Origin of the sequence: Aestuariibacter sp. A3R04, assembly GCF_018860805.1 — a bacterium.
GTDB lineage: Bacteria > Pseudomonadota > Gammaproteobacteria > Enterobacterales > Alteromonadaceae > Alteromonas.
The window spans coordinates 800,366-1,031,051 of sequence record NZ_JAHKQR010000011.1 but is presented as its reverse complement, the minus strand read 5'-3'; the positions used below and the strand labels follow the sequence as shown (position 1 = coordinate 1,031,051).

Below are 230,686 nucleotides of genomic sequence, written 5' to 3'. Positions count from 1 at the left end.
GGTTGAAGATACATTGAAAGCGAACCCTGACAGCAAAATTCTTGCTTTTGTTCACGCTGAAACATCCACGGGTGTGCGCAATGACGCTGCTTCCCTTTGTCACTTGGCACAACAATTTAACTGTCTTACCATCGTTGATGCAGTCACCTCGCTTGGCGGTATTGAGGTTGATGTAGATGGGTGGGGAATTGATGCTATCTATTCCGGATCTCAAAAGTGTCTCAGTTGTGTGCCAGGCTTATCACCGATCTCTTTCAGTGAGCGGGCAGTATCTGTTATCCAAAACCGGAGCCATCCGGTTCAAAGTTGGTTCCTCGATATGAATCTCATTGTGGGATACTGGGGCCAAGGTGGTAAACGAGCGTATCATCATACGGCACCAGTGAACAGTGTGTATGCGTTGCATGAGTCGCTGCTTATGTTGAAAGAGGAAGGCTTGGAAAATGCCTGGCAACGCCATCAAACAGGACATGAGAAACTACGTGATGGTTTAGCAGCATTGGGGTTAGAAATGGCTGTGGACACTGGTTATCGCTTGCCCCAACTAAATGTGGTAGTGATTCCTGATGGTGTTGATGACGGTGAAGTTCGTGGCCAGTTACTGCGTGATTTTAATCTTGAAATCGGTGCGGGATTAGGCGCACTTGCCGGAAAAGTATGGCGAATTGGATTAATGGGCTATGCGTGCAAAGACAGGAATATAGATCACTGCCTTGCCAGTTTGTCCAAGGTACTCCAATAGGTCTCTTCAATTGATTTCAGGGAAGGCTGGCTATTTCCTGCTGGTCTTTTACCCTTCAATCTTGACAATCAGCCAGCCAACTACCAGAGCGCTGGCAAAGCTCATTAAAGTGCCTAACATCATGTATTCTGTTAGTCGCATGTCTTTTTGCCGTGACAAATCGCCCACCCGGAATACGGTTTTGGTTGCGACAAGAAAACCAAGTCCAGTGTATTCGTCTACCAGAATAAAAGACAATGCCAGTAACCGTTCAACGTAGCCGATATAGCGCCCGGCTTTTCCCAAACTGTCGTTGTCAGCCCCTTGTAACTGCGCCGTATGTTGAGAGAGTAATTGAGCAATAAGCAAACTGGCAGGACGGAAAATAATTAAATAACCTACTAAGTAGAGTATGTGCTCATGGGTGAGGCCGTTTTTTAATGACAGTAAGAGTTGCCAGATTGATGCTGTTTGAAAAGACAGTGAGACAAACACAATAACCAGAATATGGGCCAGTTGATCCATAACGAAAGCCAGGGCACTGTGCCTGCCCGCTTTAGCCCAGTCGATGAGTAAATGGGTTGCTGTAATCACTCCGGCAGCTGCCAAGCCATGAAACAACCCCGCGCCTGCAAGCCACAAAGCAATGATTGCCAGAATACTGTGCACACCCGCATGCATAAACAACGCTGGCGACTGAATGCCATTTTGGTGTCTGCACGTTATCCACTTTGTCGGTTGAAGGTAGAAGTCACCAATAAAGTGTGCCGCTAACAAAAGCAAAAATAGCGTCATAGTTGTTGCTTGTCCTTTTGGTTTAGCTGGGCATTCGTGTAGTTTATGAACGGTTGTAGCAAATCGCCCCCTGCGGCTTTTAGTCGTTCACTGATGTTTTGACGCGACGTGTGTGCCCATTTTGCCAGCACTTTGTGTGCAGGAAAACCTTCTTTGATATAATGATAGAGTAACTCCGCTTGCTTGGCGCTGAGTTTGTTTATTATATAACTCATCTGTTGGCATATAACGTCAGTAGCTGACTGTAATGAAGCAGCATGGCTAATGATGCGCAGTTCGCCCGGCTTGGATTTTTCAAGGCCCCGGCCCGATTGCACAAATACGGTGCCGGTAGAGCGGCCTGGTTTGCCTGTACTGTAGTGACCACTTCCATAGGCCAAACATTGGGTACAGTCTGTGATATACCCCTTAACTTGGCTATTTAGAAATAACTTTGTCTGAATCATCACCGTGATTGCGGCTTCCGGTTGAGTGAAAACCAACTGAAATCCGTCGCCGCGATAGATTTCATAATCGACGCCATGGTGCTGATGCAAGGTTTGAAAATAAGCTTCCATTGCGTCAATAATGGCCTGATATGCTGTGGCCTCTAATTTTGTCGATTGCACCAGATCACCGGTGAGTACCGCAAGCATAGTGACTCCTTATTTTGTCATGACTCAGATTTTACTTTAGCAATATTGAAGGCTTGCTTTTCTTAATGCAAGCTTAATTACTTGCTTTTTTCATTGCAAGCTTAAAGTCTTGCCTTAAAAATCAAATCACGGTTTATCAGCGGTTTAACAGAAATCGACAACATAATTCAGGAATTAATGTACACTGCATCCACCATTAATTAGAAATAAAGTATTATGCTTCATCGAATCTGGCTCTCGTTTATCGTATTCGCATTTTTGGCAACTGTCTGGCAAGGTTTTTTTGGCGACAACCCCGGCGGTTTCCAATCAGTGATGCAATCAGTAACCAGTATGGCACAGTTGAGTGTGGACATCGCTATTGGCTTAATTGGTGTGTTGGCGTTTTGGCTAGGCATCTTTGAAGTGGCTGAAAAGTCGGGGTTAATTGAAAAGTTCTCTAAAGTGCTCGCGCCGTTTTTATGCCGAATCATGCCGGATTTACCCCGCAATCACCCGGCACTAGGCAGTATAACCATGAACATGTCTGCAAACGTGTTGGGCCTTGATAACGCAGCGACTCCCTTTGGGATCAAAGCGATGCAAGATATGCAAAGTCTTGCATCGCGAAAAGACACGCTTACCAATAGCCAGATCCTGTTCTTGGTGATGAATACCTCGTCGGTAACCTTGTTCCCCATAGCTGTTTTTTTATATCGCGCTGAGCAGGGTGCAGCACAACCCACAGATGTATTTATTCCTATTTTACTCGCGACAAGTGCATCCACAATGGCAGGTCTTCTCATTACGTGTTTGGTACAAAAGGTGAACTTATTAAATCGAGTAGTTGTGTTGTACCTGGTAGGGATTTTTAGCTTGTTGGGGGCTGTTATCGTGTACTTTTCCTCTCTTGCGGCTAATGAACTGGCAGCACAATCGGCCGTAGTGGCTAACTTTTTACTGTTTTTGTTTATAGTGGTGGTGCTGGTAACCGGTTGGCGAAAACAGCTAAATACGTATGAACTATTTATCGATGGCGCTAAAAAAGGGTTCGAAGTGGCGATATCACTTATTCCTTTCCTGCTCGCCATGCTCATTGCCATAGGCATGCTCAGAGCAAGTGGCATCCTCGACATGGTTGTCAATGGCATCGCTTATATGGTTACTGTGCTGGGCGGCGATCCCCGGTTCGTTGAGGGGCTGCCAACGGCAATCATGAAGCCGCTAAGCGGTAGCGGAGCAAGGGCATTAATGATAGAAACAATGCAACACCACGGTGCTGATTCTTTCGCTGGTCGCTTGGCGTCAGTACTGCAGGGTTCTACCGAAACCACTTTTTATGTGCTGGCTGTATATCTGGGGGCTGTGGGAATAAAACATTCTCGCTACGCCGTAGCGTGTTGCCTGGCTGCAGACCTGGCTGGGATTGTGGCTGCGATTTTGGTGAGCTATTGGTTCTTTGGCTAATGACTACATCAAAATGCCAATACCGCGTAAGCGTTAAGTGAATATTCATCTTTTATTCAGGCAAAAAGATGCACAATGAAGACAACAATGACAAAAACCGGAATCGCGATAACCTGTATTCAAGCGGTTTCGGGGAAAAGGAGATCGTATGATAAAACGTTATTCAGCGGTAATTGTTCTTTTTACTACTTTGTTTGCAGGTAACGTTATAGCGGCTGAGCCGGCTATTCAGGTTTCTGGGGAAGGGCGGGTTGCTGTTGTTCCGGATGCCTACACTATGACATTTGTACTTGAAGAAAGAGGTGAATTAGTCGCCAAGCTAAACGGTCAGCTTCAAAGCGATATGTCGGCTATCCTAACTTTTTTACTTAAAAATGGCATTGAAGAAAAAAATGTTCAGTCAATGCAGATCAATTTGAATCCCTATTATGAATCAACCCCACAAGGCAGACAGCAAAACGGTTTTATTCTCAGTCGCGAAGTGCGCATAACCGATACAAATATAGACAACTACGATAGTATTATTGATGGTGCATTGTCTAGAGGGGTAGATCGGGTGCAAGATTTTAGGTTTATTGCTAGCGAACAACAAAATGCCTACCAAAAAGCCTTGATAAACGCCGTTAAAGACGCCAGATTACGCGCATCACTGCTGGCAGAAGAACTTGGCGTGTCGCTGGGTAATGTTCTGTCAGTGTCAGAAAGTGGTCAGGGCTATCCAATGCCGGTGATGCGCATGGAAATGGCAAAGGCGGATAGTTTTTCCACAGCCATGCCAGGAGAGCAACAAATTAGCGCGCGGGTTAATGTAACTTTCGCCATTAACAACTAATAGCAGAGGTATTGTTTGAAAAGTACGTTTTATGCTGAGATATTGGCACAGGCAAAGGGGCTAATGAATGGCGAAACCGACCTCATTGCAAACATGGCTAACCTAAGTGCGGTTATATTTAACAGTATGGAAAGAATAAACTGGGCCGGATTTTATCTGTACAAGGATGAGCAGTTGGTACTGGGGCCCTTTCAGGGCAAGCCTGCGTGTATAAGAATTCCAGTGGGGCGGGGCGTGTGCGGGACTGCCGCTGCATCCAGAGAAACCCAGGTTGTAGAAGATGTACACGCGTTTGCTGGCCATATAGCCTGTGATGCCGCCTCCAATTCAGAAATAGTCGTACCTTTAGTACACAAGGGTGAGCTCATTGGTGTACTGGATATAGATAGTCCGGATTTCGCTCGCTTCGACGCTGATGACAAGGTTGGTGTTGAAGCTCTAGCCAACGCGCTTATGGATACCTTTCAATGAAAGAATACGTAGATATTCACGTGGTGCTTGCAACACCACAGGACATGGAGGACAAATTTGATGCACCAGATGAAGCTGCTGAGCGCATAAATTTTATACTTCACTGTATTTACGACCGCGCAGATGATGATGTCGAAACACATTGGCTTGAGCGTTTATTGCACTATACTTGGGAAACATGGCATCAAACTGACAATTTATTAGATATAGATGACGATGAATTGCTTGATTGGGTTGACCACACGCTGGCAACTTGGGATGATGCAGACAATGAAGAAGATTATTAACCTGCACGTAAAATATTAATGGAACAACCAGAGAAGTTTTCAAACAGTAAAGAAGTCATTGCCTTTTTGGCAGAATCGTTTCCTCACTGTTTTTCCACAGAAGGCGAAGCTCGTCCTTTAAAAATAGGCATTTTTCAGGATTTAGCTGCTCGCTTGGAACAGGAAGAGCGCATCAGTAAAACACTGTTGCGCTCTACACTCAGACACTACACTAACAGCTGGCGTTATTTGCATAGCATTAAAGAAGGCGCTTACCGTGTCGATCTTGACGGCAATCAGGATGCTCAAATAGAAAAAGAACATGCTGAACATGCAAAACAGCAGCTTGACGAAAGCAAAGCCAAAGCCGCCGAAAAGCGCAAAGCAAAGCAGAAAGCCTCGGGTGAAAAGCGTCAGGCTCCCAGAAAACCGCGACCAGAAAACGCCGAAGCGCCGGCAGGACGTGGTAAAAAGGGAACTAAATTTAAATCTGACAGACCAAGTAAGACACCGCCGGCAAAACTGACTGATGCTGATATGAAGTCTGGTACCTCGGTAACTGTAAAGTTGGGCAAAGCTCCTATGCATGCCGTTATCACTGAAGTTGCTAAAGATGGTATTCACGTTCAGCTTGACTCCGGCATGGTCGTCAAAGTCAACGCAGATGCCTTACGTTTGGCAAATTCCAAGAGGTCGTAATATGAAAGAACTCCTTCGCATTTCCATTGCCAGTGCTTTTTTGTCCGTCGGTATTGGCGCCGGTGCAACGACAACTGCCGATTCGGTAGAACACTTGCCTTTGCTCCAACAGGAAACCCAGCACAGTGTAGCGGCTAAACGTGTGAGTGCATTGTTTACCCGGGCACACTACAAGGAAATTGCGTTGGATGATGCGTTGTCCGAGAAAATTTACGATCGCTTCTTGCGATCTCTCGACAACAACAAACAAGTGTTGTTGAAATCTGATGTTGCTGCTTTTGACCAGTATAAAGACGCTTTTGACGACGCCCTGAGTCGCGGTAATTTACAAGTAGCGTACGACATGTACAACAAGAGCGCTCAGCGCCGCGTTGAACGTTATGAGTACGCCTTGAGTCTGTTAGAAAAACCCTTCGATTTTGAAAAAGCAGACGACAAATTCTATTATGACCGTGAAGATGCCGCTTGGCCGGAAACTGAAGCAGAACTAAACGAACTTTGGCGTCAACGTGTGAAATACGATGCGCTAAACCTCATTCTGGCAGATAAAACCTGGGATGAGGCTAAAGAATTATTGACGAAACGCTATACCCGCGCGATTAAACGCTTGAAACAAGCGGAAAGCGAAGACGTATTTCAAACCGTGATGAATTCCTTTGCTCGCAGTGTTGAAGCGCACACCAGTTATCTGTCTCCGCGTAATGCAGATCGTTTCCAAATGGAAATGAACCTGTCATTTGAAGGAATTGGTGCAGTATTGCAAAGCGAAGACGATTTTACTGTCATAAAAAGTGTTGTACCCGGGGGGCCTGCAGATAAATCAAAGGCACTCAAGCCCGAAGACAAAATCATTGGTGTTGCCCAGGATGACGAAGAGTTTGTTGATGTGGTCGGTTGGCGGTTAGATGAAGTTGTTGATCTGATTAAAGGCCCAAAGGGTAGCACTGTCCGCTTGCAAGTACAAAAGGGTACGTCAGACAGTAAAGCAATGTCAGTGGTGAGTTTGACTCGGGACAAAATCAAGCTTGAGGATCGCGCTGCCAAATCAGAAGTATACGAGCCTGAGACCGGCCCTCACGCGGGTGAAAAGCTCGGTGTGATAACCATCCCCAGTTTTTACAACAACTTACACGCAGACGTAAAAAAAGAGCTTGATGCGCTTAAAGCGCAGGATGTGAAAGGTATTATTGTTGACCTTCGCGGTAACGGCGGCGGGTCACTAACAGAAGCCACCATGCTAACCGGTTTATTTATTGAAAAAGGCCCTGTAGTACAAATTCGCTACGGCGAGGGCAAGGTCAGTGTAAACCGGGATACCGATGGTCAGGTAGCTTACGATGGGCCTCTTACCGTGTTGGTGGATCGTTACAGCGCGTCAGCGTCTGAAATTTTTGCTGCAGCAATGCAGGATTACAGTCGCGCCCTGATTGTCGGTGAACAGACTTTTGGTAAAGGCACAGTTCAGCAGCATAGAGGGTTGGGGCGTATTTACGATTTATACGACAATCCCCTTGGCAGTGTTCAGTTTACAATTGCGAAATTTTATCGCATAGATGGTGGCAGTACACAGCACAAAGGCGTGGTGCCTGACATCAAGTATCCATCGCCTATTGATCCGGCAGACTGGGGTGAAAGCCAGGAAGAAAACGCATTGCCATGGGACAGAATCGACCGTGCAAATTATACGACTTTCGGCGACAGTCAAAGTGCGTTGGATGTATTAGCAGCAAAACACAATGCCAGAGTTTTGAAAGACCCTGAGTTTATTTATCTGGGTGAAGATATTGTTGAGTACCAGAAAAATAAAGACAGAAATTTCATTTCTTTAGTTAAATCTGAGCGCGAAGCGAAGAAAAAAGAATCCCTTGATAACGAACTCGCCCGGGCTAATGAACGACTGGCTCGAATGGGCAAAGCACCGGTTGAGTCGCTCGACGATTTACCTGAAGAATTAGAAGAACTGGATCCATTCCTGGATGAAGCTGCGAATATTACGTACGATATGCTTGATACTGGGAAATACGCAATTAACCATCATTAGCGTTACACAGACAGGGGCTGGTACCAACGCCAGCCCCTTTTTTTGTGTCTATAAAAAACAAATAAAACAATAATAAAGGACGACATTTATGGCAATGCGAGGTGAATTCTCATCCCGGATTGGTTTTATTCTGGCTGCAGCGGGTTCTGCTGTGGGTCTGGGTAATATCTGGGGCTTTCCAACACAGGTCGCAACGAACGGCGGCGCAGCATTTGTACTTGTTTATTTATTACTCGCTTTTGTACTGGCATACCCGGTATTGATGGCTGAGTTGATCATCGGTCGTTCCAGCCGAGCCAACATGGTAGACGCGCTAAGCAAGATTTCAGGTAATAAATTAGGTGTTGCGACTGGCTTGTGGGGCTGTGTAACAGTGTCAATGATACTCGCTTTCTACGGTATTGTCGGCGGCTGGATGCTGGCCTATTTTTTCGATGCAGTGACCACAGTAGCAGGTATTGATGAGACGTCAGCGTGGTTATTGGGTTTTTCCGACAGCAGAAATTTGATTTTTACCGGCCTGTTTATGGCCTTAACTGCCAGCATTGTTTTAGGTGGCGTAAAGTCAGGCATCGAGAAATGGTCGGTGAGGCTGATGCCAACACTTGTGATTATTATTCTGGCTTTAATTGTCTATGTAAGCTTTCAACCCGGGGCAATGGAAGGATGGGCAGCATTTCTGGTACCTGATTTTTACCGTGTCCTCGACCCTGATTTGCTTATTAGCGCTATGGGCCAGGCTTTTTTCTCCATGTCCCTTGGCGTTGGTACTATGCTGGTTTACGGATCTTATCTCTCGAAAGACGAGAATTTACCTTCCATTGGCGCTTCCGTGGCGTTGGTCGATATCGGCGTTGCTATCATCGCTGGTATGTTGATTATTCCTGCTATGTACGTGGCTCTAAATAACGGCGTTGAAATTTTCACCGACACGGGCGCGCTCATTGAGGGGGATCAGTTAATTTTTAATGTATTGCCAGCATTATTCGAGTCTATCGAGGGCATTGGCATGTTCATCGCAGTAGCATTTTTCGCCCTAATGGTCATTGCGGCAGTAACGTCATCTATTTCTATGCTTGAAGTACCCGTGGCATATCTCGTTGAAAATAAAAAGCAAAAACGCAGCCGTGCAGTCTGGATAATGGCAATGGTAATATTTTTCTGCAGTGCTGTGATTATTTTTAATTTCGAGGTGCTATTCGGTTTAGTCATTGCAGCTACCACGCAGTACAGTCAGCCGCTATTGGGTTTTGCATTGTGTATTTTTGCTGGGTGGGTTTGGCGTCGCGACAACATATTGCGAGAACTTAAATCGGGCTATGACAATGCCGAGTACAGTTTGTTCTGGAAGATCTGGCCCTGGTATGTCAAGTTTGTATGCCCAGTCATCATTCTTGTGATGTTTATTCGTTCGGTATTCTAAGAGAAATAATAATAATGAAAAACGCTATTCGAGAACCCTCACTGACAGACGCACTCATTCCTATTATTGCACTCATCGCCATGATGAGCGGAGCGGTGTATTTGTTTGCCGACAATTCGTCTTTCGGTCCTAATCAGATTGCCTTGCTTATTGGTACCGGGCTGGCAGCCATAATTGGCATGAAAAATGGTCATCGCTGGAAGGAAATTGAAGCGGGTATTGTCAAAGGTATTTCTATGTCTTTGGGCGCTTGTTTGATATTACTCGCAGTGGGGTCGCTCATTGGTACCTGGATGTTGTCTGGTACGGTTCCCACACTTATTTACTATGGCCTTGAACTGTTGAACCCTTCTTTTTTCTACGCGGCAACCTGTTTGATTTGCGCGGTGGTTGCCATGAGTATAGGCAGTTCATGGACCACGGCTGCGACCGTTGGGGTTGCACTTATGGGCGTCGCAGCGGGCATGGATATGTCTGCTGCTGTAACGGCAGGTGCGGTAGTTTCAGGTGCCTATTTTGGCGACAAAATATCGCCGTTGTCAGAAACCACCAACCTTGCCCCCGCCGTTGCCGGTACCGATCTTTTCGAACACATTCGCTACATGTTGTGGACGACGATACCCAGTTTTATCATAGCTATTATTTTGTTTATTGTTCTGGGCTTCAGTGAAAGCAACGTGGCGTCACTGCAACGTATCGAAGAAATGCAAAGCCTCTTGGGGTCTTCTTTTTCACTGGGCTGGTACTTACTGGTTCCACTTGTCGTTTTGTTAACCCTAGCGGTTAAAAAAATGCCAGCCTTTCCCGCAGTGTCAATAGGAGCATTACTCGGGGGAGTGTGGGCAGTGCTTTTTCAGGGCGATGTGGTAACGGCTATGGCTAATCCAGATGACAGCCAAGCCATCGGTACCTTAAAGGTAGTTTGGACAGCATTGTTCGATGGCGTCAATTTTTCTACCCCAGACGAAAACCTCAACGCTTTACTCAGTCGCGGAGGTATGTCTTCTATGCTCAATACCATTTGGTTAATTATTTGTGCCATGTCTTTTGGCGCAGTGCTAGAACGGGTTGGCTTACTCAAAAGAGCAGTGAGCGCGATCCTCTACGGTGCGAAGTCTGCTGGCGATATGGTCAGTCGTACCATTTTGACCTGTATCGGTACCAATCTTGTCACGGCGGACCAATACATGGCTATTGTGATGCCTGGTCGAATGTATAAAGAAGAATTTGAAAAGCGCGGGTTAAATCAATTAAATCTATCCAGGAGTCTGGAAGACGGAGGCACGCTGACGTCGCCGTTAATCCCTTGGAATACTTGCGGTGCCTACATGCAAGGGGTGCTGATGGTGCATCCTTTCGAATATATCTTTTATACTTTTTTCAATATTATTAATCCAATCCTCGCCGTTATCTATGCCTATCTGGGAATTAAAATTTTGCGGCTAGAGCCGCCCTTTAACAAGGGCGGGCAGGAAGAGCGCACCTAGTTTTTTTGGGGGTTATCATGAGCAATATTGCTGCCAAACGTCGACTGGATTACCAGCCACCGGCTTACACTATTTCTTCAGTAAACATGGATGTAATATTGCATCCATCAAAAACCAGCGTCACCACCGTCACGCAGGTAGAGCGTCAAGGCAATCATCAAGAGCCCTTGCGGCTCGATGGTGAAAAATTACTCCTTAAGCGCATTGCGATTGATGGTAAACCCTATACTGATTATCAGATTGAAGATAAAACTCTGGTTCTCTCCGGGGTTCCGGAGCGGTTTAAATTAACTATTGAAACTGAAATTAATCCACAGAACAACAAAGCTCTAGAAGGTTTATATTTGTCGAATGGCGTGTATTGCACGCAATGTGAAGCCGAGGGTTTTCGGCGAATTACGTATTTTCTCGACCGTCCAGATGTACTAGCAACCTATTCCGTAACCATTACAGGTGACAAGCAATCGTTACCCACATTGCTTGCTAATGGCAATAAGGTAGATGAGGGAGATAACAACGATGGAACACATTGGGTAACCTGGCAAGATCCTCATCCTAAGCCCTGCTATTTGTTTGCGCTGGTAGCTGGTGAATTCGATCGCCTCACTGACAACTATACCACTACGAGTGGCAGAAATGTTGCACTTGAGTTGTATGTAGACAAAGGCAAGCAAGACAAAGGTCAGTTTGCTTTGGAAAGCCTCAAGCGCGCAATGAAATGGGATGAAGACACCTTTGGTCTTGAATATGATCTGGATATCTACATGGTTGTCGCGGTCGATTTCTTTAACATGGGGGCCATGGAAAACAAAGGCCTGAACATTTTCAACAGCAAGTTTGTTCTCGCCGATCAAAACAGCGCCACTGACGAGGACTTTTTTAACGTAGAGTCTGTGATTGCTCACGAGTATTTTCATAATTGGACCGGTAACCGGGTTACCTGCAGAGACTGGTTTCAGCTTAGTTTGAAAGAGGGGCTGACGGTATTTCGCGATCAACAGTTTAGTGCGGATATGACGTCACCTTTGAGTAATCGAATCAAGCATGTGCGGGTAATGCGCGAGCACCAGTTTGCTGAAGACGCCAGTGCCATGAGTCACCCCATCAGACCCGACGAAGTAATAGAAATGAACAACTTCTACACCGTGACGGTGTACGACAAGGGCGCAGAAGTAATACGCATGTTCCACACACTACTCGGTGCTGATGGCTTTCGCCAGGGAATGGATGAATATTTCCGACGCCACGATGGTCAGGCAGTCACCTGCGACGATTTCATCGCAGCTATGCAAAGCGTGACCGATCGCGATCTTTCACACTTTGCCCGATGGTACAGCCAGTCAGGCACACCTATCGTGGGCGTTGAACGGGTTTATGACAAACACAATCGTACACTGCACGTAACCTTGTCACAACACACACCACCTACTGCTGATCAACGGCAAAAGCTACCTCTGTATATACCTGTTGCATTTGAATGCATTGACGCTACTGGAAACCACTATAAAGACGACGAAGGAGTACTCGATGGCGGGCTGGTTATTGTCGACAAGCCTAGTGTTTCCTTGACTTTTACTGATGTACCGGAAACCTGTTTGCCTGTCGTGCTGGGAAACTTTTCCGCCCCTGTAAAAATAGACAGTAGTTTCTCGGCCTCGGAACTATTGCAAGTTTTTAACTTTGCTCACGATGCCTTCAATCGATGGGACGCCATACAGTGTTTGTATGACCGTTGTATTCAGACCATTGAAAATGACGAACCTATCGCAGACGCTATATGGCAGCAATTGGAAAGCGCTCTGTTGCTAGAATTAGATAACACGGAGTTATTGGGCGAGTGTTTGGTTATTCCGAGTTTTGAAACCCTTTGCCAAAGCAGACATCAAGTCGATGTGTTTGCTTTAAACAGCGCAAGAACGAGGTTTTGTGAACAATTTGCAGCCAAGCTTGGTCGCGTATTGAAAAACATTCTGGATCGTCATCCATCATTACCTTATTCCTATGCTCAAGCTGACGTGCAAACACGACGTTGCAAAAATGCTGTATTGCGATTATTGGCTTACCGCGATGACAGCGCAAGTTTATTGCAGACGCAATTTGAACATGCTGACAACATGACCGATACACTCGGCGCGTTGAAAGCAGCACAGACTTGTGGCGGCACTTTATTCGAGTCACTCATGGCATCTTTTGAGCAAACCTGGAACCATGACCCGCTGGTACTCGATAAATGGTTTGCTCTTCACGCCACGACTGAGCGTGAGGACATTCTTTCTCACTTGACGTTATTACAATCTCATCCCCAATTTGCCATGGGCAACCCAAATCGTGTGAGGGCACTGATAGGCAGTTTTGCGTTTTACAACCCCACAGGTTTTCACCGCAAAGACGGGACAGGTTATAAGTATGTTACCGATTATCTTATCGCGTTAGACAAACAAAACCCTCAGGTTGCGGCGCGCATTGTTACGCCACTGACTCAATGGCAAAATTATGCGCCGGACTACCAGACTCGAATGAAAGCGCAACTCAACCGTTTGCTCTGCCAGGAAAATCTGAGTACCGATGTCTTTGAGAAAGTCAGTAAGAGCCTGGCTTATGAACAACATCACGAATAGCGACAAAATCTACTTTTTTACATTTTCCATTTCGTACCTTGAATGCCTGGCGCTATACAGCAGTGTTAGGCATTCCGTAATACTCGTAGCAGAATCCGGAGAGAAAGTTCAAGTGCCCGCCTCAAGGCTAAAAGCCTTTATTGACAGCCGAGGAATTTCTGGACGATTTCGCTTGGTTATTACTGCTCAAAATAAAATCAAATCCTTTGAAAGACTTCGATAATTTAACTAGTAAACTTTCACATTCTCGACTATTGGTTAATAACTGTTTGAAAGGGAAAATGTTATTACTACTGTTAACTGGTACGATTAGTTCTTGCGAAACATCGAAAATGATGTAATCATTTTGTTAACTACGTTGGTTGGTCACTTGTCTGCGCAATGCAATTACGCACTGTTGCGTGACTCAGGAGTATAAGAACGATGACAAAAAGGCAAAGCACATTTAAAAAGACACCGGTCGCCGCTGGTATTTTAGCCTTACTTGGTGCAGCGTCTCCGGCTTTAGCCGCGAACTGGCAATTTGGCGATGTTAATGTTTCTCTGGATTCTACGTTCACGCTGGCAACCAGTATTCGCGCTGAAGACAGGGACTACAAGTTAATTGGGAACAGCAATCATCCTCAATTTGACTGGACAGGATACAACGCAGCTACCAATGTTATTTATCAGTCCGCCGATGTATGGGCATTGGCAGATGGTGACTATTCTGCAAATAACGATTTAGGTAATCTGGCACACGACCCAGGTAAAGCTTTTTCAACACAAATTTCAGGTAACCACGATCTGGATATTAATTTCGGTGAATGGGGCTTTTTCACACGCGCCTTTTGGTTTTATGACTTTGAACAAAGTGAAGGGACTCCTGCGGCTGACAAAGCAATAACAGGCAGCACTGTAAATCTGTGTGAATCACCAGGCGCAGAAGAATTATTATGTAAAGATTTCCGTATTCTCGACGCATATTTCTATGGTGACTTCTGGATAGACGACAAACCATTGTCTATTCGCGTGGGGGATCAGGTAATTAGTTGGGGTGAAAGTACATTCATTCAACATGGTATCAATACAACTAACCCTGTTGATGTAAACCGTGCACGAGCGCCTGGTGCCGAGCTAAAAGAAGTCTTTATCCCGGTAGGTATGGTTTATGCCTCTTTGGGCGTAACCGATACAGTAAGCGTATCTGCTTATTATCAATATCGCTGGGAACGAAGCTGGTTGCCTGTCGCTGGTAGTTATTTTGCCACCAACGATTTTGCCGGCGAGGGCGGCCAAGCGAATAACATTCAACTTGGTTTTACCGGCAACCCGGATATAGATCTGGATTTCTTGTTGTCTTCGCTCAACGGTTTAGGCGATGCGCTTCGTTCCGGCGCAGATGCCTCGACAATTGGTTCTGCGTATTTAGCCTACCCAACGAAAGTAGCGGTGCGTGACTATTCTGATGCAGCCCACGAAGACGCCGATGACCAAGGACAATATGGTATACGTTTGACCTGGTTCTCGGAACTGCTAAACGACAGCGAATTGAGTTTCTATCATATAAATTATCACAGCCAGCGCCCATTGATTTCAGGTATAACGTCTAACTTTACTGACGCGGGCATAGCTCAGGACTTGGCCTTTATGGCGCAGAATGAGATTACCCGCGATAATATTGCTCAGTTAGATGCGTTTACTGAAGCCCGTTTCTTTTACCCTGAAGACATTAAGTTGTATGGGTTCAGTTTTAACACCAATATCAAAAGCTGGGCGTTGGCTGGTGAGTTTGCGTATCGGGTAGATGAACCTCTGCAAATTGACGATGTCGAACTATTGTACATGGGCATGCCTGAACAGCTGGCGAATGTTGGCGCGCGTCCTGATTTAGCGGGTATTTCCCAGTTGAACAACATCGACCGCGCAGTAGGTCCTGGTGAAACGGCTGACGGATTTATCTTCTCTGATACGTGGCAGGCACAGTTCACTTTGTCTCAGGTATTTGGTCCAACGCTGGGTACTGATAACCTAATTTTCCTCGGTGAAGTGGGTTATGTAAATATCGTCGATTTTCCGGATCCGAGCGAACTGCGACTCAATGCGCCGGGCACCGGCCGAACACCGTCCCTTGAACCAACGTCAGACGGTAACCCAAGAACCGGCCTGCATACGGGCTTGTCAAATGGTCCGGAGACTAACCCCTTCGCCACCGAAGATGCCTGGGGTTATCGATTATTGGCGTTAGCTGATTTCAACAATGTATTTTCGGGTGTAAATTTACAAACGCGAGCGACCTTCTCCCACGATGTGAAAGGCACTACACCAGATCCGCTTTACGTATTTTTAGAAGACACTAAATCGGCAAGTATTTCTTTTACGTTTAATTACTTAAGCAGTTGGTCTGCTACCGCCTCGTACAGTTCATTTTGGGGTGGCGTCGGCACAACGAACCAGTTAGCCGATCGCGACTTTGTGTCATTTAACCTCAAGTATTCGATTTAAGGAGTATCGTATGTTTAAAAAAGCAAGCATTGTCGCTGCTGCACTGGCCGTTGCGCTGTCATCCGGTGCTGTACTGGCAAAAGTATCGCAGGAAGAAGCCGATAAGCTGGGTAACACACTCACTCCGTTGGGCGGTATTGCTGCCGCAAATGCCGATGGCAGTATTCCGGCTTATACTGGGGGGATCACCAGTCCTCCTGCCGGTTTTTCTGCCGGTGATCATCATCCAAATCCCTTTCCTGAAGATAAGGTAATGTTTGAAATTACTTCGCAAAACTACAAGGAGTACAGTGATTTTTTATCTGATGGACAGAAAAAATTGTTTGAAACCTATCCGGACACATACAGAATGCCGGTGTATCAAACGCGGCGTTCAGCGTCTAACCCTCAATTTGTGTATGACGCCACCAAAGCGAATGCTACCCGTGCAGAGTTAATTAAATCAGGCAATGGTATTCGCGGTGCAGCAACCGGCATTCCGTTCCCCATTCCACAAAATGGGCTAGAGGCAATCTGGAATCACATCCTGCGTTATCGAGGCGAAGCCATACAGCGTTTTGGTGGTCAGGCAGCAGTTACATCATCCGGTGATTATAACCTCATTGGTTTTGATGAAAAATTGCTGATCAAATATTCAAATGAAAAGGCGAAACCGGAAGAGTTAGAGGAAGATAATATCCTTTTCTATTTCAAACAGAAAATTACGGAGCCTGCGCGTTTAGCCGGTGATATTCTGTTGGTAAAAGAAACCGTTGATCAGGTAAAAGAGCCCAGAGAAGCCTGGAAATACAACACCGGTCGCAAACGACTCAACCGCGTACCACAGATAGCCTATGATACACCGGGAACAGAAGCAGACGGTTTGCGAACGACAGATGATTTCGATATGTTCAATGGTTCACCAGATCGTTATAACTGGGAATTAAAGGGCAAAAAAGAAATGTTTGTTGCGTACAATAACTACGCACTTCACAGCGACGATGTAACGTACGATGAGATATTGAAACCCAATCACATTAATCCGGATCTCACCCGATGGGAGAAACACCGCGTTTGGGTTGTGGAAGCGACGCTTAAGGAAGGTTTCCGTCACATCTACCAAAAGCGGGTTTTCTTCATTGATGAAGATAGCTGGCAAATCCAGGAAGCGGATATGTATGATAAGAACGGCGAATTGTATAGGGTCGGTGTAGCGTACGGCGTTAACTACTATGATGTACCGACACAGTGGTCTACACTGGACGTATACCACGACCTTAACTCCCGTCGTTATCTGGCTATTGGCCTAGACAATGAAACCAAGATGTACGATTTTACCATTAAACCTCGTGAAGCTGAGTTTACTTCTCAGGCTTTGCGACGGGAAGGCCGCTAGTTTTAATTTATAAACGGTTGGCAATGCCAACCGTTTTTGTTTAATCACCTTATTTTTTCAGGGATATCGTTTTGATGAAAAAAGCGCTAACGGTGATAGCCGCGTTTACAGTGATAACTTCTGTGCAAGCACAGGACGCCTTTATGGCCCCCTTAGTTGAACAATCTTTGCTGTTAGGCATCGACAGTGCTGACAGTGTTGTTGTGGTAGGGGAACGTGGGCATATTCTCACATCCTCTGATGGCACGTCATACACGCAGCAAACCGTGCCGACGACAGCAACACTGACTGCTGTTACCATCAAAGACAATCACGTTTGGGCAGTGGGCCATGATGCCACTATTTTACATTCAGATGACAACGGTGAGACCTGGAAGATACAGTTTCAGCATCCAGAACTCGAAAAACCTTTTCTCGACGTTTTGTTTTTTGATCAGCAACACGGTATTGCCATTGGCGCTTACGGACTCTTTTATCGCACCCGGGACGGAGGCAACAGCTGGAAACGGGAGCTTCATGCAACGTTACTGAATCCCTACGATCAGGAATACCTGGACGAGGTCAAACAGGACACCCCTGAATATTATGAAGAAGAGCTCAGTGCGATTTTGCCCCATCTCAATCGCGTTCGCTTAGTGAACAACACCCTATACCTTGTCGGTGAAGCGGGTTTAGTTGCAAAGAGCGTTAATCACGGGGAAACATGGGAGCGCATGGAAACCGGGTACGAAGGTTCGTTTCAGGATGTCAAATTCATCGGCCACGATACAATGATGATTGTGGGTCTCAGGGGGCACGTCTTTCTTCAGAAAGACCAAGGTGAATGGGAATACGTGCCCACGTGTCTGTCTGGTTCGTTGAATGTAATTTTACCAGGTGAGAATAAGACGCTGTCATTATTGGGAAACAACGGTTTTATCGTTCAATTACCTGCAACACCTCAAACCGCGGAATTTAAACCGTACTCCCCTCGAAGCGAGTGTGAATCAACCGCTGACATGACCACGCAACAGCTAAAAGACAAGGCCAGTATCGTTAATGTAACCCGCTTCGACGGTAAGGTCATTGCCGTTACTGCCAATGGCGTCAAGAACCTAGATCTGGAATAATTCACTGCTATGTCCATGCTTACAACATTATTAGAAAGATTAATCTTTGGATACCGGAAAATCGTCGTTTGTCTGTTCCTGTTGGCGACGGTATATCTTGGTTTTCAGGCATCGATGATGCACTTAGACGCCGGTTTTGAAAAAAACGTGCCGTTAAATCATCCCTATATGCAAACATACATGAAGCACCGAAAGGACTTTGGCGGCGCAAACAGTGTGCTTGTCTCGGTGTGTGATGCCAGTGGCAATATTTACAACCAGGCGTTTATGGATACGCTGCAACAGGTTCACGATGCTCTGTTTTTTATCAATGGGGTAGATCGCTCTTTAGTCGTCAGTTTATTTGCCCCATCAACCCGGTTTACAGAAATTGTAGAAGGGGGGTTTTCCGGGGGGCCGGTTATACCGGCAGATTTTGATTCTTCTCGCGCCGAGGCTCTGAATCAGGTTGCAGTGAACGTTGAAAAGGCAAAAATTGTCGGTCGACAAGTGTCGAATGATTACAGCTGTGCCATGGTTACAACTCAGTTGCTCGATCTTGACCCTAAAACAGGCGAGCCTCTCGATATGCTGACTGTTGCTGAGGATTTAGAGCAAGACGTAAGACAAAAATTTGAAACAGATACGATCTCCATTCACATCATCGGCTTTTCCAAAATGATTGGTGATGTTGCCGATGGAGCAAAAGATGTGGTGCTTTTCTTTGCCATTGCTTTGGCTATTACGGCAGTCATGGTGTATTTCTTCTCCAGAAACATCATGATGACCATACTTCCTCTAGCCTGTTCCATTGTAGCCGTTGTTTGGCAACTGGGTTTATTGACCGTATTGGGCTTCGGTTTGGACCCCATGTCTATATTGGTGCCGTTTTTGGTCTTTGCCATAGGAGTGAGCCACGGCGTACAAATGATCAACGCCGTAGAGAAAAAGGCGGTTGCAGGTATGGGCGCACAACACGCCGCGATGAGTGCATTCCGCGCCTTGTTGGTGCCGGGCGGTATAGCACTGCTGTCAGATACGGTGGGGTTCATGACACTGCTTGTTATTGATATTGGCATCATCCGGGAATTGGCCATTACTGCGAGTATGGGGGTGGCTGTTATTATTCTCACCAATCTTATTTTGCTGCCAGTCTTAATGAGTTTCCTTAAACTCGATGAAAACTACGTCAAGCAGTTTAATAAAAAAGAGCAGAGCAACACCGCATTTTGGCGTGCTATTGCTGCCTGTACGCACAAGAAGCCCGCTGTAGTGATCATGGCAGTTACGGCAGTGTTGTTTGTTTTTGGCGTGATTCAGTCACAACAAATGAAAATAGGCGACCTTCACGCCGGAGCACCGTCATTGCAGGAAAGCTCGCGCTACAATCAGGATACATTCCTCATTACCGATAAATATGCCGTCACTGTCGATTATCTATCGGTGGTGGTTGAAACCACACCAGAAGCGTGTACGTCTTACAGTGTGATGCGCGCAATGGACGATTTCCAGTGGAAAATGGAGAACGTCAAAGGTGTTCAATCCGCGGTTTCTCTGGCATCAGTGGCAAAGAATGTCAACGCGGGATACAACGAGGGAAATGTTAAATGGCAGGTGTTGCCGAGAAACCAGCAAACCCTGGCTCAGGATATATCGCTAGTGCCTACGTCGTCCGGATTGTTAAACGGTGATTGTTCTGTGATGCCTATTATTTTGTTTATGGAAGACCACAAGGCCGAAACAATCTCTCATATTGTTAAAGCCGTGAAAAACTACCGTACCGATTATGAAACTGACGATGTTAAATTTAGTCTTGCTTCTGGGCCTGTAGGAGTCATGGCGGCAACCAACGAGGCTGTAGCCGACGCACAATCGCCAATGATGCTTTATGTATTCGGGGCGGTAATTTTACTGTGCCTGTTGAGTTTTCGGTCGTTGCGTTCTACTTTGTCCGTCGTACTACCGCTTTATGTGGTCTCCATTTTGGCCCAAGCACTGATGACCTACCTTCAAATAGGACTGACCGTATCTACACTGCCAGTAATCGCACTAGGGGTGGGGATTGGCGTAGATTATGGTATTTACATACTGTCTACAATGAGTCACAAGTTAAAAGCTGGGGAAACGGTTCAACAAGCTTATCTTGATGCGCTAAAAGAGCGGGGCAGTGCTGTGTTGTTTACAGGTATTACACTGGCTGTTGGTGTCAGTACGTGGGTTTTCTCCACACTGAAATTCCAAATGGATATGGGTATTTTGCTCACGTTTATGTTCCTGGTGAACATGTTAGGGGCAATTATCGTATTACCTGCGTTAGCGAGATTCCTCTGGTGGAATAAAAACGACCCTGACGTGTAATTATTTTTGCATAGTTAATTACTAAAAAGGGTCATTAGGCCCTTTTTTTTATGCCTTTTCTGCATAGTTATCTATGCTGTTAATAAAGCGTTAAAAAAGCACTTTTATTGTTGTGCAACTTTAGCGAAAATAGGTAAGGATTCTGTGCACTTACGACTAATTAAGGTTAAACCATGACAGTCACCTCTCAGCGGCAGTCGGTGCTGCTTGATAATGTTTTTTCTTTGATCGAAAAAAAAGTAGACGCCCGTCACAATGCGTTAGTAAAACAATTTGGACAACACTTGTTTCAGGCTATTTCAAATGACGACCTGGAAGATCGCAACGACAGCGACCTTTACGGCGCAACGTTAAGCCTGTGGAACGTTTTTTCTACTTTCGATTCATCATCACCTTATATCCGGGTGTTTAACCCTGAAATAGCGAAACACGGATGGCATTCAAGCCATACCATTGTTGAAATCATTGTCCGTGACATGCCGTTTTTGGTTGACTCAGTGAGGATGGCACTCAACCGCCTGAATATTACCTCTCACCTTATGTTACACAGCCCGATTTCGTTAAAACGCGATCAAAATAACGTTGTGGAAGCGTTTGTCGACAATGGAAAAAAAGCGAAGTCTACAGTAAAGGAAACCGTTTTACTTATTGAAATTGACCGCCAAACAGCTAAGTCAGACATCGACGCGTTGACCAAAGAGTTGCGCTCCGTGGTTGACGAGGTGTCACTTGCGGTTGAAGACTGGCAGGCAATGGCTGGAAAACTCGAACATGTTATCGACAATGCAGACAGTCTCAAATGGCCTATCGACAATGAGAAGAAAGCACAAACGCTGCATTTTCTGTCTTGGTTAGCCGATCACAATTTCACTATGATGGGGTATCGGTTCTATGGTGCAAAAGCCATTGAAGGTGATTATCGCTGGATCCCAGATGATGCTAGCAGCCTCGGGCTGATGAAAAAATCGGTGACTAAACGGGAAAGGCTTATTTCCAATCAGGCGCCGTCGGCAAGGGTTGAAGCATTAAGCGGTAATCCGCTTATGCTCACAAAAACCAATTCTCGTTCAAGGGTTCATCGCCCTGCACATATGGACTATGTTGGTGTAAAAGTTTTCAACGATGATGGTCAGGTCATTGGAGAACATCGTTTTCTCGGCTTGTTCAGTGCATCGTTTTACAATTCCAGTGCCACTGAAGTCCCTGTCTTAGCCAGTCGTATAAAGGAGATTTGCAGTTTATCCGGCTATGAGCCTGGTACTCACGCATATAAAGCATTTGTAAATATTATTGAGACCTATCCCCGCGACGAACTATTGCAAACGCCAGCTGACGAAATGGCCCAAATTATCATGGGAATATTTCAGATGCAGGAGCGCGGGATAACCCGCTTATTTGTGCGCAAAGATGTATTCGGCCGCTTTATTTCCTGTATGGTTTTTGTTCCCAGAGAGCGGTACAACACGCAACTGCGCAAAGACACCCAAGCGCTGCTTCAACGCTCCTTCGGCACAGACGAAGAGGTAGAATTTACAACGTTCTTCTCTGAGTCGGTTTACGCAAGAACACACTATATTGCGAGAGTAAAAAACAACAATGTGGAATACGATGTGAAGGAAATAGAGCAAAACATCATTGAGCTGACCAAGACCTGGAATGATCGCCTGGCATCATCAATAAAAGCGGCCCACGGGGAAGCGACAGGAAAAGCCTTGGAGCGCAAGTACAACAACGCTTTCTCGCGCAGCTATACAGAACAAAACTTGCCCAGTGCGGCTCTCATCGATATTGAAAAATTAGAACAACTAAGCGATGAACACACACTGGATATGTTGTTTTACCGACCTCAGGAGGAAAATGCTAACAGCGAAGTCGTGAAACTAAAACTGTTTCACCGCGCCGAGCCTATTCATCTTTCCGACGTCTTACCAATGCTGGAAAACTTTGGCTTGCGGGTGATTGACGAAAGCCCTTACAAAGTAACTTGCTCCAACAACCTGCTCAACTGGGTGATGGATTTCACTATGTTGCATAAGTCCGGCAAGGATTTCGACATGGAGAAAGCCCAAACCCTGTTTCAGGATGCTTTCGCAAAAGTATGGGAAAATACCTTAGAAGACGATGCGTTCAATCGTCTTATTCTCGGCGCCGGTATGACAGGACGCAAAGTGACAATTTTGCGAGCTTATGCAAAATATATGCGTCAGACAGGTAGTTCATTTAGCCGAGATTATATCGCAAACACGCTGTCAGCTTATCCAAGTATCGCTAAGAATTTGGTACAGTTTTTTGAATTGCGCTTTAATCCCGCATTAAAACGCAGCGCCAAGAAAGAAGAGGCATTGCTTGAGCGCATTAAAGAGCAACTGGACAACGTAAGCAATCTCGATGATGACCGCATCATTCGTCGTTATCTGGATATGATGCTGGCTACTTTGCGCACCAACTTCTACCAAGCTGACCACAATGGTGACGAAAAGCCATATGTGTCGTTCAAGCTACTGCCAGAGCGCATTCCTGAAATGCCGCTGCCACTTCCCAAGTTTGAAATATTCGTCTACAGCCCTCGGGTTGAAGGTGTTCACTTGCGCGGCGGAAAAGTAGCCCGAGGTGGGTTGCGTTGGTCTGACAGGCAGGAAGATTTCAGAACTGAAATACTAGGCCTGGTAAAAGCTCAGCAGGTCAAAAATACGGTTATCGTTCCGGTGGGCGCTAAAGGTGGTTTTGTGTGTAAACAACTACCTACAGAGGGCGGGCGCGCAGCTTTCCAAGCCGAAGGTCAAGCCTGTTACCGCACTTTTATTCGCAGTTTGTTGGATATTACTGACAATATTGTCAATGGTGAAATTGTCCCACCTAAAGACGTGGTTAGGCTGGACGAAGACGATCCTTACCTGGTGGTGGCCGCCGATAAAGGCACTGCGACGTTTTCTGACATTGCAAACAGCATATCAGAAGAATACAACTTTTGGCTTGGTGATGCTTTCGCTTCAGGCGGCAGTGTGGGATATGACCACAAAAAAATGGGTATCACCGCACGTGGTGCGTGGGAGTCGGTCAAACGGCATTTCCGCGAAATTGGCATCGATTGCCAAACTACGGAATTTACTGCAGTGGCAATTGGAGATATGGCTGGCGACGTATTTGGTAACGGCATGTTGCTCTCTAAACACACGCGGTTGGTTTCAGCGTTTAACCATTTACATATTTTCTTTGATCCCAACCCGGATGCAAAAACCAGTTACGAGGAACGCAAGCGCTTATTTGAAAACCCAAGCTTAAGCTGGGAGGACTACAATACCTCCCTTATTTCAAAGGGGGGCGGTGTATTTAGTCGGGCGAGCAAGTCAATAAAGTTAACGCCCGAAATGAAAAAATGGCTTGGAACCAGGCAGGTATCCATGACGCCAAATGAACTCATACACAACATTTTAAAAATGCCCGTTGACTTAATCTGGAACGGGGGTATTGGTACTTACATTAAGAGTAAGAAAGAGTCTCATACAGACGTGGGTGACCGCGCAAATGACGATTTACGAGTAAACGGTGGTGATGTTCGTGCTAAAGTAATTGGTGAAGGTGGGAACCTTGGGCTAACGCAGCTTGGTCGGGTTGAATACGCCGCTAATGGCGGTCGTGTCAATACTGACTTTATCGACAATGTTGGTGGCGTGGATTGTTCTGACAATGAAGTAAACATTAAAATCTTGCTCAACAGTCTGGTGAATAATGGCGATCTTACGATTAAGCAGCGCAATAAATTGCTGTACGACATGACCGACGACGTAGCGAAAATCGTGCTCCAGGACTGCTACAGACAAACGCAGTCTATTTCAATTACCGAACGAGCAGGGGTGTCACAGTTGAAGGAGCAACTGCGCTTTATTCACGGTCTTGAGCGTGATGGTGCATTAAATCGCGAGTTGGAATTTATTCCTTCCGACGATGAGATTTCAGATAGAGTTGCGTCTGACAGAGGACTCACCAGACCAGAATTAAGCGTACTGATCGCTTACGGTAAAATGGTGTTAAAAGACGCATTTAACATTCCGGAAATTACTGACAACCCCTACCACGGCAAACTGTTGGTCAACGCATTCCCTCCTGTATTGAGGGACAAGTATGGGGAGCAAATGGAACAGCATCCATTGCGGGCAGAGATTATCGCGACAAAATTAACCAATAATATTGTCAACGACATGGGATTAAACTTTGTTTCCCGTATGCAGGAAGAAACCGGCGCTACAGTTGATGAAATTGCTGATGCTTACGCGGTCGTCAAAGGTATATTCAACATCGAGCCTTTATGGAAAGAAGTAGAATCGTTGGACAACGTGATAGATGCTGATTTGCAACTGAAAATACTCGAGAGTGCACGACGTATCATGCGCCGTACAGCACGTTGGTATATTCGTCACGGCAATAAATCTCTGGGTATTCATTCCGCCATTGAAGCGTATCGCAACACCTTTAATAATCTGCAAGAAAACATGCAGCACTACTTAGTTGAAAGTGAATATGCAGCACTTGAAAATACCACCAGTGAACTGGTGAAACAAGGTGTACCGCAAGCGCTGGCCTATAAGGTCGCCAGTTTCTCAAATTTGTTCTCTAGTCTAGATTTAGCTCAAATTGATGAGATTGATAATCACGAAACATCTGTTATTGCCAAGTTGTATTTCCAACTGGGAGCGAAATTGGAGCTACATTGGTTCCTCGATCAAATCACTAACCAGAATGTGAGCAATCATTGGCAGGCTCTGGCGCGTGCCTCCTACCGGGAAGAGTTAGACTGGCAACAACGCGCGATTACGCTTAACTTGTTGCAGTCAAGACCGGACAGCAACGATGCAGATGAAATATTAAATACGTGGGTGGACAGTAATCAGGCGCTATTACAGCGTTGGTATCACATGATGTCTGAGTTCAAAACCAGCGCTACGCACGAATTTGCGAAATTTTCTGTCGCTTTACGCGAATTGATGCTTTTAAGCGCTAAGTCTAGCCATTAGAATACGTTCATCATGAAATAATGAAGCCCTGTTTCCACAGGGCTTTTTGTTAGAGACACGCCATGCAATCTATCGCTCAAAAGCTTTTGTTACAATGCGAACCCGAAAAAAGTCACGATTTTGCTATTAAGTGGCTGCATCGCACCCAACACACGCCTTTAAAATGGGTTTACAGTCAACCAACTGTACAGAAGCCCGTTAAAGTAGCAGGCATTTCCTTTCCAAACCCAGTAGGCCTTGCTGCTGGACTGGATAAAAACGGTGAGTGCATAGATGCATTTGGCAGTATGGGGTTTGGATTTGTTGAGGTTGGTACCGTCACCCCCGTAGGTCAACCTGGTAACGCGAAGCCAAGAATATTCCGACTGCCTGAAAAACGCGCCATCATTAATCGCATGGGTTTCAATAACTACGGTGTCGACCACCTGGTGAATCAGGTAAAGGCGTCGCGGTTTTCCGGCCCTGTTGGTATCAATATTGGAAAAAACAAAGACACGCCTGAAGAACACGCACTCAACGACTACCTCATTTGTTTAAACAAGGTGTACCCGTACGCCAGCTATATTACAGTGAATATCTCTTCTCCCAATACGCCGGGTTTGCGAAATCTGCAATACGGCGAAGCATTGGACAGTTTGTTAACGGGGCTAAAACAAGCGCAGGAAACCCTGTGTCAAACCCACGGAAAATACGTCCCCTTGTTTATTAAAATTGCTCCTGATCTCGACGCACGTGAAATTGACAGTATTGCTCGTTCACTGGTGAATGCTAAAATGGACGGCGTAATTGCAACGAATACAACGCTGAGCAGGGATGCCGTACAGGGGTTACCTCATGCGGAAGAGGCGGGCGGACTAAGTGGCGAGGTGCTCACTGAAATGAGTTTAGAAGTCACACAAAAACTCGCAAAATCGTTGGACAGAGCCATGCCAATAATTGGTGTTGGTGGTATACACGATGCAAAAACTGCAAAAGAACGGCTAAATGCCGGCGCTTCGTTAATTCAGGTCTACTCAGCGTTTATCTATCAGGGGCCTGCATTAATTCGCACCATCGCGGAAGCGCTGTAATCCTGCCTACCACCTTTTAATTATGCAGTGCGAAAGGGTACTGCATTTGTAGAGATCTATGAATCGAATAATTGTTACTACCAGCCGAGGGTTGGACGAACTACTCAAAACAGAAGTGGAAACACTTTGCGAAGGTGCCCAATGCAGAACATCACCGGGGACCGTGTATTTCGATGGCACATTAGCGCAGGCTTATACGCTGTGCCTCTGGTCGAGGCTGGCTAATCGGGTAATTTGGGTACTGGCGGAAGGGAAGTGCGATTCAGCAGAGGCACTTTATGATACCGCAATGTCTGTAGACTGGCCTTTGCACATGAAAGCCAGTCACACCTTGTCAGTACAGTTTTCCGGAACAAATCGGGCAATTAAAAATACCCAATTCGGCGCAGTTCGAATTAAAGATGCCATTGTGGATCAATTTCTTGAAGAGCAAAATCAACGTCCTTCCGTTGAAAAGCGTCTCGCAGATGTTCCTGTATGGGCTCGATGTCATCGCGATCAGGTAACCATTGGTTTAGATATGTCGGGTAACAGTCTACACCAGCGGGCTTATCGCACTCAAACTGGTGAAGCGCCACTAAAAGAGCATGTTGCATGCGCCATGTTAATGCGTTCGGGTTGGACTGAAAATCAACAAAAGCCGCTGTATGATCTGTTCTGCGGTTCCGGCACGTTGGCCATTGAAGCTGCCTATATTGCAAGAAACATTGCGCCTGGTATCAAACGTAGCTACTGGGGGTTTAATCGTTGGCTTCAGCACAATGCCGCTCTGTGGGAATCGATGCAGGATGATGCATTACAGGGGCAAAAAGAATGTGAAACAACCATAGTTGCTTCAGATATTGATCGTAAACTCGTTGCGGTTGCCCGTAAAAATGCCGATCAGGCGGGTGTATTTAAAGACATTGTGTTTAACGTTGCGGACGCTGTGAATGCCTTTCCCGACATTAACGACTCGGGCTATTTGGTGTTTAACCCGCCTTATGGTGAACGTCTGGGTGAACTAACTGACCTCATTCCTCTTTTTTCTCAACTCGGCAAGAGCCTCAAGCAGCACTGGGGCGGCTGGAATGTGTCTGTGCTAAGTAGCAACCGCGATTTACTTCGCGTGATGAAATTGCGTTCGACAAAAGAGTATGCATTGAACAACGGCAAGCTTGAATGTCGTTTAGTGAATTACGAACTCGATGCTGATAATCTGAAGCAGTTTGGCGATGATGGTGACAACCATGAGTTTGCCAATCGCTTGCGTAAAAATCTAAAAAAAACCAAGAGCTGGTTGAAAAAGCAGGATACCAACTGCTATCGGATTTACGACGGTGACTTACCGGACTATAACGTTGCAGTGGATGTTTACGACGACTGGTTAGTCGTGCAAGAGTATGCACCACCTAAAACAGTATCAGAAGACAAAGCAAGACGACGACTACAAGAAGTATTACTGCATCTGCCGGCAGTAACGGGGGTTGACCCGAAGAAAATCGTGCTTAAGGTACGCAGCCAGCAGAAAGGTCGCAACCAATATGAAAAAATGGCACAGCAAGGAGAGCGTCTGACGGTATATGAAAATGGTGCGCGGTTATTAGTGAACCTGACAGACTACCTAGATACAGGCTTATTTCTGGATCACCGTATCACCCGCCAGCGTGTTGCACAATTGTCAAAAGACAAAGACGTACTTAACCTGTTTTCTTACACCGGAAGCGTTTCGGTTCATGCAGCTCTCGGTGGAGCGCGTTCTGTAACCACAGTAGATATGTCAAAGACCTATCTCGATTGGGCTAAAGACAATATGCATTTGAACAAAGTAAGCTGTGCTTCTGCATTCATTCAGGCCGATTGTACTACCTGGTTGAAAACACACCCAGGCAGGTACGACATCATTTTCATTGATCCACCGTCATTTTCAAATTCGAAACGCATGCAGGACACTTTTGATGTACAACGAGACCATGTGGCGTTACTAACCGATGCACTTAAGTGCTTGAATACAAATGGTACGGTTATTTTTTCAAACAATCGCAGAGGGTTTAAACTGGATGTTACCGCGTTGAATAACGCAGGCTATGGGGATATAGACGATATCTCAAAAAGCACAATTCCTGAAGACTTCGCCCGTCACAGTAACATTCACAAATGTTGGGTGCTTTGCCGATGAAACTGGCTTTTTATACTGGCCCCCAGTGCCACCTGTGTGAGCTGGCCGAGCAGGTAATGACGCAAACAAATAAAGCCAGCGATCTTGAGATTACAAAATTTAACATCCGTGAAGACGCAAACCTGTATCATTGCTATGCAGTTCGCATTCCGGTCATTAAAAGGCTAGACACCGGTGACGAACTAGGCTGGCCTTTTGATGTTGAACAGGCAAACAAATTTTTATCATGAGTGTTATTCAGCTAAAAAACATAACTGTTATTTATGGGAACCCACCGTTGCTTGATGGTGTTGATCTTGTCGTTCAACCCAGGGAGCGAGTGTGTCTAGTGGGGCGCAATGGCAGCGGTAAGTCAACATTAATGAAAGTGATAGCCGGCGATATCACAGCAGATGACGGACAGCGAATAATTGATGGGAAAACCGTTGTTGCACGCTTGGAGCAAGACCCTCCTCAAACGGTTGACATTTCGCTATTCGATTATGTTGCTGAGGGGCTTGCTGATGTCGGCGAGTTACTCAAACAGTATTTTCACCAAACACAATTGGTCGCAGATGCCCCCAATGAAGTCAATTTGAACAAGCTTCAAACGCTACAGGAAGCGTTGGAAAGTCGCGATGCATGGCAATTTGAACAGCAAATAGAGCAAACACTGACCATGCTTAAGCTTGAGCCAAACATGTCATTGTCCACCTTGTCCGGTGGTTGGCGTCGCAAAGCGGCATTAGCACGGGCATTGGTTCGTCAACCTGACTTGTTGTTGCTCGACGAGCCAACTAATCACCTGGATATCGAAATGATTCGCTGGCTTGAACAAAGCTTGAAAGCGTTTCAGGGTGCCATTGTTTTTATCAGCCACGACCGGGCATTTATCCGGAACATGGCGACGCGAATTGTTGACTTAGACCGCGGTACATTAACCAGTTACCCCGGGAATTACCAAGCGTACTTGGAAAAAAAACAACAGGATCTCGACATTGAAGCAGCACAAAACGCGGAGTTTGACAAAAAGCTGGCCCAGGAAGAAGTGTGGATAAGGCAGGGTATTAAAGCCCGCCGTACGCGCAATGAAGGTCGGGTTAGAGCATTGAAAAAACTACGTGAAACTCGCCGGGCGAGGCGAGAAACGCAGGGCAATGCTGTAGTGGCCCAACATACCTCTGCCCGGTCGGGGAAAATGGTGTTTGAAGTTAACGATGTTAGCTATGGCTTCAAAGATAAACCTATTGCCCGGCACCTCGATCTGAAGGTGCTGCGGGGAGATAAGCTAGCGCTGATTGGACCTAATGGGTGTGGGAAATCAACGCTGATCAAACTCTTGTTAGGAGAGCTTACGCCTCATACAGGTTCGATTCGCCAGGGGGTAAATCTCGACGTTGCGTATTTTGACCAACATCGTCAGGCATTGGATTTAGATACATCTGTTATCGACACCGTTGGCGATGGCAAGCGGGATCTAATGGTGAACGGACATCCACGGCACGTTATTAGTTATTTGCAGGATTACCTATTTACGCCAGAGCGGGTGAATGCGCCGGTAAAATCGTTATCGGGTGGTGAAAAAAATCGCTTGATGCTTGCCAAGCTCATGTTAAAGCCCAGCAATGTGTTGGTACTCGATGAGCCTACAAACGATTTGGATGTAGAAACACTGGAAATGCTGGAAACGCTGCTCAATGACTACGAGGGCACCGTATTATTGGTAAGCCACGATAGGGAATTCGTCGACAATGTTGCCAATAGTTGCTTGGTATTCGAAGGAAATGGTTCGCTGAAAGAATTTATAGGCGGCTTCTCCGACGTGGAAATTTGGTACAAAGAAAACGGCGAAACAAAAAAACGTCAGCCCGATGTAAAAGATGAAACTAAACAAATTTCTGATAGTCCTAAGGCAAAGCCTTCTGTCCGGAAAGCTAAAAAGTTATCATACAAAGATCAGCGGGAACTGGATACACTGCCAGCCGACATTGAAAGTCTAGAAGAAAAGCTCGAAACATTACAGGAAGCCGTTAACGCCCCTGATTTTTTCAAACAACAGGCAGATGAAACAGCGAAAATACTCGCTGAACTCTCGGAAACCGAAGACACGCTATCCCAGAAATATGCGCGCTGGGATGAATTGGAAAGCATGCTGGAAGAAACTCAGCAGTAAATAGGATAATAAATGAAATTAACACAGCTTGCCGCTGCCATGGCTTTGACCAGTGCGTCTATCAGTGCCACAGCCGCGACCTATTCAGTTACGCCTTTACCTGTCACGGATATCAGTATTAATAATTTTGCTCAGTCTATTGATGATACTGGACATATGCTCACGATGACCTCTTCGGAGTTTAATCCACCTGTAGATGTCGATTTTCTCGAGGAGTCAGGATTTATTGATGCCAATGCAGTGTTGTTCGAAAGTGAAGAAGATGTTCGGCAGGGTATATTTTCTGACAGTGATTACACAACCATCGTAAATACTTTGCTCACCCATAGCGGCAACGCGTTCAACGCCTATGGTTACCAGCACTTGGCAATTTATCGTTCGTATTTAACCGATACCACAGACGCGGAACTTGTTCCGGGACTTGACGAATATTCAGAAACCTTTGATGACTATGCCCAAGAAGTCGTGACTTTTGCCCGAGACAGTCTCAACGGTGATTTCATCGTTGGTACCACCGAGGGGACATATTACAACCTGAATTACGAAGATGAAGAGGGAAACGAACTGATTTTCGTTTTAAACGATATAGAAGAAACAGCCTTTGTAAGTGTAAATGGCGTTACCAAGCTACTGCCTGGTGAAGACGACACCCTAGGCGGATTAAGTCAAGCATTTGCCATTAATAATAACCTCCAGGTAGTAGGCAACAGTGCCATTGATTTTGTTGACAGTATTGATACAGCTGTCGAAAACTGTGAAGATGATGAGACACGGGGTGATTTGCCCATCGAGTATTGTTATCGCAGCATACGTGTCGATGCAACGTCAGATACGGTAGGTTATGGCTTTCGTATTCCTGAAATTGGCGATCGGACAACGCCAGGCGCCTACGTCAGAGCAACCATTTGGCAATTAGATGCTGATGGCGACGTTATTTCCACAGACACCTATCCATTGGTATTTGAGCCCGATGCAGATGATGAAGCGGCCTACTGGTCTCTGGCCAGGGACATAAACGATCAGGGTATTGCCGTTGGTGCATCTTCAGTTGATGAAATACTTACTATTCGTCGGCCAACTGGTTTTGCATATGAGCGTCTTAACGTAGCAGTTAGCTATGCTGAAGGTGAAACTACCGAAATGCTCCCCAGGGATGAAAATATTATTTCGGAAGCCGTAGCTATTAACAACGAAAATTGGGTTACTGGTTACGTGTTGCGCGCCCCGAATGACACCGCACGCAACAGGATTTTCGTCCATAACCTGGATACCGGCGAAACGCTGTATCCTGGTGGTTTGTTTACAAACGCTGGGGCGGAGGGGAAGGCGATCAACAACAATAATATTGTTGTTGGCTTGTCAGAATACGACGCAACCGCCGATACCAATCGTGAAACTCACGGGTTTATGTATACCATTGGCGACGATGCTATCGTCGATCTTAATGATTTGTTGCCTTGTGATAGTGACTACACCATTGTCGATGCCATTGACATCAACGACAACAATGAAATCATCGCAAATGCTCGCTTTCGCACAGCATCGCGCTATGTTACTGGCGAAGAAGTGATCAATAGTGAAGGCGAGACAGTGATTGATGATACGATTATTGCAGTAAAATTGTCGCCGGTGGCAAACGGTGTTGTTGAAGAGTGTGAGATACCAGAAGATGAAATTGACGATGTCGCCTACGAAAGAAAAGGGGCTTCTTTTTCTCCTTGGTGGCTGCTGTTATTGGGTGGACTGATTCCATTTAGGCGTCGTATGCACTAACTTATAGCAAACAAAAAAAGCCGCCGTTGAGCGGTTTTTTTGTGCATATATATTGACGTTTTAAAACAAGTCATATTTATGCAAAAAAATTGTAACATTAAATAGATCTAATATTCATAATGTTACTGATTGTCAATAGCAAAAAAACAATAAAAAGTATTGAACCATTACGCATTGTGCACTATCTACTATTATGTGCTTGATGATTGTGATGGCTCCATCAACCGAAAGAACTATGGAGAGCCCGAACAAACATTAGTGGCACGGCAACCACAATATGAGGCTTATCAATGAAACGACAAAAAAGAGATAAATTGACGCGTGCACACGCAAAAGGGTATCAAGCTGGTATCAGCGGTCGTTCTAAAGAGAACTGTCCTTTCCAGTCTAACGATGCCAAGTCACAATGGCTAGGAGGATGGAGAGAGGCCGTTGAAGACAGACAACTCGGATTCAACGTGCGTTGAGGATCTCTTTATAGTGTAAGCAAGCCCCGGATTCGGGGCTTTTTTATTGATGGAATATGAACTCAAAACTTCGACGTATCTTGGAAAAGCCCTACTTTTAAATCTTTTGCGGTATATATAACTCGTCCATCCACTTCGACCTGGCCATCAGCCAGTCCCATGAAAAGTTTGCGTTTTACTACGCGTTTCATGGTTATTTTGTACGTCACTTTTTTAGCTGTAGGCAGAATTTGTCCGGTAAATTTTACTTCGCCTACACCTAACGCGCGACCTTTGCCCGGACCTCCGCTCCAACCGAGAAAAAATCCCACAAGCTGCCACATGGCGTCTAATCCAAGACAACCCGGCATTACCGGATCGCCAGGAAAATGGCAGTCGAAGAACCATAGGTCGGGTGAAATATCCAATTCGGCAATAATTTCGCCTTTACCGTATTCCCCACCTTCATCACTGATATGTTGAATTCTATCCATCATTAGCATGTTAGGAGCGGGTAATTGGCTATTTCCTGGTCCAAACATCTCTCCGCGACTACAAGCTAATAAATCATCGCGGCTAAAACTGTGTTGCTTATCGGACATGCGATCCCTTTGTTGTTAGTATTCAATGTGCTAATTTAGCGAACACTTGTACGCTAAACAACTCTGAACAGTCATTTATTGATAAAATTTCCATGCTAAACTATTTACATCACAGAGAAATGACAAAGTTATGAGCGAACAAAAGAAAGCCATGCGAAGTGCCAATGCTGAAAAACAGAAGCGATTCAGAGAGAGACAAAAAGCTGCTGGAAAAAAAATGGTGCGGGGCTACGTGAGTCCTGAGGCGATGAAATGCTACAAAGAGATTTGTGAAAAAACAGGATGGAATGATAGCGATGTGCTATCAAACTCGTTACGCATAACCTATGCAGCTTATAAATGCGGCCAAATTCGCTTATTAAATCAGTGGTTAAAGGATCACAATCACTAGTCTGCTAATCCTCGTTCAGTGTTTGAAGAGAGATCGTCTAATTTGTTGACCCCCATTTAGGTGACTTCCAGATACAACGCGGTAAGTGCTGGCATCTGAGTTGGTCGTAACCCCTGACTGAACAATAACAACCCCGTTTACCCGTGCTGTGATTGTGCTTCATTACAAATCCTTAATTTTTTTAAAGGTCCAAATCGGTTTTCAATATACTGCGTATACTACAGCTAGCGTTTCAATTGTTTGTAAAGGATATTAATGTGGCGGTACCCGTCAGCTTAGTCTGGTTTCGACAGGATCTTCGAGTCAAAGACAACCCTGCACTGAACGCAGGGTGTGACAATGGAAAAATAATTCCTGTTTATATACATGACACGACTTTACCCAAAGACCGACTCCCAGGCAGTGTCACTAAATGGTGGCTTCATCATTCATTAAACTCTCTTAATGACAGATTGAACGGACATTTACACGTTTTCAAAGGCAATCCGAAAGACATACTGCTGTCTCTCACTGAGAAATACGATATTGAGGATGTTTACTGGAACCGTTGTTACGAACCCTGGCATGTGACAAGAGACAAGCAAATAAAACAAGCATTAAAAGCCGCTGGTAAAAAAGGGCACAGTTTTAATGGTAGCTTATTGTGGGAGCCTTGGGACGTTGCAAATCAATCAGGAGCTCCCTACAAAGTATTTACCCCATTTTACCGAAAGGGATGTTTGGCGTCGCCACCTCCGCGGTATCCCAAAGCGCCTCCCGCGCGGATTACATATGCCGATATAGCAAAGGCTGAACTTACTATCGATGATTTGTTGTTATTACCCAAAATCAAGTGGGCTGAAGGTATCGCTAAGAGCTGGCAGCCCGGTGAAGAAGGCGCGGCTAATCGGCTTGCTGATTTTATTGATGACGCAATACACCACTATAAAACTGCGCGGGATTTTCCTGCAGTTGCCGGGACATCAAAGTTGTCTCCCCACCTGCATTTTGGTGAAATCTCTCCGAACCAGGTGTGGTATGCGATAAAAACCGCTTATGGTGATAGTGAGAATAAAGACATTGATACCTTTTTGAGCGAACTGGGGTGGAGGGAGTTTGCCCATCACCTGATTTATCATTACCCGGATTTTCCAGACAAGAATTTCAATAAAAAATTTGACTATTTTCCATGGCGCAAAAGCAGCACCGACCTCAAAGCGTGGCAACAAGGAAAAACCGGAATTCCAATAGTTGACGCCGGCATGCGTGAATTGTGGCACACCGGCTATATGCACAACCGAGTGCGTATGATAGTCGGCTCTTTTTTGGTTAAAAACCTCCTTATTGACTGGCGAGAAGGTGAAGCCTGGTTTTGGGATTGTTTGGCCGATGCCGACGTGGCAAATAACAGTGCAGGGTGGCAATGGATTGCTGGTTCCGGCGCCGATGCTGCACCATATTTCAGGGTTTTTAATCCGGTTTTACAGGGGGAAAAATTCGATAAACAAGGAGAATACGTTAGAGCTTGGTGTCCGGAACTTAAAAAACTACCCAATAAATATCTGCATAAGCCCTGGGATGCTGATGACCTGACTCTGCGAACTTCAGGTGTATTGCTCGGAAGAGACTATCCAAATCCCCTGGTTAATCTCAAGATATCTAGGGAGCGGGCACTCGCCGCATTCAATGACATAAAGGGCAAATAGCTGTACACATTCTGTATGAAAAAAGCTCATCTACCTAGAAAAGTTTGTCCTGTATGTGAGCGTGCATTCAATTGGCGAAAGAAGTGGAAAAATCATTGGAACGAAGTGAAGTATTGTTCTAAACGTTGTGCAACGAGGAGAAATAACATACGCATAAACCATCAGAATTAACTTGGTTTTGATAACACCACCAATGTTATGTTATAACATTAGTCAGTTTGTGATGGAGTAAAAGTTTTGGTGGGCCAATCGTTAATTAAACAAGCGAAGGTTGTAAACGAAGGTGTAGAGTTTATTGCAGACGTTCGACTGAAACACGGTCGTATTGACAAAATTGCGAGTGAAATTTCCGCGCTACCTGGGGACGATATCATTAATGCAGAAGGACATCTTTTGCTACCCGGCATGATTGATGATCAAGTGCACTTTAGGGAACCAGGCCTTACACATAAAGGCTCGATTTTAAGCGAGTCTAGTGCGGCTGTAGCCGGTGGAATAACGAGTTATATGGAAATGCCCAATGTCACACCTGCAACAACGACCATTGAGGCGTTAGAGAACAAGTTTGCGTTGGCGGCGAAAAAATCTGTAGCAAACTATTCATTTTACCTTGGTGCAACCGAAGATAATTTAGGCGAAATTAAACGTATTGACCCTCGTCGTCATTGTGGATTAAAAGTATTCATGGGCGCCTCTACTGGCGATTTACTTGTGGAGCATCCTCAGGCTTTGGACGCCATCTTTCGAGAATCTCCAGGTTTAATCGTCACGCATTGCGAGAGTGGGTCCATAATAAAAGACAATCTCCGGACTATAGGTAGAAGTAACCTCGATATTCACGACCATCCGGCCATTAGATGCAGTGAAGCTTGCTATGCTTCATCCTCATACGCCGTGTCTCTCGCAAAACAATATGAAAGTGATCTTCACGTATTACACCTTACCACAGAAAAAGAATTGTCTTTGTTCAGCAAGGGCCCAATCATTAACAAGCGAATTACCGCTGAAGCCTGTGTTCATCATCTTTGGTTTGACTGCAACGATTACCAACGACTGGGGAACCTAATCAAATGCAACCCTGCCATCAAGACAACTAGGGACCGCGATGCACTTATTGCAGCGGTGAATGATGACCGAATAGACATTATAGCGACAGATCACGCACCACATAGCTGGCAAGAAAAGCGTCAGAAGTACGATAGAGCACCAGCGGGCTTACCACTAGTCCAGCACGCATTGCTAAGTTTACTGGATCTGGTTTCAGCTAAGCGGTTTACGTTGTCAACAGTGGTTGAAAAAACGGCCCATAATCCATCTATTCGATATGGCATTGTCGATCGCGGCTTTGTTAGAGAGGGCTATTTTGCAGATTTAGTACTCGTTGATCCAAACAGAGAAACCCCGGTTTTTCATAGCAACACTTTATACAAATGCGGATGGACGCCATTCGATGAACACGTGTTCACCCATCACATAGCGTCCACTTGGGTTAATGGCAAGTTAGTATTTGATGGCAAACGCGTTGTGGTCAACCCCAGATCAGCACAACGGCTAACGTTTAACAGATAGAATTTGCCGTTGAGTTGTGATTGAGCATATTGAGAATTAGGCTATCGAGAAAATGAAAAACGAACTCACTAAGGAACAAATTCTTAACACTTCACCTGATGATTACATGAATGATGAACAGCTCGCATTTTTTTGTCATGCATTACATGAACTTAAAAGGAAAACCATGTTGCATATTGAGGAAATGAAGCTGGCGTTGAGTAACCCACCAGAACTCAATGATGACGCTGACCGTGCACAATACGAGGAAGAATCACGTCTTGCTTTGCGCATAGTGGACAGGGAACGTCTGCTGCTTAGAAAAATAGACAAATCTCTTCGTAGAATAGCAGATGGTACCTATGGCTTTTGCTTGGAAACTGGCGAGCCTATTGGCATTCCACGTCTATTAATTCGGCCAGTTTCAGAATATTGTGCAGACGTAAAAAAAATTAATGAATGTAAGGAACAACACTATTTTAGTCAGCGAAAATAATCTGACTAACAAGTCATGATACTGGCAGTGTTATAGCCACTCATATTATGACAGAACCATTAACCATACATATTCATAGTAGATATAGATGATACCACTGATAAACCCTGACGCGTCTCTCAAAAATGAGTATTTGCGCTATGTAGAAGCGCTTAAATGGAGCAATTTTAGCGGGGACGTGGAAAAAGCCTATTCAACTCGAATTGCTTATAGCACGGACAATTCAGTTTATCAAAAAACGCCTCAGGCTGTTGTTTTTCCTAAGAATATTGAAGACCTTGTAACGCTGGGTGAATTGGCACACAAACCCGAGTTTATAAATATAACCTTCAGCGCGAGAGGTGGCGGAACTGGCACCAACGGACAATCTCTTACCAGTGGCATAATAGTCGATACGTCACGCCATATGAAGCATATTATTGACATCAACACTGATGAACGCTGGGTAAGAGTTCAAGCAGGAGTTGTAAAAGATCAACTCAACGACTTTCTTAAGCCTCATGGTTTCTTTTTTTCACCAGACCTTTCGACGAGCAATCGTGCAACCATTGGCGGTATGATAAACACTGATGCGTCGGGGCAGGGGTCTCTTGTCTACGGAAAAACATCTGATCATGTACTGGGGCTTACTTCAGTCTTGGTTGACGGGACGATTTTACACACCCGGCCGATTGAATTACAAAGAGCGAAAGTGGATGCCCAACAAGCCACTCGAATAGGAAACATTTACAAACAACTTATCGAAACCGGTGTTGGGAAACGGCAACTCATTACTGATAAATTTCCTCCGCTAAATAGATTTCTCACAGGGTATGATTTAGCCCATATTGTCGACTCCAATATGACCTCGTTAGATCCGAGCCGGGTGATATGTGGCTCGGAAGGGTCGCTGGTATTTGTTGCAGAGGCCATACTCAATATAACGCCCATTCCAAGCCATAAAGTGCTCGTCAACATTAAGTATGATTCTTTTGACTCCGCCCTGCGTCATGCTCCTGCTATGGTTGCGGCAAAAGCAACATCTGTTGAGACTGTGGACAGCAACGTGCTCAATCTGGCTCGGGAAGATGTAGTTTGGCAGAGTGTGGAGCACCTAATAGAACCAGTACCTGAGCGTGACGTTCAAGGTTTGAATATGGTTGAATTTAACAGCGAAGACAGATCTGATATTGAGGGTAAAATTCAATATCTTCGCGCCCAGTTAGATCGTGAAATCGAAGTCGCTGAAACAGGTGTCATCGGCTACCAAATCACCGATGATATTACAGACATTGACAAAATTTATGCCATGCGTAAAAAATCAGTGGGCCTTTTGGGTAAAACTAAGTCAACTGCAAAGCCTATTGCCTTTGCTGAAGATACGGCTGTGCCACCTGAACATCTGGCCGATTTCATAATGCAATTTAGGCAAGTGCTGGATAGCTATCAACTTCACTACGGCATGTTTGGCCATGTCGATGCCGGTGTATTACACGTAAGACCAGCATTGGATTTATGCGATCCTGACCAAGAGATCACACTTCGGAAAATATCTGATGAAGTCGTTGCTTTAGTCGCTAAATACAGGGGGCTCATGTGGGGGGAACATGGAAAAGGGTTCAGAAGTGAATATGGTCCTGAATTTTTCGGCAATGAGTTGTTTGCTGAGCTGCGGAAAATCAAGGCTGTTTTCGACCCTTATAACAAAATGAACCCTGGAAAAATCTGTACTCCTATTAATAGTAAAGATACGTTAGTAAGCGTAGATGACAAAAAGCGCGGAGGTTTCGACCGGATCATTCCAGTAAACACCAGAGCCTCGTTCAAAAATGCGTTAAACTGCAATGGCAATGGTCTGTGTTTTAACTACAACGCTAACTCGACAATGTGTCCATCATTTAAAGTATCAGGAGACAGACGCCATAGCCCAAAGGGAAGGGCTGGGATGTTACGCGAATGGCTTCGCTTAGCAGCGCAACAAGGCGTGAACCTTGAGATCGCAGAAAAAAACGATAAAAAGTTATCACGGTGGCAACGGTATAAAAATAATAAAAGCAAACACAATGACTTTTCCCATGAAGTCCTGGCGATAATGAATGACTGTCTCGCCTGTAAAGCATGTGCCAGTCAATGTCCGATAAATGTGGATGTACCTGATTTCCGTTCGCGATTTTTCGACCTTTACTATCAACGTTATAGTCGGCCCGTGAAGGATTATTTGGTTGCTAATATCGAACGCATGGCACCATTACTATCTTATGCCCCGCGTTTAGCAAACCGGATCATGAATATTAATAGTGTTAAATCGGCTATCGAAAAATACGTAGGCTACGTAGACTCGCCCCTTCTATCCTCGCCCACATTACGACAGCGAGTTGGGAAGCGCTATAGTTTTAACTTAGCACTATTGCGAGCTATGTCGGCTGCGGAAAAAGAAAAGACAGTCATTGTCGTCCAAGACCCATTTACCAGCTTCTATGAGGCTGAGGTAGTTCACGATGCACTTTCAGCCCTAGATAAGCTTGGCTTTAATCCCGTATTACTGCCTTTTAAGCCGAATGGAAAGCCACAACACGTCAAAGGTTTTCTTAGTCAATTCGCTAAGACGGCAAGCAGCACCGCAGCATTTCTCAACGAAATTGCCACTGTGGATGTCGCTTTGGTAGGCTTGGATGCATCCCTAGTACTGTGTTATCGCGATGAATACAAAAAGACACTCGGTGAGAAACGCGGAACGTTTAATGTGGCCCTTATACAAGAATGGTTGATTGACAAACTTTCATCACAAATTCTGAATACCGATTTTAATTATAAATTGTTGAGTCATTGTACTGAAAAGGCAATGGTGCCTGCATCAGAAAAACAATGGCGAGATATCTTTAATAAATTGGGGGTGAAGTGTGAAATCGTGCCTGTCGGATGTTGTGGTATGGCGGGTACGTATGGACATGAGAAAAACCACCTAGCATCTTCTAAAGCTATTTATTCACTTAGTTGGCAACGTATTATTGAAAGTGCGAACCCAGATGAAATCATGGTGACGGGGTATTCATGTCGTAGTCAGGTGAAGAGAATTAATGGCTATAAGCCCAAACATCCGATGCAAGTGATATTAAATTTACTGGAATGAAGCTCGTGCGTACCTGAAGAAATCAACGCGCCCTCAATTAATTTGGGGCGCGATTGGTACATGTTAGAACATCCATGACTCAGGGTCAGGGTGGGCTTGGTTGGCTTCAAGGGCCTTCATCCCTTTAACACAACGAATAATAAGCCAAACAACCCAGAACAACAGAATAAACCAGCCAATAATGATGAGGGACAGTAACGAACCGACAAACATATAGAGAAAACCTATCCAGAATGTTCTGATTTGGAAACGATAATGGCTTTGCAACCATTCAGGTGCATCAGACTTATTGATATAGGCCATAACCACACCAACGATACCTGTAATACCGAATACAATACCAACCAAGTACAGAATATAAACTAGTTTAGCCGTGGAATTTGAGGCGGGAGCAGGAGCTGTTGTCGCCGGCGCTTCATTCATCTTATTCTCCTTTAGATGAGTAAGTTAAATTTATTGTTTGTGTTTTTTATAAATTCAGCCGCATTTTAAAATGCTGAGTATTGAAGGTAACTTCGCGCAGAAACGTAAGATCCTTCAGACTACATTGCTAAACCGCTGTTGCTTTCTGTGAAGAGTGAAATCAACAAGGAAATAGTGCAGTTTTTAACAGCCAAAAGCAACGCAAAAGCAGACGAAAACCCAAGGAAAAGATAAGTTTAAGGAATGATAAGCCATTCTATGGTGTTTAATTACATCCATAAGTGATGAAAAAAAAGCCTTTAGTTATATTAATTGAGCAAGTAAGCGGTAGGTAAAGAAAAATTTGATAGCCATCACCAAGACTATCAGAGCCATGAGTAAAAGCTTACATATGAATGTAATAGCTGAAGACGAGGAAATCACCAGGGCCCAGGCAAATTTACATTTACGCGAAGGTTGCTATCACGCTCAGGGATTTCTATATACTGAGCTCGTGCCATTTAAAATACTCATCAAACTCATTGGTCTTGAGCAAGCCTAAGACTTCGTTAATCTAAGCGTAACACCAGAATCACTCTCAGAATTTAATCTTTAGCACATCATGCGAAACCACGAGCCAGGTAGCAGAGACAATGAAACCCCTGATATAACTCACCCAATTCACTATGCTTACAATTGCGCATAATGTATATTATGTTAAATAAAGACAATTTGACTGTATTTTGAACTTTTATACTTTCGTATCAAAAAAGACAATAAACGCCTATTTTTGCAAGTTTTCTGTTTTATTAAAATCAGCACAAAAAAAATATTAATCATTAGTTTTTTTCATGCAATTTTTTATGTTGGTGGCTATTACATGAACAAATCATTCAAAAAATTACTTCGCAAAAGCGGCTTTGTTATTGTTTTTGGCGGCTCTGTTATCATTGATAAAAACGCCGCCTGTGATTTTTTGCACTGCTCAACTCGCACGCTCGACCGCTGGATAAACACCGATAAACCATGCCCCCGCGCTGTCTCACTTTTGCGCATGAAAGCGCGTAGCATCCCTGACTCATGGGGCGACAAATACGCTTTTGATATTAACGACAATCTGATCACCCCCGACTACCCGCACGGAATAACCCCCGAACACCTCAGAATGATTAAATTTATTAATGCAAACGCAACGCGCCAAGAATCAGACAATGAGTATTATAAAAAGCAGATTGCAGCTTTACGAGATGATAACGCACGAAAAGCAGCTAAAGCGCGTATTGCTCAAGCTGCCAATTTATTAAATGAAGTTATAAATGATGTAATATTTTTAGCGCCCAATGAGCGCCCTACGCACAAAAAGAAAGTTAATTAAGTTTGTTCAATTCGTATATATCGCGCTCATTGCGTGACACTCGCAATTCTATCGCATCCATCCACGCGCCGCGCCGGTTAAGCTCCATGTTAGCCGCTGATACTGATGCAGCCAACTGGCGCACGGTTTTAATATCAGATTCGATATATTGCACCTTCGTTTCGAGCACTTTGATTGCCATTTGCGATGATACAAACGCCGCAGCAACACCGGTTACAACCGATACGCTAACCGGAACAATGATATCCTTGAACAAATTTTGCCGCCGTCTATCTGTCACTTTTTAAGCCCTGCAAACGCTGGAATTATCCGTTTTAATTCTAGCGCCCCCCACACTGTCCCATTGATGATCATAAACGTTTGAATATACCAATCCGGCGCGGCTGATAAATTTGCGAACAATTCCCGCCCCGCGCCTGGATTAAACGCCGTTAATACGATTGGAAAACTAAACAATCCATATGAAAACCTACGTATCCACACGCCGGAATCAAGCGCTTTAACCTCCCACGCCGCACCGGTTTTTATTTCTTGAATTTCGCGCGCATTAATCGCCGCGCGTTTTTCGCTGTACAGTGACAGACCGCCGCGAATTAACGCTATAACGTCACTTATCATCAACAATACCGCTTGTGTGCTTTTTGACTTGATAAACAACGACCGCGCCCAGCACCGCACCCGCCGCCGTCATTGCCAGCCATTTAAAATCAATATTCATACGTACACCCCGCCGGAAATATCAAACGTATCAGGCAACGCCGCACCAAATAGCGCCCCGTCATATACGGCCCTCTCTATCAATGCGTTACCGTACGGCTGCTGCCCGTTTTCGTGATAAATCATGGCTTTGATAATCTCAACCAACTGCGGCATAGCTGTAATGTTTTCCGTTGCCGCAATACCTGTTTTTTGTGACACGCTGGCAATATACGCCGCCGTGTTATTTTCCGTTTCCGGGGCCCATTCTGAGATTATTTTTTCTATTGTGGTATTGCCCGACAGATAACTATTTTTCATGTTATTTGCCGCCGCTCTTATTCCGTAGTGCGGCGTTTCAAACGTAGTAAAACCGCCATTTTCGCCGGTTTTACCGTTCCACGGAATGCCCACTTCACGCAAGTTAAGCGGATTATTATTTCTAATGCCTAACGGCAATTTTTCTGATTTTAATTTCATGAGCAAATACAACCCCAACGCGACCGCCACCGCCGCCGCGCTTGTTTTAACGTTCATTGATTGGTTTTTCTTCTTTCGCACCGTCTGCTAACAACTCAGCCGCTCGCCCTGTCGCGATAATATTTTGTTGCTCCAGATAGGCGATTGCCTCTTGTGTTTGCGAAAAATCCAAATCAACATACGATGATGCAATCAAATCCTCTTCAAACACTTCCAGCACTGGATCATTACTGGTCTTTATTGCGACTTTTTCAGCTGTTGTAAAACGGCGGCGAAATGCGCCTACACTGATAATTCGTATTGACTCACTGACAACCGGCACATCAACAAACGCGCCGTTTTCGTAGCGCTTACCCAACAATGATAAATCATTGCTTTGCAATTCAATCATGCTGTCATTATTAACTACACCCGACAGTGACATTACAGCCACAACAACATTATCATCATTTATCTTTGCGTAATTTTTATTCATATTCGATTAACTGCCAAGTTATTTCACACGTACCGCCCGTATAACCTTTCTCAAAGGTTATCGTTGTCGCGTTTTTCAAATACGCCGAACCTAAAAGGTTTATATTTGTAGATGAAGTAGTAGCAGCCTGCATCAACACAGCCTTATTCATATCGACCGCTGAAATTGTCAAATCCTTGCTTGTGTCGCTTGAATACAAAACATATACGCCGCGCTGAACACTTTTAACGCCGCTTTTTGTCATCAAATCAGATTGATTTGTTTCTAACGTTGTCAGCGTTGCCGCTTGTGCTGTTTGCTCTGCCTCAATATATGCCAGCTTTGCCGCCACTGCTGACAGCGCGACATCAATATCGCCGGTTTCCGACGCAACCAACGCATTAACCTCATCAACTTTTGATGATACCGCGCCGCTTTCTGAAGAAACCAGCGTTTCTATGTCTGCGCTTTCCGTTGCTACTACGCCCCGCGTTAGTTCGCCCTGGCTTGTCACATCTCCAATAATGTCTGCCGCCGCCGCCTGAATAATGGCTTTAATATTGGGTTGATTAACTACCGGCATTATTTGACCCCCGCTATTAATGATACAACCGCATCATCTGGCGATTCGTTATATGCGTAAATGTCTGTAATTGCTTCAAATTCCAGTGATGCAATTGCATCAGTAGACCCTTCAAGCACCAGACCACGCCCCGCCGTCACTGTATTTGAGCCGATACGCAACCGCGTTGTCACTGATGATATAACCTGCATAATCACTGTCCGCCGGTTTACTGCTTCAGCATCAATAATCTTAATTTTGGTTCCTGGCGGGATAGTAATATCATCAAAATCAATCAATGAATCGTGGCTCTGCGCTGTTACCGTGCCGTTTTCGACCGTTGCCGCCGCGTTAACCTGTATGGCCTCCTCAATCCTTCGGATAGTCGGTTTGTTTTCGATTGATACAGAGCCGGAGCCGGAGCCGAATATTTGTATATTGGCAATTTCGTATTCAATTTCGATAGGATCACCAGAATCATTGATGAATAAAACCTCTGTAATATTATCAAGTACATACTGACGACCAATTTTACCAATTACATTTCCAAGCGCTGGCGCATTAACGACAAATTGTCCATTTGCACCAATGACAGAAAGATATTTTGCAGGCGTTTGAATTACACGTTCTTTTCCCGCCGCAATAGTGACTATTGGCATTATTTAAACCCCCTGAACACCATTGCCGCGCCGACAAGGCCCAAACCCACAGACAAATACAAGATCATCTTACTGGCCGTTTGTGCTACTACATCTTGACCGGCTAGGGATGTACTACGCGCCAAATCTGCAATCACCTCCTTGTCATCGCTACTTTGTTCCGCAATTTTAGCGAGCACTTGCGCTGTATTTCCGCTTTGCTGACTTGATAGCGTAGTCAATGAATCGTTAAATCCCTGCGCCGTTTCGCCTAGTGTTTCTGCGTAATTCACTGAGGTTTCGCCGATCACATCAATAGCACCCGCGCCGAATTCAGACACATTTTCAAGCGCTTCATTGTATGCCGTACTGACGCTATTAATTGCATTTCCCGCCGTAGCTTGCACCGCATTCACAGCATCACTACCAAAATCTAGCGCATCATCAATAACCGCCTGATTTGCCTTTAGCGCCTCTGTACTAACGTCTTTAATTGTTTCATTGCTAGATACAACCGCATCGACCGCCTTCCCGCCAAACTCGAACGCCTGGTCTACTGTATCCCCTGCAAAATCAAACGCGCTATCAATTGCACCGCCGTCGAGTATGTTTATCGTTCCAGAATTCCCAGCCAAATCGCCTGAATTTGATATTGAATTATCAATTTCCTGCTCTATGTCTGTATTAGTATTACCCGAATCATTAATCGAATTGTCTGTCTCTCTTACCTGGGAGTAATCGAATTCCTGATCAACCTCGACATTACTATTGTATGAATCATTAACCGAACGGTCTGACTCATCTAATACAAAATCGGACGCACCAGCAAACTCACCATCGTTGACAATGTTATAGCTGGACTGAGAACTACTGGTATTACTGCTAGAACTACTTTTTCCACCCATTAGAACAACTCCAGCGTATAGACGTATTCATCTGCGCCAAACGTACGATTTTCAACACGCAATAGGCGTACCGGCAAACCGTACAACCCCTTTTTTAAATGCTCCGGCGCACGAGTATGAAAACGTATATTTTTATATCCGTTAGCCGTTGCAAATCTGAAAATTTCGTCCCGCTCTGATTTGAGATTAGACCCCACCACAGCAACAACAACCAGCGTTGCCACCTCACGCCGCAAAACAACCAACAAGCCGCCGCTTTCAGTGAGATACAAACCCGCCGCGCCTGTTTCTATTTCGTCAAACACTGTTTTCTCAGCATTGCCCCACAGCGCCGGTTTTAGCGCGTCTTTAAATTCCCGTGTGAGTGGTACTTTTTTCATTTCTTTTTCACCACCGTTAAAATAAGCAACGCGGCTAGCCCCGCAAGCATTAAGTGCGTTGTATTAATGCCGTTTGAGTAGTTAAACCCGCCGAACGTTGTACCTGTCGATTGGCTAGTATCACCTATCCCGCTTGATGCATCGCCGCCGCTTGCACTATAACCACCGCCGCCCATTACTTGATCACCTTCGTGTAAACTAAATAAGCCGCGCCGCCAACAATAACGAGATTCGTTATTTTCGACACGCCATCACTGGCAAACATGCCCCCAGCGAACCCCGCCGCCAGTGCGATTACTGGTATTAATGGCATAAATACCCCCTACTTCAAAAGCAACACAACGGCAAGTAACACGCCACCACCAATCATGGCTGTTTGCGCGTTAATAGCAAAACCGCTACCCGCGCTGTTATGCTGACTTGCTACATCATCGCTAGTGCCTGATGTATTCCCAGTCGTGCCCGTTTGCGTTGCTTGCGCTTGCTGGGCATCATCGCCACCGCTCCAGCCGTACGCCCAATCACCTACGGCATTTTGGGCAGCACCGGAAACCGTTTCCCATGCGCCCTCGCCGAATTCTGTCACCGAGTCCCAAAAATCCATAAACGCCCCCGTTACGCGATACGATCAAAACCGTCTACGAATGTGCGTATTGCCCCTGGCCCGTCAACCTCGAATTCAAAATTCAGACCTTCAGTAGTAATTGCATCATTTGCACCGAAACCGAACTGAATAAAATCAATCAGCAAAAAGCCTGGCACTGATACCGCATCCGCGTAGCGACTATTCCCAAAATCAATATCACTTCTCGTCATCTCTCGAATGACTTTTGCGCCACGTTTTACAATAACGCGTGAGATAGAAACTTCGGATTCATCAAGAATTAATCGCTGCAACGAACGGTTAACGCTGCCAGAGGGAAAAATCCAGTCATGCTTCCCCGCCGCCGCTGAAATTTGCGTCAATTCGTACTGAATAGGTAAAAATTTACGACCACCTCCAGCAACGTTCGCCATTGGATTTTCCGACATGTAGCCCTTTGCTTTGAGCGTAGGTACCGCAGGATCATGATTTGCACTATCCGCATCAGTGGTATTTCGCGAACCGAACTCAACTTTTAGCGTAACATCATCAAAAATTGATGTAGCAAGCGCGGTTTTATAAATACCCTGCGGACTGCGGCACTCGAATTTTGCGAGATTTAAAACCAGACGGCCGTCCGCTTTATGTTTTGCATAAAGATCATCAATCAGGTTTAAAATTTTACCGGACGGTGAAACGATAGGCGTACCGCCTATATCAATCGACACTTTTTTAATTGTGTCTTTGTTTTTTAGATTAGTTTCCAGTTCCAGACCGTGAAACACCATCCCAGCGCGTAATTTTATTGCCCATTCTTCGTTATATCCCGAACCAGCCGGACTGGCGCACTGAAGCATAGCTGGCATGATTGCTAAAGCAATTGCTGATGCATTCATAATATTAATCCCCCTTAGCCGATCACGTCTTCAACTGCATCAACGTTATTTGACGCCCACACCACCGCCGCTGATACTGCTAATGCAATACCCGCAAACATTAAATAATCTTTTTGTTTCTTACTCATCTCTGCACCTAAAAAAAATAAATTAAAATAAAGCGGCTACAATCTAAGCACAGCAACTTATAAACATGTCAACACCTATTGACTAAAATATATAATTCGTTTTGTAAAATTCAGGCATAAAAAAACCGCGCAATTGCACGGTTTTTCTGACCTGTTTGTAAAATCAAACTAATTTATATACGCCTAATTTATCCAGCCGCCTTTGCTCTGCATTCCATTTTTTACGTAAATTTGCAGCCGGTTTTACATACGCCGCTACTTTTTCATGCACCCCGACCGACTCAGAAAATAGATAATGCACTTTTGTCCTCACCATTTCATCAAGCCCTTCATGATACATTTGCAACGCTTTATTATTTGCGGCCAGTTCTACCATATCGGCGCGACTACACCCCACCGCGTCAACACATCGCGCTATATCATTTTCATATCCCTGCGCCCCAATGACTTTACGCGGCGAATTTCCCCAAATTGTTTTGGATATAGTCGCGGAACGCTGAAACACCGCAATACCGCGCAAACCGAATTTACGTCCCCCCGTCCATATTTTTCCTATCGTGGTATTGTCATCGGCTGTACTTTCGCAATACTCCCCGTATTCCTCAAAAACAGAATATAAAACGCGGTTTCCGTCTCCCGCCGCCCAGACCAATTTCGCAAACCATTCAGCCGCATTTTGTAACTTTTGTTTGCTTTCTTTTTCCGTCCGTCCCTTTGTGTCTGGACAGTAACCCAGCGCGAACGGCCTACCACTATTCCACGCTTTTATAAATGTTTTTGCAAAATTGCGCTGTGTTTTGTATTGATATACGCGCCGCCCTGCAATTTTATTGTGTTCTCCATGCGGATCAAAAATTACTACAGGATATTTATCAGGTATTAACCCTAAAGCGTTTAACGCTATGCCCTTACCCGCGCCCGTCATCATACATACAGCCGTATGCATGGCGTTTCTTGCCGTATTGGGATTAATCGCCACTTTGTAAAATCTCCGGCTCCGGCTCCGGCTCCGGCTCCGGCTCCGGCTCCGGCTCCGGCTCTGGCATCATCTTGCTAAATTTTTTGTTTTGCAAATACAGCGACCCGCCCAACCCGACAAGCCCCGCCGCCGCGAAGATTTCCGGCATATACGATTCTTCGTCAATATCACCGGTCAACTGTTCAATGTAATTTTTAACTGTGTTGCCGTATTTCATTACCAGCGGTGTGCCCAGCGTTGCAAAAATGGTCAACTGGCCTTTGCTGATTTTTAGCGGCTTTCCGGTTTGCTCTTGTGCAAATTCAACGATTTTAATTACTCCAAATGTTGCCATTTGCGCGGCTTCGTCTTTTGGCATTACTGACAAATCCGAAACTGTTTCAACACTATCAACTTGTTCATTCTGCGCCTTTGTTGCTTCTCCGATCAGCGCGTCAAGTTCCGCGTTATGCTCATTGTAACCGCCGTCCGGCAACGGCTCCGGCTTAGCTTCCTGAACCTCTGTATTGCCATCTACCGGCAACGGCTCCGGCACTAGCTGTGATTTTTCTGTATTTTCCACGTTTTACCCCTTTGTTTTTCTAAATGCAGCCAAACCCAGACCCGCACTAATTAGCGCAACCGCTAACGCCGCAACATAACCTACATATGTTTTTTCTTGCCCTGGTACCTGGCTTTTTTCCTCATCTGGTACCTGGCTTTTTTCCTCATCTGGTACAAAATCAGATAATTCTATACTTTCCGGCACTGACTCCGGCTCTGGCACTGACTCCGGCTCTGGCACTGACTCCGGCTCTGGCACTGGCTCCGGCTCTGGCATCATCTCAACCGGAAAGCTCCCCAGCTCCCCGAACGGCTCTTTTTCCATCGTTTCCCACAACGCCGAATCTTTGCGAGTAGTCAACCCGCCGCAACCATCGACACAATACAAATAGCGCAAACGTTTACCGTTTTTTTGTCTGCGAATCTCAGCTATTCGACCGCATTTTGGGCAAATACATTGCTTATTCATCTTTTATCAACTCCACCATCAAATGGTTAAATTTGCACTGCAACGCGGCCAATCGGGTTAAATTTTCTTTAATTTTCCCCATTTGCAAACCATTTATTTTCGCTGTTTCCAGCGTTAAACGTGTGATTTCGTCTGCCATCGCTGACAACTGCGCCGTTTTATTACTCACTCTAAACCCCTTACAAAAAGTGTGTTCTCTTTAAACTCAAAAACCCTATTCCCTGCAGTCACTTTGTGCCCCCTGGCAATTATCGGAACAAAATATTCACTTAAACCCGAATTTGTTACTGCACGGGACAGCCTGTCATCATCCCCCGTACAGTTAGTGACAGTACTCCAAGTAAAACCGCTGTCGCGGTTTTTTAATTGCGCCTTACGGCGCTCAAGGCGGTACCGGTTTACTCGCGTTTCAATATTAAAGCCCTGAAAAACCAAACCGGCTATTTTTCTGATTTTTTCACCCAGTTCATTTTTTACAGACCCATAGCGCAAACGAACCGGATTTTCCTTTAACAGTTTTGTAAACTCTGCCCATTTCGCAGAATCGGCGGCACGGCGTATCTTTTCAAACACATCATTTTCAAATTCTATTTTCAGACGCCGCAACTCGCGCCACACCGTAACCGGCGCAGCTCCGAAAAATTGAAATTGTCTTATTTTCCAACAGTTAGCCCACGCCGTAACGCGCTCTATACCCTCATCAATTGACGTATTACCCGTTTCAAAGTCCGGCTGATTTTGCAGTCCCGCACCGTCAACGTTTTTACTAATATATTTCGCTATATAGCCCGTTGCACTACCCTTACTGCGATCAATTTCTTGTATATCAAACCGCGGCTTGATGTTAATCACTCCCTTTTTATTGATCAGCTCGCCTTGCTCATGCTCACACGCATAGTTCGCCATGATTTTTTGCATATTGCTTTTTTGCTGCGGACTGACAAACACTAGCATATGCCAATGCGGGCACGAATCCGCGTGAGGTTCAGCAACACGAACACCGAACCATTCAATACCCGCGCGTTTAATAGCAGCACGGCATTTTGCCCATTGTTCTACTAAGTACGACTGCGTTTGTTTTGCAGTGCTTCCATTATATTTTTTGCTATTCGGATGATATTTACTTGGAGCTGTCCACGTCACGAAATAAGAGACATATCCAAAATCGTCCGCTAAATCTTCGAGACCGCGACACCTAATCATTAACTCAATACGGCGCTTTTCTGGCGCTGAACTGGTCGCGTTTACAATGTCTTTCAGGGAATAGCGTTCTTCTGTGTCTTCGTCTACGAGTTCCATTTGTTCTAGATAATCCGCGTTTTTTCTCTGTTGATTTCTCCAGTTCTGCACAGTGCGGTTACTTGCGTATATCTGCCGGTTTTTCCTGACTAGCCCGATCAACACGGCAACATGCTCGTTAATCTGCTCACGCATACGCAATAAGCGTCTTTCCCACCATTCTGGATCAGTCATTCTCATGATTGCTGCGGCCTGTGCGTCTGTTTCTGTTTCAGCATCACGTAACGGAACCGATAAGCCCCAGCTACTAACAAAATCCGAAATTAAATCAAAGGCGCGTTTCATATTCTGTTCATAGTCCTGCGTTGATTCCTGATCAACAAAATCATTCAATTTTGACTTGCATGTATTCGCCGCTGATATAGCCAGTTCGCCTAACACTTTGTCATTGTGTAGCGCTCTGAGATCATCAAAACAACATGTATCCAGATAACGCCTAACGCTATCAGTTGCCTTTCTTATAAATATATTGGCGGCACGGGTAGGATTTAGCGCAGTTTCACTGCGGTATTTTTTGGAATATTCATCAATGAGTGTTCTGCCTATTGGGTAAGGGATACCCTCCAATCGCCCATTGATGAATTGACGTGCAGATTTAACGTTCTTGGCAAAATCCGTGATAGTGGCCGTATGCCACTGCAAAAGCCGCCGCCGCTTTTTAACTTCGTGCCGCATGGGGAATCACCTCCCCAATGCGATTGATTGCGCCTTTCTGATACGCTCCAGCAATTCGAGCTTTTCTTTTACACGGCTTTCTCTCTTTGCTGTATCCGTAAATAACGCTTCGCGAATGGCGGCAATGTGTTTTTTTGCTCTAGCTTTATCCTGCGGCGTAATACGCAAACAAACATCGTTCACGTTATACCCCCGCTCTTGCTAGTTGTATTTTTTCACTTAAAGAAACCGCTGTTTTTCTCTGCCTCTGCCATTTCATTTGTTGACCCCGCGCCGCAATCATAGATAGGTTCTGATAACGTCTAGCCGCCGCAATAAGCTGTTCATCTGTTTCTGATAGAACTATTTCCAAAGCTGCATCTGCTAAATCCTGCGGAATAAAACCCGCACCGGTGACACATTCAATACAATTCAAAAAATCTTTATTCATTTTTCCGTTCCGTGTGGGCTTTCCGTTTGAGATGGCCGCCGCCCCTTGCAAAAGACGACGACCGAACGGAAAAGCGTTAATAAATCGTTAATTCCCAGTTCAGGGAATGGCGGCCAAAATGACCGCCTGATATTAAGGAGATGCACACCAACAAAATGAATATTGCGAGTAAACAGGTTGCTAGTGCGGTATTAAGAATAGTCAAGCCGGATCACCATAGTCAAGCCCCTGAAACGTTGATTGCACATGACGCATGAACTATTCTAATCAAGCGAGTAAACAGGAGATTGTCAAAAATGAATACAACCCTAGATCTTATAGATACCCTCAAAGCCGCGTATAACCTGCCTTCTGATTATGCCGTAGCAAAAAAACTTGGTATTACACGCTCTGCCGTTAGCAGATACCGTTCAAGTGGCGCAACTCTTGACGATTGGTTAGCTATTGAAGTGGCCGAGCTTTTAGAGCGCGACCCCTTACAGACATTGGCTTGTGTTAAGTATGAAAGGGCAATAAAAATGAACGACAAAAGACTTTGTAATTTTTGGAAACAATACGCCGCGTAACCTGTGGATATCTCACGCATATTGACATAGAAAGAAACCGCTAAACCGCGCCACATAAGGTTTAGCGGGATTTTAAATTGTTAAAATGTATATTATGTTAAATTAAGTATTGTTTTATCTCAGTAGCATTTACTTTGCTGTCTTTTCAAAGATTGCAAATACAACCATTGCCCTCACACCAACTCCTATGAAATATAAAGCGCGCAATCTATTTTGGATAAAGTTTTAACCGTAACTTGGTTGACGGCCAGTGTTTTGCTCATCGAGATGAATGTTATGTGGAATGCATAGCCTGGTTCGCAGAAAGTTGTTGGCATGTCACGAGATGTTGCGTTATTTCTTCTAGGTGGTATGGCCAAACTGGCTAATCGTCATCGCAGATGATCCACCCCGTTTTGTAAAAGAGCCTAGCTCCCACCATGTATTTGTTAAGTCTTAACCCAATACATCAAATTATTGTTCAAAATAACCTTATCTTGTAAATTTTTTGTTGCCATGCCACTTTCTTGGGTTTATAGTGAATTGGTAATGCCAAAATGCAAATATGTATTTGTATATCGAAAAAACATGGCTTAGGGGCGTTATTAATTGTTCGAACTGCAATATTGGCTTTACCAAATAATTTGCATTTATAAGCAAAAAGCTCATTGAACAACGGCTTCTTTATATTTGAGAAACCAAATTTATTTTGGGTTTTCAAGTATCACTCATTCAATATAAGGAACGAGAAGATGTATAAAAATAATAGTAAAACCCTGCTGAGTGTTGCGGTTGCCTCCGCATTACTCGGCCAATCATATCAGGTACTAGCCCAGGAACCCACATCTCCAGAAGATACTGAAATTATTGAAGTTACAGGGTTTCGTTCGTCACTTATAAAAGGTCGTGACCTGAAGCGCAGTTCAGCAGTATCACAAGACACTATCGTGGCTGAAGACATTGCGGCTTTTCCAGATTTGAACCTCGCTGAGTCACTGCAACGCGTGTCCGGGGTTACAATTACTCGTGAAGGTGGAGAAGGACGACAAATATCACTGCGAGGTTTGGGGCCTGATTTTACTCGGGTGGAAGTAAACGGGATGGAGGCATTAGGTACATCAGCAACAACCCTGGATGCTAAAGATGCGTTCAACAAGCGCAGTTTTGATTTTAATGTTTTCGCGTCAGAGTTATTTAGCCAGTTGGATGTAAAGAAATCCTACTCTGCCGATACGGAAGAAGGTGGTATCGGGGGCACGGTTGGATTGCGTACAGCTAAGCCTTTTGACTACGACGGGTTTACCGCGGTGGTGTCTGGTCAGGCCGGTACCAATACCAATACAGATTCCTTTGATCCTCGCACAGCCTTTTTGATCTCTAATACGTGGAACAACTTTGGTGCATTGGTATCCGTTGCCTATTCTAAGCGCGAAAATGAAGAATATGGAATTAATACTACTCGTTGGAGAAAACGCGCAGATGCAACAGCCGCAGCGGGTATAGCTGACCCTACTCTAGCTTCACAGGTTGAAAATGGTGACATCTGGTTCCCACGGGGAATTCGAAATAGCAGTTGGTTCGGCGATCAGGAACGTTTAGGTGTGACCGCGTCAGTTCAGTACAGACCCAGTGACGATTTTAGTCTTACTTTTGACGCGCTATACGGCAAGTTAGAAAGCGATAAATCGGAACACCACTTAGTCAATACATACAGTTTGCCAAGTAACCACGACATCACAGCACTTACTTTAGAAACGGTGAATGGCGATGGCCCTACTACAGATGCCGGTGGTGACATCCAAATGGTTTCAGGTACCTTTGTCGCCAATGATCAAAGTCTTCGAACGGAAACAAGAAGAGATTTGGACGATAGTGAGTTCAAAAACTTCGTACTGTCGGGTGATTGGTACATCAACGATGATTTGAGCATGTCTTTTCTTGTCGGGACAGCAACTTCCACCTTCGACCGGCCACAAAGTGACAAGGCCTATTTGCAAAATAGAGCTGACGCTACCCCGATTGAATTTACCATTGATTGTTCCAGTTTTGAGTGCACGAGAGAGTTTGCTAGTTTCGATCCCACAAATCCGGATAATTGGGAATTCAGAGAGCTCAGGTTTGAAGAAAAGTACATCGATAATAGTTTTGACAATATTCAAATTGATTTTGAGTATGCATTAACCGATGAAACTACATTAACATTCGGTATCAACAGTAAAAAATTTGAAAACAAAGTCACATCTTTGCGCATCGATAAATCGTCGCAACTTACAGAATTGTCGTCATCGTATTTGTCAGATAACACTATAGGCTCTGGTGGTGTGGCTGTTACGCCCTTTTCCCAACAAGGTGGTATGTCCTGGTTATTAGCTGACTTAGACAGTGCCCAGTCTTATTACGGTTTATCTAATCTTAATTTGTTGCAACTGCGAGATTCAGGCTATGCAGATACTATAAACTCCCGCTCAGTACCCGATGGAAAAACAGAAGAAGATACCTTTGCTTACTATGCGCAGGTAAATTTTGGATTTGATGTTGGTGATATGTTTTTACGTGGTAATGCCGGTGCTCGCCACTACAGTACTGATGCAACAGGGCGCTCAGGAGATATCGTTGAAGAGATAAGCTACTCCGGTACTCTGCCCGCTATTAACTTAGCGTTAGAAATTAACGACGCCATGATAGTCAGAGCCAGTGCTGGAAAAAACATTTCTAGACAACCATTAAGTGCACTAACGCCAACCAATGCTATTCGCGGTGACCAAAATATGGATATTCGGGGTGGCGCGCCTAACCTCAAGCATATGGAGTCCACTGATTTAGAAGCTTCGTTTGAATGGTATTTCGAGGAAAATGTTGGTTATTTTGCCGTAGCGTATTACCAGAAAACCATTGATGACTTTATCACAGAGTTTTCCCGACCAGTGGTCTTTAGTGATACGGGGTTAGATCCTGCTCTTCTGGAAGGTATACTCGATGAAAATGGCAATCAAACAACGGCAAATTCCGTATTTGATCTCGAAGGTACCATCAACATTGATGAGGCGGAGTTTTCCGGTATTGAGTTCAGTTTGGAGCGAGATTTTGATTTCCTTCCCGGAACATTGAAAAACGCAGGTATTCGCGCCAGTTACACCATGTCAGATGGTGATACTGTTTATCCGAATGTGCAGTCTTCAGGTAATGATTCCAAGAAAAACTTCATAGGCCTTTCAGAAAGCAGCTATAACGTTACCGTTTACTATGAAACAGAAGTATGGGGTGCACGCATTTCTCAAACTTACCGTGACGATTATATTACTCGCGTAGAAGTTGGGTTAGCGGATGAAGATGAGCGCGGTTTTCACGGTAGCACATTTGTAGATTTTGCCGGTTTCTACAATGTGAGTGAGGATCTGAAAATTACGCTTAAAGCCAACAACCTTACAAACGAAAAAGAAGAGCTATACAGTGATTCCAGTGATCGTATGTATGCAGTATTACAAAATGGTCGAAACTTCTACCTAGGTGCTACATATCAATTTTAACTAATCTAAGCCCCTGATCAAAGGGGCTTTTCCCCACTCCCATGTTACGCGTAACCAATTTCCGTGTGGTTTTTATTTTGTTTTAAGTTCTTAGCATTACAAGGTTGACAGTTGTCAATCCGCCGCGCATCATTGACGCTTTTATTCCCATCTTTTCTCTGAATCATGAAAAATATACTCATACTTTCAGCCATTGTCGTGCTCAGTGCCTGTCAGCCCAGCAATAATATGGCTGGATTAGACAGGGTTTATTTGAAGCCAGTGTCTGTGGATTGTGTTGGTGAAGTTGTGAGTGACCAGGTATTTGTCGATGAATTTTCCAAGGATAAGCTGGTTTTTCACTTTTACATTGATGGTTATAAAGCAAGAATGTTAAACAAGACCATAGATGGAAAATTGTCTGGCTATGCAGTTACCATAGATGGTATGCAAAAAGGCGATGAACCCAACACGTTCTACAAAAAAGTAAAAGCGCGGGAAACAACGATTTTCAACGCCATTGTTGAACGTTGCTATTGACTCATTATCTAGTCTAGTAGCTGAGATTGACACTTAACAGATCTCACTCATTCCCCCTATTTTTGCTTGAACCACTATTTCGGTACTGTAGCTACAAGCCAATGGTTCGAGATTACGCTAACCTGACATGATACAAAATGTTAACTACATCTTATCGTCTCCCAAAATCGAAGTATTAAGTGCGCAATTACCCGAAGAGGTTTCAGACATGACCGCAGATATCCGTTTATATGGATTGTCAGAAATAGCGATCACTACGATGAGCTCAATGCAAACCACGAGTGAAGATCACGCTCTATTAATGATGGAATTTCTTGATGAGTTGGGCAAAAGTTCACCGGGTGTAGCCATTAAGGATATCAGTGTTCTCTACAATTCGGTTCCGACTACAATACATGGCGACATGGCATTTTTAGCTTTCTCATCCCAGGACATTGAATCAGGCGAAATAGCAGGTAAGGCCAATGTTGGACTAAATGTATCTATTGGAAAAGAGGTTGACACCGCCCTCCCCCAATTTGCACCTATGTTAAAACATTATATGCAAGCGGGGTTTGTCATTAAAGACGAAGAACAAAACTACATTTCAGATATTACGGTGAAAGACCGCTCGCTTTCAGCCAACGACAATACGATTCAACAGTGTTAATCGTATATAAAAAAACCGCCCCCCGGCGGTTTTTTTAACTAGATGTTTTAAAACTGCATAATAAGAGACAATTGCAGTCGTCTTGGGTTGTAGTAATCACGTGGCTCAGCAAAACTGTCTGCCGTGACATACGGGTCGTAATTATAGCCCGTTTGCTTGTCAAACACGTTAAACAAGTCCGCACGGAACTTGACGGTGTAATCACTGATAACCCAATCTTGTGTGTAGTTCAGATCAAGTTGCCAATGACTTGCGCCGCGTCGGCTACCTGCAGGCTCTGCAAAACGGCTTGTACTTGATGAGAAGCCATACAGTGAACCATCCCAGGCGTTCCACGCTTCGCCCGACTGGAAGATAAAGTAGGCACCAATATTGGCTTCCCAATCTGTGGTGTAATAACCAAACACCTTCACTTTATGGGGCTTATCTGCTGCCAATTTGCCGTAACGGAAATCCCACGGCATACGACCGCGTCCATCACCATAATATGACGAACCGATAAAGTTGTTGGCATCATTGGTTGTCGTAGTGTTGTCTTGGTCGAAGTTACCATAGTAGTGACTCCAGGTATAAGACGCGTTCACATAGGTGCGCTCACCAAACCACTCCAGCTCTGAACTCCATTCCCAGTACTTCGTTTGTCCGCCATCAACCTCTGCAATAACATAAGAAGATCCGCCAACCTCAGCACGTAACTCATCTAAGTTATCGATATACAAGCCTTTCGCTGCAATGTCCGCAGGTACCGAACCGCCCTCGTAATCACCATAGAGACGCGCACCATTTGGCATATCTTCCCAGAAGTGACTACCATAACGGAATCGAACGTGGGAACGAAGCATCAGGCTGTTGCTCAATGCTCGGGTCGTACCTAACGTGTACTCATCAATGCGACGTGGGCGCATATTGTCGGCAAAGAATTTACCAGATGAACCTGGTTTCGCCCCGGAATCAAGATAATTACCTTGCTCATCAAATTGAACTTCAATGGTTGCACGGGAGTTTCTGTCCCAACTCGCTGCACGCGCTAACGATGAAGCATTCGGGTTATAGCTGGCATAATTGGCAAACACAGTGCTTTCATCATCATATTCCCAGGTTACACCTAGACGGGGCTGAATCATGTCTTTCCAGTCGGTGGAATACATTTCGTATTCGTGACCAGGTGCATTTTCGAAGCCAGATACGTTGCTGCTGTTTTCACGCAACCCCTGGCCATAGAGGGTGTCTTTTGAAACGAGAACACCAATGTTATAAGTAAAGTCGCCATGTTCGATGGTGTCATTGATCTCAAAGTTAATGGTTTCGGATGTAGACACAATGGACGGTGTTTCGGAACCGTCAACACTCAGGCTCATTTGCTGAACATCAGCAACGTAATAGGCACCTGGGAATTCGTCGTCTACGCCGCCCACATATTTTATGGAGCCCCAACCATTGGACAAGCGAACTAAATCTTCGGAGATTTCTTCCCATTTTGCGGCAACATGAATAGTGTGATAGGTATCACCCAAGGCTTTTTCCGTGTCAAATGCAAGTTCGAAACTCTCCCGTTCAAAGGATTGACGATTATATGTTGAATAGGCGCCAACACCACCACCGCCTGCGCGTTGCCCATCGTCACCGATGTAGCCATATTCATTGATAAGGGGTAACGCGCCTGTATTGAACTGGATATCTTCGTTCGTTAACTCGGCATCATCCCGCAAACCAGGAACATTGAAGTAGCCCATTTCGTCTAAGCGAGCTACATCAAGCGTACCACCAAGCGAAGGTACGACACTGGTTAACTGTACATCGGGGGTGTCGATAAAGTCTTCTTCATACTTGCCGTATTTAAATGACAAACTGGACTCATCAAATAACCAGGAACCATCAACGGAATAAATACTGAGGTTTGACTCAGAACCTACTGATACCGAATCGGCTTCAAATTCACCAATCGAAGAACCCGATACGGTGCGCTCCGAATCTCGTAGGCTGGCATTAAGCAAAATATCATCGGTGGGAGCCCAGGTTAACTTACCAAAATATTCGTTTCTTTCACTTTCATAATCTTTGGTTGGTCCATACGCAGTTTCTTTGCTGCTGCCGTCTACTTCCGGACGGTAAAAAGAACCATAGAAGAAAAGTTCGTCTTCAATCAGTGGCCCACTTACCGAGGCAATGATCCAACTCTGATCCGTATCTTGAATTACGCCATCTTTGGGTGTTGCTGAGAACGAAGAAGGCTGAATGCGGTATTCAAGACTGCCATGAAATTCGTTGGTACCTGATTTAGAGACCGAGTTAACTGAAAAACCACCAGAGCGGTTAAAGCCAATGGCTTTTGCGCCACCGCGGTCAACCGAAACACTTGCGATATCATGGGTAGATGGCTCAGAAGAAAGGTTACCAAACATGGGCATAGATAAATCTACGCCATCAAAACCGTAACTGTTGTCAGCCCCAGATCCACCCGCTGATGGGCCAAGCGTGCCGTTTTCAGAGTACTCGACCCCAGGCAGAATTTTCAGCATATCGCGATAAGTTTGTCCCACCGGCAGAGACTGAATAACTTCGGCGCCAAAAGAATTGGTTAAAGATGAATCACCCGTGGTAACAAATGGGCTACCGGTAATAGTAATCACTTCAGTATTGTCTGGTGAGTAAACAAAGTTAATCGAAGAAGTTTGTTCAAGGAGAACGCGGGCTTCAAACTCTTTGGTTTGACCATTAGGGAGCTTAAACGACACCGTGTATTCACCCGGTAGCAAAAATGGCATAGTAAACGAGCCATCTTCACGGGTTGTCGCTGTTCTAGGCTTGGGCATGACCGAACTGGTTGCTGTTACTTCAATGCCAGCTACATTCGTTGTTGAATCACCAGCCTCGACCTGCCCTTTGATACTACCAGTTTGTTGTTGTGCCATAGCAGGAGCTGAAAGCACAGCAGTTGCTAAACAAAGGGGCGCAATAACATTAACGGGGTTCCAAGACTGACGAATTTGCTTGCTTAAATAGCGTGCAGCAAAACGTGCTTTTTCCTTTCTCATAGTGTCACCTGTTGTTGTGTTCTGTTTTTTACTGGAACGTTACGTTTTTATTATGTTTGAACATTTAACCGCCAGCAGCAGGCTTCGTCAAGAATAGTTTGTTCGCCAAAAGCCATTCATTTGTAATATTTTATATTATTTGAAGGTACCACTTGTTTTTTCCAATCGCCATTACTGCCGAGCAGAATATACGTGCAGACATACTCATATCAGAGGTTTACCCTGCTATTGACAGCGATAAATACAACTTGATTTTGTCCCTTTGCGCATTTTATCTATAGCCGGGAGTTATAGTCCGTGGAATGAAAGGAATGCAAGGTATTTCTAGGGAATTGATGCAGATTTTTTATTCATCAATATGAATACACAATGAATTAAAGATAACAGAAACGAATAGAACTTTTTTCCGGCTATGTGCGTAACAATCGCAACAACGGAGGATATTATCATGTCTTGTGAAATGAAAACGCAGCACGCCAAATTGCTAGCGCAGATCGTTACTCAATCGTCACAGTGGTCTCTGCAACCAGAGAAAAAAGCGCCGTTTAAGTCAATCGACGATGCGTTTCAATATTTTGAGTCCCACAATGAGCCTTTGTACATTCGCGTTCCCGTTTCAAACAAGCGTGAAGACGAGCTGGTGAAAGTATGCAGCCAAGGTGATGATGTATGCTTTGAAACTGTAAGTCTGGAGAATACCAAGCAAGCGAAAATTCATCATTCTCATTTAAAGCTCATCGAAAGTACGGTGACTGATTTGGTCAACGCTCAACTTCCCGAGGGAGAAAAAGCAGCTTCATTTTAGCGCTGGATTCAACTGCAATGGTTTGCTATGCCTGTGAAGTTGTAATAATTAAAGTAATAAGATCATTGCCCAACTCAATGTTGCCAGGACAATAGCGACAAACACAGCCGCCGAGGCAATATCTTTGGTTTTGCGAATAAGTTCGTGGAACTCGATACTCACCTTGTCTGCCAGCGCTTCAATGGCAGTATTGAGGAGCTCGGTAATTAACACCAAGAATAAGCTACTGATTAAAATTAACCTTTCAGCCGTCTCAGGGGTAACAAAAAAAGCGGCAGGTATAAGAAAAAACATGACGGCTAATTCCTGTCGGATAGCCGCCTCACTATACCAGGACGCTCTTAACCCGTTTAGGGAATACAAGGTCGCGTAATACATTCGTTTGAAGCCCTTTTGTTTTTTTATCATACAACTGAATTCCGGCTAACAACACACTGAGAAAATAATATGACCGCTTTCACTGAGGCGACTTGCGTATTCTAGCAGTTAAACTACCGCAGTAATGTTACACCTTAACAGCAAGTACATCCGTTTTTACTCCGTGCAATACGGCGTTTGCCGTGGAACCTAATAACAAACGCATTCCACTGCGCCCGTGGGTACCAATAACAATGAGATCAGCCTTCAGTCGCTCTGCTGCTTCGTGGATCTCTTCAGCCGCCGCCCCTACTACCACATGGGTATGAGAATGAGGAATGTTGTGATGATTGGCAATGGATTCCAGTTTGCGCTTGGCCTGCTGGCAAATTTCATCAGAATAATCAGTTTCTAAAAACAAGCCATAGGGTTCTATACTGGTTTGTGGATATACGACATAGAGTAAATTAACCTTAACACTGGTGCCTGCCACCTGAACCGCGCGCTGTACAACTGGTTCGTAATCAGAGTAAATATCAATTGCTACTAGAATTGCATCGTAAGATTGCATAAAGCGTTCTCCTGTATGAAGTCAGTTATGCAGTAGCGTCAATGTCGTCGCTGCTACTCTGATACGCTAACCGATGATAAAGATCAAAAGCTTGATTAACATCAAATTTACACTGCTTTTGTTTCTTCGTCGATCGTTGACAACAGGCTTTTAGGAATAAAGCTACTCACACATGCTTCCTTAACGTGTAACGCAAAGCGCTCTGGTATGTCATCAGACAAAAGAACACCGCGTTTAATGTGGGGAAAAATTTCATCGTATCGGCGTACGTCCTGTTGGTTAACACGGCGAAAAATGTGAGTGCGATTTAGAGCTGAGTGGTCTCCATGCCCCGTAGACGATAAGATATCAAGAAACGCATGTATGGTTTTTTTGTGAAAGCGATAAACACGTTCGTATTTATCTTCAACAACCAGTCCTCGTGCAAGGGAGGGATTTTGAGTTGCCACGCCGGTAGGACAGGCATTAGTATTACACGACAAACTCTGAACACACCCAAGCGCCAGCATCATTCCCCTGGCACTATTACATAGATCAGCCCCCAGACTCATATTCTTGACCATATCAAATGCAGTAATAATTTTTCCCGACGCAATAATTTTAATGTGCTGACGGATGTCATATCCGGTTAAACAATCATCGACGAACGCCAGTGCTTCACGTAGTGGAAAACCAATGGAATTTGTATATTCCAATGGTGCTGCGCCAGTTCCTCCCTCGCCGCCGTCTACAGTGATAAAGTCTGGCATTATCCCGGTTTCTTTCATTGCTTTGCAAATAGCTATAAATTCACTTTTTCTACCCAGTGATAATTTAAACCCCACCGGTTTACCACCACACAACGCCCTCAATTTCTTAATAAAAGCCATCATTTCCAACGGTGTCGAGAAGGCTGTATGTCTGGGTGGGGAATCCACTTGTGTGTAGGGCTCGACACCTCTGACACGGGCAATTTCCGGCGTATTTTTATGCGCTGGTAAAATACCACCGTGGCCCGGTTTGGCACCTTGACTTAACTTAATTTCTATCATTTTGACATTGTCGTGACGAGCTTTGTCCGCAAACGCCTGTTCGTCAAAATCTCCATTTTCATTTCGGCAACCAAAGTAGCCTGTTCCTATCTGCCAAACAATATCACCGCCGTGTTTCAGGTGATAAGGTGTCAGCCCCCCTTCACCGGTATTGTGGTAAAAATGACCTTTCGCCGCCCCTTTGTTTAAGGCTTCTACCGCATTGCCACTTAGCGCACCAAAACTCATTGCTGAAATATTGAGAATGCTGGCGTTGTATGGATGTTGACAAGCCGGACCACCAATTCGCACGGTTGGATGTTCACCCATTTCATTCATGTCCATTGCGGACAGTGAGTGACCAATCCATTCGTAACCAGGCTGATAGGTATCGAGTTGGGTGCCATAGGGTGCGGAATCTAACGCATCCTTTGCCCGCTGATAAACAATGGCCCGATGCATCCGACTAATTGGCTTGCCATCGGTGTCCGACTCAAGAATATACTGTTGGATAAACGGCCGTAGCGCTTCTATTGCCCACCGAGCACGTCCTATAAGCGGGTAATTTTTAAGTATTGCGTGACGATTCTGCACAACGTCCAACAGCGCAATAACACTCATTATTCCTGTAATGACTAACAACCAGATAAGGCCATGCCAAAAAAAGGCAGCAACTGCGCTCAGAGAAACAGCAGATACTAGTATCGTTAAAATTGTTTTGTGCATAAGAATGCGAGCCTGGAAACGTGGATAATGGTATGTTTTGAAGAGTACAACAGGATCAGCCTTGTTTCACGGTAACTCGCCCTTTTCTTCTAACAGCCCAAAGTACACGATTCCCGTAACGCTGCAATTTACAAACGGAAAAATCTAACGCATTCTAATTGCATTGTTGTTTCCCCTCAATAATTTGAGCACGTAGTACATGGAATATCTTTTTCTTCTTTTTGCTTTTATCTGTGGCCTGTCAGTGAAAATGGCAGGTGTGCCTCCTCTGGTTGGCTATTTACTTGCAGGTTTTATCCTTAATGCAATGGGTTATGCAATGACTGATTCGTTGCAGTCTATCGCAGATCTCGGCATTACCATTATGCTCTTTACCATTGGTCTAAAACTCAACATAAGAGATTTAAGTAAGCCTGAGGTTTGGCTTGGGAGCGTAAGTCACTCGCTGATATGGGTTGGCGTTATTGCGGGTTTACTGTACGGGCTGGCCTTCCTATTTTCTGCATTTTTCGGCGATCTTTCGCTGCAAAGCGCGTTACTTATTGCCTTTGCCCTGAGCTTCAGCAGCACAGTATGTGTTATCAAGGTATTGGAAGAAAGTGGCGAAAGCAAAACCCGACACGGCAGACTGGCTATCGGTATTCTTGTAATGCAAGACATCTTTGCAGTACTTTTTCTTGTGGTTGCAACCGGAAAAATACCCTCTGTATGGGCGCTGGGGTTGTTGGCTGCATTTCCACTTCTCCCGCTGCTCAACCGCATCATAGACCAATCTGGTCACGGCGAGTTGCTTCCCCTAACTGGCTTTGTTCTTGCGTTAGGAGGTTATCAGGTATTTGATTTGGTAAACATAAAAGGCGATCTGGGTGCGCTTCTGACAGGTGTGCTACTTGCCAGGCATCCAAAAGCGACCGAGTTATCAAAGTCTTTATTATCATTTAAAGATTTGTTTTTAATTGGTTTCTTCTTGTCCATTGGTCTTACCGCTCTGCCCGATTCTACCATGATCGTTACAGCGATTGTGTTATGTGGATTCCTGTTTATTAAATCTGCACTTTTTTTCACTCTGTTTACCCGTCTCAAATTGCGCGCACGTACCAGCTACCTCACTTCACTAGTGTTAAGCAACTACAGTGAATTCGGTTTGATCGTAGGGGCCTTGGCGGTGAGTCTAGGCATGCTTGCTCAGCAATGGCTGGTTGTGCTTGCCCTTGCTGTATCACTTTCCTTTGTGATTACCAGTTTGCTGTACCGAAACAGCCACAACCATTACCTTAAAATTAAAAAGGACATACAAAAATTTGAAAAGCCCCAGCGCCTTAAAGAAGATGTATACCCCGTGATCACCCAGGCAGAATTTTTGGTTATTGGTATGGGTCGAGTGGGCACGGGGGCATTTCACTCGCTGCACAAACTTGCAGATAACGCTGTGTGGGGAATGGACGCAGACAGGTCGAAAATACAGTTGTTGCAAAAACAAGGTCTTAACGTCATTTGTGGCGATGGTGAAGACGTAGATTTGTGGGATAACCTTGATGTTTCAAGAGTAAAACTGGTGTTGCTTGCCCTGCCTTCAATTGACGATGCGGTAAACATTACAAGGCAACTAAAGTTTTCCGGTTACCACGGCAAAATTGCCGCCATTGCCAGATATGAAGATGAAGTTGAACGTCTGTTGGAGAGAGGAGTAGACAAGGTATTCAACTTCTTTACTGAAGCTGGCCTCGGTTTTGCCGAAGAATCATTGTCTTACGTCAATGAAGAAACTCAACGTACGGCTGAATAGTAAAAGAGGTCGTACTGGGAATTGTTATCATTATTATCCCATTGTTTTATAAAGGTTTTTCTTTGACTATTACCAGGTTAAGTCCTATACTTATGCAAAATTAAATGAAGGGGCTGGCTATGAAAGGCGACAAGCAAGTCATCGTTAAGCTAAACGAAATACTTACTATTGAGCTCACATCCATTAACCAATATTTTTTGCATGCGCGAATGTTTAAAAATTGGGGATTTGGCGAGCTCAACGAGAAGAACTACAAGAAGTCTATTAAAGACATGAAGCAGGCAGATGAGATTATTGAACGCATTCTGTTTCTTGAAGGCCTGCCGAATTTGCAAGCATTGGGTAAACTTTATATCGGTGAAGAGACTGCAGAAATGCTGCAATGTGATAAGCGTTTTCAAATCGAACAACTTCCTGTACTTCGCGAAGGGATCAAACTGTGCGAGGAAAAACAGGATTACGTCAGCCGGGACATGCTTGAATCCATTCTTGAATGTGAAGAAGACCACTTAGATTGGTTAGAAACACAGGAATATCAAATTGACACTATGGGTATGCAAAACTACCTGTTAAAACAAGTAGAGGGAGGCGAGTAAGATGAAAGGTAATAAATCAATCATTAGCGCTCTCAATGAGTTATTGTCGTACGAGCTCGCCGCTATGGATCAGTATTTCATTCACTCCCAGATGTATCTCGACTGGGGGTTAAGCAAACTGTATGAACGCATTAACCACGAATTTGACGATGAGCGTGGTCATGCTACTAAGTTAATTGAACGTATCCTGTTTCTGGAAGGTGAGCCTGATATGGTTACGCGCACGGGATATTTGCGAGGCGCGGATGTCCCGGCAATGCTGGAAAGTGATCTACGAGTGGAATACGAGGTTGACGCAAAGTTGAAAGAGGTCATCGCGCTGTGTGAGTCGGAAAAGGACTACGTCACCCGAGACATGTTAGTTGAACTACTTGATGACACAGAAATGGACCACGCTCATTGGTTGGAACAACAACTCGGTCTCATTAAAAAACTAGGGCTGCCCCTGTATATGACTAGCCAGATGTAAAAAGACAATGCCCTGCTCGTCAGGGCATTTTTGTATCGAAAAAAAAGAGGTATGGTTGATTGCTGTTTTTCACGTACATCACCATTTTCCAACGCATTACTGGTTCGCTGCAGACCCCCAACATAAACCATCCCGACCATATGCCCGGCTCTGTTTTCTCCACTAATACCGGTACCTTGCCCATGTACATATTCACGCCCTCTATCCATACACTGTCAATGTCCATAAATGGCGGTAAAGAAAAGTTAACTGTAATGGACGCTTCCACTTCCGGTATACTGGAAAACGTCGATAAAACAACGTTATCATTGTGGTTTATCTGGCAAAGGGAATTGACAAATTCGCATTGATTAACTAAACCCATGGAGGTGTCGTTGTCTGTCTTGCCCTCTCTCAGTGCGAAGAAAGCGATAATGACCGCCAGAAACAGCGCAAAAGCGATGTATCCTTGTTTTTTTACTGGTATCATAGATGTTAATAAACGGTTGTAACTTAAAAAAATTATTGCAACGTTTGACGGAGATCAAACGCAACTAGTTTACGATATCTTTTTCTTAGCAAAGAACTTATTATCCTGTTACCAATTTGCTGTAACGACAAAACTATATCACCACTGGACGTGTTTTTGCTAAATCGCTCACAGACATATCCATAGTGACACAAATTGGAAACCCATTTATCTTTGAAGTGGAATAACAATCAAATGAGTGAAATAAGCCAAGCACAACCTGACTATAACTATAAAGTGGTCAGGCAATTTACCATCATGACTATTGTCTGGGGTATTATTGGAATGGGGTTAGGGGTATTTATTGCTGCGCAATTATTTGCCCCCGCGCTAAATTTCGATACTCCATGGCTCACCTTTTCAAGGCTGCGCCCTCTGCACACCAATGCAGTAATTTTTGCATTTGGTGGTTGTGCGTTGTTTGCAACGTCGTATTACATCGTGCAGCGCACATGTCAGGTCCGCCTGTTTAGCGATAAGCTCGCTGCTTTTACTTTTTGGGGGTGGCAGGCAGTAATTGTGCTCGCTGTGGTTACCCTGCCCTTTGGGTTAACCAGCACAAAAGAGTACGCCGAATTAGAATGGCCTATCGATATCCTTATCGCTTTGGTGTGGATAGCTTACATTATCAACTTTTTCGGTACTCTGGTTATACGCAAAGTGTCGCATATTTACGTTGCAAACTGGTTTTTAGGTGCATTTATGCTCACCGTTGCCGTCTTGCACATTGGCAACAGTATGGCTATTCCCGTTTCGTTTACAAAGTCTTACTCTTTGTATGCCGGCGCAGTGGATGCGATGATGCAATGGTGGTACGGCCACAACGCCGTAGGCTTTTTCCTCACTGCTGGCTTCTTGGGTATGATGTACTATTTCGTACCTAAACAAGCTGGGCGCCCTGTTTATTCTTACCGATTGTCAATTATTCACTTCTGGGCACTTATTTCTCTTTATATTTGGGCCGGACCTCACCACCTTCATTACACGGCACTGCCTGACTGGACTCAGTCACTGGGCATGGTGATGTCCGTCATTCTCTTTGTTCCGTCCTGGGGTGGTATGATCAATGGTATTATGACCTTGTCAGGCGCTTGGCATAAACTCAGAACAGATCCAGTTTTGCGTTTCTTAATTGTTTCCTTGTCTTTCTACGGAATGTCGACTTTTGAAGGGCCAATGATGGCGATTAAAACAGTTAATGCCCTCTCTCACTATACAGATTGGACAATCGGACATGTTCATTCAGGGGCACTGGGTTGGGTTGCCATGGTTTCAATCGGTTCAGTTTACCACCTCATTCCCGTGTTGTTCGGGCAGCGGGCTATGTACTCCACCACGTTGGTTAATGTTCATTTTTGGCTTGCCACTATTGGCGTCGTGCTTTATATCGTCGCCATGTGGATATCGGGCGTTTTACAGGGCTTAATGTGGCGTGCAGTAAATGCAGACGGTACCTTAACCTATAGTTTTGTCGAGTCACTTGAAGCGTCTAAACCCTTCTACGTTGTTCGCTTTATTGGTGGGGTATTTGTGGTTGTTGGTATGCTGGTCATGGCGTACAACACTTGGAAAACCATTCGTGCCCCCAAAGGCAGTATCGCGGCTGAACCAGCAGCTCAGGCAGCGTAAGGAGGACATGACATGAAAAACCCACATGAAATAATTGAAAAAAATGTCGGACTGTTAACTGTCCTAATTCTCATTGCTATCAGCTTTGGTGCGTTGGTTCAAATTATGCCGCTCATGTTTCAGCAGCAGGTAATGGAACCCGTTGAAGGCTTAGAGCCCTATACGGCACTGCAACTTGAAGGGCGTGATATCTACATTCGCGAAGGCTGCGTAGGCTGTCACAGCCAAATGATTCGCCCTTTCCGCGCTGAAACCGAACGTTATGGCCACTATTCTGTTGCTGGAGAATCTGTATGGGAGCACCCGTTTCTCTGGGGCTCGAAAAGAACCGGGCCTGACTTGGCTCGTGTAGGCGGGCGTTACAGTGACGAATGGCATCGCGTGCATCTCATCAACCCCCGTAATGTGGTACCTGAGTCGAACATGCCAGGCTTCCCATGGTTAGCAGAAAATACACTTACTGGGGAATATACCGCAAAGAAAATGGAAGTGTTCCGCGGATTTGGGGTGCCCTATACTGACGAAGACATCGCTGGTGCAAAAGCAGCCGTCGAAGGCAAAACAGAAATGGAAGCATTAATTGCTTATCTGCAGTCCCTTGGAACGTATTTGAAATGAATATGGATCAGGGTATCGTTGGCAGCATTTTTACTGTTGTTGTGTTTATAAGCTTTATTGGCATTGTATGGTGGGCGTTTAGTAGTCGAAATAAACAGAGATTCGATGAAGCCGCTAATTTGCCTTTTGCCGATGAAGCAAAAGAAGAAAATATAAAAGATAAGCAGGAGTCTTAAACTGATGAGCACGTTTTGGACAATTTGGATTTCGGTGATCACACTGGGAACCATCATAGGCTGCTTCGTTTTGTTGCGCTGGGCACTAGCCAATAAAACAGGAGTGGAAGAAGGCGAAGGCATGGGGCATGTTTTCGATGGCATTGAAGAAATAAATAACCAATTACCCCGTTGGTGGACCATTCTCTTTTACGTTTGTATTGTGTGGAGCTTTTTGTACCTTGCGCTGTATCCGGGTTTGGGGTCATTCCAGGGCTTGTGGGGTTGGAAAAGTTCCAATCAAAACATTCAGTCGCTGGAAGAATCCGCCCAAGCTCGTATTGATGCAAAGGAAGCTGGAATGTTAGTAGCTTACGATCGCGAGCTCGACAATGCAGCAGAAACCTACGACCCCATATTCGAAGCATATGCGCAGATACCGGTTGAAGATTTAGCCAAAGATCCTGAAGCACTAAAAGTAGGACAACGTTTGTTTTTACAAAATTGTTCTCAGTGTCACGGTTCTGATGCCCGAGGGGCAAACGTCGGCTTCCCAAACCTCACTGATGATGACTGGTTGTACGGTGGTAGTGGCGCAAAAATTGTAGAAACCCTCACACTTGGTCGTCAAGGAGCCATGCCAGCATGGTTAGGTGCAATGGGGGAGCAAGGGGTTAAGGAAACCGTTGCTTACGTACTTAGTCTAAGTGGACGTGAACAGTCGCCGGAAATGGAAGCCTTGATAGACAAAGGAAAAGCCAGGTTTACTGTATGTGTTGCATGTCACGGCCCAGATGGTAAAGGCAATAAAATGTTGGGGGCGCCGAATCTAACAGACAACATCTGGCTTTACGGCTCTACCGAAGCGTCTGTAACGGAAACCTTATACTACGGTAGAAACGGCGTTATGCCGTCGTTTAAGAAAACATTGGGCGATGACAAAATCCACGTAGTTGCAGCTTATGTGTACAGTTTGTCGAATTAAACAGTACTAATACTGAAAGCCCCGTGTTTACGGGGCTTTTTTATGGGAAAATAGTAATCCATATAAATTCAATTGATTGAAATCATACTGATTTTACGAAGCCCTGATACAATTCATATCGCACTTTGCTAGTGCGATCTCCATTTAAAGAGACTGCGAGAATGACGCATACACCTTGGTACAAACAATTCTGGCCCTGGTTTTTGATAACCGTACCAATAGTGACGGTTATCATGAGTGTTTTTCTAGTCTACCTTGCTTCATCCACACAGGACAGCTTGGTAATAGATGACTACTACAAGGAAGGTAAAGCTATCAACGCCGCCTTGTACCGGGAAGAGCGCGCGAGAAAACAAAACATCTCCACTGAACTGTTGATATCAGGGAATCGCGTTGCGCTGAAGTTTCACTCGGGAATTCCTGAAGACGGAACTGCATTAACACTCAGGTTTTTCCATGTAACACTAAGTGACAGAGATACAGAAATCCTGCTAACAAGGGATGCCGGCGGTGTTTACCGCGGGCTTACCACTCAACCTCTTGAAGGTAAATGGCGGGTGAGTTTGTCACCGCTTGATGAAAAGTGGAAAATTCAGAATACACTGTTGCTACCTCAATCATCTCCTATTGTGTTCAATCCGTGAATCAGCCAGTTCCTTGTTTTCACTGCGGTGAACCTACAGATCCAGCCCAACCGTTTTCAGCGGTTGTACTTAGTGAAACCAGGCCAATGTGTTGTCCGGGGTGTAAAGCAGTTGCCGAAGCTATTGTGGACAATGGCCTTGAAGACTACTACCAGTTTCGTACCGAACCTGCAATCAAGGGGCAAAGTCTTGGTGATCAAGCCCTTTCAAAACTGACAGTATTCGATGAACCAGCGTTACAAGAAGAGTTTGTTTTTGATGAAGGTAAACACAAACAGATTGAACTTACCCTAGAAGGCATAACGTGCGCCGCGTGTGCCTGGTTAATCGAAAAGCAACTGTCAAAAGTCAAAGGCGTTAAACAGATTGCCGTAAACGTGGCTCAACGCAGGGCCATTGTAAGCTGGGCACCAGAGGAAATAACGCTTAGCAACATCATGTCAACACTTCAAAGGGTCGGCTACCCCGCATTACCTTTTCACGCTGGTCAACACGAAGAAAGCTATAAAAAAGAAGACAAGTTGTTTTTAAAAAAACTGGGGCTTGCCGGACTCATGACGATGCAAGTGATGATGCTTGCAGCAGCGCTTTATTTCGATTTGTTTGACAGCATGGATTCAACCACCAGGGAATATTTCCACTGGATAGCCTTGGTATTAACGACCCCAGTGGTGTTGTATTCAGGCAGTACCTTTTATCTCGGTGCGCTAAAAGCGCTATCGGCACGCACGGTAAATATGGATGTACCTGTAACTATTGCCATTTTTGCAACCTATTTAGCAGGGCTCAAAGCTACATTGTTCCAGCAGGGGGATGTGTATTTTGAGTCCATCTGTATGTTTATCTTCCTGCTCTTGCTCAGCCGCTTTCTCGAACATCGAAGTCGTCATAAAGCGGCTCAAATATCTGCTAACCTCATGCAGTACATTCCGGTAACAGCATCTACTCAAGCTTCCGACGGCAGCATTCGAGAGGTATTAGCGAAAACCCTCGCCATTGACGAAGTCGTTATCGTAAAAGCGGGAGAAACCATTCCCATTGATGGCGTCGTTATTGACGGTGTGTCATCCGTAGATGAATCAATGCTTACCGGGGAGTTTGAACCAGTCAAAAAACAACCAAACTACACGGTTTACGGCGGTACCATTAACCAAACAGGCGTGTTGCGTGTTCGCGTTACCCATACTTTAAAACACGCACTGGTAAATCAGATTATACGGTTACAAAGCCAAGCGTTGGCCAGCAAGCCACGCATAGCCCTTATGGCAGATAAATTTGCTAGCTACTTTGTCCTGGCAGTGCTACTCGTTGCAAGTTTTACTTACGCTTTCTGGTGGTTTAAAGGCAGTGAAAGCGGTTTTTGGATCACAATTTCCGTCTTGGTAGCAACCTGCCCCTGTGCACTCGGGCTAGCCACGCCCTCAGCCCTTACTTGTGCGATGGCAGCCCTTAACAAACGGGGAATTCTGGTTAAGCGCGCTGATGCACTTGAGCAAGTCAATCTCATTGACACACTTGTGATGGATAAAACCGGTACCCTTACTGAAGGAAGATTTTCTATTGCTGAATCCTGGTACAAACAAGACAATCAGGAAGCATGGCATATTGCAGTATCACTGGAGGCATTATCAGAGCATCCGATTTCCAGAGCGTTTCAAGGTGATAGTATTAAACGAGTAGATCAATTTGAAGTAGTACCTGGTGGTGGCATTTTTGGGGTCATCGATAACACAGAATATAAAATGGGCTCTGCGGCATTCACTGCCGTTGACCCGCAAGCGTTGCCCATTACCGCCAATGTATTTTTGGTGTCTGAGCAACAATGCATCGCAGCCTTTCACGTCACAGACAGCATAAAACGCGACGCTATCGATACCCTCACCCATTTGCGTAACAAACACCTGGTACTACTGAGCGGCGATATACAGGAAAACGTCGATAAGGTTGCCAAAGCCGTGGACATTCCCCAGGCAATGGGGGGAAGAACACCCCAGGAAAAATTTGATGCAGTGCAAAGCATGCAATCAAACGGCAAAAAGGTCATGATGATGGGTGACGGTATTAACGATGCGCCTGTGCTTGCCGCAGCAGATGTCTCTGTTGCTGTTGGCAATGCCAGTGACATTGCCAAAAATGCGGCTGACGTTCTGCTAATAAACGACAAATTGAGCAGCTTGCCCCAAATATTCGCGATGGCTCGACGTGTGAACCGCACAATCAAACAAAATATGGCTTGGGCGCTAGGCTACAACGTACTCATACTGCCCTTTGCAGTATCGGGAATACTGACGCCGTGGATGGCAGTGATCGGGATGAGTATAAGTAGTATTATCGTTGTTACTAATTCAACTCGCTTACTGAAATAAACACGATGAGTATAATTTATGTCCTCATACCCTTGGCGGTGATTATTGTTGCCTTAGCCATTGCTGTATTCTTTTGGGCGGTCAAGTCTAATCAGTTTGAAGATTTAGATCGTCAGGGTTACAGTATCTTGTTTGATGACGACCTCTCACCTGAAGAGAAAAAGCTTGCTGAAGAGCGCAAAAAAATAAATGAATGAACTTAGCTTCTTTAGTGCGTTTCTCATCGGTTTAGCAGGTGGAATACATTGTGTGGGTATGTGCGGCGGTGTTACGTTAGCAATGAACGCTGCCATTGGCGTTAACCGCAACCGTTTGATCTATACCCTTGCTTATAACGCCGGACGAATATTTAGCTACATTATAGCGGGAATAATTACCGGTGCAGTAGGCCAAATCGCGACACATTATCTCCCCTTTTCAGGTCCCATCTTAGTGCTAATGAGCTGTATTATGCTCATCGCCATGGCTGCTTATTTGGGAAACTGGTGGCGCGGATTAACTTATATTGAACGGGCTGGGCAAGGTTTGTGGCGCTATTTTCAGCCCTTTTCGAAGCGGTTCATTCCTTTTCGTAGCCCTTTCCATGCATTCCCTTACGGCATGATTTGGGGTTGGCTGCCATGCGGATTGGTGTATTCTACCCTCACCTGGGCGTTAGCGTCAGGGAGTGCCCTAGAAGGTGGGCAAATTATGGCAGGTTTTGGTTTAGGGACGCTACCTACTTTAATTGCCACTGCCCTTGGGGCACAATGGGTAACGAAACAGTTTAAACACCCCTTGGTTCGTCAGGTTATCGCATGCAGTTTATTGTGTTACGCGTTCTTGTTGATCCAACGAGTATTCGGTACCATACATTAGGTTTTTCGCATTTACGGTGAGTTTTATGCAACAGCGAACGGAATTTTCAATACATTGCCAAAATTGCAGTTTCAGTCATTTATGCCTGCCAGTTGCATTAAACAAAACAGAAGTTGAATCTTTAGACGATATCATAGAGAGGAAAAAGCCCTTACATAAACAAGATATCCTCGTTGAAGCGGGTCAAAAGTTCACATCTCTGTATGCTGTTAGAGCCGGATCGTTCAAGAGCTTTGTCACTGATAAAGAAGGCGAAGAACAAATAATCAGTTTCCACTTTCCCGGAGATATTATTGGTTTTGACGGCTTGCGCGATGAAACCTATCAAAGCTATACGCAAGCACTGGAAACGGCTATGGTCTGTGAGTTGCCTTACCCAACATTGGATAAAATTGCTGAGCAGTTCCCCAAGCTACGTCATCAAATCATGCGTTTTATGAGCGCAGAAATAAAGCAAGATCACAATATGATGATGTTGTTGAATAAGCGCACTGCCGAAGAAAGACTCATCTATTTCATCGCTCATTTGTCTGGTCGCTTTGAAGAGCGAGGGTTTTCTCATCGCCAGTTTAATTTAAGCATGACCCGAAACGACATCGGGAATTATCTGGGCCTGACAGTTGAAACCATTAGTCGGTTACTGACCCGTTTCCAAAAGGAAGGCATAATTAAAGTCGATGGTAAACTCATCACTATTGTCGATTTTGAAGCTATGGATAAAAAGCTGCATTCAATGGAAATTCCAACCAGTGCTGTTGATTAACCATCAACAGCAGTACACTTTTCAAGCAATACAACGGCCCTAACGTTGGTAAAATCATCTATCTCAGTGAGTCAGCCATTATTCCCATTGGCGGCGTTGATTCAGACTGCGTATAATACGTTTTTCGTTTTAATCAACCTTTTGAATTGCCATGAATCACACAGTCTCTTCTACGCTCACTGACAAGCGTCACAGCGCTCAAAGTAAGCAAAAATATAATTTTAACAAGCTTCAGAAACGTCTCAGAAGGCATGTGGGCAAAGCAATTGATGACTATAAAATGATCGCTGATGGCGACAAGGTTATGGTGTGCTTATCGGGCGGAAAAGACAGCTACACAATGTTAGACATACTGCTTTTCCTTCGCAATATTGCCCCCATAGATTTTGATATTGTGGCTGTTAATCTCGACCAGAAGCAACCGGGTTTTCCCGAACACGTTTTACCTGAATACTTAGCGAGTATTAACGTCAAGTACAAAATTGTACAAGAAGACACTTACTCCATTGTTAAAGATAAAATTCCGGAAGGAAAAACCACGTGTTCGCTGTGTTCACGCCTTCGTCGTGGCATACTCTATCGCACAGCAAAGGAAATAGGTGCGACTAAAATTGCCTTAGGTCATCACCGGGATGATATGCTTGAGACCCTTTTCCTCAATATGTTTCACGGTGGAAAATTAAAATCCATGCCTCCAAAATTAGTGAGTGATAACGGCGAGCACATCGTTATTCGCCCGTTGGCATATTGCAGTGAAAAAGATATTCAAAAATACGCAGACGCTGCTTCCTTTCCCATTATTCCTTGTAACTTATGCGGGTCACAGGAAAACCTGCAACGTCAGAACATTAAAATGATGTTGCAAGACTGGAATAGACGTTTTCCTGGAAGAATAGAGTCGATGTTCCGCGCTCTACAAAATGTTGCGCCGTCACACCTGGCAGATAAAAACCTTTACAATTTTGCGGATATTACCACTACCGGAGCACCAGTGGCAGATGGTGACACAGCTTTCGACACACCGGAATTTACCGCAAATGTTGAAACTTCGCCATCTTCAACGGTTCACGTAGTCAACTTAACGGAATAGCAATGAAAATAGGATTGGCATTAGGTGCCGGCGCTGCACGCGGGTGGACCCACATAGGTATTATTCAGGCCCTGGAAAAACTGGGGGTACGCATTGATGTAGTGGCTGGCTGTTCAATTGGCGCTTATGTGGGAGCCGCCTATGCGAGTGGAAAACTTGAACCGTTAAAAACCTGGGCGTGTTCTCTCACTGAATGGCAAATACTGTCGTTAATGGGCGTCGGGTTGCGCAAAGGTGGTATTGCCAGTGGTCAAAAGGTATTTACCAAACTTGCTGAAGAGTTTTGTGCCGAGACTTTTGAAGAAATGACAAAACCATTGGCCGTTGTAGCCACAGACTTGTATTCCGGTCGCGAAGTAATGTTTAACAATGGTCCCGTAGGCAGTTGTATTCAGGCATCTTGTGCCATACCGGCTTTATTTAGCCCAGTGGCCCATGATGGTCGATGGTTGGTTGATGGGGCAGTAGTAAACCCAGTGCCGGTTAACTTGTGCAGACAATTAGGAGCTGATTTCGTCATTGCAGTAAATCTCAACGCCGATTTTAAACCCCAACGCCTGGAAAAACCCACCGTTGAACACGAGAAAATTCAACGTAAAACCGACGATTTTTTTTCTAAAAGCTCTAATCTTGTCAGGCAATGGTTTTCGCCAGAAGACAAATCAGAAAAGCTCAATCCCCCTGGAATTTTAAGCGTTATGAGCAGTTCGCTGGAAATTCTACAGGCGCGAGTAACCCGTTCAAGATTGGCCGGGGACCCACCAGATGTATTAATTGAACCACACTTATCTGACGTTGGCTTAATGGAATTTCATCGCGCGACAGAACTTTGTGAGGTAGGAGAAAAAACCGTCAATCGTCTGGCTGAAGAAATACGCTACCAACTGGTGATAGACGAACCGCAATAGAATGCACAACCTGATATTTCTGTCTACTTGATAGCTTTTGCGGTAACCCGTAAAGGAGCTTCAGGCAAGGAAAGTAATTGATGCTCGTCAATCCAGCTTTCTGTTAATACTGTCATACCCATGGTAATTGCAGGCCGTTCTTTGCCTGCTGGCATGCTGATATTATCGTCGCGAAATTGCACTACAAGCCCTTCAACACTGGGCATCATAAATGACAAAAAACTCCCCATTGCGTTGAAAAACGCGCGATACTGCTCTAATAAAAACAGAAGATCATCACGAGAATATTGAGTTTTCAAGTATTCTGGCTTGGTTTCCAGTTGAACAGACATATCACATACGTTGGCGCGTTCTTCAAACGTAACCTCAACGTTGGCATCTGCCAGTTTTAGCGCTTTTTCAGATGGCAGAGTAAATCGATTTTCTAGCGATACCTCAACCGGTATCACTTGCTTGTCAGTAATAATATTTGCTGATGTAATATTGCATAGTCGTCCCTCACCAACGCGCAGAAAACCAAAAGCAAATTGCAAAGCCTGGGTATCCTCATGATCGAGTTTTTTTATATGGCTATAAAAACGACTGTATTCTACCTGAATAGTTTCAGCCTGAGAGGAAGTACATACCAAAGCCAAAAGTAATATCCATTTTTTCACCACGATTACATGTACTCCCTGTTGTATCGAATCATTGCCTGAAGTTCTTCCACATAGGCAATGCCTCTTTCAGAATAATTCATCAGCCCTTCCGCCAGCGCGACTCCGTTCACCGGAAGTTGGTTCGCCCTGAGGGTGCTGCGAATATTGCGAAGTTCTCTATACGCACTATGTCGATTAATATTTCTCATGTAAGTATATGTAGCTTTCGAAAGGTTCGGAAAACGAGCCACTTCATGCTCTAACCCGGCTGTACGTCTTGAAGGAACAAATCCACACCCTTTTCTGAAACACCATAAACCGAAGAAATTATACCCTTCTCTGGCAAAACGACTGGTACCCCATGCAGATTCATTAGCTGCCTGTGCCAGAACCAAAGAGACAGGCAGTATATCAATTCGCCTTAACAACGTCGCTATTTGCCGCTCAATGCTTTGACTCTCATCAACCTGATATTCATTAACCAGCCAGGCAATGCGAACTTCGTCTTCTTTATCCAAAGTTTCATCCAATGACAGCTTGCGCTGTAACGTCTGTACATAATGACGTAGAGATAACAAATATTCGTTTTGCTTCTCCACTTCAGGTTTGAGATAACTGAAAAAGGCTTCTTTTTTTTCTTGAATGTTGTCTATGCTCTTAAAATCCGGGACGGGTTTTCTAGCTTGCTCCGTCATTGGAACGTCGAGAATATCAGCCTCTTTGGATGACATGATCCATGCATTAATAACAATGACCAGAAGTATGGCCACAGTAATTAAGACAATTTTCACTGTCTCCCGTTTATGCATCGAACTTTAGCTCCTGTTGGTCTGATGGAAAATCAGACGGGTTATTGTCGTCAAATAGCACTACGTAAATCACGCCCAGAGAAATAAAATAAAGCGGCATGACAAATAGGAGTGCAAAGCCAAAGGTAAAGAGGCTCAGTAAAAACAATACGAAATAAGCACCGAAAAGAACAATGAACGATAGTATAAATTTATTGACCGTTTTACACGATTGCAGAATAGCATCAAATATTCCCAAATTTTTATCCGCAATTAACGGCAGAGCATAAGTGGTAGCTATCAGTATATAAACCCCGGGAAGGATCAGCAAAATTAAGCCAATTTGAACCAAAATAGATATTAGTAGTTGTGCTAACCCAAGCACCACTACCAAAGGCGCATAATTAAATATATCCAGCGCTTTTACCGATTGATGTCGAGCAGCCCTAACACCCATTACAGAAATGCCAGCGGTAAGTGGCGCAACAACAAGGATAAGCGCAATATCAATAATGCCCTGCTGTGACGTTGTGAGTTTGCTCATGTCTTCTAAAGAAAAGAAATAAGAAAGCGCTATTCCACAGGCGATAACAGAAACCAGTAGAATTACACAGCCCTGCAACATGGCAGCAAACTGGCCTTTGAGAATATCAACAGACGTTTTCGCCAGCCAACTAAAATGGAATTGACCATTGGGCTTTATCAACGACTCTCGGTTTAACGGTTTATTGTTTGTATCTGACACAGTAGAAACAAGGTTTGTTCACAGATGCTCAGTATAACTGAATATTCTGGTTAACCCTATGAAATGCTTTGCGATACACGATGTTTACATGACAACAAGTTTAATTGCCAGGCCCACTAACAACACCCCCATAGTGCGGTCGAGCCAATAGCCCTTTTCTCCGATAAGCTTGGCAACTTTGCTAGTACTGAGTAAGTAGGAAAGAAAGCAAAACCATATTGCAGTGGCAAGCGCGAGATACACACCGTAACCGAGCTTGATTGAAAACGGGGTGTCTGCGTTAATGATAGCGGTAAATAGCGAAAGAAAGAACAGCGTTGCTTTGGGGTTAAGCCCGTTTGTCAGAAATCCAATACCAAATGCTTTGGACAATGAAATATTATTTTGTGATTTCGCAGTTTCGAGTTTTTTTTCTGTGTCCTTAGCCGGACCGCTTTTCAGCGCACCATAAGCCAGATAAAGCAAATATGCCGCCGCAGCATAACTGAATGTAGCGTACAACCATGGCGTAGTTTTTATAATTACACTTAACCCCACCAGTGAATAGGCGACGTGTAGCAAAATAGCCGCTCCTATCCCTAGGCTGGTGATCATTGCAATCCTTCGCCCATAATGCACACTGTGTCGAACAACAACAGCAAAGTCGGGACCAGGGCTAACAACGGCAACCAAATGAACTATCGCTATGGTTAGAAATTCTTGTAAAAACATATTCAAAGTAAGCTATTTTGCTGAGTTAACGCGTATTCATCTATCAAACTATGGATGAACTGGGGAACAATCATCGATGCACGCCCGAGATAGGATTCGTCAAATAAGGCACATTTGTCGCTGGGTTGCAGATTCAGTTCAACCGTACGCGCGCCACTGTCTTTTGCAACCTGAACAAACCCCGCAGCGGGATACACCTGGCCAGAAGTGCCGATGGAAAGGAATATATCCGCTTTCGTCAGCGCCAATATAATGTTATCCATATACATTGGCATTTCACCAAACCACACAATATCCGGACGCATAGCCGACGCGGGTGTACAACACGGACACGGTGTTGATGCATCAAATTTGCTATGCCAAGTGTGGCTGCGCCCACTATTTATACACCGGGAAGACAGGAGTTTACCATGCATGTGAATGATGTTTTTAGAACCGGCACGTTCGTGGAGATTGTCCACATTTTGAGTCACTAGTAGTACATTATTACCAAACACACTTTCCAACGATGCCAGTGCTTCATGGGCGCGGTTTGGTTTTACGTTAGGAAGCTGCAATTGTGCCCGTCTGTCATTGTAAAACCCATAAACTAGATCCGGGTTCCCGGCAAATGCTTCGGGCGTCGCCACATCCTCTATTTTGTGATTTTCCCATAAACCATTACTATCACGGAAAGTCTTGAGACCTGATTCAGCAGAGATACCCGCACCGGTGAGTATGACAACCCTGGGAAGATTCGCCATATCAAACCTCAATAGGGAGTGTGGTTGAAGCCCCCCACTCCGACCAAGCACCATCATAGATCTTTACATCGTCTGCACCGCAAAGTCTGGCTGCAACTCCAACGATACAGGCTGTTACTCCAGAACCACAGGAAAAAATCAATGGTTTGTCTAACGACACACCTATTGAAGTGAAAAGCGCATGCAATGCGTCAGGAGACTTAAAAAAACCACCTTCTAACACCTTCGCAAAGGGTAAATTATATGCACCAGGAATATGACCACGGCGCAAACCCGCTCTGGGCTCCTCGACACGTCCATGAAACCGCTCTGCACTTCTTACGTCGACTATTTGCACATCCGTGCCTAGCATTTGCAATACATCGGTGGCACCAACAAACCAATGAACAATGTCATTCTCCACCTGATAAAACGCCTTACTCGGGCTGTTTGGTTGTGACTTGGGCATACTGGGAAAGCGGACATTCCAAGCAGGCCAGCCACCGTCGAGTAAACGAACATGACAATGACCCACTGATTTGAGCATCCACCACAACCGGGCAGCAGAAAACTGCCCGCGATTATCGTAAATAACGATCTCTGATTCTGCAGTGACGCCTTTGTTGCCCAAAATAGTAGCAAATGCCTCAGGAGCCAACATGGTGTGAGGATGAGCGCTCTTGTGGTCACTGCCCTCGCCATCAATGTCTACATCCACTGCCCCGGGGATAATTCCAGTACTGACGGTGTCTGCTGTGCCATTAACGGGGTCTGCCATAAGTGCACGAAGCAGAACTACCTGCTGATTTACTAGCTTTTCTTGTAACTGTTCTGCTGAGATCAGGATATGGCTCATAAAACGTGAAGCGTCCCTAAACAAATCGTGTGTAGAATCTCTATCATACGAGTGTTCTTCAACAAAATACAGTGGATTTGGCTTTTTGCCGGAAAGGATAAATGGTGCCCGGGGCCGGACTTGAACCGGCACGCTGTTACCAGCGAGGGATTTTAAATCCCTTGTGTCTACCAATTTCACCACCCGGGCTGGGTTGTCTTACGACTGGTACAGGTTGGTACCTGTTACTGCGTGATGCAGTATATGGAGGCGGAACCCGGAGTCGAACCGAGATCCACGGATTTGCAATCCGCTGCATAGCCATTCTGCCATTCCGCCAATTTGGAGCGGGAAACGAGATTCGAACTCGCGACCCCGACCTTGGCAAGGTCGTGCTCTACCAACTGAGCTATTCCCGCCTTGTTTGCAGTAATAGTGAAGATAAACATATTTCTTCGTCACCTTGCCAAACTTGGCAATCACTTCGTGACGAGGTACATGCTCTACCAACTGAGCTATTCCCGCTAACTTTACGTTTTTCGGTACTCCGTAAAACGTGGGGTGCATTCTACCTTTACCGATAAAACTGTCAACAGCAAAAAGCAGCAATTTACCCCTAAATCACTCTTTTTGTGATTGTTTGCAGCATTTTTATTCACATTGACCAGATGACAATCAGTTTTTCCCTTTTGTTGGTCCTGCTAAGTGCTTCCAGGCAGCGCCGGTGTAAACCAACATAGACCAAATTGAAAGCACTGCGGCGATGTACAACAGCACATGGCCAAGTGTAACCCAATAAATAGTGACCCCCATGAAGGTCTCAAGACCACTGAGCAAACCAATGAGAGCAAGCATTTGCACCATGGTTTTGGCTTTGCCAATAAAACTGACTTTTACTGAATCACTGTAACCCCGTTGCGCCATCCACTCCCTAAGGGCGGAAATATAGATTTCTCTCACCATCAGTACAATCGCCGGTAAGGTAATCCACAGACTGCCATAAGTATGAGTGATCATGATCAATGCCGTAGCGACAATGAGTTTATCGGCTACAGGGTCGAGGAATGCTCCAAAAGGCGTGCTCTGTTTGAGTTTTCTGGCAAGATAGCCATCGAACCAGTCTGTAATTGCAGCCAGCCAAAAAACGAATGCGCCCAACTCCTTGGCCCAACGCCAATCAAGAAAATAAACGCCAACAAAAACGGGAATAAGGATAACCCGGAACAATGTAATTAAATTGGGTACCGTCCACATAAATTTTGATTTAACACCTTTTTGTCATTTTGTGTCTCTAAAATAAAACGTCCCTGCATTCACAACACGGTTACAGATGCAGATGGTCATAAATGATTTCTGCCAACTCCTGGCTAATTCCAGGTACGTTGGCAATGTCGTCTTTACTTGCTTTTTTCACACCTTGTAACCCGCCAAGAAATTTGAGTAAACTCTGTCTTCGCTTGGCCCCTATTCCGGGAATATCCTCCAAACTGGACGATGTCTTGGCTTTTTGCCTTCGAGCTCGGTGACCGGTAATTGCAAACCGGTGAGACTCGTCGCGAATGTGTTGAATTAAATGTAATGCAGGCGCGTGCCCCGGCATTGGGATGGTCTCATGAGAATCAGCCAGTATAAGGGTTTCCAGACCGGGTTTTCGGGTTGTACCTTTAGCGACACCTATAAGCAAAGGTTTCGTGTTATCAGGCCAGTCTGAAAAAAACGATTCTGCTTGGCCCAATTGCCCCTTCCCGCCATCAATAAACAGTATGTCCGGAATTTTACTCGCTTCCTGTACACTTTTATACCGACGTTTCAATGCTTGCGCCATAGCTGCGTAATCATCACCCGGCGTTATCCCCTCAATATTGTAGCGCCGGTAGTCACTTTTAAGAGGGCCATCCCGATTAAATACCACACAGGATGCAACGGTCTGTTGTCCGGAGGTATGGCTAATATCAAAACATTCCATACGGGATATTGGTTGCTCGAGATCGAGAATGTCTTCGAGATCGATATAGCGGGCATGGACAGATTTTTGTTGGCTGTACTGTGCATCTAAGGCGTTTTGCGCGTTAGTTTGCGCCAATTTTAGATAACGCCGCTTTTCCTCTCGGGCACCTTTGAAGAGTTTAACCTTCCTTTTAGCTTCCTCACTTAGCACCTCCACAATGCTATCTTCCTCGCTCAAGGGTCTGGGAATGACAATCTGCTTGGGAATAATTTTATTACCCGACAGATAAAACTGCAGGAAAAATGACTCAAAAATCTCGTCTTCGCTGGATGCCGCTGGTACCTTGGGGAAATACGATTTACTGCCGAGAAGCTGGCTGTCGCGAATAAACATTACTTGGATACAAGCCATGTTTCCCCTAACTGCAAATCCAAAAATATCCATTTCGTCTTGCGTACCAGCTACCCATTGACGCTCTTGCACTTTACGCAATACAGTAATTTGGTCACGGAACCGGGCGGCAGCTTCAAAATTGAGATCATCACTGGCCTGTTCCATTTTCTTTACCAAGGTACCAATGACCTGCTGATTCTTGCCATTGAGAAATAACCGCGCTAAGTCTACCTGTTCATCGTACTCCTCGTCAGAAACATATCCCTCCACACAAGGCGCACTGCAACGCTTCATCTGGTATTGCAGACAAGGGCGACTTCTGGACCGGTAGTAGCTGTCTTCACACTGACGAACCGGAAAAATTTTCTGCATGGTTCGCAAACTCTCCCTAACCGCCCAGGCACTCGGATATGGCCCAAAGTACTCTCCCTTTTGTTTCTGTGGGCCGCGGTGGAATGAAAGTCGAGGATGGTTGTGGGAAGACAGAAATATAAATGGATAAGACTTATCGTCACGCATAACTACGTTGTAGCGGGGTTTATACTTCTTAATAAAATTATTTTCGAGAAGAAACGCCTCAGTTTCACTGTTTACTACTGTGACATCCATGTCCGCAATAGTTGCAACAAGAGAACGGGTCTTAGCGTTGTCTACGTGTTTTCTAAAATAGCTGCTAACCCGTTTCTTGAGATTTTTGGCTTTACCCACATATATAACGTCACCCTGGTCATTATACATACGATAGACACCGGGTTGAGCTGTCAGATTCCGCAAAAATGCCGTGTAATCAAACTGAGACATTCAAACCTTACAACATTTTCGGTTCGATAAGTTTATGACGCAAAGCCAGGTGAGTAAGTTCTACGTCGGTATCAACCCCTAACTTTTCAAACATCCTGTAACGATAGGTATTAACAGTTTTGGCGCTTATGCTAAGCTCATTGGCAATTTCAGGAACTTTTTGTCCTTTCGTCAACCGCATGGCGATATTCAACTCCCGGGTAGAAAGCACATCAAATGGGTTGTCTGACTCTGGAATCACTCGCCTGATGGCAATATTTTGCGCAATGTCTGCCGGCAAATACTTTTGTCCAGCGTGAACCTTATAGATCGCTCTAATCATTTCTTCCGGTTCGGCATCTTTAGTTAGAAAACCAAAAGCGCCAATTTGCATGACCTGCGAGGGAATAGGATGCTCTTTATGCATAGATAAACAGATAACACGTGTATTCTCAGACATGCGCACTATCTTTTTGGTCGCTTCCAAACCGCCCATACCGGGCATATTTACATCCATTAACACAATGTCAGGCGCATTGTGGCGACACAATTTTACCGCGTCTTCACCATCTTTCGCTTCGGCAACAACCGAAAATTCTCTTTCATCGTCCAAGATACGCTTGATCCCTGTTCTGACCAGTTCATGGTCGTCTGCCAGGATAATTTTTATCACGTTTGCGCTCACTAAATCGTCGTTATTATAATGGGTGTAGCCCTCAAGCCACACTTCATAATAACATTTTCACAGCCGCTGTGAAACGTGACAACCGCGATTTATTGCCTGTGAGTATAAGCGCTATCAGATAACGGGTAAATCAAACCAAAGGGCCTCCACCGAGCCCTGCGCACGCAGTGTGAGTGTATCTTGCTGATATAAACCGAGTCCGTCACCGCCACTAAGTGAAATCATATCGTCTTGCAGTGTTCCATGAATAAGGTGAAGGTACCCCATCCTATGTCCAGTCGAAAATGTCACCGGTTTACCGTTATCGAGTAAAACCCGATAGATACTCACGTCCTGATGTATACGTACACTTCCATTTACTCCTGAGGGCGTAACAAGGGGAGTCATGTCGTCAGTTTGCGGTATGGTTTTTTGCTCATACGCCGGGTCAATACCTGTTTCACTGGGAAGGATCCAAATTTGCAAAAATTTGGCAACTTGAGTACTGGATGCATTGTATTCAGAATGCATAATGCCTTTGCCAGCACTCATTCGTTGTACATCTCCAGCTGGAATGGTATGTACGTTCCCGGTACTGTCTTTGTGCACAAGTGCCCCATCGACAACGTAAGACACAATCTCCATATCCTGGTGACCGTGCGTATCGAAGCCACGTCCGGGTGCCACAGTATCATCATTGATAACCCGCAATACAGACATCCCCATATGTTCAGGGTCATAGTAACGTCCAAACGAAAAAGTATGAAAAGATCGAAGCCAGCCAAAATCAGCTTTTCCTCGCTCTGTGGAAGGTCGTCTATATCTCATGGGTCACTCCAAAATAATTACCTGACCCATGATAATCCAATCCGTCGTCTTAACTATGGCAAAAAAACGAGACTTATATTCTACTAAGTTGAATGAATGAGGTTTACAAGACGACTAAGTGCCGTCTTCACCATTGTGCTGCTGGTGGCCAGATTAACCCGCACGAACCCTGGCATGTCAAACATCGTGCCATCATTAGATGCTATGCCTGTCGCCTTGAAAAGTGCACCTGCGACATTGGACGTTGTTGGAAAAAGCAGTCTGAGATCTAACCACAAAAAATAAGTGGATTGGGGACAACAGGTCATAAGAGAAGTATGTTTCAAAGTGTCAAAAGCCATTTGTCTGTTGTCATTAATGGTAGTCACCACTTCAGCGAGCCAACTATCGTTACGTCGGTCGTAGGCAGCGGTTAATGCCACGCAAGCTAAATCACCAGCACATAAATGCCGACGCAGAAGACTGCTCGATATGCGGCCATACCACTTAGGGTTCGCTATCACCAGATAGGACGCAGCGGGCAAATGAGCGAGGTTATAAGCTTTATTTGGCGACTGAGCGACCACAACAGACCGCCTGAAGTGCGCTGATAATGAAAGTGCAGAGAAAAATGAGCAATCAGCGCGGATAAATTCGCTGTGCACCTCGTCGACAACCAGTGGAATGCGTTGATGCTCACAAAACTGGGCAAGTTCATACATGTCATCACTGTGTACCAACTGTCCGGTGGGGTTATTTGGGTTGCACAACAGCACCATTTTAATATGGGAAGGCAACTGCCCTGAGGCTACTACATCTCGAATGGTCAAAGTTTCATCGATAGTAACGGACACTAAGGTTCTATCACAGTCTTTGACGAGAGAAAACAGCGGTCCATAAGTTGGGGAAAAAACCGCTATCGCATCACCGGGCGTGGTAAGGGTTTGAATAGTTGCCGCAATTCCAGCCAGTACGGAAGAACAGGTAACGATTGTATCTTCTTCAACGGTTATACCGCGTCGTGAGTACCAATTGCGCACCGCTCCGGATACCGTTCCCATCTGATAACCAAAACACTGACTAAGATACGTATTGAGCGTTTCCGATATCACGGGTGGAGGCGGAAAATCCATATCTGCCAACCACATAGGCAGAGCGCTTTTGTCTGTATAACCAAAACGCTCGACAACGCCATCAAACTTTAATGAGCCCGTCCTGTTTCTGTCTGGCAATACCATCATTTGACTCGTTTGAATATATTAAACTCTGATAGTGAATGCTGGTGTTTCCGCTTGGTTTCCCGAATTACAAAAGGAATATCACAGGGCCCAGCTACCCGAACAAAACGATGTTTGAGTACTCGTTCCAAAGCGTCGGTTGACGACAGCGTTTCGCCATTCGTCTCTTTATGGCCTCCCAGCCAATTTTCTCTTCTTGTGTATTCTTCAAGCCAGGTGAAAGGTGAACCGACAACAAGTAAACCCTCTACGTTTAATCTTTCGGTGATACTGTGAAGCAGGTTTTCAGGTTCCGGTACTCTGTCGAGTAAGTTACTCATAAAAATTAAATCGTAGCCAGTATACTGAGGCTTTAAGTTACCTGCGTCGCCCTGTGCAAAATGTACCCGCCCTTTTACGTCATCAAGATCAAGTTCTGCCAGTCTGCGAATATGAAAACTGGTGAGTTCACCTTCATCAATTAAGTCATAGCGAATTTCACCAAATCCTTGCATTGCGCAGGCGGTTTTGATGAAGCGCGCTGAAAAATCAATGCCATCGACTTGTTCAAAGTGCCGCGCCAGTTCAAAACTTGCTCGACCAACCGCGCAGCCCAGGTCCAAAGCCTTGCGCTTGGGGATGTCGGTGGCAAATTTCATCGCATAGGCAACAGACGCTGCAGCAAAATTAGGCACATCAAAATACGTATTACCGTAATGGAATTCACTGTACTGCGATACCTGGGTATCACTTTCATAATCGAAATCATTCACCTTAATTGTTGCCTCCGACTCAACGTAACGAAAACCGGCGTGCTGAAAAAAGTGCCTGCGAAAAGCGTAACGACTTGTTCGCGCAGCCTCATTACCCGTTGAAATCCACGACCCCCCTTTTATCAAGTTGTGTTTATTGTCGAATGTGGGCGTGGTGAAATCGTCGTATAAAGGGTGTACTTTAAAACCTTCGAAGGGATAAATTGGTGTTTCTGTCCACTGCCAGACGTTTCCTACCACGTCATAAATGCCATTGCGCCCATATCTGTTTACTGGCACTGAGGAAGCAGGGCCTGTCAGTCCGATTTGCCATCCATCGAAATAGCGCTGTTCGGTTACTTTTGCCTCATCCCGTAACCTGAACCACTCGTCTTCAGTTGGCAAACGTATCGGACGACCGGTATTTTTTGACATCCAGTTACAAAATGCTTTGGCCTCGTGATAGTTTACATCAACAGGCCAATCAAGGGGGAGTGGCATTTCCTCTGTAAGGGTTCGGTACAGATAACGCTCACCTTCTCTTCGCCAGAATACCGGATGGCTAGCCTGACTATATACTAGCCATTGCCTACCTTCTTCTTCCCACAATGACATCGTTTTATAACCACCTGCCTCAACAAAACGCAGAAACTCACCATTACTAACCAGGTATTTTGCCGCTTTAAAAGCGTTTACGCTGGCATGGTGACTACCATATTCGTTGTCCCAGCCGTAAAAGTCATCATCGTGGCATTTACCTGCGTAAATATCCCCAGCTGGAATACTAACTAGCTCATTTACGGGTGCCTTGCATGATTCTCGACAAGGCGCCCACTGCGACCGTGGTGAAACATACGCTAAAGGCAGTTGCCGTATCAGTACAGACGATGTTTCGAGGTGGATGCCTTCGTGTTCGATTCCCATGATAATCGGCCATATAGGGCTATCCCACGTTACAGGTAAGGTGAAATCTATACTGGCAATGAGATCAGACACCTTGGATCTTACTTGCGTCCTGTAGTTTCTTACTTCGTCGACACCTGGCCAATCGTAATTTTCATCGTTGAGGTCATCCCAGCTCATTTCATCAACGCCAATGGCAAATAGCGACTCAAAATGAGGGTGGACTCTATCATCAATCAGTTTCGCCAATACGAGCTTGTTGATGTAGAACGTCGCAGTGTGCCCGAAATAGAAAATCAGCGGATGCCTCAGCTTTTCGGGTCGTTGGTAATACGCGTCATCGCTGGCTAGGTTGGAAAATAGACTTTCATACGTATCAAAAGATTGATGGAAGTACGCGAGCAGTCGTTGACGAAATGCGTCGGGATCGGCATCCCGTAACGAAGGAGTATGTAAGACGGTCATTAGCTTCCTCTGAATAACGCTACTGCAGCACCGCGCCATTTGCGGTTCACTCTTTTTTCTTTACGTTAACACAAATTGTAATTGGGGTATTTACTGTGGCTATAAAACGCACTTTATACGTCGTGTGTTACGTAACAGATTGCGTGAGGATCAGATTAAAGCGATTTAATACAGAATATAATCGAATGATAAGTTGTTGTATAAAATAAAAAACCCGCCATTAAGGCGGGTTTTTAGAAGGTGGCGGAGAGAGAGGGATTCGAACCCCCGGAAGGTTTGACCCTTCGCCTGATTTCAAGTCAGGTGCATTCAGCCGGACTCTGCCATCTCTCCGAGAAGTGATGCGTATCTTAATGATATTTTTGGGCCTGTAAAGCCTTAATTTTAAAAAAATGTTCAACCGCGCAGCTTTTAAACAAAGCGGTTATTTTTCACACTTATGCGGGTGCCTTTTTAACCGCTTAGGCGATGTTAGCATTAAACCGCGTGAAATCACTTGAAAAAGTGAACTAAAACCCATACAAATGACCTAAGATAAAGGTAACTGACTTATCTGGTTTTTAATTATCCTTCTGGAGGAAACAATGGATCAACGTTCGATGTATGCAGGTGCATCTCAACAATCAGTATTACAAACAAACAAGGTGTTGCGTAATACTTATATGTTGCTAGCAATGACACTGGCTTTCAGCGCAGTTTGTGCCGGAGTTGCTATGGCTGTAGGCATCACACCAATGATGTCTCTGGTTATGACCATCGGCGCGTTTATTACTCTTTTTGTTGTGCAACGCAAAGCGGAATCGGCCTCTGGTATTTACTGGGTATTTCTCTTTACCGGGTTAATGGGGGCTTCTTTAGGCTACACCCTCAGTTATTACTTGGGCGTTGCAGGTCCAGGTTTGATCATGCAGGCGCTGGGGGCAACGGCATTAGTATTTTTCGCTTTGTCTGGTTATGCCTTAACGACTAAGAAAGACTTCTCCTTCCTGGGGGGCTTCCTTATTGTTGGTTTGCTAGTCGCCATTGTTGCGGGCATCGCAAATATTTTCTTTATGGTACCTGCTGTTTCACTGGCTATTAGTGCTGCAATTGTTTTTATTATGTCTGGCTTCATTTTGTTTGATACCAGTCGCATTGTTAACGGTGGCGAGACAAACTATATTCGTGCAACCGTTTCGCTGTACCTGAACATATACAACTTGTTCACGTCTATCCTGCACCTGTTAGGCGCATTCGGTGGCGACGATTAATCCAAAATTGAACGCGGAGAAAACACCCCGTTAATGGGGTGTTTTTGTTTTTATGTCAACATACTCAGTACTCGTGACATCCTCACCTTATGATAGTTCCAGAAGTCTTGATGCCGTTCGCTTTTGCCAACAGTTGCTAGAAACCGGACAAGAACTGGGCCAGGTTTTTTTCTATCAGGCGGGCATATATAACGCGATGGGGAGCATGATACCTACAAACGGCGAGGTTAACCTGTTCGAGGCCTGGACCAGAATTAGCAATGAAAGCGGAGCGGCATTACGTGTGTGTGTTACCGCGGGAGAAAAGAGAGGGGTTACCTCCCAGGTGTGTTCCTCTCCATTTGAACAGACCGGGTTGGCAGAGTTCTTTACAGCGCTGCACGACAGCGACAAACTGGTGCAGTTTTAATGTCTACTCTCCTTATTCGAATGACGAAACCGCCCTATTCCACTAGTAGCGCTTCCGATGGATTGGATTTCGCCCTCAGTGCGACGAACTACGGTCACGACGTAGTCATGGTATTTGAAGGCGAAGGAATATTGCAATTGATTGACCAACAAACGCCTGCTACGACAGCCATAAGGAATCACGCTAAACGCTTAAAATCGCTACCTCTGTTCGACATTCATGCATGCTATTACATCACTGAAGATGTTCCCCAATGGGGACTAATGCCCCAAGCGCTCAATGCTGTTGCCCAACCGTGTTGCCACAATACCTTAATAACACTGATTAACAGCTGCGATCATGTGGTGACATTTTAATGATTATATTCTTAACCAGCGCCACCGCAACTGCAGTGCAGCGTCGCTACGTCAATGCATTGTGCGACAACGATGTGATAGTACTTAAAGAAGATGGGGTCTACCAGTATTCTCAATTAAAGCATTTATCTGTAAAGGTATATGATATAGATGCTGAAGCACGAGGGATTAGCGTCTGCGAGCAACACCGACTGTCAATTTCGCAATGGGTTACCTTACACGATAAACATCAACATTGGGTTGTTTTATGACTGATAATTACACAATCATTTGGAACGGGCAAGCCGTGCCCGTGGATAAGAATGGTTACTTGCTCGACCACACCCAATGGTGTGAAGACATGGTTCCTATACTTGCCGAAAGTGAAGGGATAACACTGACAGACGCTCACTGGGAGGTCATTCGCTTTGTCAGACAGTTTTATGAAGAGTATGAAACCAGTCCTGCCATTCGTGCTTTAGTCAAAGCGATGGCAACTAAACACGGGCCTGATAAAGGTAATAGTCGATATTTGCAGCGCTTGTTCAAAAAAGGGCCAGCAAAACAGGCAACCAAACTTGCAGGCTTACCAAAACCGGCTAAATGCTTGTAAAAAAATAAAAAAAGCGGAACACATGGTTCCGCTTTCTTCAATTAGTTCGCTGTTATGCGCGTTACCCCACCCATATAACTCACTAACGCTTCCGGCACCACAACACTGCCATCTGCCTGTTGATAATTCTCCAACACTGCAACTAAGGTTCTTCCTACTGCAAGGCCTGAGCCATTCAGCGTGTGTAATAATTCTGGCTTATTTGTTTCGGGGTTGCGATAACGCGCCTGCATTCTTCTGGCCTGGAAATCAAACATGTTTGAACACGATGAAATTTCACGATAGGTATTTTGGGCAGGTAGCCACACTTCAAGATCGTAAGTTTTACACGCTCCAAACCCCATATCCCCGGTGCAAAGAAGGACTTTTCGATACGGCAAATTTAATTTCTGAAGTATGGCTTCAGCATGGGCAGTTAACGCTTCTAAAGCATCAAAGGATTCTTCAGGTTTGACAATTTGTACAAGTTCAACTTTTTCAAACTGGTGCTGACGGATGAGTCCCCGGGTATCACGGCCATAAGAACCTGCTTCACTGCGAAAACACGGGGTATGCGCTGTCATTTTTAACGGCAGTTCCCGGGCATCAAAGATTTCATCACGAGCAATGTTTGTCAGCGGAACTTCAGCAGTAGGGATGAGTGATAGCCCCTGGCCCTCTTCGGTAGCTGGCTGTGTATGAAATAAATCTTCTCCAAATTTAGGTAACTGGCCAGTACCGTACAAACTGTCGTGATTGACCAGATAGGGCACGTACATTTCCTGGTATCCATGCTCATTGGTGTGAACATCCAGCATAAATTGCGCAAGGGCTCGATGTAGCTTGGCAATTTGGCCTTTCATCACGACAAACCGACTGCCGGTAAGTTTAGAAGCCAGTTCGAAATCCGCTCCTTTGTTTAACCCCTCGGCAATATCTACATGATCTCTGACTTCAAAATCAAACGAAGGTGGTGTACCCCAGCGGCTGATTTCTTCGTTGTCGTCTTCATTCGCGCCCACAGGGACTGACTCATGAGGGATGTTAGGCACGCATTGAGTAAAGGTAGTAATTTCTTCCAAAAGAACCGACAACTCAGCTTTGGCCGCATCGAGGTCATCTCCTAACTGTCCCACCTCAGCCAACAGCGGCGCAATATCCTGCCCCTGAGCCTTCGCTTTACCAATAGCCTTGCTTCGGACATTTCGCTCGTTTTGCAAATCTTGAGTTTTAGTTTGAAGAACTTTGCGTTTTTCTTCTAACGAATTAAATGTATCCACGTCTAACGTAAAGCCGCGTTCAGCCAGTTTTTTGGCTGTATTTTCTATGTCTGACCGAAGTAACTTTGGATCTAACATGCCGTTCTATTTATCCTTTCATCAATACAATGGCTGCCCAACCTGCCAGTAAACAGGCGCAAACATTGAATAACACGTTGGCGACGGCTTTCATAATAAGGCCATTCTCCAGTAGTGTGAGTGTTTCAATTGAAAATGTTGAAAAAGTGGTAAAGGCACCCAGCAAGCCCACGCCTAATAACGCACGATAAGGAGATTCCATTAAATCGTGTCGTTCAATTAATCCGTAAAGTAATGCAAGGGAAAAAGAGCCTACAACATTGACGGTAAGTGTACCAAAGGGAAGCGCTTTTCCAAACCAAGAATCGATGTTTGAAGTAACAAAATAGCGCAGACATGCACCTGCTGCACCACCCAAGGCTAAATAACAATACAAGACGATACCTGTTGGCATAGCTAATACCTTTTGTTTTTACTGTTTTCGTTTAAGGCATCCAGATAGTCACGCTTTGCCTTCAATTGTTTTTCCAAACCTCTATCTGTGGGATTATAAAGCCTTACTCCGGCTAACTCAGGTGGTAAATACCTTTCACCCGCAGCAAACGCCCCCGGCTCATTATGAGCGTAGCGGTATTCTTTTCCGTACCCCATGTCTTTCATCAAAGCCGTAGGAGCGTTTCGCAAGTGATCGGGCACGCCATAATCGGGTGATGAAGAAGCCAGTCTTTTGGCCTCTGAAAACGCCATGTAAACTGCATTGCTTTTCGCCGCAAGCGCACAGTATACCGCGGCCTGGGCAATGGCCCGCTCGCCTTCCGCCGGGCCTACCCTGTGATAGCAATCCCAGGCATTGACACAGAGTTGCATAGCTCTGGGATCGGCATTTCCTATATCTTCAGAGGCAATAGCTAACAATCGGCGCGCTACGTAAAGGGCATCACCACCACCTTGTAATATACGCGCATACCAATAGAGGGCCGCGTCCGGGTCAGAACCTCGCACTGATTTGTGAAACGCAGAGATTAAATCGTAAAAAGCATCGCCTTGTTTGTCATAGGCCGCAACCTTTTCCCCCACTGCTTCTTCGATATCTCGCAACGAAATCACACGTCCGTCACAAAAGTCGCTGGCCAACTCCAAATACGTCAATAAGCGCCGTCCATCACCACAGCTTAAACCAACTAGCGCCGCTTTAGCATCGTCATCAACGCTTAGCCCTTTGTCGCCGAGCCCCTTATCCTTGTCATGTAAAGCCCGGTTCATCAACGCTACTAACGCAGATTTATCTAACGCCTTTAACACATACACACGAACACGAGACAACAATGCATTGTTAAGTTCAAAAGATGGGTTTTCAGTGGTTGCGCCAATAAATGTCACGGTGCCCGCCTCAACGAAAGGGAGAAAAGCATCTTGCTGACCTTTGTTAAAACGATGAACTTCATCGATAAACAGCAAGGTTTTCTGCCCGTGTTTGGCATCAATTTCTGCTTGTTCCATAGCCGTTCGAACGTCTTTCACCCCGGCAGTTACCGCAGAAAGGCGTACAACTTTGGCTTGGGTGTACGCCGCTATCATGCCTGCCAAGGTAGTTTTACCTGTGCCCGGTGGGCCCCACAACACCATAGAATGGCACTGACCTGCTTCGAGCATTTTTCTCAATGGCTTTCCCGGTCCCAACAAATGTTGCTGGCCAGCATATTGATCAATCGATGTAGGCCGCATTCTGGCCGCTAGCGGCGCGAAATCATCTTGGAACAACCCTCTCATCGCTGGTCATCAACAACGTAGGTATCACTTACCCGGGCTTGAAAAAGGCTTTGTTGGGGAGGTGTTTTTGTATTGATATCTGAAAATGACAGCAAACTGGTCTGGTCCTGGGCATCCCGAACACTCAGGCTTTGCAACGTCCCCTCTGTAAAAGAAAACACAAGGGCTCTAACTTGACCTTCTACTGAATTCGGCGTCACGGTATAACGTTCAGGGTGCTGATTGTCTGCACTGACAGTGAACTTTTCCCAAACCGTGTCATCTGTCGAAATGAGCAACATAAAAGGATTATCTTTTATCGCCGCTTCCTGATCTAAAATGGTAACCTGTTCTACAAATGGGTCAATATTCCACACCGAATCGCCATCTGCAATAAGCAGACTTTCATCGGGAAACCGCGTTTCCCATCTCAGTTTGTCAGGCCTGGCCAAATACAGGACACCTTTAGCCTCGTGAACTAATTCATCGTTACCGTCAGAAACAACTTGGGAAAAAGATGCGCTAAAATAATGTAGTTCACTAAGGTGACGCTTTAGCATTTCCTTGGGTGTTACACTAGCGTGAACAGACAGCGCAAATACTGAGCCTGTAATCATCAAAAATAAGGTTTTAATCCACGGTTTCATCTTCTACTCCTTCGGGGCAGGAGGCGCTAGAACCTCTCTGTTCCCATTGTGCCCTGGTGATGATACGACACCGTTTGCCTCCATTTGTTCTACAAGCCTTGCCGCCCGATTGTAACCAATTCTGAATTTACGCTGCACTGAAGAAACACTGGCCCTTCGGGTTTCGGTAACAAATGCCACTGCCTCGTCAAAGAACGCATCGTATTCTTCGTCTGAATTTTCCGCTTGTTCTCCGGGTAGCAATACTTCAGCCGACGCTTCGCCGTTTAAAATTTCATCAATATAATCCGGTTTACCTCGCTTTTTCCAGTCGTTCACCACGGCGTGAACTTCATGGTCATCCACAAATGCGCCGTGTACCCGAGTTGGAACGGGGCTTCCAGGCGGCAGATACAACATATCGCCCATACCCAATAAAGCCTCTGCCCCTTGTTGATCCAAAATGGTTCTGGAATCAATTTTGCTGGAAACCTGAAAGGCTATACGAGTGGGAATATTGGCTTTAATCAAACCCGTGATAACATCAACTGAAGGTCGTTGAGTAGCCAGTACCAGATGAATTCCCGCTGCCCTCGCCTTCTGTGCAATACGGGCAATGAGCTCTTCTACTTTCTTACCTACAATCATCATCATGTCGGCAAATTCGTCTACAACAACAACAATCGCAGGCAATTTACTGAGTTCTGGCGCCTCCTGTTCCATGTTGTCTTCCGTGCGCCAAAGCGGATCTTTAATTGGCTCTCCGTCTTCAATAGCCTGATTCACTTTGGCGTTGTAGCCTTTCAGGTTTCGTACCCCCAGCGCAGACATCAGCTTATACCTGCGCTCCATCTCCCCAACGCACCAGCGCAGCGCATTGGCCGCTTCTTTCATGTCGGTAACCACTTCAGCTAGCAAGTGCGGAATGCCTTCATAGACAGACAGTTCCAGCATTTTGGGGTCGATCATAATCATGCGCACATCTTCTGGCGTCGATTTATAGAGCAAGCTCAAGATCATGACGTTTACGCCCACCGATTTCCCTGCTCCGGTGGTACCGGCAACCAGCAGGTGAGGCATTTTGGCCAAATCAACCACAACGGGTTTTCCGCTGATGTCTGCACCAAGCACCATGGTCAATGGCGATTTATTACTCTGGAAGGCATCACAGGCTATAACCTCGCTAAGCCTTACCATTTCGCGTTTTTTGTTTGGCAGTTCCAAACCAATGACGGACTTCCCGGGTATTACTTCCACAACTCGCACTGAAATAGCAGACATTGCCCGGGCCAGATCTTTTGACAGTCCGGTAATCTTACTGACTTTCACTCCAGGGGCGAGATCGAGTTCAAAGCGGGTTATCACCGGCCCCGGATAAACACCCACCACATTTGCCTCAATATTAAAGTCTGCGAGCTTGTCTTCTACTAACCTGGATACCATGTCCATTTCTTCAGGGGTAATGGGGTTTTCCTTGCGGTCAGGACGCTCGAGCAAGTCAAAAGAGGGCATTGGCCCTAACGCTGCCAATTCAGCTTTTTCTTCTTCTTTGGCGGCAACAGCTTCTGCAAGTGTGGTTGGTTTAACTTTCTTTGTAGAAGTTGTCGCTGTAACTTTCTGATCACTGATTACACTTGTCCCTTCATCCTGATAACCGTCTGATGGCAGGCTCTCGTCTCCAGTGGACGCAGCGTTGCTATCCGCCGCTATTTTACTAGTAAATTTGTCTTTTATCTGACCAAAAGAAAAGCGCGATGACTCTGCTTTCGGTGATTCATTAGAAGAAGCTGCAGCTCCATTTACCGAAATTTTGTGGTCGTCAACAATGAATGGTGGTTCATCCTCGGCAGAAAATACTTCCTCGGGTATACCAAAACTCGGTTCGTTTCGCTCTGAAGTACGGAGAGTTTCATTGACACTTTGCTCAGCTGGCGGTTCGGCGCGTAAGGAGGTTACATCCAGCGAAGAGGTCTTCCCCTCCCCTGTTGACTTATCGGGCGAAGACAAGGCCAACTTTGGCATCTCCATCCCAATTAATTGCTGAGGCAACTTCACTGTTTTTTTGCTGAGCCAGATAGTTGCACTTCCCAGGGTATCAATAATATCCAGCCAACTTATCCCTGTGAGTAACGTAAACCCGGTACAGAAAAAGCAAAGCAACAGTAAGATAGTACCCGCTTTATTAAAATAAGGAATGAGTGCAGAACTAATCACATCACCAACAAAACCGCCAGCAGAGAAATTAAACAGATCATTAAAATTGATACTGGCTATTCCGGTAATGCCCAGTGCAATGAGCAGGCCTCCTATGATACGAAGGCCTATCGTTAGGTAATCAAATTCATCAAGGTCTTTAACATGTTGGAATAGAAACCAGCCGAGAAAAGCGAAACAGAAAGGCAGCAAATACGCTAACCAACCGAAACTGAACAGCAGTAAGTCTGCAACCCAAGCGCCTGTTGCCCCGACCCAGTTGTGAACATCAAGTTGTAAGCCCGCCTGACTCCACCCCGGATCACCAGGATGAAAAGAAGCCAAAGCCAAAAGAATAAAAAACGCAAATACACAGGCAATAATCATGCATGCCTCTAGCATTCGCTGTACACCAGTTAAACGCGCCATAAACCCTAAATCACCTGACACCTGTCTGTGCTGCTATCCCTAATACACGGAAAAAACAGGGTGCTAACTAAAAACATTATTATTATATCTCAATTACTTGTTCGCAAATTGCTCACATTTACACAATCGCATTTTGCAGTAAACAGACTAACACAAACTCATTGTTAAAACTGCAATGCCTGCGCTACGTATTACTTTACATTGATTCTCAATGCAGTGGTACTCTTCACCTCTTCCATAACGACATATGTTCGTGACTCACTGACTCCAGGCAACCGCAAAAGTGTGTCGCCAAGTAACTTTCGATAACTAGACATATCTGCCACGCGGGCTTTGAGTAGGAAGTCAAAATCACCGGATACTAAATGACACTCCTGAATATCTTCGTGTTCTTGCACTGCAGCAGAAAATTCTGCAAAAATATCCACTGACGTTTTAGTCAATGTGATTTCCACGAACACTAACATGGCTGCGCCGAGTTTTTCGGGTTCGAGCATGGCATGATAGCCCTGAATATAACCTTGGGACTCCAGTCGTTTGACGCGCTCAAGACATGGACTAGCGCTAAGACCCACTTGTTTTGCCAGATCTACATTGGAAATGCGACCGTTTTTCTGCAGCGCATTGAGAATATTTCTGTCTATTCTATCAAGGTGTTTAGGCGTTTTAACCAGCATATTAAATTTTTCATATAGGGAAAATATAAGTATATTATACCGCTAAAATTAAAACTTCAGTCAATACTACTTTTTTTTATCACGTATACTTCTGCCCAATTGTTAACCCTGTCATAAGCGAGAAAGCAAATGCTGGTCGGTGTACCTAAAGAAATAAAAAATCATGAATATCGTGTTGGCTTAACGCCTGCTGCAGTTAAAGAGTTTGTTACCCATGGTCACAGTGTAATTGTAGAAACTCAGGCAGGGGCCGCTATTGGGTTCACGGATGAGCGTTATGAAGCAGCCGGTGCAACCATTGTTTCCACGGCGAAACAAGTCTTCGCCGAAGCAGAAATGATAGTAAAAGTAAAAGAACCGCAACCGAATGAGTGCAAAATGTTGCGCCAGGGTCAAACCCTGTATACATATCTCCACCTAGCCCCGGATCCGGTACAAACTGAATTACTTGTCGAATCCGGCGCAACCTGTATTGCGTATGAAACGGTTACTGATGATCGCGGTGGGTTGCCATTGTTAGCGCCAATGAGTGAAGTGGCTGGCAGAATGTCTGTGCAGGCAGGTGCCCATTATTTGGAAAAAGCACATGGCGGCAGCGGCACACTATTAGGGGGTGTTCCTGGTGTTGCTCCAGGTAAAGTGCTGGTTGTAGGTGGTGGCGTAGTTGGTATTAACGCGGCTAAAATGGCATTAGGCTTAGGTGCAGATGTTACCATTTTAGACCGTTCATTACCCCGTTTACGGCAGTTGGACGACGTTTTCAACGGTCAGGTTAAAACTGTTTATTCAACTGTAGACGCCATCGAGCACTATTCATCAAATGCCGATTTAGTGGTTGGGGCTGTGTTGATCCCGGGTGCGACAGCACCTAAACTCATTAACGAAGACCATATCAAAGCGATGAAACCTGGTTCGGTAGTAGTTGACGTAGCCATTGACCAAGGCGGCTGTTTTGCAACATCTAAAGCCACTACCCACCAAGACCCTGTCTATATTGTTGATGACGTTGTGCACTACTGTGTGGCCAACATGCCAGGTGGCGTGGCGAGAACCTCTACTATGGCATTAAATAATGCCACTTTACCGTTTGGCCTTGCCCTAGCAAACAAAGGGCCAAAACAAGCAATGTTGGAAGACAAGCACTTACTGAATGGATTAAATGTTCACCAGGGTAAAGTTACTTATAAAGCGGTAGTTGATGCTCTGGGCGAAAAGCTTGGGCTGACTTACACACCTGCGGAAGAAGCACTTCGATAATAAAGCTAAAACGTACAAAAAAGCCCCTTTTCGGGGCTTTTTTTACACTAACAATTCGTTTATATGTTTTAACACCGCTAAGGGATCCTCGGCCTGAGTGATAGGTCTACCCATTACCAAATAGTTCACCCCTGCTTCCACGGCGCTTTGTGGAGTCATTACGCGTTTTTGATCTCCCTTATCACTGCCCTCTGGCCTAATACCCGGCGTAACAAGTAAGAAATCTCTGCCATAGTGTTTTCTTAGCAAAACTGCCTCTTGGGCTGAGCATACCACGCCATCCAGTCCCGCTGCGTGTGTCAGAGCAGCAAGTCTCTCAACGTGCTCAGCGGGTGTGACTGAGGGAACTACCCCGGCCAATTGTTCCTGATCCATACTCGTGAGTACCGTAACAGCAATGAGTTTAGTATCAGGGTTACGGCTTGCTAATATTGCCTGTTTCGCAGCCTTCATCATTTCAAGACCGCCAGAGGCGTGAACGTTTACCATCCACACACCAAGTTCAGCCGCGGCCTTACAAGCTTTTGCCACCGTATTGGGAATATCGTGAAATTTGAGATCGAGAAAAACGTCAAACCCCTTACTAACAAGTTGTTTAACTAAGTCTGGACCGAACAAGGTAAACATCTCTTTGCCAACCTTTAACCGGCAAACAGTGGGATCAAGACTTTCTACAAACGCCAGGGCAACATCTGCATCGGCGTAATCCAGGGCGACAATAACTTTGGGGTCTTGCATGAAAATTTATTCTCCGTCGAGACCTTTAATGGGTTTAACTACATTCCACTTCTTGCACGACGGGCACAACCAGTAAAGCTTGCGGCCTGAGAAGCCACAGCTTACACAGCGGTATTTTGGTCGCTGTTTAATTTGGTCTTCCACCAGTGCTTTGAGTAATCTTAAGCTATTTGCAGACACTTCGTCTTCAATCTGATCGATATACAACCCCATAAGGGTTTTAAATCCTTTCATCGTCGGGCGCTTGCGAATTTGCTCTAACAGATAATCACTCGCTTCCTGAGTTCTTCCTTGTGCTATTTTTATATCAACCATCGCTAAATACGATGTGGCACAATCCTGCCAGTGGGAAGACAAGGCCTCTTCAAAGCGCGTCCAGTCACCCGTTTTCTCAGCGATCACTTCCAGACTCGGAACAGCTTCACTGAACCAATTCAAGTCATGTTCTGCTACCTGGACAAAATAACCAATCGCATCGTCATAGCGCTGTTGTTTTAGTGCAATATGCCCGAGCATTAACCAAGGCCTTACCGCATGTTCATCGGCATTAACGGCTTTTTGCAAAAGGATTAAGGCCTCACCGCTTCTGTCAGCTTTTATTTCTATATCAGCTTGTTCGCAATAGAAGTGAGCCAAGCGCTCACTGACATCATCGGAATCACCGTGACAATCCACCATGCGCTCGGCAAGTTCAATAGCCCGATTCCACTCTTTGGTTGTTTGATAAATACTAAATAATTGCTGTTGAGCTACCAAATAATACTTGTCGCTGTTCAGCAATTGAAGATAAGCGTTTTCCGCTCGCTCCAAAAAACCCGCTTGCATATAATCACGGCCTAATTCCTTTAGTGCGGTTTCTTGTTGCGTACCTTGGATCTCTTCCCGAGACACCAGGTTTTGATGTACTTTGATAGCCCGATCAATTTCTCCCCGATGACGAAAAAAATTTCCCATTGCAATGTGGGTTTCAACTGTGTCGTTATTCAGGTTGATCATTTTAATGAGAGTATCAACGGCCTTGTCGGGTTGATCCGACAGCAAAAAATTAAGCCCTTTGTAATAGTGACGGGATAAAATACTAGATTGCTTACGCTGGGCTTGGCGCACACTGTTTCTGCCCATAATCCAACCGTAACCAGCCGCAACGGGCAATAAGAGAAACAGCAATTCAAGCATAGGTTATTCTTTTGTGAGCTTTTTGATACGACTTCGTGCGGCTATCAATTGCATACGCAAACCAAGCCAACTCACCAGCATTATGAGCAACCCTACAATTATACCAATACTAACTGCAATGGCGATAAGCGTTGATAATCGTAAATCTGCCTGTGCAATGAGGTAATTGACCGTAACTACCGATTCATTTTGCGAACCAATTGCGAATGCCAGCGCCAGCAAAGCGATGACCAATAGAAGTGTAACTATGCCCTTCAAAGCAAAAACCCTAGATCTTTTAACTATTGGTCAGGATAGCAAATTGACGCAAACATAACACCACATTCGTAAAAAATCATTCGCTATTAGACTTGACCCACAGCGGAGTAGCCTACCCTTGCGCTTTTAAATCAGACGTTGTTCTTTGTTTAACCGGGCGCAGCGCTGCTTTCATTATTGCGGTTTGTAAAACTGATTCGCTGGTCAAATAAATTACGTGAGTATAAGAAGACTGCATAACATTAAACTTGTCGTACATAGCTTTATCAATACGAGATAACTGTGCTAGTCGCTTCTTTGTCATGGAGGTTGTAGCAGATAAGCAACGACCTACCTCTATTTTGGTTACGCATAACTCGACCTGCTCGTCATCGATATACTTCTGGACGACTTTTCGGGTGGTACTAAACAAATACTCTTGTTCTGGCACAAAAACCAATTTTTTGTCCGATTTACGCACACAGTGAACGACATCAGTGGTTGTAATACTACCTCTGAGCATGTCGGTAAGCATTTTTGACTTTGGTTTCTGAGCATCCCTGTCAGCAAAAAAACCGTGCATAGGTACGACGTTTTGAATTTGAGAAAATGGATACAAATCATCACAATTTACCGACTGATATACGGTTTTAAGACGGTTCAATAGATATCGATTAGTGGTGCACAGTATACTGGCTGAAGGATGATGCCGCATGGCCAACTCCCAGACAAACCTATGTGTATTACGTTGAATGAGCGACAGATCGCGGTGCTTAAAAATGGCGTAGTGCTTTTGCACAAACTGAGTAATTCCCGCTGCAATAGTTTCCCGCTGTGACGTCAAACACAATCTTGCCTCACCAGAAGCAGCGTGGTAATTCACCACCTTGTATTTCTGATTTTTGACTTTGAGCTCCGGCACTGTCACCCGTATTTCACTGCCAACCTTTTCAGGTTTATCTAAATAAATCAGTCTCATACCTTGCGCAGATACATCCAGAATTTTCACCGCTACTGAACTTAACAAACCGGTTTTCACTGATCCTTCTTTATCCAGTAAATACCGCGCTTCTGCTCGTCGATCTAATTCGTCTTCCATGATGATACTCAAGGAATAATCCTTTAGATCGTCTATCAGGTTCTCGGGTATATCCGGTATCAGTCTTTTTTCTGTGAGTACTAACCCCTGCATCGTTTCAGAGACATTCTTGCAATATATGATATGGGAATATGCATCGAGTTGGGGGTAATCTTGTTTAATTAAATCATGAATGGCAAATGCTTTGGTTTTATCATCTTGCCGCACGGGTTCTAAACGGCATTGGACACATTGCAAGCTTTCGTTTTTATTCAACAAGTGAATAAGAGGCGACAATAAATCCAGTGACTCAATTTCCCGCAAGGTGGCATTGATTGGAATAGATTTTTTTTTCGTTTCCAATACACCGGTTATTACAAAAGCTTCTTTGTACTGACACAGTTCTCTGATGAGTCGGGGAAACATCTGCACTCGCATAGCCGTTTGTATAACAGGAAGTCCGCCACTATGGGCCTGATTCAATTTAGTAAACAGGATTGATGCAGGCTTAAATCCGTCGTTGTCTTTTTGCAAAAAAACCGGCACCCATGGGCTGTGTTCCAACACCCTGTCTCTTTCGAGATCTTGCATTGCCCTTTCCGCTTCTAATTCTCGTTGTAATGGTTGCTGATAGGCAGCCATATCGACATATTTGCTAAGGATCTGCCTTATTTTGGGCTGAGTTGAAGGATGTATTTTAAAATGTGTCTCGTACTTTTCCGTTTGCTTGTTGAATTTTATTGATGAAACTACGTAGTTTATAGCCATGCCCTTAGGTAAGCCCGGTACTTCCGGAAACTGAAACTGAAATATATCCCGTGTGCTTACTTTGGGTGGACGTTTACTTTCCAAGGCCATTTTTTTGTAGCCCAATGAGGACACACTACAATTTTTTCCTTTTTCAAACTCGGGGCAAGATACGGGAAAATTTGGGCTAATTGCAATATCATCACCAAAATGAATATCGTCGAGAGATTGTGTTTCAACCGTAAAGGCATCGACAATTTTTTTGTGGTTTTCTTTGCGAATGTGTTCCTGATAAAACGCCGAACTGGTAATACTCTCAAATACACCCACAGTGTATCGATCGCTGTAAAGCTCAGATTCTTTCTGTAGGATAGTGGCGCCAACCTTATCAAGGCGCATTTCAACGCCAAAATGAGAGAACTTAAAAACCGGGAACTGGGCAAATGCTGAGTTATCTGCGGGTGCATCAGTTAAACACGTAAGACGAATGACCTCGTCTTTTATTATTTTTCTGACGTGACTAGGCACTCGCCCCGTGAACTTATTCAGACCTTCTAATAATCGGTTTTCTTGTTCGTAAGGAATAAGAGCACGCACTAGCGGCTGATATTGTTTTATTATTTGTTCTTCGTTAGATGCTGACATATTCAGCTGTAATAATTTTTATTTAACGAATCTCTAATATAACCGTTAATTATACTTGGTCAACAAATAATCCGTTTAATTTGACATTTCAGCGGCAATAATCTAGCGGATGCATGGCAAGGATATTGGCTTTGCAGGGAAATACAATAAAAAGGCACAAAAAAACCGCACAATGTGCGGTTTTTTTCAACTAACAGCGCTGTCTACCCGTTCTCTTAACTCTTTGCCCGGTTTGAAGTGTGGAACATACTTACCGTCCAACTTCACAGTATCACCAGTCTTGGGATTTCGCCCAACACGAGGTGCCCGGTAGTGTAAAGAAAAGCTACCAAACCCACGAATTTCAATACGCTCACCTTTTTGAAGGGTTTGCGCCATCTGTTCGAGGATTTCTTTTATCGCCAGCTCCAAATCTTTCGCCGGGATATGTCGCGCTTGGTCCGCGAGCCGTTCGATTAGTTCCGACTTGGTCATTTAAAACCTCTCTCGTAAAACAATGTTATAACAGCTACTGCGGACAGGGTGTGAAAGTTCACACCCCTGAGCATATTATTCGCCTTTAGCGGCTTTAAATGCTTCTGCCATCGCATTTGCGAAGCCAGCGTCTTCCTGCTGGTTAACCTTGTCGATCGCTTCTTTCTCGTCAGCTTGGTCTTTTGCTTTTACAGACAAGTTAACGGTGCGGTTTTTACGGTCAACGCCCATAAATTTCGCTTCGATGCTTTCGCCAACACTAACAACTTCAGAAGCGTCTTCTACACGGTCGCGAGACAAGTCTGCAACACGGATGTAGCCTTCCACTTCTTCAGCCAAATCAACAGTAACGCCTTTCGCGTCAACAGCAGTAACTGTACCGTTAACGATAGCACCTTTCTTATTATCTGTCAGATACTTGTTGAAAGGATCTTCTTCGATTTGTTTAACGCCAAGAGAAATGCGCTCACGCTCTGGGTCAACTTGCAGTACAACCGCAGAGATTTCGTCGCCTTTCTTGTAGTCACGAACCGCATCTTCGCCAGTTTTGTTCCAGCTGATATCAGACAAGTGAACCAGTCCATCGATACCGCCGTCAAGACCGATGAAGATACCGAAGTCAGTGATTGACTTGATCTTACCAGATACTTTGTCACCTTTTTCGTGCGACTCAGCAAACGTTTCCCACGGGTTAGCAATACACTGCTTCAGACCCAGAGAAATACGACGACGTTCTTCGTCAATTTCCAGAACCATCACTTCTACAGTATCGCCTAAGCTAACCACTTTCGATGGGTGGATGTTCTTGTTCGTCCAATCCATTTCAGAAACGTGTACGAGACCCTCTACGCCATCTTCGATTTCAACAAAGCAGCCGTAGTCTGTCAGATTAGTCACCTGACCTGTGATCTTAGTACCTTCTGGGTAACGGCCCGAAATATCGTGCCATGGATCGTTGCCCATCTGCTTCATGCCAAGTGAAACGCGTTGCTTCTCTTTGTCAAACTTGAGAACTTTAACGTTGATTTCATCACCGACGTTAACAATTTCACTAGGGTGCTTAACGCGTTTCCACGCCATATCAGTGATGTGTAACAAACCGTCAACACCACCCAGATCTACGAACGCACCGTAATCAGTCAGGTTCTTAACGATACCTTTGATTTCGTGGCCTTCTTCCAGGTTAGCCAGCAGAGATTCGCGCTCAGCACTGCTTTCTGCTTCAATAACTGCGCGACGAGACACAACGACGTTGTTGCGCTTGGCATCCAGCTTGATTACTTTGAACTCAAGCTCTTTACCTTCCAGGTGAGTAGTATCACGTACAGGACGTACGTCAACCAAAGAACCTGGCAGGAATGCGCGAACACTGTTAACTTCAACAGTGAAACCGCCTTTAACCTTACCGTTGATAACGCCCTTAATAGTGACTTTATCTTCGTAAGCTTTCTCCAGCTCAACCCATGCTTCATGACGCTTCGCTTTTTCGCGAGAAAGGATAGTTTCGCCGAAACCATCTTCTACTGCATCAAGGGCAACATCTACCTGGTCGCCAACAGCGATTTCTAACTCGCCTTCAGCGTTTTTAAATTGGTCAGCTGGTATAGCACTTTCTGATTTCAGGCCTGCATCAACAAGAACGATGTCTTTGTCGATAGAAACAACGGTACCTTTAACAATGGAACCAGGGCGTGTTTCTAATTCCTGGAGGCTTTCTTCAAAAAGTTGTGCAAAATTTTCAGTCATAAGTTCAGTTAATTTAAAGTTGACAACCACATTTCACTCCGGATAACGTGGGGTTACTAGCAAAAATCAACACATCCTGTGTCGACAAACAAAATGGAAAACAAGAGTCATGCAATGGCACTAAGCCATTTTGGTCTTTACAATTTCCATCGCTTTATCAAACACTTGGTTTATATCCAAGTGTGTAGAATCAATCACAATCGCATCTTCTGCCGGTACCAATGGCGCCACAGCACGAGTAGTATCCCGCTCGTCTCTCGCTTTGATATCGGTTAAAAGGCGCGCAATATTAACATCCATGCCCTTGTCTTTCAACTGAGCATATCTGCGCTTTGCCCGGGCTTCTGCACTGGCAGTTAAAAACAACTTTACGCCAGCGTCGGGAAACACCACAGTTCCCATATCCCTTCCGTCGGCCACTAAGCCGGGAGACATCTGAAATGCACGCTGGCGTCTAAGCAGTGCTTCTCTTACCCTTGGTAACGCAGCAATTTGTGAGGCTACGGCTCCAACCTGCTCAGTTCTGATATCATCAGTGACGTCTTCGCCTTCAAGGATAATACGTGTACTTTCACCGTCAGTTTCAAAACTTACATCAAGACCGGTGGCTAAAGGCACCACACACCCTTCATCATCCACAGGAAGATCGTGGTGTAAAGTTGCCACCGCTAGCACGCGGTAAATTGCACCACTGTCTAGAAAATGCCAGCCAAGTCTCTCTGCGAGTAAGCTACTTAAAGTTCCTTTGCCTGCTCCGCTAGGTCCGTCAACCGTGACGACAGGGATAAGTTGCATACCGGCTCCACTTTAAAAAAAGGTTAATAAATCGCGCGCAATTATACGCGCCTTCTCAATAGAAGCAATGCCGACAAAAGTATTGTCGGCACGGTTTTTCGCCTATTTTCGACGTATTTTCCAAACCGATAATGGCGAATTAATGACAAATTGAAGAAAAACGCTCGAAGTAATCAGGAAATGTTTTCGCTGTACAACCCGGGTCGTTAATCGTCACTGGCGTGTCACTTAATGCCACCAAAGAAAAACACATGGCAACGCGGTGATCGTTATAGGTATCAATGGCAGTGTGGGTTAACTTCGCGGCAGGCCAAACGGTAATATAATCACGACCTTCCTCCACGGTGGCTCCCACCTTTTTCAATTCAGTGGCCATGGCGTGAAGCCTGTCAGTTTCTTTGACCCGCCAGTTATAAATATTTCTGATTGATGTAGGGCCTTCGGCAAACAGCGCCGTTGTTGCAATGGTCATGGCAGCATCCGGAATATGGTTCATGTCCATATCAATACCTTTGAGTGGAGCTCCTGTAACGACAATAGCATCGTCAAACCACTCAACACCGGCCCCCATAGTTTCAAGCACATCGGCAAAACGAATATCACCCTGTATACTCTTTCTACCTATACCAGTAACTTTAACCCGACCGCCTTTAATAGCTGCTGCAGCGAGGAAATACGATGCTGAAGACGCATCGCCCTCAACTAAAAATGTCCCCGGGGCTTGGTATACTTGATTTCCACTCACTTCAAAACTGCTGTAACCGTTATTGGTGACATGAACACCAAACTTTTTCATGGTGTCCAAAGTAATATCAATATAGGGTTTTGATACCAAATCACCTTTTATTTTGATAGTTGTATCAGAGGTGAACAAGGGAGCAGCCATTAACAGTGCAGTAAGAAACTGGCTGGAAACACTGCCGTCGACGAATACTTCTCCGCCTTTCAAGGCTCTTCCCATGATGTGCAACGGAGGATAGCCGGGATTTTTCAAATAAGTGATACTTGCGCCAGCTTCGTTTAATGCATCGGCTAAATCGCCGATGGGGCGCTCTTCCATTCGCGGTTCACCAGTAAGCACAACGTCTACATCACTGGCTGCCAACACTGCACAGAGCGGACGCATAGCGGTTCCAGCGTTTCCCAAAAATAACGACAATTGCTCTGGCAGTGAAAACTTTCCGCCCACCCCTTTTACATCACACTGTGTTTTACAACGACTAAGGGTATATTTAACGCCAAGTTTTTCCAGCGCTACCAGCATATGATGTATATCCTCACTGTCCAGCAAATTTGTCAGGCGCGTTGTGCCGTTTGCCAGTGCCGCCAATAACAGTGCCCGGTTTGAGAGACTTTTAGAACCAGGTACGTTTACTTCGCCGTCTATACGGCGAATAGGTTGTAATGTTAACTGCTCCACACTATCACCCGTATTGCTTTTCAAAATGTTGCATAAATTCTACCAGTGTCAATACGCCCGCTTTAGGCATAGCATTGTAGATACTCGCTCGCATGCCGCCTACTGAACGATGACCTTTAAGTGCTCGCAAACCAGCTGATTCCGCTTTTTCGAGAAAAACAGCATTGAGGCTTTCTTCAGCTAAAAGGAAAGGAACATTCATGATAGAGCGATTGTCGGGATGAACCGGATTACTGTAGAAGTCACTACTGTCAATAGCGGCATATAATATAGCGGCTTTTTCCTTATTTCGGCTTTCCATTGCAGCCAAACCACCTTGCGCTTTCAGCCATTTAAATACCAAACCTGCTAAATACCAGGAAAAGGTTGGTGGCGTATTGTACATGGAATCGTTTTTAGCCATTAAGTCGTAGTCGAAAATTGAGGGCGTTTCACGACGGGCCTTGCCGATCAAATCGTCTCTGACTATGACAACCGATAACCCTGAGGGGCCGATATTTTTTTGCGCACCGGCGTAAATAATGCCGTGTTTGCTCACATCAAGGGGCGCGGACAATATGCAAGAAGACATATCCGACACCAGAGGCACTTCACCACTTTCCGGCAACCAGTTATACGCAATACCATCCACCGTTTCGTTTGGGCAAAAGTGTAAGTATGCGGCCGAAGCATCAATATTTTCAAGTGAGGGAGGCGCCATATAGTTAAGCCCGTCTTTCTGAGAAACCTCGGCAACAACCTTTGCTTGGTTATACTTTGATGCCTCGGTAACAGCGCCTTTGGACCAGGATCCCGACACAATGTGCAACGAGGTGTCCGAAGATTTAGAAATATTTAAGGGTACGGCAGCAAACTGTCCCCGGCCCCCACCGTGTGAAAACAATACCTTATAATTGTCCGGTATGGCCAGAAGATCCCTGAGATCCTGCTCGGCAGCAGCGGCTACTTCAATGAAGGCTTTACCGCGGTGGCTAACCTCCATTACGGAACAACCTGATCCCTGCCAATCAATAAATTCAGCCTGCGCCTGTGACATGACTTCAGCAGGTAACATCGCCGGCCCTGCACTAAAATTAAACACGTTATTCATAGTAGTAATTTCAACACCTGCAAACACAACAAGCGGCATGAGCCGCTTGTTCAAAAAGAATGAAAATAACCTCAAGCCATGAGGTCACTCCCGCCTATTCTTCTGTCGTTGGCTTATTGTTATCAGCGTCTGCGGCGCCCTCGTTTACAGGGGCGTTTGCGGTATTTTCTCCGCTTTCGTCGCTTTCTTCGCCGTCTTGTTCAAACCCATCGTCGATGATTTCTTCAATGCGTTGTAAACCCACAACATGTTCGTCGTCACCGGTACGGATCAAACGGACACCCTGTGTATTTCGTCCGACCATCGAGACTTCATCAACGCGGGTTCTAACTAGTGTGCCCTGGTCACTGATGAGCATGATTTCATCCATTGGATCTACCTGCACCGCACCAACCACTTTGCCGTTGCGTTCAGATACCTTAATAGACACCACGCCCTGGGTAGCCCTGCTCTTGGCAGGATATTCTTCCAACGGCGTACGCTTGCCAAAACCGTTCTCTGTAGCAGTAAGAATGGCTCCATCGCCCCTAGGTACAATAAGTGATACCACCCGTTGCCCATCCTGGAGCTTTATACCCCGGACACCAGTCGCGGTTCTTCCCATAGGGCGTAAGGCTTGTAGTTCTTCTCCCGTTTCGGGATCCCGTTTCACTTCGCCGGTTTCTGCATCGCGGAGCTTTTCATTGAAGCGTACTACCTTACCTTCGTCAGAAAATAGCATAATATCGTCATCACCATGAGTGATGGCTACACCTATCAATTCATCACCTTCGTTCAAATTCACGGCGATAATACCGCTTGACCGAGGTCGCGAATACAGACTCAAATCGGTTTTCTTCACAGTACCGTTAGCGGTAGCCATGAGCACGAATTTGCCTTCTTCAAACTCTTTGATGGGTAATATTGCAGTGATACGTTCGTTATCTTCCAAAGGAAGAATATTCACGATGGGTTTACCACGAGCGTTGCGGCTGGCAAACGGCAATTGATACACTTTAAGCCAGTACAAACGGCCACGGGTAGAGAAACAAAGAATGTGATCGTGTGTATTTGCTACCAATAGACGTTCGATGAAATCTTCATCTTTCATCTTGGTCGCAGACTTGCCTTTACCGCCACGACGCTGCGCCTCGTACTCAGTAAGTTTTTGATATTTTACATAGCCTTCACGAGAAAGCGTGACAACCACGTCTTCCTGCTCGATGAGGTCCTCTATATCGATATCATGGCTGGCAGCGGTAATTTCTGTCCGCCTTGTATCGCCAAACTCGTCCCGCACTTTTTCAAGCTCTTCGCGAATAACTTCCATCAAACGTTCTGGACTGCGCAGGATATGCAATAACTCGGCAATCTGCGCGAGTAATTCTTTGTATTCGTCGAGGATCTTTTCGTGCTCAAGACCCGTGAGTTTGTGTAAACGTAAGTCGAGTATGGCCTGAGCCTGTTGCTCAGTAAGGAAATACTTGCCTTCGCGAATACCGAACTCTGGTGTCAGCCAGTCTGGACGCGCGGCATCATCCCCTGCACGCTCCAACATATCAGCCACATCACCTAAATTCCACCCCTGAGATACCAAGGCCTTCTTGGCTTCTGCCGGGCTTGGCGAGGCTTTAATCAACTCAATAATAGGATCGATGTTGGTCAGCGCGATAGCCAGGCCTTCAAGGATATGAGCGCGATCCCGGGCTTTGCGCAGTTCAAATACAGTTCTTCGCGTAACGACTTCACGGCGGTGCAGGATGAATGCTTCCAGCATTTCCTTGAGGTTAAATACCTTGGGCTGGCCGTTATCCAGGGCAACCATATTGATGCCAAATACCGTTTGGAGTTGTGTATTGGCATACAAATGGTTTAGCAATACTTCTGCAGATTCATTGCGCTTCACTTCAATAACGATGCGCATTCCGTCTTTGTCAGATTCATCCCGCAGTGCAGAGATACCCTCAATGCGTTTCTCTTTAACCAGCTCTGCAATTTTTTCAATGAGTCGGGCTTTGTTTACCTGGTAAGGGATTTCGTTGACAACAATGGTTTCCTTACCGTTGCTATCGGTTTCGATATCAGCCTTAGCACGGAGGTAAATTTTACCGCGTCCAGTGCGGTAGGCGTCATCAATTCCCTTGCGACCGCTGATCATAGCAGCAGTGGGAAAATCGGGCCCAGGTATATATTCCATCAACCCTTCAATAGGCATCGAAGGATCTTCAATTAACGCCACACAACCATTGATAACTTCGGTGAGATTGTGAGGTGGTATGTTCGTCGCCATACCTACTGCAATACCGGAAGAACCATTGACTAACAGGTTCGGTACCTTAGTTGGAAGTACATCGGGAATGTGTTCAGTACCATCATAGTTGGGCACAAAATCAACGGTTTCTTTTTCCAAATCGGCCAATAATTCATGGGCGATTTTGGCCATTCTTACTTCTGTATAACGCATGGCTGCTGCAGAGTCTCCATCTACAGAACCAAAGTTACCCTGCCCGTCTACCAGCATATATCGGAGAGAAAAAGGCTGTGCCATACGCACAATGGTATCGTATACCGCGCTGTCACCATGAGGGTGATATTTACCTATGACATCACCAACGACACGGGCTGATTTTTTATAAGGTTTGTTGAAGTCGTTTTTGAGCTCATTCATCGCAAACAAGACGCGACGGTGAACGGGCTTAAGACCATCTCTTACGTCGGGCAACGCTCGCCCGACAATAACGCTCATCGCATAATCAAGGTAAGAGTTTTTTAACTCTTCCTCTATATTGACGGGAAGAATTTCTTTAGCGTTATCACTCATAAACTGCAATATCCCTTTTTTAATCTATTCAGACTTTTGCTAAACCTTTGCCGTGAACGAACAAAAGCTACGGTCAGCCTGTTTATTATGGGGTGGCTAATTAATCCTTGAGTGTACCATTGCAAAGAGAATTTATGTAGCGCTTAATCATCGCAATTCCGGGGCCGTGTTCCAACAGCTTACTTTTCGCTCAATTGAATCATCAGAGACAGGATTAACGTGCCTTTTAGGTGTGCGATCATGTATCTTTACACCATTACGCAGTTGATATGAGAAAGTCATGATGACCAATGTTGACCAACAGGAAATAGCAAAATTCAGCGAACTCGCCTCGCGGTGGTGGGATGCAGAAGGCGAATTTAAACCCCTCCACCTTATCAATCCCCTGCGCCTCGATTTCATCGCTCAGCATTGCGGAGGCCTATTCGGAAAACGCGTACTGGATGTAGGCTGCGGTGGAGGCATCCTTGCGGAATCTATGGCGAAACTAGGTGCAGACGTTACCGGTATCGATTTGGCGGAAGCCTCTTTGGAAGTTGCTAAACTTCACGGTTTGGAGTCACAAATTCCAGTAGACTATCAATGTGTGTCGGCAGAAACTCTGGCTGTCAGTCAGGCCGCAGAGTTCGACGTTGTTACTTGCATGGAAATGTTAGAACACGTGCCCGAACCAGCGTCCATCATCAAAGCATGTGCTGCGCTAGTAAAACCCGGTGGACATATTTTTTTCTCGACACTGAATCGCAACGTAAAATCCTGGCTAATGGGAATTGTGGGCGCCGAATATCTGTTGAAACTAGTACCAAAGGGTACGCATCAACATGAGCGCTTTATAAAACCGTCAGAGTTAATGGCTATGACTGATGAAGCAGGACTCTTGATTCGGCATGCAACCGGACTTCATATGGATCCCTTAAGTCGCCAGTTTTATTTGTCTGATAAAAATATCGATGTAAATTATATTGTTCATAGTCAACGACCTAACGAGTAACACTACATATAGTGCCTGCATATTTTTAGAGCACCATATGTCGTATTTGTAATCAGTTCGAAAATCGCGATTAAAATCTTTTAATCGCAGCTAAAAATATCAAATAACAGTTGCATTTGCCCGAATGAATACGTTTAAGCACCTTCTAGGTGAGTCACTACTAACTAATATTATCTGCGAATTTGATCGCTGCTTTAACCACCAGATATTGGGTTGCAAAAGCGCATAAACCTCATTATCTTGTGTCTTATCCGGCGAGTATTTCACAAAAAAATGCAGTGTAAATTTACGGGATCTCAAGCAGTCAACAAACGATATACCGCAGGACAGGCTTTCGCAGCCATCTTATTATTTCAAAATAACGATGAAACGGGTGCCAGCCCAATTTTCATGCGCTAACAAACTAACGGCCAGTACTAATGAATAACAACTTGTATGTCACCAAGCGCAATGGCGAAAAAGAAGCCATTGAGTTAGATAAGATCCACAAAGTGATTACATGGGCAGCAGAAGGATTAAATAACGTTTCTGTATCCCAGGTTGAAATCAAAGCTCAGATACAATTCTACGATGGTATTAAAACCGGAGAAATCCACGAGACACTGATTAAGTCTGCCGCAGATTTAATTTCTACCGATGCGCCTGACTATCAATACCTGGCAGCCCGTTTGGCTATTTTCCATCTGCGGAAGAAAGCATACGGTCAGTTTGAGCCTCCTAAACTGTTCGATCATGTAAAGAAAATGGTTGAAATGGGTAAGTACGACGAGCATTTGCTGGCAGATTACAGCCAAGCAGAGTTTGATGCCATGGACGATTTTATTGATCACTGGCGCGATATGACATTCAGTTATGCAGCGGTAAAACAGTTAGAAGGCAAATATCTGGTACAAAACCGGGTTACCGGTGACATTTACGAAAGTGCGCAATTTTTGTACGTCCTGGTTGCAGCATGTCTATTCGGTGATTATCCCAAAGAAACCCGTCTGCAATATATCCGTCGATTCTATGATGCGGCCTCCACGTTTAAATTGTCGTTACCTACGCCCATCATGGCAGGAGTACGCACCCCTACTCGTCAGTTTAGTTCGTGCGTATTAATTGAAACGGGTGACAGCCTTGATTCCATCAATGCCACTGCCAGCGCCATTGTCAAATATGTTAGCCAGCGCGCGGGAATAGGTGTAAATGCCGGTCGCATTCGTGCGTTGGGCAGCCCGATACGTGGCGGTGAAGCCTTCCATACCGGCTGTATTCCTTTTTACAAGTATTTCCAGACAGCAGTAAAAAGCTGTTCTCAAGGTGGTGTTCGCGGTGGTGCAGCGACCTTGTTCTACCCTCTGTGGCACATGGAGGTAGAGTCACTGCTAGTACTAAAAAACAACCGAGGTGTTGAGGAAAACCGGGTTCGTCATCTCGACTATGGTGTACAGTTTAATAAACTCATGTACCAACGAATGATGAAAGATGACTACATCACTTTGTTCAGTCCCTCTGATGTGCCAGGTCTTTATGACGCTTTCTTTGCCGACCAAGACAAATTTGAACAGTTGTACGTGAAGTACGAACAAGACGAGACAATTCGCAAGAAACGCATTAAAGCCATGGAATTGTTTAGTCTGTTTATGCAGGAGCGCGCATCCACTGGGCGTATTTATCTGCAAAATGTCGATCACTGCAACACACACAGCCCCTTTGATCCGGCAGTTGCTCCTGTGCGTCAGAGTAATCTCTGTCTGGAAATCGCCTTGCCCACTAAACCATTGGAACATGTCAACGACGAAAATGGCGAGATTGCTTTGTGTACGCTGTCTGCATTTAACTTGGGCGCAATTAAGTCACTTGACGAGCTCGAAGAGTTGTCAGACCTTGCGGTAAGAGCTTTAGACAGTCTCCTTGATTATCAGGATTATCCCGTACCAGCGGCTTACCACGCCACGATGAATCGACGTACATTGGGTATTGGTGTGATTAATTTTGCCTATTATCTGGCCAAAAATGGCGTAAAATACTCAGACTTTAGTGCTAATGGGCTTATCCACAGAACTTTTGAAGCCATGCAGTACAATTTGTTAAAAGCATCTGTGAATCTGGCCAAGGAAAAAGGCGCGTGCCCTAAGTTCAACGAAACCACGTATGCCAAAGGCATATTGCCTATTGATACCTACAAAAAAGATTTGGACAAGATTTGTGATGAGCCTCTACACCTCGACTGGGAAACGCTCCGCGAAGAAATTAAGACCCACGGCTTGCGCAATTCTACACTGTCTGCATTGATGCCGTCTGAGACGTCCTCACAAATCTCTAATGCCACGAACGGCATCGAACCACCAAGGGGCCACATCAGTATAAAATCCAGTAAGGATGGCGTGCTCAAACAGGTTGTACCGGAATACGAAACATTAAAAGACCAATATGAATTGCTGTGGGACATCCCCTCCAATGACGGTTACTTACAGTTGGTGGGGATTATGCAGAAATTTGTCGACCAGACTATTTCGGCAAATACCAGCTACGATCCTAACAAATACGAAAATGGCAAGGTTCCAATGAAACTCTTGCTCAAGGATTTGTTGACAGCTTACAAATTGGGGGTAAAAACGCTGTATTATCACAACACCCGGGACGGGAATACGGATTCCAGCTCCATGGAAGTAAAGCAAACACAATCGCAACCTCAGGCACAAACGGCTGTTATTGAGGAAGACGACGACTGTGCGGGCGGTGCTTGCAAAATATAGCCATTGATATGCTGGGCGCAACAGCGCCCTCTTGCGTACCTCCGTTTTAATTTTGTATCGAGTGATAGCAGTGATGAAATACACAACCTTCAATCAACAAAGCGTAAATCCCCTGGTAGAGCCCATGTTTTTTGGCAACCCGGTTAATGTTGCCCGTTACGACCAGCAAAAACACAGTATTTTTGAGAAGCTCATTGAGAAACAAATCAGCTTTTTCTGGCGCCCGGAAGAAGTTGATGTCACTCGGGATCGCGTTGATTTTCAGAAATTGACTGAGCCTGAGCAACACATTTTTATTTCCAATTTAAAATATCAAACACTGCTGGATTCAGTTCAGGGTCGCAGCCCCAACATTGCGTTTTTACCTATTGTTTCCCTGCCTGAATTGGAAACTTGGATCGAAACCTGGTCTTTCTTTGAAACCATCCATTCCCGTTCTTATACACATATTCTGCGCAATCTGTTCTCAGATCCGAGCAGTATCTTTGAGGACATCGTGGTTAACGATCAAATAAAACGCCGCGCAGCAGACATTTCCAAATATTATGACGATCTAATTTTCCACACCCAACTGTGGCAAACGCAGGGTGAAGGCATTCATACTGTAGACGGCAATACGTACGAAGTGTCCATGCGTGTACTCAAGAAGAAAATGTTTCTGTGCATGAATTCAGTAAACGCGCTGGAAGCCATTCGCTTTTACGTATCTTTCGCCTGTACATTTGCATTTGCTGAACGAGAACTAATGGAAGGTAATGCGAAAATCATTCGTTTGATAGCTCGAGACGAAAACCTGCACTTGTCTTCAACCCAACACATTTTAAATTTGTGGACAAAAGGCAAAGACGATCCCGAAATGGCAGAAATTGCTGAAGAGTGTAAAGAGGACGCGCGCCAAATTTTCGTCAGTGCAGTAGAACAAGAGAAAGAATGGGCAGACTACCTGTTTAAAAGTGGCTCAATGATCGGCATGAACAAAGAAATTTTATGCCAGTACGTTGAATACATAGCTAATCAAAGAATGACAGCAATTGGTTTTGACGCCCCCTTTGATGTGAAGAGTAATCCCCTGCCCTGGATGAACAACTATCTCAACTCTGACAATGTGCAGGTTGCACCACAGGAATCTGAAATAAGCTCTTACTTGGTAGGTCAAATCGACTCGTCGGTTAGTGAAGACGATTTCGCCGATTTTGAGCTATAAGCTTTCATAGCTGTACATGGACAAAGCAGATAAATCATTGCAGATTGATATCGTCAATCTGCAAACTATTCATGGGCTCGCTGATAAAACGCTGTTGGAATCGCTAGAAGCAGCAGGGATTGCCTGCCATTACCATTGTCGCGACGGCTTTTGTGGCGCTTGCAGAACAACACTGCTTTCTGGCTCTGTAATTTACACATCAGACCCCCTCGCCTTCATTGATGACAACGAAATCCTGCCTTGCTGCTGTAAACCCAACGGCCCCATAAAAATTGATATTCCACAATAAAACCCTGTCCTGGTTGCGTACAATGCCCTCGTTTCCGTTGCAGCTAAGTATTTTTTTTACTTTGAATGACCAGAACGATTCCACCCAGTATGGCTACACTGGCAAGTATGATCCGCAAATTAATGGCTTCACCGAGAAATATCCAGCCCATTAAAGTGGCAATGACAGGTACACTCAATTGTATGGTTGCTGCATTGGTGGCCTTAATTTGGGGCAACACCTGATACCATAATGCATAGCCCAGTCCCGATGCCAGCGCACCTGAAAGAACAGCCAATAGAAAACCCATGGTATCAACATTCATAACGGGCGCCATAGTAAACAACAACACCGCCGCCAAAGGGGTGGCTTTGACAAAGTTCCCTCCTGTCATCAACAAAGCAGAAGACGCGCCTCTGCCCATCAGTGAATAGACCCCCCACGCCACACCGGCAATCACCATTAAACCCGAGGCAACGAAAGGCGGTGATGTCAGGCCTGGCGACAATAGAATAACCAGCCCAAGCACGGCCAACACAAACCCACAGCTTTGTATCCAAGAGAAAGCCTCTCCCTTGAAAAATCCCCATGCGATCATGGAAACCTGTACGGCCCCAAATAACAGCAACGCTCCTGTACCTGTGCTTATGTTTACATAGGCAAACGAAAAACCCGCTGCGTAAATAAACAACGCAAGCGCCCCCCACCAACTGCCGCCGCGCAAGCTGCTAGTCTTGTTGAGTAATAACAATAGTGACAAGGTAATAGCGCCACTTAACAGACGTATAAACGTGAAACTGGCCGGATCAATATTTGTTTCGCTCAGCGCCATACGACACAACAGTGAATTTGCAGCAAACGCGACCATGGCCGCCGCAATATATAATAGGGTTGATTTCATAAAACGTCTGAGTCTGTGCTTTTTATACGACTTTCGATGGTATACCAATATCACCGTTATGTGGCGTTAAACCGACGAAAAACAGATGTGTACTGACAATAATGGCAGAAATGCACTTAGGGAAGGAGGAATAGCGTCAGTTAATAGACAGGCTACAAACTGACGCCGAAAAATCACAAATTAAGGCCGAGGCGAGCGGCAACCTCAATATAGGTTTCAACCACAGAACCCAGCCCTTGGCGGAAACGGTCTTTATCCATTTTTTTGCGGGTTTCCTTATCCCACAAGCGGCAACCATCCGGCGTAAACTCATCGCCGAGAACAATATTACCGTTGCGGTCTAATCCAAATTCGAGTTTATAATCAACCAGAATCATACCGCCTTTGTCAAATAGCGCTTTGAGTACATCGTTAACAGCAAATGTTAAACGCTTCATTTCTGCGATCTGAGCTTCCGTCGCCCAACCGAATGAAACGATATGGTAGTCGTTCACCATAGGATCGTGCAGTGCGTCATTCTTGAGAAAAAATTCAAACAAGGGGGGCTCAAGATTAAGGCCTTCTTCAACACCTAAACGACGCACTAGAGAACCTGCGGCCACATTGCGAACAACACATTCAACCGGGATCATATCGAGTTTCTTAACCAGTGAATCATTGTCAGACAACAAGGATTCCACCTGAGTGGCAATCCCCGCAGCTTCCAGTTTATTCATGATGAAGTGGTTAAACTTGTTATTAACCTCTCCTTTGCGTTCTAACTGTTCAATTTTCTCGCCATCAAAGGCGGAAGTATCATTTCTGAATTCCAGAATGAGCTTGTCACTGTCATCGGTTAAGAAGACCGTTTTAGCTTTACCACGATAGAGTTCTTCGCGCTTTTCCATTGTTTCTCTCAAGAGTGTTTAAATATCCAGATCGTCTTCAGACATAACCCGAGCAAATTGGTCGTACATATCGGCCACCTGATTGGGCTCAAAAGGTTCGCTCTCGTCATTCATAAACGTTATGGTTGATTGGTTCTCGCCTGACGCTGTAACTTTAAGACGGTAATCCCCCTTCTCCAGTATGCTTTGACCGCTACTGAAAAGATTACTCCACCAACCAGTGTCATCGCCATTGTAGCTGACAAAGAGTAACCCGGTAGATTTATCCAGGTCTTTTACGTCAAAGCCCATTTTACGCAACACTAAAAGCAAACGAGGCCAGGCTATATCATACTGGGCATTCACCACATAAGCAGCGGCGCCCTCGCTGTCGAAGCCAAGGTCAAGTTTCAAGCCTTTGCGAATTTCAGCAATGCGCTTGCTTTGATCAAGCTGAATTTGATACTCGTAATGGGAAATAACTTCGTTGAGTATATTGACTTCCTCACGACGTTCAGCAAGGTCATTGAGATTTGCCAATTTCTGTATTTCACCGTCACTGGTTGACGATTTGTAGTCCTGTAGTGTAGCGCTAAGAGATGCAGTTCTTCCATGAGGCTTAACCGACATATCGAAAACGAAACGTTTGGCAATTTCTTTTGACTGGGCTTCAGTCCATTGATACCAAACTGATTCCTCTGTTTCTTCTTCCACTACCCAGTTAGTAATAAGCTGCCCTTTTTCCTTGTCAAAGGATTCAACGCCAATGTTATTCTCTTCCAAAAAACTCAACAAGGTGTTCCAAATGGCAACGGACAGAGGTTGACTGTCATCAACTTGATCAAACCAAATTGTCGCGCTTTGCGTGCCCTCTTCTACATGAGAACCACTCACCAAAGGCAACACCAATGCTGGTGATTGAATAGTCAAAGACTTACCAACCAAAGACTCATCAGCATTCTTCCCCAACGTGGGTAAATCGTACTGCGAAGAAAACTCAGGTGCGTCCAAGTCTTCCGGAATTTTCACCGACGCTCTTTGAGACGCCTCGAGATAATCATAACTGCCTGATGCTGTTTGGTAATCTTGTTGGCTTGAACAACCTGTCAGGGCCAACATTGTCAGACCACTAACCAAAGCCAGAGTGTTTTTCATTGGGGATCCTTAATAACCAGAAATCAATGCGTATTTTTTTAATAGTTCTTCGAGTTGTTTTTGGCTCGTAAGTTCCGGTAAAACCATTGGCAAACGTAATTCAGCACTTTGCATGAGCCCCATTTTGTACAATGCCCATTTGGGCATTACCGGATTAGGCTCAATAAACATACCATCGTGGAGGTCTGCAATAGAGGCGTTAATCTTGCGACATTCTTCATAGTCACCGGCATGAGCCGCATTGCACATATCTGAAATTGCCCGGGGCACTACATTGGCAGTTACGGAAATCACTCCGTGGCCGCCAGCACATAAAAACTCAGCACTGCTGCCATCGTCACCACTGAGCAGAACAAAATCATCTGGCACCAGCGTTTGTGTTGCTTTTAAGCGTGCTAAATCACCTGTTGCATCTTTCAATCCAACTATATTTCTATGAGACGCCAATTCAGCGACGGTCTCAGGCAGCAGATCGGCAACCGTACGGCCAGGTACATTGTACAGCAGCACAGGTAAATCCGTGGCATCGGCAACCGCCTCGAAATGTTTTACCATTCCACGTTGTTGCGGTTTGTTGTAATACGGCACCACACTCAAAAAGCCGTTTATACCCAAGCCTGCCATTTGCTCACTGAGAAAAATGGCTTCATCAGTTGCATTGGCACCGCTGCCCGCAATAACAGGAATTTTTCCCTCGGCGTACTCTACCGTGCGTTTGACCACTTCGATATGTTCTTCGAACGGCAAAGTCGCTGATTCGCCCGTTGTGCCAACTGACACAATTCCATGCGTACCCTGCTCAACGTGAAACTGAACCAACTTCTGCAATGCAGAATAATCTATCTCGCCAGCTTCATTCATTGGCGTAACAAGTGCGACGTAACTGCCTTTAAACATAATCTCTCCCGCTTTTGTGAGCGCACATGTTAATGAGGTAAACTGTCAAAAACAAGCCGCTTTGCTGCCTTTTTAAGATTATTTACTTTGTCGAACATACACTAGCAAGGTAAAAAAACTCTGTGCTACCATTCTTTAGAAAATTATTAAAAACGAGAAGTCATGAATCATCAACTGATCGTAACCATACTGGGTACCGACAAAAGTGGTATTCTCAGCGAAATTGCCGGTGCAGTCTCTGAATCGCAATGCAACATACTGGACAGCCGCCAAGCCATATACGGCAAAGAGTTTTCCTTAACGATGATAATAGAGGGCACACACCAGGCTGTAACCCGCGCTGAACTAACACTGCCCACGCTATGTCAGCATCTCGGACTATTATCGGTACTCAAACGAACCAGCCACCACGAAAAGCAAAACCTCAGTCATCTATACGATGTATCATTTAGTGGTGAAGATAGCCCTGGACTATTGAGAACAGTGACAGGCTTTTTTGCTGATCGCCATGTTTCAATTAATGCCTTTCGACAAAGTACAGATGTAGATAAATGCAAAAATCAGACAACTGTGCGGTGTAAATTCGTTGTCAGCGTACCCGACGACATTGACTTTGAACAATTAAAACACGAACTGGACACCCTCTACGCGTCGCTAAACCTCACCGGCGCTGTGGTTGATAAATACAAAGGAGATATATGAAAACCTTAACTGCAGGCGAAGTTGCCCCAACGTTTACACTGCCCGACCAAGACAGCAACAGCGTAAGCCTTGCTCAATTTACCGGCAAGAAAGTACTGGTGTATTTCTATCCTAAAGCCATGACGCCAGGTTGTACAGTACAGGCGCAAAACTTGCGCGACAGCCAGAGCGCCCTGAAGGCACATAATGTCGAGGTGTTGGGTATTAGCCCGGATCCGGTGAAACGGTTGCCTAAATTTATTGAAAAAGAGCAATTGAATTTTACGCTCTTGTCTGATGAAGACCACGCTGTCGCTGACGCTTTTGGTGTGTGGGGCTTGAAAAAGTTCATGGGGCGGGAATACGACGGCATACACCGGATCAGTTTTCTCATCAATGAACACGGCGTCATCGAAAAAGCCTTCGACAAATTCAAAACAAAAGAACACCATCAAGTGGTCTTAGCTTATCTTGACAACGCATAACCCGCGAAAGCCCGCCTACGGGCTTTTTCGCGGCACCGCAAACTAGTCCACGGTACTCACAGTCCCCTCGTCAGTACCGTCCGACCACGCTGTTATTACAGCCTTAACCAAGGTTGCCAGCGGAATGGCGAAAAACACTCCCCAGAAACCCCACAACCCGCCGAAAAAAAGCACTGCAATAATAATGTACAGCGGGTGAAGACTGACAGCCTCACTGAAAAGCAGAGGAACGAGTAAGTTGCCATCCAGCGCCTGAATAATGGCATACGCTATCATTAAATACCAAAAATCAGGCGTCACCCCCCACTGAAATAATGCGACCACTGCAACCGGAATAGTCACCACCGCAGCCCCGATATAAGGGATCAGTACAGACAAGCCCACCAGAATGCCCAGCAAAATGGCATATCGCAAGTCCATAAGTACAAAAGCAATACAAGACACTGTCCCTACGATGATAATTTCAATTACTTTACCGCGAATGTAATTGGCAATTTGGGTATTCATTTCATGCCCAACCTGTGTAATCAGGCGACGTTCTTTTGGCAGTAAAGAAGAAATACTATCTAAAAAGAATAATTTGTCTTTAAGCATAAAGAACACCATCAAAGGCACTAGGATCATATACACCAATACAGCTGCAAGATTACCAATGGAACTCACCGACGCAGTGAGTAATTGCTGCCCGACATCAACAAGGTGTTCATTGATACTTTCCATCAAATTTGTGATTTGATAAACCTGAATGTAATCGGGATATTTTTCCGGCAGGCGAAGAAACCATGCTTGGGCATTTTGCCAGATAAGCGGCGTTTCCTGAATTAGATTCACACTTTGACGACTGACAGTTGGCAATAGCCCAATAACCAGCATAATGGTAAGTGCGACGAATAGCAGCATCACCACACTGCAAGAAAGGGTTCGGCTTATACCGACATTGACAAGGCGATTCACCGGCCAATCAAGCAAATAAGCAATAACGGCCGCAACCAATACCGGCATGATCAAGCCGCCCCAAAACACAAGAACAGCGGCTGTAAGCAGGAGCAATATGAGCAGCATAGCTGCATCAGGGTCGGAAAATTTTCGGCGGTACCAGCGGCCGAATACGCTGAATAAACTCATATCTATGCTCTGCGTGAACAAGAAGGATCCGCATCATAGGGGAAGTTACCCGTGATTGGCAACTGAATCCCGCATGCGCTGTCCAACCAGCAAATTAACGATGACACATCATGTGTAGTGTATGGGGTATTATGCATGATTCCAGGTGGTATTCACCGAGCGGTTGCGGCACAATGCTGAAATATCGCGATGGAAAAAATGAAACTTAGCAGGGTGTTATCTACTCTACATGTCATAGATCACGTAGTACTCACAGAAAAGGTCCAATGAGAGACAAAGCGAGAAAAGGGTTAAAGTGCGGATTACTCATGATGGCGTGCAGCTTAGCCGCTGTCGCACAGGACGCGTCTTATACCGACAAAAATGCCCTGCCAGAAATTGGTGTTGTGGCCTCAGATGCCCTTCCCCTCGACAAAGAAATGTTGATAGGCGATGCCGTTATGCGACAGATGCGGGGGCAGGCCCCTATTATAGGCGATCCCGTTTTAGATGAATATCTCCAGGATTTAGGCAACCGTTTAGTCATTGAGGCAGAAAACAGTAAATTTCCCTTTGAATTTTTTTGGGTTAACAACAAAGCTATAAACGCATTTGCATTCTTCGGCGGCCATATAGGTGTCCATACCGGCCTCATTCACAATGCAAAAAATGAAAGTGAACTGGCATCGGTTCTCGCTCACGAAATAGCCCACGTAACCCAAAGGCACCTTGCCAGACGAATGCAGGCACAGCAACGTGCAGCGCCCATAGCTTTGGCCACCATGCTCGGGGGAGTACTACTGGCGATGGCAGACCCTCAAGCCGGTATGGCTGCCATTTCAGCCGGTCAGGCAACGTCTGCACAAATGCAAATTGATTACACCCGCAGTAACGAGCAGGAAGCAGACCGCATCGGCATTGCCATGCTTGCTCGTTCGGGCTTTGACCCTAACGGCGCTGCAACATTTTTTTCAACCTTAGCGGAACAGTACCGGATGGTGTCCCGCCCTCCGGCGCGATTATTGTCTCACCCGCTAACGGAAAACAGAATAGCTGATGCACGCAACCGGGCGGGAGATTTCCCACCTGTCCGCCTAGCCCCTAGCTTGTCATTTCAACTGGCAAAAGCCCGTGTAATGGCACGCTACACGCTAGATAAAAAATACAGCTTGGACTATTACAAAGACGCCGTTGAAAAAAGGGATTACGTGATACGAGAGGCTGCACTGTACGGGCTGGCGCTGTCCTATTTGCGCAATGAAAATGTCAGTGAGGCCAAAGCTGTCATGGACACGTTATTGCAGGGCGATCCGGAAAATTTGTTTTACCTCGACGTGGTAACAGACATTTCCCTGGCTATGGGCAACGCAGAAGATGCAGTTGAACGTCTGAGACCGCATTTAGCAAGAACTCCAAGGAACCAGGTATTAGCGCTAAATCAGGCTAATGCCATGATTCAGGGCGGGTTATACCTCGAGGCCATTGCGGTTTTAAAAGATTTTCTCCTCGTGCATCCCGACTATGAAATTGCCCATCAGTTGTTAAGCGAAGCTTACAAACAGAGTAAAAACTACAAGGGAATGCACCAAAGCAAAGCGGAAGTCATGGCCTTAAACGGCGCCTACGAACGGGCTATCGATGAACTCCAATTCGCCTACAACTTCAGTGGCGACAATCACTTGGATAAACAGCGAATTCGCGCACGGATAAAACAATTCAGAGACGATGTGGAAAGACTCAAGCGACTATAATATTGCCGACGTGCCAGCCGCTTTTTCCAGCAACGCTTTAAGCGACTCTGCATCTTGTTCACCAAACAGGCTGTGCACAACCTCCCCATCCGGTGAGATAATAAACGTGGCCGGCAAGTAAGGTGGCGTCGACATCGGAAATACCGTCTTGTCGTCCACCAGGATAACCGGGTACTGAATATCTAGCTCATCAACCAGTGTTTGTAATTGTTGGCGATTGGCAGGGTCGTAGCTAACGCCATAAATTTTCACACCGGAAAGCCGATGCTGATGCAGTATATTTAGCGCCGGTATTTCCCTCAGGCAAGGTGAACACCAAGGTGCAAAGAAGTTAATAACTTTCCAGCTTTTATCCCCATGTCTCCAGGCCACGTTTTCACCACTGAGCGTCATAGCGTCGCTTTGCCATCCAGGGCTTGCCCATAGACCAATCCCGAGGGCGCATAGCCCTGCAAATACCAACACAAGTGCGGACTGCTGTGTTTTCATGTTTTTTCATTCTCTGCTTGTAGATTTGATTGCTAACCTTGTTAGAATTACTGCCGTAATCCAATAAGGAATATTATCATAATGAAACAAGTGATCATGCTTCACAACCCGCGATGCTCAAAAAGTCGCCAAACCCTCGCGTTGTTGCACGACCGGGGAATAGAGCCTGTTGTTATTGAATACTTAAAGAATCCACTATCGGTAATAGAGCTTAAAGACTTGGCAAGAAAACTTGGTCAGGTGTCACCCATTGAAATGATGCGTACAAAAGAGCCTGAGTTCAAAACCCTGAAGGACAACCACGAAACGTTAACGGATGAGCAGTTGTTTGCTGCCATGGCAGACACGCCGAAACTCATGGAACGCCCGGTAGTAATTAACAACAATAAAGCTGCGATTGGCCGCCCGCCCGAAAATGTATTGGGTATTCTCTGATGCAGAATGTACTTATTCTGTACTATTCCCGGCACGGAAGTACCAAGAAACTGGCTCAGGCCATGGCCAGAGGTGTAGAGCAACAAGGCCTAGAAGCGCGTATTCGCACTGTGCCATCCATCCCGGACTATCTGTCAACGCAATCTGCCGTACCACAATCTGGGGCCCCGTACGTCAGCGAAGAAGATTTAGTTTCCTGCGCTGCACTGGCATTGGGCAGTCCTACTCGTTTTGGCAACATGGCAGCGCCATTAAAACACTTCTTGGACAGCACCAGCAGTAGTTGGTTAAAAGGAGCGCTTATAGACAAACCCGCCTGTGTATTCACTTCCAGTTCAAGCTTGCACGGCGGTCAGGAATCAACCTTAATCAGTATGATGCTACCCTTACTTCACCACGGCATGGTTATGTGTGGCATTCCTTACAGTGAACCGGCCCTTCACGACACCAAATCCGGCGGTAGTCCTTATGGTGCTACACACGTTGCAAAAAATAACGACGCGCGGCTTACCGACGATGAAATAACGCTGGCCAATGCGCAAGGCGTACGCCTTGCAGCTCTGGCGAAAAAACTTGCAGGACAATCTGAATGACCCCCATGTCTGGCACCACCAAAAAGCTCCGCTATCTGGCCCTCATTTCACATGTGATGCTCCTGTTGTGGGTTACGGTATGGCAGTTTACGCTTGTCACAGAACGCGTTTATTCAACGATTTTTTTAACGCTGTTTTATTTGTTGCCCTTATTGTTGCCTTTACGGGGCATTGTTGCAGGCAAGCCCTATACCCACGCCTGGGCAAATTTTGTCGTATTATTTTATGTGATCCATGGATTTACCGTTTTGTACGCCATTCCGCAAGAACGATCTTACGCCATAGTTGAGCTTATTCTGGCTGCTGCCATGTTTACAGGATGTACAGGGTTTGCCCGTCTCCGTGGCCGGGAATTAGGCCTCGGATTAAAAAAACTAAAAGAAGAGATGAAAGAAGAGAAAGCGTTTTTTGACGGAGACAACAACGCAGAAAAATAAGGCCTAATCAAGGCCAAGTTCCCGCTTCACCATGCGTACTGAGACTTTTTTTTGTTCTTGCAGTGAGCGGGCGTCAAGCCGCTCAAGAATAGCCAGCAAGGTAGGCAGGTCCCGTTCGCAATGATGAAGCAGAAACTGAATGGCTTGAGAAGAAAACTTGAGCCCCCGTTCACTTGCCCGGGCAGCAAGCACTCGCGCTCTGAGATCATCGTTTAACGCCTGAAGCTGATAGGTGAGTCCCCAGGAAAGCCTGGAGCGCAAATCGGCCAATTTAAAGGATGGATGTGTTGCACCTAACCGTGACGTCATCAGTAACACGGTGGATTGTCGTTCAACGACACGATTAATAAAGTCGAATAAGGCTTCTTCCCAGTAAGCGTTTCCGGCAATGGCATGTACATTGTCAAGACAGAGAAAGGGCAATCCCTCGAGATGATCAAAGACTGCAGTTGTCCACTGCAAGGCATTTTCCAAATTGAGATAAAGGTGAGCAATGTCCTTATCAGCCAGTTGATGACAAAACGCATATAACAAATGGCTTTTACCTTTTCCGGCACCTCCTACTAGCATTACGCCGGGCAAAGTACTTTTTTCCAATACCCGCAATGCCAGTGATGATCGCCATTGCAGACCTGTGTCAGCTAATGTCGACAGCAAGCTAACCACTGCGCCGTTGTCTCCCGTGACGAAACTGGCGAAGGTTTCATCAGTGGGTAATGACACGGGCAATGGTAGTTGCATGAACGCCTTAGTTATTCCAGTAAAAATTTAGTTCCTGGCTAGGCTGACCAAATTTATCCGATAGCGGTTTAAAACGTTCATCGAGAGTAATCAGGTTGTAAAAATCAGCAGTGTCAGCCAGTAGTGAAAGTGAGAGTGTTGCCACCGAGCCTTCTTGTCTGGTCAGCGTCACCCGGTTTACCACACTCATCTCTGACAAATACCCAATCATATGCGCATAGCTCACCAAAGAGTCTATGTTTGCCACTGAAATTTCGATAACATTTAGCGCCAGGTTTTCACCAGTGGGAATAATAGCAAACTCGCTACCCAAATAATCGGCGTAGTCTTGTATGAAAGACGACAACAAGGCTTCTTCATCGGAGTTGTACAAACTGCCAAATTGCACGTCGTCTTTGGAAATAATTACCCAGTCAAGGGCATAGTCGCCTACTGAGGCCTGTTGTTTCATTGATACAAATTCTTCTTTTGAAAATGCTGGCTTGCTCACCTCTTCTACGAGATCATCAACCAGATAGTCACTGAGATCCTGCATACCACTGGCCGAAAACGCGGGGCGATTATTTTCAAATTTCACTCTTGATGCCTGCTCTTGTGTACGCTTTTCTTCCTCAAAATCGGGAATAGTGTTGGCTTTCACTTTGTACAGTCTGGCACCTATGACAAAATCAGGTTCATAGCGCACTGATGCATGTTTGAGTCGTTCTGCAAAACGCCCCCATACGTCGTAGGTGGAAATTTGAGTGTTGTCGTCCAGATCCATAAGGGGAAACACCACGGGAACCCCCCGTTCAGACGCGATTGCCTTAATAGGCCCTTTGACAGTATCGCTTGCGCTATCTTCAATGATTACGCGTTGTCCATCGTCACTCTCCAGGGCGAGCCAAATCAAAGTGTCCGGGCGTCTCTGGCCCCATAACGGTAAACTTTCCTGCTTCAACAAACTGGTTAGGGCTTCAGCATCAAAATCCGCTATATACAGCAAATTCGTTCCGTCCGCTTCAAATCGGTAAGAGCGCAAATATTCCTGAGGATTGCGAATAACATGACTCACCACCGGGTTATCAACAATGTCCCGCTGGCCGGTCATTTTAATGAAAACCTGTCGCATTGCCTCTCTCGCGGCACCGCGCTGGGTCTGTTGAGACTGATCGTCTACGGCAATGACGCCCTGCGCTACTGACACTGTGGAGCTGGCTCGAGCCAACGACACAAACGAAAGCAGAACAATCAGCATTGTCGTTAAACCTACCCGGCTTTTAAATAAAAAACACATGAAAATCAGCCATTACCTCGTGATAAAAAGATAGTTACAGCGGAAAGGCTATTGTCTGTTATCTGGCGCAAATTTGCATCTAGATTTATATAAAACTTTTTTTTATCGATTATAGATGAGTGACAATACACCCCAAAAGCACATTGGACTTAACCTGAGTTGCTGGTAGAATCCGCGTTTTTCCACCACTCCTTCAGGGCCAGATCGTGAGCGAAAACAAAACATCATTGAGTTATAAAGACGCAGGTGTTGATATTGATGCCGGTAACCAGCTTGTAGAACGTATAAAGTCAGTAACAAAAGGGACGCGTCGCCCCGAAGTAAAAGGCGGGCTTGGCGGTTTTGGAGCACTGTGTGAATTACCCACAAAATACAAGAAGCCATTATTGGTATCTGGCACTGATGGAGTAGGGACAAAACTGCGTGTTGCTATGGATGCAGGACGTCACGATACCGTTGGAATCGACCTGGTCGCCATGTGTGTTAACGATCTTATTGTTCAGGGTGCAGAGCCGTTGTTTTTCCTGGATTATTACGCCACGGGCAAGCTGGATGTAGACGTAGCTGCAGACGTGGTCACGGGTATTGGCTCAGGTTGCAAGCAGGCCGGATGTGCACTAATCGGCGGTGAAACCGCTGAGATGCCTGGCATGTATCACGACGGTGACTATGATATCGCCGGATTCTGTGTTGGCGTGGTCGAAGCCGACAGTGTAATCGATGGTTCGGGTGTAAAGCCCGGACAACAAATTATCGCTCTTGGCGCTTCTGGCCCTCACTCTAATGGTTATTCTCTGGTTCGCAAAATCATTGAAGTCAGTCAGACGGACCTGAATGTTGAACTAGACGGTCGCCCCTTGATAGATCATCTCTTAGCACCAACTAAAATCTATGTTAAATCCGTTCTCGCACTGTTAGACGCGGTGAAAGTTGAAGCTATTTCTCACATCACAGGTGGTGGATTCTGGGAAAATATTCCGCGCGTACTCCCTGACGACGCAAAAGTTGTGGTCAATGAAAAAAGCTGGCAATGGCCTTCCGTATTCAACTGGTTACAGAAAAGCGGCAATGTAGAAACCCATGAAATGTATCGCACTTTCAATTGTGGTGTGGGTATGATTTTAGTCGTGAATGAAGACGATGTTGAACAAGCATTGTCCATTCTGCAGCAAGAAGGTGAAAAAGCCTGGGTATTGGGCCATGTGGAAGCCCGCGGTAACGGTGAACAGGTAGAGATCGTTTAAATGAGTGAAAAAAAGCCTCGTCTCTGTGTTCTGATTTCAGGCAATGGTTCTAATCTGCAGGCTATGATTGACCGTATTCAGTCGGGTCAATTGGAAGCTTCTATTGTGGCTGTCATCGCCAATAAAGCCAATGCTTACGGTTTGGTTAGGGCTGAACGAGCCGGCATTCCCGCAATTTGTCTGGAGCACAGTCATTATGCGAGCCGTGATGAATACGACATGGTACTGAAAGATACAATTGACACCTACACGCCTGACTGTGTAGTACTTGCGGGTTTCATGCGTATTCTCACCGCCGATTTTGTGCATCACTACGCGGGCAAATTATTGAACATTCACCCTTCTTTGTTGCCGAAGTACAAAGGGTTAAACACCCACCAACGCGCGATAGAAAACGGTGATAAAGAACACGGTGTCAGTGTACACTTTGTCACTCCTGAATTAGATGGTGGTCCGGTCATCATTCAAAGTCGCGTACCGGTTTTTGCAGAAGATACACCGGATGAGCTCGCAGCGCGGGTGCAGGAGCAGGAGCGACAGATCTATCCGCTGGTATTGCAATGGTTTGTCGCCGGCCGTCTCAGCATGAAAGACAACAAGGCTGTACTTGATGAAAAAATTCTTCCCACAGAAGGTTATGCCAACGATTAAACGCCTTGGGCAATTAATCGGCTTGTATTTGGGTCTGCTTCTCGTAAGCGGTCCCACCAGCGCCCATAGCGGATTCACACTGATCCCCTTTGAAGCCAAATACACCGCATACAAATGGAACGATGATGTGGGCTCTGTCACTATCAAACTCACTCCCCTCGCGAAAAATCAGTATTCGCTTACTTATGCATCGAAAGTATCCAAGTTCTTTTTGTCTGATGAACGCTTTGAGCATTCAATTTTCTTTTATGAAGATGGCAGCATTACACCATATCAATACTTCTATAGACGCGAAGGCACGGGGCCAGACAAAAATCTGGAAGTTAAGTTTTCTACTCGCCCGAACAAGCACATTGAAATTTCAGACAGCGAAACTGTGGTTTGGCAGGGTGAAACAGACAATCAACTCTACCGGTTAGACTTGGCCAAGCAATTGGCATCAGGTGCAGACAGCGCGGCTTATGACTTTATCAATTACCGCGGTGAAAAAAAATCCTATGGCATAGAAGTAATGGGAAAAGCCACACTATCCCTGCCTTACGGTAAGTTAAACACCATTAAGGTAAAACTCATTCGACAAAATAGTAGCCGGGAAACCTTCGCCTGGTTTGCTCCTTCACTCAATTACAACCTGGTAAGGCTACAGCAATTTAAGGACGGTGAGGAACAAGGTGACATACGGCTTTTGTCGTATCAAACCCTCTAGTGGGTATGGCGCTGGATTTATTGTGCGGTATACACTAATTTTGGTTTTCTACGTATCCTTTCTTGACCTTTTGTTAACAAGCATTTAGCTTTAGCATCATTATGCTGGTCTGACCTCAAGGTTCAAGGCCATCGATTTTATCGTTTCACACTGTTCAGGAGCTAAGTATGGGTGAATTACTCTGTTTTCTCATTTTTGTGGTAGCGGGTTGCATTGCTGCTTACAAACGCATGAATTTGTCAAATACGGTTTGGCTTCTGGCCGCTGTGATGGTTTTAGGCACCTTGTTTGGCGAAGTAGGCTTCCTCGCGTGGCTGCTGTTTCTAGCGGCTGCGATTCCTCTGTCTATGGAAAATATCCGCAAAACCTACCTCACCAGGCCGCTACTTAAATTTTATAAAAAGGTCAGCCCTGAAATGTCTTCCACAGAACAAGAAGCGATTGACGCCGGTACAGTGTGGTGGGACGGGGAACTGTTTTCAGGCAAACCCGACTGGAACAAGCTACATACAATCCCCAAAGGCAGATTGACTGCAGAGGAACAAGCATTTCTCGATGGGCCGGTAGATCAGGTTTGTGCCATGGTTGACGAATGGCAAATCAATCATCAGGACGCTGACCTGTCTCCTGAAATATGGCAGTTTTTGAAAGACAACAAGTTTTTCGCCATGATTATTAAAAAGAAATACGGCGGTCTTGAGTTCTCAGCGTACGCTCAATCCAGAGTATTGCAAAAATTAGCCGGGTGTTCGGCAGTGTTGTCCAGTACCGTCGGCGTGCCTAATTCGCTCGGTCCAGGCGAATTACTGCAACATTATGGTACTGCAGAGCAGCAAGACTACTACCTGCCCCGCTTGGCGAAGGGAGACGAGGTGCCTTGCTTTGCCTTGACCGGACCTGAAGCGGGTTCAGATGCTGGAGCTATCCCCGATGTAGGTATTGTCTGCAAAGGTCAATGGGAAGGCAAAGAAGTGCTGGGGATGCGCCTTACATTTAATAAACGCTACATTACTCTGGCCCCCATTGCCACTGTTGTAGGTCTGGCTTTTAAACTAGAAGATCCCGACGGATTATTAGGGGGGAAAGAACAGTTAGGCATCACCTGTGCGCTTATACCAAGAGACACTAAAGGAATGGAAATTGGTCGTCGCCATCTTCCCTTAAACACCCCATTTCAAAACGGCCCAATCCGTGGTGAAGATGTGTTCGTCCCCTTGGACTTCATTATCGGCGGGCCGCAAATGGCCGGTAAAGGCTGGCGTATGCTAATGGAGTGTTTATCAGTTGGTCGCTGTATTACCCTGCCCTCAACCGGCGCTGGCGGTGCGAAAACCGTGGCACTCGCCACAGGTGCTTACGCCCGTATCCGTCGTCAGTTCCGCATACCGGTAGGAAAAATGGAAGGGGTTGAAGAAATGCTGGCCAGGATTGGTGGCAATGCCTACCTCATGGATGCAGTTACCCGTTTTTCTACTGTCGGTGTTGATTTGGGGGAAAAACCTTCTGTCATTTCGGCCATTAGCAAGTACCATCTAACGGAAAAAATGCGCCAGGTAATCAACGATGCCATGGACGTTCATGGCGGCAAGGGTATCATGCTAGGGCCAAACAATTACCTGGGTAGGGGTTACCAAGGTGCCCCTATTTCTATCACCGTTGAAGGCGCAAACATCCTTACCCGTAATATGATGATCTTCGGTCAGGGTGCCATGCGTTGTCACCCCTATGTACTGTCTGAAATTCAGGCTGCTGCTATCGAGGATAAAAACGCACAACTGGACGCGTTCGACAAAGCAGTATTTGGTCATATTGGCTTTGCCATTGCCAATAAAGTACGGTCGTTTTGGTTCTCGCTCACCGGCGGTATTTTTCACAGTACACCGTTCAATGACGAGACACGTCGCTACTATCAACTATTACAGGGCTATAGCGCTAATTTAGCTTTCTTAACAGATATATCCATGGGTATGTTAGGAGGAGAACTGAAACGCAAAGAGCGCCTGTCTGCCAGATTGGGCGATATCTTAAGTGGTCTGTACCTTGCCAGTGCAACCCTAAAACGCTACGACGAAGATGGACGTCTACAGGAGGATGCGCCACTCATGCACTGGGCAATGCAAAATACGTTGTTTGATATTGAAGAAGCGCTGGATAATTTTTTGTCCAACTTCCCAAATAAGGCTATGGGATTTGCACTGAAAGCGTTGACCATGCCCTTTGGACGCCGTTGTAAACGCCCAGATGACAGTCTTGAACACAAGATCGCCACGCTCTTACAAACCCCCGGCACGGCCCGTTCCCGTCTGGGCGATGGACAATACCTGACAAGGGAAGAAGGTAATTTATTTGGTGATTTGGAGCAAACGCTGGACAACGTTATTGCGGCTGATCCTATCTTCGAACGTATCTGTGAGAAGAAAAAAGCCAAACTGTCGTTCACACAGTTAGATAAACTGGCCGATGAAGCACTTGAAAATGGCTGGATAGACGAAGAAGAAGCGACACTACTCAGAGAAACAGAAGCAGGACGTCTGCGTACGATTAACGTGGATGATTTTGATCACGAAGAATTGGTAGCAAAAATCCAGTCTAAATAAACTGAGTATTTTCAATACCCTAATTTAAAAAAGCCACTTTTTCATGTGGCTTTTCATTTTTCTAAAAGGTAGCAAACACACAGTTACGCGCAATGCGACGCGTTTGGGTGGCCTAAGTCTCAGTATTAATTAAACTGAAGTTTATCCATCAGCAACACGGCTTGAGTACGAGTATTAATTTCAAGCTTTCTGAGGATGGCGCTGATATGCGCTTTAATAGTCGCTTCAGTAACATTCATCTCGTGGGCAATTTGTTTATTCATTAGCCCGGCTCGCAAATATGACAATACCTGAATTTGCTTCGGCGTGAGTTCACGGAAACGCTTAAGCAGCAGCGCCATTTCTTCATCGACATTTTCCAGCTCTGCTTTCATCTCTTCCGGTACCCAGGTATCGCCATTTTTAATCGTAACGATAGCTTGCGCGATTTGTGAAGTAGGTGCCGATTTCGGAATGAAGCCTTGAGCTCCCAGCCCCATGACCTGGGCAACCACTTCAATGCTCTCATTAGCGGAAATAACCGCGACAGGTAGGTCAGGGTACACATCTTTAACGGAGATCAAACCATTAAAATATTCACCACCTGGCATGTTTAAATCGAGCAGAAGAAGATCAATATGGTGATTTTCGTTCAATACTACCAGCGTCGATTCAAGACTGTCAGCTTCAATTATTTCTGCATCCTCAAAATGGGGTTCCAAAGCTGCACTCAATGCTTCTCTGAATAAAGGATGATCATCTGCTACTAAAATACGCGTCATACTGTGCTTGCTCGCCCTGATTGATATAATTTTAATCCGTAAAGTAATACTTTAGACTAATGTTTGTAAGATAAAAAGCCCATACTCATCTCATTATGACAAAAATTTTTCTTTAGGTGTGTAAAAACATGCGCTATTGAGTAAAATTGCCGCCCTTTAGTTATTATGTTGTGGTGATTTCTTTGCACAAGTCAGACAATCTATTTGCTTCACCGATGAGCCAGGTGAGTGATTTTCAATTTGACGAGCAAGTTGCGGATGTCTTTCCGGACATGATACAGCGCTCGGTTCCAGGCTATCAAACGATTCTGCACACTATTGGTGAACTTGCCAAATCCTATATTACAGATGGCTCTCGCGCTTATGACTTAGGTTGCTCACTGGGCGCAGCTAGCCTGGCAATGGCGAGAAATTCAGAGCACGTTGACTGTGAAATCATTGGAATCGACAACTCTGAACCTATGATTGAACGCTGTGCACGCAAGGTGAAAAGCTTTCACTTGCCAAATCCTGTGACCCTACACTGTGAATCTATTCTTGAATCAACCATCTCTCATGCGTCCATGGTAGTGATGAATTTCACACTGCAATTTTTGCCGCCCAACAACCGCTTAGCTATGCTCAAAAAAATTTACGACGGCCTTAACCCCGGTGGAATCTTATTATTATCAGAAAAAATACAGCATCCCAGTGAACAAGGTAATCGCCTATTGGTAGATTTACATCACCAGTTCAAACGCAACAATGGCTACAGCGAATTGGAAGTCAGTCAGAAGCGAGCAGCACTTGAGAATGTAATGTTAACTGACACGTTTGCTACCCACGAATCGCGATTGCGAGAAGTCGGTTTCGCCGACGTTGTAATGTGGTTCAAGTGCTACAATTTTAGCTCCATAATCGCCGTTAAAACAGCAGACACTCAAGAGTAAAACATGAATAAACTCGCACAAAGTTGGTTTAACGCCAGCTATCAACGCATGCTTCAAGGTCCCGTCGCTCATTGGTTGGAAACATTGCCAGCACAATTGGCCCACTGGGCGAAGCACGACCTCCATGGCGAGTTCGACAAGTGGTGTAGATTGGTAGCAAAACTGCCCTCAACAACGCCCTCCGAGACAGACCTGATAAACCAGGTTCGCATTGGTAAAGAGGGAGATATTTCAGATTATGAACGCAAACAAATTGAAGGCCTGTTAAGACAGTTTATGCCTTGGCGAAAAGGCCCGTTTTATATTCACGGTATTCATTTGGACACCGAATGGCGATCTGATTGGAAATGGGAACGGGTATTGCCGCACATCTCACCGTTGGCCAATCGTCAGGTATTAGATGTTGGGTGTGGAAGTGGCTATCACATGTGGCGAATGCTGGGCGAAAATGCACACAGTGTTTATGGCATTGATCCATCACAGTTATTTTTAATTCAATTTCAGGCTATTAAGCATTTCTATGCCTCTGAAGCAATTCATTTCTTACCCGTGGGCATCGAACAAATGCCCGCATTGCAGGCCTTTGATACGGTTTTTTCAATGGGCGTACTCTACCACCGTAAAGATCCGTTACTTTTCTTAACCCAACTAAGAGACCAATTGCGCAAAGGCGGTGAACTCGTTTTAGAAACACTTGTAGTAGACGGTGATGAACACACCGTACTTATGGCTGGCGAACGTTACGCTCAAATGCGAAATGTGTGGTTTCTGCCAAGTGTCGAAGCACTGAAGCGATGGTTGTCGCGTCTCGGTTTTATCAACATTGTCGTAGCAGACATTAATGTCACAACAGTAAAAGAACAGCGCACTACACCATGGATGACATCCCAGTCTCTGGCGGATTTTCTCAATCCCGAAGACAATACAAAAACCATTGAAGGCTACCCTGCACCACAACGAGCAGTTATCGTAGCGACCAAGCGGTAATTTTTTTACGCAATTAATTGACCTGTGTTGGCATAATTGTTGTAGATACTACGTAAGAGTAAGTGTGCAATTTAGCACGTCAACCAGGTAGTATCATGGATATCAAAGGCTTTCTGACAGAACAGCAATTACCTGACAGTTACCAACACATTGCACAACAATGGTTCATTCCGCTGGCGGAAGAAATCGCAGCGCACCAAAATGGTGCCAGACAGCCCTTTTTTGTGGGTGTAAATGGTTGCCAAGGTTCGGGAAAATCCACGGTATGTGCTTTTCTCGTCTACTATTTTTCTCGTTGTGGGCTAGATGCCGTTACCGTTTCTCTGGACGATTTTTACCTGTCTCAACAGCAACGGCAATCTCTGGCGCAAGCCATTCACCCGCTTTTTGCTACCCGGGGTGTACCCGGCACACACGATACCGCGTTGGCAGCACAGACTTTCCGTGCCTTAAAGCAAGGAGAATCCGTTGCCCTTCCCCGCTTCAATAAATCGACGGACAACCCCTTTGATCAACAGGCTTGGCCAGTAGTGCTGCAGACGCCTGATATTGTGTTAGTGGAAGGATGGTGTTGGGGTGTGGCACCACAAACAGAAGATGCACTCCTTGCGCCGGTGAATAAATTGGAAGCTGACGAAGACAGTAACGGGCGGTGGCGTCGCTATGTGAACGAACAACTCGCCAATACCTACCAACCATTATTTGACGAAATGGATTACTGGTTCATGCTGAAAGGGCCATCTTTTGATTGCGTTTATCAGTGGCGGTGCGAACAAGAACACAAACTTGCCACACAAACCTGCCATAATGGCAAAGGATTAATGTCAGATGAACAGATCCTGCGCTTCATCCAGCACTATCAGCGGTTGACTGAGCACGCTTTTCGCACATTGCCAAAACGTTGCAACCGTGTATTTGAGCTGGACGAGCACAGAAATATTTTCAACGTAATCAGGACCAGCGAATGATAGAGCAACAAATTATCATTTTTACCGATATGGACGGAACATTACTGGACCACCATACTTATAGCTTTGACGCCGCGATCCCCACTCTTGTCCGTTTAAAAGAGAGCCACATCCCTGTGGTTCCCACCACCAGTAAAACTTTTATAGAACTGCTCGAATTGCGTAAAAAGATAGCATTAAACGGGCCGTTCATCGTAGAAAACGGGGCCGCAGTGTATATTCCACACGGTTTTTTTAACAGAAAACCCTCAGGCACCGTGTGGCAGGATGGTTTTTGGTGCAAATCGTTTACATCCACTAAACAGTACTGGCTCAAACTATTGGAAAAAATAAAACCAGATTTTGCCGACGAGTTTACGCATTTCAGTGAGATGTCAGTTGATGAAATCTGCGAAGCGACTGGACTGAAAGAAGCTGAAGCCAGCCGTGCAGCACAACGGCAATTCGGTGAGCCGGTATTGTGGACAGGCTCAGAGGAAAGAAAGCAAATATTTATAAAATCGGTCAAGGACCGAGGCGCCTATCCCTTGGAAGGCGGGCGCTTTATCCACATTTCCGGCGATTGTAACAAAGGGTTTGCATTGCAATGGCTGGTTGAAGAATGGATCCGACAACATGAAATTCCGGTAACCAGCATCGCCCTTGGCGATGGCAAGAACGATATCGCCATGCTGGAAGCTGCCGATGTAGCCGTGCGTATTGCATCGCCAGCCCACGCGCCCCCCGAAATAGAAAAACAAGAAAACGTATATACCAGCACCCGTTGTGGCCCAGAGGGCTGGACGGAAGTACTGACCCAATTACTTTTTAAATAGGACATGGAGAATTTATGGCCGATTTTTATCAAAATGGCGTTGTGACGACGCTACACAACCTTTCAAGACGTCCGACAGAAGAGCTCGAAGCAGAGCTGCTACGTTTCTCTCAAAAACGACCTATGGCGCTTATTCTGCCATCCCTTTATTCCGAACTAGAGGGAGAGGCATTGCCAAACATCGTTGAAGAACTCACGCGAGTTCCGTACTTATCAGAAATAGTCATTGGTCTTGATCGGGCCGACAAAGCACAATATCAGTCAGCACTCACGTTTTTCAATAAGCTTCCTCAACACCACCGCGTACTGTGGAACGATGGCCCACGTCTCAAAGCGCTTGACGACGAGCTATCAGCATTGAATTTGGCCCCCAAAGAGATGGGGAAAGGTCGCAATGTCTGGTATTGCATGGGGTATATTCTCGCGTCAAATCGCGCAGAATCTGTTGCATTACACGACTGTGACATCGTTACGTATAAACGGGACCTCCTGGCCAGGCTTATTTATCCTGTGGCCCATCCCCAGTTTAATTATGAGTTCTGTAAAGGATATTACGCCCGTGTGGCGAATGGAAAGATAAACGGCCGCGTGTCAAGACTATTGGTCACACCGCTATTGCGGGCGCTGAAACGTACATTGGGTGACCACGAATATCTCGAATACATGGACAGTTTCCGCTATCCCCTGGCCGGCGAATTTTCATTCCGTCGCGATGTACTCAACGATATTCGCATACCCAGTGACTGGGGGCTTGAAGTAGGCGTGCTTTCAGAAATGCACCGCAACTACAACCACAACAGACTCTGTCAGGCCGATATTGCTGACATCTACGACCACAAACATCAGGACCTTTCGTTCAACAACGATCAAGGTGGCCTGTCAAAGATGTCCATTGATATTACCAAGGCGTTATTCCGCAAGTTGGCCACCCAGGGCTTTACTTTTAGCAATGAAATGTTTCGCTCGATTAAAGCCACGTACTATCGCATCGCACTAGATTTTGTTGAGACTTATCACAATGATGCAGTCATGAACGGGCTGACGCTGGATATTCACAACGAAGAAAAGGCAGTGGAACTTTTTGCCAGTAATATTATGAAAGCCGGCACAAACTTCCTCGAAAATCCAATGGAAACGCCATTTATACCAAGCTGGAACAGAGTCACAAGTGCCGTTCCGGACATTCTCGACCGCCTGCTTGAGGCAGTTGAAGCAGACACCGCAGAATTACTAGGGTAAAGAATGAGTACAAACTGGGATCTCTTACACGAAAAAGTAAGTCATCATCTGCAAGCCATTTATGCCGATATCACTCTTGATATCGGCATAGGCGATCTCGCGTCACAGTTGTTGGCTACTATGGGGTTACACAGTGATGATGATATCACCACTCCGTCTCCTCATGCCAACCAATGGGATGAAGACGATATCATCATGATAACCTATGGTGATAGCGTGATTAGCGAGGGCGAAAAACCCCTGTTCACCCTCAACCGCTTTTTGCATACCTATTGTAAAAATACCATCAATAAAGTGCATATGTTGCCCTTTTTTCCTTACAGTTCGGACGATGGTTTTTCTGTAATCGACTACTCCAGTGTAAACGAATCACTCGGTGACTGGACAGATATTGAGCGTCTCGCGCAAGACTATGGGCTTATGTTCGACCTGGTAATTAACCACTGCTCAGCCAGAAGTGCATGGTTTCAGAATTTCCAAAAAGGCGAAGATCCCGGTCGGGATTTTTTCTTCACAGCCGATCCTGGTGAAGATCTTTCCATGGTTACCCGACCCAGGGTTTCTCCGTTGTTAAGAGAAACGGAAACGGCAAGTGGCACTCAACACGTGTGGTGTACCTTTAGTCATGACCAGGTAGATTTTGATTTCAGAAACCCCAAAGTGCTTGAGGCATTTGTTGAAATTATCAGGCTCTACCTCGACAAAGGGGCTAAACTATTCCGACTCGATGCTGTTGCATTCCTATGGAAAATCGTTGGCACCAGTTGTATCAACCTATTTCAGACCCACGAAGTTATAAGACTTCTTCGTACCCTAATTGAGCACGCTGACCCCAGTGTCATCATTATTACTGAAACAAATATACCCAACCGGGAGAATCTGACCTATTTCGGCAATGCCAACGAAGCCCATGCCATCTATAATTTTTCGTTGCCTCCTTTATTGGTTAATACGCTCGTCACAGGGAATTGTACTTATCTTAAAAACTGGATGATGAGTATGCCCCCAGCGCAAAATGGCACTACTTACTTTAACTTTATTGCCTCCCACGATGGCATAGGCCTGCGACCGGCGGAGGGACTCCTCGACGAAGAAGAGATATCCACACTGGTCCATACCATGCAAAATTTCGGCGGTAAAGTGTCATGGCGTGCTTCAGCCCACGGACAGCAGAAGCCATACGAAATCAACATTACGCTTTTTGACGCACTTCAGGGTACTGTTGGTGGCCCGGATCGCTGGCAAGTTGACCGCTTTATTTGTGCACACGCAATTATGTTGGGAATGGAAGGGATCCCAGGGCTTTACATCCACAGCCTGCTGGGAACCAGTAACGACTATGAAAAAGTTGCAAACACCGGGCAAAACCGTTCCATAAACCGGCACCGCTGGAACTTTGAAGAACTCGAAGCTTTGTTAGATTCCCCCTATTCACAGCATCACAAAGTACTAACGCGCATATCGCAGTTAATTCGCATAAGAAAAGCACAGCCTGCATTTCACCCCAATGCGACACAATTCACCTTGCAACTTGGCGATGAAATGTTCGGTTACTGGCGACAAAGTCTCGACAGAAAACAAAGCGTTTTCTGTATCAGTAACATTACCGATAAAGAGCAATCCATCTTACTGTCGAGTATTAATCTCATTGGAACAGATGCCTGGCTGGATCTTATCACCCGCGAAGAGTTAAGTGACGTAGCTGGCTTTTTGCAGTTGAAGCCATATCAGACGGTTTGGATCAGCAATATGGATTTTGAATAGTAAAGCACGAGTTGGTTTTGTGCCACCAATGGGCCATAATCTGCATTTTGTAGCCTGAGTAAATGCGGTATGGCCCAAACACCTTCTCCATGGCTGTCGCTAGACGACGCCCTTGCGTTTTCCCTGTCTAACGTCTCGCCACTTGACGAGACAGTTTCTTTACCAGTTGCATCGTCACTGGGTTTTGTATTGGCCGACGATCTCATTTCACCGGTAAACGTCCCACCAGCAGACAACTCTGCCATGGACGGCTATGCCGTTTATGCCAGTGACACTCAGTCACCGTCGCCACTAACCGTGGTTGCAGAACAGTTTGCTGGTATGTCGCGCCCTGACAAGAAACAAGAAAAAGGTACAGCGATAAGAATAATGACAGGTGCTCTCATTCCCCCTGGTGCCGATAGTGTTGTCATGCAGGAAAACACCGTCAGGGACGCGACACAAGTAGTCATTGCGAAACCGGCGTTGGTGGGGGAAAATATTCGACGGTCTGGCGCTGATATTGAAATGGGTTCAACAGTAATAACAAAAGGCACAGCGCTTAACGCCGCTCACCTGGTATTGCTGCATTCAATGGGGATTAGTCACGTCACCGTAACCCGCCCCCTGAAAGTAGGCATACTGGCGACGGGTGATGAACTTGTTGAGCCTGGAAATACGCTGTCTAGCGGTCAGATATACGAATCTAATAGAATAGGCACCCGTGCCCTTCTCGCGCAATTGCCGGTTACCATAACCGATTACGGTATTGTAGCAGACGACAAGAAAGCACTATCCGATATCTTAACAAAGGCGTCAAAAGAGCAGGATTTACTCATAAGTAGCGGTGGAGTATCGGTAGGCGACGCCGATTTTGTTAAAGAGTTAGTGGCTCAGCTCGGAGAAATAAACTTTTGGAAGGTTGCCATTAAACCTGGTAAACCTTTTGCCTTTGGCAAATTGAGCTCAACAGTGTTCTGTGGTCTCCCGGGAAACCCGGTTTCGGCATTTGTAACTGCACAGCAATTAGTATTGCCCATTATTCGCCGCATGGCCGGGATTGCAACCCAACACAATACTACCACGCTAACACTCACCGCCCGCCTACAGCAGGATATTAAGCGCCGCAAGGGAAGACAGGAGTTTCTTCGTGCCAGGATGTACCAGGATAGCGATCAGCAATGGTGCGTAGCGCCCCTTTCAAAGCAAAGCTCAGGTGTAATGACCAGTATAACCAATGCAAACTGCTATCTTGTTTTACCCGCCGAAGTCAGTGAAGTAAAAGCAGGGGATACTGTTTTAGTGCAGCCTTTGCGCTTAAATGACCATTGGGCTGGCCAATGAGCGCAGTATTTTCTCCGCGATTTCTTTTAGAAAGCCGACGATTATTATCACTCGCTTGGCCTTTATTGATTGCACAAGTTACCCAAATGCTCATGGGGGTTATCGATACCATCATGGCCGGTCACTACAGCGCGGTGGATATGGCCTCTGTCGCATTGGGTTTCAGTATTATCGTGCCTCTGCAGTGTTTCATTCAAGGCTTGGCACTTGCCATGCCGCCTATTCTATCGAGGCTGCACGGCAAAGGCGACGTTCAACGCGTTGCCAGTGCAGCGCAACAAGCTGGCTATCTTCTGCTATCAATAAGTATTGTAATTACACTGCTGTGGCCAGTTACACAGGCTCTGGTTGCCCTATTTCCCATGGATGCACACTTATATGTCATTACCGTTGATTACGTGCGTTTCGTCCTGTTATCCATGCCCGGTTTTGCCCTTTATCAGTGGCTGAGAAACTACTGCGAGGGTTTGGGTACGACAAAACCTACGATGATTATCACCTTAATTGGGCTGCTGTTCAACGTGTTGGGTAACTATGTATTCATTTATGGTTTAGGCCCCATCCCGGCTTTTGGTGGAGCAGGTTGTGGTATTGCAACCACTTTGGTGATTTACACTATGCTGGTTGCGTCTGTTATTTATGTCAGTCGTGCCAAGCGTTTGCAGCGATATCATCTCTTCACCCGAATTTACAGACCTGACCTAAAACAAATATGGCTCACCCTGCGACTGGGTTTTCCCGTAGCCATGACACTGCTCTTTGAAGTAACCTTATTCGCTGTCGTAGCGTTGCTTCTTGCTCCTTTTGGAGCCAACACGGTTGCGGCACATCAGGTGGCACTGAACTTCAGTGCCATCATGTTTATGTTCCCCCTTAGCCTGGGAATGGCACTATCTATTCGTGTGGGCTACCGCATAGGACAGGTCAAGCCAGCACAGGCGCGAACTGTAGTAAAAAGTGGTATTCTCATCGGTGTGATTGTAGCGTCACTGACCGCCACATTCACTGTACTTGCGAAAAGTGCCATTATCTCGCTGTATACCAAGGACGCCGCCGTTTATGCACTGGCCAATTCATTGCTTATCTATGCTGCCTTGTTTCAGTTTTCTGACTCTATACAAGTACTTTCTGCCAACGCACTGCGGGGATATAAAGATACCACCGCCATGTTGATAATCACGTTTGTAGCGTACTGGCTAATTGGTCTGCCTACCGGAGTCATTCTCGGCCGCACAGACTGGTTAACGGATGCTCCGCTGTCTGCTGCAGGGTTCTGGATTGGCTTTATTGTGGGCTTGAGCAGTGCCGCCATTATGCTAGGAGCACGGGTTATCTATATTCAACGGCGTAATATTGTTCACGATACTTAATGCTGCGAAGTGCGATGGTGTTGTCCATCGCTTTCTTGTCGTTCTGCGTTAACTTCACCGCCCTGCCACTGGTCACCAATTACAGGGTCTTGGTCATCAGTATTCTCCCATGCGTAACGTTTGCGAACTGGTTTTGGATCTCGCGTGCCAAAAAGCAGTGCCGCTATAGCCCCTCCCAGAGCGCCAAAGAAATGCGCTTCATAAGAAATTGCTGGGTCTCTGGGGAAAATCGTCATGACCATGCCACCGTATAAAAAGAAAGCAATCATCATCAATCCGACAGATCGCGTGTCCCTTCGCATAATGGCCACCACAAACAGATAGAAAAATAGCCCATGGCTTACTCCACTAGCACCTAGGTGTACCGCAGGCCTACCCATTAGCCACACACCAATACCCGAAAATAGCCAGGAAAACACCAGTGCCTTTAACCGCGTCACCGGATAACCATAAATTAACGCACTGCCCAACACAATAAGTGGCAATGTGTTGTGGAACAGATGTTCATAAGAACCATGAACCAATGGTGCAGTAAAAATACCCAGCAAGCCCTGCAATGTGAGCGGTTTTATCCCGAACGTATTCAAAGATAGATCAAATAATACACTGGCAGACTGGATCACCCACAGTAAAACCACAAAGACCACTGGCAATGTGAGGGAATGGAGTAAACTGTCTTTGCTTAATCTTTTTTTCATTACTCCAATATTGGGGCAGTCCGAGCTTTCTCAATATCCTGTGTACTGCTTCCAATCTTGCGGGCAGTCGATGTCCAGCCAAGCTTCAACATGATCCACAGGTATGCAATGTTGCGGTGAACTTCGCAATAAATGGCCTGCACCACAATCACCGCGTAAATTACGCAATAGCGGTAAGTCCACGTAAGGGAAAATAGCCGGAGCCATAAGCAGGCCATTACATCTACTCGCAATGCGCATGGCTGGAAATTGCAACCGTTTATCACACAATCGTTGTAAAGACGCAGAGGTGATACCTGGCGTATCACAGACCGCCAGCATCACATGACTGATGTGCTGCGACCAGTTCGCGGCGATCAGCGCATTTACCCCACAAGCAATACTAGCTGCGAGGCCTTCCTGCCATAATTGATTATATACAACCTGAGATGTTTGCGCCGGCAACGCCGCAGTGATCTGAGCGTGATATTTCCCCGTTACCAGGGTAAGCGGCAGTGAACTAATAGCTTGGTATTGATCAATGACATAACTGAGTAACGAGCCGCCACGAGGATGAGCGCTAAGCAGTTTGTTGCCGCCGTATCGTTTGCTTTCTCCTGCTGCTAACAACACAATGCCTAGCTGGCCTGACACGATTTTCCCTTCAAAGAAGTTGCAGATTTTTGATAAATAGCGGCATGGGCTTCGCTTAATATAGACAACGCGATAGACTCCGGCAAATCACCACCTAAAGCGAGTCCAGCGGGAGCACTCAGGGGTACCGAAAAAGCATTGCCACACAACCTAGCTTCTTTTAAAACTCTATTGGCGCGATGTACTGGGCCGAGCAATGCCAGGTAGCGCAACGCATCCGACGTGCCGGCAGCAACAGCCTGCAGTGCCTCAGCATCTAACACAACCTGATGGTGCATGACAACAACGGCCTGGCACGCAGCAAACCAAGGCTGATGGTTCAATTCTTCTGCTTTTACTCCCTCTGTTATAGTTGCAGAGACAAAATCGGCCTTTCTTGCGTAGCGAGCGCGTGGATCATTGACATACACATCCCAACCTAGTCGTGCGGCCATATCACAAAGCGGCAGAGCATCAACCCCCCCACCCAAAATAGCAAGTGATGGTGGAGGACTAAGCCAGAACCAGTAGTCTGACGCTCGTTGGCCAGGCTCAAAGCTCACGAAAGCAGACGGCACGCCAGGTTTCCTGGGTTGGCAATAACCAACGGTTTTCTTTTCAGCCAGTGCGAATAGTACCTTTGGCAACTGTAGGTAGTCTGATTTAGCAGTGACAGGCTGTAACAACAGTGTGACTTCTCCACCACAACCAATGCCCAAGCGCCAGGCTATGTCCCCCTCTTCCTGCATATCATATGTGACCAGTTTTGCCCTGCCACTCGACCAGGCTTTGCGCGCCTGATGCAATAGGTCACTTTCAAGACATCCGCCAGAAACAACCCCCAACTGTTCGCCATCTTCATTGAACAGCATCATTGCACCGGCTTTGCGATACGACGACCCTTTGGTCTCAACGATAGATATCAGTACCCAATTGGATTCATCCCGTCTTGGATACCAGGCCCTGAGCAGATGGTAGATATGATGATTCAAATCCCCTCTCCCTCCGTTCCTTTTACTTTATTCAGCTTGCTGGTAGACAGTCTCGGTCCAGCATGCCTGACCACCAGCGTTTCGGCGATTTTATCCTGAATAGCTTGTCGGTTGGCGTCCCAAAACACTTGAAAAAAGCCAAGGAAACCAGTCGCAAAACCTGCACCGTATCCACCGTATCTGCCAAAGCTCTCCCACAGTGTCGGCGACCTGCCATCAAGTCGCAACACCCGGATTCCGGTAAGCCATTTACCAGGAGTGTAACCTTTCAGGCTTGCAGGAAAAACACTGTAGTACAGTGCCGCCCATCCAAAGCCCCACCCTAACTCTGTTAGCAGGCTTTTTCCATCGTGGATGATTTGCCGCAGGGACGATAGAAAGGATTCATTGTGCGGTTTCTCCACGACGCGCATTGCTTCTTTTTCATCAGCAATGCCATTTAAATTATCGTCAGTATCGCTATGCTGTGCCGTTTCGATGGATTGTTGCGCGTGAAAAGCGTCGTACATGATGGTTCTCAACGAAGTAATTTGGTCATCGTCAAGGCCACTATCTTGTGTCAATGCAGAGAAAACCTCATCAAGTCGAGGCAACGTCCCCCCAATTTCAGCTTGGCTCTCTCCAAATTCTACGGCAACTGACGCTAGGCATGACATATCGTTATCACACTGCTGCCACAACAATGCGGTTCCGCCAACAACAAGGGGCTCAACAACAGCAGCAGCCTCATGATCTCTCTGGGTGTCAGCGAGTGCAGATGTATCTTCGTCCACAATGGTAAACAGTAACCAGGCCAGAATTGCCACCCCGACCACGCGCAATATTTGAGTAACCCCTTTAGCGCTGGACTTCTTCGCCAAATTATTACCCGCTTTGAGAAAAGTCACAGCAGCGACAAGGGCAAAGATCAACGCATTAGCTGAAGAGATAAAATAGAGAAAACTAATATCTAACAATTGGGCCATCGCACGTCGCATGGGTGATGCCAATGGCGTTCCCAATAGTTCAGGTGCCACCTGAAAGGCATAGGGAGTAACGATCTCCCTGGTTTCCTTGCCGTTGCGAGGAAACGCCCCCACCTCTGCCGGCGAGGGTTCTGCGTTGAGGGTATCAACCTCGTTTTCAGTGCCAGATAATACAGGTTTTGCGCTCTGTTCCATTATCGTATCCCTTTATTTTAAGCATATTAGAATACACGTTATAAAATAGCGTTCAACGATTGGAAGGAAAACAACAAGTTGGCGCCACGGTAAACGCCAACGTTACAGTGCGGAAAATGGATGACTTATTGACCAACCACTTTAGATAAAGGGCGACTTCTCGCTTTCCAGTTCAACGCCGCCGGAATTTGCTCACAGCCAAGCCCTTTGTAGCTCACATTCTGGCTAAGGGTATCCCGATGACAATCGCGATAGTAATCCGCAGCCAATTCGTGAAACGACACACTGCTATCTGTAAAATGAATGTTTTTACCGTGCTCGATATATATACCATCTACGCCATCAACGACTTTCTCACCTTGTGGATGGGTAGTCCCTGCCGTATATTCTCTAAACGGCCAACGGTATTGGGACCACAAGTCATACTGCACATGTACATTGTCAAAATGAACATTGTCAATAGGAGCGCCTTCTCGACCCACTAATACCACTCCGTGCTCTGATACTGCGGTGATATCCTTCAGATGAATATTGTAAATACGCCCAACTTCTGCATTTTCAGTTCGAGGAATGGATATCATCCAAACAGGTTCTCCGTTACCCCACCATCTGTCGGCGTGATAGCGGGTTTCTATATCTATGTTCTCATACGTAAAATCGTAAACGTCACCCCCGCCGACATATCCCACCTGTTGAACCCCAATGCCGCGGTTAGAATCAAAGATACGTATATTTCTGAAGTACGCATTTTTCATATCTTCGTCGACATTACTACCTACTTTGATGGCAGAACTTTTTGAGCGAATGACGGTGTCTTCCACCAACAAATTGTCAATAATGCCGTAGCCATCGGACGATTTAAGACAAATTCCATCGTCTGCAACACTGATGTAGCTATTTCTAATGGTAATGTTTCTGGAACTATCAATATCAATGCCATCGTTATTTGGCATCCGCAGATCACCATCAACAGTGATACCATCTATATAAATATTCTCAGATCCTTTGAGGTGGAAAATCCATCGAGGTGAATTTACAAAGCTCACGTCTTCGAAATATAGGTTTTTGCTGTTATTAAATCGCACCAGCTCAGGCCTGCACTCACCGCGACAATCGTCAACCGTCCATGTTCTCGGTTCAAAGCGATCATCATGACTGGAATAAAATTCAACGTATTTTTCATTCCCCATTCCATTGATGACACCTTTGCCAATAATTCCTGCATTTTCAATATTATGGCCCGAGACTACATTCCAGTGATAACCTGGCTCCACGCCCTTTTTGTACTTTCCTTCGTCCCAGTGCTGAGTAGGTTGACCATGCCAGACTTTAAAGTCCTCCGGGTCACCAGATGCAACCAGTTCTGCGTGTTCCTTGAGATCTAGATAGACATTAGAGCGCAAAATAATACCGCCAACCAGGTACTTACCTTCAGGGACGACTACATAGCCTCCACCTTTTCTCGATGCAGTATCAATCGCATCTTGTATTGCTTTTCTATCGAGTGTCCTGCCATCAGCTTTTGCTCCAAAATCCATTACATTAAACTGATTGGCAGATGTGCGTGCTGGCAGCGCTAACTCTACAGAATGAATGATTGAATTGTGATGTGCTATGGTCACAGGTGCAGCACAGGCCGCACCGACGATGAGGGAAGGCACGAATAGCAACCCAAGTTTAAATTGATTTTTCACTCGTTTAACTCCAATTTTTTCTGGCATTTCACTTATGCAAACCTAAACATGACAATTAAGTCTCGTCTCCACCATTAACTCAGCAATGCAATACTGCCAAGTCATTACAACAACATTGACGGTAACGATGAATGCTTGTTGGCCTGACTGTTACATAAATGTTTGTATTTCAACTTTAGTATTACATAATTAACACTTATGACACCAGTGTCATTTTGAAAAAAATATACAACCTAACAATCGAACCACAGAGTTTTACATTAAGTTGTTGTTATATTTAAATTAAAACATCTACCTTTGTGGTAAAAGAAACAAAAAAACGGCCGAAGAATAATTACTCTCGTTAACTAAAACCCACTAAATGTCCATTTCTAGACAATCTGTGTAACTGGTAGCGTACGTAGATACAATGCTAACCCAGCATTGGACGGCAAGCGCCGCCTTGTTTCGGCAGAAATTTCCTTGTGCTCTGTTTTCCTGCCAAAGACGACCCGACATTCATACGTTGACACCGATAACATTTACCATCAAGCTAGAATAATCATATAATTGCAACTTCCCTCTTTGAGAGCGGAGGTACCATTTTCCCTTTCTATTTGTATAGGTTACAACCAATAATAGACTCATGGGGAGCAACGCGTTGACAGCTAAACTAGTATTTGCATATGAAAGCACCTAACATCAATGATGTAGCGGCACATGCCGGCGTATCAAAAAAAACCGTCTCCAGAGTGATTAATAACGAAAGCAATGTACGTGAGCAAACTCGCAAAAAAGTTCAGGATTCTATTGCTGCATTGGGCTTTAAACGAAGTCCATTAGGATTAGCACTGGCTAAGAGTCGATCTTTTTTCATTGCATTGTTGTCAGATAACCCCAGTCCTGGTTATGTAAACAAGTTGCAACAAGGAATTTTACAATCTTGTACTGAAAGTAAAATGGGATTGTTTTTATACGATTGTAAATATAGAAGTCCGACTTTGGTTGAAGATATAAGCCATTTCATTGATTCTACTCTCGTTGACGGTGTCATTCTTCCCCCGCCATTGTGTGACAACCAACCCTTGATTGACATGCTAAACAGCCGAAATCTCGCCTACGTGAGTATTGGCTCTGTTAAAGCGGAACATCAACACTACGTGTCATTTAATTACGAAAAAGCTGCGTGTGAAGTCACCCGTTATCTTCTAAAAATGGGGCATAGAGATATCGCATTTATCAAAGGCCATCCAGATCAACAATCAAGTATGGATAAAGAACGAGGTTTTAAACGCGCCCTCAGTGAGCAGGGTGTCGATGTCAACGAATCACTCATTACTCAGGGGTTTTACACCTTTCAATCAGGAAAAGACGCAGCGACCATCCTGTTAAGTCAGGATCTCAGGCCCACCGCAATCATTTCATCTAACGACGAAATGGCCGTTGGCGTCTTGCACGAACTGCACTATCAAAAACTATCCGTTCCTGGTGACATCTCGGTGGTGGGCATGGACGATATCTCAATTGCATCCAAAGTGTTTCCCTCATTGACAACTTATCGACAGCCATTAGGTAGCATTGGCTACAAGGCCGCCACCATTCTAATTAACAAGTTGACACAAAAAGAAAAAGGGGAAAAAGTGGCACCGGACATACACGCTATTTTTGACGGTGAACTGGTGATACGCGATTCAGTGGCTCCGCCAAATACGTAGCGCTAACGCAGGTCTGGATCTGACAATCACGCCTTCATCGCAAAGTAAACTAAGATATAGCAAAAAAGCACTTTTCATTTTGCTTTTTGACATCAATTATATGGGAGTAAAACAGATATCTGTGTGCTGAACACTGCTTTTTTTGTTTTCTCGCACGCTTGTCTGCAGATATCGTAAACCAGGTAAGGAATCATAATGCAAGTATTTGACGACAATTCACTTTCTATCGGCGGAACACCCCTTGTAAAACTAAACCGTGTCACCGGTGGAAATGTCTTTGCGAAAATCGAATCGCGCAACCCAAGTTTTAGCGTTAAATGCCGAATAGGCGCCAACATGATTTGGGACGCAGAAAAGCGTGGAGTGCTTACTGCGGGTAAAGAAATTGTTGAACCTACGAGTGGGAACACGGGTATTGCACTGGCTTTTGTTGCTGCGTCCAGAGGCTATAAACTCACGCTTACCATGCCTAGTAGCATGAGTTTAGAACGACGTAAATTACTTAAAGCCCTGGGGGCAAATCTGGTACTCACAGAAGCACCCAAAGGCATGAAAGGCGCGGTTGCGGCAGCCCAGGAAATCGTTGATTCTGATCCAGAGAAATACGTTCTGTTACAGCAATTTGACAACCCTGCGAACCCTGAAATCCACGAGAAAACCACAGGTCCAGAGATCTGGGATGCTACCGATGGAAAAGTTGATGCATTTGTAGCTGGCGTAGGCACGGGGGGAACTATTACCGGTGTCAGCCGATATATCAAGAACACTAAGGGGAAAGCCATCACATCTGTGGCCGTTGAACCCACGGATTCTCCTGTTATCACCCAAGCAAAAAATGGTGAGCCCCTCACCCCAGGACCACACAAAATTCAGGGGATCGGCGCAGGATTTATTCCCGGCAATCTCGATTTAGATCTCATTGACGAAGTAGAACAAGTCAGCAATGAAGAATGCATGGCCATGGTACATCGACTGATGAAAGAAGAAGGTATTCTGGCTGGGATTTCCTCAGGCGCTGCCGTTGTTGCTGCTAAGCGTTTTGCTGAGAAACCGGAAAACAAAGACAAGGTGGTCGTAGTGTTACTAGCCAGTGGTACAGAACGATACCTCAGTAGCCCACTGTTCGCCGGAGAGTTTACTGAACAGGAAGAAGTGCAGTAATCACAAAAAATTAATGCTTTGCGGGGTGTCCACCCCGCTCGTTTTTTGTCATTATATCCATCAGTATGTCGTCGCTTTTTATTCACTTAGGCGAATCGTGGCAAACCAATGATTAATTACTGCTGTATGGAAACTGTAATGATTACACAACGTCGTTTTACCCTCGCCCTTTTCGCATTGTTATCGCTTTTCTCTCTCTCTGCCTGTGAAGAAAAAGAACCCGGAATTGGCCGCTATGGCATGCTGGACGAAAATACGCCGGATTATGCTGCAGTGATGTTTATGAATAGCATCTATCATGACAAAAACATCAACCGGGCCCTATCCCTCAGTTCAGCAAGTATGGCTCGTATGTTGCGCAAATACCATTCAAACAGAAATGTTCAGCGTCACATTATTAACCTTCGATACGATGAGGTAACAGTATCTCCTCAGGGGTCTAATCGCGTAGGACGCAACGAGTTTGCAGAAGAAGCAACGGTAACCCTGTTTTTCAGCGGTTTCTATGGTGATGACAAAATTGAAGATTTACGCACCGTGCAGTTAATCCAGGAAAACGGTCAATGGAAGGTTGACCGAATTAACCCGGATCACTTCATGTAATACTACTGACCTACCGCTACGCCTTCCCGTCGGGGATCCGCACCACCAATTAGTTGCCCGTCTTTTAGTTGGATACCGTGGAGGCCTGAGTTGAGATCTATGATTTTCACGGTATGGCCTAATGTCTCCAGAGGGCCTTTCAAGGATACCAGCGGCGTTTTACTTTCCAACGCTGTATAGTCATTTCTGTTGGTCACTCGCGGCAAGTTGATTGCCTCTTGAATATTAAGACCGAAATCCAATACACCAAACAGTGTTTGCGCCACATAGCTCACAATTCGACTACCTCCCGGAGAGCCGACAACCAGTGACAATTCACCGTCTTCATCAAATACCATTGTCGGACTCATGGCACTGCGTGGCCGTTTGCCCGGTTCAACCCGATTTGCCACAGGCCAGCCACCGCGCTCAGGATTAAACGAAAAATCGGTTAATTGATTGTTTAGCAGAAAGCCTTCAACCATTAAGCCAGAGCCAAACATAAACTCAATACTTGTCGTAATCGATACAGCATTGCCTTCTTTATCTACTACAGAAAAATGGCTAGTATTGGGTTGCTCCAAATTCATGCCAACGCTAATGGGTCGGTTGGTATAAGGTTCCCCTGCTCGGACTTTTTTCCACGGCTTATCTGCCGAAATACCTTGTGCCCGTCGCTTCAAGTAAGGGTCGTTAATCAACGCTGCAAACGGCAAATCGACAAAATCGCTATCTGCTACGTATTTTTCTCTGTCTGCGTAGCTCAGCGCGCTTGCTTGAGCAAACAAATTAATAAAAGCCACACTGTCAGGAGACAATGATGATAAATCCTGCCCCTCCAGGAGTTTTAATATTTGGAACACATTTATCCCCCCAGAACTCGGTGGTGCCATACCACAAATCTTATTGTTGCGATAATCACCACAAATTGGCTTTTTTTTCAGAGCTTCATAGGAAGCCAGATCCTCTAAGGTCATCTTACCGGCGTTAATCGGCGCATTGTTAACAGCCTTGACTATTTTTTCCGCGATGGGGCCTTGGTAAAAGTAATCTGCACCCTCTTCAGCAATATGTCTCAATGTGTCTGCCAACGCTTTGTTTTTCTTTATAGTACCGGCTTTCAAAGGTAAGCCAGCTGGATAAAAATAAGTGGCGCTGGAAGGAAATTGTTTTAAGCCTGGATGTCTGTCTATTTCCACCAGATGTGCCAGTCTTGGCGAAACTTTGAAGCCTTTGGCACTGGTGTTTATAGCGTCTTCAAACAGTGTCTTCCAAGGAAGCTTACCAAAAGATTTTTGCGCTGTTTCCAGAGCCCGCAATGCACCGGGCACACCAACCGATTTTCCGCCTACCACAGCCTCAAGCCAACTCATAGACTTGGTTCCATTGTAAAACCAATATGGGTTTACGGCTGCAGGTGCAGTTTCGCGCCCATCAAAGGTATGCAGCGTCTTGGTTTTGTTATCCCAATACAGGATAAATGCTCCGCCACCGATACCTGACGATTGTGGCTCTACCAAGGTAAGCATCGCTTGAATGGCAACAGCCGCATCAATGGCTGAACCACCTTGCTCAACAATATTCTTACCAGCCCAAGACGCATACGGATTGGCGGCAACCACCATATATTCTTTTCCAATATGAGCCTGCTTGTTCTCATATCCCGTGGCAGCTTCAGGTTCATTTCTCTCCACCGCCTGAGCGCCAACCGAAAGCGCAATTGAAAGACAAACCACTTTGATTGCTGATGACAGCATTACCCTACGAAAATTCAAACTGTGTGTTCCCCGTTATTATTTAAACTTTTTAGTGTTCACCGGTCGCTTATTAAGAAATGCGTCAAAGGCTTCTTTTGCCGCATCACTGGCAAGTGCTTCTAAGAAAACGTCCAACTCTGCACTAATTTGCTTTTCTATCGCATCGTGTTCGTTGCTCATTAGTTGCTTGGTGTGTTGAAGTGCAAACACAGGCTTCGCAGCAAGTTTATTGCACACTGCCTGTACGGTATCTGTTAACTTATCCGCGGGCACAATGTCAGTAAGAATACCAAATTGCAACGCTTCGTCAGCACCAAATGCTTCCCCGAGCATCAACCATTCGCTGGCTTTTCTGCGACCGGCTATGCGCGGCAAAATATAGCTCGACGCATATTCAGGAACCAGACCAAGGTTAATGAAGGGCAGGCAAAACCTTGTATTTGGCGCACTATACACCAAATCGCAATGTAGCAATAAAGTTGTACCTATGCCTACTGCTACGCCACGAACTTCAGCTACCACAGGACAGGTACACGTCGCCAACGCCTGCATAAAAGCATTAATCTCAGCGATGGTGTCACCGTCTCGGCGCTGTGCAAAGTACTCAATGTCGTTTCCAGCAGTAAACGCTTCGCCTTCCCCCTTGATAAGTACCACTTTTACACTTTCGTTGTCGTTTGCGTGCACAAGCGCATCTGCCATATCTTGGTACATCGCGAGCGTCAGTGCATTTTTCTTCTCTACCCGGTTAATGGAAATGGTCATTACATGGTTATTGATCGTTGACAATACCTGGCTCATCGATTTCTCCTTAGGTGGTAAGGCGTATTATTCTCATTTTTTTTGTATGATACCGGCTAATGGTTTCGCAGTTCAAAGAATTCATCTTGGTTTTAGAAAATAAACAGGCCCTTAGCGGGCCACTATTACTTACATTGTTGTGTATTCTTGCTTGGCTTTCAGAGCCTTGGTCGGGCAACTGGCTCGCCTACGACCGCTACGCGATTCAGGGGTTTGAGACATGGCGTCTGCTCAGTGCCAATCTAGTACATACCAATGGTTATCACTTGCTGCTAAATATTACCGCCTTGTTCTTACTCACCCTCCTGCATGGTGCCCATTATCATATACGGCGCTTTATTAAGCTATTTGTGTGGTGTGCTATTCTCACAAGTCTGTGTATTTATTGCTTCTCGCCGCATCTGATTTGGTATGCTGGATTGTCCGGCGCGCTTCACGGTGTTTTTGTCTGGGGTGCCTGTATGGATATTCGGGCTGGATATAAATCCGGCTGGCTATTATTGGCCGGTGTCACGATGAAAATTTTTTACGAACAACGATATGGTAGTGCAGAAGATATCGAAGCGTTAATTAATGCCGCCGTCGCCATCGATGCCCATTTATACGGCGGTATGGCTGGCCTAATGTTCTTTTTACTGTTCGTAATGCCTGAATTAAAGCGTCTCAAGGGAAAAATAAATAACTTGTGATCAACCGCACCGGCCTTGCAGCCGGCGCGTATTGCTTTTACAAGTTTGTTTCGAACAATTTATAAATCCGTCTGTATTCATCGAGCCATGAGCTGGGCTGAACAAAGCCATGTGGTTCCACCGGATATATCGCCGTTTCGAAATCGGTTTTTTCCAGTTCAATCAAACGTTGAACTAACCTGACAGAATCTTGAAAAAACACATTATTGTCTACCATAGGTGCAATGATCAACAGGGGTTTTTGCAGCCCTTCTGCAAAATAAATTGGCGAGCTGCGTTTAAAGGCAATAGGGTCCACATCCGGCGTATTGAGAATATTTGATGTATAACCATAATTGTAATGTGCCCAGTCTGAAACAGGTCTTAACGCAGCCCCCGCAGCAAATAACTCCGGTTTTTTGAACATAGACATAAAGGTTAAAAAACCACCATACGAGCCTCCATAGGTACCGATGCGGTTTACGTCCACATTGGCATTTTCTACCAGCCAGTTTACGCCGTCCTGTAAATCTTCAACTTCAGGGGTTCCCATCTGACGGTATATTGCCGTGCGCCAATCTCTTCCGTAACCTTTAGAAGCGCGGTAATCCATGTCCATAACGACATAGCCTTGCTGAACCAACATGCTATTGAACATGTATTCACGAAAATAATCAGACCACCCCAAATGGGCATTTTGTAAATAGCCTGCTCCGTGATTGAATACCACCGCTTTTCTCGCTGGCCCTTCCATGTAGTTGTCCGGCAGATATATTCGCGCATATATAGGTTGCTTTGAATGGGAAGACGGGATCGCTACAACCTGAGGTACCGCCCAAGGTAAGGAAAGAAAAGTTTCACTTACCGTAGTGGTAATCTGCTTTGCAGGCGTATCTGGCACTGTGGGTTTAATATACAACTCAGGAGGACGATTTACTTTGCTGTGAGTAAGCAGAAGCGTGCGATTGTCCGGGCTCAGACGATAGTCGGTTATACCATTTAGATCAGTTAGTGCTTCGCTCTCACCTGTTTGCGTTGAAACCCGGTAAACCTCGTAAATCCCCGGATGCTTTTTATTTGCCGTATAGTAAATAAAAGCGTCGTCGCGAGAAAGTGACGGCGATTCAACGACAAACTGGCCACGCGTTATCTGCTTGGGAGCTTCTCCAGGTTTTTGTAAGTAGAGATGTGAATAACCATCCTGCTCTGACTGATAAAATAGCGTTGCGGACTGTTTCAACCAACCAAACTGATTGTGGCTGTAGTTTATCCATGCATCATCGTGCAATCGTTCCATGACTTCAAATGCCGAGTTTTTAAAATCAACGGATACAATCCAGCGGTCTTTGTTGTCTGCGGCTTCCAGCATAAGCGCCACGTGTTTTCCGCTTTCATGCCAGCGAATGGAGGGGTTATTAAAGTTTCGACTACTGAATAGCCTGATTTTTCGCGGCAAACGATTTACTTGATAGCTCTCCCCCCGAGCTGCAGCATTCTCTGCTTTTACAGACGCAAGAACATCTTCGTTGTAACCAGGTAATGACAAATAAGAAAGTTTTGATTTTTTTCCCGATGTTAAGTTAACAAGCCACACATCATGTTGAACTTGCTCACTGTCAGCCACCCGTTGTCGCACCCGCAACGCAGCGATCCTTCCGTCTTCCTGAATGTAATGGGGCATGATATCTGTATCAGCACTTGTGGCGCGATTTTCCGTGGTGGCGATAATCGCATAAGCGCCATCAGGCGACACCGACGCACTCACCAGGCGATCGTTTTTATTAAAATAAATGGTTTCAGGTGCATAGGCCAGACTCACCTGACGGATGTCCTGCTCTCGTTGGGAGGCCGCTTCCCGCAGCCTCCGTTGCTCAGCGACATAATAAATAAGTGCTTGTTGTTCTTTGGCGATATAGTCTCTCGCCGGAGTTACTGCTTCAGGTTTATCAGAAAATGCCCAACTCAATAGTACTTCTCGCTGGCCTGTTTCTATATTCATGGCGATAATGCTGTTACCAACACGTGCGGTAATTCTTCCATCAGTCATAAACCCAATACCTCGCAACGCCTCACCGCCACGGGTTAACTGAACAATGTTGTTCTCGCCATTCAGCACAAATACACTGTTGTCGACACGAAAAACAGTGACATCACCGTCTGGACTCACGGCACGCTCATCAAATCGATATTGATAAATTTCTGACAACGGGACGGGTTTCACATTTTTCGGACTTGTCACCGGCGCCGCAAAAACAGTGTACAAATTGCTGTTTTCTATGGGTTGTTCGTAAACAATTTTCTTGCCATCAATGCTCCAGCCAGGACGAACGGGTGTACGTCCGATCCACTGAGGATCCGACATAATTTGCTCGATAGTAATAGCCGTATTATCGGTTTGCTGCTCAACAACATGCGGATGTATTGTCACGGCTGGCAAGGATGAAACTGGTTTGACCGGCCTGTTGTCGTGTTCTGCCGTTGTCATGCACGCGGATAGTGATCCACAGAGTGTTACGGTAGCCACAATGCTTAACATTTTTTTCATTATTAAATTTTCTTTTATGTGTTATGAATTAGTCTGGTATTTCTGGTGGGTGAAAACTGCGATAAAGACAGCATTGTCTATCGTGGCAGCTTAACACCGAACAGAAACAATCCACTGTGGTAGATTATACATTCAGGTACATTACACCACGTCAGTTTTATCGATGCTACTGTGTGAGTCGTCCCGCCCTAAAAGGTGGCATCACAGTTAACGCATTTGGCTCGGTTACGAACGAAGTACGTGGCCAATAGCGAATTATCAACGCCATATAGAAGAGAGTGATATGAAAAAAATGCTACTCGCCCTAACTTTGTCTGTATTTGCCTGTACTACCATGGCTGATGCTTGTCCCTCAGTACTAAAGTTTGTTAAGCGAAAACTAAATTCCCAGGAGACAGTTAACTTATGTGAAGCCTACAAAGGCAAAGCCGTACTGGTGGTTAATACGGCGAGTTATTGCGGTTTTACTCCACAGTTTGAAGGCCTGGAAGCCATGTATGAAAAGTACAAAAACGACAACTTCACGATTCTTGGTTTTCCATCTCACGATTTTAATCAGGAAGCCGATGAAGAAGGCAAGACAGCGGAACTTTGCGAATTAACCTACGGTGTAAAATTCCCAATGTTTGAACCCACAGTGGTCACCGGTGATGATCAGGATCCTCTCTATCGTATGTTAACCAATGCCACAGGCAAAGCTCCGAGTTGGAACTTTAACAAATATCTCATCGACGCCGAAGGGAACATCGTTAAACACTATGGTAGTCGGGTGAAACCAAACGATAAATCACTGCGACAGGATATTGAAGCTGCCATGTAGAATAAAAAAGCCCCGCACTAGGCGGGGCAATCAAGCACACTCAACTTGGAACACACTTTAGCGGCTACAAACAAAGATAAACTTCACTTGTTTTAGCTAACTGCATTAATTTAGTCAGCAAGGTGTCCTGTTAGTTCAAATTAATTTGTAGAAATTTAAATTTTTGTCTTACTTGCCGTAATGGCGCTGACTAAAGGGAAATGAATACACAAAGGAATGGAGCAAGTAGCGGCATGTCAGATATCAACTATGTATAGAGTTCGCCAAAACATTATACGACAAAATGAATGCCCGCATACTTGCTAAAAGCATGTTATCAGGTTTGTAGCCAAATTGCTTCAGCAATAACGGATTTTTTACAAATTTAGGCTAATTTCCCACAGCGGCTAACGCTTGCTTAAAATCATCGATCAAATCTTGAGTGTCCTCAATACCCATGGATAATCGAATCATCCCTTCTGAGATCCCCATTTTAATCCTTTCTTCTCGCCCGTTTTCAAAAAATATGGTGGGCGCAACTGGAAGCGCAAGGGTGCGATTATCCCCGAGATGAGTCGCACATATGACTAACTGTAATTGATTAATAAATTCAACAGGGTCAATTCCATCAGCGAGATCTAAACTTAAAATTGCACCGTAACCGCCTTGTAGCATTTCCCTAGCAATAAAATGCTGCGGATGGTTGGCTAAACCAGGATAGTACACCTTTGCGACCTTGCTATGACTTTCGAGGAAAGTCGCAAGTTTGAGGGCGTTAATACAATTTTTTTGCATTCGCAAACCCAAGGTTTCCATACCAGTGGCAATGGTATGTGCTGAAGCAGGAGCCAGTGTTGCCCCTATATCCCGCAAACCACGTTTCTTTATTTGAGTTAATCCCCACTGGTGTTGATCTGCTACCTGATAGCCCGGCTTAATATTGGCGTACTCACACCAATTAAAGGTGCCGAGATCCACCACAACGCCACCCAAAACATTACCGTGCCCTGATACATATTTGGTCAACGAACTTATCACTAACGATGCCCCAGCCTCTTTAGCATCAAAAAGAGGGGGCGGGGTCATTGTATTGTCCAACACAAACAGAAGCGCTTTTTGTTTGCAAAACTGGCCGATTGCCGATACGTCTGCCACCTGAGTCACCGGGTTTGCAATGGTTTCTGTGTACACCATTCGAGTATTGGGTTGATAGGCAGCCACTACATCTTCTATACGGGTCACATCCACAAAACTAATTTGCACACCAAAGTCATCAAGGGTGTCCATCAGACATCGGGTGTTACCAAACAAGTACTGGCTTACGATGATATGGTCGCCTGCTTTCAAAAGCGCAAACAGCGTGCTACTGATTGCTGCCATGCCGGTTGCAAAACACAAGGCCCCCACTCCGCCTTCCAGGCTATTCAAGATAGTCTGCAATGCAGCTATTGAGCCTGAAGATGAGCGGGAATAGACGTGGGCAGCCTTTTTCCCCTGAAACGCATCAATAATGCCTTGAGCATCATCAAAAGCGAATAAAACTGAATTCGTAGTACTGGTATGAACTGCGCCATGTTCAGGTGTATTTAAGCACAGGTCTGCATGCACCTGACGGGTATTGAATCCCATTTTACTCACAGTGTAAAACTCCACATTGAAAAGTGTAAAAGCCTGATACGCCAAACAGCCAAAAATTCGCGTACGTTGTAGTAATTGAAAAGACACATCAAGCGAGGAAGAGAGATTTTACCGTAAAGTCAGTGTGCATCCCAGTGGCAATTTAATGCCAGACAATATCATGGGTAATATGCTGTCCAACACAGATGGCTAACATTCTCCCCTTATCCTCTTATGTGCACTTTATTTATCCAGAGATGATTACTCACTTATTGTGGCAGCGAATCGGGACGAGTTTCATCGTCGCCCAACAACAGGCTGAAGATGACGCGCTACCGAACAAGGGCGTTTCTTTCGACTTGGAGAAGCGGCTGTCGTCAATATTCATTACCGGGGTAAGAATATGCCACCCGCTGCTCTGCTCCGTTACTGGCAGATAAACATGGTGAAGCCCACTTTGTCGAATATACCTACAGTGTAGGCGGTGAATATGTCGATAAACGAGAGGCAAATTTCAATTTTTTACTTTCACCCAAAAAATAACGCAAAATATTGCGTATTTTTTAATTTTTAGGGTCGTATTTTGCGGCGGCGGTGGCATAATGCCGGACTCGCTTAATTATCACGCAACGTGAGGACATACTGTGTTTGAAGTTTTACCCCAACTCGCTCCCGACCCAATCTTAGGCCTGTCAGCTGCTTATCGCGAAGACACCAATTCAGCAAAAATTGATTTGGGTGTAGGCGTCTACAAAGACGAACAGGGAAATACGCCTATTATGACTTCTGTGGCAAAAGCGCAACAGATTCTACTGGAACGTGAAACCACTAAAACTTACATCACGCCACAAGGTCATCAGGGATACATCGATGGCATGCTGGAATTACTCCTCGGTAAAAACAGCAAAGTGCTGATGGCCGACCGCGTTGCTGCCGTTCAGGCACCGGGTGGTTGTGGCGCCTTGCGTATATTATCTGAGCTGCTGGCCCGTTGCGGTGACAATATGAAAGTGTGGGTCAGTGATCCAACCTGGGCAAACCATATCCCCCTTATCGGCTCAGCAGGTTTAACAATTGAAACCTACCCTTACTTTGACAAGAAATCAGAGGGCATTAATTTCGATGCCATGATGGACACGTTAAAGCAAACTGGCAAAGGTGACATTGTGCTATTACACGGATGTTGCCACAATCCTACTGGCGCCGACCTGACTAATGCTCAATGGGATGAAGTACTGAAACTGGCTCAGGAAAAAGGTTTCCTGCCATTCATCGATGTAGCCTACCTGGGCTTTGGTGACGGTCTCGAAGAAGACGCTTACGGGATCCGCTTGCTGGCTGAAAACTTACCAGAAGTGATAATTGCGGCCTCTTGTTCGAAGAATTTTGGTCTCTATCGCGAAAGAACGGGTTTAGCGGCAATTATTACAGAAACCAGCGCAACCAAGAAGATTGCACAAGGGCAAATTCAGTCTGTTGCCCGGGGTATCTATTCAATGCCGCCAAGTTGGGGGGGCGCGCTGGTTGATATCATTTTGGCTGATAACTCCTTGAAAACAGAGTGGATGTCTGAAGTAAACGAAATGCGTAACCGCATGCAATCGCTACGCACCATGTTGGTTGAAAAATTGGCCGAAAATGGGGCCAACCGTGATTTTAGTTTCTTGAATACACAAAAAGGCATGTTTTCATTTCTTTGTATTTCACCTGAGCAAGTGCGTGAAGTGCGCAGTAAACACAGTGTATATTTCGTTGATTCCAGCCGTGTTAATATTGCAGGGATTAATCAACAAAATGTTGACGCCCTGGCAAAGGCGTTAGTGTCAGTCCTGTAAACTAAACATAAGACACAAGCCCGTCAGGCATAAACCCATTGTGAAAGCGGTCAATTTATACAGGCCGCTTTTTTTCAAAAAAATTCAAGATCGCGGTAGTCTTCATCCCGATTGTCTTCTACTACCGAATCAGTTTGCACTCCCATATCGAGCATGCGATTTTTCAAACGCTCTTCAATGCCAGTAAACAGATTAGCAAAGTCCTCCAACGAAGCAGCGTCTCTTTCACTATCACTGACATTTTCTAACCCGAGCTCTACCATTTCCAGCACTTGGTTAAATGGCAACGATATTTGTAAATCGGTATCCAACGCCTCTACGAGATTAGTTGCCAAGCGTTCAGCGACGTTAAACTTATTACGTTGAACAGAAAAAATGGCATCTTGCAACCGGGAAGAAAGATGCAATAAATCATGATGAGTTTTTGCCAATGCGTTATCTTTCATCAGCACTTTAACTTGTTGATTAATTGCCGGCACAAGCATCTTCCCCATTGACAACACAGTGTCATAAGCCCCACCAGATTTGTCAGCAACATGTTTTATCAGCAGAGATACGTCCGTGCTGTTAAACAAAGTCCGTCGGCCAAACCGGTACACATCTCCTTGCTTTCTCAACACAGAAAAAACTTTTACCGTGGTATCGTCACAGGGAAGCAAGTTTGTATCGAAGTGGACTGGTGTATTGGTATCGCGAAACTCCATAGCCACTTGAATACCATTTAGGCGAAACGCGTTGATGGTTACTTTTGCAATCTCCTCGATAGACCTGGCCTTAACCGTTTCAGCCAGGATTGATATACCTAGCTCATATAATGCAGAATCAGTTTTTGCAGATAATGTCGCAGCTTCATTCTGCTTACTATCAACCCGCATTTGTCGTACTGTCAGTAACTGATGCTTTAATGCAAAAAGCGTCTCGGTAAATTGGATAACTTTGTACGGCTTAGTAATGTAATAAGACACGCCGCCATTGTAGGCTTGTATCATACTCGACTCGCGATTGTCTTCACTAACGACAACAATTACAGGGGTGATAAGCGGGTCATCTCGATGCGTGTTGGCCGAAAGACTGGTGGCGTTAAGTGAACCGATTTCCCAGTCGCAAACAATGATGTCGACGTTTGACGTTGCTACAACTTGCTGTGCGGCTTCAAAAGAGTGCGTTGTCTCAACGTCAAAGTCTCCAGATAACGACAACTGATATATTTCCGCCTGGACATCGTCCTTCTCTACAAGTAATAGTTTCACGATTAAGGCTCCTTGTTTGCTCCTATGTAGTTATAGTCGCAATAAGGCAATCACGCACCTCTTTAACCGAGAAACACAACTGACAGCGCAGTTTACGCTGCCAAAGAATGATTGAATGCCATTTTTTTATGGGCTTGGGATACAATAAGTTGCAGTTTCCTGCACGCTTTCACGTAACAAGCGTCACGTTGAAAAAAAACTTGCTCGATCACGTCCCCTCTTTCGTCTATGAGAAAAGTGGCAAGACGCGCACTTCTGTGGGGCAAATACCATGTGTGAAGTTTAAATCGCGAATGACGTGGCGCCGACACCACCGCACTCCACAAACAATAGGGAATGTTGATACCTCCTGTATCAGCCATCCCCCCTTGCAATATCTTTACACACTGAGAAGTGTCTCTGCCTTCTTCGACACGAACCCCAAAACGCGAAATCAGTTTATCGATGTTTTTCATACCCGTTGACATAATATTCCCCCACAAACTGGATGCAATTACAGTACTGTATAAAAAAACATATATCAATAGTTTTGATTAAAAAAACATCACCTCATGGTTTGCGCGCCGTTTTCCGCATCGTAACCGCTATTCGTCGTCTTTTTACCACCGAAGAAGTTACCCAGATCATGCATCATTAAGTAGAGGCATGGCACCAATATAAGGGTGATAACGGTGGCAAATAAAATGCCAAATGCCAGTGAAACGGCCATTGGAATTACAATTTGCGCTTGTAAACTTCGCTCAAAAACAATCGGCATCAAACCCATAAAGGTTGTTAGTGATGTCAATACAATAGCTCTGAAGCGTTGCGTTCCAGCTTGAATAGCTGCATCAACGAGCCGGTGTCCTTCTCTCCTGGAACGATTAACAAAATCAACCATGATCAGGCTATCGTTTACCACTACTCCTGACAGCGCAATTATACCGCAAATCGACAACACGCTTACGGCCAGTCCGAGAACCAAATGACCAAAGATCGCGCCTACAATGCCAAAGGGAATGACAGACATAATAATAAGTGGCTGAGAATAAGAGCGCAGCGGGATTGCTAATAATGCGTAAATGGCAAACAAGGCGAAGGCGAGCCCTTTTACCAACCCCATCATTGCATCTTGCTCTTCCTTCGAGTTCCCTTGCAATTTGAAGTTAACCTGAGGATATTGATCGAGTAAATCGGGTACAATAGTGGTGATGACTTCACGGGTGATCTCGCCAGGATCAATACGGTCCTTATCGACTTTTGCAGAAACAGTAACTGAGCGACTCCCATCTACGCGCACAATTGAATCATAACCTTTGCCTAAATTAATCTCGCCCACTTCTTCAAAGGGAATATCATCGCCAGAGGGCGTGCGAACCCGCATTGTTTGCAGATGACTCACTGACGAGCGTTCCTCCTTCGGATAACGAACCATTACTTTTACTTCTTCGTCATCGCGCTGGACCCGCTGTACCTCTGCACCGTAAAAACCATAGCGAACTTGTTGTCCCAACTGCTGTAGGGTTATGCCCAGCGCTTCAGCCTGTTGCGTCAGGGAAAGCTGTATTTCGTCACTGCCACCGGCTAAGCTATCATTAATGTCAGATACGCCCTCAAACGTCTCCAAACGCGCTTTTAATGCCCCGCTAATCGATTCCAACGCATGAATGTCTGACGAGCTGAATTCAAAGCTGAGATCAGCGCCTCCCATGCCACCTGGCGATCCGATATTTAACGATTTCACGCCAGGGATTTCCGGCATTTCATCTCGCCACCGCTGATGAATTTCGAAATCCTTCATTTGGCGACTTTCACCCTTCGTCAACTCTACAAAGATTTCACCGGCAGTTGTACCACTGTCGTAAGCGATAGCGTGTTTGATAGTTTTCTCACCCGACGCTTCCTCAATAGCACGGTCCATCCTGTGCATCGCATCAAGCATGGTTTCAATGGTTTGGTCTCGTTGTTGAATAGAAGAGCCGGGCTCAAGCTCAAAAGATGCCAACATGAAATCACTTGGAATGTTGGGGAAGAAAACGAAACGTACCAGTCCACCTTGGAACAAACCAATAGTAAGGATCATCATTGCCACAAATATAGAGAGGGTCAGATATCGCGCGGAAATAGCGGTGCGCAAGAAAGGCGCATATGAGTGATCGATAAAGCGCTTAATGCCCTCGCTAAAGAAATCCCGAAATTTCTGAAATGGGTTGGCCTTTGCCGGATCATAGGGTTTGAGTTTCATATGTACCAAATGTGCCGGCAAGATAAACTTTGATTCAATAAGTGAGAAAATCAGACAAATAACCACTACCCAACCAATGGTTTTCCATATAACCCCAAAGGGGCCGGATACCATTAGCATAGGAGTGAATGCGGCGACAGTTGTTAACACTCCGAACGTTGCCGGCATCGCCACTTTCTTTACGCCGGCAATGACATTCTCAGCACTGTGCCCCTTTTTGTCAATTTCAGAATAGGCTGATTCCCCCATGATAATGGCATCATCCACCACTATTCCCAACACAAGGATAAAGGCAAACAAACTCAACATGTTAATTGACACGTCAAACGGATCTAAAGGCATGACAAACAAGGCGCCCAGAAAGCACACAGGTAGACCCCAAATAACCCAGAACGCCAATTTGATTTTTAAGAACAACGAAAGAACGATGAACACCAGGAGCGCACCGAAAAACATGTTTGACAACATCATATTCAACCTGTCGGCTAAATAGAAAGAAGAATCTCCCCAGGAATCCGCCGTGATATTAGCGGGAAATGTCTTTTTATTGTCGTCGAGATACGTGTTGACCTGCTTGGAAATTTCCAGCGCGTTTTGATCTCCAACCGCCCTCACCCGAATGTGTATCGCGCTTTTGTCATCAAACTGAGAAAACTGGTTGTCTTCCACGAATCCGTCATTGATCCGCGCGACATCACCGAGGGTTACGCGCGTCCCGTTTTGCTGCGTAATTAATACAATTTTGGCAAAATCATCACCAGTATAGGCCTGACCTTTGGTGCGTAGCAAAATATCACCGTTATCAGTTTTAATGGCCCCCCCGGGTAAATCAACACTTGATTGCCTGACTACATTGACAACGTCTGAAAACGTCAGACTAAACTTTTGCAGTTCTGATTCAGAAAGTTCAATAGATACTTCATAATCCCTCGCACCTACAACGGACGCCGAAGAGATGCCGGGCAAATTTGCTATATCGTCGCGAACCCGTTTAGCAAACTCTTTGAGTTCTCGTTCCGTCGCGTCGCCATAAACAGAAATCCAAATAACATCTTGCTGAATTTTTTGCCGGTATACGATAGGCTTTTCCGTGTTTCCCGGGAAGCTGGGTATAGCATCAACCTGTACCTTGACCTCGTCGAGTACTTCTTGAACGTCATAATCTTCCTCGACTTCAATACTGACTGTACCCAACCCTTCAACCGCCGTTGACGTTATTTGCTTGATGCCGTCGAGATCTTTAATGGCTTCCTCAATTTTTAAGATAACGCCTTCCTCCACTTCCTGTGGTGCGGCGCCAAGATAAGGAACCCTAACGTTGATCACGTTTATTTCAAATGCGGGAAACACCTGCTTTTGGATTGAAAACGCGGAAAAAATACCGCCAACGAGTAAAATTACCATTAACAAATTAGCAGCCACACTGTTCCTGGCAAACCAAGCAATAACCCCGGAATGGGTATCAATTTTACTCATTGCCGCGCCCCTCATCGTTTAGCGTAATAGGTTGTTCTGCTGTCGATGGCTTATCACCTTCTGTCAATAATTCATCACCTGCCACGCGCAGTTTCATACCGTCATAGGGATTGGGCACCACACTGAGAATGACCTTCTCACCTTCATCGATACCCCCGCGTAAATAAATTTGCTTTGCCGTCGCTCTGGCAACATCGACATCTTTGATTTTCAGTGTGTTGTCTTTACCAACCGTTAAAACAGTGCCGTCGAGGCGAAGCGCACTTCTGGGCAATACAAACAGTGACTGAGTTTGCGTAGACGCAATGCTGGCTTCAACGAACTGTCCGAAACGCAATACGCGATTGTGTGCTGATTGCGATCTATTATAGGGGTCTGAAACTTCAGCAATAGCATAAATAACCCGACTACCGGAATCCAAAATGCCCTCCGTGCGTACCAATTTCGCTTGCCATTGATGGGTTTCTCCCGCTACAACTGCGCGAATAGCTACAGTCGCTGCAGCCTGCAAGTTGCCATTGATGTCTATAAAAGCGAGTTCAGATTCCGTTATGGGCAGTCTTACTTCAGCAACATCAGTAGAATAGAGTGTGCCTACTTCAGTGCCTGTGCCAATAAACTGTCCAATATCAATACTTCGCTTTATCACAATACCGTCATAAGGAGCTCGAATTTCGGTTCGGGCCAGGTTGCGTTTGGCTCTTTCATATTTAGCCTCGGCCGCTTTCACATTCGCTTGTTCCCTTGCCAGCTGAGGTTTTCTCAACCCTAATGAAGGAGGCACCACACTGTTCACAGAGCGCCATTCTTTTTCTGCTACAATGCCCCTTGCTATCTCCTCTTCCAGGGCGGCTTTCGCCTGCGCGAGTTCAGCTTCAGCAAGTTTCATTTCTGTTTGATAATCGTCTTGCTCCAAAACGGCCAGTACATCTCCTTCGTTAAACATGCCACCGGCAACAAATACATCAGCAATGCGAACAACCTGCCCACTGACCTGCGAGCTTAACCGGGTTTCACTTTTCGGTACCACATTGCCTTGTGAACTAATCACAAAAGACGCTGACTGGCGATAAAACGGCGATGCCTCCACGAGGAGATCTTTCTTTTCCAGCGGTTTTTCTTCCGGAGGTTTCTTGGACATAATCAGCACCACGGCAACCACTAATGCCAACAAAATAACAATTAGCGGGCCAACCGTTTTCACCCAACCGCTCTTAGTCATGCTTTTTCCCTTTATCGAGTACTGCTTTATAATATGAACGCTGTGTTCCACGATCACTGTGAAACATTTACGCCAGTCAACTATTTCTAACTATCGCGATAAATTCTACCGCTAAAGTATGAAACCAGCCCGATATAGATTGTTAAATTTTATTTCAGTTTTTATGTCACTTGAGCAACCCTATCAATAACATAAAAATTGCATTGTTAATCATCCATTTACAAAGCTAATAGCAAAATACAAGAATTCTCGAAAAAGGGCTTGAACTGTTTGATTTTTAGCCGTAACTTGTCAATTACTAGCTTTGTGAATTGAGGGATGTCATGAGTTTAAAAAAACAGTATTTAAAATCGAAACCCGTGTGCAAAGTCACTTTTAGGCTGACCGCCAGTGAAGCAGGAGACGCCACCACGGCCAGACTGATCGGCGATTTTAACGCGTGGGACAAAAGTACGCCGCCTATGAAGAAATTAAAAAACGGTGACTTTACCCAAACCATTAACCTCGATACAAATTCTGAGTATGCGTTTCGCTATCTCATTGACGACGAAACCTGGGAAAATGACTGGCATGCTGACGACTATCGCCCTTCTCCTGTTAGCATGGAAGAGAATTCAATCGTCAGAGTGTAATAAATCGGCCGCCTTTATGCGGCCGATTTTACTTTACAAGGCTTGTTCAAATTGAGGGAGTATATCAAATAAGTCACCCACCAGACCGTAATCCGCAACCTGGAAGATTGGGGCTTCTTCATCTTTATTTATTGCCACAATGACCTTAGAATCTTTCATTCCGGCAAGATGTTGAATGGCACCAGAGATACCAACGGCAATATACAATTGTGGCGCCACGATTTTACCCGTTTGTCCTACTTGCATATCGTTGGGAACAAAACCTGCGTCTACCGCAGCCCGGGAAGCGCCAATAGCGGCACCTAACTTATCAGCAATGCCTTCAAGTAAAGAGAAATTATCGCCGCTCTGCATCCCTCGTCCACCTGAAATGATCACATCTGCAGCCGTAAGCTCGGGGCGTTCAGATTCGGTAAGTGAAGCGCTGACAAACACCGAATGTGCAGATGGAATAACTGTATCAAGTTGGACAATGTCAGCTGAACCGTCGTCGGGGACGGCATCAAAAGCAGATGTCCGCACAGTCAGAATGTGGATAGTTTCTTCCGATTTCACTGTAGCAATCGCATTACCAGCATAGATGGGGCGTACAAATGTGTTGTCTGCAGCTATATCGGTAATATCTGAAATTTGTTCCACATCCAGTAAGGCCGCAACACGAGGCATGAAGTTTTTCCCCGTGGTAGTTGCTGCAGCTAAAACATGGGAATACCCTTGTGCAACTGAAACCACAAGGTCGGCTGTATTTTCGGCAAGTTGATGTGCATACACCTCGTGACTAGCAACCAAAACCTTACTCACGCCGTGTAGTTTTGCCGCCTTACTGACAACGTCGTCTGAAACGTCACCCACAATCAACACATGTACATCGCTGTTGAGTTTCGATGCAGCACCGGCCAATTTGGCGGTTTCGGGTTTCAACTGGCTATTGTCGTGTTCTGCAATAATCAGGATACTCATGAAATCACCTTTGCTTCATTTTTTAGTTTCGCTATTAACTCTGCCACGTCAGCCACCTTAACCCCGCCCTGGCGCTGAGCCGGAGGAGCTACGTTTACAACGTGTACTTTTGAGGTAAGGTCAACACCAAATTCTGCTGCGGTTTTGACGTCCATGGGCTTTCTTTTGGCTTTCATGATGTTTGGCAGCGAAGCGTAACGGGGTTCATTGAGTCGCAAATCTGTCGTCACAATGGCTGGTAATGTTAGTGTTACTGTCTGCAGACCGCCATCGACTTCACGGGTAACGTTTATCTTATTGCCTTCAATGACGACTTCAGAAGCAAAGGTGCCCTGGGGCAGGCCTGTCAATGCGGCTAACATTTGTCCGGTTTGATTATTGTCTGAATCGATACTTTGTTTGCCCAAGATGACTAACTGAGGCGCTTCTTGTTCATACAATTTGTGAAGCAACTTTGCCACATGTAAAGAAGACAGTTGCGGATCGGCCTCAATGTGTACAGCACGATCTGCCCCCAGAGCCAACGCCGTCCTCAATTGCTCTTGGCAAGCTTTGTCGCCAATAGAGACCACAACAATTTCATTGGCCACACCTTTTTCTTTGAGACGGACGGCTTCTTCCACCGCTATTTCACAAAATGGATTTAGTGCCATTTTGGCATTAGTCAAATCGACGCCTGATTCATCCGCTTTTACACGAACCTTAACGTTATAATCAATAACGCGTTTTACAGGTACAAGTATTTTCATCTTTTACCTCGTTGATTGAGAATTCGCTTTATAAAGTCAGCATGGCACCTGCCCGTCAATTTAACAAGCCCATAACAAATAGGCGCTGACTTTATCTTTACGTTAACGTAAACTGATAAGAAATGTACTTGCTGTTAACGTAAACGTCAACTTATATTAGCCTGAGTCTGTGGTGTGATTACCACATGCCAAAAAGAAACAAAAAGCCGAGAGGAGAAAAGCATGGAACGTGAGTCAATGGAGTTCGATGTCGTCATCGTTGGAGCAGGACCCGCGGGCCTTTCTGCAGCCTGCCGAATTATGCAACGGGCTCAACAACACGACACAACTCTCACCGTTTGCGTGGTTGAAAAAGGGTCAGAAGTGGGCGCGCATATATTATCTGGTGCAGTGTTTGAAACGCGGGCATTGGATGAATTATTTCCTGACTGGCAAACCGAATCAGCTCCGCTCAACACGGCAGTCGTCCGCGATGATATATTTTTGTTGAAAGACGAAAACGCTTATCAAAAGATACCCGGCGCCTTTGTACCAAAAACCATGCACAATCGGGGCAACTACATTGTCTCCATGGGCAACGTATGCCGTTGGCTAGCACAGAAGGCTGAGTCCCTGGGCGTAGAAGTTTTCCCGGGTTTTCCCGCCGCCGACATCATTTACGATGAAACGGGCACGGTGGCCGGCGTGATTACCGGTGACATGGGTATTGACGCTAATGGCGAACAAAAAGACAGTTTCATGCCGGGGATGGAACTGAGAGCCAAATTTACAGTATTTGCAGAAGGCAGCCGCGGGCATCTCGGTAAACAACTGATTAGTCAGTTTGATCTTGACAAAAACAGTGATTCACAACACTACGCCATCGGGTTTAAGGAAATTTGGGATATCGACCCGGCAGTACATGAGCCTGGCGTAGTAGTGCATACCGCTGGCTGGCCACTGTCTGACACAAGCGGCGGAGGATTTCTCTACCATGCAGAAAACAACCAGGTATTCGTTGGTTTAATCGTGGATCTTAACTATGACAACCCCTACCTTAGTCCTTTCGATGAGTTTCAGCGAATGAAGCATCACCCTGTGTATGCCAAATATCTCACTAAGGGTAAGCGCGTATCCTACGGGGCAAGAGCCATTACCAAGGGAGGCATGAACTCACTTCCCGATATGGCTTTCCCCGGAGGTGTGCTCATTGGTTGCGATGCAGGTACGCTAAATTTCGCAAAAATAAAAGGTAATCACACGGCGATGAAATCAGGCATCTTAGCCGCTGAAGCCATAGTTGATGCGATTGTCAATGACAAAACTAAGCAGTTTGTTGCAGACTTCCAAGCCAGATTCAACGAATCCTGGCTGTGCAAAGAACTTAACAGCGCAGCAAATTTCGGCCCAGCTATTCACAAGTTTGGTACGTTTTTCGGTGGTGTGTACAATGTTTTTGAGCAAAATATACTGGGTGGAAAGCGTCTGTTTAAATTAACCGATGATAAAAAAGACTATGCACAGCTTAAAAAAGCAGAAGCGGTAACCCCTATTTCCTATCCAAAACCAGACGGTACATTGAGCTTCGACAAATTGTCTTCCGTATTCTTGTCAAATACTAATCACGAAGAGGATCAACCTTGTCATCTGCTATTAAAAAATGTTGATATTCCTTTAACAGTAAATTTACCCCTTTATGCTGAACCCGCACAACGCTATTGTCCAGCTGGGGTGTATGAAATTATCGAAGAAAACGGCGAAAAGCGTTTTCAAATAAATTCACAGAACTGCATTCACTGTAAAACATGCGATATTAAAGACCCTTCTCAAAATATTACCTGGGTAACACCTGAAGGCGCAGGAGGTCCTAATTATCCCAATATGTAACAAACAAAGAGTGTAATGAATGATTTAAATTAAAAGTCACACACTGTGACTTTTAATTTCTTCAAAATTTAACTATCATCCAATGGATTTTTATATATTTGGATTAAGGTTAATTAATGAGCGAATTTTTAGACATACTCACTCATGGAAGACGTTTACAAGGTGCTGTTAAGGAATTGAGCATTACTGAACTGGAAGCAGTGCAGGAAAAACTGGCGAGCATCATAGCCAAGCGTGTTGAAAAAGAAAAGGTCGAAGAACAAGCCAAACAAGAAAAATTTAAAAAAATAGCTGAAATTCAAAAGCAACTTGAAGAAGCAGGCCTTGATATTAACGATTTAAAATCTGCTCCTGTGGAAAAAAATGGAACCGGTAAAAAGCGCCCGATTAAGTTCGAGTTAACGGACGAAAACGGTAACGTTCACCGCTGGACTGGAATTGGTCGCATGCCGCGTGTTTATAAACAAGCACTGGAAAATGGCAAATCCCTAGAGGATTTCGCAATTTAATTGTTCACAGACTTCGCACTTTTTCCAGTCATGAAATAGTGCGAAGTTTTGTCTTTTACTTCACACTTCCCTTGCCTGATTCCGGATTTAATTCATGTCCACTCATATTCACTTCAAATACTCAGATCACCCCACCTCAAATGAATTATTGGTATTGATTCACGGTTTATTTGGCTCACTGGATAACTTGAGCTTCATACATCGACACTTTGAAAAATCCTGCAATGTGCTTGCCGTTGATTTACCTAATCACGGAAAATCCGCACATGTATCGGGGTTTACATTAAATTGCTGTGTTGAAGCTCTCTTACCTGTTGTCAAAAACCACGTCAATGGCCCCGTTTATGTCATCGGTCATTCCCTAGGTGGGAAAGTCGCCATGTTAATGGCATTAAATAACCCTGCTATGGTGCAGAAACTGGTAGTAGCAGATATTGCACCTGTTGTGTATCCATCGCTTCACAACACTATTATTTCAGCATTGCTTGACGTTAACCTTGACAACCTGAACAACCGCAATGATGCAGACAGCCAATTGAGTTCAGCGATCCCGGAATCAGGCATTCGTCAGTTTCTGCTAAAAGGCCTGTGGCAAACAGCTGAGGGAAAATGGCAGTGGCGCTTCAATTTAAGAGACTTAGCCGAGAACTATGAAAATATTCGGGGCTGGCCAGATACTGAAAAAAGCTTTTCCCATCCCAGTCTTTTTGTCAAAGGTGGCAACTCCGAGTACATAAAAAAAGAAATGCAACCAGCCATTGTTAGCCGGTTTCCAAACGCCAGGGCACACATTATCGAAAACGCTGGACACTGGCTGCACGCAGAGAAACCGGTTGCTTTTAATAACGTTGTAGAGCGATTTTTGTTTAGTCAATAACCATTGCGGTAAACCTACTGTTTGTGGGATAAAATTACGCCGTTTTCACTGCGAAAGAAACAGACAATGTGATATAGTCACGGCCGGATAATTGACTAATGAAATTATGCTTGCTGAAAATTACGAATTAATTGAAACCATTATGCTTTACGGCGGCCTTGTCTGCTTGTTTGTCCTAATGGGTTATGCGGTACACGATGTGCTAAAAAACAATGATGTTCCTATGATTGGCAGAGTTGTCACATATGGTGTTCTTGGCCTTGGCGCCTTAGGCTTTGTCGCAAAAGGTATCATTGAAATTATTTGGCTAAGTACTGGCGTGTAATATCAGTGGCAAGTGCAAATAGAGGGTGATTATGGCAAGTGTGGGCTTGTTTTTTGGCAGCGATACCGGTAATACCGAACACGTCGCTAAGATGATTCAAAAAGAACTGGGAAAAAACCTCATTGAGGTTCACGATATCGCGAAAAGCAGTAAAGAACAAATCGCTGAATTTGATCTGCTCATTTTTGGCATTCCTACGTGGTATTACGGCGAAGCACAGTGCGATTGGGACGATTTTTTCCCCGAGTTAGAAGATATTGATTTCAACGACAAGCTCGTGGCTATATTTGGCTGCGGCGATCAGGAAGACTACGCGGAATATTTTTTGGATGCCATGGGAATGATAAGAGATATCGTCGAACCCCGTGGTGCTATCCTCGTAGGCCAGTGGCCCACTGAGGGTTACGATTTCGAAGCATCAAAGGGCATGGCTGACGACAATCACTTTGTAGGTTTGGGTATCGATGAAGACAGACAGCCGGAACTAACTGAAGAACGGGTAAAAACCTGGTGTAAACAACTTCACGACGAACTATGTCTGGCAGAACTTGCCTGAACACTGCAACAAAGCGAGCTACGGCTCGCTTTGTTACAAGTGAAAGCGTTCTACCACAGTGCGCAGGTGCTCCATCTGATCATCCACTTTACTGCTCAATTGATTCGCTCGTCGCGTACTTTCGGCACTTGCATCGGTCAGGGTAACAATAACCGCCAAATTATCAGCAACTTCAGCAAGTAACCTGTCCTGCTGCTGGGTATCTGCCACAAAGCTCTGGTTAATTTTCTGCAATTGCGCAATCAAGTCCCGAATCCCCGCCATTTGTGTGTATACACCCTGACTAATATCTACACATTGTTGAGATTTGTCCATACTAAGCTCTATGGCACTAACAGCTTGTTTAGCATCCCGCTGCAAACTGGCAATCATAGTTTCTATCTCTTCTGTGGAATCATGGGTCTTACTCGCCAGAGTGCGAACTTCATCGGCTACCACAGCAAAACCCCGGCCTTGCTCCCCAGCCCTGGCAGCTTCAATAGCGGCGTTTAACGCCAGCAAGTTAGTCTGACCGGCAATGGCTTTAATGACATCTAATATACTCCCGATGGACTTAGTATTCTCCTCCAACCGATGAATGATAGAAGACGATTCAGCAGCTTGTGCTGCTTGTTGAGACACTTGCTGACGATTCTCGTCTACCATCGAGGATATCTTAACCGTATTGTCTGCAACGCTGTTCAATGCGTCCATCGCCACCAGGATATCTTCGAGTTTTCGTCGGCTGCTTTCTCGCAAGTCTGCCGTATTCGACGAAGTCTCATGCACTTTTTCGCGTTGTTTGTCGACTTCTTTCAAACTTTGCTCGCCCATGGCGACACTTTCCCGGGACACTGCTAACAAGTGCTCCTCCTGAGTGTGTATATTACCTATAAGCACCCGGAGTGCCTCAGTGAGGCGGTTGACTTTTTCGGCAAGATCCGCGAATTCATCATTGCCCGTATCCATTAACTTGATATTTAATTCACCCTCACTGATTTTAGTCAGGCCATAATTTATTTTTCTCAGTGGTTTTGCAATGCTACGCCTGACAACTAGCGTCAGTATAACGGCAGCAGTCAAACCAAAAGCGGAAACGATCAAAGTGTCCAACAAGCTTTCATCCACGGTACTGAGAATAACCTTCTGCCCTTCCAGCGCTGAATTTGATACCTCGTCATAAAGCACATTAATGGCACTGGCAGCATCATTCAGTGCTTGTGCGCCATCACCTCTGGCCTGCGCAATAACGTCTATTTGCTCCAATTTTACTTTTTGTAAAGCAATAAGCCCGTTGGCATTGGTAATAGCTGAAGTAATGGTGTCGTACTGGTCGTTAAAATGCTCAATTATGCCGTCTGTGTTTATCCCCTCTGCCATGCGATACAAATAATCAATATCTACCTGTAAATTGCTAAGTTGATAGTCAAGGTCATCCAGAATACCGCTAGACAGGTGTTGCCCATCTGATTTCACAACTTCAGAAACCGTTTCACTTAAATTCAGTAGTTTGTTATCGATATTAGTCCCGAGGCCGGCCAACGCCTCAACTCCTGGTGTATCGGTTTGTAAAAAGCTCAAATCCATCATAAGTGCACCGGCTTCATCTATCGCTGCAACGATCCGTGACTCCAAGGATTGCAGTTGAGAATGAACAGCAATGCGGCGATCGATGGACTGGTACATCAGCCTGCTTTTACTAATAAACACCTCGGCACTATTAGACGCAATTTTCGCTTCTTTGCTGTTTGGAAATTTCTCTTTCAACTCAGATAACTGCCCCTCGAATTGTGTCACCATTTTTGAAAACTGCCCCAAATTGGTGTCAAGGGATGTTTTATCACCAACATAAAAGCCGTTGGTGGTAATAGCCGCTAAAGAGAGGGCGTCGCTCTTTAACGACATCATGCGGGTTTGTAGTGGCATTTTTTCATTCACCACACGTTCTGCCGCATTGCGAATATTGTTAAGCCCTAAGTAAGACAGAGTACTGGTGATAAGGAGCAAAAATCCGAATAGGGAAAAACCGAGAGTGATTTTCTGAACGACAGTCAAACGCATTATACCAGCACCCATTAAAAAGCCAACAAAAAATTAACAAGGATATGTGGTTAACCTAATATAAAATTACGACAAAATACAAGAAAAAGAGAAAAACAGGCAACATAATGTCGCTTAATGTCAACAAATAGACAAAACGTGATTTTAAAAAAAGAATGTCCGCAATACATAAGTGTAACATTTGTATGCCATGCAACAGCAATAGAAAGTGGGAATGCCTCGTATTTCAGGGCAGCGAATTTGCTGAAACAGGTTTCACCTGCAGTCCGCTGAACACGCGACGGGTTGCGTTAAATATCAGCTTACCCTACGCCCTTCTCACCGTTTTTCTGGCTGCAAATTTTCGCTTTTACTTTTAAATCTGAGTAAAGTACCTATAATGTCCGGTAAACCAAAAGCGCTCCCAAAAGTGGTAATTTATGGACCAAAATAAAGAACTGAAAAAAGCGGGATTGAAAGTAACGCTTCCTCGTTTAAAAATTTTGCAGATCTTGCAGGAACCTGCCAATCAGCATATCAGTGCCGAAGATGTGTATAAAATTTTGATCGAACAGTGTGAAGAGATCGGCCTGGCTACCGTGTATCGTGTACTTAACCAATTTGATGATGCCGGCATTTTAAACCGACATCATTTTGAAGGCGGTAAATCCGTTTTTGAAATTAGCCACAAAGAACATCACGACCATCTGGTTTGTCTAAAATGCGGCAAGGTTATTGAATTCGAAGATGAAGTGATCGAACAAAGACAAATCGAAATAGCCGAACGCAATAACATTAAGCTTACCCATCACAGTCTCTATCTTTACGGTGAATGTACAGATGATAGTTGCGAAGGCAAAGACTAGAAAAAGCCTGCAAAATATGCAGGCTTTTTTTATAAATCAAATTTATAACGATTAAAGCTTTCAATAGCTTGTTGCCATACAGCACCCACTTCACCGTTAGCGATAGGCTTGTCGTCAACATATGTTACAGGCGCAACTTCTTTACTGGAACTGGTAAGCCACACCTCATCAGCTCCTTTCAACTCAGCCAAAGTCAATGGACGCTCCTCAACGGCAATGCCGTCTCTGGATAAGCTTTTTATCACAATATCCCGGGTAATACCCGGTAGTATTTGGTGATCTAACGGTGGTGTAACAATGTGTCCTTGAACAACCGCAAACACGTTGCAAGCACTGGCTTCGGTAATTTGTTCTTTGTCGTTATACAAAATAACCTCTTGCTTACCGGCTATTTTGCTTTGTTGAAAATGCAGAACATTGCCTAGCAACGATGTGGACTTGATATTGCAGCGTTGCCAGCGCCGGTCTTGTTCGGTGATGACACTAAAAGGGGTGACTTTGCTGCGATCGGGAAGCGGGGGAGCGGCCGTAGCGAAAGCAAACGCAAAAACCGTCGGTGGAATATTGTCAGGAAAACCATGGGCGCGCTGCATCACAGTGCCCCGTGACACCTGAATATAAACCCCCACTGAATGTGATACCAGTTCCTCACTGTTTTTGCGGAGCAATTCAGCAATAAGGGTTTCCCACTGGTCAGCGCTCTTTGGGTTGTGGATACCCAATGCACACAGGCCGTTATCTAGCCGTTCAAGGTGACCTCGCAAACCAACAGGCCGGGTCGCCAATGTTGGAACCACTTCATAAATGCCATCTCCAAAGAGAAAACCTCTGTCCATAGGAGAGATTCGGGCTTTTTCGAGAGGCAAAAATTCACCATTTAAAAATGCAACTGCCATCGACTGTAAACTAATCCTTAATAAGAGAAGATCTAAACCGGTGCCTTAACAACCAAGTACATCTAGCATCATTGGCATCCGTTCGTGTAAAAGACACAACGTCTGAGGGCACAGCCTGAGCCAGGCGGCCAATATCATAGGGAGCAATTGCGCCCAACTTGGGATAGCCTCCCAACGTTTGTCTGTCACGCATCATTATAATGGGCTGGCCATCGCCCGGCACCTGAACAGAACCCAGATTTATGCCTTCCGACCGCATAGTTCGACAACTCGAATCAATTCTCTGCCCTTTTAAACGATACCCCATTCGACTAATTTGTGACGAAACCATATACGCAGACGAGTAGAAACGCGCCAGTGACAGATGACTAAAGTGTTTTTCCTGATACCCAGGCACCAGTGCTAATGGTTCGCTTAGTTCGTAATCTGGCCGGTGCTCAATTGGCACTTCTCGGATATCATTAAACGATGAAAACGTTCCCGGTAGTGAGTCACCTTCTTTTAACGCCCCACCTTTGCCGTCAATGCCACCCAAATTTTCTCGGCTAATGGTGCACACCGACCCCGCGACAGGACGCAATGACCAGGTACCATGCACAGCGATATAAGCCCTTTGACCAAGACGGTGTGGTTCTATCACCACGCGATGACCATTGGATAGCTTCAAGGTTTTCCACGTGGGTGCTTGGCACTGGTTAACTGTCACAGTGGTTTCAGGCCCACATACCGCCAACGAAATTCTAGCCGTCGCTTCAAGCTCACATTTTCCAATAACTTCAATTGCCGGTGTATGTATAGGATTAGCACAAAGCCAGTTCGCCATCTCATAAGCATCAATATCCATAGGACCGCCTTCGCTGAGTCCTTGGTCCTGACCATGAGTTCTGCCCATATCGACAACAATGCTAAGCAACCCGGGATTTACAACCAGGATCTTAGAATCCACCATGCCACCTCCGGTAGTCATCCTCTTTAATCGAATAAAAAGAAAGTGTATCTCCCATTTGTAAATAGCCTGAAGGCGTCTCACTAATATCAAACAGCGTTAATGGGCACAGGCCGAGTAAATGCCAGCCTCCAGGGGATACATGGGGGTAAATTGCACTTTGTCTGTCGGCAATAGCTACAGCCCCTGCCGGAACTTTGCTTCTGGGCGTCGCTAAACGAGGAATACTGAGCGATGGTGGATTTTCTCCTAAATAGGCAAATCCAGGCGCAAAACCCACGGCAAACACCTTAAACCTTGTGGCAGTGTGCTGTTGAATAATGTCTTCGTGAGACAAGCCAGTATGAGCAGAAATCAAATGAAGATCATTGGCTGAGGGGGCACCATACCATACAGGAATTTCGTGATGTTTAGCTGTTCGCAACTTTGTACCACCAGCTTTCACTTCTTTTAAATACCGGTATACACCATGGTTATCTATTTCGTAAGGATTGAATACCAGCAACAGAGAATCATAGGAAGGTATGACAGTTTTCAGCCAGGGCGGAGCATAGTCCTGCAAGTGTGAATGATAGGTTTCTACGTGATCATTCTGCTCGCGGAGATCACGTCCGGAAAAATAACAAATTAATCCATCCATACCTGCCGGCTCAATAGCTGAAAACGGATAAAACGGCCGCAAATTTCCTCCTAGTCTTTATATACTGTTAAACATTTCGCAACACAAGGCTAAACCGGGCAGCCATCTCCACAGCACCAGGAGAATCCCCATGAACACAAAGGGTATCCGCAGCCAACGGCAAGAGATCCCCGCTTTCGGTTTTTACCATTCCCGTGGATATCAGCAAATCCACCTGCTCTTCTGCCTCTTGCGCACTCAATACTGCGCCAGGCTTGTCGCGTGAAGTAAGATAACCATCATCTGTGTACCTGCGATCCGCAAATGCCTCAAATAGCAATGGCAGAGCAAGGCGCTGCGCCTGCACGGCTATCTCATCGCGTTGCGGTGTGGCTTGAATCATCAATGCCATTTTACCCTGCCCAATTTCGGCAACTGCCTCCATCACTGCGAGGCGCAAAGCATCATCTTTCATCAGATCATTGTATAATGCACCATGAGGTTTCACATAGTCCACGCTGCATCCCTGGCTAAGTGCAATACCACACAACGCCCCTACCTGATATTGAATCATGGCTTTGATATCATCTGGTGCAATTGCCATACTACGGCGACCAAAGCCCTGCAAATCCGGATAGGCTGGATGAGCTCCGACACTAACACCTGCTTGTTTAGCAAGGGCTATCGCCCTTTTCATTACCGCAGGGTCCCCTGCGTGAAATCCACAGGCAATATTCGCCTGATCAATGTAAGACATAATGGCTTCATCTACGGGCATAGCCCAGGCTCCGAAAGCTTCACCGAGATCACAATTCAACTTCATAATGGTTTAGCAATAACTGACAATTGGGTATCATAGTACCTGCATTTACTTTTACAGTCAGTTCTGATGATTAAAATTGGAAAAACAAACTCATTGCGTGTAGCAGCATCCCTGCCCTTTGGCTACCACTTAACTTCGGACAATCCCAATGATCCCTTGGTATTGTTGCCGCATGCACAAGTAAGCACCCCGCTAAAGGACGGTGATGTTCTCTCGGTTTTTGTCGGCACAGATGAAACCGGGAACCTTCAGGGATGGACAACACCGCCCGTGGCAGAAGTAGGTGACACCCTTGTATTGAAAGCCGTGGGTTCCACCCATTTTGGCGGCTTTTTTGATTGGGGGCTGGACAAAGATCTACTGGTGCCTGCCGGTATGCAGGAAAGTCCGGTAAATCAGGGTTTCAACTACGTTGTACATATTTATTACGACGACAAAACCAACCGTATACTCGGTGCAACCAAACTGCATCATTTCCTCAGTGAAACCAACACTGAACACCAGGTTGGCGACACAGTCCAGTGTTTAGTGTACGCGAAAACAGAACTCGGCTTTAAAGTGGTCATCAACCGCACGAACCTTGGACTTATATTTCACAGCGACGCTTTTAAAAAACTCAGTATTGGTCAGGAAGTAGAAGGCTATATCAAAGTCATTCGCGAGGATGGAAAAATTGATGTAGCACTACAACGCACTGATAAGATAGGCAGGAGCAATCTTGAAAGCGCTATTTTAGAAGACCTCGATGCCTATGGCGGTGTATCCACACTAACAGATAAAAGCAAACCCGAGGACATTTATGCGCATTTTAATGTGAGCAAAGCAGCATATAAAAAAGCGCTTGGTGCACTTTATAAAAAACGCTTAATCACCATTGATAAAGACACAATCAGACTAAATAAATAAGCGAAAACACTATGAAAGCAAAGGTTGTTTGGGATAAAGACCTCACGTTTACTGGTACTACTGAATCCGGCTACAAAACCGTTATGGACGGCAATGGTCAAGCAGTTTCTCCAATGGAATCAGTTTTACTTGCCGCTGGCTCCTGCTCGAGTATAGACGTGGTGGACATTTTAAAAAAAGGCCGCTTTGACATTACCCATTGCGAGTGTGATTTACAGGCAGAACGAGCGGAAACACCGCCGCGGGTATTTACTAAAATTATGGCTACCTACACGGTAAAAGGCAATGGGCTCACAGATAAAGCTGTAGCAAGAGCAGTTCAACTCTCTGCGGAAAAATATTGCTCTGTGATGCTGATGCTCGCTGGGAATGTCGACATCGAAACCCGATATCACATTATCACTGAGTAAAATACCGCCACTTCCTTGCTGCAAAGGAAGTGGCAATTTCGCCACAAAATCGCAATATTCGCTAAAACTTTTGCAATTCGCTTTTTCCTTCCATTATCTTTATTTCATAACCAAATGATTTATATGCACTTTATACTAAAGTGTATATTGTGGCATGGTCAGTGCTGTAAAGAAGCATTAGAACAATACTTTTTTACGGGCCAAGACCATGGAAACAAAAAAATTTCACTTACTTGCAACCTCACTTACGCTGGGTTTGCTCTGTATGCCGCTAACAGGATGCGGCAGTGCCAGCGCGGAAGATGAAGATAAGAAGGAAGAGGCCATTGTTTTGTCTATTCCTGTTGAGGCGACGAAAATCGAAAGAGGCGCGATTACGTCAAACTACGCCACATCAGCCATTCTGGAAGCAAAGCAAGAGGCCTTTGTAGTCGCGAGGGCGTCAGGTATCATTGAGGAGATCCTGGTTGAAGAAGGTGATTATGTTGAAAAGGGACAAGTTCTTGCACAACTGGATAAGCGCCGTTATGAACTTAACCTTATCAAAGCAAAAGCTGATCTCGCCGGTATTGAACAAGAATTAGCAAAAATCAATGCTGTTTATTCTAAGAAACTCATTAGTGAAGATGTGTTCGAAAAGCTCAGCGCCCAATACGACAGCGCCCGTGCCAATGTGGAATTGGCAGAGCTAGACCTTAAAGAAACCATTATTACCGCACCGATAAGTGGCTATATTGCCGAGCGAAATGCAAAAGTTGGCAACCTCACAGAATCCTTCCAGCGGGAGAGAATGTTTCATATCGTGCAGCAACAATCCCTTCAGGGAATCGTGTACCTACCAGAAAGTGAATTATCACGGGTACAACTTAATCAAGCGGCAACACTGCGCGTACCAGCATTGGAAAACATTGATGTTCCGGCTGCTGTCAGTCGAATTAGCCCGGTGATTGACGCCACCACAGGGACGTTCAAAGTTACGCTCCATGTGCCAAATGAACAAGGTTCACTGAAAGCAGGCATGTTTACCGAGGTGGCATTGAACTATGCAACCCGAGAAAACACCACTCTCCTCCCCCGTCAGGCACTGGTGAGTATAGATAATCAAAGTAACGTGTTTGTAGTGAGAGAAGGTAAAGCGCTGAAAGTACCTGTAACACTGGGTTTCGAAGAAGGCGATATGGTCGAAATTACCAGTGGTCTGACTGGCGGTGAAACGGTGGTGATTGTCGGTCATCAAAATCTCAAAGATCAGTCGCCCGTTGACGTCGTTAACGGCTAATTGACTGAGCAAGGAGTATTGAGATGAGTATTGTACAACTCGCCGTAAAGCGACCCGTCGCCATAGCCATGTTTACTGTCGCAGTATTGCTGTTCGGTATGGTTTCATTGAGCCGGTTGTCAGTTAATTTACTGCCAGAATTGTCCTATCCTACGCTTACTGTCAGGACAGACTACAACGGCGCGGCCCCTAATGAAGTTGAACAGCTGGTTAGTAAACCCGTTGAAGAAGCCGTTGGTGTGGTTAAGGGAGTCAAATCGGTTAAATCTGTGTCCAGACCCGGGCAATCTGACGTTATCCTGCAGTTTTCATGGGGTACAGACATGGATTTTGCCAGTTTGGAAGTTCGCGAAAAACTCGATATTCTGCAACTCCCCCTTGATGTAGAGAAGCCTCGATTACTCAAATTCAACCCCAGTATGGATCCGGTAATGAAGTTGGGGCTGTCGCTGACCCCTGATGCAACGCAAAATACTACCGACAATACCGTGGCCGAATTGAAGAGGTTGCGACTTTACGCTGAAGAGCAGATTAAGCGTCGTCTCGAATCAATTGAAGGTGTTGCTTCTGTGCGTTTAGGTGGCGGCCTCGAAAATGAAATACTGATCGCAGTGGACCATCGCAAAGCCAGTCAGGTTAATGTGCAAATCAGTGACATTATCGCCCGCCTCCAGGAAGAAAATGTAAATACCGCGGGTGGCAGAATTGATGCTGGTACAGAAGCGTTTTTGGTACGAACACTCAACGAGTTTGAACACCTCAAAGACATTGAAAATGTTTATATTCGTCAGTTCGACGGCAGAAACGTGCAACTCAAAGACGTCGCGACAGTAAGCAATTTTTATAAAGATCGCGATGCCATTACCCGGTTCAACGGCGTGGAAGGAACGGAAATTGCCATTTATAAAGAAGGTGACGCCAATTCTGTTGACGTTGCGCAGCGGGTTTCAGAACGGCTAGGTGATATCAATGCATCACTGCCTGACAGGTACATTCTCGATACAATTTACAACCAGAGTATATTCATCAAGCAAGCCATTGATGATGTAAAAGTCTCGGCACTGGTCGGTGGGTTACTTGCCATGCTGGTTATTTACCTTTTCCTGCGCAACTTCTGGACGACCTTGATCATCTCCATTTCCATACCCGTCTCAGTTATCGCTACCTTCAACCTCATGTATGGCAATGATATTAGCCTAAATATCATGAGCTTAGGTGGTATTGCGTTAGCCGTGGGTTTGTTAGTTGACAACAGTATCGTGGTACTTGAGAACATTGACCGACACCGAAAAAACCACAGCGTAAGTAATGCGCAGGCAGCAGAAAAGGGGACCAGGGAAGTGGCTGGCGCCATCGTGGCATCGACACTGACAACCATGGCTGTGTTTGTGCCACTAATATTCGTTGAAGGCATTGCGGGCCAACTCTTTAGCGATCAAGCGATGACTGTGTCCTTTGCCCTTGCAGCTTCTTTGATTGTTGCACTCACTGTCATCCCTTCCCTGGCAGCGCGAAGTAAAAAAGCCGAACTGGCACATGCCGATGTGTTCTCTAAAGCGAAACACCGACCCACGACCATTTTAGGGTGGACAGGCGCCGTACTTTTCTTCCCCTTCAAATTAATATTTGTGTTTATGCCAGCGGCGCTAATAACCTTGGTGATTGGCGTCTGGGCCATCATGGCAAAACTTTGCGGCTTTATTTTTCGTCCTATGAGCCTTGGTGTATCGGCACTGTTTATTCGCCTTCAGAGCGGCTACGACAGTGCTATTCGATTAGCTCTGGGGCAGCGAACTGTGGTTCTGTTTACAGCCTTAATTATTACTGGCAGCTCGGTGTTGCTCGTACCAAAGCTGGGAATGGAGCTGATCCCAAAATTGTCTCAAGGTGAGTTCTTCGTCGAAGTAACACTACCCAGTGGTTCCCGGGTCGAGCGAACCGATAGGCTACTCGCTGAACTGGCGAAAGTCACAAATGCACAACCGGGCGTTCAACGTACATACTCCCTCGCGGGCACAGGTAGTTTACTTAGCGCCGCCCCATCACAAGGCGGTGATCACTGGGGGAAACTCAATGTGGTAATGAAACCAGGAACTGATTTGGCACTAATGAATAACGCAAAAGACGCAATGCGCGCCTTTCTTCGCAATCAGGCCGGTGTTCAAAGTCAATTCGGGGAACCAGCTTTGTTTAGTTTCAGCGCGCCGTTGCAAATTCAGCTTCAAGGCTATGATCTTAGCCAACTGCGATTGTACAGCCAGCAAATCATTAGTGAGTTAGAGAGTAATCAACGCTTTGCTGACATTACATCGACCCTGCAAGCCGGAAATCCTGAGCTAAAGATACGCTTTAACCACGCCAAACTCGCTCGTTTGAATTTAGACGCCAAACAAGTTGCCGATATAGTGGCATCACAGATTGGTGGCAGTATCGCCACTCAGTACAGCATTGACGATCGCAAAGTAGACATTTTGGTTCGCAGTAAGGAACAGCAACGAGATAACATCGCTGACGTCAGCGCGATCATCGTCAACCCCCAAAGCCAATTCCCGGTACCGTTAGGCGCAGTAGCAGATATCTACATGAGTACCGGGCCAAGTGAAATAACCCGGGTTAGCCAACAACGTGTCGTACTTATTGAGGCAAACCTGGCTTATGGTGATTTAGCCGATGCGGTGGCAGATGCAGAAAAAGCGCTTGGCGCAGTTTCATTACCCTTATCTATGAAAAGTGCGGTAGCAGGTCAACGAGAAGATATGGATGAAAGTTTCGCGTCGCTACAATTTGCATTGGCGCTGGCCGTTTTCATGGTGTATCTGGTAATGGCATCCCAGTTTGAATCACTGTTGCACCCATTGCTAATATTGTTCGCCGTCCCCCTTGCTGGCGCGGGTTCAGTGTTTGGCCTTTGGATAACCGGCACGCATGTTTCTGTTGTCGTGTTTATTGGACTAATCATGCTCTGCGGTATTGTGGTAAACAACGCCATTGTACTTATAGATAGAATTAATCAGCTGCGTGCCCACGGCATGGATAAATCTCAGGCCATTGTAGAAGCAGCCAAGAGTCGACTTCGGCCCATCGTGATGACAACACTAACAACTATTTTGGGTTTGTTACCCATGGCTATAGGCTTTGGTGATGGCGCAGAAGTGAGAACCCCAATGGCGATTACTGTCATCTTTGGTCTGCTTTTTGCCACTCTTCTCACGCTGATTGTATTACCAGTTTTATACAGTGTATTTGACAACAAAACCTTTGTTCGCGAAACCGAAGCTGATGTGTTATCCGGCCAAGGAGAAAATCACTATGGATAGACACCAGCCCGTTGGCGCAAGCCTCGCAAGGTTCGCCTTGAGTCACCCCGTTACCATTAGTATGTGTTTTTTGTCTATGTTGCTGTTTGGCGTACTTGCCGCACAATGGTTACCACTGGAAAAATTTCCGGGCATCGATATCCCTCAAATAGTGGTAGAAGTGCCCTATCGCGATGCCACACCCGCAGAAGTTGAGCGCATGATTACCCGTCCCGTGGAAGAAGTGTTGGCCACTATGTCAGGTATTAAGCGCATGCGAGCTACATCTTTTGAAAACCGTGCTCAGGTCTTTATTGAGTTCGATTGGGATGAAAATATCAAAGCGAAAAGCATTGAAGCCAGGGAAAAAATTGACGCCATTAGACAAACATTGCCCAGTGACGTTGAACGTATACTGGTTTACAAATTTAATACCGACGACATGCCTATTTTTCAATTGCGCGTTTCCAGTGAACGGGACTTAAGCAACGCTTATGACTTACTCGACCGCAATCTTAAACGCCCTCTCGAACGTGTTCCCGGGGTGTCAAAGGTAGAGCTCTATGGTGTCTTGAAAAAGCAAATCATTATTCGCTTGCTACCGGAAAAAATAGCCGCGCTGCACATCGACAATCAGCGCCTGTCCGCGCGATTACAGCAAGCTAATTTTTCTGCCACATCGGGTTCTTTAGCCACTCAAAACAAAATTCTTGTCAACCCGGTTGGTGAATTTACCAGCATTCAGGATTTTGAGAATATGTTTATCAGGGATGGTGTGCGACTCAAAGACATTGCCACTATTCGCTATGAAACGCCTAAGCGCAATGAGGGCCGTCACCTGGACAGAACCTATGCCGTTGGCTTTAATATTTATCGCGAATCTGGTAGCAACCTGGTAGAAGTGGCCCAACGGGTCATGAAAGTCATCAACCAGGCCCAATCAGACCCAGAGTTTAATGGCATTAGCTTATTTGTTATGGACGATGTCGCTGATAGTGTGAGTACGTCCCTAGGCGATTTAGTGTCTGCAGGCCTCCTGGGGGCATTGCTCTCTGTGGGTATTTTGTATCTTTTTCTCAGACAATTAACCACCACCCTCATTGTAGTTTTGTCTGTACCTTTTTCTATTTGTATTACCCTTGGTGTGATGTATTTATTGGGTTACTCGCTGAATATCTTGTCATTAATGGGGTTAATGCTCGCGGTGGGTATGCTGGTGGACAACGCTGTGGTTGTCAGTGAAAGTATTTTTCAGGCAAGGCAAAGCGATCCAAACGCCGTACGAGCCACGCAAACCGGTATCAACCGGGTAAGCCTGGCTGTTATTGCCGGAACTGCGACCACGGCCATTGTATTTTTGCCAAATATTGTAGGTGTAAAAATTGACGTAACCGTGTTTCTTGAACATGTGGCTATTGCTATTTGTATCTCGTTGTTTGCGTCGTTGCTCCTGGCACAAACCCTTATTCCCTTGCTCATATCAAAAGTGTCTGTGCCCGCCGTTAAAAATGCGTCTCTGCCCGGTTACATCAGACGCTACGGTAAAATCTTATCATGGTCACTTCACCATCCTAAAACCATGGGCCTGGTAGCGATATTGTTGCTAGCCAGTACCGCCATCCCCATGAGCAATATTAGCGGTGACGAAGAGAACAACGGCGATCAAGGCAGAGTTTGGCTCAATTACCACATGACGCAAAATTACAGCATGGAAGAAGTGGAAAAAACGGTGGATAAAATGGAGGCCTACTTGTACGACAATCAGGCAGCGTTTCACATAAAGCAGGTTTACACCTTTTTTGAAGCTGGGCACGCCGTCTCTGGCATCACCCTGGAAGACGATTTACCTGTTCCCGTTTCTGAGATAAAAGAGAAAATACGTGATGGTATGCCCGCCTTTGCCAGGGCTCGACCATCTTTCGATTGGGATTCAGGTAATGGCGGAGGTATTCGCATTACACTACTCGGAGAATCGTCGGAAAAACTTCGCGAAATTGCCGACCAAATGGTCCCCATTATTGCTGCTATAGACGGATTAGAAGACGTAAAAGCAGATGTCGGTACAGAGAAGCAGGAATATCAGATAGCGGTAAATCGCGAAAAGGCGTGGCGCTTAGGCATTAAACCGAATGAGATTGGTAACCTGATCAGTACGGCGTTACGGGGCGCAAACTTACGGACGTTCCGCTATGGCGACGCGGGAGAAATTCAAGTGAGAATGATGTATGGCGAATCTGCCCAAACGTCGTTATCAGCACTGAGAAGCGTCAACATTGGTCAGGTGAACAACCAACCCATTACCTTAGATATGATAGCCGATGTAACTGTGGTACCTCAATTGTCGGAGATCCGCAGGTTTTATCGACAGACGGCCCTGTCTATAGGTGCAAACCTCGACGAAGACTTGACGGTTGAACAAGCTCGCGAACGGATTGAAAACGGGTTGCAGTATATTACCTTACCTACGGGTTATGAATGGACCCTCGACGGTAGTTTCCAGCGTCAGGACGAAGCCTTTGCGGTAATGCAATTAAACATGTTATTGGCCATAGTAATGATATACATTGTGATGGCGGCATTGTTTGAATCATTACTTTTACCCACAGCCGTTATCACGTCTCTACTCTTTTCGTTTACCGGCGTCTTTTGGGCATTTCTCATTACCGGCACATCCATGTCTGTTATGGGTATGATAGGTATGCTCATTCTGATGGGTATCGTGGTGAACAATGGCATAGTACTGGTAGACAGGATTAATCAGTATATCAATGAAGGCGTCACCCTTTATACTGCCGTTGTTGATGGCTGTATGACCCGGATCCGGCCAGTTCTAATGACGGTTGCAACGACTGTGCTGGGCTTAGTTCCTCTTGCGGTAGGCACCACGAGAATAGGTGGCGACGGCCCTGCATACTCTCCCATGGCCATCGCCATAATCGGAGGATTGATTTTCTCTACAATGACAAGCTTGATCCTCGTCCCCTTGGCATACGTTGCTCTGCTCAAACTTCGCTACCATGTACAGCGTTTGTTCGCAAACAGCAAGCAAAGGGTGTCACGTTGGATAAAGGTTTAAACAAAAAATAGCGACATCGGCGTTTGACCCGGGTGGTGTTATTTGTGCGTACATAACATCCACCCGGCTCGACAGCCACCCCACGATTAAATACGTGATACTAAGAAATCGTGAACAGCTGTTGCATCGCGTTGTACGGAGAAATCAACCAGATTTTCACCGTTGCATGTTAACCCACCTTCAGAAGTCAACATACGCAGAACTTCACGCTCAGTAGCAGCAATACGACCCACATTGCGGCTAAGATTGACGCGCAATGCTCGGACATCGTCAGTAGCCACAGCTTTACAGAAACCTGCAAATTGGGTGTCACCGATGAAGCGATATTGTTTATCGGCAGCAACAGCAGGTGCAGTAACCGCAGTTACACTTAATAAGACAGCAAGAGATTTAGTGATAGCTTTCATGATTCATTTCCTCAACAAGTTTTGGCGAACTTAATCTTTATGTCTCCAGAGCCCTGCGCCCTGGTGACGTTAATATTTATCCTACAAAACCGAGGTAAATGCTGTTGTATTATTGTTTCTGCTGGGTAAATCTTGCGTAAATGCAGATATTAATAGCCACAATATATAGCAACCCATTGAAAGTATTATTATTTTTTTATTTTAAAATAACCAAAAAGAATAAAAAGATTAAATATAATTCAATAAAAATCTAAAAAATAATGAAAAAATAAGTATGACAAACGCACAAAAAATGAAATTTTAACAAATAAAAAAGAAAGTTTGGGTGGATAGCACGGCTTAAAAAACAAAAATGTTGTAATAAAACTACATTTTTAGTGCTTTTTTAGATGTCAAATTCGCGAATATCTGCTGGATGCCAGTAAGTTTGCCCACAGTGATGACTGGATAGCAATCTATTCAACTGGCCAAATCGGGTTACAGGAGGTGGAGCTGTCAACATACATTGAGCTACAAATCGATGGCAGTTGTTGTTGATCACATCATAAGGGCTATAAGTAAAGAGCCTATCAATGGCCCTAAGTGCCCACTGCTCATCAGCAATTGCTTGGGCCGACGCATTACATGCAATATATGTTGTGTTGCCACTGCGATCTGCCAAAAAGCGCTCGACTGACACAGCTCTTATCAAACCTGTACCTGCGAGTTCAACGATTTTACCCTCCCACCATATCCCAGTGTGGATAAGCACGTTGTATATCCCACAGCACAGTATCGCACCATTTAAAGGTACTACAGGCAACATTGACCGTTCCCCAGGAAAAACAGCGATATTGCCCTCATCCCTGCTCAGGGATTTGGCTATTTTATTTCCTGTATAGGCAGCAGTTACAGCTGCGCCTAACCACACTAAAGGCAACGGCATCGCATTTACCCCGAGGAATTTTTGTACAGTATAGCAAAGGAGGACTGTCACAGGAGCATGAAACGCATTTGGTTACACTATTTAAATGTTTGCGCACCAAAATTTGTCGTTTTTGCTTTAACGTAGAAAAAATCTCATCCCTATCAGATAAAATGATGATAAAGATAGCAAATTATTCTTAACAACCAGGCTGACAATGCGATAATCTGAAAGCCTGAATAATCACTTCAAGAAATGCAGTAATGAAACCAGTAGAACGCTCTCACAAATTAGACAACGTATGCTATGACATTCGTGGTCCCATTGCGGCGCAAGCCAGAAAAATGGAAGATGAGGGCCACAGAATTCTTAAGCTAAACATCGGCAACCCCGCTCCTTTCGGTTTCGAAGCACCCGACGACATTGTAAAAGATGTTATTCACAACCTGCCCACCTCCCAGGGATATTCTGATTCTCCTGGTATTTACGCCGCCCGCGTTGCTGTCATGCAGTACTATCAGCAGATGAACATAGCCGATATCCGCATTAATGATATTTTCATTGGCAATGGCGTAAGCGAAATGATCATGATGGCCATGCAAGCCTTGTTGAATCACGGTGACGAAGTGTTACTCCCAAGCCCTGACTATCCACTTTGGACGGCTGCTGTAAGCCTTTCGTCGGGAACACCGGTTCACTACCATTGCGACGAACAGGCAGACTGGTTTCCTGATATTGACGATATCAAGAGCAAGATCACCAGTCGTACCCGGGCCATCGTGTTAATCAACCCAAACAATCCTACCGGAGCGGTGTACGACAAAACACTCTTACAACAAATTGTCGACGTTGCTAAAACCCACGAACTGGTTATCTTTTCTGACGAAATTTACGACAAAATCCTTTACGACGGTCGCAAGCACACGTGTATTGCGTCTCTTACAGACGATGTTTTTTGTGTAACCATGAGCGGTTTATCTAAAAACTATCGGGTGGCAGGTTTTCGAGCAGGCTGGTTAGTTGTCAGTGGTAACAAACGCATTGCGAAAGACTACATTGAGGGCCTCAACATACTTTCATCCATGCGAATGTGTGCCAATGTCCCTTGTCAAAGTGCCATTCAAACTGCGCTGGGAGGCTATCAGAGTATCAATGATCTCGTCGCAGACGGAGGACGTTTAAAACTACAACGTGATCTTACATCAACTATGCTAAACGATATCCCCGGTATCACTTGCGTTAAGCCCAAAGGTGCAATGTACTGCTTCGCCCGGGTTGATGAAAAGAAATTTAATATTGCCAGCGATGAACAAATGATATTTGACCTGCTCAATGAGGAAAAAATCCTGCTGGTACACGGGCGTGCTTTTAATCTCAATACAGGCTGCTATTTCCGTTTAGTGTTCTTACCCCACGTTGATGTACTTCAACCTGCTCTTACCCGTATCGGCAACTTTTTCAAGTATTATCGTCAGCACGACATGCCAGGCAGTAAATAATAATGGTTATCGGAGCGCTGTTATGACACAGCAAAGTACTTTTCTAGCTTGGATTTTACGTATGCCGCTGATAAAGCGCTGGGCGTTAATGCATACAGTAAAACGTGAAAACATTGCCGAACATTCCCACCAGGTGGCAGTAATTGCCCATTTGCTCGCTGTGATCAGAAACGAGCGTTTTGGCGGAAGTCTTAACCCTGAAAGGGCAGCCACGGTGGCCCTGTACCACGAAGTCTCAGAAACAAAATTATCGGACATTAATCACGTAACCAAATACCACAACCCGCAAATAACCCGGGAATTCAAAAAACTCGAAGAAACCTCGGAAAAAGAATGCCTGGCGTCATTACCCAAATTGCTACAACCCCATTTTGCGCCTCTAGTAGTGCAGTCCAATGTGGATCCCGAATACAAAACAGTCGTCAAAGCGGCGGACCTTATTTCAGCATACCTCAAGGCCTGTGATGAAATTCAGTTGGGAAACCGGGAATTTATTCCGGTTAGAGATCGTCTCGATGGAATGCTGTCTCATTTTAAGGAAACCTTGCCGGAAGTACGTTATCTATTCGATACATTTGCAGATAATTGCTTGGTTAGTGTGGATGAACTTTCTCAACAGGACAATTAAGTAAATCGCGATGCTCCCCGTGCTATGCGACATTATTGATTGATGCTATGTTGTTGACATTGTAACCATTATTGATGTTCGACTATGACTAAAACCGGTACAAATTTATCAGCCAATGCTTTGCAACACGCGCAGTCTCCGTGGTGTGAGCGACGTTTACCCCGAAGTCAGAACCGCGATGGTGATCACCGAAACCCCTTTCAACGGGACAAAGCCAGAGTGCTTCACTCTGCCGCTTTCAGAAGATTACAGGCAAAAACTCAGGTGTTAGGTGTTGGTCTCAGTGATTTCTACCGTACCCGTTTAACTCACTCCCTTGAAGCGGCGCAAATTGGCACAGGTATTACAGCCCAACTTTGCGGCAAGTTTCCCGAAATTGCACGGGAACTAGGCTTAGAGGCCCCCCTGATAGAAACCCTGTGTTTGGCGCATGATATCGGCCATCCCCCCTTCGGTCACGGTGGGGAAATTGCCCTGAATTTCATGATGCATGAATTCGGTGGCTTTGAAGGAAACGGGCAAACCTTTCGTATTATCACCCAGTTGGAGCCCTATACAGCCAACCACGGAATGAACTTAACTCGAAGAAGCGTACTCGGCCTGGTCAAATACCCAAATTTTATTGATGCCCTCCACAGCGACGGTGCCAGACCGGAAAAGCCCCGTTCTTTTCGCCAAGTGAAAGCCGACTTATGGCACCCGCCAAAAGGACTTTTTCGATGTGACGAGCCTTTACTCGACTGGTTACTCGACCCATTTAGTTTGGATGAAAAATCGCGGTTCATGTCGTTTAAAAACAATGCGGGCGGTCATAGCAAGACCTGCTACAAATCGTTTGACTGTTCTATCATGGAGCTGTCAGACGATATCGCTTACGGCATCCATGACTTGGAAGATGCCATTGTCATGGGAATGGTTCACAAACACCACTTTGTACAGGATGTGACGTTGCCATTGCGGGAAATGGCTATCCCCTGGTTATCAGAGCACATTGAAGGGCTTACCAATAAGCTATTTAGCAGTGAGCACCACGAGCGAAAAAATGCCATTGGCGCACTGGTAAATAGCTTTATTACTGCCATAGAAATTCAGGGCGTCGCCGGTTTCACCCATCCCCTCCTGGCCTTTAACGCAACCATGCCCTGCCACTATGCACAAGCCCTTGAATTGTTTAAACGCTTTGTATACGGAAAAGTTATCCGCCGGCCAGATGTTCAGCTATTAGAATACAAGGGGCAGTTGGTAGTCATGGAATTGTTTGAGGCCTTTGCATCAGATCCTGAGCGCTTACTTCCGGAGAATACTCAATTGCGCTGGCAAAAGGCCAGTGAAGAACAAAATGGGATGCGCGTTTTAGCTGATTACATATCAGGTATGACGGATGAATTCGCGTCGCGATTGTACAGTAGTATATTCTCACCCAAGCAGGGCGGTATTCAGGATACGTTTCATATCTAGTTCCACACCTTGTCTCTGTCTCAGTTATTGTGGCGGCTGTGAAAGTTTTGATTCTTTTGGCGTGTACGCTGTGAAAGGCAGTAGTGAGCTTCCTCGCAATAGTTTCACCTTTTTCTTGAACTCATAGCTCATCATTGGCAGGTACACTTTGTGAAATTTATTTACTTCATTACGGGTCTACAATTATGACCTTTGGTGTATCACGGAACAATTATGGTTAAACCTTATAAACCCAGCGTAATATTAAAAGACAACGACGTTACAGACGAGTCAGTGTACCGCAACAGGAGACAGTTGATTAAAACACTGGGATTCATTGGTGCTGGCGCTTTACTAAGTAACAAAGCTCAGGCATTTGGATGGTTTAGTGATGATGACGAGAAAACACTATTTACTACAAAACCTCTGAAATTTACCAAAAATGAAGCCTATGTAACTTCAGATCCGCTCACGCCCTATGAAAAGGTAACCACCTTCAATAATTTCTATGAATTCGGCACAGGTAAGGATGACCCCGTAAAGAATGCACAATCATTTCACGTACAACCGTGGACTTTGAGTATTGATGGTTTAGTGGAATATCCCATAACACTGGATTACGACGCCCTTTACTCAACAGTCAGTCTTGAAGAACGCATTTATCGAATGCGGTGTGTGGAAGCCTGGTCCATGGTTATTCCTTGGACGGGATTCCAACTCAGTGAACTACTGAAAAAGGCCAAGCCTTTATCCAGCGCAAAATATGTTGCTTTTGAAACCCTTTACGACCCCGATCAAATGCCGGGTCAGCGAAGCCGCTTTGTGGGCGGGGGAATAGACTACCCCTACGTTGAAGGCCTAACCATTGAGGAAGCCATGCACCCGCTTTCCCTGTTATCAATAGGGGTATACGGGAAAACCCTGCCTCCGCAAAACGGCGCTCCGATACGACTGGTGGTGCCATGGAAATACGGTTTTAAAAGTATCAAGTCCATTGTCCGCATTCGCCTTACGGACAAGGAACCGCCCACTACCTGGAAGCGCCTTGCTCACCAAGAGTACGGCTTTTATGCGAATGTGAATCCACATGTCGACCATCCAAGGTGGAGTCAGGCGTCAGAGCGAAGAATTACAACTGGCGGGCTTTTCAACCAGCAGCGCATTCCCACGCAGATGTTTAACGGTTACTCAGAAGTAGCTTCTTTGTATAGCGGTTTGGATTTGACGAAAAACTACTAATGAAAACTCTGTTTGCAAAGCCGGTTCGCTTGACTCCAATACACCGCTACGCGGTGAAATGTGTAATACATTGCTTTGCCCTTGGCTATGTCGGTTGGGTATTTTATAGAGGTGTTAACGACGCATTGGGAGCAGATCCTGTCGAAGCCCTGTTAAATACATCTGGCATCACGGCCCTCAATCTATTGCTGGTGTCGCTCGCAATCTCACCGTTAGCCCAACGTCTCCCCTGTGGCGATTTAATCAAATTCAGGCGTTTGATAGGCATTTACGCGTTTTTTTACGCAATACTTCACATGCTTACCTATATTAGCTTCGAATTACAGTTACAATGGTCACTTATTGTTGAAGAATTGACTAAACGTCCCTACATCATTGTGGGTGTTATCGCGCTTAATATTCTTCTGGCGTTGACAGTCACCTCCCCCATGTCTATCAGACGAAAAATGGGAAAAAACTGGCAACGGCTTCATTACTTAGTATATCCAGCGCTTTTTCTGACCCTGCTACACTACACCTGGTCATTGAAAACCGGGTGGCAAGACCCGGTTTTTTACTGGTTGGGTGCCATTCTCATCTTTATTAGCCGCAAAGCAGTGCTGACAAGATTAAACGTCAAAAGCTTCGGCTTCAAAGGTAAATGAACCGACCCATGAAAGTAGAAAATAACCCTCACCGCCATTTGGCGGTGTTTTTTTATGCAGAAAATACTTGCTTATAATATCGAAACCAAATACTGTATATCCATACACTGTACAGAAAAACAGGTTCACCTATGATTAATACAAACATCCATCACGCTAAGTCCACACTCAATGTGGTCCAACTTTCATTTCCATTCGACGGTGCACCATCTCGTCTCTCACGTCCACGGGGCTGGTGTTATTTACTGTCAAATTCAGTGGCGTTTAAAAAAGACATGCCCCATACCATCCGCATGCAGAAACCGGATGAAGAAACCGTACCGGCTTGGATTTCAAAACTAATTACCAGCGGACAGTGCAAAACAATTTATGTAGAAAATCTGGCCTTAAATGCTTCTGAACGCGCAAATATTCAAAAGCTATGTCATTTATATGCGGTATCAGTCATTAATCTACAGGTAAAAAATGACAGTAACATACAGGGTGGAAAAAATGTCGTCGTTGGGCCGTGGTAAGCGTTGCAGGATCACAGCGCTAAGCGTAAACTCCCCACCCTGGAGGTGTATGCATGCTATGTTATTGTAATAGTAGTAAAGATTTTAGCGCTTGCTGTCAGCCGCTTCTTGCTGGTCACAAACCTGCGTCCTGTGCAGAAGCCCTTATGCGTTCTCGATATTCTGCTTATGTTACAAACGCGTATAGCTATATTCTCCAAACCTATAGTATTCAGGGGCGTGGCTCACTAACTGAAGCTGCAGTGGCTGCTGACGGCAAGAATACCACGTGGATCCGCCTTCAGATTGTGTCAATACCTTCTGATTCTCAGGTCGAATTCAAAGCCTGGTATGCTCATAACCGACACCTCTTTCTCATGCACGAAACATCCAGCTTTATTATCGAAAACGGTGAGTGGAAATACCACGCCGGCATTATCCACGCCGATACCGGCACGTATAAACCGAGACGAAATGAACAATGCATATGTGGTAGCGGGAAGAAATACAAACAGTGCTGCCTATCACAGTATAAATAATCAAATCAAACAAGCATTCGCCCTATTTTCCTTGATGTATGTCATTTGCCTTGTTGTGGTGTCAATTCAAAGTACCTATTGATCCATCTCTTCGAAAAGTCATAGAAATCGTACACTCACAAAAAAGAGGTCAAACGATGACGAATGTATTAATTATTGGTGCCAGCGGTAACATTGCTAAACAAGCAACGACAATGCTGATTGAAGAAGGGCTTACGGTAAAAGCCTTGGTAAGAGATGCCGGTAAATTAAGTGATATCCAGCATCCTAACCTGTCTGTGTTTGAAAAAGATTTAGAGGACGATTTTTCAACCGCCTTTGAGCAATGTGAACAGGTGGTCTTTGCCGCCGGTTCCGGTGGTAACACTGGTGCAGAGAAAACCCTGTTGATTGATTTATGGGCTGCGAGAAACGCAGTGGAATACGCCAAGCAACACGGTACCATCCGCTTTACTATGGTCAGTTCAGTGGGTGCTGATGATCCGGATGCCCTGCCTTCGGCAATAAGACCATACTTGGTGGCCAAACACATGGCAGATGAGCACCTTAAGCTTAGTGGCTTGCGTTATACCATTTTACGCCCCGGCACTTTGCTGGATGAACCCGGTACTGGTAAAATTCAAACAATAAAACCTGAAAGCAAAGACGACGTAGTTATCCCAAGGGAAGATGTCGCTACTGCGATCGTTAAAGCAGTAACCTCTACGGGTAGTGAGAACCGAATAATTCCCCTTTACCGCGGTACACGTGATATCGCGGATTTTTTTAAACCGACGCGTAAACGGTTCGCAGGGTCGGTTACGGAATAACCGCCCTTGCTACCCACTCATCGTTATTTTTTGTATGTAACATTCTGTGATGCGGTGTCGCCTTAAGAGACAAATAGTCCACTTCGTAAGGTTCAAGCGCAATTAAACAGAAATGCGACGGAGGTTCGGATGTGGTAGCTTCACTTTTTATGGTTTGACTGTCTGCCAACAGTGCTTTTGGGTGCCCCCAGAAATATTGTTTTTTGCCCTGCTCGGACATAGTATTCCAGCAAGCTCGTAACCGGTTGGGGTCAGACTGAATAGTAACCACAGTAGCTTTGCAAGACATTCGGTACTGTTCACGGTTTGCCGCAAAGTACCAGCATAGCGCACAATCATTGCACTGACGAAGCTCGGCGATTTTTTCTGTGCGCAAGTCAGAAAATGCATACAAAATAGTACTAGTGCTATCGAGTTCACGTAGTACCAATGTGCGAACTTGTGGCATTCCCCGGAAATCACATGTTGCTAGCTGAAAATAACGGCTTTCCGGTGCTCCACGAGTTTGTTGCAAACTCTTTTTTAACTTCCCCATCCATTCGGGGTAATTTGCTTCAGGTGTTTTTTGCATGGCGAAACAAACGATAAAAGTTGTCTGTCGTAATCTCGGCCAGGGTTTGCACCGATACACCTTTTAGCTCAGCAATGAATTCTGCAACTTCTACCACGTAACCAGGTTGATTTTCTTTACCACGGTGGGGCACCGGTGCCAGCCATGGAGAGTCAGTTTCGATAAGTAACCGCTCTAATGGCAATGCGGTAACCACATCGCGTAAGGCTTGCGCAGAATTAAATGTGACGATACCGGAAATAGAAATATAGAAATCCATGGCGATGGCTTCTTGCGCCATTTCCAGCGATTCGGTAAAGCAGTGTAAAACTCCGTTGGTATGCGGTGCTCTATGGGATTTTAGCAAGGCGATAGTATCTTCTCTTGCATCTCTGGTATGAATGATCAGAGGCTTATTTAGCTCGTTAGCAACATTGATATGGTCCACAAATGATGTGCGTTGGATGTCTTTAGTCTCAGCACTGTAAAAGTAATCTAACCCGGTTTCACCCACAGCAACCACTTCAGAACGAGCGGCTTTTTCGAGTAAAGTGTCATAATCACAAGCGTCCTCCTGATGCAGCGGATGTACGCCGCAGGATACGGAAACATCATCAAAACCTTTTACTTTCTCATACATACTGTCAAAATCTTTTACTGATACTGACACACAGAGAAAATGTTCTACTCCACGCTGTCTGGCATACGTCAACGCTTCCGTTAAGCCAGCATCATCCAGTTTTAGTCTGTCGAGGTGACAATGAGAATCTACAAACAAAATACAACCCCTAGTTGATTTGAACTACTGCGATGAAAAAACGGTTAAAATGCCTGTAAGGATCACCGATTTATTCACCCCTGCGTGGGCGAGCCGTTGCTTCGCTTCCATACACCGCATGGCTCTTTGATAATCCGCCGATGCACTACTCTTAAGAAAAGCCTGGTGCGCTTCGGCTTGTAGCCACGTCACTACTTGTGCTGCGTCATCTTGCCATTTTCCTGCGAGTGCGCTGCATCTGACATCTCCGTTTTTAAGATCTGCAAGAGCCTGTTCAAACTCGTCGTAAGTCAGCTTTTCGCCCTTCTCAGCAAGACTTGCTTTTATAGTCAGGGGTGAATACCCGTAAGCACCCAGGTATCGCTCAGTTACGTGAGGAAACCCTTCTCCGGCAAGCCATGACTGCAGTTCTGATTTGCCAGGAAGGGACAGCATGTGCTTTTCACAGCGACTTAATATGGTGGGTAACAAACCGTTAAGCCGACTAGTCAACAACAGCAAATAGGTATTTCTGGTGGGTTCTTCTAAGGTTTTAAGCAGTGCATTTGCCGCTGCCTCTGTCATAGTCTCAGCCTGAGGCATTACCACCACCTTATTGTTACCGAGCTGTGCTGTGCTTGCTAATTTGCCAATACCTTCGCGAATTTTGTCTACCCCCAGTTGTTTTTCACTGGTCAGTAAATGAAAGTCAGGATGATTTCCCGCTGCAAACAAATGACAACTTTGACATAGTCCACACGCCCCCGTTTTACCGGGTGTTTTACATAGAATCGATTCTGCCAAAGCATAGGCAAAATCCTGCTTACCCAAGCCTGCAGGTCCACTTAGTAGTAGCGCATGGTGAAGAGTACGCTTGTGTAAACGCGACATCAACTGACTGAAAAGCAATGTGAACCAAGGGTAGATCACGACAAATAGGCCTCAATTGTTTTTCTTACGGTCTCGTGCACCTTATTCATCGGTTGCATCGCATCAACAGTGTGAACGCGGTCATCGCTATTGGCCAATTGAAGATAGCGTTCCCGTGTACGCTCAAAGAACCCCAGTCCAGATTTTTCAATGCGGTCGAGTTCTCCCCGTCCCCGAGCCCGCTTGAGGCCTTCGGCAGGGTCAACATCCAAATACAAGGTGAGATCAGGGCGAAAACCTTGTAAACATAACTGACGTAATGCGTCGAGTTTATCAGCGTCAATTTGTCTGCCTCCCCCCTGATACGCAAGTGAGGATAGGTCGTGACGATCGCCAATCACCCAATGCCCTTTTGCCAGCGCAGGCTGAATGACATTCACCAATAGTTGCCTTCTAGCGGCGTACATCAGCATCAATTCAGTCTCTTCAGACACGCTTTCCTGCCACTCGTGTTTCACGCATTCACGAATAGCTTCTGCCATGGGGGTACCACCTGGCTCCCGCGTATTGATACACGTGTACCCTCGATCGGTTACAACACGCTTCACAACGTCAATTACCGAACTCTTTCCAGCGCCTTCAAGGCCCTCTATAACAATGAATTTTCCAGTCATACTACTTCTGGCCTTGGTTCCGTTGATACTGGTTTACCGCGTCGTTATGCGCGTCCAGTGTAGATGAAAAAACATGACTACCATCGCCTTTCGCGACAAAATACAACGCCTCTGTTTGTTGAGGATGTAATGCTGCGAGAATGGCTTCACGTCCAGGCATGGCAATAGGTGTAGGCGGCAACCCTTTGATAACGTATGTGTTATAAGCCGTTTTTTCACGAAGATGTGCGTACTTGATATCTCCCTCATACCGTTCACCCAAACCGTAAATAATCGTTGGATCTGTTTGTAAACGCATCTTTCTATTCAATCGGTTTACAAACACACCAGCAATGAGTGAACGCTCGTTAGCAACAGCCGTTTCTTTTTCTATAATCGATGCGAGGATCAATGCCTCATAGGGCGAATTCAACGGCAAATCAGTATCTCTTTCTTGCCATGCTTGTGAAAGAAATTCAACGAGCTCACGATTTGCTCGTTCCAATACCTGGCTCACTTTCGTTCCCGCTGTATAGTAATAAGTATCAGCCAGAAAAATGCCCTCGGGGTACACGCCTTCTGGCATCCCATCAACATTAGTGACCCCTGCAAATGCGTCACCATCAGTATCATCAACCAAATGGGGCTGTGCTATCAGTGAATCCACCCATTGCCGCAACGTAAGCCCTTCAATAAGAGAAACACTAAACTGGCGTACCTTGCCTGCATTCATGTCGGCAAATAATGTCGCAAAGCTGTGTCTTGGAGTGACCTCATACGTACCCGCCTGAATGTGGCTGATGTCGGGCTCAAGTTTAAACCACACCCAAGGCAACCAGGTGGGCAAGGAGGTCAAGTCGGATTCAATGAGCTGTTCTGAGACAGCAAGAGGTGACATACCTGATTCGACGGTGAACAAAACAGGCTGTTTGATGTTCATAGGAGAGTGAAGCGCGTTCACCCCCCACACTGCCACTGCTATGGTCGCAGACACTGCAAGAATGACAAATACAACAACACCTGTTATCCATTTCATACTTAGGTCATTGCCCTGTTTGCTAATTGTTGTTGCAGGTGCCTTACCGGCTGAATATCAAAGTTATACACACGTCCATCGTGATGGAGGGATCTCACCGGTACGATTTCCATAAGCGCGTTGCACAGAAATAAAGCATCTGCGACAAACACGTCACTGAGAAAGTAATTGCCAACCTCCGCAGCTTGACCCTTAGTCTCAAAATACGCGGTGATAAATCTTCGAAACACGCCTTCAACACCACATTTTGTTAGTGCCGGTGTATACCAGGTGCCGTTTGCATACCAAAACACGTTGCTGGCGCTGGCTTCTATCACGTAACCGTCAATACTGGTAACAATAGCATCATCAAAGGTTAATTGTTGTTTCACCAATACCTGCTCTAACCTATTCAAGTGCTTTATACCGGCCAGCAAAGGTTGTACACCGAGTTGAACAGGACTCACACTGATTTCTATTCCATTCTTACGCCAACCTGCATAATGAGAGGGTATCTGATGATAGGAATAGGTTACCGTTGGCACAGTGTCTTCAGCCCTTTGATACCCTCTGCCTCCTGTACCCGCTGAAAGGTGAATTTTAAGCACGCCATTTTTCAGCGCTTTAGCCTGTTGAAACGCTTCGACTTCCAGTTTTTCACCATTGATATCTATCATTAGCCGATGACTGTCAGAAAGCAGACGTTGCTTGTGAAAATCCCACAATGCGATTGCACCGTTTTGCACCACCGCAGTGGTAAATAGGCCATCACCGTATTGTAAAGCACGATCTAATGGGGGGCTACTTGACATCAAGATTCCGTTTAACTCACAAACAGGCCCGAGAGTATACCAGCAGAATCGCGATATTTCAGCACACATTAAGTACGTGAAATGCAACATTATCGGGGCCTAGACAGATGGACATGTATGCCTTTTATATCGACCATGTTTTACCCAGCAAACGAAAAAGCCCGCGATAATCGCGGGCTTTTAACTGATCCTCGTTGCACATCAGATGTGCTTGAAAATCAATGATCCGTTCGTACCACCAAACCCAAATGAGTTACACAATGCGTAAGGTGATTCAAAGGCTTTTGCCTCATGAGCAACAAAGTCGAGATCACAACCCTCTCCCGGATTATCCAGGTTGATAGTGGGCGGCGCCATCTTGTCGCGCAGTGCCAGCACTGTAAAAATCGCTTCCACAGACCCTGCTGCACCTAAGAGGTGACCTGTCATGGATTTAGTCGAACTTACCAACAAGTCATAGGCGTGCTCGCCAAATACCCGTTTAACCGCAGCCACTTCTGCCATGTCTCCTGCAGGCGTAGACGTACCATGAGCATTGATATAGCCAATGTCTCTTGGCGCCATTTTCGCATCTAACAAGGCGTTTTCCATAGACCGGGCAGCACCTTCCCCGTCTGATGGCGGAGACGTCATGTGGTACGCATCACCACTCATACCGAATCCAATCAATTCTGCATATATGGTTGCACCACGGGCAACAGCGGATTCATATGATTCTAACATCATAACGCCGGCTCCCTCACCCATGACAAAACCATCGCGATCTTTGTCCCAAGGACGACTAGCCTGTTGTGGTGCGTCATTGTTTGCAGACAAAGCTCTGGCAGCGGCAAAACCTGCGATGCCAAGAGGCGTGATTGACGCTTCAGCGCCGCCGGCCAACATGGCATCTGCATCGCCATATGCGATGGTTCTGGCAGCCACACCTATGTTGTGAACACCCGTGGTACAGGCCGTCACAATATTTAAGTTTGGCCCCTTCAAGCCTTCCATAATAGAAAGAAAACCCGAGATCATATTTGTGATAGTGGACGGAACAAAAAACGGCGATACCCGTTTAGGGCCACTATTTAACAACTTGATATGATTTTGCTCAATCTGCTCCAGACCACCGATGCCAGAACCAATAGCAACACCCACGCGGTGTGCGTTGTCATCGGTAATGCGCAAGCCTGAATCAGCCAGCGCCTGTTTACCCGCTGCAATTCCCAGCTGGATAAACCGATCCATTTTCTTAGTTTCTTTTTTTTCGATGTAATCTTGCGGGTCAAAGTTATCAACCTGACCGGCAAAACGAGTGGAATAGTTACTGCAATCGAAAAGAGTAATGTCACCGATGCCGCTTTCGCCATTCAGCAAACGCGTCCACGTACCCTCCACGGTGGAACCCAGTGGAGACAACATACCCATTCCAGTAACCACTACGCGACGTTTTGTCACAAAAAGCCCTCGTATTGGAAATAACGACAGATACAAAAACGGCTCTTAACAGAGCCGTTTCCGCAAATTCAATGGACGATATTAGTCGTCTTTGTTTGCGTTGATGTAATCAATAGCAGATTGAACAGTAGTAATTTTCTCTGCTTCTTCATCAGGAATTTCAGTATCGAACTCTTCCTCTAAAGCCATTACCAGCTCAACAGTGTCGAGTGAATCTGCGCCCAAATCATCAACGAAGGAAGCTTCAGCTTTTACTTCTTCTTCTTTAACGCCCAGCTGTTCTACGATGATCTTTTTTACGCGCTCTTCAATGTTACTCATAATTCTAGGTTTCCCTTAACGTCACTAGATAAAAAAGTGCCGCTAGTTTATTTTGCAAGTCATTAGCTTGCAAGTACCAGTTTATCTAAACTTTCTGGTCAAACCAGCAACTAACCAATTAAATTCTACAAATTTTTAACACCATCACCCTGGCAAAACAAGGATAAAGTGCTGTTAACTGCACAATTGCAGCTTAGTTCATGTACATACCACCATTCACATGAATGGTTTCACCGGTAATATAAGCTGCGCCATCGCTTACCAGAAAGGCGACAGTGGACGCAATTTCTTCGGGCGCACCTAACCGGTTTGCCGGAATATCCTTAAAGATCGCTTCCTTCTGCTCATCTGTCAATGCTTTCGTCATATCTGTGTCGATGAAGCCAGGCGCTACTACATTAATCGTGATACCACGAGAAGCTACTTCCCGGGCCATAGATTTAGAAAACCCAATTACGCCAGCTTTTGCTGCCGCATAGTTTGCTTGCCCCGCGTTACCAGCGCTACCTACAACCGAGCCTACATTTACAATGCGACCATAGCGTTTTTTCATCATACCACGCAATACTGCCTTAGAGAGCGCAAATATTGATGTTAGATTGGTATCAATAATATCCTGCCACTCGTCTTCTTTCATCCGCATCAACAGATTATCACGGGTAATACCTGCGTTATTGATGAGAATATCAATGGCACCAAAGTCATCCACTATTGTTTTTAAGGCGGTTTCAACGGAGGTTTTATCTGTTACATTTAAGGCCAAACCTCTACCACCTGATGCTGCAAGGTAAGCAGATATCGCTTCTGCACCTTTGTCGCTGGTCGCAGTGCCAATAACAGTTGCGCCCTGAGCTGCTAGCGTCTCAGCAATGGCCTTGCCAATACCACGGCTAGCGCCTGTAACCAGCGCGATTTTTCCGGTTAATTGTGTCATGTTTTTCCTATTAACCCCAAATTAAACCAATGATAGCGAATCTGGTGTGTTCACAGCCACACAGGTCAATGATTTATCGATGCGTTTATTCAGACCTGTTAACACCTTGCCCGGTCCCACTTCAATAACCTTGTCGACACCAGATGTTGAAAGAAATTCAATCGTTTTTGTCCATTGAACCGGACAGTAAAGTTGTCTTACTAAGGCATCTTTAATCGCCGAAGGTTCCTCTTCAACGTTAACATCTACATTGTTCACCACAGGTATTTTAGGTGAAGTAATGATAATCGAGGCCAACGCATCGTCAAGTTGGTCTGCAGCCGGTCGCATAAGCTCGCAATGAGACGGCACACTTACCGATAGTGGTAACGCGCGCTTGGCACCAGCATCTTTACAATCGGTGGCTGCTTTTTCAGCGGCATTTTTCTCACCGGCAATAACAACCTGGCCAGGTGAATTGAAATTCACAGGTGCTACCACATCGCCTGTAGCAATAGCTGTTTGTTCACAAATTTCTGCGATTTTATTGTCATCTAAACCAATAATGGCATACATAGCTCCGGCACCAGCGGGGACAGCTTGCTGCATAAACTCGCCGCGGGATTCCACCAATTTTACAGCGTCTTTAAATTCAATGGCACCGGCACATACAAGCGCTGAATATTCACCCAGACTGTGACCAGCGACGTAATCAACGCTAAGCCCCTGTGCTTGCAATACGCGCCAAATAGCCACACTCGCGGTTAGGAGTGCAGGCTGGGTGATGTGGGTTTCGTTCAATTTGCCCTGTTCGTCTGTTTGAACCAACTCCCATAAGTTATATCCCAATACGTCAGATGCTTCAGCAAAGGTTTGCTCTACAATAGCGTGACTGTCGGCAAGCTCTTTAAGCATACCAACAGCTTGAGACCCCTGACCGGGAAAAACACAGGCTGTTCGACTCATATTTGTTCCTTATTTTTATTTTTTACGCGCAGTAATAAAAAGTAAATCAATATCTGACTAACGCAGAGGCCCAGGCAAAGCCGCCTCCAAACGCTTCTAACAATAGGTTCTGGCCGCGCTTTATTCTGCCATCCCGAATGGCCGTGTCCAGTGCAGTAGGAACTGTTGCAGCAGACGTATTACCGTATTTTTCCAGCGTAATAACCACTTGATCCAGTGACATGTCAAGCTTCTTAGCTGTAGCTTTGATGATGCGAAAATTAGCCTGATGAGGTACCAACCAGTCCAGGTCAGATTTTTGCATATTGTTGGCTTCGAGGGTTTTAATAACTGTTTCGGACAATTTTGTGACTGCCACTTTAAACACCTCATTGCCCTTCATTACCCCCCAATTCTCATGAACAGAGGCGTCGTCGCCACGGGTTGGGTTACCCACGTACAGTAAATCACCATAGGAACCGGCGGCATGAATATGGGTGGACAATATACCGGGTTCTTCACTGGCTTCAATAATCGTAGCCCCTGCTCCGTCGCCAAACAAAATTACCATTGACCGATCTTTTGGATCGACCAATCGGCTCAGACAATCTGTACCTATCACGAGAACCCGTTTCGCCATACCGGATTTAATATATTGATCCGCCACGCTCAGCGCATAACAGTAGCCCGCACATGCAGCGGCAACATCGAAGGCAGGGATACCGTCGAGTTCCAGTAAACGCTGAATTTCACAGGCAGTACTCGGAAGTGCATAGCGCCCGCTGGTTGTGGCACAAACAATCATGTCTATCGACTGGGGGTCGATATCAGCGGCTTCTATCGCATGCCGGCTAGCCTCTGCGCCCATGGTCGCTGCTGTTTCGTCTGCACCAATAATGCGTCTTTCTTTGATACCTGTACGATCAGTAATCCACTCGTCACTGGTATCAACCATTAATTCGAGATCGGCGTTCGTGCGCACTTCACTAGGATAATAGCTGCCCGTCCCGATAATACGTGAATAATTGCTCAAATCTGCTCCAACAAAACCGTTTCTATTTTGCTTTTTATTTTTTCAGGAATACCCATTCTTGCTTCTTGCATGGCCTGATAGATAGCATAGTAAAATGCATCGGCTGAGGCGTTTCCGTGACTCTTGATGACAATGCCGCGCAATCCTAACAGACTCGCCCCATTATACTGGTCGGGGTTCACTCGGTTGTAGATGCTTTTTAATAGCGGCAAAGCGATTCTTGCCATTGCACGGGTCAAAAGGTTCAATTGTGACTGTCGCTTAACCTCGCTGATTACGAGTTTCGCCAAACCTTCTGTTGACTTCAACGCAATATTTCCGGTGAAACCGTCAGTGACAACTACATCGGCGTAATCAGTAAAGATATCATCACCCTCAACATAACCAATATAAGTAAGGGCATCTGCTTGGCGAAATAATTGATCGGCAATTTTCACCTGAGCATTGCCTTTAATATCTTCTTCGCCAACATTGAGTAATGCCACCCGGGGCTTTTCTATGCCGCAGACTTCCTGAGCAAGTACGCTGCCCATCACACCGTATTGAAATAGAGCTTCCGAGGTACAATTTACGTTCGCCCCCAAATCCAACAAAAACACTCGGTGTTGGCTGGCAGTTGGCATGGCGGACACCAACGCCGGACGATCTATACCGGGAATAGTCTTTAACAAATAATAAGCCATGGCCAATAGCGCACCGGTATTACCGGCACTCACACATGCTGATGCAGATTTACTTTCAACCAGTTCAACAATGCGGCGCATGGATGATTTTTTCTTATTTCGCAGCGCATATGCCGGGGCATCGCCCATTTCCACAACATCTTCACAATGCTCAACAGACACGCGGGCACGCTGTTCAGGTAACAATTTTTCAAGCGCGGGATTAATAACCGCTTCGTTACCGCACAAAATAAAATTAAAATCGGAATGAAGCCGAATGGCTTTAAGGGTGGCGGAGAGGATAACAGGGGGACCGTGATCGCCCCCCATGATATCTAACGCAATGGTTAGCTTAGACAAAATGTACTCACCAACCGACTAGCGGGCGATGACTTTCTTGCCTTTGTAGTAACCATCAGCGGTTACGTGATGACGACGGTGAGTTTCACCTGACGTTGAATCGACAGACAAAGTCGCGCCTGTCAATGCATCGTGTGAACGACGCATACCACGCTTAGAGCGTGTTTTACGATTTTGTTGTACTGCCATAACTTACTCCTGGTCTCGCTTAAGTTCTTTCAAAACCGCGAAAGGGTTTGGTCGCTCATTCGCCGGGTCAATTTTGCCGAATGACATATCGTCTTTACTCACCGCGCAATCCTTCTCTGCATGAAGGGCGACAATAGGCAAAGAAATAATCAGTTCGTCTTCAAAAATTTGAAGTAGACTGACTTCTCCGTGGTCGTTGACCTCTACCGGTTCATAAGCTTCGGGCAATCCTTCATCATCGTCTGCTTGTCCCTGCACCGGACTAAAACAAAACTCTGAATAAAGGTCGTGAGTAAACTCACCATTGCACCGCTGACAGATAAGTGTTACCTGTGTTTGTAAGTGACCGTGAAAGACAGTAAGACCCTGCGCGTCTTTTTCGAACTGTACTTCGGCGTTCACCCATTCATCACAACTGACAACAGCTTCATTTAATCGCACCATGTCTTTGCTCGCAATCACGCCCCTGTAATCGGAACGTTTAACGGCGCTTTTGACCGGGTCGACGGAATGAGGTAATTTCACTTTCTGCATAGGGCGCGCATAATATAGATTTGCCTTAACACTGTCAAAGCATTAATCGCATTTCACCGTAATTTGCCCTATTTCTCTTCTCTCCGGCATAGACCTCAGCTTCGGAATCGGTCAGACTTTACATTATCATACATCAACACGACTATGCCGATATGACAACAGTGTCCACTCCACCTTTTATTCTGGCCAGTTCATCCCGTTACCGCCAAGCCCAAATGACAGCACTCGGAGTTGAAACTTGCTGCATTGCGCCGTACATTGATGAGACCCCGATGGACGGCGAGGCGCCAGACAAGCTTGCTGCGCGACTAGCCGCAGAAAAAGCAAAAACAGTAGCTGCTGTACACAGAGAAGCCCTTGTCATTGGTTCAGATCAAGTTGCTTGCGTTTCTGACGGGCAAGGAAGGACCGTGATTCTAGGCAAACCCCATCACTATGATGCTGCCGCAAAACAACTGGCACTGTGCAGTGGCAAACGCGTTGTTTTCCATACGGCATTGAGCGTTGTAAAATACAATGAACAAAAAGAAATCACGGGCATGGATAACACCACTGTCCATTTCCTACCTTTAACGTCACAAGATATTTCACGGTACTTGCGCAGTGAAACCCCGTACGATTGTGCCGGAAGCTTTAAATCTGAAGGAAAAGGCGTATTGCTGTTTGATCGCATTGATTCCAGAGATCCGCAGGCGCTGATTGGCCTGCCGGTAATGTTGCTCAGAGATATACTCAAAGAATTCGATGTAGATCTCCTCGCTTTAGCGACCTCAAGTCGGTAGCAACCATCGCTTAAGTTCATCGATATCACGGACAATGGTTTGAGGGTCAAACGCCTCTAAATGCAAAGCGGCATGAACACCATAGGAGACGCCGATGCGATCGATACCGGCATCTCTCGCCATCTGCATGTCAAACGTTGTGTCTCCTATCATGACGGTCTCGTGTGGTGCCACACCTGATTCCGTCAGCAGTTGAATAATCATATCCGCGGAGGGTTTTGATTCGGCATCATCCGCTGTACGTGAGTAAGTAAAATATTGTCGTGTGTTGGTATTCGCCCACGCGCGGTCTAAGCCGCGCCGTGCTTTGCCCGTAGCAACAGCAAGGGTTTTGCCATTGGCTTTAAGCGCTGCCAACATGTCTGCCGCCCCGTCAAACAGCGGGCTTGGAATTTGATCTTGCTCGATGAACACCGCTTTGTAGGCATCCACAAGTTGGTCTGTTCGTTGATCATCGGTGAGCTGAAAAAGGGTTTGTATCGCCGGACGCAGGCTAATACCAATGATCCCTCCGACATCTTCTGGAGTAGGTATGGGCGCATCACAACGCTCTGCGGCCAACTGCATACACTTGATGATCTTCGCTGCGGAATCCATCAACGTGCCATCCCAATCGAAAATAATAAGTTTATAGGATTTCATTTAACTGCTTAATTGAGTTTGTTAACGCACTGTCCAGTGGCGCATCAAATCGCACTGTCTCTTCAGTACCAGGATGAATAAAACGGATACTCGCTGCGTGCAAAAACAAGCGTTTTAAGCCCAAGCGACGCATTTGGTCGTCGAAATGAACATCGCCATATTTTGGATCACAAGCAATTGCATGCCCGGCATGTTGGCAATGCACGCGAATTTGGTGAGTCCGCCCGGTAATGGGTGAGGCTTCAACCAAAGTTGCCCCGGTAAAGCGCTGCAAGATGCGAAAACGTGTTTCCGAGGGTTTGCCATTGTCATTGACACTGACCAGACGTTCGCCGGATTGCAACACATTTTTCAACAAAGGGGCTTTAACTTTGAAGCGATTTTCTGGCCAGGCGCCGGCAACGAGTGCCTGATAACGCTTGTCCATTTGACCTTCACGCAACTGAGCGTGGAGATGACGGAGTGCGGAGCGTTTTTTGGCAATGAGAATGCAGCCGGAGGTATCGCGGTCTAGCCGGTGTACTAACTCCATAAAACTGGCCTGAGGCCTCAGCGCACGAAGCCCTTCAATAAGCCCGAAATTTAACCCACTGCCACCGTGCACGGCAGTGCCGGACGGTTTATTAATAACCAGTATTCTTTCATCTTCATAAAGAATGCAGGATTCAAGTTCGGCGACTTTCTCGAGTTTGGGATTGGGCGTGTCTTTCACTTCGGCAATACGCACCGGCGGGATGCGAACAAGATCATTGGCGACGAGTTTGTAATCGGGCTTTACCCGCCCCTTGTTTACCCGAACTTCACCCTTTCGCAAAATGCGGTAAATCATACTTTTAGGCACGCCTTTTAATTGTGTGCGCAAAAAGTTATCCACTCGCTGCCCCGCGAGATCGGACTCGATAGTTACAAAGCGAACTTTTTGAGTAATTTCATTTTTCATGGTGGCAAGTATAACTGACACACCGGGTTTACCTAAAGCAAAATAGTGGATAAAACGCTATTTTCAGAATACCCACACACTCGGAAACAGATGTTCTCGAAAGAATGTACCGCGCAATTGTCACGATTAAAGAGAAATATTATCTGCTTCACGGAAAATTAGCCTGAAGTTTACTTGCTTAAGTCTGACATATGGTGAGATAATCCACAGGATTTTGCTATTGCCTTAATCATTGTTGACTAAAGCCAACAACAAAATCCGGTTCGAACTTTAGCATGAACCATGAATGTCGGGCGGGCACGTGAATTATCTGATTAGCCCAGTTTATATCGGCAGCACAAAAGCCTTTAAAACGAAGCACCGACTAAATTTTAAAATAAAAGTTCGCCGTTTAGCCAAACAGAATTAAATTGACCTTTTCCCGAGCAACGTTATCTCGGGGGAATATAAGTAAAAGTAAGGGCCGTCGTTCCCGACACCCACGAAAATAGCGCTATTTATACGAGCGCAGGGTAATGCGACTGTACAACAAATTCCGCACACAGCCGGGAGGCTGGGTGATGAGTGTTTGCACGCGTCATTTTGATTTTGTGTCTATTCGGCTGTACAAACAGAGTTAGATACAATGAAAAGAATGTTAATTAACGCAACTCAACAAGAAGAGTTGCGCGTTGCCTTGGTAGATGGGCAGCGGCTGTATGATCTTGATATTGAAAGTCCCGGGCACGAGCAAAAAAAAGCCAATATCTACAAAGGTAAAATCACCCGGGTAGAACCCAGTCTTGAAGCCGCTTTTGTTGATTATGGCGCTGATCGCCACGGATTCCTTCCCCTCAAAGAAATTGCGCGAACTTACTTCCCCAAAGGTTACAAATTCGAAGGCCGTCCTAACATAAAAGACGTGATTAAAGAAGGCCAGGAAGTTATTGTTCAAATCGACAAAGAAGAACGCGGCCAAAAAGGCGCGGCGTTAACCACGTTTCTGTCCTTAGCCGGCAGTTACTTAGTGCTTATGCCTAACAACCCCCGGGCAGGCGGTATTTCAAGAAGAATTGAAGGCGACGAGCGCAACGATCTCAAAGATTCCCTCTCTCGCTTGGATTTACCTGACGGCATGGGCCTGATTGTGCGCACCGCTGGTGTGGGGAAATCCTACGAAGAATTAGAGTGGGATTTAAAAGTCCTTCTCAAACACTGGCAGGCTATTTCTGACGTGGCCGCAAACCGTGCAGCGCCGTTTTTAATCCACCAGGAAAGCAATGTTATTGTGCGTGCTATCCGAGATTACCTGCGTCGGGATATCGGTGAAATACTCATCGATAAAACCAGTATCTATGAAGAGGCGCTACAACACATAGAATTGGTTCGCCCAGATTTCGCCAGTCGGGTTAAACTGTACAAAGGCGACGTTCCCCTGTTCAGCCACTACCAGATTGAAAGCCAGATAGAATCTGCGTTTCAACGGGAAGTTCGCCTGCCTTCAGGCGGTTCTATTGTCATCGACCCCACTGAAGCACTGACATCTATCGATATTAACTCAGCCCGCGCTACCAAGGGCGGTGATATTGAAGAAACTGCGCTAAATACCAACCTTGAAGCGGCCGATGAAATCGCCCGTCAATTGCGATTGCGCGACCTCGGTGGACTTGTCGTTATTGACTTTATAGATATGACGCCTGTACGTCATCAGCGCGAAGTTGAAAATCGCATGAAAGATGCCGTGCGCTCAGATCGTGCCCGGGTTCAGCTTGGGCGCATTTCTCGTTTCGGTTTGTTGGAAATGTCGCGTCAGCGATTGCGTCCATCATTAGGTGAATCCGCCCATCACGTCTGTCCTCGTTGCTCCGGTCACGGAACCATACGCGGTACTGAGTCATTGGCGTTGTCTATTCTTCGCATCATGGAAGAAGAAGCCATTAAAGACAACACAGGGCAAATTGAAGCACAGCTTCCTGTACCAGTCGCTACATATCTGGTAAACGAAAAGCGCAAATCGATCAATGTTATCGAAAAGCGTCACAACGTTTCCCTGCTGCTGATACCCAACCCTAACCTGGATACGCCCCACTATGAAGTAGTCAGACACCGTCCTGATGAAGTTGTGTCTGAGGCGAGTTACAATGTTGGCCTCAAGGAAAGCGACGAAGACACCTCATTCCAGCCTAGTGCGGCACCAGTAAAACGCGAAGAACCAGCTTTGAAAGGTCTGGTTGCTCCTACAGAAGCGCCCCCGACACCGGCGCCTCGTCAACCACAGGAAGCTCCAAAAGAAGTCGCTTCCTCGGGAAATCTATTCACCAAGCTTGGCAAGTGGATATCCCTTATTCTCGGTGGTGAAGATGAAAAAGAGCCGAAGAAAGCAGACGCTGATACCAAACCCCGTCGCCCTAGAAATAACGACAACCGCAATCGCAAGCCTCGTAATAATCGCAATCGTCGCGGTAAACAAAACGATCCTCAGGTAGAAAGAGACGAGAATAAATCGTCTGCCAAACGCCCGGACGACAAGCGCAACAAGCCAAAGCAGAAGCGCAGAAATCACGATGAGAAAAACACCAAACAAGACATTAAGCAAAGCGAGCAACAAAGCGACAAATCACCTCAGGATGATACTCAGGAAGTAAAACCAGCTCGCAAGAAACAAGTTGCTGAACGACGCAAGCGCCGTGACAAACGTCGTAGTGTTCGCGTGCAAAACGACAGCCAGCAGCAAAAACAACAAAACGCACCGCTGGCCGCCAATGCGGACGCACAATCGGCACCAGCGACACCTGCGGAAAAAATAGTTGCTCCAGCCGAAGTGGTCAGTGAAAACACTGTTGTAGCTGCAACCTCTGCTCCTGTTGAGAATGAAGCTAACGATTCTAAAGCAGGTCAACCAACCCCAGCAGCGTCCATTGACCAGGGTGAACCGGCCAGACCTGCTGAAGGGGATGTAGCTTCTCAGGACACCGATGAGCAACAACCACAATCAAGTGATGATAGTGGACAGAAGCGCGAAGCTCGTGGGCGTTCAAGACGTTCTCCGAGACACGTGCGGGCAGCGGGTCAACGCAGACGCAAAGAACAGGATAGCCCTGAAGCTCTGCACTCAGACAACACAGATGCACCAGCGTCTGAGTCAGTATCTGCTGACGCAGACAGTGCAAACGATATAATGGATGAAGTAAATCACGTTGAGTCGGCCACTCAATCGGACAGTACATTCGTAAACCATGGTGAAACAGAGAAAGAGCAACCTGATACAACAACTGGGTCTGCCCAAAGCGAACAAGGTATTCAAGCCAAAGAAGCCGTGCAGGATGAACTACAGTTCGACATCTCTGACAGTGAAAATGACGCACAGCCTAAATCTACCCGAGCACAAAAACCCCGTGTTCGCGTAGAAGGTGATAGAATTAGTGCGCCGAAACAGGTTGAAATAAACCTGGCTACAGAAGAAAAAGCAGACATTAGCGAAAGCCCTGTATCGGACACGGTTCAGCCTGAAATACTAGAAGATAGCACAGGTATAGCCAACGAAACTAAGGAGTCTGAGCAGGCTGCGTTTTCTGAAGATCCTAAGCAATCACCTGTGCCAGAGAAAATAGTCGAAGCTGACGCTTCTACGCCAGCAAAAACGAAGGTTATAGCCACAGAAATACACGGCTTTACACCTACCCGAAGTTTAGGACAGAAGTCGGCTTCCCATCCAATGACGTTGCCTGCACAAGTTGACGCAGAGTTTGGTATTGCAGCGTCAATCGCAAAACCCGATGACAAGCGTCCTACACTGGTAAAATCTGGCAAATTTGCGTCTGTTTCCAGCGCTACGTCTTCTGCATCTGCACCTATGACACTGCCTGCAGAGTTTAGTGATGCGGAGAAAACACAAGAAGAAGCTGTAAACTAACTCATTAATTTGAGCAAGTCCGATAAGGCCGTACGACTCTGTACGGCCTTTTTTATTGGAGTCAATGATGACGCCACTTTATTAATGCTGGAAGATTTAAACCGTGGATTCCCCTTGCGGTGTAAAGCTTTGTCCGTTAATCAAACCAAGAGTGTCCTCTCGTGGTTGGCCCATTTTCACGGCAAATTTCTCAACTTGAGTGACAAACAAGTGTGGCGAGAAGGCACTTATTGGCACTTTTATACCCGTTTAGACGAGTGGCAGGCTATGCCAGCCTCCCCGTTGAAAGACAAGGCTGAAGCTATCGCACACAGGAGATCGCCTACGCTGTGGTGAAGGAATGGCAGCAATTGTATAACCTGGCATGTGCTGACTTTTGCAGGTTTCTGATGGGCTGGAGTCCTGGGCACTGGAAGCTGAATAAACCGCTGAGAAAAAGAACCCTGGACGCCCTGAAATGGATTGTATAGCGTCTCGTTGATAAACGTAAGCAGCACGCGCTGAAGCGTCGTACTGCAAACACCCTGTTACCAGGTTAAATCATCGGGGATTTCATACTCAGCATACCAATCGTCTTCATCTTGTTCTTTACCATCTGTGCCTTTTGTATCCAAGTCAGCGCGATAAATGACAAACGTCTCGTCACGCTGAGCGATTTTGTCTGCCACTGGTGTTGGCACAAGTTCGTATGCATCATCGAGCAATACCACTGCCAAACGCCCTTTCGTTACTTGTTTGTGAATGTCAACGCTGACATACATGCGCTTCACTACGTTATTGTGAGTAAAATTGAGCAGCGTCTCTCCTTTGCGCGGCTGTTTGTTAACCTCGATCAGTTGCTTTATCTGTGCGGCAATAGAACGCTTTTCGCGGGCTTTTTGTTGCTGCTCATTCAACTCGCGATCTTTTATTTTTTTCTCTTCTGCTGCTTTTTCAGCAGCCAACCGCGCCTCGTCAACGCCAATATCCTGGTTTTTATTCTTGAGTTTTTGTTTTTTTCGCTTTGCTGCTCTGGCTTGTTTCGCAGACGATTTATCCGCGAGACCAGCCTTGAGTAGTTGGTCTTGTAAAGATGCCATATGTTCAGAGCCTATTTTTTCTTTTTGTCCTGTGTAACCCACTTTCCGCCTTCATACCATGCAGACCAACCAGTAGATTTACCGCTTTCGTTCTCAGACATAACGTACTGCTGCTTAGTTTTACGGCTAAAGCGAACGATGGTCGGGTTACCATCGGGATCTTCCTGAGGCGCATCTGCCAAATAATAGAATTTGGGAGAAATGCGATCCCGGAACCGCGCAAGTTCAGCAACTTTAGGGGCCCGTGTTTCCCGTGATTTAGGGAAATTGTGGGCGGCTAAAAATATGCCCGACGCGCCATCGCGAAGTACAAAGTGGGCATCTGTCTTTTCACACGGTAACTCGGGAAGATCCACCGGATCTTCTTTAGGTGGTGCAGCCTCGCCATTGCGCAATAACTTACGGGTATTTTTACAGGTTTCGCTGGTACAACCAAAGTATTTGCCAAAGCGACCGTTTTTCAACTCCATATCGCTGCCGCACTTGTCACATTCAATTATAGGGCCGTCATAACCTTTAATTTTGAACGTGCCGCTTTCCACATAAGTGCCTGGACACGTGGGGGTATTTCCGCACACGTGGAGTTTGCGTTTCTCATCTACCAGATAGCTGTCCATAGCAGTGCCACAAACCTGACAACGACGTTTAGCCCGCAGGGCTTCAGTTTCCAGCTCTTCTTCGTCCTCAACCTTAACCACTTCATCACCGGAGGTGAGATTCATGGTATTGGTACAGCGCTCTTTCGGCGGTAAGTTGTATCCTGAACAACCTAAAAACACGCCCGTTGACGCCGTGCGCACATTCATCTCCCGGCCGCACTTGTCACACGTTATACCCGATGGCACCGCTTGATTTGCGCGCATACCTCCTTCTTCAGCCGCTTTTTCCGCCTGTAGCAGCTTGGCATAGAAATCCTCGTAGAAGGCATCCAGCACCTGTTTCCAATTCTTTTTGCCATCGGCAATATCATCCAGATGCTGTTCCATGTTTGCCGTAAAATCATAGCTCATCAGATCATCGAAATTTTCCATCAAGCGATCATTTACGATTTCACCCATTTTTTCTGCATAGAAGCGCTTGTTCTCCAAACGTACGTAACCACGGTCCTGGATGGTAGAGATAATGCTGGCGTAAGTAGACGGTCTGCCTATGCCGCGCTTTTCAAGCTCTTTTACCAGCGACGCTTCATTAAACCTCGCTACTGGCTTGGTAAAATGCTGTTTAGGGTCAAGGGCCTGTAAATCCAGAGCATCGCCCTGCTTCACATCCGGCAGCAAACGCTCTTCCTCACCTTTTTTGCGCAATTGAGGCTGAACCCTAGTCCAACCATCAAATTTAAGAACACGACCTTTTGCAACCAGTTCGTACTCACCGGCAGACACTTTGATGGTAGTGGCATCGTATTTTGCGTTTGTCATCTGACAAGCCACAAACTGACGCCAAATAAGTTCATACAACCTTTGTGCGTCTCTCTCCATCTCTTTTAGCGATGTGGCCTGTACAGTTACATTAGACGGTCGAATCGCCTCGTGAGCCTCCTGCGCGCCTTCTTTGCTACCATAGCGAATGGGGCTATCCGGTAAATACCGATTTCCGAAGCTTTCCTCGATAAACTGACGACAGTTGTCCAATGCTTCCTGGCTAAGGTTGGTTGAATCCGTACGCATATAAGTAATATGCCCAGCTTCATACAAACGCTGCGCCAACATCATGGTTTTCTTCACCCCAAAACCCAATCGCGTACTCGCCGCCTGTTGCAGGGTAGAAGTAATAAACGGTGCGGATGGTTTACTTTGGGTTGGCTTGGATTCCCGGCTGTCAACAACATACGGCGACGCATTCAATTGCGCCAGTGCAACATCAGTTTCAGCCTTATTTTTAGGTTTAAACGGTCTGTCCTGGAAACGGCTAACTAACATTCTTAGCTGTTGCTGTTGTGCAGAGGTTAAATCGGCATGAACGTCCCAGAACTCTTCAGGAACGAACGCCTTGATTTCCCGTTCGCGCTCAACCACCAGGCGGACTGCGACAGACTGCACCCGCCCAGCTGAAAGTCCGCGAGCAATTTTTTTCCACAACAGTGGCGAGACCATAAAACCAACAACGCGGTCGAGGAACCGGCGCGCCTGCTGCGCATTCACTCTGTCGGTATTCACCTCTCCAGGATGAGAAAACGCTTCCTGGATAGCATTTTTCGTAATTTCGTTAAAAACAACCCGCTGATACGTTTTGCCTTTTTCGCCCAGTAACTCCCTTAAGTGCCAGGCAATGGCCTCCCCTTCGCGGTCCAAATCCGTAGCCAGATATACGGTATCAGCATCTTTTGCCAACTTTTTTAGTTCGTTGACTACTTTCTCTTTGCCTTGTAATACCTGATAATGCGCTTTCCAATTGGCTTCTGGGTCAACCCCCATACGATCCACCAGCTTTCGGTATTCATATTTTCTTAAATATTCTTCCCGCTCACTGTCGCTGAGAAGCTTCAGTTCCTTGGCTGGTTTCTTTGGTTCAACATTACCGACAGCCTTTGTCGGCAAATCGCGAACGTGGCCAACCGAAGATTTTACGATAAAATTTTTCCCGAGATACTTATTTATCGTTTTTGCTTTTGCTGGTGACTCTACAATGACCAGTGATTTTGCCATAAAAATTGATTAAACCTGTTTTTAATCAGAGTGTTATCTCTGTTTTATATAAACTTTGGGGTAACGAAAGACATATGGTGGCTACCCTCTCTTTTTTTAACATATATCTACAAAGTGAATGGAAAACAAGATCTTCTTCATAGTTATTCTTTGCGGCGTTGCTAAAACAACCAAACAGCGCTCACTTTTTAACCAGCGCCATTGGCAACCGTATTAAAAGTCGTATAATGCCGCGCAAATGGCCCATTTTAAACCAACATACTTGAACTAGCCTGTTTATTTGGGTTTGCGAAAGAATTTCAAGTCCATGATAGCAGTAATAGAAAAACTTACATTGAAAGAGGCAAAACATGCGGCAATACGAAGTTAATTTTGACGGTTTAGTAGGTCCTACCCACAATTATGCGGGTTTGTCTGTTGGTAATGTCGCTTCGCAAAGTAATGCGAATGCTGTTAGTAACCCCAAACAAGCGGCCAAGCAAGGACTGACAAAAATGAAAGCGCTAGCTGACATGGGTATGAAGCAAGGTGTATTAGCACCTCAGGAGCGCCCTGACATTGCCGCACTGCGTCGTATTGGTTTCACCGGTTCAGATGCTCGGGTTTTAGCATTAGCTGCTCAGCAAGCGCCACAGGTGTTTTTAGCCTGTTGCTCCGCATCTAGCATGTGGACGGCAAACGCAGCAACAGTCTCACCCAGCGCCGATACTGCCGACGGCCGGATTCACTTTACGCCTGCCAACCTAACCAATAAGTTTCACCGTTCGTTGGAACCTGCTGTCACAGGCAATATTTTAAGAGCGACCTTCTCATCTGAAAAACACTTTGCCCATCACATGCATTTACCCGACAACGACCACTTTGGTGATGAAGGCGCAGCGAATCATACCCGACTGTGTTCTGATTACGGTCGCGCAGGTGTAGAATTATTCGTTTATGGTCGTTGCGCCTTTGACAGTCGCAAGCCCGCTCCTAAACGGTATCCGGCCCGGCAAACTCTTGAAGCTTGTCAAGCCGTAGCGCGGTTACACGGTCTTGACAACGAGAACGTGGTGTTCATCCAACAAAACCCAGACGTTATTGACCAAGGCGTATTTCACAACGACGTTATCTCTGTAGGCAATCAAAATGTGCTCTTCTATCACGAACAGGCATTTTTAAATACGCGCTCTGTATTGAATGAAGTTCAAGCGAAATTTGGCGACAGCCCCCTTCATTTTATCGAAGTACCTACCACGTCTGTTACTGTTTTAGACGCAGTCAGCACCTATCTTTTCAACACCCAGATAATTACGCTGCCTGAAGGTCACATGGCCATTATCGCGCCGACAGAATGCCAGGAAAACCCGTCGGTCAATGCGTACCTCGAACAACTTCCCGCAATGAATACTCCCATCAAGGAAGTGAAGTATTTCGACGTTAAACAAAGTATGAAAAACGGTGGCGGCCCAGCTTGTCTGCGTCTTCGCGTTGCCATGACGGAACAGGAGTTGGCCGCCACGAATCCTCATACCCTAATGAATGACATGTTGTTCGCCAGGCTGAACCAGTGGGTGGACAAGCACTACCGCGATCGCTTGAGCGAAGACGACTTGCGGGATCCCACACTACTCAACGAAAGCCGCACCGCGCTTGATGAACTCACACAAATTATGAAGCTGGGTTCTGTTTATCCATTTCAGCAAACGCCTTTGTAAATCGGAGATTCAGACTGACAACATTTTGTTGTTGCTCTGAATTCATTGAGTGGTAAAAAAGGCTGCGGTTTTTCACCCGCAGCCTTTTTCCTGCACACTAGTTAATTAGTGTTGTCACAAGAAAAACCTACTCCAAACGGACTGGAAGGTGGTTGAATGGTTTCATTGGAGGCATCCTCCGCAGCTATGCCATAGCGATATTTCATGCTGGCGCTGGCTTCACTGCCGGTAGACTGAGCAAATGCGGTAATCTCTGCTTCGTAGAACGCGGCGTACTCGCGGGGATAGCGCAGCTCAAGTGTTGCCTGACCGTTGGCATCAGTTTCGTTTACACCGTCTTTGAAAGTAAGCGAACCAATAATACCCGGAGTTAAGAAACCATCACCATTGGTATCTTCAATGTCAATTTCCAGTATGCCATTGCCGTTTATATCTTCGTTGTCACACACTGCTGTGTATTCAAAAAACTGCTCAATCTCACCTTCTATTTCGGCGGTGTAGCCCACCACCCAAACCGGATCTATATAAATCCATCGACCTTTGTAATACTTGCCACCGTCACTGAATTTGACTGGGGTAGAAGAAGCGGTCAACGGCACGCCTTCGACGGGTTGCCCCGCTGCATCCGTCACAAACACAGCAAACTCTTTGAGGTAGGTTGTCGAATCCGGCTTCGAGATTTCGTTGCCCGTACCAATAGACACATCGAAAGCGCGATTGCCGACGGTAAGGGTAACGTCGCCCGTTACGCCGGGTTTATCCTGTACCGTGGCAGTAATAAGTACGGCATCCTCACTGGTAACACCGCCGGAAGAAAACACCGTCGACGCAATACCATTGCTGTCGGTGGTTGCCTGGGAAGGTGATATTGAGCCAGTACTGGTATCGTTCACCGTAAAGTTAACCACTTCGTTTTTAACCAGGTTTCCGGCAGGGTCGCGAACAATAGCTGTAATAGTACTGGTTTGCCCGTCAGGACCAATTTGGTCCGGCGATGCATCTACCAGAATACTGTTTGAATTGGTTGCCACAAATTCAACTTCAATAGCAGCACTCACCTCCTGCCCATTGTTGTCCGTACCTGTTGCAGTAATGGCAGCCGGGCCCGCATTCGTTGATGCAATAGCAAAGCTTACCTTGCCGTTTGGATCGGTGGTACCTATTTCATCTCCGGGGCGGATATCGCCTCTTGAAGCAGAAAACGTGACTTCACCGCCAGCGAAGGGCGTACCGTCTTTGTTCCATGTCACTTCAATTTCAGCGTAATCACTCTCTTCGTAATTACTATCTGCAGCAACTTCAATGTCGCTTGTTGGAACAGAAGTAAAACCAAAGTCATCCTGCTGTACGGTGACGGTGAATTGTTCTGAACTCGCATTTAGTGCATTTGCGGTAATAACCGCCACACCAGAAGCGGTGCCAACAAAACGAATTGTGCCCTGGCCTTCTGTACCGGTGTTGGTCGAAATAGCAGTACCAGACGTTCCTTCATCAAGGTTGCGCAACTCACCCAGCGTGGTCGTCACTAACACTTCCTGGTTGGTCAGATTTGTGCCGTCTGAATCCTGGACACGAATGGTAAGTTCAGTATTATCGTTCACGGTCATGGATTTTGCACCGTTGATTGTCACTTCCGTTCCAACTATTAAAATACTGACCGTCTCGATCTGTTCTCCTGCAGTCGCCGTCACTTGAACCGTTCTCACGGAAGCATCGTTTTGACTGGTGACAATGGCTTTTGCTATGCCATTATCACCTGTTACCTCATCCACTTGCTGAATTTCCAGCCCGGCGTTCACCGGCGCCGAAAACGTTACCTCCACCCCTTCCATCAGGATGCTGCGGGAATTTTTAACTAACGCAATGAGTTCCACTTCATCAGAACCTGAAGACGCCAGTGTTAACGAGTTAGCGTATAACTCTAAATCAGCAGGTACGTCATTTATCACCGTAGAGCCCGCAGAAGAAAAAGTAGTAGAGGCGGTAGAACCGTCTGGTAGCGTCACTGTGATTTGGCCGTCGCCAGCCAATGCACCAGGTGTCATTCCAATGCTTGCCTCGCCTTCACTGTTCGTTCTTGCAGTGCCTGTATCGTTGCTAAACACAGCTAAATCATCGTTAGATAACGAAAAGGTTATCAATGCATCGGTAAGTGGGTTATCGTTTTGATCTACGACTAACAGATTTACGGTTAAGGGATTGTCTGACGTAAGATTTTTGTCTTCTTCGCCACTAGCATTTACAACAGAAAATGCCACTGTGTATTCAGCATCCTCGTCATCGTCGCTTCCCGAGGACGTAAATGTGGTCGTGCCTGTTGTACCATCAGGCAGGGTTGCCGTTACCTGACCATCTCCTGCTGCAGTGCCCACAACCAGACCAATACTTGCAGAGCCTGAATCGTCGGTTCTCGCCGTGCCAGTATCATTGCTGAATGCGGCCAGCTCAGAATTTGAAAGTGAAAATGTGATGAGTGTATCGGCAACGGGTGTCCCTTCATCATCAGTCACTGTCGCGTTTATGGTCAAAGGGCTATCTGTCGCAAGATTTCGGTCTGCGTCGTTATTTTGGTTTACGAGAGACAGGGAAACCGTGTAACTTGGATCACTGCTGTCTCCTGAGCCGGTGTCCGTGTCGGCGTCGCGTTTGAGTGAATCGCCGCCTCCACAAGCGAATAAAAAAAACAGCATACTGAACAGCGTCAGAGACTTGGAAAGTGTTTTCATAGTTGTCTTCCTGGACCTCTAGTAATTGACAATATTGAAATATTTCTCATTTCATTCTGATATGATTCTGGCACACTAAAGCAATAAAAAAATTAAAAACATCGTTGTTAGGAAACTTTCATGTCTCAATCTTCAAAAAAGCTCAGCCTCACTGCCAAAATCTTTATCGGCATGGGCGCCGGAATCATTACCGGAGCTTTACTTCAACTTTTGTTCGATGATAGCGGAGATTTGCACTTTGCGATATTCGGCTTCAACTTTTCCACGTATGGAATTGTAGTAGAAGGTATATTCTCTACCATTGGCCAGATTTTCATTAATAGTCTCAAAATGTTAGTGGTTCCACTAGTGTTTGTATCACTGGTTTGCGGTACTTGCAGCCTCACCGACCCAAGTAAATTGGGCCGACTCGGACTTAAATCCATCGCACTTTATATTCTAACAACGGCTATCGCAATAACACTGGCTATCAGTCTGGGTTTATTGGTAGCACCAGGCAGTGGTGTAACCATTCCAACCGACGCCAATTTCGTTGCCAAAGAAGCGCCGTCGTTTGCCCAGGTAATTATCAACATGTTTCCAACCAACCCCATTAAGGCAATGGCTGAAGGCAATATGTTGCAAATCATTATTTTTGCCGTGTTGTTTGGCGTATCCATGGCGATGACAGGTGAAGCAGGTAAGCGACTGGGCGCTATCTTTGAAGACATTAATACCATTATTATGCGTTTGGTAACGATTATTATGAACCTCGCGCCTTACGGTGTGTTTGTCTTGATGGCTAAATTATTTAGTACCATTGGTGCAGATATGCTTGGCAGCTTGGCGAAATATTTCTTCTTGGTTCTGTTCGTTTTAGTTGTCCACGCATTACTAACTTATTCTTTGCTGCTAAAATCCTTTACCGGTCTTAGCCCTTTAACCATGCTAAAAAAGATGCGTGATGCTGCACTGTTTGCATTTACCACGTCAAGCAGCAGTGCAACACTACCCGTAACTATGGAAACGGCCCGAAATAAACTGGGTGTTGGCAAATCGGTGTCTTCATTCACGCTTCCTTTAGGCTCAACCATTAATATGGATGGCACCGCCATTATGCAGGGTGTAGCCACCGTATTTATCGCTCAGGTTTACGCTGTTGACCTTACACTCGGTGATTATCTCATGGTGGTGCTCACCGCTACACTGGCGTCGGTGGGTACCGCAGGAGTTCCCGGCGTTGGACTGATTATGCTGGCCATGGTGTTGCAACAAGTGAACTTACCGGTTGAAGGTATTGCACTCATTATCGGTGTAGACCGTCTGCTCGATATGACCCGTACCGTAGTCAATATTACTGGGGATTGCACCGTATCGTGCATTATTGCGAAAAGCGAAGGTGAGCTTGATGAAACCGTATTTAATGATCCAAATGCCGGTATTAAGGAAGAAACGGTAGACTTCGAGCATTTCGATCACAACAAATAAAGCTGCACATCGCGGTACTTGCGTACCGCGCTTTTTAGCCATTCAATGCTGAAGCCGGTGAGATGTTAACCGCTCTGGATGCCGGATACCAGGTTGCCAGTAAACACAAAACAAGAGCAACGCTTACCGTTACTGCCACATCTACCCACTGAAGTTCCGATGGTAAGAAATCTATAAAGTAAATATCACCGGACAACAGCGTAACACCTGTCAACTTTTCAATATAGGTAACAATAGCTGAAAGATTAGGCGCAACTAACACACCACTGACAGTACCGATCACAATTCCCAACACACCGTTAATTAACCCTTGAATGACAAAAGTTTGCCGTATCAGGCGGTCAGAAGCCCCCATGGTTTTTAAGATTGCGATAGCACCACGCTTCTCTCTTACAGCCATGACCAGCGAGGAAACAATATTAAAACATGCAACGGCAATAACTAACGTGAGTGCGATATATACCACGGTTCTGACAAGTTGAATGTCGTTGTATAAGTGCCCCTGAGTACGAGTCCAGTATGAAATGTATACCGCCTGGGGAAATTCGTAACCAATACTGCGCATGGTTTCATACGCACTGTAAGGGTCTTGCAGTCTGAAACGTAAGCCTTGGGCGCCGGATCTAACACCGGCTTCCACGGATGCTTTGTCCAAATGCATCATGGCAACATAGTTGTCCATTTCGCCACCGATACTTAACGCTCCAGCCACCGTTAATGACATGGTATGAGGTGCTTTAAACGACAAATCCTGGGTAGCCGTAGGAATGAGTACTGAAATGCGATCACCTGGTTGCAAAGACAGTTTTGTCATAAACCCAGCCCCTAGTAATACGCTGTTTTCGTCATTTTTAAATGTAACCCAGTCAGACTTGCTTACCTGATCACGCCACCTGTCGTGTTTGGCATAAGACAAATCCAGCCCTGTGAGCTCAATGGCTCTAAGCTTACCTTTGTGTTGGAGCATACCCGTTATTTTAGTATAGGGTTCAACACTGGAAATCCGTGGATCTTCCCCAAGTTTCTTTGCCGCATGCTGCCAGTCATCTATACCTTCATCGCTGATTGAATACAACTCGCCATGAGGCACCACAGCCAGAATACGGGTGAGTAGTTCTCGTTCAAATCCGTTCATAATTGACAACAAGACAATAAGAACAAAACAACCAAGCGCAATGCCCGCCGTAGATGAGAACGAAATAAAGGAAATATAACCGTTGCGTTGTTTACCCCGTCGGAAACGGGCACCTAAGAACCAGGCTAGCGACATCGTTTTTAACCCTCTTCCACCAATTGACCGTCTCGGATCCTAAGAGTCCGGTCCATTTTAGACGCCAAGGCAATATCATGGGTCACGACAACAAAGCTGGTACCACTAGACTGACTAAGTCCAGTGAGCAAATCATAAACCTGGTTTCCGGTTTTATTGTCCAAATTTCCGGTGGGTTCATCTGCCAGTACCAGCGCAGGCTTAGTTACCAATGCGCGAGCGATAGCCACCCGTTGTCTCTCACCGCCAGATAGCGCGGCAGGTTTATGATGAAGACGATGACTCAGTCCCACTTCTCTGAGCATATCGCCAGCTCGCATCTGCGCTTCACTGGGAGCGAATTGCCCGATAAGCAACGGCATTGACACATTCTCCAGTGCAGTGAATTCAGGTAACAAATGGTGAAACTGGTAAATAAATCCCATCTTTTGGTTGCGCAGCGTTGCAAGTGCTTTAGCTTTTAACGACTGAAGAGACTGCCCCTGAAACCACACTTCGCCATGTGACGGGGTATCCAGGCCACCGAGAATATGCAGTAGCGTGCTTTTTCCAGATCCGGAACTCCCCAGAACAGCAACGTGTTCTCCGGCTTTAACTGAAAGACTAATATTAGAAAGTACGGCGGTTTCAGATTCGCCATCGTGGTAGGTTTTCGACACCTCCCGACAAGCGAGAATATCATTCATAAAAGACTTCTTCGTGTGAATTTGAACGCACAGAATGATACAGTGATACAGCGTGTGTACCAAGTGTAAGAAATTGATAAATTGATTATTTCGAGTAGATGGCGGAGCGGACGGGACT

217 protein-coding genes and 4 tRNA genes (1 of these 221 only partly in view) are annotated in these 230,686 nt (G+C 45.6%); 109 read left to right on the top strand and 112 right to left on the bottom strand.

All coding sequences use genetic code 11. The features are described from left to right. Nucleotides 1–742, top strand: partial view of an alanine--glyoxylate aminotransferase family protein gene (locus KO518_RS14025; RefSeq protein ID WP_216026912.1) — the 3' portion only. It extends 338 nt beyond the left edge of the window; the window shows 742 of its 1,080 coding nt (coding positions 339–1,080); its start codon lies off the left edge, out of view; its stop codon occupies nt 740–742. Between the two features lie 48 nt (nt 743–790). Here the strand turns inward: KO518_RS14025 and KO518_RS14020 are convergent, their stop codons facing one another. Together KO518_RS14020 and KO518_RS14015 are read right to left on the bottom strand one after the other, a co-directional pair. Continuing rightward, a complete protein-coding gene (locus tag KO518_RS14020; protein WP_216026425.1) occupies nt 791–1,516 on the bottom strand; it encodes a DUF3307 domain-containing protein in 726 nt (241 codons plus the stop codon). After that, nucleotides 1,513–2,151, bottom strand: a complete 639-nt coding sequence (locus KO518_RS14015) for a hypothetical protein (RefSeq protein ID WP_216026424.1) — start codon at nt 2,149–2,151, stop codon at nt 1,513–1,515. Before KO518_RS14015 ends, KO518_RS14020 begins: the two co-directional genes overlap by 4 nt. Nucleotides 2,152–2,367: 216 nt before the next feature. Between KO518_RS14015 and KO518_RS14010 the strand changes: the two genes are divergently transcribed. The 21 genes from KO518_RS14010 (at nt 2,368) to rmf (ending at nt 33,371) form a co-directional block, all read left to right on the top strand. Next, nucleotides 2,368–3,597 (top strand): nucleoside recognition domain-containing protein, encoded by a 1,230-nt coding sequence (locus KO518_RS14010; RefSeq protein ID WP_216026423.1) that lies wholly within the window; start codon nt 2,368–2,370, stop codon nt 3,595–3,597. A 148-nt stretch (nt 3,598–3,745) separates the two neighbouring features. Continuing rightward, the gene (locus tag KO518_RS14005; RefSeq protein WP_216026422.1) at nt 3,746–4,429 is read left to right on the top strand and encodes an SIMPL domain-containing protein; all 684 of its coding nucleotides are present in this window, start codon (nt 3,746–3,748) and stop codon (nt 4,427–4,429) included. A 15-nt stretch (nt 4,430–4,444) separates the two neighbouring features. Beyond that, nucleotides 4,445–4,900: a GAF domain-containing protein gene (locus KO518_RS14000; protein WP_305855277.1), complete on the top strand. Its 456-nt coding sequence runs from the start codon at nt 4,445–4,447 to the stop codon at nt 4,898–4,900. After that, the gene (locus KO518_RS13995) at nt 4,897–5,187 is read left to right on the top strand and encodes a hypothetical protein (RefSeq protein WP_216026421.1); all 291 of its coding nucleotides are present in this window, start codon (nt 4,897–4,899) and stop codon (nt 5,185–5,187) included. Before KO518_RS14000 ends, KO518_RS13995 begins: the two co-directional genes overlap by 4 nt. Before the next feature lie 18 nt (nt 5,188–5,205). Continuing rightward, complete coding sequence (proQ, locus tag KO518_RS13990; protein WP_216026420.1) at nt 5,206–5,865, top strand: RNA chaperone ProQ; 660 nt, start codon at nt 5,206–5,208, stop codon at nt 5,863–5,865. Between the two features lies 1 nt (nt 5,866). Then, nucleotides 5,867–7,906, top strand: a complete 2,040-nt coding sequence (gene prc / locus KO518_RS13985; protein WP_216026419.1) for a carboxy terminal-processing peptidase — start codon at nt 5,867–5,869, stop codon at nt 7,904–7,906. An 88-nt stretch (nt 7,907–7,994) separates the two neighbouring features. Then, nucleotides 7,995–9,329 (top strand): sodium-dependent transporter, encoded by a 1,335-nt coding sequence (locus KO518_RS13980; RefSeq protein WP_216026418.1) that lies wholly within the window; start codon nt 7,995–7,997, stop codon nt 9,327–9,329. A 14-nt stretch (nt 9,330–9,343) separates the two neighbouring features. Beyond that, nucleotides 9,344–10,816, top strand: coding sequence for a Na+/H+ antiporter NhaC (nhaC, locus tag KO518_RS13975; protein ID WP_216026417.1), 1,473 nt, complete (start codon nt 9,344–9,346; stop codon nt 10,814–10,816). A 17-nt stretch (nt 10,817–10,833) separates the two neighbouring features. Further along, complete coding sequence (pepN, locus tag KO518_RS13970) at nt 10,834–13,434, top strand: aminopeptidase N (RefSeq protein ID WP_216026416.1); 2,601 nt, start codon at nt 10,834–10,836, stop codon at nt 13,432–13,434. Beyond that, entirely contained in the window at nt 13,382–13,657 is a 276-nt protein-coding gene (locus tag KO518_RS13965; RefSeq protein ID WP_371742331.1) for a DUF2835 family protein, read from the top strand. The genes pepN and KO518_RS13965 overlap by 53 nt, the downstream gene beginning before the upstream one ends. 200 nt (nt 13,658–13,857) lie before the next feature. Then, nucleotides 13,858–15,918 (top strand): DUF1302 domain-containing protein, encoded by a 2,061-nt coding sequence (locus KO518_RS13960; protein ID WP_216026414.1) that lies wholly within the window; start codon nt 13,858–13,860, stop codon nt 15,916–15,918. A gap of 10 nt (nt 15,919–15,928) precedes the next feature. Beyond that, the gene (locus tag KO518_RS13955; protein ID WP_216026413.1) at nt 15,929–17,293 is read left to right on the top strand and encodes a DUF1329 domain-containing protein; all 1,365 of its coding nucleotides are present in this window, start codon (nt 15,929–15,931) and stop codon (nt 17,291–17,293) included. Nucleotides 17,294–17,367: 74 nt separating this feature from the next. After that, entirely contained in the window at nt 17,368–18,402 is a 1,035-nt protein-coding gene (locus KO518_RS13950; RefSeq protein WP_216026412.1) for a YCF48-related protein, read from the top strand. 9 nt (nt 18,403–18,411) lie between these two features. Beyond that, entirely contained in the window at nt 18,412–20,739 is a 2,328-nt protein-coding gene (locus KO518_RS13945; RefSeq protein ID WP_216026411.1) for an RND family transporter, read from the top strand. Nucleotides 20,740–20,912: 173 nt separating this feature from the next. After that, nucleotides 20,913–25,751, top strand: coding sequence for an NAD-glutamate dehydrogenase (locus KO518_RS13940; protein WP_216026410.1), 4,839 nt, complete (start codon nt 20,913–20,915; stop codon nt 25,749–25,751). Between the two features lie 62 nt (nt 25,752–25,813). Continuing rightward, nucleotides 25,814–26,821, top strand: a complete 1,008-nt coding sequence (gene pyrD, locus KO518_RS13935) for a quinone-dependent dihydroorotate dehydrogenase (RefSeq protein ID WP_216026409.1) — start codon at nt 25,814–25,816, stop codon at nt 26,819–26,821. Between the two features lie 58 nt (nt 26,822–26,879). Continuing rightward, nucleotides 26,880–28,979, top strand: a complete 2,100-nt coding sequence (gene rlmKL / locus KO518_RS13930) for a bifunctional 23S rRNA (guanine(2069)-N(7))-methyltransferase RlmK/23S rRNA (guanine(2445)-N(2))-methyltransferase RlmL (protein WP_216026408.1) — start codon at nt 26,880–26,882, stop codon at nt 28,977–28,979. Further along, entirely contained in the window at nt 28,976–29,209 is a 234-nt protein-coding gene (locus tag KO518_RS13925) for a glutaredoxin family protein (protein ID WP_216026407.1), read from the top strand. Before rlmKL ends, KO518_RS13925 begins: the two co-directional genes overlap by 4 nt. Next, nucleotides 29,206–31,131: an ABC transporter ATP-binding protein gene (locus KO518_RS13920; RefSeq protein ID WP_216026406.1), complete on the top strand. Its 1,926-nt coding sequence runs from the start codon at nt 29,206–29,208 to the stop codon at nt 31,129–31,131. The genes KO518_RS13925 and KO518_RS13920 overlap by 4 nt, the downstream gene beginning before the upstream one ends. Before the next feature lie 12 nt (nt 31,132–31,143). Then, nucleotides 31,144–32,904, top strand: coding sequence for a DUF3466 family protein (locus tag KO518_RS13915; protein ID WP_216026405.1), 1,761 nt, complete (start codon nt 31,144–31,146; stop codon nt 32,902–32,904). Nucleotides 32,905–33,194: 290 nt separating this feature from the next. Then, on the top strand, nt 33,195–33,371 hold the full coding sequence (gene rmf, locus KO518_RS13910; RefSeq protein ID WP_216026404.1) for a ribosome modulation factor: 177 nt from the start codon (nt 33,195–33,197) through the stop codon (nt 33,369–33,371). A 62-nt stretch (nt 33,372–33,433) separates the two neighbouring features. Here rmf and fabA read toward each other — a convergent pair whose 3' ends face one another. Next, nucleotides 33,434–33,952: a 3-hydroxyacyl-[acyl-carrier-protein] dehydratase FabA gene (fabA, locus tag KO518_RS13905; RefSeq protein ID WP_216026403.1), complete on the bottom strand. Its 519-nt coding sequence runs from the start codon at nt 33,950–33,952 to the stop codon at nt 33,434–33,436. 130 nt (nt 33,953–34,082) lie between these two features. Between fabA and KO518_RS13900 the strand changes: the two genes are divergently transcribed. The 6 genes from KO518_RS13900 to KO518_RS13875 all read left to right on the top strand — a co-directional run bounded on the left by KO518_RS13900 (nt 34,083) and on the right by KO518_RS13875 (nt 41,181). After that, complete coding sequence (locus KO518_RS13900; RefSeq protein WP_252736122.1) at nt 34,083–34,343, top strand: hypothetical protein; 261 nt, start codon at nt 34,083–34,085, stop codon at nt 34,341–34,343. 257 nt (nt 34,344–34,600) lie between these two features. Continuing rightward, the gene (locus KO518_RS13895; protein ID WP_216026402.1) at nt 34,601–36,028 is read left to right on the top strand and encodes a deoxyribodipyrimidine photo-lyase; all 1,428 of its coding nucleotides are present in this window, start codon (nt 34,601–34,603) and stop codon (nt 36,026–36,028) included. A 15-nt stretch (nt 36,029–36,043) separates the two neighbouring features. Beyond that, nucleotides 36,044–36,199, top strand: a complete 156-nt coding sequence (locus tag KO518_RS13890; protein ID WP_216026401.1) for a DUF2256 domain-containing protein — start codon at nt 36,044–36,046, stop codon at nt 36,197–36,199. Between the two features lie 69 nt (nt 36,200–36,268). Then, nucleotides 36,269–37,597, top strand: a complete 1,329-nt coding sequence (locus tag KO518_RS13885; RefSeq protein WP_216026400.1) for a dihydroorotase — start codon at nt 36,269–36,271, stop codon at nt 37,595–37,597. Nucleotides 37,598–37,649: 52 nt separating this feature from the next. Then, nucleotides 37,650–38,072, top strand: a complete 423-nt coding sequence (locus KO518_RS13880; protein ID WP_216026399.1) for a TraR/DksA C4-type zinc finger protein — start codon at nt 37,650–37,652, stop codon at nt 38,070–38,072. A gap of 88 nt (nt 38,073–38,160) precedes the next feature. Further along, complete coding sequence (locus tag KO518_RS13875) at nt 38,161–41,181, top strand: FAD-binding and (Fe-S)-binding domain-containing protein (RefSeq protein ID WP_216026398.1); 3,021 nt, start codon at nt 38,161–38,163, stop codon at nt 41,179–41,181. A gap of 63 nt (nt 41,182–41,244) precedes the next feature. Here the strand turns inward: KO518_RS13875 and KO518_RS13870 are convergent, their stop codons facing one another. Beyond that, the gene (locus KO518_RS13870; protein WP_216026397.1) at nt 41,245–41,604 is read right to left on the bottom strand and encodes a hypothetical protein; all 360 of its coding nucleotides are present in this window, start codon (nt 41,602–41,604) and stop codon (nt 41,245–41,247) included. A gap of 373 nt (nt 41,605–41,977) precedes the next feature. Here KO518_RS13870 and KO518_RS13865 point away from each other — a divergent pair, with 373 nt between their 5' ends. Both KO518_RS13865 and KO518_RS13860 read left to right on the top strand, forming a co-directional pair. Continuing rightward, nucleotides 41,978–42,145 (top strand): hypothetical protein, encoded by a 168-nt coding sequence (locus KO518_RS13865; protein WP_216026396.1) that lies wholly within the window; start codon nt 41,978–41,980, stop codon nt 42,143–42,145. A gap of 318 nt (nt 42,146–42,463) precedes the next feature. After that, a complete protein-coding gene (locus KO518_RS13860) occupies nt 42,464–42,958 on the top strand; it encodes a hypothetical protein (protein WP_216026395.1) in 495 nt (164 codons plus the stop codon). Here the strand turns inward: KO518_RS13860 and KO518_RS13855 are convergent. The 19 genes from KO518_RS13855 to KO518_RS13765 form a co-directional block, all read right to left on the bottom strand. Continuing rightward, nucleotides 42,951–43,238, bottom strand: a complete 288-nt coding sequence (locus tag KO518_RS13855) for a hypothetical protein (RefSeq protein ID WP_216026394.1) — start codon at nt 43,236–43,238, stop codon at nt 42,951–42,953. The genes KO518_RS13860 and KO518_RS13855 overlap by 8 nt on opposite strands. Next, nucleotides 43,235–43,576 (bottom strand): hypothetical protein, encoded by a 342-nt coding sequence (locus KO518_RS13850; protein WP_216026393.1) that lies wholly within the window; start codon nt 43,574–43,576, stop codon nt 43,235–43,237. The genes KO518_RS13855 and KO518_RS13850 overlap by 4 nt, the downstream gene beginning before the upstream one ends. Before the next feature lie 96 nt (nt 43,577–43,672). Beyond that, nucleotides 43,673–44,191 carry a virion protein gene (locus KO518_RS13845; protein WP_216026392.1) on the bottom strand — a complete coding sequence of 173 codons (519 nt, stop codon included), beginning with the start codon at nt 44,189–44,191 and terminating at the stop codon, nt 43,673–43,675. Then, complete coding sequence (locus tag KO518_RS13840; protein WP_216026391.1) at nt 44,181–44,609, bottom strand: hypothetical protein; 429 nt, start codon at nt 44,607–44,609, stop codon at nt 44,181–44,183. The genes KO518_RS13845 and KO518_RS13840 overlap by 11 nt, the downstream gene beginning before the upstream one ends. Beyond that, the gene (locus KO518_RS13835; RefSeq protein WP_216026390.1) at nt 44,602–45,171 is read right to left on the bottom strand and encodes a hypothetical protein; all 570 of its coding nucleotides are present in this window, start codon (nt 45,169–45,171) and stop codon (nt 44,602–44,604) included. Before KO518_RS13835 ends, KO518_RS13840 begins: the two co-directional genes overlap by 8 nt. Further along, a complete protein-coding gene (locus tag KO518_RS13830) occupies nt 45,171–45,809 on the bottom strand; it encodes a hypothetical protein (protein ID WP_216026389.1) in 639 nt (212 codons plus the stop codon). Before KO518_RS13830 ends, KO518_RS13835 begins: the two co-directional genes overlap by 1 nt. Next, nucleotides 45,809–46,693, bottom strand: coding sequence for a hypothetical protein (locus KO518_RS13825; RefSeq protein ID WP_216026388.1), 885 nt, complete (start codon nt 46,691–46,693; stop codon nt 45,809–45,811). The genes KO518_RS13830 and KO518_RS13825 overlap by 1 nt, the downstream gene beginning before the upstream one ends. Further along, on the bottom strand, nt 46,693–47,073 hold the full coding sequence (locus tag KO518_RS13820) for a hypothetical protein (RefSeq protein ID WP_216026387.1): 381 nt from the start codon (nt 47,071–47,073) through the stop codon (nt 46,693–46,695). The genes KO518_RS13825 and KO518_RS13820 overlap by 1 nt, the downstream gene beginning before the upstream one ends. After that, complete coding sequence (locus tag KO518_RS13815; protein ID WP_216026386.1) at nt 47,070–47,249, bottom strand: hypothetical protein; 180 nt, start codon at nt 47,247–47,249, stop codon at nt 47,070–47,072. The genes KO518_RS13820 and KO518_RS13815 overlap by 4 nt, the downstream gene beginning before the upstream one ends. Further along, on the bottom strand, nt 47,249–47,386 hold the full coding sequence (locus tag KO518_RS13810; protein WP_216026385.1) for a hypothetical protein: 138 nt from the start codon (nt 47,384–47,386) through the stop codon (nt 47,249–47,251). Before KO518_RS13810 ends, KO518_RS13815 begins: the two co-directional genes overlap by 1 nt. A 9-nt stretch (nt 47,387–47,395) precedes the next feature. Continuing rightward, the gene (locus KO518_RS13805) at nt 47,396–47,677 is read right to left on the bottom strand and encodes a hypothetical protein (RefSeq protein WP_216026384.1); all 282 of its coding nucleotides are present in this window, start codon (nt 47,675–47,677) and stop codon (nt 47,396–47,398) included. A gap of 11 nt (nt 47,678–47,688) precedes the next feature. Further along, on the bottom strand, nt 47,689–48,552 hold the full coding sequence (locus KO518_RS13800; RefSeq protein WP_252736121.1) for a major capsid protein P2: 864 nt from the start codon (nt 48,550–48,552) through the stop codon (nt 47,689–47,691). 291 nt (nt 48,553–48,843) lie between these two features. Beyond that, nucleotides 48,844–49,659 (bottom strand): helicase HerA domain-containing protein, encoded by an 816-nt coding sequence (locus KO518_RS13795; protein ID WP_216026383.1) that lies wholly within the window; start codon nt 49,657–49,659, stop codon nt 48,844–48,846. Then, the gene (locus KO518_RS13790; protein WP_216026382.1) at nt 49,649–50,221 is read right to left on the bottom strand and encodes a hypothetical protein; all 573 of its coding nucleotides are present in this window, start codon (nt 50,219–50,221) and stop codon (nt 49,649–49,651) included. The genes KO518_RS13795 and KO518_RS13790 overlap by 11 nt, the downstream gene beginning before the upstream one ends. Nucleotides 50,222–50,224: 3 nt before the next feature. Continuing rightward, nucleotides 50,225–50,671 carry a hypothetical protein gene (locus KO518_RS13785; protein ID WP_216026381.1) on the bottom strand — a complete coding sequence of 149 codons (447 nt, stop codon included), beginning with the start codon at nt 50,669–50,671 and terminating at the stop codon, nt 50,225–50,227. Next, entirely contained in the window at nt 50,664–50,840 is a 177-nt protein-coding gene (locus KO518_RS13780) for a hypothetical protein (RefSeq protein WP_216026380.1), read from the bottom strand. The genes KO518_RS13785 and KO518_RS13780 overlap by 8 nt, the downstream gene beginning before the upstream one ends. Next, nucleotides 50,837–52,645: a replication endonuclease gene (locus KO518_RS13775; protein WP_216026379.1), complete on the bottom strand. Its 1,809-nt coding sequence runs from the start codon at nt 52,643–52,645 to the stop codon at nt 50,837–50,839. The genes KO518_RS13780 and KO518_RS13775 overlap by 4 nt, the downstream gene beginning before the upstream one ends. A gap of 6 nt (nt 52,646–52,651) precedes the next feature. Beyond that, complete coding sequence (locus KO518_RS13770) at nt 52,652–52,828, bottom strand: hypothetical protein (RefSeq protein ID WP_216026378.1); 177 nt, start codon at nt 52,826–52,828, stop codon at nt 52,652–52,654. A gap of 1 nt (nt 52,829) precedes the next feature. Further along, entirely contained in the window at nt 52,830–53,075 is a 246-nt protein-coding gene (locus tag KO518_RS13765; protein WP_216026377.1) for a hypothetical protein, read from the bottom strand. A gap of 296 nt (nt 53,076–53,371) precedes the next feature. On the opposite strand from KO518_RS13765, the gene KO518_RS13760 reads away from it, so the two are divergent. The 4 genes from KO518_RS13760 to KO518_RS13745 all read left to right on the top strand — a co-directional run bounded on the left by KO518_RS13760 (nt 53,372) and on the right by KO518_RS13745 (nt 58,315). Beyond that, on the top strand, nt 53,372–53,641 hold the full coding sequence (locus tag KO518_RS13760; protein ID WP_216026376.1) for an XRE family transcriptional regulator: 270 nt from the start codon (nt 53,372–53,374) through the stop codon (nt 53,639–53,641). A 731-nt stretch (nt 53,642–54,372) separates the two neighbouring features. Next, nucleotides 54,373–57,147: a TonB-dependent receptor gene (locus tag KO518_RS13755; protein ID WP_216026375.1), complete on the top strand. Its 2,775-nt coding sequence runs from the start codon at nt 54,373–54,375 to the stop codon at nt 57,145–57,147. A 165-nt stretch (nt 57,148–57,312) separates the two neighbouring features. Further along, on the top strand, nt 57,313–57,666 hold the full coding sequence (locus KO518_RS13750) for a hypothetical protein (protein WP_216026374.1): 354 nt from the start codon (nt 57,313–57,315) through the stop codon (nt 57,664–57,666). Nucleotides 57,667–57,793: 127 nt separating this feature from the next. After that, nucleotides 57,794–58,315 (top strand): hypothetical protein, encoded by a 522-nt coding sequence (locus KO518_RS13745; protein WP_216026373.1) that lies wholly within the window; start codon nt 57,794–57,796, stop codon nt 58,313–58,315. Between the two features lie 47 nt (nt 58,316–58,362). Here the strand turns inward: KO518_RS13745 and KO518_RS13740 are convergent, their stop codons facing one another. After that, nucleotides 58,363–61,350 carry a TonB-dependent receptor gene (locus KO518_RS13740; RefSeq protein WP_216026372.1) on the bottom strand — a complete coding sequence of 996 codons (2,988 nt, stop codon included), beginning with the start codon at nt 61,348–61,350 and terminating at the stop codon, nt 58,363–58,365. A gap of 448 nt (nt 61,351–61,798) precedes the next feature. On the opposite strand from KO518_RS13740, the gene KO518_RS13735 reads away from it, so the two are divergent. Next, nucleotides 61,799–62,155 (top strand): hypothetical protein, encoded by a 357-nt coding sequence (locus tag KO518_RS13735; protein ID WP_216026371.1) that lies wholly within the window; start codon nt 61,799–61,801, stop codon nt 62,153–62,155. A gap of 48 nt (nt 62,156–62,203) precedes the next feature. On the opposite strand, the gene KO518_RS13730 is transcribed toward KO518_RS13735, so the two are convergent. The 3 genes from KO518_RS13730 to KO518_RS13720 form a co-directional block, all read right to left on the bottom strand. After that, nucleotides 62,204–62,563, bottom strand: a complete 360-nt coding sequence (locus KO518_RS13730) for a diacylglycerol kinase (protein WP_216026370.1) — start codon at nt 62,561–62,563, stop codon at nt 62,204–62,206. A 97-nt stretch (nt 62,564–62,660) separates the two neighbouring features. Continuing rightward, nucleotides 62,661–63,083: a universal stress protein gene (locus KO518_RS13725; RefSeq protein WP_216026369.1), complete on the bottom strand. Its 423-nt coding sequence runs from the start codon at nt 63,081–63,083 to the stop codon at nt 62,661–62,663. A 107-nt stretch (nt 63,084–63,190) separates the two neighbouring features. Further along, nucleotides 63,191–64,819 carry an FMN-binding glutamate synthase family protein gene (locus tag KO518_RS13720; protein WP_216026368.1) on the bottom strand — a complete coding sequence of 543 codons (1,629 nt, stop codon included), beginning with the start codon at nt 64,817–64,819 and terminating at the stop codon, nt 63,191–63,193. Between the two features lie 199 nt (nt 64,820–65,018). Between KO518_RS13720 and KO518_RS13715 the strand changes: the two genes are divergently transcribed. The 3 genes from KO518_RS13715 (at nt 65,019) to bfr (KO518_RS13705) (ending at nt 67,670) form a co-directional block, all read left to right on the top strand. Then, nucleotides 65,019–66,605, top strand: coding sequence for a cation:proton antiporter family protein (locus KO518_RS13715; protein ID WP_216026367.1), 1,587 nt, complete (start codon nt 65,019–65,021; stop codon nt 66,603–66,605). 119 nt (nt 66,606–66,724) lie between these two features. After that, nucleotides 66,725–67,201, top strand: a complete 477-nt coding sequence (gene bfr, locus KO518_RS13710; protein ID WP_216026366.1) for a bacterioferritin — start codon at nt 66,725–66,727, stop codon at nt 67,199–67,201. A gap of 1 nt (nt 67,202) precedes the next feature. Then, the gene (bfr, locus tag KO518_RS13705) at nt 67,203–67,670 is read left to right on the top strand and encodes a bacterioferritin (protein WP_216026365.1); all 468 of its coding nucleotides are present in this window, start codon (nt 67,203–67,205) and stop codon (nt 67,668–67,670) included. A 19-nt stretch (nt 67,671–67,689) separates the two neighbouring features. Here the strand turns inward: bfr (KO518_RS13705) and KO518_RS13700 are convergent, their stop codons facing one another. Beyond that, nucleotides 67,690–68,139: a hypothetical protein gene (locus tag KO518_RS13700; protein WP_216026364.1), complete on the bottom strand. Its 450-nt coding sequence runs from the start codon at nt 68,137–68,139 to the stop codon at nt 67,690–67,692. A gap of 234 nt (nt 68,140–68,373) precedes the next feature. Here KO518_RS13700 and ccoN point away from each other — a divergent pair, with 234 nt between their 5' ends. The 11 genes from ccoN (at nt 68,374) to rssA (ending at nt 78,194) form a co-directional block, all read left to right on the top strand. Then, nucleotides 68,374–69,807, top strand: a complete 1,434-nt coding sequence (ccoN, locus tag KO518_RS13695) for a cytochrome-c oxidase, cbb3-type subunit I (RefSeq protein WP_216026363.1) — start codon at nt 68,374–68,376, stop codon at nt 69,805–69,807. 12 nt (nt 69,808–69,819) lie between these two features. Beyond that, nucleotides 69,820–70,425: a cytochrome-c oxidase, cbb3-type subunit II gene (ccoO, locus tag KO518_RS13690; RefSeq protein WP_216026362.1), complete on the top strand. Its 606-nt coding sequence runs from the start codon at nt 69,820–69,822 to the stop codon at nt 70,423–70,425. 2 nt (nt 70,426–70,427) lie between these two features. Next, complete coding sequence (locus tag KO518_RS13685; RefSeq protein ID WP_216026908.1) at nt 70,428–70,601, top strand: cbb3-type cytochrome c oxidase subunit 3; 174 nt, start codon at nt 70,428–70,430, stop codon at nt 70,599–70,601. Nucleotides 70,602–70,605: 4 nt separating this feature from the next. Then, nucleotides 70,606–71,565: a cytochrome-c oxidase, cbb3-type subunit III gene (gene ccoP / locus KO518_RS13680; RefSeq protein WP_216026361.1), complete on the top strand. Its 960-nt coding sequence runs from the start codon at nt 70,606–70,608 to the stop codon at nt 71,563–71,565. 161 nt (nt 71,566–71,726) lie between these two features. Beyond that, a complete protein-coding gene (locus KO518_RS13675; RefSeq protein ID WP_216026360.1) occupies nt 71,727–72,209 on the top strand; it encodes a FixH family protein in 483 nt (160 codons plus the stop codon). Then, nucleotides 72,206–74,575: a heavy metal translocating P-type ATPase gene (locus KO518_RS13670; protein WP_216026359.1), complete on the top strand. Its 2,370-nt coding sequence runs from the start codon at nt 72,206–72,208 to the stop codon at nt 74,573–74,575. Before KO518_RS13675 ends, KO518_RS13670 begins: the two co-directional genes overlap by 4 nt. A gap of 5 nt (nt 74,576–74,580) precedes the next feature. Beyond that, complete coding sequence (gene ccoS / locus KO518_RS13665) at nt 74,581–74,772, top strand: cbb3-type cytochrome oxidase assembly protein CcoS (RefSeq protein WP_216026358.1); 192 nt, start codon at nt 74,581–74,583, stop codon at nt 74,770–74,772. Next, nucleotides 74,765–75,433 (top strand): sulfite exporter TauE/SafE family protein, encoded by a 669-nt coding sequence (locus KO518_RS13660; protein WP_216026357.1) that lies wholly within the window; start codon nt 74,765–74,767, stop codon nt 75,431–75,433. Before ccoS ends, KO518_RS13660 begins: the two co-directional genes overlap by 8 nt. Nucleotides 75,434–75,458: 25 nt before the next feature. Continuing rightward, a complete protein-coding gene (fnr, locus tag KO518_RS13655; RefSeq protein WP_216026356.1) occupies nt 75,459–76,196 on the top strand; it encodes a fumarate/nitrate reduction transcriptional regulator Fnr in 738 nt (245 codons plus the stop codon). Nucleotides 76,197–76,347: 151 nt separating this feature from the next. Next, nucleotides 76,348–77,286: a tRNA 2-thiocytidine(32) synthetase TtcA gene (gene ttcA / locus KO518_RS13650; protein WP_216026355.1), complete on the top strand. Its 939-nt coding sequence runs from the start codon at nt 76,348–76,350 to the stop codon at nt 77,284–77,286. 2 nt (nt 77,287–77,288) lie between these two features. Continuing rightward, complete coding sequence (gene rssA / locus KO518_RS13645) at nt 77,289–78,194, top strand: patatin-like phospholipase RssA (protein WP_216026354.1); 906 nt, start codon at nt 77,289–77,291, stop codon at nt 78,192–78,194. 23 nt (nt 78,195–78,217) lie between these two features. Here rssA and KO518_RS13640 read toward each other — a convergent pair whose 3' ends face one another. The 16 genes from KO518_RS13640 to KO518_RS13565 form a co-directional block, all read right to left on the bottom strand. Beyond that, entirely contained in the window at nt 78,218–78,850 is a 633-nt protein-coding gene (locus KO518_RS13640; RefSeq protein ID WP_371742348.1) for a DUF2987 domain-containing protein, read from the bottom strand. A gap of 5 nt (nt 78,851–78,855) precedes the next feature. Next, nucleotides 78,856–79,641 carry a glucosaminidase domain-containing protein gene (locus KO518_RS13635; protein ID WP_216026353.1) on the bottom strand — a complete coding sequence of 262 codons (786 nt, stop codon included), beginning with the start codon at nt 79,639–79,641 and terminating at the stop codon, nt 78,856–78,858. Beyond that, entirely contained in the window at nt 79,634–80,365 is a 732-nt protein-coding gene (locus KO518_RS13630) for a hypothetical protein (RefSeq protein WP_216026352.1), read from the bottom strand. Before KO518_RS13630 ends, KO518_RS13635 begins: the two co-directional genes overlap by 8 nt. A gap of 84 nt (nt 80,366–80,449) precedes the next feature. Then, a complete protein-coding gene (locus KO518_RS13625) occupies nt 80,450–81,076 on the bottom strand; it encodes a LysE family translocator (RefSeq protein WP_216026351.1) in 627 nt (208 codons plus the stop codon). Between the two features lie 2 nt (nt 81,077–81,078). Continuing rightward, nucleotides 81,079–81,819, bottom strand: a complete 741-nt coding sequence (gene cobB / locus KO518_RS13620; RefSeq protein ID WP_216026350.1) for a Sir2 family NAD+-dependent deacetylase — start codon at nt 81,817–81,819, stop codon at nt 81,079–81,081. Between the two features lies 1 nt (nt 81,820). Then, nucleotides 81,821–82,654: a sulfurtransferase gene (locus KO518_RS13615; RefSeq protein WP_216026349.1), complete on the bottom strand. Its 834-nt coding sequence runs from the start codon at nt 82,652–82,654 to the stop codon at nt 81,821–81,823. A gap of 102 nt (nt 82,655–82,756) precedes the next feature. Then, a tRNA-Leu gene (locus tag KO518_RS13610) sits at nt 82,757–82,843 on the bottom strand. A gap of 55 nt (nt 82,844–82,898) precedes the next feature. Beyond that, a tRNA-Cys gene (locus KO518_RS13605) sits at nt 82,899–82,972 on the bottom strand. A 4-nt stretch (nt 82,973–82,976) separates the two neighbouring features. Then, nucleotides 82,977–83,052, bottom strand: a tRNA-Gly gene (locus KO518_RS13600). Between the two features lie 256 nt (nt 83,053–83,308). Next, complete coding sequence (pgsA, locus tag KO518_RS13595) at nt 83,309–83,887, bottom strand: CDP-diacylglycerol--glycerol-3-phosphate 3-phosphatidyltransferase (protein ID WP_216026348.1); 579 nt, start codon at nt 83,885–83,887, stop codon at nt 83,309–83,311. Between the two features lie 70 nt (nt 83,888–83,957). Next, nucleotides 83,958–85,775, bottom strand: coding sequence for an excinuclease ABC subunit UvrC (gene uvrC / locus KO518_RS13590; RefSeq protein ID WP_216026347.1), 1,818 nt, complete (start codon nt 85,773–85,775; stop codon nt 83,958–83,960). 7 nt (nt 85,776–85,782) lie between these two features. Continuing rightward, nucleotides 85,783–86,427: a UvrY/SirA/GacA family response regulator transcription factor gene (uvrY, locus tag KO518_RS13585; protein ID WP_216026346.1), complete on the bottom strand. Its 645-nt coding sequence runs from the start codon at nt 86,425–86,427 to the stop codon at nt 85,783–85,785. A 126-nt stretch (nt 86,428–86,553) separates the two neighbouring features. After that, complete coding sequence (locus KO518_RS13580; RefSeq protein ID WP_216026345.1) at nt 86,554–87,246, bottom strand: pirin family protein; 693 nt, start codon at nt 87,244–87,246, stop codon at nt 86,554–86,556. Nucleotides 87,247–87,329: 83 nt separating this feature from the next. Further along, entirely contained in the window at nt 87,330–88,466 is a 1,137-nt protein-coding gene (locus KO518_RS13575; protein WP_216026344.1) for an aminotransferase class I/II-fold pyridoxal phosphate-dependent enzyme, read from the bottom strand. Further along, a complete protein-coding gene (gene ovoA / locus KO518_RS13570) occupies nt 88,463–90,562 on the bottom strand; it encodes a 5-histidylcysteine sulfoxide synthase (RefSeq protein ID WP_216026343.1) in 2,100 nt (699 codons plus the stop codon). Before ovoA ends, KO518_RS13575 begins: the two co-directional genes overlap by 4 nt. Before the next feature lie 241 nt (nt 90,563–90,803). After that, nucleotides 90,804–90,895 (bottom strand) — tRNA-Ser (locus tag KO518_RS13565). 251 nt (nt 90,896–91,146) lie between these two features. On the opposite strand from KO518_RS13565, the gene KO518_RS13560 reads away from it, so the two are divergent. The 5 genes from KO518_RS13560 to KO518_RS13540 are packed head-to-tail and all read left to right on the top strand — an operon-like array spanning nt 91,147 to nt 93,169. Then, on the top strand, nt 91,147–91,812 hold the full coding sequence (locus KO518_RS13560; protein WP_216026342.1) for a Bax inhibitor-1/YccA family protein: 666 nt from the start codon (nt 91,147–91,149) through the stop codon (nt 91,810–91,812). Between the two features lie 52 nt (nt 91,813–91,864). Continuing rightward, entirely contained in the window at nt 91,865–92,221 is a 357-nt protein-coding gene (tusD, locus tag KO518_RS13555) for a sulfurtransferase complex subunit TusD (RefSeq protein ID WP_216026341.1), read from the top strand. Beyond that, entirely contained in the window at nt 92,221–92,577 is a 357-nt protein-coding gene (locus KO518_RS13550; protein WP_216026340.1) for a DsrE family protein, read from the top strand. Before tusD ends, KO518_RS13550 begins: the two co-directional genes overlap by 1 nt. Continuing rightward, nucleotides 92,577–92,828 (top strand): DsrH/TusB family sulfur relay protein, encoded by a 252-nt coding sequence (locus KO518_RS13545; protein ID WP_216026339.1) that lies wholly within the window; start codon nt 92,577–92,579, stop codon nt 92,826–92,828. Before KO518_RS13550 ends, KO518_RS13545 begins: the two co-directional genes overlap by 1 nt. Next, nucleotides 92,825–93,169 carry a TusE/DsrC/DsvC family sulfur relay protein gene (locus KO518_RS13540; protein WP_216026338.1) on the top strand — a complete coding sequence of 115 codons (345 nt, stop codon included), beginning with the start codon at nt 92,825–92,827 and terminating at the stop codon, nt 93,167–93,169. The genes KO518_RS13545 and KO518_RS13540 overlap by 4 nt, the downstream gene beginning before the upstream one ends. A 41-nt stretch (nt 93,170–93,210) precedes the next feature. Here KO518_RS13540 and serS read toward each other — a convergent pair whose 3' ends face one another. The 6 genes from serS to lrp form a co-directional block, all read right to left on the bottom strand. Further along, on the bottom strand, nt 93,211–94,506 hold the full coding sequence (gene serS, locus KO518_RS13535; protein WP_216026337.1) for a serine--tRNA ligase: 1,296 nt from the start codon (nt 94,504–94,506) through the stop codon (nt 93,211–93,213). Nucleotides 94,507–94,516: 10 nt separating this feature from the next. Then, complete coding sequence (crcB, locus tag KO518_RS13530) at nt 94,517–94,900, bottom strand: fluoride efflux transporter CrcB (RefSeq protein ID WP_216026336.1); 384 nt, start codon at nt 94,898–94,900, stop codon at nt 94,517–94,519. A 2-nt stretch (nt 94,901–94,902) separates the two neighbouring features. Then, nucleotides 94,903–96,216 carry a replication-associated recombination protein A gene (locus KO518_RS13525; RefSeq protein ID WP_216026335.1) on the bottom strand — a complete coding sequence of 438 codons (1,314 nt, stop codon included), beginning with the start codon at nt 96,214–96,216 and terminating at the stop codon, nt 94,903–94,905. Next, on the bottom strand, nt 96,213–96,842 hold the full coding sequence (gene lolA / locus KO518_RS13520) for an outer membrane lipoprotein chaperone LolA (protein ID WP_216026334.1): 630 nt from the start codon (nt 96,840–96,842) through the stop codon (nt 96,213–96,215). The genes KO518_RS13525 and lolA overlap by 4 nt, the downstream gene beginning before the upstream one ends. 3 nt (nt 96,843–96,845) lie before the next feature. Further along, nucleotides 96,846–99,443 (bottom strand): DNA translocase FtsK, encoded by a 2,598-nt coding sequence (locus tag KO518_RS13515; protein ID WP_216026333.1) that lies wholly within the window; start codon nt 99,441–99,443, stop codon nt 96,846–96,848. 191 nt (nt 99,444–99,634) lie between these two features. After that, nucleotides 99,635–100,120 carry a leucine-responsive transcriptional regulator Lrp gene (lrp, locus tag KO518_RS13510; protein ID WP_216026332.1) on the bottom strand — a complete coding sequence of 162 codons (486 nt, stop codon included), beginning with the start codon at nt 100,118–100,120 and terminating at the stop codon, nt 99,635–99,637. A gap of 129 nt (nt 100,121–100,249) precedes the next feature. On the opposite strand from lrp, the gene ald reads away from it, so the two are divergent. Next, nucleotides 100,250–101,377: an alanine dehydrogenase gene (gene ald / locus KO518_RS13505; RefSeq protein ID WP_216026331.1), complete on the top strand. Its 1,128-nt coding sequence runs from the start codon at nt 100,250–100,252 to the stop codon at nt 101,375–101,377. A gap of 42 nt (nt 101,378–101,419) precedes the next feature. Here the strand turns inward: ald and pyrF are convergent, their stop codons facing one another. The 10 genes from pyrF to gyrA form a co-directional block, all read right to left on the bottom strand. Continuing rightward, complete coding sequence (gene pyrF / locus KO518_RS13500; RefSeq protein WP_216026330.1) at nt 101,420–102,115, bottom strand: orotidine-5'-phosphate decarboxylase; 696 nt, start codon at nt 102,113–102,115, stop codon at nt 101,420–101,422. A gap of 6 nt (nt 102,116–102,121) precedes the next feature. Next, complete coding sequence (gene lapB / locus KO518_RS13495) at nt 102,122–103,291, bottom strand: lipopolysaccharide assembly protein LapB (RefSeq protein WP_216026329.1); 1,170 nt, start codon at nt 103,289–103,291, stop codon at nt 102,122–102,124. 3 nt (nt 103,292–103,294) lie between these two features. Continuing rightward, complete coding sequence (locus KO518_RS13490; RefSeq protein WP_216026328.1) at nt 103,295–103,549, bottom strand: LapA family protein; 255 nt, start codon at nt 103,547–103,549, stop codon at nt 103,295–103,297. A gap of 112 nt (nt 103,550–103,661) precedes the next feature. After that, nucleotides 103,662–105,998, bottom strand: a complete 2,337-nt coding sequence (locus KO518_RS13485; RefSeq protein WP_216026327.1) for a PilZ domain-containing protein — start codon at nt 105,996–105,998, stop codon at nt 103,662–103,664. 186 nt (nt 105,999–106,184) lie between these two features. Then, complete coding sequence (ihfB, locus tag KO518_RS13480; protein WP_216026326.1) at nt 106,185–106,472, bottom strand: integration host factor subunit beta; 288 nt, start codon at nt 106,470–106,472, stop codon at nt 106,185–106,187. 75 nt (nt 106,473–106,547) lie between these two features. Beyond that, a complete protein-coding gene (gene rpsA / locus KO518_RS13475) occupies nt 106,548–108,218 on the bottom strand; it encodes a 30S ribosomal protein S1 (RefSeq protein ID WP_216026325.1) in 1,671 nt (556 codons plus the stop codon). 120 nt (nt 108,219–108,338) lie between these two features. Next, nucleotides 108,339–109,013: a (d)CMP kinase gene (cmk, locus tag KO518_RS13470; protein WP_216026324.1), complete on the bottom strand. Its 675-nt coding sequence runs from the start codon at nt 109,011–109,013 to the stop codon at nt 108,339–108,341. Between the two features lie 139 nt (nt 109,014–109,152). Next, nucleotides 109,153–110,433: a 3-phosphoshikimate 1-carboxyvinyltransferase gene (gene aroA / locus KO518_RS13465; protein ID WP_216026323.1), complete on the bottom strand. Its 1,281-nt coding sequence runs from the start codon at nt 110,431–110,433 to the stop codon at nt 109,153–109,155. A 4-nt stretch (nt 110,434–110,437) separates the two neighbouring features. Beyond that, nucleotides 110,438–111,523 (bottom strand): 3-phosphoserine/phosphohydroxythreonine transaminase, encoded by a 1,086-nt coding sequence (gene serC / locus KO518_RS13460; RefSeq protein WP_216026322.1) that lies wholly within the window; start codon nt 111,521–111,523, stop codon nt 110,438–110,440. Between the two features lie 94 nt (nt 111,524–111,617). Continuing rightward, on the bottom strand, nt 111,618–114,323 hold the full coding sequence (gene gyrA / locus KO518_RS13455) for a DNA topoisomerase (ATP-hydrolyzing) subunit A (RefSeq protein ID WP_252736118.1): 2,706 nt from the start codon (nt 114,321–114,323) through the stop codon (nt 111,618–111,620). Between the two features lie 283 nt (nt 114,324–114,606). Between gyrA and ubiG the strand changes: the two genes are divergently transcribed. The 4 genes from ubiG to yfaE all read left to right on the top strand — a co-directional run bounded on the left by ubiG (nt 114,607) and on the right by yfaE (nt 119,548). Next, nucleotides 114,607–115,314 (top strand): bifunctional 2-polyprenyl-6-hydroxyphenol methylase/3-demethylubiquinol 3-O-methyltransferase UbiG, encoded by a 708-nt coding sequence (ubiG, locus tag KO518_RS13450; protein WP_216026906.1) that lies wholly within the window; start codon nt 114,607–114,609, stop codon nt 115,312–115,314. A 419-nt stretch (nt 115,315–115,733) separates the two neighbouring features. Continuing rightward, a complete protein-coding gene (nrdA, locus tag KO518_RS13445) occupies nt 115,734–118,055 on the top strand; it encodes a class 1a ribonucleoside-diphosphate reductase subunit alpha (protein ID WP_216026321.1) in 2,322 nt (773 codons plus the stop codon). 73 nt (nt 118,056–118,128) lie between these two features. After that, the gene (gene nrdB / locus KO518_RS13440) at nt 118,129–119,259 is read left to right on the top strand and encodes a class Ia ribonucleoside-diphosphate reductase subunit beta (RefSeq protein ID WP_216026320.1); all 1,131 of its coding nucleotides are present in this window, start codon (nt 118,129–118,131) and stop codon (nt 119,257–119,259) included. A gap of 16 nt (nt 119,260–119,275) precedes the next feature. Beyond that, the gene (yfaE, locus tag KO518_RS13435) at nt 119,276–119,548 is read left to right on the top strand and encodes a class I ribonucleotide reductase maintenance protein YfaE (protein WP_216026319.1); all 273 of its coding nucleotides are present in this window, start codon (nt 119,276–119,278) and stop codon (nt 119,546–119,548) included. A 43-nt stretch (nt 119,549–119,591) separates the two neighbouring features. On the opposite strand, the gene KO518_RS13430 is transcribed toward yfaE, so the two are convergent. The 4 genes from KO518_RS13430 to dapA form a co-directional block, all read right to left on the bottom strand. Then, nucleotides 119,592–120,428, bottom strand: coding sequence for a DMT family transporter (locus KO518_RS13430; protein ID WP_216026318.1), 837 nt, complete (start codon nt 120,426–120,428; stop codon nt 119,592–119,594). A 173-nt stretch (nt 120,429–120,601) separates the two neighbouring features. After that, entirely contained in the window at nt 120,602–121,315 is a 714-nt protein-coding gene (purC, locus tag KO518_RS13425) for a phosphoribosylaminoimidazolesuccinocarboxamide synthase (RefSeq protein WP_216026317.1), read from the bottom strand. 18 nt (nt 121,316–121,333) lie between these two features. Then, a complete protein-coding gene (bamC, locus tag KO518_RS13420; RefSeq protein WP_216026316.1) occupies nt 121,334–122,449 on the bottom strand; it encodes an outer membrane protein assembly factor BamC in 1,116 nt (371 codons plus the stop codon). Nucleotides 122,450–122,458: 9 nt separating this feature from the next. Next, a complete protein-coding gene (gene dapA, locus KO518_RS13415) occupies nt 122,459–123,346 on the bottom strand; it encodes a 4-hydroxy-tetrahydrodipicolinate synthase (protein WP_216026315.1) in 888 nt (295 codons plus the stop codon). A gap of 162 nt (nt 123,347–123,508) precedes the next feature. On the opposite strand from dapA, the gene KO518_RS13410 reads away from it, so the two are divergent. Together KO518_RS13410 and bcp are read left to right on the top strand one after the other, a co-directional pair. After that, on the top strand, nt 123,509–124,048 hold the full coding sequence (locus KO518_RS13410; protein WP_216026314.1) for a glycine cleavage system protein R: 540 nt from the start codon (nt 123,509–123,511) through the stop codon (nt 124,046–124,048). Continuing rightward, nucleotides 124,045–124,512 carry a thioredoxin-dependent thiol peroxidase gene (gene bcp / locus KO518_RS13405; protein WP_216026313.1) on the top strand — a complete coding sequence of 156 codons (468 nt, stop codon included), beginning with the start codon at nt 124,045–124,047 and terminating at the stop codon, nt 124,510–124,512. Before KO518_RS13410 ends, bcp begins: the two co-directional genes overlap by 4 nt. Nucleotides 124,513–124,554: 42 nt before the next feature. Here bcp and KO518_RS13400 read toward each other — a convergent pair whose 3' ends face one another. After that, nucleotides 124,555–125,637 carry an AI-2E family transporter gene (locus tag KO518_RS13400; protein ID WP_216026312.1) on the bottom strand — a complete coding sequence of 361 codons (1,083 nt, stop codon included), beginning with the start codon at nt 125,635–125,637 and terminating at the stop codon, nt 124,555–124,557. Nucleotides 125,638–125,903: 266 nt separating this feature from the next. On the opposite strand from KO518_RS13400, the gene KO518_RS13395 reads away from it, so the two are divergent. Then, a complete protein-coding gene (locus tag KO518_RS13395; RefSeq protein ID WP_216026311.1) occupies nt 125,904–127,367 on the top strand; it encodes a M48 family metalloprotease in 1,464 nt (487 codons plus the stop codon). Here KO518_RS13395 and KO518_RS13390 read toward each other — a convergent pair. Further along, a complete protein-coding gene (locus tag KO518_RS13390) occupies nt 127,362–127,856 on the bottom strand; it encodes a TlpA disulfide reductase family protein (protein WP_216026310.1) in 495 nt (164 codons plus the stop codon). The genes KO518_RS13395 and KO518_RS13390 overlap by 6 nt on opposite strands. A gap of 81 nt (nt 127,857–127,937) precedes the next feature. Here KO518_RS13390 and arsC point away from each other — a divergent pair, with 81 nt between their 5' ends. Genes arsC through KO518_RS13375 form a run of 3 tightly spaced genes read left to right on the top strand, consistent with a single transcriptional unit; the run spans nt 127,938 to nt 129,321 of the window. Further along, nucleotides 127,938–128,291: an arsenate reductase (glutaredoxin) gene (gene arsC, locus KO518_RS13385; protein WP_216026309.1), complete on the top strand. Its 354-nt coding sequence runs from the start codon at nt 127,938–127,940 to the stop codon at nt 128,289–128,291. After that, complete coding sequence (gene wrbA, locus KO518_RS13380; RefSeq protein ID WP_216026308.1) at nt 128,291–128,884, top strand: NAD(P)H:quinone oxidoreductase; 594 nt, start codon at nt 128,291–128,293, stop codon at nt 128,882–128,884. The genes arsC and wrbA overlap by 1 nt, the downstream gene beginning before the upstream one ends. A gap of 5 nt (nt 128,885–128,889) precedes the next feature. Continuing rightward, entirely contained in the window at nt 128,890–129,321 is a 432-nt protein-coding gene (locus tag KO518_RS13375; protein WP_216026905.1) for a DUF2069 domain-containing protein, read from the top strand. A 3-nt stretch (nt 129,322–129,324) separates the two neighbouring features. Here the strand turns inward: KO518_RS13375 and hda are convergent, their stop codons facing one another. Further along, nucleotides 129,325–130,062 carry a DnaA regulatory inactivator Hda gene (hda, locus tag KO518_RS13370; protein WP_216026307.1) on the bottom strand — a complete coding sequence of 246 codons (738 nt, stop codon included), beginning with the start codon at nt 130,060–130,062 and terminating at the stop codon, nt 129,325–129,327. A gap of 7 nt (nt 130,063–130,069) precedes the next feature. Continuing rightward, the gene (locus tag KO518_RS13365) at nt 130,070–131,338 is read right to left on the bottom strand and encodes a DUF2066 domain-containing protein (protein ID WP_216026306.1); all 1,269 of its coding nucleotides are present in this window, start codon (nt 131,336–131,338) and stop codon (nt 130,070–130,072) included. Nucleotides 131,339–131,544: 206 nt separating this feature from the next. Between KO518_RS13365 and purM the strand changes: the two genes are divergently transcribed. From purM to fadE, 4 genes are all read left to right on the top strand, one after another. Beyond that, nucleotides 131,545–132,582: a phosphoribosylformylglycinamidine cyclo-ligase gene (gene purM / locus KO518_RS13360; protein ID WP_216026305.1), complete on the top strand. Its 1,038-nt coding sequence runs from the start codon at nt 131,545–131,547 to the stop codon at nt 132,580–132,582. After that, nucleotides 132,583–133,233 (top strand): phosphoribosylglycinamide formyltransferase, encoded by a 651-nt coding sequence (gene purN, locus KO518_RS13355; protein WP_216026304.1) that lies wholly within the window; start codon nt 132,583–132,585, stop codon nt 133,231–133,233. It abuts the gene before it with no gap. Next, nucleotides 133,193–133,939, top strand: coding sequence for a DUF3108 domain-containing protein (locus KO518_RS13350; protein WP_252736116.1), 747 nt, complete (start codon nt 133,193–133,195; stop codon nt 133,937–133,939). Before purN ends, KO518_RS13350 begins: the two co-directional genes overlap by 41 nt. Before the next feature lie 167 nt (nt 133,940–134,106). Continuing rightward, on the top strand, nt 134,107–136,536 hold the full coding sequence (fadE, locus tag KO518_RS13345; protein WP_216026303.1) for an acyl-CoA dehydrogenase FadE: 2,430 nt from the start codon (nt 134,107–134,109) through the stop codon (nt 136,534–136,536). Between the two features lie 125 nt (nt 136,537–136,661). Here the strand turns inward: fadE and KO518_RS13340 are convergent, their stop codons facing one another. Beyond that, nucleotides 136,662–137,297, bottom strand: a complete 636-nt coding sequence (locus tag KO518_RS13340; RefSeq protein WP_216026302.1) for a response regulator transcription factor — start codon at nt 137,295–137,297, stop codon at nt 136,662–136,664. A gap of 182 nt (nt 137,298–137,479) precedes the next feature. Between KO518_RS13340 and cmoA the strand changes: the two genes are divergently transcribed. The 8 genes from cmoA (at nt 137,480) to KO518_RS13300 (ending at nt 146,691) form a co-directional block, all read left to right on the top strand. Further along, the gene (gene cmoA / locus KO518_RS13335; protein ID WP_216026301.1) at nt 137,480–138,226 is read left to right on the top strand and encodes a carboxy-S-adenosyl-L-methionine synthase CmoA; all 747 of its coding nucleotides are present in this window, start codon (nt 137,480–137,482) and stop codon (nt 138,224–138,226) included. Between the two features lie 3 nt (nt 138,227–138,229). After that, nucleotides 138,230–139,213 carry a tRNA 5-methoxyuridine(34)/uridine 5-oxyacetic acid(34) synthase CmoB gene (gene cmoB, locus KO518_RS13330; protein WP_216026300.1) on the top strand — a complete coding sequence of 328 codons (984 nt, stop codon included), beginning with the start codon at nt 138,230–138,232 and terminating at the stop codon, nt 139,211–139,213. Nucleotides 139,214–139,308: 95 nt separating this feature from the next. Then, nucleotides 139,309–140,181, top strand: a complete 873-nt coding sequence (locus KO518_RS13325; RefSeq protein WP_216026299.1) for a kinase — start codon at nt 139,309–139,311, stop codon at nt 140,179–140,181. Continuing rightward, nucleotides 140,178–140,996, top strand: a complete 819-nt coding sequence (locus KO518_RS13320) for a mannosyl-3-phosphoglycerate phosphatase (RefSeq protein ID WP_216026298.1) — start codon at nt 140,178–140,180, stop codon at nt 140,994–140,996. The genes KO518_RS13325 and KO518_RS13320 overlap by 4 nt, the downstream gene beginning before the upstream one ends. Before the next feature lie 14 nt (nt 140,997–141,010). Further along, nucleotides 141,011–142,234 (top strand): glycosyl transferase, encoded by a 1,224-nt coding sequence (locus KO518_RS13315; RefSeq protein ID WP_216026297.1) that lies wholly within the window; start codon nt 141,011–141,013, stop codon nt 142,232–142,234. A 3-nt stretch (nt 142,235–142,237) separates the two neighbouring features. Beyond that, nucleotides 142,238–143,998, top strand: a complete 1,761-nt coding sequence (locus KO518_RS13310) for a sugar phosphorylase (protein ID WP_216026296.1) — start codon at nt 142,238–142,240, stop codon at nt 143,996–143,998. A 69-nt stretch (nt 143,999–144,067) separates the two neighbouring features. Then, nucleotides 144,068–145,321 (top strand): gephyrin-like molybdotransferase Glp, encoded by a 1,254-nt coding sequence (glp, locus tag KO518_RS13305; RefSeq protein WP_216026295.1) that lies wholly within the window; start codon nt 144,068–144,070, stop codon nt 145,319–145,321. Beyond that, complete coding sequence (locus KO518_RS13300) at nt 145,318–146,691, top strand: MATE family efflux transporter (protein ID WP_216026294.1); 1,374 nt, start codon at nt 145,318–145,320, stop codon at nt 146,689–146,691. Before glp ends, KO518_RS13300 begins: the two co-directional genes overlap by 4 nt. Here the strand turns inward: KO518_RS13300 and KO518_RS13295 are convergent. From KO518_RS13295 to KO518_RS13275, 5 genes are all read right to left on the bottom strand, one after another. Further along, nucleotides 146,688–147,389 (bottom strand): rhomboid family intramembrane serine protease, encoded by a 702-nt coding sequence (locus KO518_RS13295; protein ID WP_216026293.1) that lies wholly within the window; start codon nt 147,387–147,389, stop codon nt 146,688–146,690. The genes KO518_RS13300 and KO518_RS13295 overlap by 4 nt on opposite strands. A gap of 30 nt (nt 147,390–147,419) precedes the next feature. Beyond that, a complete protein-coding gene (locus KO518_RS13290) occupies nt 147,420–148,022 on the bottom strand; it encodes a nucleotidyltransferase family protein (RefSeq protein WP_216026292.1) in 603 nt (200 codons plus the stop codon). Further along, nucleotides 148,007–148,993: an XdhC family protein gene (locus KO518_RS13285; RefSeq protein WP_216026291.1), complete on the bottom strand. Its 987-nt coding sequence runs from the start codon at nt 148,991–148,993 to the stop codon at nt 148,007–148,009. Before KO518_RS13285 ends, KO518_RS13290 begins: the two co-directional genes overlap by 16 nt. Then, on the bottom strand, nt 148,990–150,153 hold the full coding sequence (locus KO518_RS13280) for an RDD family protein (protein ID WP_216026290.1): 1,164 nt from the start codon (nt 150,151–150,153) through the stop codon (nt 148,990–148,992). Before KO518_RS13280 ends, KO518_RS13285 begins: the two co-directional genes overlap by 4 nt. A 125-nt stretch (nt 150,154–150,278) precedes the next feature. Continuing rightward, the gene (locus KO518_RS13275) at nt 150,279–151,847 is read right to left on the bottom strand and encodes a glycosyl hydrolase family 28 protein (protein WP_216026289.1); all 1,569 of its coding nucleotides are present in this window, start codon (nt 151,845–151,847) and stop codon (nt 150,279–150,281) included. A 665-nt stretch (nt 151,848–152,512) separates the two neighbouring features. Here KO518_RS13275 and KO518_RS13270 point away from each other — a divergent pair. The 3 genes from KO518_RS13270 to KO518_RS13260 all read left to right on the top strand — a co-directional run bounded on the left by KO518_RS13270 (nt 152,513) and on the right by KO518_RS13260 (nt 155,305). Next, a complete protein-coding gene (locus KO518_RS13270) occupies nt 152,513–153,541 on the top strand; it encodes a LacI family DNA-binding transcriptional regulator (RefSeq protein ID WP_216026288.1) in 1,029 nt (342 codons plus the stop codon). 195 nt (nt 153,542–153,736) lie between these two features. Next, nucleotides 153,737–154,702 (top strand): cysteine synthase A, encoded by a 966-nt coding sequence (gene cysK / locus KO518_RS13265; RefSeq protein WP_216026287.1) that lies wholly within the window; start codon nt 153,737–153,739, stop codon nt 154,700–154,702. A gap of 138 nt (nt 154,703–154,840) precedes the next feature. Further along, a complete protein-coding gene (locus KO518_RS13260) occupies nt 154,841–155,305 on the top strand; it encodes a hypothetical protein (protein WP_216026286.1) in 465 nt (154 codons plus the stop codon). A gap of 2 nt (nt 155,306–155,307) precedes the next feature. Here KO518_RS13260 and ggt read toward each other — a convergent pair whose 3' ends face one another. Together ggt and KO518_RS13250 are read right to left on the bottom strand one after the other, a co-directional pair. Beyond that, entirely contained in the window at nt 155,308–157,041 is a 1,734-nt protein-coding gene (ggt, locus tag KO518_RS13255; RefSeq protein ID WP_216026903.1) for a gamma-glutamyltransferase, read from the bottom strand. 36 nt (nt 157,042–157,077) lie between these two features. Continuing rightward, the gene (locus KO518_RS13250) at nt 157,078–157,842 is read right to left on the bottom strand and encodes an enoyl-CoA hydratase (RefSeq protein WP_216026285.1); all 765 of its coding nucleotides are present in this window, start codon (nt 157,840–157,842) and stop codon (nt 157,078–157,080) included. 86 nt (nt 157,843–157,928) lie between these two features. Here KO518_RS13250 and rrtA point away from each other — a divergent pair, with 86 nt between their 5' ends. Beyond that, nucleotides 157,929–158,531 (top strand): rhombosortase, encoded by a 603-nt coding sequence (gene rrtA, locus KO518_RS13245; protein WP_252736115.1) that lies wholly within the window; start codon nt 157,929–157,931, stop codon nt 158,529–158,531. 37 nt (nt 158,532–158,568) lie between these two features. Here rrtA and KO518_RS13240 read toward each other — a convergent pair whose 3' ends face one another. Then, the gene (locus tag KO518_RS13240; RefSeq protein ID WP_216026283.1) at nt 158,569–161,055 is read right to left on the bottom strand and encodes a prolyl oligopeptidase family serine peptidase; all 2,487 of its coding nucleotides are present in this window, start codon (nt 161,053–161,055) and stop codon (nt 158,569–158,571) included. A 283-nt stretch (nt 161,056–161,338) separates the two neighbouring features. Between KO518_RS13240 and KO518_RS13235 the strand changes: the two genes are divergently transcribed. Next, a complete protein-coding gene (locus KO518_RS13235) occupies nt 161,339–161,875 on the top strand; it encodes a glutathione peroxidase (protein ID WP_216026282.1) in 537 nt (178 codons plus the stop codon). 369 nt (nt 161,876–162,244) lie between these two features. On the opposite strand, the gene KO518_RS13230 is transcribed toward KO518_RS13235, so the two are convergent. After that, nucleotides 162,245–163,492, bottom strand: coding sequence for a cystathionine gamma-synthase family protein (locus tag KO518_RS13230; protein ID WP_216026281.1), 1,248 nt, complete (start codon nt 163,490–163,492; stop codon nt 162,245–162,247). Nucleotides 163,493–163,697: 205 nt separating this feature from the next. Between KO518_RS13230 and KO518_RS20255 the strand changes: the two genes are divergently transcribed. Further along, nucleotides 163,698–163,793 carry an NRDE family protein gene (locus tag KO518_RS20255; protein ID WP_216026902.1) on the top strand — a complete coding sequence of 32 codons (96 nt, stop codon included), beginning with the start codon at nt 163,698–163,700 and terminating at the stop codon, nt 163,791–163,793. 322 nt (nt 163,794–164,115) lie between these two features. Further along, nucleotides 164,116–165,306, top strand: a complete 1,191-nt coding sequence (locus tag KO518_RS13220) for an amino acid aminotransferase (RefSeq protein ID WP_216026280.1) — start codon at nt 164,116–164,118, stop codon at nt 165,304–165,306. A gap of 74 nt (nt 165,307–165,380) precedes the next feature. Here KO518_RS13220 and KO518_RS13215 read toward each other — a convergent pair whose 3' ends face one another. From KO518_RS13215 to KO518_RS13200, 4 genes are all read right to left on the bottom strand, one after another. Next, nucleotides 165,381–166,556: a response regulator gene (locus KO518_RS13215; RefSeq protein ID WP_216026279.1), complete on the bottom strand. Its 1,176-nt coding sequence runs from the start codon at nt 166,554–166,556 to the stop codon at nt 165,381–165,383. A gap of 92 nt (nt 166,557–166,648) precedes the next feature. After that, nucleotides 166,649–167,023 carry a hypothetical protein gene (locus KO518_RS13210; RefSeq protein WP_216026278.1) on the bottom strand — a complete coding sequence of 125 codons (375 nt, stop codon included), beginning with the start codon at nt 167,021–167,023 and terminating at the stop codon, nt 166,649–166,651. Nucleotides 167,024–167,100: 77 nt separating this feature from the next. Next, on the bottom strand, nt 167,101–170,256 hold the full coding sequence (locus KO518_RS13205) for an efflux RND transporter permease subunit (RefSeq protein WP_216026277.1): 3,156 nt from the start codon (nt 170,254–170,256) through the stop codon (nt 167,101–167,103). Beyond that, on the bottom strand, nt 170,249–171,478 hold the full coding sequence (locus KO518_RS13200) for an efflux RND transporter periplasmic adaptor subunit (RefSeq protein ID WP_216026276.1): 1,230 nt from the start codon (nt 171,476–171,478) through the stop codon (nt 170,249–170,251). Before KO518_RS13200 ends, KO518_RS13205 begins: the two co-directional genes overlap by 8 nt. Nucleotides 171,479–171,801: 323 nt before the next feature. Here KO518_RS13200 and KO518_RS13195 point away from each other — a divergent pair, with 323 nt between their 5' ends. Continuing rightward, nucleotides 171,802–172,110 carry an isoamylase early set domain-containing protein gene (locus tag KO518_RS13195; RefSeq protein WP_216026275.1) on the top strand — a complete coding sequence of 103 codons (309 nt, stop codon included), beginning with the start codon at nt 171,802–171,804 and terminating at the stop codon, nt 172,108–172,110. A gap of 33 nt (nt 172,111–172,143) precedes the next feature. Here the strand turns inward: KO518_RS13195 and KO518_RS13190 are convergent, their stop codons facing one another. After that, nucleotides 172,144–173,070, bottom strand: a complete 927-nt coding sequence (locus KO518_RS13190; protein WP_216026274.1) for an electron transfer flavoprotein subunit alpha/FixB family protein — start codon at nt 173,068–173,070, stop codon at nt 172,144–172,146. Then, on the bottom strand, nt 173,067–173,819 hold the full coding sequence (locus tag KO518_RS13185) for an electron transfer flavoprotein subunit beta/FixA family protein (RefSeq protein WP_216026273.1): 753 nt from the start codon (nt 173,817–173,819) through the stop codon (nt 173,067–173,069). The genes KO518_RS13190 and KO518_RS13185 overlap by 4 nt, the downstream gene beginning before the upstream one ends. Nucleotides 173,820–174,041: 222 nt before the next feature. Here KO518_RS13185 and KO518_RS13180 point away from each other — a divergent pair, with 222 nt between their 5' ends. The 5 genes from KO518_RS13180 to fldA all read left to right on the top strand — a co-directional run bounded on the left by KO518_RS13180 (nt 174,042) and on the right by fldA (nt 177,952). Beyond that, nucleotides 174,042–175,685 (top strand): electron transfer flavoprotein-ubiquinone oxidoreductase, encoded by a 1,644-nt coding sequence (locus tag KO518_RS13180; RefSeq protein WP_216026272.1) that lies wholly within the window; start codon nt 174,042–174,044, stop codon nt 175,683–175,685. 116 nt (nt 175,686–175,801) lie between these two features. Continuing rightward, on the top strand, nt 175,802–176,194 hold the full coding sequence (locus tag KO518_RS13175) for an H-NS family nucleoid-associated regulatory protein (RefSeq protein WP_216026271.1): 393 nt from the start codon (nt 175,802–175,804) through the stop codon (nt 176,192–176,194). Nucleotides 176,195–176,288: 94 nt separating this feature from the next. After that, entirely contained in the window at nt 176,289–177,071 is a 783-nt protein-coding gene (locus KO518_RS13170) for an alpha/beta fold hydrolase (protein WP_216026270.1), read from the top strand. A 106-nt stretch (nt 177,072–177,177) separates the two neighbouring features. Next, nucleotides 177,178–177,396, top strand: coding sequence for a DUF2788 domain-containing protein (locus tag KO518_RS13165; RefSeq protein WP_216026901.1), 219 nt, complete (start codon nt 177,178–177,180; stop codon nt 177,394–177,396). A 31-nt stretch (nt 177,397–177,427) separates the two neighbouring features. Next, nucleotides 177,428–177,952, top strand: coding sequence for a flavodoxin FldA (gene fldA / locus KO518_RS13160; RefSeq protein ID WP_216026269.1), 525 nt, complete (start codon nt 177,428–177,430; stop codon nt 177,950–177,952). A 33-nt stretch (nt 177,953–177,985) separates the two neighbouring features. Here fldA and KO518_RS13155 read toward each other — a convergent pair whose 3' ends face one another. Then, the gene (locus KO518_RS13155; protein ID WP_216026268.1) at nt 177,986–179,992 is read right to left on the bottom strand and encodes a methyl-accepting chemotaxis protein; all 2,007 of its coding nucleotides are present in this window, start codon (nt 179,990–179,992) and stop codon (nt 177,986–177,988) included. Nucleotides 179,993–180,411: 419 nt separating this feature from the next. Between KO518_RS13155 and fur the strand changes: the two genes are divergently transcribed. Then, nucleotides 180,412–180,837 (top strand): ferric iron uptake transcriptional regulator, encoded by a 426-nt coding sequence (gene fur, locus KO518_RS13150; RefSeq protein WP_216026267.1) that lies wholly within the window; start codon nt 180,412–180,414, stop codon nt 180,835–180,837. A 29-nt stretch (nt 180,838–180,866) separates the two neighbouring features. Here fur and KO518_RS13145 read toward each other — a convergent pair whose 3' ends face one another. The 4 genes from KO518_RS13145 to KO518_RS13130 are packed head-to-tail and all read right to left on the bottom strand — an operon-like array spanning nt 180,867 to nt 184,121. After that, the gene (locus KO518_RS13145; protein WP_216026266.1) at nt 180,867–181,733 is read right to left on the bottom strand and encodes an aminotransferase class IV; all 867 of its coding nucleotides are present in this window, start codon (nt 181,731–181,733) and stop codon (nt 180,867–180,869) included. A 10-nt stretch (nt 181,734–181,743) separates the two neighbouring features. Next, a complete protein-coding gene (locus KO518_RS13140) occupies nt 181,744–182,682 on the bottom strand; it encodes a biotin-dependent carboxyltransferase family protein (RefSeq protein WP_216026265.1) in 939 nt (312 codons plus the stop codon). After that, on the bottom strand, nt 182,669–183,361 hold the full coding sequence (locus tag KO518_RS13135; protein WP_252736114.1) for an allophanate hydrolase subunit 1: 693 nt from the start codon (nt 183,359–183,361) through the stop codon (nt 182,669–182,671). Before KO518_RS13135 ends, KO518_RS13140 begins: the two co-directional genes overlap by 14 nt. A 25-nt stretch (nt 183,362–183,386) precedes the next feature. Next, nucleotides 183,387–184,121 carry a 5-oxoprolinase subunit PxpA gene (locus KO518_RS13130; RefSeq protein ID WP_216026264.1) on the bottom strand — a complete coding sequence of 245 codons (735 nt, stop codon included), beginning with the start codon at nt 184,119–184,121 and terminating at the stop codon, nt 183,387–183,389. Nucleotides 184,122–184,187: 66 nt separating this feature from the next. Here KO518_RS13130 and KO518_RS13125 point away from each other — a divergent pair, with 66 nt between their 5' ends. The 5 genes from KO518_RS13125 (at nt 184,188) to KO518_RS13105 (ending at nt 193,088) form a co-directional block, all read left to right on the top strand. Further along, nucleotides 184,188–185,027, top strand: coding sequence for a S1 RNA-binding domain-containing protein (locus KO518_RS13125; protein WP_216026263.1), 840 nt, complete (start codon nt 184,188–184,190; stop codon nt 185,025–185,027). Nucleotides 185,028–185,038: 11 nt separating this feature from the next. Beyond that, complete coding sequence (locus tag KO518_RS13120; RefSeq protein WP_216026262.1) at nt 185,039–185,437, top strand: OsmC family protein; 399 nt, start codon at nt 185,039–185,041, stop codon at nt 185,435–185,437. 208 nt (nt 185,438–185,645) lie between these two features. Next, on the top strand, nt 185,646–186,716 hold the full coding sequence (locus KO518_RS13115; RefSeq protein ID WP_216026261.1) for an efflux RND transporter periplasmic adaptor subunit: 1,071 nt from the start codon (nt 185,646–185,648) through the stop codon (nt 186,714–186,716). A 23-nt stretch (nt 186,717–186,739) separates the two neighbouring features. Next, nucleotides 186,740–190,033 (top strand): efflux RND transporter permease subunit, encoded by a 3,294-nt coding sequence (locus KO518_RS13110; RefSeq protein ID WP_216026260.1) that lies wholly within the window; start codon nt 186,740–186,742, stop codon nt 190,031–190,033. Next, nucleotides 190,026–193,088 carry an efflux RND transporter permease subunit gene (locus tag KO518_RS13105; RefSeq protein WP_216026259.1) on the top strand — a complete coding sequence of 1,021 codons (3,063 nt, stop codon included), beginning with the start codon at nt 190,026–190,028 and terminating at the stop codon, nt 193,086–193,088. The genes KO518_RS13110 and KO518_RS13105 overlap by 8 nt, the downstream gene beginning before the upstream one ends. A gap of 86 nt (nt 193,089–193,174) precedes the next feature. On the opposite strand, the gene KO518_RS13100 is transcribed toward KO518_RS13105, so the two are convergent. Together KO518_RS13100 and KO518_RS13095 are read right to left on the bottom strand one after the other, a co-directional pair. Next, nucleotides 193,175–193,495 (bottom strand): DUF3718 domain-containing protein, encoded by a 321-nt coding sequence (locus KO518_RS13100; RefSeq protein ID WP_216026258.1) that lies wholly within the window; start codon nt 193,493–193,495, stop codon nt 193,175–193,177. 385 nt (nt 193,496–193,880) lie between these two features. Then, the gene (locus KO518_RS13095; RefSeq protein WP_216026257.1) at nt 193,881–194,420 is read right to left on the bottom strand and encodes a hypothetical protein; all 540 of its coding nucleotides are present in this window, start codon (nt 194,418–194,420) and stop codon (nt 193,881–193,883) included. Nucleotides 194,421–194,662: 242 nt separating this feature from the next. Here KO518_RS13095 and KO518_RS13090 point away from each other — a divergent pair, with 242 nt between their 5' ends. From KO518_RS13090 to KO518_RS13055, 8 genes are all read left to right on the top strand, one after another. Then, nucleotides 194,663–195,898, top strand: a complete 1,236-nt coding sequence (locus KO518_RS13090) for a pyridoxal phosphate-dependent aminotransferase (protein ID WP_216026256.1) — start codon at nt 194,663–194,665, stop codon at nt 195,896–195,898. A gap of 22 nt (nt 195,899–195,920) precedes the next feature. Beyond that, on the top strand, nt 195,921–196,526 hold the full coding sequence (yfbR, locus tag KO518_RS13085; protein WP_216026255.1) for a 5'-deoxynucleotidase: 606 nt from the start codon (nt 195,921–195,923) through the stop codon (nt 196,524–196,526). An 84-nt stretch (nt 196,527–196,610) separates the two neighbouring features. Further along, nucleotides 196,611–197,984 carry an anti-phage deoxyguanosine triphosphatase gene (locus KO518_RS13080; protein ID WP_216026254.1) on the top strand — a complete coding sequence of 458 codons (1,374 nt, stop codon included), beginning with the start codon at nt 196,611–196,613 and terminating at the stop codon, nt 197,982–197,984. A 213-nt stretch (nt 197,985–198,197) separates the two neighbouring features. After that, on the top strand, nt 198,198–199,202 hold the full coding sequence (msrP, locus tag KO518_RS13075) for a protein-methionine-sulfoxide reductase catalytic subunit MsrP (protein WP_216026253.1): 1,005 nt from the start codon (nt 198,198–198,200) through the stop codon (nt 199,200–199,202). After that, complete coding sequence (locus KO518_RS13070; RefSeq protein ID WP_216026252.1) at nt 199,202–199,846, top strand: sulfite oxidase heme-binding subunit YedZ; 645 nt, start codon at nt 199,202–199,204, stop codon at nt 199,844–199,846. Before msrP ends, KO518_RS13070 begins: the two co-directional genes overlap by 1 nt. A 131-nt stretch (nt 199,847–199,977) precedes the next feature. Continuing rightward, nucleotides 199,978–200,361 carry a deoxyguanosinetriphosphate triphosphohydrolase gene (locus tag KO518_RS13065; RefSeq protein ID WP_216026251.1) on the top strand — a complete coding sequence of 128 codons (384 nt, stop codon included), beginning with the start codon at nt 199,978–199,980 and terminating at the stop codon, nt 200,359–200,361. Nucleotides 200,362–200,507: 146 nt separating this feature from the next. Next, nucleotides 200,508–200,879, top strand: coding sequence for a YchJ family protein (locus KO518_RS13060; protein WP_216026250.1), 372 nt, complete (start codon nt 200,508–200,510; stop codon nt 200,877–200,879). A gap of 137 nt (nt 200,880–201,016) precedes the next feature. After that, entirely contained in the window at nt 201,017–201,688 is a 672-nt protein-coding gene (locus tag KO518_RS13055; protein WP_216026249.1) for an SDR family oxidoreductase, read from the top strand. Here KO518_RS13055 and KO518_RS13050 read toward each other — a convergent pair. From KO518_RS13050 to yceD, 14 genes are all read right to left on the bottom strand, one after another. Further along, nucleotides 201,678–202,259 carry a pyridoxamine 5'-phosphate oxidase family protein gene (locus KO518_RS13050; protein ID WP_216026248.1) on the bottom strand — a complete coding sequence of 194 codons (582 nt, stop codon included), beginning with the start codon at nt 202,257–202,259 and terminating at the stop codon, nt 201,678–201,680. The genes KO518_RS13055 and KO518_RS13050 overlap by 11 nt on opposite strands. Next, entirely contained in the window at nt 202,243–203,016 is a 774-nt protein-coding gene (locus tag KO518_RS13045) for a TatD family hydrolase (protein ID WP_216026247.1), read from the bottom strand. The genes KO518_RS13050 and KO518_RS13045 overlap by 17 nt, the downstream gene beginning before the upstream one ends. A gap of 24 nt (nt 203,017–203,040) precedes the next feature. Then, a complete protein-coding gene (gene holB, locus KO518_RS13040; RefSeq protein WP_371742323.1) occupies nt 203,041–203,925 on the bottom strand; it encodes a DNA polymerase III subunit delta' in 885 nt (294 codons plus the stop codon). Next, on the bottom strand, nt 203,922–204,539 hold the full coding sequence (gene tmk / locus KO518_RS13035; RefSeq protein WP_216026246.1) for a dTMP kinase: 618 nt from the start codon (nt 204,537–204,539) through the stop codon (nt 203,922–203,924). The genes holB and tmk overlap by 4 nt, the downstream gene beginning before the upstream one ends. Before the next feature lies 1 nt (nt 204,540). Continuing rightward, nucleotides 204,541–205,554, bottom strand: coding sequence for an endolytic transglycosylase MltG (gene mltG, locus KO518_RS13030; protein WP_216026245.1), 1,014 nt, complete (start codon nt 205,552–205,554; stop codon nt 204,541–204,543). Between the two features lie 2 nt (nt 205,555–205,556). Next, nucleotides 205,557–206,345 (bottom strand): aminodeoxychorismate lyase, encoded by a 789-nt coding sequence (pabC, locus tag KO518_RS13025; RefSeq protein WP_216026244.1) that lies wholly within the window; start codon nt 206,343–206,345, stop codon nt 205,557–205,559. A 201-nt stretch (nt 206,346–206,546) separates the two neighbouring features. Further along, nucleotides 206,547–207,785 (bottom strand): beta-ketoacyl-ACP synthase II, encoded by a 1,239-nt coding sequence (gene fabF / locus KO518_RS13020; RefSeq protein WP_216026243.1) that lies wholly within the window; start codon nt 207,783–207,785, stop codon nt 206,547–206,549. 81 nt (nt 207,786–207,866) lie between these two features. After that, nucleotides 207,867–208,106 (bottom strand): acyl carrier protein, encoded by a 240-nt coding sequence (acpP, locus tag KO518_RS13015; RefSeq protein WP_216026242.1) that lies wholly within the window; start codon nt 208,104–208,106, stop codon nt 207,867–207,869. Between the two features lie 193 nt (nt 208,107–208,299). After that, complete coding sequence (gene fabG / locus KO518_RS13010) at nt 208,300–209,040, bottom strand: 3-oxoacyl-ACP reductase FabG (protein WP_216026241.1); 741 nt, start codon at nt 209,038–209,040, stop codon at nt 208,300–208,302. 21 nt (nt 209,041–209,061) lie between these two features. After that, nucleotides 209,062–209,985: an ACP S-malonyltransferase gene (fabD, locus tag KO518_RS13005; RefSeq protein WP_216026240.1), complete on the bottom strand. Its 924-nt coding sequence runs from the start codon at nt 209,983–209,985 to the stop codon at nt 209,062–209,064. Between the two features lie 46 nt (nt 209,986–210,031). Beyond that, nucleotides 210,032–210,997, bottom strand: a complete 966-nt coding sequence (locus KO518_RS13000; RefSeq protein WP_216026239.1) for a beta-ketoacyl-ACP synthase III — start codon at nt 210,995–210,997, stop codon at nt 210,032–210,034. Beyond that, nucleotides 210,994–212,019, bottom strand: a complete 1,026-nt coding sequence (plsX, locus tag KO518_RS12995; protein WP_216026238.1) for a phosphate acyltransferase PlsX — start codon at nt 212,017–212,019, stop codon at nt 210,994–210,996. The genes KO518_RS13000 and plsX overlap by 4 nt, the downstream gene beginning before the upstream one ends. 18 nt (nt 212,020–212,037) lie before the next feature. Further along, a complete protein-coding gene (gene rpmF / locus KO518_RS12990) occupies nt 212,038–212,208 on the bottom strand; it encodes a 50S ribosomal protein L32 (RefSeq protein ID WP_119501522.1) in 171 nt (56 codons plus the stop codon). A gap of 3 nt (nt 212,209–212,211) precedes the next feature. Beyond that, complete coding sequence (yceD, locus tag KO518_RS12985; protein WP_216026237.1) at nt 212,212–212,742, bottom strand: 23S rRNA accumulation protein YceD; 531 nt, start codon at nt 212,740–212,742, stop codon at nt 212,212–212,214. Between the two features lie 152 nt (nt 212,743–212,894). Between yceD and KO518_RS12980 the strand changes: the two genes are divergently transcribed. Beyond that, entirely contained in the window at nt 212,895–213,524 is a 630-nt protein-coding gene (locus KO518_RS12980) for a nucleoside triphosphate pyrophosphatase (RefSeq protein ID WP_216026236.1), read from the top strand. Here KO518_RS12980 and KO518_RS12975 read toward each other — a convergent pair. Both KO518_RS12975 and rluC read right to left on the bottom strand, forming a co-directional pair. After that, nucleotides 213,513–214,166, bottom strand: a complete 654-nt coding sequence (locus tag KO518_RS12975; RefSeq protein WP_216026235.1) for an HAD-IA family hydrolase — start codon at nt 214,164–214,166, stop codon at nt 213,513–213,515. The two genes, KO518_RS12980 and KO518_RS12975, sit on opposite strands and share 12 nt — an antisense overlap. Continuing rightward, on the bottom strand, nt 214,153–215,106 hold the full coding sequence (gene rluC / locus KO518_RS12970) for a 23S rRNA pseudouridine(955/2504/2580) synthase RluC (RefSeq protein WP_216026898.1): 954 nt from the start codon (nt 215,104–215,106) through the stop codon (nt 214,153–214,155). Before rluC ends, KO518_RS12975 begins: the two co-directional genes overlap by 14 nt. Nucleotides 215,107–215,731: 625 nt before the next feature. Between rluC and rne the strand changes: the two genes are divergently transcribed. Further along, nucleotides 215,732–218,998, top strand: coding sequence for a ribonuclease E (gene rne, locus KO518_RS12965; protein ID WP_216026234.1), 3,267 nt, complete (start codon nt 215,732–215,734; stop codon nt 218,996–218,998). A 129-nt stretch (nt 218,999–219,127) separates the two neighbouring features. Further along, a complete protein-coding gene (locus KO518_RS12960) occupies nt 219,128–219,334 on the top strand; it encodes a hypothetical protein (protein ID WP_216026233.1) in 207 nt (68 codons plus the stop codon). A gap of 191 nt (nt 219,335–219,525) precedes the next feature. Here KO518_RS12960 and KO518_RS12955 read toward each other — a convergent pair whose 3' ends face one another. Both KO518_RS12955 and topA read right to left on the bottom strand, forming a co-directional pair. Beyond that, the gene (locus KO518_RS12955) at nt 219,526–220,077 is read right to left on the bottom strand and encodes a DUF2058 domain-containing protein (RefSeq protein WP_216026232.1); all 552 of its coding nucleotides are present in this window, start codon (nt 220,075–220,077) and stop codon (nt 219,526–219,528) included. Nucleotides 220,078–220,088: 11 nt separating this feature from the next. Next, entirely contained in the window at nt 220,089–222,722 is a 2,634-nt protein-coding gene (topA, locus tag KO518_RS12950) for a type I DNA topoisomerase (RefSeq protein ID WP_216026231.1), read from the bottom strand. Between the two features lie 350 nt (nt 222,723–223,072). Here topA and astB point away from each other — a divergent pair, with 350 nt between their 5' ends. Beyond that, entirely contained in the window at nt 223,073–224,419 is a 1,347-nt protein-coding gene (gene astB / locus KO518_RS12945) for an N-succinylarginine dihydrolase (protein ID WP_216026230.1), read from the top strand. A gap of 101 nt (nt 224,420–224,520) precedes the next feature. On the opposite strand, the gene KO518_RS12940 is transcribed toward astB, so the two are convergent. Further along, complete coding sequence (locus tag KO518_RS12940) at nt 224,521–227,145, bottom strand: Ig-like domain-containing protein (protein WP_216026229.1); 2,625 nt, start codon at nt 227,143–227,145, stop codon at nt 224,521–224,523. Nucleotides 227,146–227,265: 120 nt separating this feature from the next. On the opposite strand from KO518_RS12940, the gene KO518_RS12935 reads away from it, so the two are divergent. After that, the gene (locus KO518_RS12935; RefSeq protein ID WP_216026228.1) at nt 227,266–228,612 is read left to right on the top strand and encodes a dicarboxylate/amino acid:cation symporter; all 1,347 of its coding nucleotides are present in this window, start codon (nt 227,266–227,268) and stop codon (nt 228,610–228,612) included. Between the two features lie 34 nt (nt 228,613–228,646). Here the strand turns inward: KO518_RS12935 and lolE are convergent, their stop codons facing one another. After that, nucleotides 228,647–229,882 (bottom strand): lipoprotein-releasing ABC transporter permease subunit LolE, encoded by a 1,236-nt coding sequence (gene lolE / locus KO518_RS12930; protein ID WP_216026227.1) that lies wholly within the window; start codon nt 229,880–229,882, stop codon nt 228,647–228,649. Between the two features lie 5 nt (nt 229,883–229,887). Beyond that, complete coding sequence (gene lolD / locus KO518_RS12925) at nt 229,888–230,568, bottom strand: lipoprotein-releasing ABC transporter ATP-binding protein LolD (protein WP_216026226.1); 681 nt, start codon at nt 230,566–230,568, stop codon at nt 229,888–229,890. Between the last annotated feature and the right edge of the window lie 118 nt (nt 230,569–230,686).

Excerpts from the sequence above, each read along its gene's own strand:
- KO518_RS13210 (WP_216026278.1), bottom strand. The coding sequence starts at position 167,023 with ATGTCAACGGGTATGAAAAACATCGATAAACTGATTTCGCGTTTTGGG.
- serC (WP_216026322.1), bottom strand. The coding sequence starts at position 111,523 with ATGAATAACGTGTTTAATTTTAGTGCAGGGCCGGCGATGTTACCTGCT.
- KO518_RS13390 (WP_216026310.1), bottom strand. The coding sequence starts at position 127,856 with ATGAAAACACAGCAGTCCGCACTTGTGTTGGTATTTGCAGGGCTATGC.
- KO518_RS13325 (WP_216026299.1), top strand. The coding sequence starts at position 139,309 with ATGGATATCAAAGGCTTTCTGACAGAACAGCAATTACCTGACAGTTAC.
- fur (WP_216026267.1), top strand. The coding sequence starts at position 180,412 with ATGGACCAAAATAAAGAACTGAAAAAAGCGGGATTGAAAGTAACGCTT.
- ttcA (WP_216026355.1), top strand. The coding sequence starts at position 76,348 with ATGAATCACACAGTCTCTTCTACGCTCACTGACAAGCGTCACAGCGCT.
- fabG (WP_216026241.1), bottom strand. The coding sequence starts at position 209,040 with ATGACACAATTAACCGGAAAAATCGCGCTGGTTACAGGCGCTAGCCGT.
- yceD (WP_216026237.1), bottom strand. The coding sequence starts at position 212,742 with ATGCAGAAAGTGAAATTACCTCATTCCGTCGACCCGGTCAAAAGCGCC.
- KO518_RS13410 (WP_216026314.1), top strand. The coding sequence starts at position 123,509 with ATGAATCATCAACTGATCGTAACCATACTGGGTACCGACAAAAGTGGT.
- lapB (WP_216026329.1), bottom strand. The coding sequence starts at position 103,291 with ATGCTTGAATTGCTGTTTCTCTTATTGCCCGTTGCGGCTGGTTACGGT.
- KO518_RS14005 (WP_216026422.1), top strand. The coding sequence starts at position 3,746 with ATGATAAAACGTTATTCAGCGGTAATTGTTCTTTTTACTACTTTGTTT.
- KO518_RS13235 (WP_216026282.1), top strand. The coding sequence starts at position 161,339 with ATGAAAAAAATGCTACTCGCCCTAACTTTGTCTGTATTTGCCTGTACT.
- KO518_RS13995 (WP_216026421.1), top strand. The coding sequence starts at position 4,897 with ATGAAAGAATACGTAGATATTCACGTGGTGCTTGCAACACCACAGGAC.
- KO518_RS13830 (WP_216026389.1), bottom strand. The coding sequence starts at position 45,809 with ATGCCAATAGTCACTATTGCGGCGGGAAAAGAACGTGTAATTCAAACG.
- KO518_RS13685 (WP_216026908.1), top strand. The coding sequence starts at position 70,428 with ATGGATCAGGGTATCGTTGGCAGCATTTTTACTGTTGTTGTGTTTATA.
- KO518_RS13080 (WP_216026254.1), top strand. The coding sequence starts at position 196,611 with ATGACTAAAACCGGTACAAATTTATCAGCCAATGCTTTGCAACACGCG.
- KO518_RS12980 (WP_216026236.1), top strand. The coding sequence starts at position 212,895 with ATGACAACAGTGTCCACTCCACCTTTTATTCTGGCCAGTTCATCCCGT.
- KO518_RS13270 (WP_216026288.1), top strand. The coding sequence starts at position 152,513 with ATGAAAGCACCTAACATCAATGATGTAGCGGCACATGCCGGCGTATCA.
- KO518_RS13120 (WP_216026262.1), top strand. The coding sequence starts at position 185,039 with ATGAAAGCAAAGGTTGTTTGGGATAAAGACCTCACGTTTACTGGTACT.
- KO518_RS13375 (WP_216026905.1), top strand. The coding sequence starts at position 128,890 with ATGTCTGGCACCACCAAAAAGCTCCGCTATCTGGCCCTCATTTCACAT.
- tusD (WP_216026341.1), top strand. The coding sequence starts at position 91,865 with ATGTCAACATACTCAGTACTCGTGACATCCTCACCTTATGATAGTTCC.
- KO518_RS13545 (WP_216026339.1), top strand. The coding sequence starts at position 92,577 with ATGATTATATTCTTAACCAGCGCCACCGCAACTGCAGTGCAGCGTCGC.
- serS (WP_216026337.1), bottom strand. The coding sequence starts at position 94,506 with ATGTTAGATCCAAAGTTACTTCGGTCAGACATAGAAAATACAGCCAAA.
- KO518_RS13750 (WP_216026374.1), top strand. The coding sequence starts at position 57,313 with ATGAAAAATATACTCATACTTTCAGCCATTGTCGTGCTCAGTGCCTGT.
- ccoN (WP_216026363.1), top strand. The coding sequence starts at position 68,374 with ATGAGTGAAATAAGCCAAGCACAACCTGACTATAACTATAAAGTGGTC.
- purC (WP_216026317.1), bottom strand. The coding sequence starts at position 121,315 with ATGGAAAAGCGCGAAGAACTCTATCGTGGTAAAGCTAAAACGGTCTTC.
- pgsA (WP_216026348.1), bottom strand. The coding sequence starts at position 83,887 with ATGTGGACGGTACCCAATTTAATTACATTGTTCCGGGTTATCCTTATT.
- prc (WP_216026419.1), top strand. The coding sequence starts at position 5,867 with ATGAAAGAACTCCTTCGCATTTCCATTGCCAGTGCTTTTTTGTCCGTC.
- KO518_RS13715 (WP_216026367.1), top strand. The coding sequence starts at position 65,019 with ATGGAATATCTTTTTCTTCTTTTTGCTTTTATCTGTGGCCTGTCAGTG.
- KO518_RS13720 (WP_216026368.1), bottom strand. The coding sequence starts at position 64,819 with ATGCACAAAACAATTTTAACGATACTAGTATCTGCTGTTTCTCTGAGC.
- KO518_RS13825 (WP_216026388.1), bottom strand. The coding sequence starts at position 46,693 with ATGGGTGGAAAAAGTAGTTCTAGCAGTAATACCAGTAGTTCTCAGTCC.
- fnr (WP_216026356.1), top strand. The coding sequence starts at position 75,459 with ATGCAACAGCGAACGGAATTTTCAATACATTGCCAAAATTGCAGTTTC.
- KO518_RS13925 (WP_216026407.1), top strand. The coding sequence starts at position 28,976 with ATGAAACTGGCTTTTTATACTGGCCCCCAGTGCCACCTGTGTGAGCTG.
- KO518_RS13950 (WP_216026412.1), top strand. The coding sequence starts at position 17,368 with ATGAAAAAAGCGCTAACGGTGATAGCCGCGTTTACAGTGATAACTTCT.
- KO518_RS13105 (WP_216026259.1), top strand. The coding sequence starts at position 190,026 with ATGGATAGACACCAGCCCGTTGGCGCAAGCCTCGCAAGGTTCGCCTTG.
- KO518_RS13540 (WP_216026338.1), top strand. The coding sequence starts at position 92,825 with ATGACTGATAATTACACAATCATTTGGAACGGGCAAGCCGTGCCCGTG.
- KO518_RS12940 (WP_216026229.1), bottom strand. The coding sequence starts at position 227,145 with ATGAAAACACTTTCCAAGTCTCTGACGCTGTTCAGTATGCTGTTTTTT.
- topA (WP_216026231.1), bottom strand. The coding sequence starts at position 222,722 with ATGGCAAAATCACTGGTCATTGTAGAGTCACCAGCAAAAGCAAAAACG.
- KO518_RS13205 (WP_216026277.1), bottom strand. The coding sequence starts at position 170,256 with ATGAGTAAAATTGATACCCATTCCGGGGTTATTGCTTGGTTTGCCAGG.
- lrp (WP_216026332.1), bottom strand. The coding sequence starts at position 100,120 with ATGCTGGTTAAAACGCCTAAACACCTTGATAGAATAGACAGAAATATT.
- KO518_RS13840 (WP_216026391.1), bottom strand. The coding sequence starts at position 44,609 with ATGAATAAAAATTACGCAAAGATAAATGATGATAATGTTGTTGTGGCT.
- KO518_RS13700 (WP_216026364.1), bottom strand. The coding sequence starts at position 68,139 with ATGATACCAGTAAAAAAACAAGGATACATCGCTTTTGCGCTGTTTCTG.
- KO518_RS13550 (WP_216026340.1), top strand. The coding sequence starts at position 92,221 with ATGTCTACTCTCCTTATTCGAATGACGAAACCGCCCTATTCCACTAGT.
- crcB (WP_216026336.1), bottom strand. The coding sequence starts at position 94,900 with ATGCCAACAGGTATCGTCTTGTATTGTTATTTAGCCTTGGGTGGTGCA.
- lolD (WP_216026226.1), bottom strand. The coding sequence starts at position 230,568 with ATGAATGATATTCTCGCTTGTCGGGAGGTGTCGAAAACCTACCACGAT.
- KO518_RS13350 (WP_252736116.1), top strand. The coding sequence starts at position 133,193 with ATGAAAAAATTCTTCCCACAGAAGGTTATGCCAACGATTAAACGCCTT.
- KO518_RS13755 (WP_216026375.1), top strand. The coding sequence starts at position 54,373 with ATGTATAAAAATAATAGTAAAACCCTGCTGAGTGTTGCGGTTGCCTCC.
- KO518_RS13260 (WP_216026286.1), top strand. The coding sequence starts at position 154,841 with ATGATTACACAACGTCGTTTTACCCTCGCCCTTTTCGCATTGTTATCG.
- KO518_RS13050 (WP_216026248.1), bottom strand. The coding sequence starts at position 202,259 with ATGCAAAAAACACCTGAAGCAAATTACCCCGAATGGATGGGGAAGTTA.
- KO518_RS13170 (WP_216026270.1), top strand. The coding sequence starts at position 176,289 with ATGTCCACTCATATTCACTTCAAATACTCAGATCACCCCACCTCAAAT.
- KO518_RS13140 (WP_216026265.1), bottom strand. The coding sequence starts at position 182,682 with ATGGTGGATTCTAAGATCCTGGTTGTAAATCCCGGGTTGCTTAGCATT.
- astB (WP_216026230.1), top strand. The coding sequence starts at position 223,073 with ATGCGGCAATACGAAGTTAATTTTGACGGTTTAGTAGGTCCTACCCAC.
- KO518_RS13835 (WP_216026390.1), bottom strand. The coding sequence starts at position 45,171 with ATGCCGGTAGTTAATCAACCCAATATTAAAGCCATTATTCAGGCGGCG.
- KO518_RS13845 (WP_216026392.1), bottom strand. The coding sequence starts at position 44,191 with ATGAACGTTAAAACAAGCGCGGCGGCGGTGGCGGTCGCGTTGGGGTTG.
- pepN (WP_216026416.1), top strand. The coding sequence starts at position 10,834 with ATGAGCAATATTGCTGCCAAACGTCGACTGGATTACCAGCCACCGGCT.
- pyrF (WP_216026330.1), bottom strand. The coding sequence starts at position 102,115 with ATGCAAGACCCCAAAGTTATTGTCGCCCTGGATTACGCCGATGCAGAT.
- ald (WP_216026331.1), top strand. The coding sequence starts at position 100,250 with ATGCTGGTCGGTGTACCTAAAGAAATAAAAAATCATGAATATCGTGTT.
- KO518_RS13800 (WP_252736121.1), bottom strand. The coding sequence starts at position 48,552 with ATGAATGCATCAGCAATTGCTTTAGCAATCATGCCAGCTATGCTTCAG.
- lolE (WP_216026227.1), bottom strand. The coding sequence starts at position 229,882 with ATGTCGCTAGCCTGGTTCTTAGGTGCCCGTTTCCGACGGGGTAAACAA.
- rne (WP_216026234.1), top strand. The coding sequence starts at position 215,732 with ATGAAAAGAATGTTAATTAACGCAACTCAACAAGAAGAGTTGCGCGTT.
- KO518_RS13280 (WP_216026290.1), bottom strand. The coding sequence starts at position 150,153 with ATGGAACAGAGCGCAAAACCTGTATTATCTGGCACTGAAAACGAGGTT.
- bcp (WP_216026313.1), top strand. The coding sequence starts at position 124,045 with ATGAAAACCTTAACTGCAGGCGAAGTTGCCCCAACGTTTACACTGCCC.
- KO518_RS13125 (WP_216026263.1), top strand. The coding sequence starts at position 184,188 with ATGATTAAAATTGGAAAAACAAACTCATTGCGTGTAGCAGCATCCCTG.
- proQ (WP_216026420.1), top strand. The coding sequence starts at position 5,206 with ATGGAACAACCAGAGAAGTTTTCAAACAGTAAAGAAGTCATTGCCTTT.
- KO518_RS13400 (WP_216026312.1), bottom strand. The coding sequence starts at position 125,637 with ATGAGTTTATTCAGCGTATTCGGCCGCTGGTACCGCCGAAAATTTTCC.
- cmk (WP_216026324.1), bottom strand. The coding sequence starts at position 109,013 with ATGCAACTTATCCCTGTCGTCACGGTTGACGGACCTAGCGGAGCAGGC.
- ccoP (WP_216026361.1), top strand. The coding sequence starts at position 70,606 with ATGAGCACGTTTTGGACAATTTGGATTTCGGTGATCACACTGGGAACC.
- KO518_RS13195 (WP_216026275.1), top strand. The coding sequence starts at position 171,802 with ATGAGTTTAAAAAAACAGTATTTAAAATCGAAACCCGTGTGCAAAGTC.
- KO518_RS13615 (WP_216026349.1), bottom strand. The coding sequence starts at position 82,654 with ATGAGCCATATCCTGATCTCAGCAGAACAGTTACAAGAAAAGCTAGTA.
- mltG (WP_216026245.1), bottom strand. The coding sequence starts at position 205,554 with ATGAAATGGATAACAGGTGTTGTTGTATTTGTCATTCTTGCAGTGTCT.
- KO518_RS13580 (WP_216026345.1), bottom strand. The coding sequence starts at position 87,246 with ATGAGATATAGACGACCTTCCACAGAGCGAGGAAAAGCTGATTTTGGC.
- bfr (WP_216026366.1), top strand. The coding sequence starts at position 66,725 with ATGAAAGGCGACAAGCAAGTCATCGTTAAGCTAAACGAAATACTTACT.
- KO518_RS14010 (WP_216026423.1), top strand. The coding sequence starts at position 2,368 with ATGCTTCATCGAATCTGGCTCTCGTTTATCGTATTCGCATTTTTGGCA.
- KO518_RS13175 (WP_216026271.1), top strand. The coding sequence starts at position 175,802 with ATGAGCGAATTTTTAGACATACTCACTCATGGAAGACGTTTACAAGGT.
- KO518_RS12975 (WP_216026235.1), bottom strand. The coding sequence starts at position 214,166 with ATGAAATCCTATAAACTTATTATTTTCGATTGGGATGGCACGTTGATG.
- KO518_RS13850 (WP_216026393.1), bottom strand. The coding sequence starts at position 43,576 with ATGATAAGTGACGTTATAGCGTTAATTCGCGGCGGTCTGTCACTGTAC.
- KO518_RS13660 (WP_216026357.1), top strand. The coding sequence starts at position 74,765 with ATGAATGAACTTAGCTTCTTTAGTGCGTTTCTCATCGGTTTAGCAGGT.
- KO518_RS13945 (WP_216026411.1), top strand. The coding sequence starts at position 18,412 with ATGTCCATGCTTACAACATTATTAGAAAGATTAATCTTTGGATACCGG.
- pyrD (WP_216026409.1), top strand. The coding sequence starts at position 25,814 with ATGCAATCTATCGCTCAAAAGCTTTTGTTACAATGCGAACCCGAAAAA.
- KO518_RS13760 (WP_216026376.1), top strand. The coding sequence starts at position 53,372 with ATGAATACAACCCTAGATCTTATAGATACCCTCAAAGCCGCGTATAAC.
- KO518_RS13980 (WP_216026418.1), top strand. The coding sequence starts at position 7,995 with ATGGCAATGCGAGGTGAATTCTCATCCCGGATTGGTTTTATTCTGGCT.
- fabD (WP_216026240.1), bottom strand. The coding sequence starts at position 209,985 with ATGAGTCGAACAGCCTGTGTTTTTCCCGGTCAGGGGTCTCAAGCTGTT.
- fabA (WP_216026403.1), bottom strand. The coding sequence starts at position 33,952 with ATGTCCGATAAGCAACACAGTTTTAGCCGCGATGATTTATTAGCTTGT.
- KO518_RS13145 (WP_216026266.1), bottom strand. The coding sequence starts at position 181,733 with ATGGCAGTTGCATTTTTAAATGGTGAATTTTTGCCTCTCGAAAAAGCC.
- msrP (WP_216026253.1), top strand. The coding sequence starts at position 198,198 with ATGGTTAAACCTTATAAACCCAGCGTAATATTAAAAGACAACGACGTT.
- KO518_RS13095 (WP_216026257.1), bottom strand. The coding sequence starts at position 194,420 with ATGCCGTTGCCTTTAGTGTGGTTAGGCGCAGCTGTAACTGCTGCCTAT.
- KO518_RS13100 (WP_216026258.1), bottom strand. The coding sequence starts at position 193,495 with ATGAAAGCTATCACTAAATCTCTTGCTGTCTTATTAAGTGTAACTGCG.
- KO518_RS13865 (WP_216026396.1), top strand. The coding sequence starts at position 41,978 with ATGAGTAAAAGCTTACATATGAATGTAATAGCTGAAGACGAGGAAATC.
- hda (WP_216026307.1), bottom strand. The coding sequence starts at position 130,062 with ATGCAACTACCATTGCCCGTGTCATTACCCACTGATGAAACCTTCGCC.
- yfbR (WP_216026255.1), top strand. The coding sequence starts at position 195,921 with ATGACACAGCAAAGTACTTTTCTAGCTTGGATTTTACGTATGCCGCTG.
- ubiG (WP_216026906.1), top strand. The coding sequence starts at position 114,607 with ATGACCAATGTTGACCAACAGGAAATAGCAAAATTCAGCGAACTCGCC.
- KO518_RS13745 (WP_216026373.1), top strand. The coding sequence starts at position 57,794 with ATGATACAAAATGTTAACTACATCTTATCGTCTCCCAAAATCGAAGTA.
- KO518_RS13060 (WP_216026250.1), top strand. The coding sequence starts at position 200,508 with ATGCGTTCTCGATATTCTGCTTATGTTACAAACGCGTATAGCTATATT.
- gyrA (WP_252736118.1), bottom strand. The coding sequence starts at position 114,323 with ATGAGTGATAACGCTAAAGAAATTCTTCCCGTCAATATAGAGGAAGAG.
- bamC (WP_216026316.1), bottom strand. The coding sequence starts at position 122,449 with ATGAAAAACACTCTGGCTTTGGTTAGTGGTCTGACAATGTTGGCCCTG.
- nhaC (WP_216026417.1), top strand. The coding sequence starts at position 9,344 with ATGAAAAACGCTATTCGAGAACCCTCACTGACAGACGCACTCATTCCT.
- KO518_RS13820 (WP_216026387.1), bottom strand. The coding sequence starts at position 47,073 with ATGAAAAAAGTACCACTCACACGGGAATTTAAAGACGCGCTAAAACCG.
- KO518_RS13315 (WP_216026297.1), top strand. The coding sequence starts at position 141,011 with ATGGCCGATTTTTATCAAAATGGCGTTGTGACGACGCTACACAACCTT.
- KO518_RS13155 (WP_216026268.1), bottom strand. The coding sequence starts at position 179,992 with ATGCGTTTGACTGTCGTTCAGAAAATCACTCTCGGTTTTTCCCTATTC.
- KO518_RS13240 (WP_216026283.1), bottom strand. The coding sequence starts at position 161,055 with ATGAAAAAAATGTTAAGCATTGTGGCTACCGTAACACTCTGTGGATCA.
- ccoO (WP_216026362.1), top strand. The coding sequence starts at position 69,820 with ATGAAAAACCCACATGAAATAATTGAAAAAAATGTCGGACTGTTAACT.
- KO518_RS13115 (WP_216026261.1), top strand. The coding sequence starts at position 185,646 with ATGGAAACAAAAAAATTTCACTTACTTGCAACCTCACTTACGCTGGGT.
- cmoB (WP_216026300.1), top strand. The coding sequence starts at position 138,230 with ATGAATAAACTCGCACAAAGTTGGTTTAACGCCAGCTATCAACGCATG.
- KO518_RS13625 (WP_216026351.1), bottom strand. The coding sequence starts at position 81,076 with ATGTTTTTACAAGAATTTCTAACCATAGCGATAGTTCATTTGGTTGCC.
- KO518_RS13430 (WP_216026318.1), bottom strand. The coding sequence starts at position 120,428 with ATGAAATCAACCCTATTATATATTGCGGCGGCCATGGTCGCGTTTGCT.
- KO518_RS13090 (WP_216026256.1), top strand. The coding sequence starts at position 194,663 with ATGAAACCAGTAGAACGCTCTCACAAATTAGACAACGTATGCTATGAC.
- KO518_RS13960 (WP_216026414.1), top strand. The coding sequence starts at position 13,858 with ATGACAAAAAGGCAAAGCACATTTAAAAAGACACCGGTCGCCGCTGGT.
- rluC (WP_216026898.1), bottom strand. The coding sequence starts at position 215,106 with ATGAAAAATGAAATTACTCAAAAAGTTCGCTTTGTAACTATCGAGTCC.
- dapA (WP_216026315.1), bottom strand. The coding sequence starts at position 123,346 with ATGTTTAAAGGCAGTTACGTCGCACTTGTTACGCCAATGAATGAAGCT.
- KO518_RS13725 (WP_216026369.1), bottom strand. The coding sequence starts at position 63,083 with ATGCAATCTTACGATGCAATTCTAGTAGCAATTGATATTTACTCTGAT.
- rpmF (WP_119501522.1), bottom strand. The coding sequence starts at position 212,208 with ATGGCAGTACAACAAAATCGTAAAACACGCTCTAAGCGTGGTATGCGT.
- KO518_RS13300 (WP_216026294.1), top strand. The coding sequence starts at position 145,318 with ATGAGCGCAGTATTTTCTCCGCGATTTCTTTTAGAAAGCCGACGATTA.
- KO518_RS13180 (WP_216026272.1), top strand. The coding sequence starts at position 174,042 with ATGGAACGTGAGTCAATGGAGTTCGATGTCGTCATCGTTGGAGCAGGA.
- KO518_RS12935 (WP_216026228.1), top strand. The coding sequence starts at position 227,266 with ATGTCTCAATCTTCAAAAAAGCTCAGCCTCACTGCCAAAATCTTTATC.
- acpP (WP_216026242.1), bottom strand. The coding sequence starts at position 208,106 with ATGAGTAACATTGAAGAGCGCGTAAAAAAGATCATCGTAGAACAGCTG.
- KO518_RS13870 (WP_216026397.1), bottom strand. The coding sequence starts at position 41,604 with ATGAATGAAGCGCCGGCGACAACAGCTCCTGCTCCCGCCTCAAATTCC.
- glp (WP_216026295.1), top strand. The coding sequence starts at position 144,068 with ATGGCCCAAACACCTTCTCCATGGCTGTCGCTAGACGACGCCCTTGCG.
- nrdA (WP_216026321.1), top strand. The coding sequence starts at position 115,734 with ATGAATAACAACTTGTATGTCACCAAGCGCAATGGCGAAAAAGAAGCC.
- KO518_RS13515 (WP_216026333.1), bottom strand. The coding sequence starts at position 99,443 with ATGGCGCGTTTAACTGGTGTACAGCGAATGCTAGAGGCATGCATGATT.
- purN (WP_216026304.1), top strand. The coding sequence starts at position 132,583 with ATGAGTGAAAAAAAGCCTCGTCTCTGTGTTCTGATTTCAGGCAATGGT.
- yfaE (WP_216026319.1), top strand. The coding sequence starts at position 119,276 with ATGGACAAAGCAGATAAATCATTGCAGATTGATATCGTCAATCTGCAA.
- KO518_RS13920 (WP_216026406.1), top strand. The coding sequence starts at position 29,206 with ATGAGTGTTATTCAGCTAAAAAACATAACTGTTATTTATGGGAACCCA.
- rlmKL (WP_216026408.1), top strand. The coding sequence starts at position 26,880 with ATGAATCGAATAATTGTTACTACCAGCCGAGGGTTGGACGAACTACTC.
- bfr (WP_216026365.1), top strand. The coding sequence starts at position 67,203 with ATGAAAGGTAATAAATCAATCATTAGCGCTCTCAATGAGTTATTGTCG.
- wrbA (WP_216026308.1), top strand. The coding sequence starts at position 128,291 with ATGCAGAATGTACTTATTCTGTACTATTCCCGGCACGGAAGTACCAAG.
- KO518_RS14020 (WP_216026425.1), bottom strand. The coding sequence starts at position 1,516 with ATGACGCTATTTTTGCTTTTGTTAGCGGCACACTTTATTGGTGACTTC.
- KO518_RS13250 (WP_216026285.1), bottom strand. The coding sequence starts at position 157,842 with ATGAGCCAGGTATTGTCAACGATCAATAACCATGTAATGACCATTTCC.
- nrdB (WP_216026320.1), top strand. The coding sequence starts at position 118,129 with ATGAAATACACAACCTTCAATCAACAAAGCGTAAATCCCCTGGTAGAG.
- ccoS (WP_216026358.1), top strand. The coding sequence starts at position 74,581 with ATGAGTATAATTTATGTCCTCATACCCTTGGCGGTGATTATTGTTGCC.
- KO518_RS13675 (WP_216026360.1), top strand. The coding sequence starts at position 71,727 with ATGACGCATACACCTTGGTACAAACAATTCTGGCCCTGGTTTTTGATA.
- KO518_RS13785 (WP_216026381.1), bottom strand. The coding sequence starts at position 50,671 with ATGAATAAGCAATGTATTTGCCCAAAATGCGGTCGAATAGCTGAGATT.
- KO518_RS13295 (WP_216026293.1), bottom strand. The coding sequence starts at position 147,389 with ATGAAAAAAAGATTAAGCAAAGACAGTTTACTCCATTCCCTCACATTG.
- KO518_RS13860 (WP_216026395.1), top strand. The coding sequence starts at position 42,464 with ATGAACAAATCATTCAAAAAATTACTTCGCAAAAGCGGCTTTGTTATT.
- uvrC (WP_216026347.1), bottom strand. The coding sequence starts at position 85,775 with ATGTCTCAGTTTGATTACACGGCATTTTTGCGGAATCTGACAGCTCAA.
- rmf (WP_216026404.1), top strand. The coding sequence starts at position 33,195 with ATGAAACGACAAAAAAGAGATAAATTGACGCGTGCACACGCAAAAGGG.
- KO518_RS13805 (WP_216026384.1), bottom strand. The coding sequence starts at position 47,677 with ATGGATTTTTGGGACTCGGTGACAGAATTCGGCGAGGGCGCATGGGAA.
- KO518_RS13900 (WP_252736122.1), top strand. The coding sequence starts at position 34,083 with ATGAGCGAACAAAAGAAAGCCATGCGAAGTGCCAATGCTGAAAAACAG.
- KO518_RS13955 (WP_216026413.1), top strand. The coding sequence starts at position 15,929 with ATGTTTAAAAAAGCAAGCATTGTCGCTGCTGCACTGGCCGTTGCGCTG.
- KO518_RS13395 (WP_216026311.1), top strand. The coding sequence starts at position 125,904 with ATGAGAGACAAAGCGAGAAAAGGGTTAAAGTGCGGATTACTCATGATG.
- lolA (WP_216026334.1), bottom strand. The coding sequence starts at position 96,842 with ATGAAACCGTGGATTAAAACCTTATTTTTGATGATTACAGGCTCAGTA.
- KO518_RS13880 (WP_216026399.1), top strand. The coding sequence starts at position 37,650 with ATGAAAAACGAACTCACTAAGGAACAAATTCTTAACACTTCACCTGAT.
- fldA (WP_216026269.1), top strand. The coding sequence starts at position 177,428 with ATGGCAAGTGTGGGCTTGTTTTTTGGCAGCGATACCGGTAATACCGAA.
- arsC (WP_216026309.1), top strand. The coding sequence starts at position 127,938 with ATGAAACAAGTGATCATGCTTCACAACCCGCGATGCTCAAAAAGTCGC.
- KO518_RS13735 (WP_216026371.1), top strand. The coding sequence starts at position 61,799 with ATGTCTTGTGAAATGAAAACGCAGCACGCCAAATTGCTAGCGCAGATC.
- ihfB (WP_216026326.1), bottom strand. The coding sequence starts at position 106,472 with ATGACCAAGTCGGAACTAATCGAACGGCTCGCGGACCAAGCGCGACAT.
- KO518_RS13320 (WP_216026298.1), top strand. The coding sequence starts at position 140,178 with ATGATAGAGCAACAAATTATCATTTTTACCGATATGGACGGAACATTA.
- KO518_RS13635 (WP_216026353.1), bottom strand. The coding sequence starts at position 79,641 with ATGCATAAACGGGAGACAGTGAAAATTGTCTTAATTACTGTGGCCATA.
- KO518_RS13730 (WP_216026370.1), bottom strand. The coding sequence starts at position 62,563 with ATGATAAAAAAACAAAAGGGCTTCAAACGAATGTATTACGCGACCTTG.
- KO518_RS13190 (WP_216026274.1), bottom strand. The coding sequence starts at position 173,070 with ATGAGTATCCTGATTATTGCAGAACACGACAATAGCCAGTTGAAACCC.
- KO518_RS13065 (WP_216026251.1), top strand. The coding sequence starts at position 199,978 with ATGATTAATACAAACATCCATCACGCTAAGTCCACACTCAATGTGGTC.
- KO518_RS13070 (WP_216026252.1), top strand. The coding sequence starts at position 199,202 with ATGAAAACTCTGTTTGCAAAGCCGGTTCGCTTGACTCCAATACACCGC.
- KO518_RS13525 (WP_216026335.1), bottom strand. The coding sequence starts at position 96,216 with ATGAGAGGGTTGTTCCAAGATGATTTCGCGCCGCTAGCGGCCAGAATG.
- ggt (WP_216026903.1), bottom strand. The coding sequence starts at position 157,041 with ATGCTGTCATCAGCAATCAAAGTGGTTTGTCTTTCAATTGCGCTTTCG.
- ovoA (WP_216026343.1), bottom strand. The coding sequence starts at position 90,562 with ATGACCGTCTTACATACTCCTTCGTTACGGGATGCCGATCCCGACGCA.
- KO518_RS13740 (WP_216026372.1), bottom strand. The coding sequence starts at position 61,350 with ATGAGAAAGGAAAAAGCACGTTTTGCTGCACGCTATTTAAGCAAGCAA.
- KO518_RS13365 (WP_216026306.1), bottom strand. The coding sequence starts at position 131,338 with ATGTGTTTTTTATTTAAAAGCCGGGTAGGTTTAACGACAATGCTGATT.
- KO518_RS13815 (WP_216026386.1), bottom strand. The coding sequence starts at position 47,249 with ATGGGCGGCGGTGGTTATAGTGCAAGCGGCGGCGATGCATCAAGCGGG.
- KO518_RS13560 (WP_216026342.1), top strand. The coding sequence starts at position 91,147 with ATGGATCAACGTTCGATGTATGCAGGTGCATCTCAACAATCAGTATTA.
- KO518_RS13965 (WP_371742331.1), top strand. The coding sequence starts at position 13,382 with ATGTCTTTGAGAAAGTCAGTAAGAGCCTGGCTTATGAACAACATCACG.
- KO518_RS13575 (WP_216026344.1), bottom strand. The coding sequence starts at position 88,466 with ATGATGGTATTGCCAGACAGAAACAGGACGGGCTCATTAAAGTTTGAT.
- KO518_RS13915 (WP_216026405.1), top strand. The coding sequence starts at position 31,144 with ATGAAATTAACACAGCTTGCCGCTGCCATGGCTTTGACCAGTGCGTCT.
- KO518_RS13875 (WP_216026398.1), top strand. The coding sequence starts at position 38,161 with ATGATACCACTGATAAACCCTGACGCGTCTCTCAAAAATGAGTATTTG.
- KO518_RS13310 (WP_216026296.1), top strand. The coding sequence starts at position 142,238 with ATGAGTACAAACTGGGATCTCTTACACGAAAAAGTAAGTCATCATCTG.
- rssA (WP_216026354.1), top strand. The coding sequence starts at position 77,289 with ATGAAAATAGGATTGGCATTAGGTGCCGGCGCTGCACGCGGGTGGACC.
- KO518_RS13185 (WP_216026273.1), bottom strand. The coding sequence starts at position 173,819 with ATGAAAATACTTGTACCTGTAAAACGCGTTATTGATTATAACGTTAAG.
- tmk (WP_216026246.1), bottom strand. The coding sequence starts at position 204,539 with ATGACTGGAAAATTCATTGTTATAGAGGGCCTTGAAGGCGCTGGAAAG.
- KO518_RS13165 (WP_216026901.1), top strand. The coding sequence starts at position 177,178 with ATGCTTGCTGAAAATTACGAATTAATTGAAACCATTATGCTTTACGGC.
- KO518_RS12955 (WP_216026232.1), bottom strand. The coding sequence starts at position 220,077 with ATGGCATCTTTACAAGACCAACTACTCAAGGCTGGTCTCGCGGATAAA.
- cobB (WP_216026350.1), bottom strand. The coding sequence starts at position 81,819 with ATGGCGAATCTTCCCAGGGTTGTCATACTCACCGGTGCGGGTATCTCT.
- KO518_RS13110 (WP_216026260.1), top strand. The coding sequence starts at position 186,740 with ATGAGTATTGTACAACTCGCCGTAAAGCGACCCGTCGCCATAGCCATG.
- KO518_RS13340 (WP_216026302.1), bottom strand. The coding sequence starts at position 137,297 with ATGACGCGTATTTTAGTAGCAGATGATCATCCTTTATTCAGAGAAGCA.
- KO518_RS13775 (WP_216026379.1), bottom strand. The coding sequence starts at position 52,645 with ATGCGGCACGAAGTTAAAAAGCGGCGGCGGCTTTTGCAGTGGCATACG.
- fadE (WP_216026303.1), top strand. The coding sequence starts at position 134,107 with ATGGGTGAATTACTCTGTTTTCTCATTTTTGTGGTAGCGGGTTGCATT.
- rpsA (WP_216026325.1), bottom strand. The coding sequence starts at position 108,218 with ATGACTGAAAATTTTGCACAACTTTTTGAAGAAAGCCTCCAGGAATTA.
- KO518_RS13890 (WP_216026401.1), top strand. The coding sequence starts at position 36,044 with ATGAAAAAAGCTCATCTACCTAGAAAAGTTTGTCCTGTATGTGAGCGT.
- KO518_RS13810 (WP_216026385.1), bottom strand. The coding sequence starts at position 47,386 with ATGCCATTAATACCAGTAATCGCACTGGCGGCGGGGTTCGCTGGGGGC.
- KO518_RS13485 (WP_216026327.1), bottom strand. The coding sequence starts at position 105,998 with ATGTCAGCATCTAACGAAGAACAAATAATAAAACAATATCAGCCGCTA.
- KO518_RS13940 (WP_216026410.1), top strand. The coding sequence starts at position 20,913 with ATGACAGTCACCTCTCAGCGGCAGTCGGTGCTGCTTGATAATGTTTTT.
- cysK (WP_216026287.1), top strand. The coding sequence starts at position 153,737 with ATGCAAGTATTTGACGACAATTCACTTTCTATCGGCGGAACACCCCTT.
- KO518_RS13765 (WP_216026377.1), bottom strand. The coding sequence starts at position 53,075 with ATGAATAAAGATTTTTTGAATTGTATTGAATGTGTCACCGGTGCGGGT.
- KO518_RS14015 (WP_216026424.1), bottom strand. The coding sequence starts at position 2,151 with ATGCTTGCGGTACTCACCGGTGATCTGGTGCAATCGACAAAATTAGAG.
- KO518_RS13130 (WP_216026264.1), bottom strand. The coding sequence starts at position 184,121 with ATGAAGTTGAATTGTGATCTCGGTGAAGCTTTCGGAGCCTGGGCTATG.
- KO518_RS13200 (WP_216026276.1), bottom strand. The coding sequence starts at position 171,478 with ATGACTAAGAGCGGTTGGGTGAAAACGGTTGGCCCGCTAATTGTTATT.
- pabC (WP_216026244.1), bottom strand. The coding sequence starts at position 206,345 with ATGTCAAGTAGCCCCCCATTAGATCGTGCTTTACAATACGGTGATGGC.
- KO518_RS13055 (WP_216026249.1), top strand. The coding sequence starts at position 201,017 with ATGACGAATGTATTAATTATTGGTGCCAGCGGTAACATTGCTAAACAA.